At 33.8% G+C, this 230686-nt stretch carries 231 protein-coding genes, 5 tRNA genes, 1 other RNA gene, 14 pseudogenes and 3 riboswitches (2 of these 254 cut by a window edge); of the genes and pseudogenes, 49 read left to right on the top strand and 202 right to left on the bottom strand.

Features of this window, described 5'->3' with window-relative positions; translation table 11 throughout:
* The 19 genes from THEWI_RS05825 to THEWI_RS05735 form a co-directional block, all read right to left on the bottom strand.
* Positions 1–704: the start of a RelA/SpoT family protein gene (locus THEWI_RS05825; protein WP_014062771.1), read on the bottom strand. Its footprint begins 1456 nt before the window's first position; the window shows 704 of its 2160 coding nt (coding positions 1–704); the start codon lies at positions 702–704; its stop codon lies off the left edge, out of view.
* A gap of 44 nt (positions 705–748) precedes the next feature.
* A complete protein-coding gene (locus THEWI_RS05820; RefSeq protein WP_014062770.1) occupies positions 749–1270 on the bottom strand; it encodes an adenine phosphoribosyltransferase in 522 nt (173 codons plus the stop codon).
* A 13-nt stretch (positions 1271–1283) separates the two neighbouring features.
* Positions 1284–3731, bottom strand: a complete 2448-nt coding sequence (gene recJ, locus THEWI_RS05815) for a single-stranded-DNA-specific exonuclease RecJ (protein ID WP_014062769.1) — start codon at positions 3729–3731, stop codon at positions 1284–1286.
* Between the two features lie 8 nt (positions 3732–3739).
* On the bottom strand, positions 3740–5407 hold the full coding sequence (gene ubiB, locus THEWI_RS05810; RefSeq protein ID WP_014062768.1) for a 2-polyprenylphenol 6-hydroxylase: 1668 nt from the start codon (positions 5405–5407) through the stop codon (positions 3740–3742).
* Between the two features lie 82 nt (positions 5408–5489).
* The gene (gene secF, locus THEWI_RS05805) at positions 5490–6401 is read right to left on the bottom strand and encodes a protein translocase subunit SecF (protein ID WP_014062767.1); all 912 of its coding nucleotides are present in this window, start codon (positions 6399–6401) and stop codon (positions 5490–5492) included.
* 12 nt (positions 6402–6413) lie between these two features.
* Complete coding sequence (secD, locus tag THEWI_RS05800) at positions 6414–7649, bottom strand: protein translocase subunit SecD (protein ID WP_003869766.1); 1236 nt, start codon at positions 7647–7649, stop codon at positions 6414–6416.
* Positions 7650–7668: 19 nt separating this feature from the next.
* Positions 7669–8226 (bottom strand): gamma carbonic anhydrase family protein, encoded by a 558-nt coding sequence (locus tag THEWI_RS05795; protein ID WP_014062766.1) that lies wholly within the window; start codon positions 8224–8226, stop codon positions 7669–7671.
* Positions 8207–9592 (bottom strand): thioether cross-link-forming SCIFF peptide maturase, encoded by a 1386-nt coding sequence (scfB, locus tag THEWI_RS05790; protein WP_014062765.1) that lies wholly within the window; start codon positions 9590–9592, stop codon positions 8207–8209. Before scfB ends, THEWI_RS05795 begins: the two co-directional genes overlap by 20 nt.
* Positions 9593–9657: 65 nt before the next feature.
* Positions 9658–9795 (bottom strand): six-cysteine ranthipeptide SCIFF, encoded by a 138-nt coding sequence (gene scfA, locus THEWI_RS13885; RefSeq protein ID WP_003869763.1) that lies wholly within the window; start codon positions 9793–9795, stop codon positions 9658–9660.
* Positions 9796–9850: 55 nt separating this feature from the next.
* Positions 9851–10243 carry a TIGR04086 family membrane protein gene (locus THEWI_RS05785; protein ID WP_003869762.1) on the bottom strand — a complete coding sequence of 131 codons (393 nt, stop codon included), beginning with the start codon at positions 10241–10243 and terminating at the stop codon, positions 9851–9853.
* Positions 10244–10331: 88 nt separating this feature from the next.
* The gene (gene yajC, locus THEWI_RS05780) at positions 10332–10631 is read right to left on the bottom strand and encodes a preprotein translocase subunit YajC (protein WP_014062764.1); all 300 of its coding nucleotides are present in this window, start codon (positions 10629–10631) and stop codon (positions 10332–10334) included.
* Positions 10631–11761 carry a tRNA guanosine(34) transglycosylase Tgt gene (gene tgt, locus THEWI_RS05775; protein WP_014062763.1) on the bottom strand — a complete coding sequence of 377 codons (1131 nt, stop codon included), beginning with the start codon at positions 11759–11761 and terminating at the stop codon, positions 10631–10633. Before tgt ends, yajC begins: the two co-directional genes overlap by 1 nt.
* A gap of 40 nt (positions 11762–11801) precedes the next feature.
* Positions 11802–12827 carry a tRNA preQ1(34) S-adenosylmethionine ribosyltransferase-isomerase QueA gene (gene queA, locus THEWI_RS05770; RefSeq protein WP_014062762.1) on the bottom strand — a complete coding sequence of 342 codons (1026 nt, stop codon included), beginning with the start codon at positions 12825–12827 and terminating at the stop codon, positions 11802–11804.
* Between the two features lie 17 nt (positions 12828–12844).
* Entirely contained in the window at positions 12845–14431 is a 1587-nt protein-coding gene (locus THEWI_RS05765; RefSeq protein WP_014062761.1) for a SpoIID/LytB domain-containing protein, read from the bottom strand.
* Between the two features lie 23 nt (positions 14432–14454).
* Positions 14455–14667, bottom strand: coding sequence for a DUF2905 domain-containing protein (locus THEWI_RS05760; RefSeq protein WP_003868518.1), 213 nt, complete (start codon positions 14665–14667; stop codon positions 14455–14457).
* Positions 14660–15676: a Holliday junction branch migration DNA helicase RuvB gene (gene ruvB, locus THEWI_RS05755; RefSeq protein WP_014062760.1), complete on the bottom strand. Its 1017-nt coding sequence runs from the start codon at positions 15674–15676 to the stop codon at positions 14660–14662. Before ruvB ends, THEWI_RS05760 begins: the two co-directional genes overlap by 8 nt.
* A gap of 10 nt (positions 15677–15686) precedes the next feature.
* Entirely contained in the window at positions 15687–16250 is a 564-nt protein-coding gene (gene ruvA / locus THEWI_RS05750; RefSeq protein ID WP_014062759.1) for a Holliday junction branch migration protein RuvA, read from the bottom strand.
* Positions 16247–16744, bottom strand: coding sequence for a crossover junction endodeoxyribonuclease RuvC (gene ruvC, locus THEWI_RS05745; RefSeq protein WP_014062758.1), 498 nt, complete (start codon positions 16742–16744; stop codon positions 16247–16249). The genes ruvA and ruvC overlap by 4 nt, the downstream gene beginning before the upstream one ends.
* A 374-nt stretch (positions 16745–17118) precedes the next feature.
* Positions 17119–17685 (bottom strand): hypothetical protein, encoded by a 567-nt coding sequence (locus tag THEWI_RS05735; RefSeq protein WP_014062757.1) that lies wholly within the window; start codon positions 17683–17685, stop codon positions 17119–17121.
* 110 nt (positions 17686–17795) lie between these two features.
* Between THEWI_RS05735 and THEWI_RS05730 the strand changes: the two genes are divergently transcribed.
* Positions 17796–18242, top strand: a complete 447-nt coding sequence (locus THEWI_RS05730) for a chemotaxis protein CheW (RefSeq protein ID WP_014062756.1) — start codon at positions 17796–17798, stop codon at positions 18240–18242.
* Positions 18243–18261: 19 nt separating this feature from the next.
* Here THEWI_RS05730 and THEWI_RS05725 read toward each other — a convergent pair whose 3' ends face one another.
* The gene (locus tag THEWI_RS05725) at positions 18262–19002 is read right to left on the bottom strand and encodes a YebC/PmpR family DNA-binding transcriptional regulator (protein WP_004401838.1); all 741 of its coding nucleotides are present in this window, start codon (positions 19000–19002) and stop codon (positions 18262–18264) included.
* A 60-nt stretch (positions 19003–19062) separates the two neighbouring features.
* Entirely contained in the window at positions 19063–19983 is a 921-nt protein-coding gene (gene cysK / locus THEWI_RS05720; protein WP_014062755.1) for a cysteine synthase A, read from the bottom strand.
* A gap of 131 nt (positions 19984–20114) precedes the next feature.
* Between cysK and THEWI_RS05715 the strand changes: the two genes are divergently transcribed.
* Positions 20115–20471, top strand: coding sequence for a sulfite exporter TauE/SafE family protein (locus THEWI_RS05715; protein ID WP_003869749.1), 357 nt, complete (start codon positions 20115–20117; stop codon positions 20469–20471).
* Positions 20468–20821, top strand: coding sequence for a sulfite exporter TauE/SafE family protein (locus THEWI_RS05710; RefSeq protein ID WP_003869748.1), 354 nt, complete (start codon positions 20468–20470; stop codon positions 20819–20821). Before THEWI_RS05715 ends, THEWI_RS05710 begins: the two co-directional genes overlap by 4 nt.
* A gap of 26 nt (positions 20822–20847) precedes the next feature.
* On the opposite strand, the gene THEWI_RS05705 is transcribed toward THEWI_RS05710, so the two are convergent.
* The 4 genes and pseudogenes from THEWI_RS05705 to THEWI_RS05690 form a co-directional block, all read right to left on the bottom strand.
* The gene (locus THEWI_RS05705; protein ID WP_052877883.1) at positions 20848–21216 is read right to left on the bottom strand and encodes a CoA-binding protein; all 369 of its coding nucleotides are present in this window, start codon (positions 21214–21216) and stop codon (positions 20848–20850) included.
* Positions 21217–21766: 550 nt separating this feature from the next.
* A pseudogene (locus tag THEWI_RS05700) lies at positions 21767–23049 on the bottom strand (IS110 family RNA-guided transposase).
* Between the two features lie 214 nt (positions 23050–23263).
* Positions 23264–23914, bottom strand: coding sequence for a YigZ family protein (locus THEWI_RS05695; protein WP_014062752.1), 651 nt, complete (start codon positions 23912–23914; stop codon positions 23264–23266).
* Positions 23915–24003: 89 nt separating this feature from the next.
* Positions 24004–24432 carry an NUDIX hydrolase gene (locus THEWI_RS05690; protein ID WP_003869745.1) on the bottom strand — a complete coding sequence of 143 codons (429 nt, stop codon included), beginning with the start codon at positions 24430–24432 and terminating at the stop codon, positions 24004–24006.
* A gap of 220 nt (positions 24433–24652) precedes the next feature.
* Here THEWI_RS05690 and THEWI_RS05685 point away from each other — a divergent pair, with 220 nt between their 5' ends.
* A complete protein-coding gene (locus THEWI_RS05685; RefSeq protein ID WP_014062751.1) occupies positions 24653–25135 on the top strand; it encodes a DUF3189 family protein in 483 nt (160 codons plus the stop codon).
* On the opposite strand, the gene hflX is transcribed toward THEWI_RS05685, so the two are convergent.
* Together hflX and THEWI_RS05675 are read right to left on the bottom strand one after the other, a co-directional pair.
* Entirely contained in the window at positions 25125–26366 is a 1242-nt protein-coding gene (hflX, locus tag THEWI_RS05680) for a GTPase HflX (RefSeq protein ID WP_014062750.1), read from the bottom strand. The genes THEWI_RS05685 and hflX overlap by 11 nt on opposite strands.
* A gap of 182 nt (positions 26367–26548) precedes the next feature.
* Positions 26549–27855, bottom strand: a pseudogene (locus THEWI_RS05675) (ISLre2 family transposase).
* Positions 27856–28119: 264 nt separating this feature from the next.
* On the opposite strand from THEWI_RS05675, the gene THEWI_RS05670 reads away from it, so the two are divergent.
* A tRNA-Leu gene (locus THEWI_RS05670) sits at positions 28120–28208 on the top strand.
* Between the two features lie 165 nt (positions 28209–28373).
* Here the strand turns inward: THEWI_RS05670 and THEWI_RS05665 are convergent.
* Positions 28374–28619 carry a hypothetical protein gene (locus THEWI_RS05665; protein ID WP_244262333.1) on the bottom strand — a complete coding sequence of 82 codons (246 nt, stop codon included), beginning with the start codon at positions 28617–28619 and terminating at the stop codon, positions 28374–28376.
* Between the two features lie 172 nt (positions 28620–28791).
* Between THEWI_RS05665 and THEWI_RS05660 the strand changes: the two genes are divergently transcribed.
* The 5 genes from THEWI_RS05660 to THEWI_RS15560 all read left to right on the top strand — a co-directional run bounded on the left by THEWI_RS05660 (position 28792) and on the right by THEWI_RS15560 (position 32901).
* A complete protein-coding gene (locus tag THEWI_RS05660; RefSeq protein ID WP_003870096.1) occupies positions 28792–29196 on the top strand; it encodes a YmaF family protein in 405 nt (134 codons plus the stop codon).
* Positions 29197–29668: 472 nt separating this feature from the next.
* Positions 29669–30250, top strand: a complete 582-nt coding sequence (locus tag THEWI_RS05655; protein WP_014062373.1) for a DUF6431 domain-containing protein — start codon at positions 29669–29671, stop codon at positions 30248–30250.
* Positions 30251–30386: 136 nt separating this feature from the next.
* Positions 30387–31700, top strand: a complete 1314-nt coding sequence (locus THEWI_RS05650; protein ID WP_014062546.1) for a DDE-type integrase/transposase/recombinase — start codon at positions 30387–30389, stop codon at positions 31698–31700.
* Positions 31701–31717: 17 nt separating this feature from the next.
* Positions 31718–32518, top strand: a complete 801-nt coding sequence (locus tag THEWI_RS05645) for an ExeA family protein (RefSeq protein WP_014062747.1) — start codon at positions 31718–31720, stop codon at positions 32516–32518.
* Positions 32519–32724: 206 nt separating this feature from the next.
* Complete coding sequence (locus THEWI_RS15560; RefSeq protein WP_041589207.1) at positions 32725–32901, top strand: transposase; 177 nt, start codon at positions 32725–32727, stop codon at positions 32899–32901.
* On the opposite strand, the gene THEWI_RS05635 is transcribed toward THEWI_RS15560, so the two are convergent.
* A complete protein-coding gene (locus THEWI_RS05635; protein ID WP_014062746.1) occupies positions 32888–34588 on the bottom strand; it encodes an ABC-ATPase domain-containing protein in 1701 nt (566 codons plus the stop codon). The two genes, THEWI_RS15560 and THEWI_RS05635, sit on opposite strands and share 14 nt — an antisense overlap.
* A 60-nt stretch (positions 34589–34648) precedes the next feature.
* Entirely contained in the window at positions 34649–37114 is a 2466-nt protein-coding gene (locus tag THEWI_RS05630) for an ASKHA domain-containing protein (protein ID WP_014062745.1), read from the bottom strand.
* A gap of 371 nt (positions 37115–37485) precedes the next feature.
* Here THEWI_RS05630 and THEWI_RS05625 point away from each other — a divergent pair, with 371 nt between their 5' ends.
* The gene (locus THEWI_RS05625; protein ID WP_014062744.1) at positions 37486–38973 is read left to right on the top strand and encodes an aminotransferase class I/II-fold pyridoxal phosphate-dependent enzyme; all 1488 of its coding nucleotides are present in this window, start codon (positions 37486–37488) and stop codon (positions 38971–38973) included.
* A gap of 349 nt (positions 38974–39322) precedes the next feature.
* Here THEWI_RS05625 and trxA read toward each other — a convergent pair whose 3' ends face one another.
* Genes trxA through THEWI_RS05605 form a run of 3 tightly spaced genes read right to left on the bottom strand, consistent with a single transcriptional unit; the run spans position 39323 to position 40977 of the window.
* Positions 39323–39646: a thioredoxin gene (trxA, locus tag THEWI_RS05615; RefSeq protein WP_014062743.1), complete on the bottom strand. Its 324-nt coding sequence runs from the start codon at positions 39644–39646 to the stop codon at positions 39323–39325.
* Positions 39647–39687: 41 nt separating this feature from the next.
* On the bottom strand, positions 39688–40308 hold the full coding sequence (locus tag THEWI_RS05610) for a peroxiredoxin family protein (RefSeq protein ID WP_014062742.1): 621 nt from the start codon (positions 40306–40308) through the stop codon (positions 39688–39690).
* Positions 40309–40320: 12 nt separating this feature from the next.
* Complete coding sequence (locus tag THEWI_RS05605; protein ID WP_014062741.1) at positions 40321–40977, bottom strand: cytochrome c biogenesis CcdA family protein; 657 nt, start codon at positions 40975–40977, stop codon at positions 40321–40323.
* Between the two features lie 335 nt (positions 40978–41312).
* Here THEWI_RS05605 and THEWI_RS05600 point away from each other — a divergent pair, with 335 nt between their 5' ends.
* The 3 genes from THEWI_RS05600 (at position 41313) to THEWI_RS05595 (ending at position 44242) form a co-directional block, all read left to right on the top strand.
* Positions 41313–42011: an ABC transporter ATP-binding protein gene (locus THEWI_RS05600; RefSeq protein WP_003870086.1), complete on the top strand. Its 699-nt coding sequence runs from the start codon at positions 41313–41315 to the stop codon at positions 42009–42011.
* Positions 42011–42604, top strand: coding sequence for a hypothetical protein (locus THEWI_RS15770; protein ID WP_341853097.1), 594 nt, complete (start codon positions 42011–42013; stop codon positions 42602–42604). Before THEWI_RS05600 ends, THEWI_RS15770 begins: the two co-directional genes overlap by 1 nt.
* A gap of 102 nt (positions 42605–42706) precedes the next feature.
* A complete protein-coding gene (locus tag THEWI_RS05595; RefSeq protein WP_341853096.1) occupies positions 42707–44242 on the top strand; it encodes an ABC transporter permease in 1536 nt (511 codons plus the stop codon).
* A gap of 313 nt (positions 44243–44555) precedes the next feature.
* Here THEWI_RS05595 and THEWI_RS05590 read toward each other — a convergent pair whose 3' ends face one another.
* The 3 genes from THEWI_RS05590 to THEWI_RS05580 form a co-directional block, all read right to left on the bottom strand.
* A complete protein-coding gene (locus THEWI_RS05590) occupies positions 44556–45890 on the bottom strand; it encodes a phenylacetate--CoA ligase family protein (RefSeq protein WP_006570503.1) in 1335 nt (444 codons plus the stop codon).
* Between the two features lie 109 nt (positions 45891–45999).
* A complete protein-coding gene (gene nagB, locus THEWI_RS05585) occupies positions 46000–46761 on the bottom strand; it encodes a glucosamine-6-phosphate deaminase (protein ID WP_003870958.1) in 762 nt (253 codons plus the stop codon).
* A gap of 12 nt (positions 46762–46773) precedes the next feature.
* Positions 46774–47919 (bottom strand): ROK family transcriptional regulator, encoded by a 1146-nt coding sequence (locus tag THEWI_RS05580; RefSeq protein WP_014062740.1) that lies wholly within the window; start codon positions 47917–47919, stop codon positions 46774–46776.
* A 153-nt stretch (positions 47920–48072) separates the two neighbouring features.
* Here THEWI_RS05580 and THEWI_RS05575 point away from each other — a divergent pair, with 153 nt between their 5' ends.
* Positions 48073–49425 carry a PIG-L deacetylase family protein gene (locus tag THEWI_RS05575; RefSeq protein WP_014062739.1) on the top strand — a complete coding sequence of 451 codons (1353 nt, stop codon included), beginning with the start codon at positions 48073–48075 and terminating at the stop codon, positions 49423–49425.
* Here the strand turns inward: THEWI_RS05575 and THEWI_RS05570 are convergent, their stop codons facing one another.
* From THEWI_RS05570 to THEWI_RS05550, 5 genes are all read right to left on the bottom strand, one after another.
* Positions 49426–49980 carry an LbetaH domain-containing protein gene (locus THEWI_RS05570; protein WP_014062738.1) on the bottom strand — a complete coding sequence of 185 codons (555 nt, stop codon included), beginning with the start codon at positions 49978–49980 and terminating at the stop codon, positions 49426–49428.
* A 194-nt stretch (positions 49981–50174) separates the two neighbouring features.
* Positions 50175–50900, bottom strand: coding sequence for a creatininase family protein (locus tag THEWI_RS05565; RefSeq protein ID WP_014062737.1), 726 nt, complete (start codon positions 50898–50900; stop codon positions 50175–50177).
* An 82-nt stretch (positions 50901–50982) separates the two neighbouring features.
* The gene (locus THEWI_RS05560) at positions 50983–51231 is read right to left on the bottom strand and encodes an SHOCT domain-containing protein (protein ID WP_014062736.1); all 249 of its coding nucleotides are present in this window, start codon (positions 51229–51231) and stop codon (positions 50983–50985) included.
* 72 nt (positions 51232–51303) lie between these two features.
* Positions 51304–52689: a sensor histidine kinase gene (locus THEWI_RS05555; RefSeq protein WP_014062735.1), complete on the bottom strand. Its 1386-nt coding sequence runs from the start codon at positions 52687–52689 to the stop codon at positions 51304–51306.
* Entirely contained in the window at positions 52652–53347 is a 696-nt protein-coding gene (locus THEWI_RS05550) for a response regulator transcription factor (protein WP_014062734.1), read from the bottom strand. Before THEWI_RS05550 ends, THEWI_RS05555 begins: the two co-directional genes overlap by 38 nt.
* A gap of 263 nt (positions 53348–53610) precedes the next feature.
* Here THEWI_RS05550 and THEWI_RS05545 point away from each other — a divergent pair, with 263 nt between their 5' ends.
* The 3 genes from THEWI_RS05545 to THEWI_RS05535 all read left to right on the top strand — a co-directional run bounded on the left by THEWI_RS05545 (position 53611) and on the right by THEWI_RS05535 (position 54915).
* Positions 53611–53799 (top strand): SHOCT domain-containing protein, encoded by a 189-nt coding sequence (locus THEWI_RS05545; protein ID WP_003870735.1) that lies wholly within the window; start codon positions 53611–53613, stop codon positions 53797–53799.
* Between the two features lie 31 nt (positions 53800–53830).
* Entirely contained in the window at positions 53831–54115 is a 285-nt protein-coding gene (locus THEWI_RS05540) for an SHOCT domain-containing protein (RefSeq protein ID WP_014062733.1), read from the top strand.
* A 239-nt stretch (positions 54116–54354) separates the two neighbouring features.
* Positions 54355–54915 carry a TMEM165/GDT1 family protein gene (locus tag THEWI_RS05535; RefSeq protein WP_014062732.1) on the top strand — a complete coding sequence of 187 codons (561 nt, stop codon included), beginning with the start codon at positions 54355–54357 and terminating at the stop codon, positions 54913–54915.
* 53 nt (positions 54916–54968) lie between these two features.
* Here the strand turns inward: THEWI_RS05535 and THEWI_RS05530 are convergent, their stop codons facing one another.
* The 17 genes from THEWI_RS05530 to THEWI_RS05455 form a co-directional block, all read right to left on the bottom strand.
* Entirely contained in the window at positions 54969–55769 is an 801-nt protein-coding gene (locus THEWI_RS05530; RefSeq protein ID WP_014062731.1) for a cell wall hydrolase, read from the bottom strand.
* A riboswitch (cyclic di-AMP (ydaO/yuaA leader) is annotated at positions 55769–55895 on the bottom strand. It overlaps the preceding gene by 1 nt.
* A 59-nt stretch (positions 55896–55954) precedes the next feature.
* Positions 55955–56113: a hypothetical protein gene (locus THEWI_RS14790; protein ID WP_019907605.1), complete on the bottom strand. Its 159-nt coding sequence runs from the start codon at positions 56111–56113 to the stop codon at positions 55955–55957.
* Between the two features lie 86 nt (positions 56114–56199).
* Complete coding sequence (locus tag THEWI_RS05525) at positions 56200–57573, bottom strand: sensor histidine kinase (RefSeq protein ID WP_014062729.1); 1374 nt, start codon at positions 57571–57573, stop codon at positions 56200–56202.
* Positions 57563–58252: a response regulator transcription factor gene (locus tag THEWI_RS05520; protein WP_014062728.1), complete on the bottom strand. Its 690-nt coding sequence runs from the start codon at positions 58250–58252 to the stop codon at positions 57563–57565. Before THEWI_RS05520 ends, THEWI_RS05525 begins: the two co-directional genes overlap by 11 nt.
* 18 nt (positions 58253–58270) lie before the next feature.
* Entirely contained in the window at positions 58271–59542 is a 1272-nt protein-coding gene (gene aroA / locus THEWI_RS05515) for a 3-phosphoshikimate 1-carboxyvinyltransferase (RefSeq protein WP_014062727.1), read from the bottom strand.
* A gap of 9 nt (positions 59543–59551) precedes the next feature.
* Positions 59552–60394 carry a prephenate dehydrogenase gene (locus THEWI_RS05510; protein ID WP_014062726.1) on the bottom strand — a complete coding sequence of 281 codons (843 nt, stop codon included), beginning with the start codon at positions 60392–60394 and terminating at the stop codon, positions 59552–59554.
* On the bottom strand, positions 60391–61407 hold the full coding sequence (gene aroF, locus THEWI_RS05505; RefSeq protein WP_014062725.1) for a 3-deoxy-7-phosphoheptulonate synthase: 1017 nt from the start codon (positions 61405–61407) through the stop codon (positions 60391–60393). The genes THEWI_RS05510 and aroF overlap by 4 nt, the downstream gene beginning before the upstream one ends.
* A gap of 24 nt (positions 61408–61431) precedes the next feature.
* Positions 61432–62256, bottom strand: a complete 825-nt coding sequence (gene pheA, locus THEWI_RS05500) for a prephenate dehydratase (RefSeq protein WP_014062724.1) — start codon at positions 62254–62256, stop codon at positions 61432–61434.
* Between the two features lie 114 nt (positions 62257–62370).
* The gene (gene aroB / locus THEWI_RS05495; RefSeq protein ID WP_014062723.1) at positions 62371–63441 is read right to left on the bottom strand and encodes a 3-dehydroquinate synthase; all 1071 of its coding nucleotides are present in this window, start codon (positions 63439–63441) and stop codon (positions 62371–62373) included.
* Positions 63442–63724: 283 nt separating this feature from the next.
* Positions 63725–65515, bottom strand: coding sequence for an oligoendopeptidase F (gene pepF / locus THEWI_RS05490; protein WP_014062722.1), 1791 nt, complete (start codon positions 65513–65515; stop codon positions 63725–63727).
* A 1-nt stretch (position 65516) separates the two neighbouring features.
* The gene (gene sdaAA, locus THEWI_RS05485) at positions 65517–66410 is read right to left on the bottom strand and encodes an L-serine ammonia-lyase, iron-sulfur-dependent, subunit alpha (protein WP_014062721.1); all 894 of its coding nucleotides are present in this window, start codon (positions 66408–66410) and stop codon (positions 65517–65519) included.
* 12 nt (positions 66411–66422) lie between these two features.
* The gene (gene sdaAB / locus THEWI_RS05480) at positions 66423–67091 is read right to left on the bottom strand and encodes an L-serine ammonia-lyase, iron-sulfur-dependent subunit beta (RefSeq protein WP_003869464.1); all 669 of its coding nucleotides are present in this window, start codon (positions 67089–67091) and stop codon (positions 66423–66425) included.
* Positions 67092–67181: 90 nt separating this feature from the next.
* Positions 67182–67421: a hypothetical protein gene (locus tag THEWI_RS05475; protein WP_003868625.1), complete on the bottom strand. Its 240-nt coding sequence runs from the start codon at positions 67419–67421 to the stop codon at positions 67182–67184.
* Between the two features lie 6 nt (positions 67422–67427).
* Complete coding sequence (locus tag THEWI_RS05470; protein ID WP_014062720.1) at positions 67428–68045, bottom strand: cyclase family protein; 618 nt, start codon at positions 68043–68045, stop codon at positions 67428–67430.
* Between the two features lie 19 nt (positions 68046–68064).
* Positions 68065–69522, bottom strand: coding sequence for a glucose-6-phosphate dehydrogenase (gene zwf, locus THEWI_RS05465; protein WP_014062719.1), 1458 nt, complete (start codon positions 69520–69522; stop codon positions 68065–68067).
* A gap of 13 nt (positions 69523–69535) precedes the next feature.
* The gene (gene gnd, locus THEWI_RS05460; protein WP_004404005.1) at positions 69536–70432 is read right to left on the bottom strand and encodes a phosphogluconate dehydrogenase (NAD(+)-dependent, decarboxylating); all 897 of its coding nucleotides are present in this window, start codon (positions 70430–70432) and stop codon (positions 69536–69538) included.
* A gap of 217 nt (positions 70433–70649) precedes the next feature.
* Complete coding sequence (locus THEWI_RS05455; RefSeq protein ID WP_014062718.1) at positions 70650–70958, bottom strand: hypothetical protein; 309 nt, start codon at positions 70956–70958, stop codon at positions 70650–70652.
* Positions 70959–71081: 123 nt separating this feature from the next.
* Between THEWI_RS05455 and arsC the strand changes: the two genes are divergently transcribed.
* Positions 71082–71519: an arsenate reductase (thioredoxin) gene (arsC, locus tag THEWI_RS05450; RefSeq protein WP_003868630.1), complete on the top strand. Its 438-nt coding sequence runs from the start codon at positions 71082–71084 to the stop codon at positions 71517–71519.
* A gap of 17 nt (positions 71520–71536) precedes the next feature.
* Here arsC and THEWI_RS05445 read toward each other — a convergent pair whose 3' ends face one another.
* Both THEWI_RS05445 and THEWI_RS05440 read right to left on the bottom strand, forming a co-directional pair.
* Entirely contained in the window at positions 71537–72715 is a 1179-nt protein-coding gene (locus THEWI_RS05445) for an FprA family A-type flavoprotein (RefSeq protein ID WP_014062717.1), read from the bottom strand.
* A gap of 100 nt (positions 72716–72815) precedes the next feature.
* Positions 72816–73082, bottom strand: coding sequence for a DUF1294 domain-containing protein (locus THEWI_RS05440; protein ID WP_003869470.1), 267 nt, complete (start codon positions 73080–73082; stop codon positions 72816–72818).
* Positions 73083–73178: 96 nt separating this feature from the next.
* Here THEWI_RS05440 and THEWI_RS05435 point away from each other — a divergent pair, with 96 nt between their 5' ends.
* Positions 73179–74534, top strand: coding sequence for a hypothetical protein (locus tag THEWI_RS05435; RefSeq protein WP_014062716.1), 1356 nt, complete (start codon positions 73179–73181; stop codon positions 74532–74534).
* 29 nt (positions 74535–74563) lie between these two features.
* Here THEWI_RS05435 and sspI read toward each other — a convergent pair whose 3' ends face one another.
* Both sspI and THEWI_RS05420 read right to left on the bottom strand, forming a co-directional pair.
* Positions 74564–74764: a small acid-soluble spore protein SspI gene (gene sspI, locus THEWI_RS05430; protein ID WP_003868635.1), complete on the bottom strand. Its 201-nt coding sequence runs from the start codon at positions 74762–74764 to the stop codon at positions 74564–74566.
* Positions 74765–75133: 369 nt separating this feature from the next.
* Positions 75134–75402, bottom strand: a pseudogene (locus tag THEWI_RS05420) (pro-sigmaK processing inhibitor BofA family protein).
* Positions 75403–75546: 144 nt separating this feature from the next.
* On the opposite strand from THEWI_RS05420, the gene THEWI_RS05415 reads away from it, so the two are divergent.
* Positions 75547–76356 carry an undecaprenyl-diphosphate phosphatase gene (locus THEWI_RS05415; protein ID WP_004403992.1) on the top strand — a complete coding sequence of 270 codons (810 nt, stop codon included), beginning with the start codon at positions 75547–75549 and terminating at the stop codon, positions 76354–76356.
* Between the two features lie 54 nt (positions 76357–76410).
* Here THEWI_RS05415 and THEWI_RS05410 read toward each other — a convergent pair whose 3' ends face one another.
* The 5 genes from THEWI_RS05410 to THEWI_RS05395 all read right to left on the bottom strand — a co-directional run bounded on the left by THEWI_RS05410 (position 76411) and on the right by THEWI_RS05395 (position 80688).
* A complete protein-coding gene (locus THEWI_RS05410; RefSeq protein WP_003869476.1) occupies positions 76411–76935 on the bottom strand; it encodes an O-acetyl-ADP-ribose deacetylase in 525 nt (174 codons plus the stop codon).
* A gap of 62 nt (positions 76936–76997) precedes the next feature.
* Positions 76998–77573: an MFS transporter gene (locus THEWI_RS14785; protein ID WP_244262332.1), complete on the bottom strand. Its 576-nt coding sequence runs from the start codon at positions 77571–77573 to the stop codon at positions 76998–77000.
* A gap of 14 nt (positions 77574–77587) precedes the next feature.
* Positions 77588–78202 carry an MFS transporter gene (locus THEWI_RS14780; protein WP_003868820.1) on the bottom strand — a complete coding sequence of 205 codons (615 nt, stop codon included), beginning with the start codon at positions 78200–78202 and terminating at the stop codon, positions 77588–77590.
* Position 78203: 1 nt separating this feature from the next.
* Positions 78204–78935, bottom strand: coding sequence for a glycerophosphodiester phosphodiesterase (locus THEWI_RS05400; protein WP_014062714.1), 732 nt, complete (start codon positions 78933–78935; stop codon positions 78204–78206).
* A gap of 64 nt (positions 78936–78999) precedes the next feature.
* Positions 79000–80688: a B12-binding domain-containing radical SAM protein gene (locus tag THEWI_RS05395; protein WP_014062713.1), complete on the bottom strand. Its 1689-nt coding sequence runs from the start codon at positions 80686–80688 to the stop codon at positions 79000–79002.
* A 146-nt stretch (positions 80689–80834) separates the two neighbouring features.
* Between THEWI_RS05395 and THEWI_RS05390 the strand changes: the two genes are divergently transcribed.
* Positions 80835–82067: a M48 family metallopeptidase gene (locus THEWI_RS05390; protein ID WP_014062712.1), complete on the top strand. Its 1233-nt coding sequence runs from the start codon at positions 80835–80837 to the stop codon at positions 82065–82067.
* Between the two features lie 70 nt (positions 82068–82137).
* Here the strand turns inward: THEWI_RS05390 and ltrA are convergent.
* The 8 genes and pseudogenes from ltrA to THEWI_RS05350 form a co-directional block, all read right to left on the bottom strand.
* Positions 82138–83085: pseudogene (gene ltrA, locus THEWI_RS05385) on the bottom strand (group II intron reverse transcriptase/maturase); the annotation flags it as partial.
* 211 nt (positions 83086–83296) lie between these two features.
* Positions 83297–84097 (bottom strand): ExeA family protein, encoded by an 801-nt coding sequence (locus THEWI_RS05380; protein ID WP_014062711.1) that lies wholly within the window; start codon positions 84095–84097, stop codon positions 83297–83299.
* 17 nt (positions 84098–84114) lie between these two features.
* Positions 84115–85428: pseudogene (locus tag THEWI_RS05375) on the bottom strand (DDE-type integrase/transposase/recombinase).
* Positions 85429–85564: 136 nt separating this feature from the next.
* On the bottom strand, positions 85565–86146 hold the full coding sequence (locus THEWI_RS05370) for a DUF6431 domain-containing protein (protein ID WP_014062373.1): 582 nt from the start codon (positions 86144–86146) through the stop codon (positions 85565–85567).
* A 143-nt stretch (positions 86147–86289) separates the two neighbouring features.
* Positions 86290–86760: pseudogene (locus THEWI_RS05365) on the bottom strand (group II intron reverse transcriptase/maturase); the annotation flags it as partial.
* A 451-nt stretch (positions 86761–87211) separates the two neighbouring features.
* Complete coding sequence (locus THEWI_RS05360) at positions 87212–87427, bottom strand: ATP-binding protein (protein ID WP_003868791.1); 216 nt, start codon at positions 87425–87427, stop codon at positions 87212–87214.
* 119 nt (positions 87428–87546) lie between these two features.
* Entirely contained in the window at positions 87547–88137 is a 591-nt protein-coding gene (locus THEWI_RS05355; protein WP_014062710.1) for an alpha/beta fold hydrolase, read from the bottom strand.
* 11 nt (positions 88138–88148) lie between these two features.
* Entirely contained in the window at positions 88149–89966 is a 1818-nt protein-coding gene (locus THEWI_RS05350) for an NAD(P)/FAD-dependent oxidoreductase (protein WP_014062709.1), read from the bottom strand.
* A gap of 103 nt (positions 89967–90069) precedes the next feature.
* Between THEWI_RS05350 and THEWI_RS05345 the strand changes: the two genes are divergently transcribed.
* Entirely contained in the window at positions 90070–90318 is a 249-nt protein-coding gene (locus THEWI_RS05345; protein WP_014062708.1) for a LysR family transcriptional regulator, read from the top strand.
* Between the two features lie 200 nt (positions 90319–90518).
* Positions 90519–91025 carry a type 1 glutamine amidotransferase domain-containing protein gene (locus THEWI_RS05340; RefSeq protein ID WP_014062707.1) on the top strand — a complete coding sequence of 169 codons (507 nt, stop codon included), beginning with the start codon at positions 90519–90521 and terminating at the stop codon, positions 91023–91025.
* Between the two features lie 72 nt (positions 91026–91097).
* On the opposite strand, the gene THEWI_RS05335 is transcribed toward THEWI_RS05340, so the two are convergent.
* The 18 genes from THEWI_RS05335 to era form a co-directional block, all read right to left on the bottom strand.
* Entirely contained in the window at positions 91098–91784 is a 687-nt protein-coding gene (locus THEWI_RS05335; protein WP_003869488.1) for a Crp/Fnr family transcriptional regulator, read from the bottom strand.
* Positions 91785–91978: 194 nt separating this feature from the next.
* Positions 91979–92218 carry a gamma-glutamylcyclotransferase gene (locus THEWI_RS05330; RefSeq protein WP_083820896.1) on the bottom strand — a complete coding sequence of 80 codons (240 nt, stop codon included), beginning with the start codon at positions 92216–92218 and terminating at the stop codon, positions 91979–91981.
* Between the two features lie 33 nt (positions 92219–92251).
* Positions 92252–92863 (bottom strand): pyroglutamyl-peptidase I, encoded by a 612-nt coding sequence (pcp, locus tag THEWI_RS05325; protein ID WP_019907597.1) that lies wholly within the window; start codon positions 92861–92863, stop codon positions 92252–92254.
* A 26-nt stretch (positions 92864–92889) separates the two neighbouring features.
* Entirely contained in the window at positions 92890–93846 is a 957-nt protein-coding gene (locus tag THEWI_RS05320) for a DUF979 domain-containing protein (RefSeq protein WP_003869490.1), read from the bottom strand.
* A gap of 25 nt (positions 93847–93871) precedes the next feature.
* Entirely contained in the window at positions 93872–94564 is a 693-nt protein-coding gene (locus THEWI_RS05315) for a DUF969 domain-containing protein (protein WP_014062705.1), read from the bottom strand.
* A gap of 251 nt (positions 94565–94815) precedes the next feature.
* Positions 94816–94891 (bottom strand) — tRNA-Ala (locus tag THEWI_RS05310).
* An 11-nt stretch (positions 94892–94902) separates the two neighbouring features.
* Positions 94903–95255: a transfer-messenger RNA gene (gene ssrA, locus THEWI_RS13875) on the bottom strand.
* A gap of 3 nt (positions 95256–95258) precedes the next feature.
* Positions 95259–95729: an SsrA-binding protein SmpB gene (smpB, locus tag THEWI_RS05300; protein WP_014062704.1), complete on the bottom strand. Its 471-nt coding sequence runs from the start codon at positions 95727–95729 to the stop codon at positions 95259–95261.
* Positions 95730–95816: 87 nt separating this feature from the next.
* Positions 95817–98000 (bottom strand): ribonuclease R, encoded by a 2184-nt coding sequence (gene rnr / locus THEWI_RS05295; protein ID WP_014062703.1) that lies wholly within the window; start codon positions 97998–98000, stop codon positions 95817–95819.
* Positions 98001–98009: 9 nt separating this feature from the next.
* Positions 98010–98561: an HD domain-containing protein gene (locus THEWI_RS05290; protein ID WP_003867907.1), complete on the bottom strand. Its 552-nt coding sequence runs from the start codon at positions 98559–98561 to the stop codon at positions 98010–98012.
* A gap of 125 nt (positions 98562–98686) precedes the next feature.
* Positions 98687–101320: a pyruvate, phosphate dikinase gene (gene ppdK / locus THEWI_RS05285; RefSeq protein ID WP_014062702.1), complete on the bottom strand. Its 2634-nt coding sequence runs from the start codon at positions 101318–101320 to the stop codon at positions 98687–98689.
* Positions 101317–102129, bottom strand: coding sequence for a pyruvate, water dikinase regulatory protein (locus tag THEWI_RS05280; RefSeq protein ID WP_014062701.1), 813 nt, complete (start codon positions 102127–102129; stop codon positions 101317–101319). The genes ppdK and THEWI_RS05280 overlap by 4 nt, the downstream gene beginning before the upstream one ends.
* An 11-nt stretch (positions 102130–102140) precedes the next feature.
* Positions 102141–102782, bottom strand: a complete 642-nt coding sequence (ccpN, locus tag THEWI_RS05275; protein WP_003867910.1) for a transcriptional regulator CcpN — start codon at positions 102780–102782, stop codon at positions 102141–102143.
* A gap of 191 nt (positions 102783–102973) precedes the next feature.
* Positions 102974–104362: a glycine--tRNA ligase gene (locus tag THEWI_RS05270; RefSeq protein WP_014062700.1), complete on the bottom strand. Its 1389-nt coding sequence runs from the start codon at positions 104360–104362 to the stop codon at positions 102974–102976.
* A 109-nt stretch (positions 104363–104471) separates the two neighbouring features.
* Positions 104472–104882: a DUF4342 domain-containing protein gene (locus THEWI_RS05265; protein ID WP_003869500.1), complete on the bottom strand. Its 411-nt coding sequence runs from the start codon at positions 104880–104882 to the stop codon at positions 104472–104474.
* A gap of 14 nt (positions 104883–104896) precedes the next feature.
* Positions 104897–105643, bottom strand: coding sequence for a DNA repair protein RecO (gene recO, locus THEWI_RS05260; RefSeq protein ID WP_014062699.1), 747 nt, complete (start codon positions 105641–105643; stop codon positions 104897–104899).
* A 6-nt stretch (positions 105644–105649) separates the two neighbouring features.
* The gene (deoC, locus tag THEWI_RS05255) at positions 105650–106321 is read right to left on the bottom strand and encodes a deoxyribose-phosphate aldolase (protein WP_003869502.1); all 672 of its coding nucleotides are present in this window, start codon (positions 106319–106321) and stop codon (positions 105650–105652) included.
* Positions 106322–106356: 35 nt separating this feature from the next.
* Entirely contained in the window at positions 106357–107265 is a 909-nt protein-coding gene (gene era, locus THEWI_RS05250; RefSeq protein ID WP_014062698.1) for a GTPase Era, read from the bottom strand.
* A 190-nt stretch (positions 107266–107455) separates the two neighbouring features.
* Between era and THEWI_RS05245 the strand changes: the two genes are divergently transcribed.
* Positions 107456–108733 carry a transposase gene (locus THEWI_RS05245; RefSeq protein ID WP_014062090.1) on the top strand — a complete coding sequence of 426 codons (1278 nt, stop codon included), beginning with the start codon at positions 107456–107458 and terminating at the stop codon, positions 108731–108733.
* Between the two features lie 201 nt (positions 108734–108934).
* On the opposite strand, the gene THEWI_RS05240 is transcribed toward THEWI_RS05245, so the two are convergent.
* From THEWI_RS05240 to yqfC, 6 genes are read right to left on the bottom strand one after another with little or no spacing between them, the layout of a single operon-like run.
* Positions 108935–109630 carry a diacylglycerol kinase gene (locus THEWI_RS05240; RefSeq protein ID WP_014062697.1) on the bottom strand — a complete coding sequence of 232 codons (696 nt, stop codon included), beginning with the start codon at positions 109628–109630 and terminating at the stop codon, positions 108935–108937.
* A gap of 4 nt (positions 109631–109634) precedes the next feature.
* Positions 109635–110114 (bottom strand): rRNA maturation RNase YbeY, encoded by a 480-nt coding sequence (gene ybeY, locus THEWI_RS05235; RefSeq protein ID WP_006570541.1) that lies wholly within the window; start codon positions 110112–110114, stop codon positions 109635–109637.
* Complete coding sequence (locus tag THEWI_RS05230) at positions 110111–112177, bottom strand: HD family phosphohydrolase (protein ID WP_004403820.1); 2067 nt, start codon at positions 112175–112177, stop codon at positions 110111–110113. Before THEWI_RS05230 ends, ybeY begins: the two co-directional genes overlap by 4 nt.
* Positions 112178–112180: 3 nt before the next feature.
* Complete coding sequence (locus THEWI_RS05225) at positions 112181–113176, bottom strand: PhoH family protein (protein WP_003869507.1); 996 nt, start codon at positions 113174–113176, stop codon at positions 112181–112183.
* Positions 113173–114360: a sporulation protein YqfD gene (gene yqfD, locus THEWI_RS05220; protein WP_014062696.1), complete on the bottom strand. Its 1188-nt coding sequence runs from the start codon at positions 114358–114360 to the stop codon at positions 113173–113175. Before yqfD ends, THEWI_RS05225 begins: the two co-directional genes overlap by 4 nt.
* Before the next feature lie 11 nt (positions 114361–114371).
* The gene (gene yqfC, locus THEWI_RS05215; protein ID WP_003869509.1) at positions 114372–114641 is read right to left on the bottom strand and encodes a sporulation protein YqfC; all 270 of its coding nucleotides are present in this window, start codon (positions 114639–114641) and stop codon (positions 114372–114374) included.
* Positions 114642–114735: 94 nt separating this feature from the next.
* Here yqfC and THEWI_RS05210 point away from each other — a divergent pair, with 94 nt between their 5' ends.
* Positions 114736–115788 carry an asparaginase gene (locus THEWI_RS05210; RefSeq protein WP_014062695.1) on the top strand — a complete coding sequence of 351 codons (1053 nt, stop codon included), beginning with the start codon at positions 114736–114738 and terminating at the stop codon, positions 115786–115788.
* Between the two features lie 25 nt (positions 115789–115813).
* Here THEWI_RS05210 and THEWI_RS05205 read toward each other — a convergent pair whose 3' ends face one another.
* The 18 genes and pseudogenes from THEWI_RS05205 to THEWI_RS05120 form a co-directional block, all read right to left on the bottom strand.
* Positions 115814–116257: a GatB/YqeY domain-containing protein gene (locus tag THEWI_RS05205; protein WP_014062694.1), complete on the bottom strand. Its 444-nt coding sequence runs from the start codon at positions 116255–116257 to the stop codon at positions 115814–115816.
* Positions 116258–116271: 14 nt separating this feature from the next.
* Positions 116272–116457 carry a 30S ribosomal protein S21 gene (gene rpsU, locus THEWI_RS05200; protein WP_003869512.1) on the bottom strand — a complete coding sequence of 62 codons (186 nt, stop codon included), beginning with the start codon at positions 116455–116457 and terminating at the stop codon, positions 116272–116274.
* 111 nt (positions 116458–116568) lie between these two features.
* The gene (locus THEWI_RS05195) at positions 116569–116913 is read right to left on the bottom strand and encodes a histidine triad nucleotide-binding protein (RefSeq protein ID WP_006570544.1); all 345 of its coding nucleotides are present in this window, start codon (positions 116911–116913) and stop codon (positions 116569–116571) included.
* Positions 116914–116949: 36 nt separating this feature from the next.
* Positions 116950–118317 carry a tRNA (N(6)-L-threonylcarbamoyladenosine(37)-C(2))-methylthiotransferase MtaB gene (gene mtaB, locus THEWI_RS05190; protein ID WP_014062693.1) on the bottom strand — a complete coding sequence of 456 codons (1368 nt, stop codon included), beginning with the start codon at positions 118315–118317 and terminating at the stop codon, positions 116950–116952.
* A 127-nt stretch (positions 118318–118444) separates the two neighbouring features.
* Positions 118445–119181 (bottom strand): annotated as a pseudogene (locus THEWI_RS05185) (16S rRNA (uracil(1498)-N(3))-methyltransferase).
* A gap of 6 nt (positions 119182–119187) precedes the next feature.
* A complete protein-coding gene (gene prmA / locus THEWI_RS05180) occupies positions 119188–120114 on the bottom strand; it encodes a 50S ribosomal protein L11 methyltransferase (protein WP_014062691.1) in 927 nt (308 codons plus the stop codon).
* A gap of 27 nt (positions 120115–120141) precedes the next feature.
* Positions 120142–121302, bottom strand: a complete 1161-nt coding sequence (gene dnaJ, locus THEWI_RS05175) for a molecular chaperone DnaJ (protein ID WP_003869517.1) — start codon at positions 121300–121302, stop codon at positions 120142–120144.
* A gap of 55 nt (positions 121303–121357) precedes the next feature.
* Positions 121358–123193, bottom strand: coding sequence for a molecular chaperone DnaK (gene dnaK / locus THEWI_RS05170; RefSeq protein WP_006570548.1), 1836 nt, complete (start codon positions 123191–123193; stop codon positions 121358–121360).
* 17 nt (positions 123194–123210) lie between these two features.
* Positions 123211–123792, bottom strand: coding sequence for a nucleotide exchange factor GrpE (gene grpE / locus THEWI_RS05165; protein ID WP_208854410.1), 582 nt, complete (start codon positions 123790–123792; stop codon positions 123211–123213).
* 22 nt (positions 123793–123814) lie between these two features.
* Complete coding sequence (gene hrcA, locus THEWI_RS05160; protein ID WP_014062689.1) at positions 123815–124846, bottom strand: heat-inducible transcriptional repressor HrcA; 1032 nt, start codon at positions 124844–124846, stop codon at positions 123815–123817.
* A 94-nt stretch (positions 124847–124940) separates the two neighbouring features.
* A complete protein-coding gene (hemW, locus tag THEWI_RS05155) occupies positions 124941–126068 on the bottom strand; it encodes a radical SAM family heme chaperone HemW (RefSeq protein WP_014062688.1) in 1128 nt (375 codons plus the stop codon).
* Positions 126065–127876 (bottom strand): translation elongation factor 4, encoded by a 1812-nt coding sequence (lepA, locus tag THEWI_RS05150; protein WP_003869522.1) that lies wholly within the window; start codon positions 127874–127876, stop codon positions 126065–126067. The genes hemW and lepA overlap by 4 nt, the downstream gene beginning before the upstream one ends.
* 33 nt (positions 127877–127909) lie before the next feature.
* Positions 127910–128179, bottom strand: a complete 270-nt coding sequence (locus tag THEWI_RS05145) for a hypothetical protein (protein WP_003868082.1) — start codon at positions 128177–128179, stop codon at positions 127910–127912.
* A gap of 3 nt (positions 128180–128182) precedes the next feature.
* A complete protein-coding gene (locus tag THEWI_RS05140) occupies positions 128183–129301 on the bottom strand; it encodes a glycosyltransferase family 4 protein (protein WP_014062687.1) in 1119 nt (372 codons plus the stop codon).
* Between the two features lie 11 nt (positions 129302–129312).
* Positions 129313–131486: pseudogene (locus THEWI_RS05135) on the bottom strand (hypothetical protein).
* Positions 131487–131581: 95 nt separating this feature from the next.
* Positions 131582–132775: a stage II sporulation protein P gene (gene spoIIP, locus THEWI_RS05130; RefSeq protein ID WP_014062685.1), complete on the bottom strand. Its 1194-nt coding sequence runs from the start codon at positions 132773–132775 to the stop codon at positions 131582–131584.
* Positions 132776–132845: 70 nt separating this feature from the next.
* A complete protein-coding gene (gene gpr, locus THEWI_RS05125) occupies positions 132846–133811 on the bottom strand; it encodes a GPR endopeptidase (protein WP_003869526.1) in 966 nt (321 codons plus the stop codon).
* A 5-nt stretch (positions 133812–133816) separates the two neighbouring features.
* Positions 133817–134143, bottom strand: coding sequence for a phage holin family protein (locus tag THEWI_RS05120; protein ID WP_014062684.1), 327 nt, complete (start codon positions 134141–134143; stop codon positions 133817–133819).
* A 133-nt stretch (positions 134144–134276) separates the two neighbouring features.
* On the opposite strand from THEWI_RS05120, the gene rpsT reads away from it, so the two are divergent.
* A complete protein-coding gene (gene rpsT / locus THEWI_RS05115) occupies positions 134277–134561 on the top strand; it encodes a 30S ribosomal protein S20 (protein ID WP_003869528.1) in 285 nt (94 codons plus the stop codon).
* Between the two features lie 26 nt (positions 134562–134587).
* On the opposite strand, the gene holA is transcribed toward rpsT, so the two are convergent.
* The 4 genes from holA to THEWI_RS05095 are packed head-to-tail and all read right to left on the bottom strand — an operon-like array spanning position 134588 to position 139328.
* Positions 134588–135604: a DNA polymerase III subunit delta gene (gene holA / locus THEWI_RS05110; protein WP_014062683.1), complete on the bottom strand. Its 1017-nt coding sequence runs from the start codon at positions 135602–135604 to the stop codon at positions 134588–134590.
* A 4-nt stretch (positions 135605–135608) separates the two neighbouring features.
* A complete protein-coding gene (locus THEWI_RS05105; RefSeq protein WP_014062682.1) occupies positions 135609–137882 on the bottom strand; it encodes a DNA internalization-related competence protein ComEC/Rec2 in 2274 nt (757 codons plus the stop codon).
* A 1-nt stretch (position 137883) separates the two neighbouring features.
* A complete protein-coding gene (locus THEWI_RS05100; RefSeq protein WP_014062681.1) occupies positions 137884–138606 on the bottom strand; it encodes an MBL fold metallo-hydrolase in 723 nt (240 codons plus the stop codon).
* Complete coding sequence (locus tag THEWI_RS05095; protein ID WP_003869532.1) at positions 138603–139328, bottom strand: HAD family hydrolase; 726 nt, start codon at positions 139326–139328, stop codon at positions 138603–138605. The genes THEWI_RS05100 and THEWI_RS05095 overlap by 4 nt, the downstream gene beginning before the upstream one ends.
* A 192-nt stretch (positions 139329–139520) precedes the next feature.
* Between THEWI_RS05095 and THEWI_RS05090 the strand changes: the two genes are divergently transcribed.
* Positions 139521–140798, top strand: coding sequence for a transposase (locus tag THEWI_RS05090; protein WP_014062680.1), 1278 nt, complete (start codon positions 139521–139523; stop codon positions 140796–140798).
* A 260-nt stretch (positions 140799–141058) separates the two neighbouring features.
* Here THEWI_RS05090 and THEWI_RS05085 read toward each other — a convergent pair whose 3' ends face one another.
* From THEWI_RS05085 to THEWI_RS05060, 6 genes are all read right to left on the bottom strand, one after another.
* On the bottom strand, positions 141059–141559 hold the full coding sequence (locus tag THEWI_RS05085) for an ECF transporter S component (RefSeq protein ID WP_003869533.1): 501 nt from the start codon (positions 141557–141559) through the stop codon (positions 141059–141061).
* Positions 141560–141674: 115 nt separating this feature from the next.
* Complete coding sequence (locus THEWI_RS05080; protein ID WP_003868094.1) at positions 141675–141860, bottom strand: aspartyl-phosphate phosphatase Spo0E family protein; 186 nt, start codon at positions 141858–141860, stop codon at positions 141675–141677.
* A gap of 73 nt (positions 141861–141933) precedes the next feature.
* Positions 141934–142152, bottom strand: coding sequence for a hypothetical protein (locus THEWI_RS05075; RefSeq protein ID WP_014062679.1), 219 nt, complete (start codon positions 142150–142152; stop codon positions 141934–141936).
* Positions 142153–142216: 64 nt separating this feature from the next.
* A complete protein-coding gene (locus tag THEWI_RS05070) occupies positions 142217–143437 on the bottom strand; it encodes an alanyl-tRNA editing protein (RefSeq protein WP_014062678.1) in 1221 nt (406 codons plus the stop codon).
* A 51-nt stretch (positions 143438–143488) separates the two neighbouring features.
* Positions 143489–144364 (bottom strand): branched-chain-amino-acid transaminase, encoded by an 876-nt coding sequence (ilvE, locus tag THEWI_RS05065; RefSeq protein ID WP_003869537.1) that lies wholly within the window; start codon positions 144362–144364, stop codon positions 143489–143491.
* A gap of 112 nt (positions 144365–144476) precedes the next feature.
* The gene (locus tag THEWI_RS05060) at positions 144477–144647 is read right to left on the bottom strand and encodes a DUF362 domain-containing protein (RefSeq protein WP_003869538.1); all 171 of its coding nucleotides are present in this window, start codon (positions 144645–144647) and stop codon (positions 144477–144479) included.
* 168 nt (positions 144648–144815) lie between these two features.
* Here THEWI_RS05060 and THEWI_RS05055 point away from each other — a divergent pair.
* Both THEWI_RS05055 and THEWI_RS05050 read left to right on the top strand, forming a co-directional pair.
* Positions 144816–144889, top strand: a tRNA-Gln gene (locus THEWI_RS05055).
* Between the two features lie 4 nt (positions 144890–144893).
* Positions 144894–144969 (top strand) — tRNA-Glu (locus THEWI_RS05050).
* Between the two features lie 36 nt (positions 144970–145005).
* Here the strand turns inward: THEWI_RS05050 and THEWI_RS14360 are convergent.
* Together THEWI_RS14360 and gltX are read right to left on the bottom strand one after the other, a co-directional pair.
* Positions 145006–145167, bottom strand: a complete 162-nt coding sequence (locus THEWI_RS14360; protein ID WP_164995797.1) for a hypothetical protein — start codon at positions 145165–145167, stop codon at positions 145006–145008.
* A gap of 129 nt (positions 145168–145296) precedes the next feature.
* On the bottom strand, positions 145297–146736 hold the full coding sequence (gene gltX, locus THEWI_RS05045; protein ID WP_014062677.1) for a glutamate--tRNA ligase: 1440 nt from the start codon (positions 146734–146736) through the stop codon (positions 145297–145299).
* Positions 146737–146865: 129 nt separating this feature from the next.
* On the opposite strand from gltX, the gene THEWI_RS05040 reads away from it, so the two are divergent.
* The gene (locus tag THEWI_RS05040; RefSeq protein ID WP_004405273.1) at positions 146866–147339 is read left to right on the top strand and encodes a phosphatidylglycerophosphatase A family protein; all 474 of its coding nucleotides are present in this window, start codon (positions 146866–146868) and stop codon (positions 147337–147339) included.
* A gap of 4 nt (positions 147340–147343) precedes the next feature.
* Here the strand turns inward: THEWI_RS05040 and THEWI_RS05035 are convergent, their stop codons facing one another.
* A complete protein-coding gene (locus tag THEWI_RS05035) occupies positions 147344–148402 on the bottom strand; it encodes a coiled-coil domain-containing protein (RefSeq protein ID WP_014062676.1) in 1059 nt (352 codons plus the stop codon).
* A 56-nt stretch (positions 148403–148458) separates the two neighbouring features.
* Complete coding sequence (locus THEWI_RS05030) at positions 148459–149073, bottom strand: helix-hairpin-helix domain-containing protein (RefSeq protein WP_014062675.1); 615 nt, start codon at positions 149071–149073, stop codon at positions 148459–148461.
* A gap of 118 nt (positions 149074–149191) precedes the next feature.
* On the opposite strand from THEWI_RS05030, the gene THEWI_RS05025 reads away from it, so the two are divergent.
* Positions 149192–150457 carry a D-alanyl-D-alanine carboxypeptidase family protein gene (locus THEWI_RS05025; RefSeq protein ID WP_014062674.1) on the top strand — a complete coding sequence of 422 codons (1266 nt, stop codon included), beginning with the start codon at positions 149192–149194 and terminating at the stop codon, positions 150455–150457.
* Positions 150458–150485: 28 nt separating this feature from the next.
* On the opposite strand, the gene asnB is transcribed toward THEWI_RS05025, so the two are convergent.
* From asnB to THEWI_RS04955, 14 genes and pseudogenes are all read right to left on the bottom strand, one after another.
* Positions 150486–151997, bottom strand: a complete 1512-nt coding sequence (gene asnB, locus THEWI_RS05020) for an asparagine synthase B (RefSeq protein ID WP_014062673.1) — start codon at positions 151995–151997, stop codon at positions 150486–150488.
* 81 nt (positions 151998–152078) lie between these two features.
* Positions 152079–153731, bottom strand: a complete 1653-nt coding sequence (locus THEWI_RS05015; RefSeq protein ID WP_014062672.1) for a cobalamin-dependent protein — start codon at positions 153729–153731, stop codon at positions 152079–152081.
* The gene (locus THEWI_RS05010) at positions 153728–154828 is read right to left on the bottom strand and encodes an NAD/NADP-dependent octopine/nopaline dehydrogenase family protein (RefSeq protein ID WP_003869546.1); all 1101 of its coding nucleotides are present in this window, start codon (positions 154826–154828) and stop codon (positions 153728–153730) included. The genes THEWI_RS05015 and THEWI_RS05010 overlap by 4 nt, the downstream gene beginning before the upstream one ends.
* A gap of 101 nt (positions 154829–154929) precedes the next feature.
* Positions 154930–155061, bottom strand: a riboswitch (cyclic di-AMP (ydaO/yuaA leader).
* Positions 155062–155123: 62 nt separating this feature from the next.
* A complete protein-coding gene (locus tag THEWI_RS05005; RefSeq protein ID WP_003869547.1) occupies positions 155124–155774 on the bottom strand; it encodes a helix-turn-helix transcriptional regulator in 651 nt (216 codons plus the stop codon).
* Between the two features lie 108 nt (positions 155775–155882).
* Positions 155883–156235 (bottom strand): annotated as a pseudogene (gene rsfS, locus THEWI_RS05000) (ribosome silencing factor).
* Positions 156236–156251: 16 nt separating this feature from the next.
* Complete coding sequence (locus tag THEWI_RS04995; RefSeq protein WP_003869549.1) at positions 156252–157439, bottom strand: LCP family protein; 1188 nt, start codon at positions 157437–157439, stop codon at positions 156252–156254.
* On the bottom strand, positions 157436–158020 hold the full coding sequence (gene yqeK / locus THEWI_RS04990; protein ID WP_014062671.1) for a bis(5'-nucleosyl)-tetraphosphatase (symmetrical) YqeK: 585 nt from the start codon (positions 158018–158020) through the stop codon (positions 157436–157438). Before yqeK ends, THEWI_RS04995 begins: the two co-directional genes overlap by 4 nt.
* Entirely contained in the window at positions 158010–158645 is a 636-nt protein-coding gene (nadD, locus tag THEWI_RS04985; RefSeq protein ID WP_003869551.1) for a nicotinate-nucleotide adenylyltransferase, read from the bottom strand. The genes yqeK and nadD overlap by 11 nt, the downstream gene beginning before the upstream one ends.
* Positions 158646–158767: 122 nt before the next feature.
* Positions 158768–160038: pseudogene (obgE, locus tag THEWI_RS04980) on the bottom strand (GTPase ObgE).
* Positions 160039–160082: 44 nt separating this feature from the next.
* A complete protein-coding gene (locus THEWI_RS04975; RefSeq protein ID WP_028986104.1) occupies positions 160083–160298 on the bottom strand; it encodes a Spo0B domain-containing protein in 216 nt (71 codons plus the stop codon).
* Between the two features lie 54 nt (positions 160299–160352).
* Complete coding sequence (rpmA, locus tag THEWI_RS04970) at positions 160353–160640, bottom strand: 50S ribosomal protein L27 (RefSeq protein ID WP_003868116.1); 288 nt, start codon at positions 160638–160640, stop codon at positions 160353–160355.
* A complete protein-coding gene (locus THEWI_RS04965; RefSeq protein ID WP_003871518.1) occupies positions 160637–160975 on the bottom strand; it encodes a ribosomal-processing cysteine protease Prp in 339 nt (112 codons plus the stop codon). The genes rpmA and THEWI_RS04965 overlap by 4 nt, the downstream gene beginning before the upstream one ends.
* A gap of 3 nt (positions 160976–160978) precedes the next feature.
* Positions 160979–161293: a 50S ribosomal protein L21 gene (gene rplU / locus THEWI_RS04960; protein ID WP_003871517.1), complete on the bottom strand. Its 315-nt coding sequence runs from the start codon at positions 161291–161293 to the stop codon at positions 160979–160981.
* 119 nt (positions 161294–161412) lie between these two features.
* Entirely contained in the window at positions 161413–161784 is a 372-nt protein-coding gene (locus THEWI_RS04955) for a LapA family protein (RefSeq protein WP_014062669.1), read from the bottom strand.
* Positions 161785–162045: 261 nt separating this feature from the next.
* Between THEWI_RS04955 and THEWI_RS13870 the strand changes: the two are divergent.
* The 3 genes and pseudogenes from THEWI_RS13870 (at position 162046) to queF (ending at position 164530) form a co-directional block, all read left to right on the top strand.
* A pseudogene (locus THEWI_RS13870) lies at positions 162046–163460 on the top strand (ISLre2 family transposase).
* 196 nt (positions 163461–163656) lie between these two features.
* The gene (locus tag THEWI_RS04940; protein ID WP_003871515.1) at positions 163657–164139 is read left to right on the top strand and encodes a QueT transporter family protein; all 483 of its coding nucleotides are present in this window, start codon (positions 163657–163659) and stop codon (positions 164137–164139) included.
* On the top strand, positions 164129–164530 hold the full coding sequence (gene queF / locus THEWI_RS04935) for a preQ(1) synthase (RefSeq protein ID WP_014062667.1): 402 nt from the start codon (positions 164129–164131) through the stop codon (positions 164528–164530). Before THEWI_RS04940 ends, queF begins: the two co-directional genes overlap by 11 nt.
* 50 nt (positions 164531–164580) lie before the next feature.
* Here the strand turns inward: queF and THEWI_RS04930 are convergent, their stop codons facing one another.
* The 28 genes and pseudogenes from THEWI_RS04930 to THEWI_RS04795 form a co-directional block, all read right to left on the bottom strand.
* Positions 164581–166014 (bottom strand): Rne/Rng family ribonuclease, encoded by a 1434-nt coding sequence (locus THEWI_RS04930; protein ID WP_014062666.1) that lies wholly within the window; start codon positions 166012–166014, stop codon positions 164581–164583.
* A 7-nt stretch (positions 166015–166021) separates the two neighbouring features.
* A complete protein-coding gene (locus THEWI_RS04925) occupies positions 166022–166675 on the bottom strand; it encodes a TIGR03936 family radical SAM-associated protein (RefSeq protein ID WP_014062665.1) in 654 nt (217 codons plus the stop codon).
* Positions 166656–168509 carry a TIGR03960 family B12-binding radical SAM protein gene (locus THEWI_RS04920; RefSeq protein ID WP_003870964.1) on the bottom strand — a complete coding sequence of 618 codons (1854 nt, stop codon included), beginning with the start codon at positions 168507–168509 and terminating at the stop codon, positions 166656–166658. Before THEWI_RS04920 ends, THEWI_RS04925 begins: the two co-directional genes overlap by 20 nt.
* 16 nt (positions 168510–168525) lie before the next feature.
* Positions 168526–169380, bottom strand: a complete 855-nt coding sequence (locus THEWI_RS04915; protein ID WP_014062664.1) for a site-2 protease family protein — start codon at positions 169378–169380, stop codon at positions 168526–168528.
* Positions 169377–170126 carry a M23 family metallopeptidase gene (locus tag THEWI_RS04910; protein WP_014062663.1) on the bottom strand — a complete coding sequence of 250 codons (750 nt, stop codon included), beginning with the start codon at positions 170124–170126 and terminating at the stop codon, positions 169377–169379. Before THEWI_RS04910 ends, THEWI_RS04915 begins: the two co-directional genes overlap by 4 nt.
* Before the next feature lie 62 nt (positions 170127–170188).
* Positions 170189–170587 carry a methylglyoxal synthase gene (locus tag THEWI_RS04905; RefSeq protein ID WP_014062662.1) on the bottom strand — a complete coding sequence of 133 codons (399 nt, stop codon included), beginning with the start codon at positions 170585–170587 and terminating at the stop codon, positions 170189–170191.
* 11 nt (positions 170588–170598) lie between these two features.
* Positions 170599–171696 (bottom strand): rod shape-determining protein RodA, encoded by a 1098-nt coding sequence (gene rodA, locus THEWI_RS04900; protein WP_014062661.1) that lies wholly within the window; start codon positions 171694–171696, stop codon positions 170599–170601.
* Between the two features lie 87 nt (positions 171697–171783).
* Positions 171784–172059 (bottom strand): cell division topological specificity factor MinE, encoded by a 276-nt coding sequence (minE, locus tag THEWI_RS04895; protein WP_003870969.1) that lies wholly within the window; start codon positions 172057–172059, stop codon positions 171784–171786.
* Positions 172060–172080: 21 nt separating this feature from the next.
* Positions 172081–172875, bottom strand: coding sequence for a septum site-determining protein MinD (minD, locus tag THEWI_RS04890; protein WP_014062660.1), 795 nt, complete (start codon positions 172873–172875; stop codon positions 172081–172083).
* A 40-nt stretch (positions 172876–172915) separates the two neighbouring features.
* Positions 172916–173560, bottom strand: coding sequence for a septum site-determining protein MinC (gene minC, locus THEWI_RS04885; RefSeq protein WP_014062659.1), 645 nt, complete (start codon positions 173558–173560; stop codon positions 172916–172918).
* Between the two features lie 103 nt (positions 173561–173663).
* A pseudogene (locus tag THEWI_RS04880) lies at positions 173664–175963 on the bottom strand (penicillin-binding protein 2).
* A complete protein-coding gene (gene mreD / locus THEWI_RS04875) occupies positions 175960–176478 on the bottom strand; it encodes a rod shape-determining protein MreD (protein ID WP_014062657.1) in 519 nt (172 codons plus the stop codon). The pseudogene THEWI_RS04880 and the gene mreD overlap by 4 nt, the downstream one beginning before the upstream one ends.
* Positions 176479–176484: 6 nt before the next feature.
* On the bottom strand, positions 176485–177318 hold the full coding sequence (gene mreC / locus THEWI_RS04870; protein ID WP_004401661.1) for a rod shape-determining protein MreC: 834 nt from the start codon (positions 177316–177318) through the stop codon (positions 176485–176487).
* Positions 177319–177332: 14 nt separating this feature from the next.
* A complete protein-coding gene (locus THEWI_RS04865; protein ID WP_003870975.1) occupies positions 177333–178352 on the bottom strand; it encodes a rod shape-determining protein in 1020 nt (339 codons plus the stop codon).
* Positions 178353–178373: 21 nt separating this feature from the next.
* A complete protein-coding gene (gene radC, locus THEWI_RS04860) occupies positions 178374–179054 on the bottom strand; it encodes a RadC family protein (protein WP_041589203.1) in 681 nt (226 codons plus the stop codon).
* Positions 179055–179088: 34 nt separating this feature from the next.
* A complete protein-coding gene (locus THEWI_RS04855; protein WP_003870977.1) occupies positions 179089–179664 on the bottom strand; it encodes a nucleoside triphosphate pyrophosphatase in 576 nt (191 codons plus the stop codon).
* Between the two features lie 8 nt (positions 179665–179672).
* Entirely contained in the window at positions 179673–179921 is a 249-nt protein-coding gene (locus THEWI_RS04850; RefSeq protein WP_004401665.1) for a DUF4321 domain-containing protein, read from the bottom strand.
* 144 nt (positions 179922–180065) lie between these two features.
* Entirely contained in the window at positions 180066–181811 is a 1746-nt protein-coding gene (locus THEWI_RS04845) for an NADH-dependent [FeFe] hydrogenase, group A6 (RefSeq protein WP_014062655.1), read from the bottom strand.
* Positions 181812–181831: 20 nt separating this feature from the next.
* Positions 181832–183622 (bottom strand): NADH-quinone oxidoreductase subunit NuoF, encoded by a 1791-nt coding sequence (nuoF, locus tag THEWI_RS04840; protein ID WP_014062654.1) that lies wholly within the window; start codon positions 183620–183622, stop codon positions 181832–181834.
* Positions 183623–183637: 15 nt separating this feature from the next.
* Entirely contained in the window at positions 183638–184003 is a 366-nt protein-coding gene (locus tag THEWI_RS04835) for a (2Fe-2S) ferredoxin domain-containing protein (RefSeq protein ID WP_003870981.1), read from the bottom strand.
* Between the two features lie 2 nt (positions 184004–184005).
* Positions 184006–184551, bottom strand: a complete 546-nt coding sequence (locus tag THEWI_RS04830) for an ATP-binding protein (RefSeq protein ID WP_004401671.1) — start codon at positions 184549–184551, stop codon at positions 184006–184008.
* Positions 184552–184564: 13 nt separating this feature from the next.
* Positions 184565–185047 (bottom strand): NADH-quinone oxidoreductase subunit NuoE family protein, encoded by a 483-nt coding sequence (locus tag THEWI_RS04825; RefSeq protein ID WP_003870983.1) that lies wholly within the window; start codon positions 185045–185047, stop codon positions 184565–184567.
* 169 nt (positions 185048–185216) lie between these two features.
* The gene (locus THEWI_RS04820) at positions 185217–185921 is read right to left on the bottom strand and encodes a PHP domain-containing protein (protein WP_014062653.1); all 705 of its coding nucleotides are present in this window, start codon (positions 185919–185921) and stop codon (positions 185217–185219) included.
* Positions 185918–186253, bottom strand: coding sequence for a DRTGG domain-containing protein (locus THEWI_RS04815; protein ID WP_003870985.1), 336 nt, complete (start codon positions 186251–186253; stop codon positions 185918–185920). Before THEWI_RS04815 ends, THEWI_RS04820 begins: the two co-directional genes overlap by 4 nt.
* A gap of 6 nt (positions 186254–186259) precedes the next feature.
* Positions 186260–187567, bottom strand: coding sequence for a [Fe-Fe] hydrogenase large subunit C-terminal domain-containing protein (locus THEWI_RS04810; RefSeq protein WP_014062652.1), 1308 nt, complete (start codon positions 187565–187567; stop codon positions 186260–186262).
* An 8-nt stretch (positions 187568–187575) separates the two neighbouring features.
* Entirely contained in the window at positions 187576–188025 is a 450-nt protein-coding gene (locus THEWI_RS04805) for an ATP-binding protein (RefSeq protein ID WP_003871509.1), read from the bottom strand.
* Positions 187997–188350, bottom strand: coding sequence for a DRTGG domain-containing protein (locus THEWI_RS04800; protein WP_003871508.1), 354 nt, complete (start codon positions 188348–188350; stop codon positions 187997–187999). The genes THEWI_RS04805 and THEWI_RS04800 overlap by 29 nt, the downstream gene beginning before the upstream one ends.
* A gap of 14 nt (positions 188351–188364) precedes the next feature.
* Positions 188365–189156 (bottom strand): hypothetical protein, encoded by a 792-nt coding sequence (locus THEWI_RS04795; protein ID WP_003871507.1) that lies wholly within the window; start codon positions 189154–189156, stop codon positions 188365–188367.
* A gap of 136 nt (positions 189157–189292) precedes the next feature.
* On the opposite strand from THEWI_RS04795, the gene THEWI_RS04790 reads away from it, so the two are divergent.
* Both THEWI_RS04790 and THEWI_RS14170 read left to right on the top strand, forming a co-directional pair.
* Positions 189293–189853, top strand: coding sequence for a lytic transglycosylase domain-containing protein (locus THEWI_RS04790; protein ID WP_004401676.1), 561 nt, complete (start codon positions 189293–189295; stop codon positions 189851–189853).
* 450 nt (positions 189854–190303) lie between these two features.
* Positions 190304–190462 (top strand): hypothetical protein, encoded by a 159-nt coding sequence (locus tag THEWI_RS14170; protein WP_014062067.1) that lies wholly within the window; start codon positions 190304–190306, stop codon positions 190460–190462.
* A 59-nt stretch (positions 190463–190521) separates the two neighbouring features.
* Here the strand turns inward: THEWI_RS14170 and typA are convergent, their stop codons facing one another.
* The 10 genes and pseudogenes from typA to THEWI_RS04735 form a co-directional block, all read right to left on the bottom strand.
* On the bottom strand, positions 190522–192357 hold the full coding sequence (typA, locus tag THEWI_RS04780; protein WP_014062651.1) for a translational GTPase TypA: 1836 nt from the start codon (positions 192355–192357) through the stop codon (positions 190522–190524).
* A 119-nt stretch (positions 192358–192476) separates the two neighbouring features.
* Positions 192477–193400 carry a C40 family peptidase gene (locus tag THEWI_RS04775; protein ID WP_014062650.1) on the bottom strand — a complete coding sequence of 308 codons (924 nt, stop codon included), beginning with the start codon at positions 193398–193400 and terminating at the stop codon, positions 192477–192479.
* A gap of 5 nt (positions 193401–193405) precedes the next feature.
* Positions 193406–193538: riboswitch (cyclic di-AMP (ydaO/yuaA leader) on the bottom strand.
* A gap of 162 nt (positions 193539–193700) precedes the next feature.
* Positions 193701–193785 (bottom strand) — tRNA-Leu (locus tag THEWI_RS04770).
* A 61-nt stretch (positions 193786–193846) separates the two neighbouring features.
* The gene (locus THEWI_RS04765) at positions 193847–195430 is read right to left on the bottom strand and encodes an ABC transporter substrate-binding protein (RefSeq protein ID WP_014062649.1); all 1584 of its coding nucleotides are present in this window, start codon (positions 195428–195430) and stop codon (positions 193847–193849) included.
* Positions 195431–195449: 19 nt separating this feature from the next.
* On the bottom strand, positions 195450–196484 hold the full coding sequence (locus THEWI_RS04760) for a nicotinate phosphoribosyltransferase (RefSeq protein ID WP_003871276.1): 1035 nt from the start codon (positions 196482–196484) through the stop codon (positions 195450–195452).
* 75 nt (positions 196485–196559) lie between these two features.
* Entirely contained in the window at positions 196560–197120 is a 561-nt protein-coding gene (locus THEWI_RS04755; protein ID WP_003871277.1) for a lytic transglycosylase domain-containing protein, read from the bottom strand.
* Between the two features lie 23 nt (positions 197121–197143).
* Positions 197144–197740, bottom strand: a complete 597-nt coding sequence (gene coaE, locus THEWI_RS04750) for a dephospho-CoA kinase (protein ID WP_014062648.1) — start codon at positions 197738–197740, stop codon at positions 197144–197146.
* Positions 197741–197751: 11 nt separating this feature from the next.
* Positions 197752–200369 (bottom strand): annotated as a pseudogene (polA, locus tag THEWI_RS04745) (DNA polymerase I).
* A 65-nt stretch (positions 200370–200434) separates the two neighbouring features.
* Complete coding sequence (locus tag THEWI_RS04740; RefSeq protein ID WP_014062646.1) at positions 200435–201583, bottom strand: DUF4349 domain-containing protein; 1149 nt, start codon at positions 201581–201583, stop codon at positions 200435–200437.
* Entirely contained in the window at positions 201580–202155 is a 576-nt protein-coding gene (locus THEWI_RS04735) for an RNA polymerase sigma factor (RefSeq protein WP_014062645.1), read from the bottom strand. The genes THEWI_RS04740 and THEWI_RS04735 overlap by 4 nt, the downstream gene beginning before the upstream one ends.
* 205 nt (positions 202156–202360) lie before the next feature.
* On the opposite strand from THEWI_RS04735, the gene THEWI_RS04730 reads away from it, so the two are divergent.
* The 4 genes from THEWI_RS04730 (at position 202361) to THEWI_RS04715 (ending at position 207083) form a co-directional block, all read left to right on the top strand.
* On the top strand, positions 202361–204100 hold the full coding sequence (locus tag THEWI_RS04730; protein WP_014062644.1) for a sensor histidine kinase: 1740 nt from the start codon (positions 202361–202363) through the stop codon (positions 204098–204100).
* On the top strand, positions 204072–204839 hold the full coding sequence (locus THEWI_RS04725; RefSeq protein WP_004401692.1) for a LytR/AlgR family response regulator transcription factor: 768 nt from the start codon (positions 204072–204074) through the stop codon (positions 204837–204839). Before THEWI_RS04730 ends, THEWI_RS04725 begins: the two co-directional genes overlap by 29 nt.
* A 135-nt stretch (positions 204840–204974) precedes the next feature.
* Entirely contained in the window at positions 204975–206771 is a 1797-nt protein-coding gene (locus THEWI_RS04720) for a carbon starvation CstA family protein (RefSeq protein ID WP_014062643.1), read from the top strand.
* 18 nt (positions 206772–206789) lie between these two features.
* Entirely contained in the window at positions 206790–207083 is a 294-nt protein-coding gene (locus tag THEWI_RS04715) for a CC/Se motif family (seleno)protein (RefSeq protein WP_014062642.1), read from the top strand.
* 17 nt (positions 207084–207100) lie between these two features.
* On the opposite strand, the gene THEWI_RS04710 is transcribed toward THEWI_RS04715, so the two are convergent.
* The gene (locus THEWI_RS04710; RefSeq protein ID WP_014062641.1) at positions 207101–207625 is read right to left on the bottom strand and encodes a hypothetical protein; all 525 of its coding nucleotides are present in this window, start codon (positions 207623–207625) and stop codon (positions 207101–207103) included.
* A gap of 115 nt (positions 207626–207740) precedes the next feature.
* Between THEWI_RS04710 and THEWI_RS04705 the strand changes: the two are divergent.
* Together THEWI_RS04705 and THEWI_RS04700 are read left to right on the top strand one after the other, a co-directional pair.
* Positions 207741–208828: pseudogene (locus tag THEWI_RS04705) on the top strand (amino acid permease); the annotation flags it as partial.
* A gap of 435 nt (positions 208829–209263) precedes the next feature.
* A complete protein-coding gene (locus THEWI_RS04700) occupies positions 209264–210112 on the top strand; it encodes a polysaccharide deacetylase family protein (RefSeq protein ID WP_014062639.1) in 849 nt (282 codons plus the stop codon).
* A gap of 281 nt (positions 210113–210393) precedes the next feature.
* On the opposite strand, the gene THEWI_RS04695 is transcribed toward THEWI_RS04700, so the two are convergent.
* Positions 210394–210807, bottom strand: coding sequence for a PspC domain-containing protein (locus tag THEWI_RS04695; RefSeq protein WP_014062638.1), 414 nt, complete (start codon positions 210805–210807; stop codon positions 210394–210396).
* Between the two features lie 85 nt (positions 210808–210892).
* The gene (locus tag THEWI_RS04690) at positions 210893–211174 is read right to left on the bottom strand and encodes a LiaF transmembrane domain-containing protein (RefSeq protein ID WP_003871713.1); all 282 of its coding nucleotides are present in this window, start codon (positions 211172–211174) and stop codon (positions 210893–210895) included.
* Positions 211175–211282: 108 nt separating this feature from the next.
* Here THEWI_RS04690 and THEWI_RS04685 point away from each other — a divergent pair, with 108 nt between their 5' ends.
* Positions 211283–212206 (top strand): glycosyl hydrolase family 18 protein, encoded by a 924-nt coding sequence (locus THEWI_RS04685; RefSeq protein ID WP_014062637.1) that lies wholly within the window; start codon positions 211283–211285, stop codon positions 212204–212206.
* An 80-nt stretch (positions 212207–212286) separates the two neighbouring features.
* Positions 212287–214410, top strand: a complete 2124-nt coding sequence (locus tag THEWI_RS04680) for a YcdB/YcdC domain-containing protein (protein WP_014062636.1) — start codon at positions 212287–212289, stop codon at positions 214408–214410.
* On the opposite strand, the gene THEWI_RS04675 is transcribed toward THEWI_RS04680, so the two are convergent.
* Together THEWI_RS04675 and THEWI_RS14165 are read right to left on the bottom strand one after the other, a co-directional pair.
* Positions 214355–215911 (bottom strand): IS1182 family transposase, encoded by a 1557-nt coding sequence (locus THEWI_RS04675; protein WP_014062635.1) that lies wholly within the window; start codon positions 215909–215911, stop codon positions 214355–214357. The genes THEWI_RS04680 and THEWI_RS04675 overlap by 56 nt on opposite strands.
* Before the next feature lie 170 nt (positions 215912–216081).
* Positions 216082–216240 carry a hypothetical protein gene (locus THEWI_RS14165; protein ID WP_014062067.1) on the bottom strand — a complete coding sequence of 53 codons (159 nt, stop codon included), beginning with the start codon at positions 216238–216240 and terminating at the stop codon, positions 216082–216084.
* Positions 216241–216997: 757 nt separating this feature from the next.
* Between THEWI_RS14165 and THEWI_RS04665 the strand changes: the two genes are divergently transcribed.
* Entirely contained in the window at positions 216998–217525 is a 528-nt protein-coding gene (locus THEWI_RS04665) for a hypothetical protein (RefSeq protein WP_014062634.1), read from the top strand.
* Between the two features lie 18 nt (positions 217526–217543).
* Here the strand turns inward: THEWI_RS04665 and THEWI_RS04660 are convergent, their stop codons facing one another.
* Positions 217544–217867, bottom strand: a complete 324-nt coding sequence (locus tag THEWI_RS04660) for a copper amine oxidase N-terminal domain-containing protein (protein ID WP_014062633.1) — start codon at positions 217865–217867, stop codon at positions 217544–217546.
* Positions 217868–218297: 430 nt separating this feature from the next.
* The gene (locus THEWI_RS04655) at positions 218298–218855 is read right to left on the bottom strand and encodes a TIGR01440 family protein (protein WP_014062632.1); all 558 of its coding nucleotides are present in this window, start codon (positions 218853–218855) and stop codon (positions 218298–218300) included.
* A 94-nt stretch (positions 218856–218949) separates the two neighbouring features.
* Here THEWI_RS04655 and THEWI_RS04650 point away from each other — a divergent pair, with 94 nt between their 5' ends.
* Positions 218950–219546, top strand: coding sequence for a superoxide dismutase (locus THEWI_RS04650; RefSeq protein ID WP_014062631.1), 597 nt, complete (start codon positions 218950–218952; stop codon positions 219544–219546).
* Between the two features lie 23 nt (positions 219547–219569).
* On the opposite strand, the gene THEWI_RS04645 is transcribed toward THEWI_RS04650, so the two are convergent.
* From THEWI_RS04645 to THEWI_RS04615, 7 genes are all read right to left on the bottom strand, one after another.
* Entirely contained in the window at positions 219570–220427 is an 858-nt protein-coding gene (locus tag THEWI_RS04645; protein ID WP_014062630.1) for an MFS transporter, read from the bottom strand.
* 112 nt (positions 220428–220539) lie between these two features.
* On the bottom strand, positions 220540–221442 hold the full coding sequence (locus THEWI_RS04640; protein ID WP_014062629.1) for a gliding motility protein GldB-related protein: 903 nt from the start codon (positions 221440–221442) through the stop codon (positions 220540–220542).
* Between the two features lie 42 nt (positions 221443–221484).
* Positions 221485–221913: a type VII toxin-antitoxin system HepT family RNase toxin gene (hepT, locus tag THEWI_RS04635; RefSeq protein ID WP_014062628.1), complete on the bottom strand. Its 429-nt coding sequence runs from the start codon at positions 221911–221913 to the stop codon at positions 221485–221487.
* Entirely contained in the window at positions 221867–222322 is a 456-nt protein-coding gene (gene mntA, locus THEWI_RS04630; protein ID WP_003870288.1) for a type VII toxin-antitoxin system MntA family adenylyltransferase antitoxin, read from the bottom strand. The genes hepT and mntA overlap by 47 nt, the downstream gene beginning before the upstream one ends.
* 30 nt (positions 222323–222352) lie before the next feature.
* Positions 222353–223267, bottom strand: a complete 915-nt coding sequence (gene sppA, locus THEWI_RS04625) for a signal peptide peptidase SppA (protein WP_003870289.1) — start codon at positions 223265–223267, stop codon at positions 222353–222355.
* Between the two features lie 15 nt (positions 223268–223282).
* Positions 223283–224947 carry a putative ABC transporter permease subunit gene (locus THEWI_RS04620; RefSeq protein WP_014062627.1) on the bottom strand — a complete coding sequence of 555 codons (1665 nt, stop codon included), beginning with the start codon at positions 224945–224947 and terminating at the stop codon, positions 223283–223285.
* Positions 224944–225666, bottom strand: a complete 723-nt coding sequence (locus THEWI_RS04615) for an ABC transporter ATP-binding protein (protein ID WP_006570218.1) — start codon at positions 225664–225666, stop codon at positions 224944–224946. The genes THEWI_RS04620 and THEWI_RS04615 overlap by 4 nt, the downstream gene beginning before the upstream one ends.
* Positions 225667–225809: 143 nt before the next feature.
* Between THEWI_RS04615 and THEWI_RS04610 the strand changes: the two genes are divergently transcribed.
* The gene (locus THEWI_RS04610; RefSeq protein ID WP_014062626.1) at positions 225810–226961 is read left to right on the top strand and encodes an amidase domain-containing protein; all 1152 of its coding nucleotides are present in this window, start codon (positions 225810–225812) and stop codon (positions 226959–226961) included.
* Positions 226962–227330: 369 nt separating this feature from the next.
* Here THEWI_RS04610 and THEWI_RS04605 read toward each other — a convergent pair whose 3' ends face one another.
* The 5 genes from THEWI_RS04605 to THEWI_RS04585 all read right to left on the bottom strand — a co-directional run bounded on the left by THEWI_RS04605 (position 227331) and on the right by THEWI_RS04585 (position 230417).
* Positions 227331–227807: an HDIG domain-containing metalloprotein gene (locus THEWI_RS04605; RefSeq protein WP_014062625.1), complete on the bottom strand. Its 477-nt coding sequence runs from the start codon at positions 227805–227807 to the stop codon at positions 227331–227333.
* Positions 227808–227817: 10 nt separating this feature from the next.
* A complete protein-coding gene (gene hutH, locus THEWI_RS04600) occupies positions 227818–229344 on the bottom strand; it encodes a histidine ammonia-lyase (protein ID WP_003870294.1) in 1527 nt (508 codons plus the stop codon).
* A gap of 192 nt (positions 229345–229536) precedes the next feature.
* Positions 229537–229740, bottom strand: coding sequence for a hypothetical protein (locus tag THEWI_RS04595; RefSeq protein WP_014062624.1), 204 nt, complete (start codon positions 229738–229740; stop codon positions 229537–229539).
* Between the two features lie 18 nt (positions 229741–229758).
* Positions 229759–230010, bottom strand: a complete 252-nt coding sequence (locus THEWI_RS04590) for a YkuS family protein (protein WP_003870296.1) — start codon at positions 230008–230010, stop codon at positions 229759–229761.
* Positions 230011–230075: 65 nt separating this feature from the next.
* A complete protein-coding gene (locus THEWI_RS04585) occupies positions 230076–230417 on the bottom strand; it encodes a hypothetical protein (RefSeq protein WP_014062623.1) in 342 nt (113 codons plus the stop codon).
* 173 nt (positions 230418–230590) lie between these two features.
* Here THEWI_RS04585 and THEWI_RS04580 point away from each other — a divergent pair, with 173 nt between their 5' ends.
* On the top strand, positions 230591–230686 hold the start of the coding sequence (locus tag THEWI_RS04580; protein ID WP_014062622.1) for a M23 family metallopeptidase. It continues 810 nt past the right edge of the window; only the first 96 of its 906 coding nucleotides appear in the window; the start codon lies at positions 230591–230593; its stop codon lies beyond the right edge, outside the window.

Raw genomic sequence — 230686 nt, 5'->3', positions numbered from 1 at the left:
CGCCCATCTACTTCTGCTTGTATTCCCATTTCTTTTAATTTCTCTTTAATTGTAGTTATGATATTTTGTATAAACTCTTCTCTTTCTTTTCTTTTGGCAGCAACCTTTTCTACGAGGTCATAATACTCCTCCGGATGCAAATATCTCAAACACAAGTCTTCTAATTCCCATTTTATCTTAGATATTCCTAAGCGATGAGCAATAGGGGCATAAATCTCTAAAGTCTCTTCCGCTTTTTCTTTTTGTTTGTCAAGAGGTAAATATTTGAGAGTTCTCATGTTGTGAAGCCTGTCAGCCAGTTTTATGAGTATCACTCTAATGTCTTTTGCCATTGCTATAAGCATTTTTCTCATATTTTCTGCCTGTTGCTCTACTTTGCTCTTGTATTCTATTTTACCAAGTTTTGTAACTCCATCAACCAAATCAGCAATTTCTTTTCCAAAATTTTCCATTAATTGGTCATAAGTCACATCTGTGTCTTCTATTACATCATGTAAAAGGCCTGCTGCAATAGTGGTAATATCTAATTCCAGGTCAGCCAAAATAAATGCAACTTCTATGGGATGAACAATATATGGCTCTCCTGAGTTTCTCATTTGGCCCTCATGGGCATTTACAGCAAAGTCATAAGCTTTGTATATTAACTCTAAATTTGCATCATCACCCATGTATTTTTTTATCCTATTTATCACTTTGTCCAACATAGTTATCACACCTTATAATTAAAGTGGCTCAAAGCCACTTTCGATTAAAACTTTATTAATGAAATTATATCATATCCGTCAAGCTTTTTTCTACCATCTAAAAAAGTTAATTCAGTCAAGAAAATAATAGAATCTACAATTCCCCCTAAGCTTTCCACCAATTTTGCAGAAGCGTAAATTGTGCCTCCTGTCGCCAACAAATCGTCGACTATCACTACTCTTTGTCCCTCTAAAACAGCATCTTTGTGTATTTCAAGAGAATCTGTCCCATATTCCAGTTCATATTCATAGCTTAAAGACTCTGCCGGCAATTTACCCGGTTTTCTTACAGGAACAAATCCTACTCCTAATCTGTAAGCCAGTGGCGCTCCAAACAAAAAGCCTCTTGCTTCCGGAGCAGCAATGAGATCAAATTTTCTCCCTTCCAATGCCTTAGCCAGCATTTCTATAGAATAATTAAAAGCTTTCGCATCTTTTAAAACAGGTGTAATATCTTTAAATTTTATTCCTTTTTTAGGAAAATCAGGTATTTCTCTAATCATCATTTTAATTTCTTCCAGCGTCATTACAAAAACCTCCTTAAATTTTCTGGCTGACAATGAACTTGGCAAATTCAATAAACTCTTTTTTAGCTGAAAATATCTGTTGCATTATTTGAGTTTGTTCAATATTAACCTTTTGTGACACAGAATTTTTACTTAACATAAAAATATTATCACGTTCTTTTACATTTATCAATCCTATTTCTTTCATTGCTTTTATGCAAAATGAAAATTTTATTGGATTTAAATTCAGTTGTGGATGCAAATGATCTTTAAATAAAATGTTGTTTCCTTCTTCTATAAATTTGTAAAGTTTAATAAAGTCCTTTCTTTGAGGAAAAATTTCGTCAAAGGATTTTAAGTTATAATATATATCTGCTTCTTTAAAAACTAAATGAATCCTCTTTCCTTGTGAATGAGAAAGGATGCGGTAAAAGATTTCTTTTTTAAATGGTATATCGTAAATAATTATATCATCATAGTACTTCAATGGTTTTAAAGAATTTGGGAAAAATAGTATACCATTTTCCTTTTCACAATCTCCATTACATAATGAAAAATCCAAAAACTTTTCTTTTCTGAGATATCTAAGTAATGACTTAAGTTCTACAACTGTATTTACTATGACAACCGTTTTGCCTTCTCTTTTAAAAAGTTTTAGCACATATTCCAACTTGTTATTAATTCCTCTTTGGTCAATTATATAATCAACTTTTTTGTCTATCTCTTTTTTCTCGGGCTGATACTCTACCATGATTTTGCTCAAGTTTTTATAATAGGAAAACAAAGGTAACTTAATTCTTAAATCTTTTACATTTATCATTACTGACTCTATACCATTCCAGCTGTTTATTTCAATGCTTCCCACAACATCTATTATATCTCCTATTTTTACATCGTTTCCCTGGTCTGATACATCAAATAACATAAGCTCATACCCAAACTTGTCTTTTTGTGCGATGATTTTTTTGTATTTTCCACCATTTAAGTCAAATACTTTTGTAACTGTCAAACCCTCAAATAAAAAATTAGGCCGAGGATTATTGCTGCCAAAAGGTTTAAACCTTTGAAGTTGTTTAGCTATTTCTATATCTATCTTTTCATTTTTAACCTTTGCATCTATTCTTAAACTTGGAATTAAATCAAGATCACTAAGCACCGTATCAGCGTATTCATTTATCTTAGTTTTAAAAATCTCCAAATTGTTTTTTTCAATATTTATTCCAGCAGCCATTTCATGACCGCCATATTTTATCAAATAATCTTTACAGTATTCTAATGCTTTATACAAATTAAAGCCTTCTATGCTTCGCCCTGAACCTTTTCCTTCCCCTTCTCCTAAACTTATAAGTATAGAAGGTCTATGAAACCTTTCTGTTATCCGGGATGCCACAATTCCAATAACACCTGGATGCCAATTTTTATCCCACAGTACAATTACTTTTTCCTTATTTAAATCAACCGTCTCTTTTATTTTTTTGATTGCTTCCTGAAGTATTTGATTTTCTATTTGTTGCCTCTTTAAATTTTCTTGATTTAAATATTCTGCTATCTCTTCTACTTCTTTTTCATCTTGGCTTATCAATAACCTCACAGCCGCTTCTGCACTTCTTAATCGCCCTGCAGCATTAAGGCGAGGAGCTAATATAAATCCCACATGATATTCATCAATTTCAATATTTTGTAATCCAGAAGCTTTTATGAGGGCTTTTAAACCTATATTTCGTGTTTCATTTAGCCTTTTTAGTCCTTCTTTTACAATTATTCTATTTTCTCCTAATAAAGGGACAATATCTGCAATAGTTCCTATTGAAACAATATCCAAAAGTTCATAAGCTTCTTCTCCAATAAGAGCTTGTGACAGTTTAAAAGCAACCCCTACCCCTGCCAGGTCACAAAAAGGATATTCAATATCAGGCAAATGGGGATTTATCACCACATCTGCTTGTGGTATCTCCTTAGGGATACTGTGGTGGTCAGTTATTATCACGTCTATTCCTAAAAATTGGGCTTTTTCCACTTCCTTAACAGAGGTTATACCGCAATCTACACTAATTATAAGTTTTGTTCCTCTCTGTGCAATTTTGTCTATTGCTTCTTCATTTATACCATATCCTTCAACTAATCTTTCCGGTATATAATAATCCACTTTTGCTCCTAATTTTTTTAAGGTTAAATATAAAACAGAGGTGGCAGTAATTCCATCTACATCGTAATCACCGTAAATGGTGATTAGGTCCTTCAAGGCGATATGTTGTTGTATCAATTCTTTTGCCTCTTTTATCCCCCTCAGGAGATAAGGAGAATACAAATCTTTTAAATCAGGATTTAAAAAATTCTTAACTTCTTGGGCATTTAATTTTGATGAAAGTATATCAGCAATTATTTTGTGTAACCCGTATTCTCTTTGTATTTCTTGAGTAAGTTGAAGATTTGGATTTTCCTTCAAAATCCACCTGTAAATTTTGGCCATCAAATCACCCACAAATTCTCCTATTTTTTTCTCCTCTCAACTATAAAGATTCGGTAGAAGACCCACAAACATAGAAATAAAGCAACTACATAACCAAAAAGCCCCAATGCATTGTAGCCGAAAACTTTATATCCCCCTTGAAATGTCAAAACCAATGAAGAAGCTACAATCAATGCTGATGCTATGATACTTACAATAACTTTATTTATCATAATATTTAAATCGTAACGCAGGCTTTCACTTTCATCAATGTTTATTCTCACTTTTATATCGTCTTTTATAAGCTTTGTCATTATACTTTGGATTTTAGAAGGAAGTTTTCTCAATACTATTATTGCTTTATGTAAATCTTTGGAGTTTTCTTTTAATATTTTAGTTAAACTAATATTTCTCAAATATACCTGCTTTATAAAATCTTTTGCTACACTAGAAATGCAAAAATCGGGATCTAAGCTTCTGCCCACACCTTCTACTGTAGCTAAAGACTTGAGGAGTAAAGTAAACTCTGGAGGCAAGATCAGCTTGTGCTTATAAACAGTTGACATTATTTTCCTCATTGAATCGTTCACACTGATATTTTTTAGTGGAGTGTTGTAAAAATAATTTATTATATGGCTCAAATCAGACTTAAGAGTTCTAAGGTTAGTATCAGGCCTTATGGCCCCTACATCCGATAAAACTTCTATTACTTCCTCAATATCATTCTCGGCAAAGGCTTTAAAAAGGTCAATTATCATTTCTCTTGAGGATTTATCAAGGTAGCCTACAATTCCAAAATCAATATAAGAAATTTTGCCATCATTTGTGATTAATATATTACCAGGATGAGGATCTCCATGGAAAAGGCCAAATTCATAAACTTGTAAAAATATGGCCCATGCTCCCTCTCTTGCAATTTTCTTTAAATCGAAACCTTTTTTTACAAGTAAATCTCTATTTTTTACACTTATGCCTTCTACGTATTCCATTGTAAGAACGCGCTTTGTGGTGTATTTCCAATATATTTTAGGTATATATATGTAACTTTCCTTCTCAAAATTTTCTCTAAAGCGTTCGGCGTTATTTCCTTCTTGGGCATAATCCAATTCGTTGAGAAGAGATTCGGCTAATTCATCAATAATTTCTACAAAGTCTACAGGAGCATCAACTATACGCTCATTTAGAATTTTGGCAATATTTTTCAAAATTATTATATCAGCATTTATCTTCTGTGACACTTCTGGACGTTGTACTTTAACAACAACATCTTTCCCTTCTTTAATTTTTGCCCTATAAACTTGTCCAATAGAAGCTGAAGCAATAGGAGTTTCTTCAAAATAAGTAAAAAAATCCGATATCTTGCCTTTTAATTCACTTTCTAAAATATTCTTTATAGCTACAAAGTCTTCTGGTTCTACATCATCTTGAAGTTTAGCAAGTTCCAACAAAATATCATGAGGAATAAGGTCCCCTCTTGTACTTAAAAGTTGCCCTAGTTTTATAAATGTAGGACCTAATTCCTCCAATGTTTTCCTAATCCTCTCTCCAACTTCCATGTAATCATGACTTTTCAGTATATAAAACGGTATATGTCCACCTTTTAACAAAATATCAGAAATAAAACCAAAGCCATTTTTTGTTAAAACCTTCAATATTTCTCTATACCTTTTGGCAATTTTTTTGTTTCTAAAAATAAAAGGCAAATTCATCGTTTCACCTCAATAAAAATATAGTAGCATTATCTCTCAGAAAAGAGATACTATGCCACTATATTTTTTATATTACTTAAACTTAAGCTTTTGCAGGTTTATTAGAGGTTTTTCTTCTCTTTTCCCTATTTTTAATTAATACCCAAAGAGGAGTAGAGATAAATATCGAAGAATATGCTCCCCAAGTTATACCAATAAGTAAAGGCAATGCGAAATCTTTCAATGCCTTAGGTCCTAAGAAATACATTAAAACTAGCATAATTAATACTGTCAAAACTACGTTTATCGACCGTGTAAGAGTCTGGTTTATACTCACATTCGCAATTTCTGTATAATCAGATCTTCTCATACTTTTTAAATTATCTCTTATTCTGTCAAAAATTACAATAGTATCGTGAAGAGAATAGCTAAATACTGTCAAAAGAGCCGCTATAAAAGGCGAGTCTACTGTTATTTTGAAAATAGCGTAAATTGAAATTAATATTATCACATTATGCAATAACCCAACAACTGCTGCCAAGCTCATTTCAAAATTAAATCTAAAGCCTAAATAGGTAAGCATCACTGCAGAAGCTACTAAAAGCGCTAGTATCATTCCAAATTTTATCTCAGCTCCTAAAGAAGGCCCAACTTGCTGTGACATTATTAAGTCATTTTCTGTTAAGTTGTACTTTTTTTCGATATCTTTTATTATTGAAAGCCGCGTTTCATTGGAAATAGGACTTGTCTTTATTGAAACATGATCACCTTTTGTCCCTATTTTTTGTATTTGATAGTCTTTAACTTTATATTCGTTTAAAATTTTAATTATATCCTTCGTATCAAAAGATTTGCCAATTTTAAACTCCATTATTGTTCCGCCAGTAAAATCTATTCCCCAATTAAATCCATTTACAAGCATAGCTATTACGCCAATTAAAATCATAATCCCTGATATCGCAAACCAAATTTTCGTTTTGCCAATGACATCTATATGAAATCTATGTTGGTTCACTCAATTCCCCTCCTATGCTCCATAAAGTTTTATATTCTTTGTCAAGTCCATATCAAGAAGTGCATGCAACAAAAATCTCGTTACAGTTATAGCTGTGAATAAGCTGGATGTCACACCTATTAGAAGTGTTAAAGCAAATCCTTTAACATTTCCTGAACCCAAGTAGAAAAGGATAATAGCTCCAATTATAGTGGTTATATTAGCATCAAATACTGCCCTAAAAGCTTTCGCGAAGCCGGCATCTAAAGCAGGTCTTATGCTTTTACCTGCCCACAATTCCTCTTTAAATCTTTCAAAAATTAAAATATTAGTATCGACAGCCATACCTATTGACAATAAGAAACCTGCAATACCTGGCAAATCTAATGTTATATTAAATAACGCATAAACGATGAAGTTTATTAATATATATATTAATAAGGCTAAGTCTGCTACAAAACCAGGTAATCTATAAAAAGCTATCATAAACAACATAACCAGTAAAGTACCGTATATACCAGCTTTTAAGCTAGCATTCAAAGCACTCGGACCTAACGTTGCACCTACAGAACTATAAGCTATGGGTTTTAATGTGACAGGCAAAGAACCAGCTCTTATAAGTGTAGCTAATTCAGATGCTTCTTGGAAGTCCTTCAAACCAGTAATCACCGCATTTCCATTTGTGATAACACTTTGCACTGTCGGAGCTGATATTACCTTATCATCTAAAACTATTGCAATAGGTTGATTTAAAAATTTTTGAGTGGCTTCTGCAAATTTTTTTGTTCCTTCAGCATCAAGTACTAACGTAACTTCTGGTTGCTGGATTCCTGTTTGAGTTTGAGCATATACTGCTTTTGAATCTTTTACATTAGCACCTGTTAAAATAACCTGACCATCTGGACCAACAAACTTCAATTGAGCAGTTTTACCTATTATCTCTATTGCCCTATCAGGGTCATTCATGCCAGGCAACTCTACACGAATTCTATTTGACCCCTGTTGACTTATTACAGGCTGTGTCACGCCAAGAGCATCTACCCTGTTCCTTATGACTGCAATAGCTTTATTTATCGCATCTTGTGTAACATTACCTTGTGCTTCTTCTAATACATAAACGCCTCCTCTTAAGTCTAGCCCCAATCTCATGTGATCCTGTACTGGGCTTATAGAATAATTGCCTGCCTTTATTCCAAAAAAGGCTATATATGCAACTATTGCTGCAACAATGATTACAGAAAAAAATTTGATAAAACCTCTACTTCTCATTCGAATCCTCCTTCGTAGTTTAACTATTTTCTATTATATTACTTTTATTGTAAACGGTCAATTGCCCAAAGTTAGAAAAATGCAATTTTGCTAATTCTACATAATGTTCATAGGAGCGATGAATATTTTCAATTTCCTCTTGAGTAAGTTTCCTTATAACTTTTGCAGGATTCCCAAAAGCAAGACTGCCCTCAGGAATCTTTTTACCTCCTGTCACTAGTGATCCTGCTCCTATTATACAATTATCTCCTATTTCTGCATCATCTAATATAATTGCTCCCATACCTATTAGCACACTATTTCCTATCTTGCAAGCATGGACTATCGCCTCATGTCCTATTGTGCAGTAATTTCCTATATAACAGGGATGTCCCTCTGTAACATGTACAACACAATTATCTTGTATATTAGTTCCTTCTCCAACAACTATTTTATCTATATCTCCTCTTAGCACAGCCCCATACCATATATTTGCATCTTTTTTTATTTCTACATCTCCAATAACCTCTGCTGTTTCCGCTATATACGCCTCAGCATCTATTTTGGGTTTCATACCCTTATATTCCTTTATAATCATTTTCCTCACCCTTTAGCATTTGATATGCTTTTATGGCAATCGCATTTTCAAAACGCCTTTTTTGCATTTCACAAGCCAGCTCATAAGGTTTATTAATATCTCCATTTATGTTGTAGTTATTTGCAAAGCAACCTCCACTACAATAGAACCTTGCCCAACATTTTGTACATTCTTCTCTTTTGTAAATATCGCTTTCCATAAATTTTTGCTGTAATTTTTTATTAGTTATACCTTCTTCAAGATTTCCTAATTTAAATTCCTCAATACCCACAAATTGATGGCAAGGATAAATATCCCCATCGGGAGTCACCGCTATATACTCGAAGCCAGCACCACAGCCTTGAAGCCTTTTTTTAACGCAAGGCCCTCCTTCTAAATCTATTTTAAAATGATAAAAAGAAAAAGGCCTTCCTTCTTCGTATCTCTCTATATATTCTTCTGCTAATCTGTCATATTCATTTAAAATTCTCTCTAAATGCTCTTCCTTTAATGTATAGTCTTTATCTTCTTTTTCAACTACCGGCTCTACAGATATTTCATAAACTCCTAAATCAGCAATGTGCAACACATCATTGGCAAAATCTAAATTTTTTGAAGTAAAAGTCCCTCTAACATAGTATTCCTTTTTCCCTCTTGACTCAACAAACTTTTTTATTTTGGGAACTATTGTATCATATGTTCCACTGCCGTCTACGCGTATTCTCATGTTGTCATTTACTTCTTTTCTTCCATCCAAACTAAGTACCACATTAGAAAAATTTTCATTAAAATACTTTATTTTCTCATCATCCAGCAAAACTGCATTCGTCGTTATGGTAAATTTAATTACTTTTTTATTCTCTTTCGCCTTTTCTTTTCCATATTCTACTAACTTCTTGACTACATCAAAATTTAAAAGGGGTTCACCGCCAAAAAAGTCAACTTCAATGTTTCTCCTTTTTCCAGAACTTTTTATTAAAAAATCGATTGCTTTTTTGCCCGTCTCAAAATCCATCAACTTGCGACTACCTTTAAAATCCCCAGTAGAAGCAAAACAATATTTGCACCTTAAATTGCAATCGTGAGCAACATTTAAACACATCGCTTTTATAACAGAATCATTTCTCGACACTGCAATATCTTTATATATATCTTCTGAAAATAATAGCCCTTTTTCTTTTAATTCGTCAATTTCTGCAATAGCTTCCAGTATATCTTCTTTTTTATATTTATGTTGAAGTAAATTTACAATTTCTTCTTTTGAGTAATTTTCGTAAAAGTCCAAAATATCATAAATAATATCGTCTACCACATGGATAGAGCCACTTACCGGATCTACTACAATATTCATTCCCAGTCTTTTAAATTTATGCATTAACTCTGACATTTTTTAACCTCCATTGCAAGTTTAAATGGCAGTAACTATTTTACTGCCATTTTGAGTATTATGTATTAGTATTGACATTCTTGGTTTGCTACAGTGCAAGATGTTTTACAAGCTGATTGACAAGATGCCTGGCATTCGCCACAGCCTGGCTTTTTTAAGCTATTTTTTAACGTTGGCCTGTTAATTGTTATAACATGCTTCATTTTTCTTCCCTCCTCTTCCTGATTTATTATAACACATAAAGAGAAGGAATTGAAGCTATAAATTGATGCCTATCATACCACCTAAAGCTCCTAAAACAGCTCCCCAAGCGTATTTTACTGCCCAAGAAGAAGTAGGCCCTAATTCTTTTACAAAAAATGCTCCTAAAACTAACATAATGGTTACATATAAAATACCAGCAATTCCTCCATTTAGCCAACCTTTGTTGGTGGTATGCCTTGCAGATAAGGCACCTGATAAAACTATACCTATTATGGTTATTAATAAAGTAAGGGTAGGTAAAGTTAATTCAGATACAGCTGTAAAGGTCAAAAGCAAAGCGTAAATTATGAAAAAACTAAGAGTGATAATGTAAGCTATTAAAACTCCTGTAAAAATTCCAGTAATATTTATGCCAGTTCCCTTTTCCATGCCAAACCTTCCCTTCAAAGTCTCACCCCCACAGTTTTCTTACTAATATGTATGCTTTTTATTTTAAACATAGTACATAAAAAAAGACGCGGCAAACCGCATCTTATCACTTTTCTTCTTTTTCGTTTTTGTCACTGGCTGAGCTTATAACTCCTCCAACTGCCCATTTTGCAATCTTTAGTCTCACCTTATCTGCTCCCATTTCTAAAGTTATTACATCGTCTTTGATGTTTAAGATCTTACCATAAAAGCCGCTTTTTGTAATAATCTCATCGCCAGGTTTTAAAGAATCAAGCATTTCTCTTTCTTTCTTTTGGCGCCTTTGTTGAGGCAAAATCAGCAAAAAGTAAAAGATTGCAATAAAAATAAGCATTTCGACAATTACATAAGTCGTTTGTGGATTCATTAATACTCCTCCTTATTCCCATAATATTTTTTAAAAAACTCTTTTTTAAATTCAAGCAGCTGGTCTTGCCTTATAGCTTCCCTTATTTTTTTCATCAACTTAATTAGAAAATAAAGATTATGTAAAGTAGCAAGCCTTGCTGCTAAAATTTCGTTCGCCTTAAATAAATGTCTTATATAGGCTCTTGAATAATTTCTACAAGTATAACAATCACATTCTTCATCTAAAGGAGAAAAGTCCTCCGCATAAGGAGCATCTCTTACTATTAATTTGCCCTTGCTGGTAAAAACTGTCCCATTTCTAGCAATTCTCGTCGGAAGTACGCAGTCAAACATATCAACTCCTCGTATTACTCCCTCTATAAGGTCATCAGGACTTCCCACCCCCATAAGATATCTCGGTTTGTCTTCAGGTAAATATTCTGTAGTTAAATCTACAATGTCGTACATTACATTCTTTGGTTCTCCTACGCTTAATCCACCTATAGAGTATCCAGGAAAATCCATATCTACTAATCTTTGAGCGCACTCTTTTCTTAAATCTTCATAGGTCCCTCCTTGGACAATTCCAAAAAGAGCTTGTTTTTCAGTATTTTTGTGGGCTCTTTTTCCCCTTTCAGCCCATTTAATAGTAAGTTCCATAGATTTTTTTACATAATCGTAATCTGCAGGATAAGGTGCACACTCGTCAAAAGACATCATTATATCCGAACCTAAAGCATTTTGTATTTCTATTACTTTTTCGGGAGTAAAAAAGTGCCTAGAGCCATCTATATGAGACCTAAATTCTACACCGTCTTCTGTAATTCTTCTTAAAGAATTCAAGCTAAAAACTTGAAATCCTCCACTGTCTGTTAAAATTGCTCTATCCCAATTCATAAATTTATGAAGGCCACCAGCTTTTTCTATAATCTTATGCCCCGGCCTTAGATAAAGATGATAAGTGTTGCTTAAAATAATCGTCGCTCCAATTTCCTTTAATTCTTCAGGAGTCATAGATTTTACAGTTGCTTGTGTTCCTACTGGCATAAACACAGGCGTTTCTATAATTCCATGTGGAGTCTCTAATATTCCTAATCTCGCCTTATTCTTACTATCTTTTTTTATGAGATGATACTTAATTGCTGCCATTATATCCTCCTATTCTACCTTTTGGCTTGTAATCAACTGCTCAAATTATAAGCATTGCATCTCCAAAGCTAAAAAATCTATATCTCTCTTCAATAGCTACTTGATAAGCCCTCATTATGTTTTCTTTACCAGCAAAAGCCGACACCATCATAATTAAAGTGGACTCAGGTAAGTGAAAATTTGTTATCATACCATCAATCGCTTTAAATTTATATCCAGGATATATGAAAATATCAGTCCATCCACTTTTTTCTCTTATATAGCCATTTTCATCAGCTACAGTTTCGAGAGTACGAGTAGAAGTAGTTCCAACAGCTATTACTCTACCACCTTTTTCTCTTGTAGCATTTATTTCTTCAGCTGCTTCTTTTGTAACAATGTAAAACTCTTCATGCATTTTATGATTTTCTATTATTTCTTCCTTTACTGGTCTGAAAGTACCCAACCCTACGTGAAGGGTAATAAAAACAGTTTTTACTCCCATTTGCCTTATTTTTTCTAATAACTCTTCTGTGAAATGAAGCCCTGCAGTAGGAGCAGCTGCAGAACCTTCATATTTTGCATAGACAGTTTGATATCTCTCTTTGTCTTTTAGTTTCTTTTTGATATAAGGTGGCACAGGCATTTCTCCTAATTTATCTAATACCTCTTCAAATACTCCTTCATAATAAAATCTTACTACTCTTCCTCCAACTTCTGTATTGTCCAAAATTTCCGCAACCAATTCTCCATTTCCAAAAACAACTCTTGTCCCTACTTTAGCTCTTCTGCCAGGCTTTACTAACGTTTCCCACTCATTTACTGATAATCTTTTCAAAAGAACAAATTCTATCTTTCCTCCTGAGTCTTGTCTTCGTCCTATAAGGCGCGCAGGAATAACTTTTGTATCATTTAAAACAAGACAATCTCCCGCTTTTAAATATTTTGTTATATTTTTAAAAATATCGTGTTGAACCTCACCAGTTTTTCTATTTAAAACCATTAAACGAGAACTAGACCTATCTTCTAAAGGTTCTTGTGCAATTAATTCTTCTGGTAATTCAAAGTAAAACTCGCTGCGTTTCATTTTTTTGCGCCATCCTTTTACAAAGTTTTGTTGTTTATAGTATCGTATACCTCAATACCTTTGTAATAGTATTTTAAAATATAAATGTAATTATACCCATGGTCCGCCAGTCCTCTTGCCCCATACTGGCTTAACCCTACCCCATGTCCATAACCACTGCCTTTTATAGTATAAACTTCACTGGGCTTATCTGTCTTTTTTAGTTCTTTAATACCATTTGCTCCTATTACATAAAGGATATCTTTAGAAACCCTCGTTATAACTTCATTATTTTGAATATTTATCTCATTTAAAGAAACTTTTTGCGAATCACTGTAAGAAGAAGTCACGTACACTTCAAATTCACTGCTGCCATCGCCCTTTATATCAATCATAGTGCTTTTTAGCCCAAAAAAAGATCGTATATCTCCTTTTTTCAATGCGAAAGTCCCTTTTGTACCATAAATAGTGACAGTAATCGCTCTTCCAGTCCAGCTTTTCTCAGTGACCTTTACATCTACTATATCTCCTATATCCTGTCCTTTACTTAACAGCAGGTTTTTTATCTGGTCTTTTGTGTAAGTGACTGTCCAACTGTCATTAGCACTGCTATAGCCAAAAACGTATTTATCTTCCACACCTTTTAAGTAAGGAACATCAGCAGAAAAATAATTATTATTGTCTTCGGTATATCCCCCACTATGGGAATGATAAAGGGCATCTATAAGACTTCCTTGATATATAGCGACTACACCTTTTGTTTCATCTACCGCTTTGTTTGTAGAAGAAGATTCTCCATCATACCCTTTGTAAACTTGTGTTTTATCATCATCTGTCAAATCAAAACCATACTTCCCGTATCTGCCTATATTTTTAGCAGCATAAGTTCGTGCTGCCACTGCTTGAGCTTTTAAAGCTTCTAAATTCCAGGATGGCGGCATTTCACCCGGCACAACCCCATATAAATATTCCTCCAGGGGCACAACATTTATAGCAGTCATGTCACTGTCTTGTTGCCTTCTAAATTCAAACATGCCTCTGTAGCGTTTTGATTCTATCGCAATGGGCATACCATCAGGATTAAGCTTACTTATATATAAATCAGCATTTATATTAAATAAAAACAAGTTTTTTATACCATTGCTTATTAAAATATTTTTATCCGGCAACACCTTGGAGATATTGGTATAATTTTTTGAAAAAATTTCATAAGCAGATTGCAAATCCGGCAAAGTCAAATAAGGTCCTATGTATATATGATATTTGCCATCAAATCCTATAAAAGCATTCGGAATTTGGTTTGCTATTTTAGCGTAATCAGCATTCACCATGTCCAGATTATCATAGCTTCCCACCATTAAATAGAAATTATCATCTTTTGCAACTTGTATGTTTTGCATGCTGGTGCTAAAAATATTAATCAAATTTCCTGTATTGTCTTGATAAGCAAAATTAAAACCTCCGGGAGAAGAAAGCTGGTAAGAAGATTTCGCAGTTTGTCCATAAAAAAGCCCTACTTTTATAACCTTTGGAATGCTGATATCAGCATTCACGGTAGGATAAGGTGAGAGAGTTAAAATCATGACACTAATTATACTCCCTATTATAAATTTTTTCAACCTCACAAAATACAACCCCTTTTCATATGTTATCTTCTAAAAAGCCAAAAAATTAATGTTAAAAACAGGCTCAATAAAAGGCTTGTCATAATAGGAAAATAAAAAGTGAAATTTCCTTTTTGATAAACTATATCTCCCGGCAAACGTCCTAAACCAATTTTTGAACCTACAGAAAAAAGCACCCCTATTAAAATTAATATAGCTCCCATAAATATCAACATTTTACCAAAACTATCAAACACCTTCTATCCTCCCCTGTTCTATATAAGGATATTTAAGGTAATCATAAGCTAATTTTGTAACAACTCTTCCTCGCGGAGTCCTGTTTAAAAAACCTATTTGTAAAAGATAAGGTTCATAAACATCCTCTATTGTATCCCCATCTTCTCCTATTGATGCAGCAATAGCATCGATTCCTACAGGACCACCGCCAAACTTTTCTATAATAGAAACCAAAATCTTTCTATCAATGTATTCTAATCCCATCTCATCTACACCTAATACGTCCAGCGCTTCTTTGGAAGTTTTAAAATCAATGTATCCATTTCCTCTTACTTGTGCGAAATCTCTCACCCGTTTTAGAAGTCTATTGGCAATTCTCGGAGTCCCCCGTGACCTTTCAGCAATCTCAAAAGCTGCATCTTCATCAATTCCAATGTTTAAAATATTCGCTGACCTTTTAATTATTTCTTTTAATTCCTCCACTGAATAGTAATCCAAGCGGTTTATAACCCCAAATCTGTCTCTCAAAGGAGAAGTCATAAGAGCAGCCCTTGTCGTAGCCCCAATTAAAGTAAAACGCGGAAGACTAAGCCTTATAGACCTGGCACTTGGGCCTTTTCCTATTACTATATCCAATTCAAAGTCTTCCATTGCAGGATATAGAATCTCTTCTACACTTCTATTAAGCCTGTGAATCTCATCTATAAAAAGTATGTCATTTTCCTGTAAATTAGTTAAGATGGCTGCCAAATCTCCCGACTTTTCTATAGCAGGACCTGAGGTTATTTTTATTCCTACTCCCATTTCATTAGAAATTACTGTGGCTAAAGTCGTTTTTCCAAGGCCAGGAGGACCATATAGTAGGACATGGTCAAGGGGCTCTTTTCTCATCTTAGCGGCTTCTATGTAAATTTTTAATTCCTCTTTTATCTTTTGCTGACCTATATACTCAGAAAGCCACCTAGGACGCAAACTGTATTCAGAGGCATCTTCCTGTGTAAAACTTTGAGTTAGTATTCTCTCCTCCATTCAATTCACCCTATTTCATTAATTTTTTCAAAGCTTGCTTTACAGCTTCTTCTACGCTATCACAGGTGATATCTGCCAAAGCATAAATAGCTTCACTTTTGGTATAACCCAAAGCTAATAAAGCTTCTAAGGCCTCATTTGAAAAATTATTATCACCTTCCAAAACTATTTTTTTTGGAAGCTTATCTTTTAATTCCAAAATAATTCTCTCAGCAGTCTTCTTGCCTATTCCCGGAGCTATCGTAAGAGCTTTATAATCGCCTACGTTAACTGCTTTTACAAAATTATCAATAGAAACCACGGACAAAATAGACAAAGCTCCTTTAGGCCCTACACCACTGACAGACAATAATTTCTCAAACAAATCTAGCTCTTCTTTTGTTTTAAAGCCAAAAATTTGTAAACCATCTTCTCTCATATGTAAATATGTATAAAGCTTGGTTATATTTCCTTTAGAAGGTAAAACTTTCAAAGTAGAAAATGGAACAAAAACCTTTATGCCTATACCCATAAAGTCAATCACTACATAATCTTGTCCAATATCTTCAATCATCCCTCTAATATACTCAATCATCTTGAATACCCCAGCTTTTCAATCATATTGTTACTGTGACAATGGCATATGGCAACTGCCAATGCATCAGCTACATCGTCAGGTTTAGGAACGTCCTCAAGATTTAATAAAACCCTCACCATTTGTTGGACTTGATATTTATCTGCTCTTCCGTACCCTACCACTGCTTGTTTAACTTGCAAAGGAGTATATTCAAAAACCTTTATTCCCGAATTGACAGCAGCTAAAATAGAAACTCCTCTGGACTCCCCAATAGTTATGACAGTCTTTGCGTTTTTATTATAAAAAAGCTCTTCTATAGCTACTACATCAGGGCGGTAAGATTTTATAAGTGATATAATTCCATTATATATATCGTGTAGGCGCAAAGCCTTATCAATACCAGCTTTTGTAGTAACTGCACCGTAGTCTATAACAGTAAACTTATTGGATTTGTAATCTATTATACCATAGCCCATTATGGCAATTCCAGGATCTATCCCTAATACCCTCATTATATCTCCTCTCCTTTTATTTATTTTAACATCAATGGACTTTATAAACAAGAAAAAGTTCTCCTAAAAGCATAGGAGAACTTCAGTTTGTTGACAAAGTTAAAAAATTTTCAAAGGAGATATTTTGCATCGTCGTTCCGATGTTCCAAAGCGACAAAACTAAAGCTCGACCTTCAGGCTCCGGCAGGGTACCGGGCACAATCGGCATCCATGCCTTAAGGTGCCCGCCTCCGCCATCCGTGGCTTCGGCCCTGCCTCCGCCCTCGGTCTTGCTAAGTTTTGTTATCGCTTTGTAACAAGTCACTCCTTATGCAAAATATCTCCTTTACGAAAGTTTGTCTACAGTCTGAGTTCTCCTAAAAGCATAGGAGAACTTAAGAGCTTAAATTTGACAATATTTGGTATGCTTCATCTTTGTCTTTTGTAATTATATTTTCTATCACTCTTTCTCTGTCAAAAGGTGTTAAACTGTCCAATGGTATGTCGGTTTTTTCTACAATTTCTTTATTGCCATTTCCGTCACTTTTTAATAAAACCACATATCCATTTATGCTGGAAATTATATAATAATCTGCAGGCAACCCTTCTTTTTCTCTGTAGAGAACTATTTCCTCTTCATCAAAACTTTTAACTTTCCAACCAGTATATATCTTTGCAATTTCTTCCTTGCTTTTCCCATAAAGAGAAGGGGTTAAATTTTGAACTTCACGCACTATTTCTCCATTTTCAAGATATTTAGTTTCAAATATGAGTTTACCTTGGGAAATTAATTTTTTAGCAAGAGCTTCTTGTTGAGAAGAAATCCTCTGTTCATAAGTTATATTTTTTTCTGTTCTTTGCTTTTCATTGTCTTTAACATTAATTAAATATCCAATCATCACTCCTATAAATATAGCTAACAAATATATGGCAACCATTTTATAGGAAATTAGCTTTTTCATAACATCTCCTCCTGTTTTATGTAATTATAACCAATTTTAAAAAATTTATTCTCTTTGCAGGATTTTGTCAAAAAATATCGAATAATATCTATAAGGGAGGAGATGAGAAAGTGGCAAATCAAATTGTAGTTTTTAAATTAAACAATGAAGATTTTTGCGTAGACATTAATCAGGTGATAGAAATTATACGACTTCAGACGATTGTGAAAGTACCTGATGCCCCCTCTTTTGTAGAAGGCATAACTAATCTAAGAGGAACAGTCATTCCTATTGTAGATTTAAAAAAGCGTTTTAATTTGCCTTTATCAGAAAAAAATGACAATAATCGGATTATTGTAGTAAATGTCACTAACAGACCAGTAGGTTTTATCGTAGACTCAGTAACAGAAGTTTTACATGTAGACGATAGTTCCATACAAGAAGCTCCAGGCATAATAAAAGGAATTGGAAAAGAGTACATAACATCTATTATCAATTTAAACGACAGATTAATCATCAACTTAGACTTACATAAAGTTTTAACAGAAAAAGAAAAGAAAGAGATAGAAGAAATGTAGCCTATTCTATCTCTTTCTTTTATTCCTCATCTTCGTCTTCTATTTCCACATTGTGATAAACATTTTGTACATCGTCATTTTCTTCTAATTTGTCAATTAATTTTTCAAATTTTTCGTAGTCTTCAGGACTTAGTTGTATAGTATTTTTAGGAAGCATAGTAACTTCTGCTTCAGAAATTTTATAGCCTGCTTTTTCAATCGCTTCTTTTACTTCTTGAAAATTTGAAGGTTCAGTAATTATTTCGAATTCTTCATCTTCTGCAGAAAAGTCTTGCGCACCTGCATCTATTGCAACCATCGCTAATTCGTCTTCATCAATAGAATCATTTTTTTCAACAATTATAATTCCGACTTTGTCAAACATCCATGTAACAGAACCAGCTGCTCCTAAACTACCGCCATGCCTATCAAAAATATGCCTTATTTCACCAGCAGTTCTGTTTTTATTATCAGTCAAAGCTTCAACAATTATGGCAGTACCAGAAGGACCGTATCCTTCATATATTACTTCTTCTAAATTAGCTCCTCCTAATTCACCGGTACCTTTTTTAATAGCCCTTTGTATATTTTCATTTGGCAAATTATTAGCTTTTGCCTTTTCTATAGCATCTCTTAATTTACTGTTAGTGTTAGGGTCTCCACCGCCTTCTTTAGCCGCTTTTATAATATCTTTGGTAAGCTTTGTAAAAATCCTTCCCTTTTTAGCATCCATTTTTTCTTTTTTGTGCTTTATATTAGCCCATTTTGAATGCCCTGACATAAAAAAACCTCCTTTACTGTGTCTAAAATATTTTAACACAATAATATAGAGCTTGTAAATCTAATCCTCTCTAAAAAGTTGTGTACTTAAATACCTCTCTCCACTGTCAGGAGCTATTGCTAAAACCTTTTTACCTTTGCCTAACTTCTTAGCAACTTCAATTGCTGCCCATAAGGAAGCACCTGTAGAAATTCCTCCAAGTATGCCTTCTTTTTTTGCCAAAAGGCGAGTCACCTCAAAGGCATCTTCATCTTTTACAGCAATTACTTCATCTATGACATTTCTATCTAACACCTTAGGGATGAAGCCTGCGCCAATCCCTTGAATCTTATGAGGTCCAGGCTCTTTACCAGAAAGCACTGCTGCTGAATAAGGTTCTACCGCAATAATCTTTATATTAGAAAATTTATTTTTTAATATTTTTCCTACTCCTGTAATAGTTCCCCCCGTACCTACACCTGCAATAAAAGCATCAAGACCCTCGTTAAAATCTTCAATTATCTCTTTAGCAGTAGTCTCTTCATGGATTAAAGGATTTGCAAAATTTTCAAACTGTTGTGGCATAAAATAGTTTTTATTCTGCCTTACTAATTCTTCTGCTTTTTTTATAGCGCCTTCCATCCCCAATTTGCCAGGGGTAAGAACTACTTCTGCCCCATACGCCGCTAAAAGCATTCTTCTTTCCATGCTCATAGTATCAGGCATAACTATTATTACTTTATACCCTTTTGCTGCCCCTACCATCGCCAACCCTATACCTGTATTTCCGCTGGTAGGTTCAATAATTACACTTCCTTTTTTTAATTTTCCTTCTTTTTCTGCCTTTTCTATCATGGAAAAAGCTACCCTATCTTTAACGCTGCCTCCAGGATTAAAAAATTCTAATTTTAAATAAATTTCCGCCCATTCTTTCTCCACAATTTTATTTAACTTAACTACTGGCGTTTTTCCAATCAGCTCAAAAACATTGTTGGCAATCATAAAATTTACCTCCATTTGTACATTACTATAAAAATTTTAAACTTTCTACGCTAGACATGTCAAATGGAAATTAGAATATCAAAAGATTTTAGAGAAAAAATAATAATATCAAGCTGCAAAAGGTGATAAAAATGACTGATAAACTAAAACTTTTCTCTATAGGCTTTATAACTGGTATCGTAAACGGTCTTTTAGGGGCAGGAGGAGGCACTTTAATAGTCCCAGCATTGGTATTTTTACTTGGTATAGAAGACCATAAGGCTCATGCTACGGCAATTTCAATTATACTTCCTATCACTCTAGTCAGTAGTTTAGTGTATTTGCAAAATAAAATAATCGACATTCCTTTAACTATTAACATAGCTCTAGGAAGTACGATGGGAGGAATTATTGGTGCATATTTTCTTAATAAAATTTCCATTCCTTTATTACGAAAAATTTTTGGCATAATAATGCTTATAGCTTCCGTCAGGATGTGGATATCATGAAACTATTTCTAATAGGACTTTTTTCAGGAATTGTAGGAGGAATGGGAATTGGAGGAGGGACAATTCTCATCCCTGCCTTGACAATCTTTACTGGAACCGAGCAACACATTGCTCAAAGCGTTAATCTTTTTTCTTTTATTCCTACAGCAATTATTGCATTAATATACCATTTTAAAAGTAAAAACATAAAGTATAAAATCATATTGCTTATAATAATAGGTGGAATGATAGGAAGTTTTGTTGGAGCTATTATAGCAGCAATTACAAAAGCCTTTATATTAAAAAAAATATTCGCTGTTTTTTTATTCTGTATGGGAATATACGAATTTTCCTCAAAACCTCGCAAATAGTCAAATAAGAGGAGATGGCTCTCCTCTTATTTTCTCTTATCTGTTTCCAACATTACACAGGTATTATAAATAACTTTTAGCCCAAGGTTTTTAGCTTTTTCCACCAGTTCCTCACTTTCTGCCCCTGGCTGAAACCAAATAAATTCCACACCTAATTTTGCTGCTTCTTCTACGTACTGTTCACCTCTGTTAGGAGGAACTACCATATCTACAACTTCTGGTATTACAGGTAAGCTGGATAAAGAGTCATAGCAAGGGTCTCCATCTACTTCTCGAAATTTTGGATTAACAGGATAAGCTGTATACCCGTTCAATTTAAGAGTTCGGTAAATTTGATAGCCATATTTACTCTCTCGAGGGAGTGCTCCTACTACAGCCCACACTTTTCTTTTCATAGCTTCTTCCACGTAATCTATGTAGGAATAATCCCACTCCCTCTATTATCTTTTATTTTCTCTTAATATCTTAGTTTTTCTTTAAATTTCTCATTACAACAAGAGCATCTCATGGCTTATATTATCATTTATTACTTATTTAACCATTAAATAGGTAAGTTTAATAAACCTCATATCTTATTTCCATATTATGGCGGGATAGCTCCACTTATCTCATGGGGTTTACCCTCCCATGTCTCACTGGATCTCTGTCCTTAATTCCTTCGTTCTACCTGCCATGAGGTGGATGTCATTTCTGCTCCATTGCAGGGTCTTTGCCCGTATGGTGATTATTCTTGTATGACAATTCCCGCTCTTGTTGTCAATATCCCATCTCTTGATTACTTGTTTTTATTTTATTCCTTCCGTTACCTTTTATATAACGTCGTTCATACTTTCGCTTTCCCTAAAAATTGATTTCTTCTTAAGGGTCAGCTCTTTAGATGTGATTAAGTTAAAGCTGAAGAAAAGATGATTAACCCTTAATTGATTTGATAGTATATTGCACTTTTTATGCAACTTCCTGTAATGCTGGCCTCTTTATGTCCTTCATCATCTTGATTGGGTCATATTTTACTCCTTTCTTTAATATGACATAAAATATCCTTATTAGTTTGTTGCCCAATACTATTAATGATTGCTTCTTTTTTAGCGGGTTTTGCGCTCTGGTAGTGTAATATTTGTGAAGTTCACGAAATTCTTCGTTTTTTGCCACCAAAGCCATTACTGCAGTAAATAGTACTCTCCTCAATCGCTTCCTCCCTCTTCTACTTATTGTCGTTTCTCCTTTATGCTTACCAGAGCTATTCTCTACTAGGTTTAATCCTCCTAGTTTTTGTATCTGTTTCGGATGTTCATATTTTTCAATATCTCCTACTTCTGCAATAAAACCTGCTACTGTATTTACTCCTATCCCTTTGATTCCTAGCAGTTCTTTAACCCCTGGTATCTCAACTATTAATTCTTCTATCTTCTTCTCTATTTCCTCAATTTGTTTTTTAAAAAATTCGTATTGTTCAATGAGGGTCTTTATCTCATATTCTGCCATCTTCATTCCCTGCTTCTTCCCTATGCTCTTCCTCGCAGTTTCTATTAGCTTTATAGCCCTTTTTTCTCCTACCCCCTTTGTACTTCTTTCTTCCATATCGATAGGATTTCTCCACTGCTTTTTTCTGCTATCTTCTCTGGTGTTGGAATTTCTTTTAATGTGATAAGTGCTGCTTTCCCTTCCCAGTCTGAAAATACGCTGTTAAACTCTGGAAAGTATATGTCTATCCATCTTGTTATTTGATTCTTTATCATCCCTATTTGTTTGTTCAACCTGTCTTTTATGTCCATCGCTATCCTTAATTCTGCATATACTCCTTCAGGTATTGTCGGTTCTACATATCTCCCATCTTTTACTAGCATTGCTATTGTTTTTGGGTCTTTTCTATCGCTTTTTGTGGGAGAATTGTCATCTAATTCTTTGCTCCTCTTTACATGAAATGGATTAACCATTACTACCTTTATGTTATTGTCTTTAAGGTATTGGACTAAACATACCCAATATTGTCCTGTCGGTTCCATCCCTACTATTAGTTTGTTTTTCTTATGTCTCTCCATCAAGTCTTTCGCCCATTTAGAAAATTTTGTCATACCTTCTCTATTGTTCTCAAATCTTAGGTATTTCCCATATTCTACTCCTCTGTAGTCAAATGCTCTGGCATAATGGCTTTCTTTTGCTATGTCTACTCCTACAATTAATGTGTCTTCTGTTACTTGCAAAATCTTTTCATTTTGTGTATACTTCATTTTAGGTACCTCCTGTTTATTTTGATAATTCGAGGTAAGTTCTTAAACTTACACTCTGTATTTTATCAGGAGGTACTTATTTTTCAAAGTCCATTCTTCTTTATTTTTATTCATTACAGGAATGCTCCATTCTTTTTTACCTCCTAAATTCAATAGGGTCTTAATTAAGCGCCACCATTTACTCTTCTCCCACCCTTTTTATAAGGGATAAAATTTATGTTCCATAATATTCATCGCCTTTTTTTAAAAGGTACACATCTTCTTCAATTTTTATATCACACTTTTTACTTGTCAAATCGTTTATAAAAGTTTGAAATTCTAATAGATGGCCTTCTTCAATATGTAATACTATAGAAACTTTATCTGAATATATAGTATCCCTAATGTAATAACCTTTTTTTAAAAGCTCATTTTGAATCTTTCCCAGGAAAGTATAATCAAAAGTGAGTATAACTCTTTTCGCATGTATTTTTTCTATTATTCCAGCAGCATCAATACCAACTTTTGCCCCTTTTGTATAAGCTCTCACTAATCCTCCTGCTCCTAACAATATTCCGCCAAAATACCTTGTAACTACAACAGCAACGTTTTTTAATCCTTCTTTTTTGATTACATTTAATACAGGTATGCCTGCTGTACCAGAAGGCTCTCCATCATCACTAAAACGCTGAATTTCATCATTTTCTCCAATAACATAAGCATAAACGTTATGGGTTGCCATTCTGTGACTTGCCCTAATTTCCTCTATAAATTTTATCGCCTCTTCCTCTGAAGAAACTGGTTTAGCATGTCCGATAAATCTGGAACGCTTTATTTCGATTTCAGCAACTCCGTAAGAGTATAGTGTTTTATAACTTTTAGCCAAAATAGCACCCCTTTTGTCATTATACCAAACTATAATCAAAAAATAAAGCCGTTGCCGGCTTTATAAGGCTTTATTAAAGCTTTTTCGCTTTACGCCAGAGCCTTCGTCAACGTCTTATATTTAAAATAAGAAACGTTTACAAGTGATTTGTCTTGACTATAGGTAATCATCTCCAAAGCCTTGTCTATAGGATAAAATCCTCCATCAACAAAACCATCTTCTTTGCTAATATTAAATTCCTCATCGGCGGTAATCATGAGATACCAAGTGATTTTATTAAAGACAGGACGTTGACGGGTGACAGAATAGAATTCGTAGCTGGTTTCGCCAGCAGTAGAAAGGACTTCAACAGATTTAAGACCTGTTTCAGCACAGACTCTCCTTATAGCCACATCAATAGGTAATTCATTATTTCTAATAACCCCTTTGGGTAACACCCACTCCCCTTTATCATTTTTGAGGATAAATACACTGTCTCCTTTGAATACAACTCCTCCAGCGCAATCTCTTATTAACATTTCCAAGCCCCCTAAAATTTTTATTTTTTCTCCTAATATAATATTCTTTAAAAACTCTTAAATTCCTTCTTAAATTTTTAATTTTATTTTTATTTTTTCGCACATCTCCACAATTATACATCAAAATTTAATTTTCCCACCAGAAAATTAATTTACCAGTATAAAAATCTTTAAATTATAAAAAATATCTAATGTACAAAGCAAGGAAGGAGAGTTTTAAATGCATATAATTTATCACTGTTATGGTGGGACCCATACTTCTGTAATAGCAGCTTATATACATACTGGAAAACTGCCAATGGACAGAATTCCTTCTAAAGAAGAAATAGAAAGTATACCTTTATTTGATAAACTAAATGGCCAAAATGACCCGGGACACATCGTTCCTATTGGCACTGATGAATATGGCAACAACGTGTATTCTATGGGAGTAAAAAATGCTAAAAAGTTAATTGAGCCAGCTCTTAAAGATTTATACTATCATATATTCAATACAAACGAAGGACTGCTTTTGATTGACACGACTGGTGCTACAAACTGGATTATGAAAATTGGAGGATTTACTTCTATTGCTTTAAAATTTCCTGCTATAGGAAGGCCTTTAGTCATTTATGGTACGCAAAAAGCTTATAAAAAAATTGTTCAAATAGTTAAAAACGTAAAGGCTCAAGAAAAAGCAGAGTACAACGCTATTAAACGATGATAAAATCTTTAAGTCTTTCCTTTATTTCTTTTTGAACTTCGGCTTTTATCATTATCCCTTTCTCACTATAATTTTCTCCAATTATTTTTGTTTTTTCTTTTAAATAATTGTATTCTTTAGTCTTATCATAAGGCAATAGAAAATTCACTACTTCCACATCTTTAAAAATTTCTCTTTCAATTGCTTGCAATAACTTATCAAATCCAATTTTATTTTTTGCAGAAATATAAACTTCTCTTTCATTTCCTTTAGGTACAACTTCCAAAAGGTCAATTTTATTAAAAACATTTATCTTAGGGGTATTAATAGCCCCTAAATCTGAAAGAACCTTTTCTACAACCTTTATCTTTTCCTCCATATCTGGTGAAGCCACATCAATTACATGAAGCAATAAATCTGCATATTTAACCTCTTCTAGCGTAGATTTAAAAGCCTCCACGAGATCGTGAGGCAACTTTCTAATAAAACCTACAGTATCAATCAAAATTACTTCTCTCCCTGAAGACAAAACAAGTCTCCGCGCAGTAGGATCAAGTGTTGCAAATAATTTATCTTCAACGTATACTTCTGCATTAGTTAAAGCATTAAGCAGCGTGGATTTTCCTGCATTTGTATATCCTACTATAGCTATCACAGGAATACGGTTTTTCTTACGCCTTTCCCTTTGTAAGCTTCTGTGCCTTTCTATTTCTTCTAACTTCTTTTCTATCGCTTTTATTCTATTCTTTATATGCCTTCTATCTGTCTCTAATTTTGTCTCACCAGGACCCCTTGTACCTATTCCTCCACCTAATCTTGAAAGTTGTCCACCAAGACCTGCAAGACGTGGCAGCCGATACTTCAATTGTGCTAATTCTACTTGTAACATTCCTTCTTTTGACTTTGCTCTTTTTGCAAATATATCAAGAATAAGATTTGTTCTATCAATAACTTTTACATTTAAAAAGTCTTCCATATTTTTAATTTGTGTACCAGTAAGTTCATCATTGACAATGACAAGGTCAACTTCTTGATTTTCAGCAAAGAATTCTAATTCTTCCAGCTTTCCTTTACCAATATAGTGAGCTTTGTCAATTGTATTGCGCTTTTGTGTCATTACTCCTACTACTTCAGCTCCAGCTGTTAAAGCAAGTTCTTTTAATTCTTCCATGCTTTCTTCATCTTCAGGTGTAGAAATAATTCCTACTAAAATAGCTCGTTCTATTTTTTTATTTCTGTTTAACTCTTCCATAACATCACCAACCTTGAAAAATGTGCTGTAAATATAAATATATCACAAATAAAGGAATTTATAAATAATGAAATAGGTAAATTAATAGCACTTTTTATAAAGATAGTGTCAAGATACTGTAGGATTTTTTTAAGACAACCCCTGAAACTTAGTTAATTTCCGCCTTCAACTTATCATGCATTTTATATAACTTGCGCATATTTTATTGCTCTTAAAACCTTATATATTGGTGTTACTTTCCCTATATTCAAAACCGTAATATTATTTATTTTTTCATTTGTAGACGTTTTAACTCTCCTTACCGCCTCTTTTATTTGCTTCTTCGTTAATTTGTAGCTCCCTTCATTTATATTCTCTTTCTTACCCCATTCTATTTCTCTCAAATCTCCTCCATTCTTGCTGAATACTCTTAATTTCGCCATTAACTTTAATCCTTCTCTACTCCATCCTAATGGATTCCTACTTAATCTAGAAGAAAATACATGACTTATATGCCCTTCTGCACTGCACCCTATTACATCTTTGTCTTTACTGTATATCTCTACTCCTTCCCAATTATTTAGTATGTACCTCTTCGCCTCTTTTACCTTCTCTTTTTCTCTCTCTTCCTTTGTTACCTTTATTAGTTCATTAAATACCTTCTTTAGTTCTTCTTTATCTCCTTCATTTATTGCTCTCCATATCTTATCCCTGTATTTTGGCTCTTTCGATGTAGCTTTTAATACGTATTTGTTTAAATGATATCTGTCTAACACAAACCTTGATTTTACTATCCACTCTAATCCCTCTTTTATCCACGGCGCTCCATCTCCTGCTATGTATATCTTCTCTATCTTCTCTTCCTTGTAATTTTCTTCTATGTAATTTGCTACATCTATCCATATGTCTTCAGCTTTCTCTCCTACGTATGCCTTGTAATACACATTTTTCAGTACGTTTCTTCCGTTTCTCTCTTCCCTCCCTTCATGTATGTACACCAATCGAGGTGTTTCATCTCCACCCTCTTGTAAAGGTACATGGTCTTCATCTGCCTCTATGTATAATACCTTACTTCTTTCTTCTCTTTTATTTCTCTCTTTACTTCTACTTCCCCTATTTCCCTTATTGCGTTTAATACCGTCTGTTTACTTAGCTCCTCTGGACATGCTTTTTTACTACTTCTTTCATATGATTCTTCTATCGCGTTTTCTACTAACTTTATCTTTACTCCCTTTTCTATCCTATCGTGCCGCCCTATCTCTAATGCATCATCCACCAAATATGTATATCTCCCATCCTGCCTAGATTTGTAATATGTCCTCTCATATTCAATATCTCCAAGAATTGTCGTTAACCTCTTTTTATCTTTTCTTTCTACTATCCATTTTTCTTTCCTTCTCTTGTCTTCTTTTATTATCCTATCTAACTCTTCAATAATTGCTTCTATTACTTCACTACCTAGTTTGTCCGTGATTTCCTTTATTCTTGCTACAAGTCTTGTAATATCCATTCCTTCGTTTAATAAATCACCAAAAATTTCTATCACTTCTCTAGTGAAATTTAGAGCATTTTGTAGTATAATATCTTCAAAAATATATTTTTTCACAAGAGACACCCCTTCCTGTGATGTTTTGTTTCCTATTTCTATTTTATCACAGGGGTTGTCTCTTGTTTTTTTCACTTTAAAAATCCTACGATAATTTTACACTATCTTTTATAAAAAGGGTATTGAAATTTTCATTAACCTGTGATAATATATGAAATGTAGTAACTCGCCGAAGTGGTGGAATTGGCAGACGCGCTGGACTCAAAATCCAGTGGGGCTTACACCCCGTGTGGGTTCGACTCCCACCTTCGGCACCAGAAAAATCAAGAAATGTAGCCGTTAGCACTTTGCTAACGGCTTTTGGTTTTTTATATCACTTTGCAAACATTTTGCAAACATAAAAAATAAAAGCAGATAAAAATAGATAAAATAAACGTACTGGCCTCTGTTATATCGTTACCCCTAATACTACATAAGCTGCTCTATTGATAATATGACCGTCTTTGCATTGGGATGAGCCACATTTCTATCAGGCTCCTTTTTGCAATCTTTTCAATTGTCTTTTCTATAATTTTGCTCTGTTTTTGCTCTTGCCTTGCTCTTTTTTCTTCTGCCCAGCCTTTTGTTTTCTCTGCAAAATACCCATTATACTTAATGCCTTTTTGTGCAGCAAAATCTCTTACTGATTCATAATCGCCTAAAATAAATTCTTTTTTAAAATATCCCAATTGTACCTTGCCACATCGCCTCACCACCTCAAATATGCATGAAAAAAGAGCCCCTCTGACCTCCAATTTGTAACTATGCTCGTTATAATATCTTTTCATTCTATGCACTTATTTTTTTACTTAACATATAATATTATTGTTCAAAAAAATTTATTATTGGAGGTTGAATTATATGGAATTATCAATCGAGGAAATTAAAAATTATTTTGATTTCAGTAATAAAAAAGATGAAGGTCAAACTCATAACCATGAGTTTTTAGGTAGTACAAAATTAGCTGCAGAAGACAAAAAACGAAAACAAGAAGAAAAAGAAGAACACAATCACCGTTTTGCAGGTGTCACCAGCCAAGTTATACCAGATGGTGATAGTCATGTTCATGCAATATTGGTCAGCACTGACTTCTATGAGGATCATCATCATGAGATAGGCGTAATAACTGGCCCCGCTATTGATGTTGGTGATAATAAGCATGTACACTTTGTCGAAGGAAAAACTACTGTTGATGAGGATCACTACCATGAATTCGTTTTTGCTACCTTAATTCAGGATCCTATTTCTGATTTTAAACACTATTAATTTCTATACCATATCTAAGATGAGTATACTAAAAGCCCGGTTCTCTTGCCGGGCTTAAAATATATTGTAAACTGTCTATTATTCTATTGTGTTTTATAGCACATATTTCCCCTAAAAAAGTCACAACTTTTAAGAAACTTTTTCTATGTCTATGAGCTGATACTTTTGTGCTAATAGTGCCATATATAAAACTATTTTATTTCTCCACCTGAAATATGTTGCCCTGTCTATATGTAACTTACTTTTGTGTTAGTATATTATTGTAGACATAACTCGAACAGGTTAAAATAAAAATATAAAGAGAGAAAGTGTCTTCAAAATGCCAAGAGTGTCATTTCTCAAATTAATTCAGCCCAAAACCGATAAAATTTTTCAGATTAAATAATCTTGTGATAAAATTAATGCTAAAGGAATGTGAAAAAAATTCATCACATTCTTTTAGCATTAATTTTTTAATTGGAGATGTTGTTTTATGCAAATAATTTTTCATGTTGATAACATTGAAGAATATTTGCAAAGAAGTAAAGATTACAATTTTCCTGACCCACCAGACAGATGCCCTCATTCTGACTGCAAGTGCAGAGTAAAACTAAAAAAGCACGGTTTTTACTACCGTTACTATTTAGATGGACCTAACTGTGTAAAAATAGCCATAAGAAGGTATATATGCCCTGTGTGCAAAAGGACTCTTTCCTACCTCCCTGATTTCTGTATTCCTCATTTTCAGTATTCTTTCAATATGATTGTAAAGTCTTTAAAAGAGACACTTACAAGAGAAAAAACTCTCAGTTCTTTCATAAATGACTTAAAAAGAAACTTCCCTACCATACTATTTTCAAGACAGCATATATATTTTTACACCAAAAGGATAATGAATAATTTAAGTTTTATCATATATGGATTAAGGCAAATAGACCCTTACATAAAGTTATTCGAGGTTAGTTCTCAAAGAGAGAGGGCCAGAGAGATTTTGGACATAATAAACATTGTACCACTCTTTTCCCAACGGTTTTATGCTCATTGCCAAAAATCATTTCTGGCCCCTCTCACATAATTTTAGCATTAAACATGAAAGATTTAAATAAAAATTTTGATTTTTTCTTAGCAACATAGCTTTTTCCTTTAATGTCCCCCAGATATGAGCTAAAATTACGATTAAGAAATCAAAAAAGTGAAGGGGGAACATATAAATGCTTGATGAAAAAGCGAGAGAAGCTATAGCATTAAAGAGATTTTCACTGATAAGTCCGGTGTTAAACGGACAGGTAAAAAATCAGAAAGAATATTTTGATGCTCTTTCCGATAAACCTATTGAGATACCTTATCTTGGAATGAGAAGATATACTCCTAAGACACTTAGAGGGTGGCTGTATCAGTATTTAAGAGGTGGTATAGAAGCGTTAAAGCCGGGTTATCGAAGTGACAGAGGCAAATACAGAAAGATAGACTTTGAACTTTCAGAGAGAATAAAGCAAAAGAAGCTTGAACATCCTGAAATGCCCAACAAACTTCTTTATGAGACATTGATAGGAGAAGGAATAATATCACCGGATAAAGTATCCCTTTCGACATTCTATAGGTTTTTGAAAAACATTCCTGTAAAATCTCTAGATAAAGAAAAAGAGGGTAAAACAAAGAGGTTTTCCCATGAATACATCAATGAACTGTGGCAAACTGATGTCATGTATGGGCCATATATTAAAGAAGGTAAAACAAAAAGACAAACGTACCTTATTGCATATATAGATGATGCTTCAAGGCTTTGTACCTATGCTCGCTTTTACTATACCCAGAATTTTTTAGCTTTAAGAGACTCATTTAAAGAGGCGGTGCTAAGAAGGGGGATACCCAAAATGCTTTACACTGACAACGGAAAGATATATAGAAGCACTCAATTGGAATATATCTGTGCTTCACTAGGCACATCTCTTATTCACGCTGAGCCTTTTTCACCTCATTCAAAAGGAAAAATAGAAAGATTCTTTCATACGGTGAGAATGAGATTCTTAAGCACAATAGATCCTACCTCCGTAAAGAGTATAGATGAACTCAACATGATGTTTTTTAAATGGCTGGAGGAAGATTACAACAGAAAAGAACACAGCAGTATTGGCATGAGTCCTTTAGATTTTTTCATGTCACAAATATCAAGAATAAATATGTGTAACATAGATATGTTGAATGAATGTTTTCTCATAAGAGTAAATCGTAAGGTAAATAAGGATGCTACACTTAAAGTGGAAAATATACTTTATGAAACAGAAGAAAAGTTTAAAAATATGCACTTAGAAGTCAGATATGACCCTGAGTGGCTTAAGGATAATACACCGCTTCTACTTTATTATGAGGGCAAAAAAGTGGGGGAAGCGTATAAAGTGAACTTTCATGAGAATGCTAAAATTCCTGCTGCGTATATAAAAGGCAAAAATGACGTAAACGAAAATGAAGAAATAAGTGATTTTACCAAGCATAAAGTAATCTCTTTTAACGATATCATTGATTGAAAGAGAGGTGCCTTAAAGTGTTTACCCAATATTTTGGAATGAAATTTAATCCATTTTCTAAAGAGATAAGTGTAAACGACCTTTACATAAGTGAAGACATTGCTGAATTAAATGCCAGGTTAAAATATTTACAAGAAACAAGGGGTATAGGACTTATCGTTGGGGAGGCCGGTTCAGGTAAATCTACTGCATTAAGAAGATATGCTGAAAGCCTCAACCGTTCTACATTTAAACCATGTTATTTCGCTTTATCTACACTTACAGTGAGAGAATTCTATCAAGCATTGGCTATGATTTTAGGCGAAACACCCTCATACAAAAAAGTAACGCTCTTTCACCAGATACAAAAAGCGATAACAGAACTTTACTATAGCCAGAAAATAACTCCTGTCATAATATTAGATGAAATACAACTGGTTTCTAATGATGTTCTTGAAGATTTGAGAATAATATTTAACTTTAATATGGATTCTCAAAACCCGTATATATTGATACTTTCAGGACAACCACACATAAGAAACAAACTAGCTCTCAATGTAAACAGTGCACTAAGGCAAAGAATTTCTATAAAGTATGTGATGCAAGGGCTAAAAAAAGAAGAAATTCAAGATTATATAAAAACAAGAATGAAAATAGCCGGAATGATGGATGATATATTTACACCATCAGCATATGAAGCAATATATTCCCTAACAAAAGGGCTCCCAAGGATAATAAATAACCTGGTAACAGCTTCTTTACTCTATGCGTATTCTAAAAGGCTAAGAGAAATAGACGAAGAAGTAATATACCAGGCACAAAATGAAATCAGTTTATGAGAGTAGCACTTTTTGTGTTACTCTCAATTTTATTATATATTAATTAAATAAAATTTCAATAACAGATATTAACATATTTTGGCGGTAATGCTCTTGGAAAGTGAAAAAAATTTTTAATCAGGCTGTAATAATTTGAGAAAAAATACTTTTATGCACTTAAAAAATGCCATTATAATTTGAAAATCTTTGGAGATTTAATTTGAGAATTGACACCAAGAGGTCAAAGAAAATATAGTGAAGAGTTCAAAAACACTATAGTAGAGTTGTATAATTCTGGTAAAAATCTGTCAGAACTTTCGAGTAAATATGGCATATCAAACTCCACAATATCAAGCTGGTTAAAAAAAGCAAAGCCAATTGAGGTTATTTTTATTTTACAGTAAAGCTTCGCAATCTATTTAATGCAGCAGCTACTTCCTGAAGTCTTGGCAATGCCAAATTGCCCGGATGCTTACCATAAAAAGAAGATACTACGTCCAGTCCTTTTTCGTATATATCCTTATATACCTTTTTTAATATTTCCTTTATACTGCTTTTTTCATCTACATATTTACTAGCAATATAGCGTATTATCTCCCCTATTGCATTTGTTTGACTTTTGTCTACTAATTGTTCCACATAATCCAATTCGATTTCTTGGTATCCAAATCTAATAGTATCCTCATCTTTTGACTTTATCTTTTTGCCTTTTACCTCAAGCCCTTTTTTAAGAGGAATTCTTGGTTTTATAACTATAGGCTCATTATTTCCCTCAACTTCCCTATTTGTTTTAAATTCTTTTGCAATTTCCTTTGCCTCTTGTGTGACATCGTAAGGTCTGTAGTTGTGCATTTTAATTACGCAGTTTGCAACATCAAAATAATCTCCACTGCCACCCATAACTAAAATCGTAGAAATGCCATTATCTTTATATAGCTGTTTTACTCTATCAATAAAAGGAGTTATAGGTTCTTCTTTTTTTGCAATCAGTTTTTGCATCCTCGCATCCCTTATCATAAAATTAGTAGCTGAAGTATCTTCGTCCAAAAGCAGTAAGCTAGTGCCTATTTCTATCGCCTCAATAATATTTGCTGCTTGAGAAGTACTGCCACTGGCATTTTCGGTAGTAAACCTTGTGGTATCTACGTTATTTGGCAAATTATTTATAAAAGGACTTATGTCTACTTTTTCTATCCTTCTGCCATCCTCTGCTCTTATTTTTACTGCATCAGCTACAGTTATAACAAACTCTCTGCCATCACCTGGTATGTGATTGTATACCCCTTTTTGAATAGCTTGTAACAAGGTAGACTTGCCGTGATAACCGCCGCCCACAATAAGCGTAACTCCTTCGGGTATTCCCATCCCCGTTATTTCTCCACGATTAGGAAGTTGAAACTTAATCCTCAAGCTATCCGGCGACTCAAAAGGTACTACATTACCGCCTTTTAAAGGTCTATCACTTATGCCGCTTTCTCTAGGAAGAATCGCACCATCCGCTACAAAAGCCACAAGTCCTCTCTTTTTTAGTTGACTTCTAAGGTAATCTTGGTCTTCCACCGTCTCAACCCATAGCCATATATCTTGTATATTGAGATGCTTTTTTAAAAGTCCTTTTTCTACAATTTGAGGTAAAAATTCAAGAAATATTCTTTGGGCACCACTGCCATTTATTCGCCTACCAAAAGCAGGAAGTCCTATGCTCAATCTTGCCTCTACGTAATCTTCATTAACTACCATTGCACTTCTTTTAATTATTTGTTGTCCACCTTTGTCTATGTAAATATCCCCACTATGTCCTGTACCTTTTAAAGAAGGCAACATTTTTATAACGTCAAAAACTGACCTTGTCAAAAAATCTTCTAAAGCGACTTGCCTTGAAGGATTGTTATACATGGAAAACTCAAAATCAGCTATATTTTGAGGCACTCTAATCCTTATCCTTGAAAGAGAAGCAAAAGGGTCTCCCTGAACGTGGTCAATATGCAGTATAAATTTTTCAAATTCATATTCTCCTTCAAGGTCTTTGTAAGCTTTATACCCTTTACCATCTATTTTATCAAGCTTTTTCTTAAGGTCTTCTTTTGTCATCTACAACACTCCTTTGTTATAATTTCAAATGCATTTTTTATATTCTGACTTCCGCTTTTATTAAAAATACATTCCTTTTACAAATTCATTTTGAAAATCTTCATGGGTTGATAGTTCTATATAGTTTATTTTACTTTGTAGATGTATAGCTCTTTCCAATTCTTTATCAGAAAGCAATGCCATTATCGCACCAACTCCAGCACTATTGCCTACTTGAAGGATTTTGCCTTTTAATTCTTTAGGTAAAAGCCCAATTGCTGTTGCACTCTCGGGAAGAATATAATTTCCAAATCCTCCTGCCAAAAACACTTTTTTTATTTCATTTACGTCAATGCCCATTTCTTTTGTCATGATGTTAATGCCAGCGAGTATGGCACCTTTTGCCAGTTGTATTTGCCTTATATCTTTTTGTGTCACATATATTCCATCTTCTATTAAAAATGCTGGTTCATCTTTGTAAACAGTCATCCTTTCGGCAATATCACGAGGTGCGCCTTTAACTTCTTCTTTAGACAAAAACCTGCCAGTACTATCAACAATGCCGTACTTCAGAAGTTCAGAAATAATATCTACAATACCAGAACCGCATATTCCTTTAGCTTTTTTATCTCCTATTGTAGTATAAAAAGGTTTTTTACTAAAATTTACATGGTCTATTGCTCCTTCTACGCCATTTAGTCCAAAAGTTATTCCTGCGCCTTCAAAAGCAGGGCCTGCTGCTGCCGAAGAAGCAATAAGGTTATCTTTATTCCCCAATACCATTTCGCCGTTGGTTCCTATGTCTACAAGCAAGCATAGATCGTCAGTTTGGTCAATTTTGTTTGCCAAAACTGCTGCCACAGTATCTGCTCCTACATAAGAAGATATAAGAGGCAACGTTATTAAATATCCTTCCTTGTTTATATCTATACCAATCTCTTTTGCTTTTATTTCTATCTTTGACGTAAAAGTCGGTACATAAGGAGATATTGCTATATACTTGGGAGATACATTTAAAAGAAAATGTATCATTGTAGGATTACCTACTGCCACTATTTCATGTATATCGCTTTTGCCTATAGAATTTTTTGCACAAAACTCCTCTACAATCTCATTTATTTTATTTATTAGAGCTGAATGCAACTGATACAATCCTTGAGAATTAGTAATACTATAAGTTATTCTCGTTATAACATCAGCTCCAAAAGTTCTCTGTGGATTTAAACATGAATACACATCTACTTCTTTACCTTCATCTAAGTCATACAAATAAGCAGCAATAGTAGTAGTTCCTATATCTAATGCTATACCATAGTTGTATTCTTTTGAAGCAGCTTTTTTAATAGAAATTATTTCATTTTTTCTAATAGTAATATTTACCTTATAATCATTTTCTTCTAAAACTTCAGGAAGATTACTTAAAAGCCCTAAAGGAATTTCTATTTCTCCACTCACAGCCTCTTTAATTCTTTTAACATAGTCTCCTTGGTCGTTTAAAGTTGGTCTTCCAATATCTACTGTAGAAGTTTTTATGCGAGGGTGTGACTCAATACTTAACAAATTATTTTCTTTCGTCAATATTTTTGCTTTTTGCTCTTCAGAAAGTACTTTGACCTCTAAATCCCTATCTATCTCAACAAAACACGCAAGCCGAACATTGTTTTTTATTTCTTTATCTGTCAAAAAATATTTTTCATCATCAGAGATATCAAGTTCCTCATTTAATATAACTTTACATTGACCACAAATCCGACTACCACCACAAAAATTGTTAAGTCTTATTCCATTTCTTACAAGAATGTGAAACAAATTTTCTCCTTCACTTGCTTCAATAACTTTTGTATTACTACTAAAACGTACAGTCACTTTATATTTAGATTCACCAGGAACATTTCTATAAATACAATCTTTGGCTTCACAATCGTCACAGACTGATTCTTTTACAGGTCTTTTTACATTTTCCCCTACTCCACATACAAAAGACACTGTTTTTTGGGGTGTTATGATAAAACTGTGATTAATATTTACACCGATTTTTGAACTGTCCACAAGTTTACAAATCACAGCCTGATTTTTTATATCCCACTTATTTCCTGGGTAAAAAATATCTGTAACTTCTTTGCCATACTTTTGCGCGTTTTCTCTTACCTCTTCCCAAAAATTATTCGTCAATATTTCAAGGAACACGCCTGCAATAACATCTAAAATCATTCCTTTTGTGTAATTACTTTCTAAAAAATAATCATTTACCCTTTTATCTATTCTATCTCCCAGTGTAATGATTGCTAAAATTATATATTCCGCTTCTTTTAAATTTTTTACTATATAATCCCCAAACAAATAATCTCCAGTTTTAAAGATTATTTTATTTTTTCTCTCATCAATATGAAAATTATCACATACTTGGTGAATCATTTTGTAATCTATCAAATTTTGTACTTCCGTAGTTGCTTCCTCAATTAAATGTTGATCCACATCAAAATTCATATTTTTTAATTTTTCTAATGACAAGTCTTTTACTCTTTGCGCAACATCTTTACTAAACATTTCCACACCTCATTAAATCCCATATTGTCATATCGTTTTGTTTATTATTATAAATTTCTATAGTAAAAATCGCAAATAAAAATTTATATCGAAAACCTCTACTCATCACAAAATGCATTTGACATTTCAGGGTTTTTCTCATACTATATAGTAGTGTAATTAAGAATAGATTAGCAGTTTAAAATTTCTCTAAAAAATTTTTTAAATTAAAGCAAACTTATTATTGAAATTTATAACAATATGTCTTATAATGAATTGAAATTATTTTTATGAAAGCAAAGCTCTGCAAAGCCTATGCCTTTGAATTACCTATATCAAGGTTTTAGGCTTTTATTCTGAGCCAAAACTTATGAAAGAAGGTGTTATATGCGTTGAAAAAGTTAGATCAAACCCAAACTCCTTTATTTGATGCCTTAATGGAATATGTAAATAACAATACTATCCCTTTTCACGTGCCAGGCCATAAAAAAGGTGTGGGAATGGCAAAAAAATTCTTAGATTTTGTGGGTAAAAATGTATTATCAATGGATGTAACAGTGTTTCAGCAAGTAGATAGCTTGCACAAACCTACTGGGCCAATTAAGTATGCCCAAGAATTAGCAGCAGAAGCGTTTGGTGCTGACGCTACCTTTTTTTCTATTCACGGAACATCTGGTGCAATTCAAGCAATGATTTTAAGCGTAATGGGAGAAGACGAAAAAATTATCGTTCCTCGAAATATTCATAAATCTGTAACGTCAGGAATTATATTAAGTGGTGCTATACCTGTTTATATGCAACCAGAAATTGATAAAAATATCGGTGTTGCATTAAATGTCACCCCAGAAACAGTGGAAAGAACGTTAAGAGAGCATCCTGATGCAAAAGCTGTTTTAATAATAAATCCGACTTATTACGGAGTTTCTACGGATATAGTAAAAATTGCTGAAATTGTTCATGACTACGGCGCTATACTGATGGTAGATGAAGCTCACGGACCACACCTAAAATTTAACGAAAAATTGCCTATTTCAGCGATGGAAGCAGGAGCCGATATCTGTGCACAGAGCACACATAAGATTATTGGCTCAATGACGCAGAGCTCGATGCTTCACGTTAAAGGCGATAGAATTGATATTAATAGAGTAAAACAAGTAATGAGTTTACTCCAGACAACAAGTCCTTCATATATATTGTTGGCTTCCTTAGATGTTGCAAGAATGCAAATGGCTACAGAAGGAAGAGAATTATTAGATAAAACAATAGAATTAGCAGAGTACGCTCGAAAAGAGATAAACAATATAAAAGGACTCTACTGTTTTGGTGAAGAAATTGTTGGCCGAGATGGTGCCTATGACTTTGACCCCACAAAAGTTACAATAACAGCTAAAGGCCTTGGAATAAGCGGCCATCAGTTAGAGAGAATATTGGCAGAAAGATATTATATACAACCTGAACTATCAGATATGTATAATGTTTTATGTGTATTCTCTATTGGTGATACAAAGGAAAAAGTCGATTATCTCTTAAGGGCTTTAAGAGAAATAAGCGATGAATTATACAATGAAAATATTGAAATAGCGAAACCTATAGATATACCAGAAATACCAGAACAAGTAGTATCACCAAGATATGCTTTTGGCTCCTCCACTGTTGCACTACCTCTAAGAGAAAGTGTAGGGCAAATAAGTGCCGAGTTTTTAATGGCTTATCCTCCAGGTATTCCAGTGCTTTGCCCAGGGGAAAGAATAACATTAGAAATTATAGAATATGTAGATAAAATGAAAGAAGCTAACTTAAGCATACAAGGCACCGAAGACCCGGAAGTAAATTATATAAAAGTAGTAAATGACCGGCAAGTTTTAAATGTGATAGCATAATGTTTTACTAAAAAAGGAGTATCTCCAGCAAAAGATACTCCTTTCAGCCTGTAGACAAACTTTCGTAAAGGAGATATTTTGCATAAGGAGTGACTTGTTACAAAGCGGCAGCAAAACTTAGCAAGACCGAGGGTGAAGGCAGGGCCGAAGCCAAGGATGGCGGAGGCGGGCACCTTAAGGCATGGATGCCGATTGTGCCCGGTACCCTGCCGGAACCTGAAGGTCGAGCTTTAGTTTTGTCGCTTTGGAACATCGGAGCGACGATGCAAAATATCTCCTTTGAATATTTTTTTACTTTGTCAACAAACTGAAAGGAGTATCTCTAACAAAAGATACTCCTTTTTAATACCTATTTCAAATATTTTAACAATTTTTCAACTAAACGCTCTTTTGGCATAAAGCCTATAACTTTATCTACCATTTTGCCTTCTACAAAAACCCCCATTGTAGGAATGCTCATAATTCGATACTTAGAGGCAATTACAGGATTTTCATCTACATCAAGTTTTACAACTTTCATCTTATCAGCATATTCTTCTGCAAACTCCTCTAACACTGGTGCCATCATTAAACAGGGTCTACACCATTTAGCCCAAAAATCTACTAAAACAGGTTTATCAGAACTGTATACTTCCTCTGCAAAAGTCTCATCTGTGACATTTACTGGTTTCATTTGTGTATACACTCCTTCTACTTGCTTTTGTACATTTTCATTTATTGAGAAATTGATTTATAATACTCTTCAATTTCGTCATATGTCATAGCCCCATTGCTAATTGCCCTTATGACCCCGTTTTTATCTATAAAATAAGACATAGGTATAAACTGAACTTGATAATCATAAATAGTACTTAAATCAGTATCCAGTAGTACAGTAAATTCATATCCTTTTCCTTCTAAATACTGCTTCACTTTTGATGGGCTTTCACCCAAATCTATCGCAAGTAAGACCGTATCATCTTTATGACTTTTTATAAACTGATTTAAAGCTGGCATTTCAATTTTGCAATAAGGACAAGTTGTTGCCCAAAAGTTTAGTATAACTTTTTTTCCTCTTAAGCTCGACAAGGTCACAGTATTGCCATCTAAATCTTTTAGCGTAAAATCTGGTGCTACATCTCCTACTTGATTCCCTATCTTAGGCTCACTTTGCTCAGTTTTATTTGCATTTGCATTTGAACTTGTATTTTGATCTTCATTATTGCTAGGAGTATTATTTTCTGCCACTTGAGAAGGGGAAGGTTGAGCACTTTTTGTGTAATTATTTAAGACGAAAATAAGTGCCCCTATAACTATCACAGCAATTATAGTAAAAATTAGACTTTTATTTTTCACACTAACCACCTCTTAATAAAAATATCCACTTATCTTGATTAGCATGTTAAAATATAAAAGAACTCCAAATATTATGAGAATAACCCCACTTATTACCTCAATATAAGGCAATATTTTGTTAATCCTTTTATACATACTTTTAAACTTGTCAATCAATAAGGCTGTAACTATAAAAGGTATGCCAAGCCCCATAGAATATGCAAAAAGCAATATCACGCCTACACTTAAAGTACTGACCGCCCCAGCATACAACAATATCGAAGCGAGAATTGGACCTACACAAGGTGTCCACCCTGCTGCAAAAGTTATACCCAATACTAATGACCCTATATAACCGGTCTGTACCTTTTCCATATTTATTAATTTGACTTCTTTATTTAAAAATAGTGGTCTAAAAATCCCAGTCATTTGAAGTCCAAAAAGCACAATTATTATCCCACTTACTTTCCTAAAAATGTCTTTATAGGCTAAAAAAAGCTTTCCTAGTTGGCTTGCAGTCGCCCCCATTAAAACAAACACTATGCTAAATCCCAAAACAAAGAGAAACAAATTTATTAAATTATTCTTTTTATTTCCGAAAATATATGACACATAAGCGGGAATTAAAGGCAAAACACAGGGTGATAAAAAAGAAACAATTCCTGCTAAAAATGCTGTGTAAATTGGCACGTCTACACCTCCCTCCCCTATAGGGTGTGACTAATACTATATTACCACATTTTCTGATACAGTACAACTATGTTCAAACAAGAAAGAAAAGAGAATTCACTTTAAGAAAAATCAAAAACCCTTGATGGCTATTTTGCCATTGAGGATTTTATTTTTGACATTTTGTGACTAATGAGTCATAATAATCTTGAGGTGATGTTGATGCCAAAGGCTACCTTTTTTAATCTTGCACAGGAAAAAAAAGATCTTATCACAGATGCACTTATAAAACATTTTGCAACAAAACCCTATCATCTTGTGGATATATCGGACGTTGCTGAAGGAGAGGATATACTGTGTTTGTCAAAGCAGAAAAGCTTTCCAAAATCTACAGGATTGGCAAAAATGAAATCAGAGCGCTAAATGAGGTGAGCTTTGAGCTTGAAAGAGGTAAAATCTACACTGTGATTGGTCCATCTGGTTCTGGCAAAACTACTCTTTTTAACATTCTTGGTGGGCTTGACAGGGCAGAAGAGGGCAGAATCTTTGTTGATGGAAAAGAGATAACTGCAATGGACCAGAAAAAGCTTTCTGACTACAGACGCGACTATGTTGGGTTTGTTTTTCAATTTTACAACCTGATAAACGGTCTTACTGTGTACGAAAATGTGTTATCCAGCGCGGCTTTAAGCAAAAATCCTTTAGATGTTGACATGGTGCTTGAGATGATGGATGTGTATTCAGAAAAGAATAAATTTCCTTTTGAACTATCTGGCGGTCAGCAGCAGAGGGTTGCAATTGCAAGGGCAGTTGTCAAAAATCCTGCAATGATTCTGTGCGATGAGCCAACAGGTGCGCTTGACTATGAAAGCAGCAAGCTTGTTCTAAAGCTTTTGGAGGATGTAAACAAGAGGTTTGGCACAACCATTTTGATAATAACACACAACCTTGCCATCTCTAAAATGGCAGATGCGACCTTGAGGCTCAGGTCCGGAAGGCTTGTTGAATTTTCAGAGAATCCTCAAAAGATTTCAGCTCAGGAGGTAAGCTGGTAATGTTAATCAAAAAAATCCCTTTGAGGGTTATGAAAAGAGAATTTTTACAGTTCTTTTCTATCATAATGCTTGTTGCAATTGCTTCAATGACATATACCCTTTTTGCTGTGTCAATGGAAGACATAGACGTCAACTATAAGATGTTCATAAAAGACTATGTGCAAGAGGATGGGTATTTTATTACCTCTCAGAATATTGATGAAAAACTCTTGAAAGAAAAATTTGGTGTTGAGCTTGAGGAGAGGCTTTTTTATGAGGTTCAAGAGAATGGAATCACACTTAGAATATTTTCAATTTCAGATAGAATAAACAAGCCCTATATAGAAGCTGGAAAAAAGCCACAAGACGGTGAAGTTTTGCTTGACCCAAGTTTTTTCAAAGCTCACCAGTATCACACAAACGATAGTATAACAATTTTGAATAAAAAGTTTACAGTAAGTGGAATTGGCTATCTTCCTGATTACATTTACATTATAAAAAACGACCAGGACATTCTTCCAGACCCAAAACACTTTGGCGTTGTGCTGATGACAGAAAATGACATGAAAAAGCTGTTTCCTGCTCTTCCTGTTCACTACTACAGCTATAAATGAAGACTCAACAATATCGAAGATTTCAAGAGTTTTATAAATTCTAACTGGCATCTTTTAAAATTCGTTGAGAAAAGTGAAAATCCAAGAATAATTTACACAGAGATGAAGCTTGAAAATGCAAAGAGGATGACATTGCCTCTTAGTCTTTTTATAATTCTTGTATCATCGTTTATACTCTTTATCGTCATGCGAAGGATAATAAACACCATGCACGCAGAAATTGGCACACTCTATTCCATGGGTTATACCCAGAAAGATGTGTTTAGAGTTTTCATGAGATTTCCACTTTATATTTGGTTAACAGGTTCAATTTTGGGTATTCTGCTTGGGTATTTTGAAGCGTATCCGCTTTCAGAATTTTACAGGTCATATTTTACCCTGCCAAAGCTGAAAAATGTTTTGCCATGGCAGCACATATTTGTTGCACTGGCGCTGCCAGCAGTATTTATATTCATCTCAGGGTACCTTGCGCTCAAAAACTTTTTCAAGCTCACGATTGTTCAGATGCTTCATGGTGTTGACGAGATAAAGTTTGGCAAACTTCCTGACATAAAGTTTTTCGACAGGTTTGAATTTCAGACAAAGATTATGTTAAACTACGGCTACAGACATTTTGCAAGAGAGCTTGTTTTAGCAGTTGGTATAATCTTTTCCACAATACTTATGATGTACGGCATGACAGCAAAGGATTCAATTGTTGTTGCCATTGAAAGGACGTATGAAAAAAACTTCAAATATGAATATCTTTACCTCTTAAACTCAGTTTCCACACATCCTGAAATAAAGCTGACAAACCAAGCAGAGCCATACAATGTGATGTCTTTTGATATTGAAGGAAGAAAATTGAGTATTATGATATACGGTATTAAAAAAGATTCACAGATGATAAAGCTCTATGATAATAAAGGCAATGAAATCCCAATTTCGAATAAGCTTGTTATATCAAGACCTTTGGCAAACAAGCTTGGTCTTAAAGAGGGAGATAAAATTCACATAAAGAGCAAGTTCACAGATAAAAAGTACACCTTAAAAGTTTACAAGATAGCTGATCTTCCAGTAGGCAACAGTGGATATATGGACCTTGAGAGTTTCAACAAGATATTTGGTTACAGCAGGGAAGAGTATATTGGCATATTTTCAAAAGAAAAACTAAGCCTTAGCAATAACTTGATTTTTGAAAGCTACTCAAAATCTGAGCTTGTAAATACAATAAAAGCTTCGGCTGGTGACCTTTCAAAGACAATTGAAGTTATGGCACTTGTTGCAGCAATCCTTGCCCTCTTGATCGTGTATGTTTTGTCTACCCTCACTGTCAATGAGAACAAGAAAAACATAGGGATATTAAAAATGCTGGGATATAGAGAAGGCAGTATCTTTAAAATGATGCTTGGCTTTAACAACTTTTCATTTTTAGCAGGATTTATAATAGGCGTTCCTCTCTCAAAGATAACAATGGATAGTCTAATGAATGCGGCAACAAAAGACATAGACTTTGCCATGATGCTTGATGTAAGTACAAAAAGCATCTTCTCAACATTTGCTGTGTTGTTTTTTGTCTTTGTAGTCTCAAGATTTCTGGTCAGAAGAAAGATGGCAAAGATCATGCCGGTTGAGGTTTTAAGAGAACAAGTAGACTAAAAAACAAAAGCTGCTTTCCTTTTTAAAATAGCCACCACTCCTCCATTTTTATTATAGAGCTAAAATTTTAAAAAAGGCAGCAAAGGATTAAAAGCTTTGCTGCCTAACTCTTCTTTACTTTTACTTAAATAATAATTTTTCATTTTTATAATCAAAATCTTACTGGTAATTTCTTTATATTTATCGTTTAATTCTTTCACAAATTTGTCAACTGTACAAAAGTATAAATTTTCAGTAAAGCATTATAGTTTTTTGCACTTTCGTACAAAAATGAGTATCATTTTCTTAAAACTATACCAATCGCGCAATACTTTCATTCTTGTTTTATAGCATTTATGACCATTTTTACCTTTCCAGTTATCTTATCAATCTGAAGCGTGTCTGTAAAATGTACCTCGTATTTTACATTTCTAAGCTTCTTTTTACTCAAAAACTGGTCAAGTTGTCTCTTGATTTCTTCTTCAACATCTTCACCGGCATTAGGTAGTTTGACACAGTTCAATATAAGGCTTTCATCACTTGTCTGGACAAACTGGTATTCTTTTATTCCTTCAACATCAAGGTCATCAATAAAAAGAGGATGAAGAAAGTCCTTATCACCATTTTCATTTTTAAACCACATTATCTCTTCTTCTCTTCCTATTACTCTTTTAATATGAGTATAAGGTAAAGGACCTTTATATTCTCTATCAAATCCTTCTACCACATCATTCAGTCGATAACGGATAAGAGGAAAAATTTTGTTATACAATGGAGTTATGATTAACCTGCCAAACTCATCAACTTCCACATAATTCATATCATCCATGAGATACATACCTTCATACCAGCTAGTTCCCATACCTAAAAATATTGATTCTGTACAACCATAATAATCTATTACGTCAGCATCAAAAACAGAGCTTAAATAATTGGAAATTTCTTTACTTAAAGGCTCTCCTCCTGTAATTATTTTCTTAGGCTTTATATTTATTTCGCCTCTTTGTTGCATATCAGCCAATATTTTTATGCAGGAAGGATAACCAGCCAAATAATTAGGATTGAAATTTTTAATTTTATCTTTCCAAGTATCAATAGGGTCTGCAGCATTTAATACCATACTTTTAGCTCGATATTTTTTAATTCCATTCATAGCAAGTACAGTAGAAGCATAACCGCTGCCTACAGAAGCTACGTACAATACCTTTATAGGGAAATCACTCCATCCAATTTCCTTTTTCCCGCCTATGCTTATCCGAACCATATTGGCTTCTATCATATCCAAAGCATCTATATCATACAGAAAATTACAAGGCTTGCCTGTGCTGCCGGAAGTATGAACAAGGATATATTTTCCTATCCTCACCATTAATTCACTATTTTTCATTGCCATTTCTATCTCTTTGGAAGAGATAGAATCAGTAACTATATCAAAAAAATTATTTCTAATCATTTCTTTATCTATCACAGGCAATTCTTCAATAGGAACAGCGTCCAAATCTTTATATTCTATTCCTGCTCTTTTATAGAGAGTTTTATAAAAATTGCTGGAAGTATAGGCATGTTTTATCATTTCTCTCATACGCTTACTGCTATATTCCATTATTTTTTCACGAGGCCATTTATTATGGTTATATAATTTAAATCCTTCCATCATCACCTTTATCATAGCTTATCTCTCCTTTAAAGTAGCACCTTTTGTAACCTATTTTTCCCTGACAATTATATTATATCTCAATTGCAAAATCTTGCTAAATAAAAAAATAGGCTTTCGCCTATTAAACAATTACTTCTATTTCTTTTAAATCTTCATCGGGTATAAGTGAAGCAGCCTCCTTATCAATTATTATAATTACATCGGGATGTAAAGCTAAAACAGTAGCAGGCACTTTAGTAGTCAATTGTCCTTTTATAGTTTCTTTTATTGCCTCTGCTTTATTTTTTCCAGAAGCCAAAAGGACAATTTTCTTTGCTTTCATGATACTTCCAAGTCCCATAGTAATCGCCTTTCTTGGTACTTCCTCTGCGCTTTTAAAAAATCTCTTATTAGCATTTATTGTATCTTCTGTCAAAGTAACTACATGAGTTTTAGTCTCTATGCTCTCCTCCGGCTCATTAAATCCTATATGTCCATTGACACCAATACCTAATATTTGCAAGTCAATCCCACCTGCTTTTTCAATTTCTTCTTCATATTTTCTACACTCTTCTTCTAAATCCTCGGCTATGCCATTTGGAATATGAACATTTTCTTTTTTAATGTTAATATGATTGAAAAAATTGTGGAACATAAAATAATGATAGCTTTGAGGATGGTCTGGAGATAAACCAATGTATTCGTCTAAATTAAAAGTAATGACATTAGAAAAATCTATTTCCCCTCTTTTATACATCTCAATTAAATGTTTATACATCCCCAGAGGCGTAGAACCTGTAGCAAGCCCCAAAACCGTATTATGTTTTTCTTTGATTTGCTTTTTCACAATTTCTGCTGCCTTTTTACTCATTTCGTCATAATTTACAGTTATAATTACTTTCATCTTATGGCCTCCTTATAGTAAAATTAAATTATTTGTATTTAAAAGCACATCGGCTACCGCCCCAATAGCAGAAGCATCTTCACCAAGTTGAGCTACTTTAATGTCAAAATCAAAAGGCACAATCCTTTTCACTTTCTCCTTTAACTCCTGGCGTATATCAATTTCATAGTTTAGGATGTCTCCTCCAATTATTATTGCTTCTGGGTTTAAAATACTTACAATATTGGCAATACCCATGCTTAAATTTTTAATAAATTGAGATACAGCTTGTACACAAGCAGGATTTTGTTTTTTATATTCTTTTACTACACCCTCCATAGTTTTTACATAAGACAAACTTTTAGAAACTGATTCAACTAAAGAAGACAAAGAAGCCTTTCTTTCAAAATAACCATAATCCTCGTAAGAATAAACTCTTTCAAAAGCATCCTCTCCTATGGCCATGTACCCTACTTCCCCTGCAGCGTAACTATTGCCTCGTAATAAAGTACCATTTACATATATTCCCGAGCCTATACCATTTCCTATGTTTATAAGCACAAAATTCTCTATTTCACGGCAACAACCAATCCATCTCTCTCCCAGTGCAGCATAATTTACACTGTTATCTACGTAGATGTTATAATTAAAAATTTCCCTCAGCCTTTTCTTTAATTCAAAATTATTCCATTTGAGTCCCGGTGCATCCACAACTCCTGCTTGTATATCTGTAATTCCTGGAAGACCAATACCAATTCCTATTATATTTTTATCTTCCTCAGTAAGTTCTTTTATCCCTTTCACAATTCCATTAAAAGCCTGTTCTTTAATGCCAGTTTCCCATTTTATCTTTTTCAAAATTTTCCCCTCTAAATTAGTCAGAATTCCTATCGAATTCGTAGATTCAACACTTATCCCTATAACAAATCTAGCATCAGGATTAAAAGAAAGCTGTATAGGCTTTCTCCCTACTGTACCTTTTTCTCCGTAACCATTTTCTATTACCAAACCTTCTTCAATCAACTCATCTACAATGGCAGAAATAGTAGATTTGCTCATTTTTAAAACTTTAGAAACCTCTATTCTCGATATGGGTTGCATCTTTTTAATAACATCTAAAACATTGGCTTTATTGATATTTTTAATTAACCCTGAAGTGCCTTTAGTATAGTCTTTCAATATCTCGCCTCCATTAGTTCATTATCTAAACTAATTATCTAAAAAAATTAGTTCGATATCCGAACATTTTCCTGTAATTATTATACCATAATAATTTGAAAAATGTAAATAATAAATTTTGAGACTACAAATATACAAGGAAGGTGTCTTATAATGAATAAAAAAATGAAATACATTGCAATAATTATTTTAATACTTTTTGTAGCCTTTGCTGGATTAGAATTAAAAACTTATAACTATGAAAGCAAAACTCCTGTTAAAAAACTTTATCCAACTCCTCAAATTTATCAAAGAGTATTAGTCTTTGCACCTCACCCTGACGATGAAACATTGGCTTCAGCTGGCCTTATTCAAGACACTATGAGATATGGTGGTGAGGTAAAAGTCGTAATAATAACTAATGGAGATTCCTTTAAAAGGGCAGTTATTGAAAATTATGACATTCCTTTTCCAACCCCTCATGATTTTTTGCGTCTTGGATACGATAGACAGAAAGAGACTCTTTCTGCTTTAAAATACTTAGGAGTAAAAGGGAAAAACATTATTTTTTTAGGATATCCTGATAAAGGTTTAGCTCCTCTTTGGTGGAAATATTGGAATGTACCTTATAAAAGCTTTGGTACTAAGACAGCAATAAGCCCCTATGATAATTCATACACTCTGAAAGTAGAATACAAAGGAGAAAACATAATAAAAGATTTAACAAAAATTATAAAAGAATATGACCCTACGCTTATTGTATATCCTCATCCAAATGAGCTTCATCCCGACCATTGGGCAACAAATAGTTTTGTAAAATATACCTTATATCTTCTTAAAAAAGAAAATCTCCCTCAATTTCTTTACATAGTTCATCGCACAGACTGGCCACTGCCTTTTGGAAAACACCCTCAATTAAATCTAAATCCTCCTCAAAATCTTTTGAAGACAGGAACAGAGTGGCATCTATACCCTCTTGCAAAAACCGATATTGACAAAAAGGGAGAAGCAATAATGATGTATAAAACTCAGATAAAAGTGATGAAAGACTTTTTATTGGCCTTTGACAGAAAAACAGAGCTGTATGGGTTTTATGAAGACGGTATATTGAAAAAATACAATAAAAACCGTAAATTTGATGATTATAAAGTGATAATAGATCCAGAATATGATAATTTTAGAGATTATGAAAATGGAAGTGTTGATATAACAGGAGTATATGCATACATGCAAAACAATAATTTACACGTAGCTATAAAGTGTAGACAACCTGCAAAGCCACTTTATGAATACAACTTATATGGTATACTATTTAAAGGTCATAAAGAAATTACAAGAATAAATGTAAAAGCTACAAATGGAAAAATAGTCAATAGAAAAGGAGATGTCAATATAAAAAATAGAATAGTTCATATCACTATTCCGATAAATATAGACTTTGATGCAATATATTTATCTGCTACCACTACTTCTAATAAATATCTTATTGACAAAACAGCGTGGAGACTTTTGAAAAAAGAAAAATAATCAATATCCTATTAACTTGTAGCCATTTACTAAAATTTTATTTGCAGAACTCATTTTGTAAATTACATCAATTTTTTCTTTTGAAATTGGTTTCACCAATAAAGCTACATTGCCTTCATTTAAAATATTTCCAGACTCCACCATCATATTGTCATTTATTTTTACATTCTCCAATATAGCGTTTATTCCAATGTAACAATTATCACCAATGTAAGAGTTAAATATTATAGTTTTTATATTGATATTACAGCAATTCCCAATATAGCATTCTCCCTTTATTATTGCTCCATTGGAAATAATAGCATTTTTCCCTATTTCAATTTTTGAAGCCCCTATTGTATTTATATTGACTCCATCATAAATACTTGCACCATCATTAATAACAATTTTACCCACTTTGTAATTTTCATCAACTTCATCTGCTCTAATAACAACATTAGGTCCTATGTAGACATTTTCTCCTACTACAATATTGCCAATTAAAATCGCTGTGTTATCTATGTAAGCTGTATGAGCAATTTGAGGAAAATTCCCAAATATATCTTCCCTAATCATAATTTCCACCTCATATAACCTAACATTTATATCAGGTTATAATACTTGTTTACATTATATCGCAAAAAAAGTAAATACACAACGAAAAAATGAAATTAAAAGTTTAGAAAATTTTATAAAATAAAAATGCCCTAAAAGCTTCATTTAAAAGCTTTTAAGGCTTGTTGTAAAAGATACAATCATGTCTTTTCCCCTTATTCCTCTACAAAATACCTTCCTTCACGAATATCAAGGATTATCTTTATAATTTTATCTGTCAATAATTCAAAAATTTTTTCACCTTTTTCTTTTGTTGCAAGAGTAGCATCTCCAGACATGGCATTTTCATAAAGTATTTTTCCTCTGTCTTTAAAATAAATGCGATATAGAGGTTTCTTTAAATTTTTTGTCGCTTTATCCATTTGAACAAGTCTCTCATCGTAATATAAAATGGCAGATGTTTCATCTTCTCCTGCATGGCCTTGACCTTGTGTAATAGTAAGTATTTCCTTTGTAAAGTCCAGCCACCAATTTATTGTTAAAACTACCATTCCAAGCTGGACTAGCTTTTCACTGGCAAGATTGAGAGCATTTATATTCCCTCCATGTCCGTTTAAAAATATAAGCTTTTTAAGCCCATTTTCATATAAGCTTTTACCCACTGCATACACGTACTCCGCTAATACTTCTGAAGGCACATGAATTGTGCCAGGGTAGACAGATAAGTCGTAACTTTGCCCATATGGTATTTCAGGTGCAATCCACACATAATCGCCAATTTTTCTTTCAATCATTTCACAAAAAAGTCTAGGCGAAAAAATATCAGTTCCCAAAGGAAGGTGATGTCCATGAGCCTCAACAGAGCCTACAGGAATTATAACTATATCTGATTTTTTCAAGTTTTTTTGAAAGTCATCAGAAACATAGTTTATTAAATACATGTAACTTCTCTCCCTATTTTGATTATTACAAATTAAGGGTATCATAATTTAAATCAAATTTAAATATACCTACATACTACAATTATTTTTCTTCAAGTCGTTTTTTTCTTTCAAGATATTCCTCTTCGCTCATTTCCCCTCTTGCATATCTTTCTTTTAAAATTTCTATCGCATCGCTCTCTTTGTTTCTATTTTTTGTGCCTCGAAATAATGATATAATAAAGTATATTGCAGCAACTATTAAACCTATCTCTATTGCCATCCAGACAATGCTCCAAATAAATCCACCTATGCCATATCCCCAACCCCAGCCATACATCATTCTCATCATAATATTTTCCCTCCTTTTTTCCTTTCAAAAATAATTATACACCGCCATTATGAAAAACTTATGAACCAGTTTTTATAGGGGAATTTTAACAGTAAACTTACTCCCCTTATTTATCTCGCTTTCAACGTTTATTTTGCCTCCATGGGCTAGTACTATGACTTTTGCAATCGAAAGCCCTATTCCACTTCCACCTGTTTCACGATTTCTTGATTTTTCTCCTCTGTAAAACCTTTCAAAAATAAAAGGAATATCATCTTTTGATATACCCATTCCATTATCTTCTACAATAAATACTGCATAATCGCCATCTTTATAAAAGGCTATTTTTATTTTGCCACCTACAGGAGTATATTTATTTGAATTTGATATTAGGTTAACGAAGACCTGTGCTATTCTGTCCTTATCACCAAACAACATAATGTTATCTTCTATGTTCTTTACAACTTCTTGTTCTTTTTCAGCAAAAGATGCTTCAAAATTTGTTAAAATGTTCTTTACTAATTCGCTTACGTCAAATTTGATTTTATTAAGCTTTAACATGTCAGATTCAAATTTATTCAATGTTTCAAGGTCTTTTACAATGTTTATAAGTCTTAAGACTTCTTCATTTAAACTCTTCAGTCTTTCATGCGTCGGCTCCCAAACCCCATCAAGCATTGCTTCAATATGGCTGTGCAATGTTGTCAATGGTGTTCTAAGCTCATGGGCAATGTCAGAGGTCATTTGTTTTCTCAGTATTTCCTGATATTTTAAAGATTCTCCAAGATGGTTTATCGCAGCTGTAAGCTTAAATAGCTCTTCTTCTTTAGGTATATCATACACCTTTGCAGTAAAATCACCTTTTTCAAGCTTTTTAGCAACTTCCGTAATATTAATTAACGGTCTTGTAATATAATTTGACACATAAATACTTATAATCAATGCTATAAAAATAGCTACTACTGTTGCTATAACATTATATCTGCTAATGTCACATAAAAAGTTAAAATCTAAGTCACTCATCATTATGGGCCCATAATAAATTATATCCACATATCCTACTGTTTTTTCATCTACAATGATAGGAAGAGTTTTTTCAGAAATATCTCTTTTATTCCATTTTCCCATCATATTCATCATATATGACATTGAAGAAAAATCCCATATAATCTTGCCATCTTTATCTCTAAGCCTTAATCCATATCCTTCCATCATAGCTGCATGAGCAATTTCACGCCCTGTTGTACTTTTCCAGCCTCCATCAGATTTATACACTGCAGCAAGAGTGTTAGCTATATTGCTAAATTCTTTATCTGTTGACTTTGTAACATAATTTCCAAAGCTATTTATTATTAAGATGTTTGTGGTAATACTTACAATAACAATCGATATAAGGGCTATCGAAATAAATATAATAGCCGTCCTTGTTCTTAAATTATTTTTAAGCATTTCCATCACCAAATTTATATCCAACGCCATACACCGTTTTAATATACACTGGATTTTTTGTATCGTCTTCAATTTTTTGTCTTAAATTTTTAATATGTGCATCAATCGTCCTGTCATAGCCTTCATAGTCAAATCCCATAACTTTTTCAATTAATTCTTCTCTTGTAAAGACTCTGTTAGGATTCCGAATTAAAAGCTTTAAAATTTTGAATTCGTTTGGAGTAAGATTTACAACCACTCCCTTTTTCTTCACCGTGTGTGCTTTTAAATCGACCACAAGGTCATCGTTATTAAAAGACATTACTTCAGCAAGAGGTACATCATCTGTTGTTCTTCTTAATATTGCTTTTACTCTCATAACCAATTCACGTGGGCTAAATGGTTTTGTAAGATAGTCATCAGCACCTATAGAAAATCCATTAATTTTATCACTTTCTTGAACTTTTGCTGTAAGCATCAATATCGGAACATTGGAAAACTGCCGTATCCTCTTGCACAGTTCCTCTCCTGAAATACCTGGCAACATAAGATCAAGTATAACAAGATCCGGTTTTTCTTTTTTGAAGGTATTTAACACGTTATTACCATTAGTTTCTGTAATAACGCTAAATCCCTCACGCTCAAGATATGACTTTACAACTTCCAGTATTTTTATTTCGTCATCAACAACAAATATTTTTTTATCCATCTTTCATCCGCCCTTTATTATTTTATTGTAAAATTATGAATAACGTATGAAGAAAGAAGTTGATAAATTTCTTTCTTCATAATATTATACCTCACGGCTTATGAAAATCTAACAACCTATTTTAAAAAAATCATTCAAATAAAACTCGTCTACCAGTAGTTTTATATCTTTTTTTCTCTTCATATTTTCTTCAAAAGTAAGTTTTAAAATAAAGATGAAAAGAAGTTAACAATTTTTTGATAAACAGAAAGGAGTTGAAAAGTATGTGTCTTATATTAATTTTGGCAATTGGTTTTTATTTGTACAAAACAGGTGACCTGCAAAGAATGATTAATAATTTGCATGAAAACAAAAATTACCAAACAAACGAAGCAAAAAGAATACTCGATATACGCTTGGCTAAAGGCGAAATTACAGAAGAAGAGTATAACAAATTAAAAAGTATTTTGTAAAATATAAATATTTGGAGAGGAGGAAAAAATAATGTTTGGAGGATATATGCCGGGTGGTTTAGGTCGTTGGTTTGGAGGATATTATCCTTGTGGTTATGGAACTTGGTTCGGTGGGGGACTTGCCAATATATTGTTCTTAATTTTAATAGGTGTAGTAATTTACTTGCTAGTAAAACATATTAGAAATGTTAACTTTTTTAAAAAACACGATACAGCTCCTAATAATGAAGCCTTAGAAATTGCCAAATTAAGATACGTTCGCGGCGAAATCACTTTAGACGAATATACAGAAATAGTAAAAATGTTAAAAAAATAAACCAAATAATTTGACATTATTTTTGTTTGCATTACTCCTATTGACATTTTATGATAATTTTTTTACAATATATTGAGTAAAGGGGAGTAGTTCGCATAGCTTATATGCGGTAAAGTCAACATATCGGGTAGCCCTGGCTTTACCTTAAAGAACGAGACCTTTACATAATATGTTTGACATATTATGTAAAGGTCCTAATTTATTTATAGAGCAAATATAATAATCGGGGAGGCAATAAAATGGAGGCACTTGTCACATCCTTCATCCTTATCTTTACTTCTGAGATGGGAGATAAGTCACAGTTTATGTCAATGGCTTTTGCTACTCTTTTTAAAGTCAGGACTGTTCTTACAAGCATATTTATCGCTGCCCTAATAAACAATGGAATTGCTGTGATATTCGGTTCATATATCACCGAATATATTCCAATTTTTTATATAAAATTTTTAGCTGCTTTATTATTTTTGTTTTTTGGAATTACAACTTTGTTAGAAAAAGAAACTAAACAGGAAAAAATAAAAAATTCAAAATATGGACCTGTTGCAACTATTATAAGTACATATGTACTATCAGAATTTGGAGACAAAACGCAATTAGCTGCTATAGCTTTGACTGTCTCCTATAATAGTCCTTTTTATATATTAATAGGCACTACTCTGGGAATATTTTTAGCAGATGTATTAGGAATAATTGTAGGTATCTATTTCAATAAAAGAATCCCTTCAAAATATTTAAAATATCTATCTTCCTTTATATTTATCGCCTTTGGTCTTTCTACTTTGTATAAATTATTTTCCTAAATCAAAAACGGGTACTTAAGTTGTACCCGTTTTTGACCCTCTCATCGGAAATTTTACCTGCCGTAACAAAAAACCATATTACCTATTCTTGCCGCTATAGGTAGTGACCACAGCCACGCATTTGTAGAACTCTGGTCAAAATAATACAAGGCTCCGTTTGTTGGGTCAACACCACTTAACGCATCTCTTGCTGCACTTATAGCATCAGCTGAAGCAGGTCTGTTTATCCAGCCATTTAGTACAGGAGTAAATTGGTAGTTACCGTAATCATCAACTTGGTATATTACGTCTTTTATAGTGTTAGGAAAAATGCCACTTTTAACCCTGTTTATTACTACAGCTGCAACTGCTACTTTTGCCTTATAAGGTTCACCATCTGCTTCTGCTGTGACTAGTCGCGCAAGGAGGTCAAATTCCTCTTTTGTGTAGGGTATTACGCCTCTTTCAATAGAGCCTCTGCTGACATCTTGATATGTTCTATTAGAAGAAGCATTTGGTATAATAAAGACTTGTCCAGGATATATTATGTCGCTTTTGTATCCGTTTGCAGATTTAAGCATATCAACAGTAATTCCATATTTTAAAGCAATTAAGTACAAGCTGTCACCTTTCTGAACAACATATGTGTTATCACTACCCGGCACTTGTAAAACTTGCCCTGGATATATTATGGTACTTTGAAGGCCGTTTAAAGACATCAGCTTAGTATAGGTAGTCCCGTATTTTTGACTTATGCCCCATAAGGTATCGCCGGGTTTAACTGTGTAAGTTGCAGCAAATATTGATTGGGAAATAAACAATCCGGCTATAACTGATGCGATGAGAGGTTTGACTTTGATGTGAATATTAAACATGTTGTTCCCCCTTTTGCCTCCGAGGTTAGTTGACGGGTTCGGGTTAGGGCCACCCTACCACAAATGTGGATTCACCCCAATTTAGTTCCCCCGTACCCCTTATCGGGGATTCGGCATCTTTTTTAACTAAATTATAGCCGGATATTTAATTTGTGTCCATATTAAACTGGTGGAAAGATAGGTACTTACTGGCACTCACTGTAGCCACAGAAAGGACAGAAAACACATCCTCCCTCATGAACCAATTTAGCACCGCAATCCGGACATGTAAACACATTTACATTATTTTGATCAGCTTTATTTTCTTTTAGCTGTTTTTTATCCTCTGCCACTTGGTTTTTCATTTTAATCACCTCTATATATTGTTGTATTATTATAATACCACACAATATATAGGATTTCAAGAGCAAAGTTCGATAAAAAAATAACATCACCTTAAAGGCAATGTTATGGTAAATTCACTACCTTTCCCTACTTCACTTTTTACAGTGACACTTCCTTTGTGTTCCTCAATAATCCACTTAGCAATAGCTAATCCCAATCCTGCCCCACCTGTCTCCTTAGCTCTCGCTTTGTCTACTCTGTAAAACCTATCAAAAATATGTGGAATATCTTCTTGTGGTATACCTATGCCATCATCTTTAATTTTTATATAGGCTTTTGAATTATCTTTCCCCACATCAATTTCTATATTGCCATCTGAAGAAGTGTATTTTGCTGCATTGTCTAAAAATATCCTTATAAGCTCTTTAATGAGTTTTTTGTCAGCCGTTATATTTATGTCATTTTGCCCTTTTACAACTATATTTTTGCTTTCATTTAACATTTTTATTTCCTCTGCAACTTCTTTTATTACATCCTTTAAATTAAATTGTTCCTTATTTAACTTTATTGACTTATTATCTCCTTTTGCCAACAAAAGGAGTCTTTCAATGAGATGCTCCATGTCTAACGTTTCTCTTTTAATTGCCTCTATAGCCTCTTGCAAAACGGCTTTGTCTTCTTTTCCCCATCTATCCAACATGTCAATATACCCTTTTATTACAGAAATTGGGGTTCTAAGTTCGTGAGAAGCATCAGAAACAAACATGTTCTGCCTTTTAAAAGAGTCTTCCAACCTATCCAGCATACCATTGAAGGTTTTTGCCAATCTTGTAAGTTCATCATCTTCTCCATATATTTTAAGTCTTTTATTTAACCCATGGGCATCTATCTCTCTCACTTCTTTTATCATATAATCCACAGGTCTTAAAGCCCTCTTTGTAACGAAATATCCTGCAATAAAGGACACAAAAATTCCTGCTGCATCAGCAAAAAACATCAAAATAAAAAGTAGCTTCAAAAACAAATATTCATTTTCCATGTCTTTTATCACTTGAATATAGAACACTTTATCATCGCTTTTAAAAATGGTATTGAGGTAAGTCAAATCCTTATCATATTTGTCAATTTTAACAGGAATATCTATGTTTACATCATGAGGAATATTAATTCTTTCTAATCTTTTAGAAGAATAGATGACATTCCCTTTTTCATCAAATATTTTTGTATAAATATTTTCATTTGGTATGCTTGAAAAAATCAAATCTTTTTCAGATAAATTGACGTCCCCTTTTATTTCCCCCAGTTTACTTTTTATAGCCTCTGCCTGGCTTGTTACTTGGTCCATTGCTTGGTATATTAAATAATATTTTAAGCCGTAAAGCACAGAAGCATTAAGCACAATCAATATCACTGAAAAAACTGCAGAATAAAGAAGAGCTATCCTCAAAGTTATGCGGCGGGGCCACAGCTTAATCTTCATCTTTATCCTCCTTTAAAGTGTACCCCACTCCCCTTATAGTGTGAATTAGCTTACGGTCAAAGGGATCGTCAATTTTGCTTCTCAAATACCTTATATATACATCCACTATATTGGTATCCCCATAATAATCATAGCCCCACACGCCCTCAAGGATTTTTTCTCTTGTCAATGCTATATTTGCATTTTTAATCAAATATTCTAAAAGGTCAAATTCTTTTTTTGTAAGTTCAATTTTTATCCCTGCTCTTCTTACTTCATGAGTTGTCAAATCCATAATGATGTCGCTGTATTTTAACACATCTTTCTTAAGATGCGGCTTTTTCTTTCTCAAGGCAGCCCTTACCCTTGCAAAAAGCTCTTCTATAGAAAAGGGTTTTGTAACATAATCGTCAGCTCCAATGTCAAGTCCTTCTACCTTGTCTTTTACTTCGTACTTGGCAGTTAGCATTATAACAGGTATGTCAGAATGTTCTCTTATTTTTTTTAAAACTTCAAATCCATCAATTCCCGGAAGCATTATATCCAAAAGCACAAGGTCATAGTCCCCTTCCAGTGCTTCCTTTAAGCCAGAAACTCCATCGTAAGTTACAGTAACAGTATATCCTTCATGTTCAAATTCCAATTGTAAAAAACGGGCTATGTGCTTTTCATCCTCTATAATCAGTATTTTTTCTTTCATTATTCCTCACCAATGATATTATAGCATATCAAAGGTTTTATAAAAATCCGGATACGAAATATTTACACATTCAGCATTTTTTATCTTAGTTTCTCCTTCTGCCATAAGTCCAGCAACCCATAAAGACATGGCAATCCTGTGGTCATTATAACTTTCCACAGTATTCCCTTTTAAAAATCCTGTGCCTTCTATAATCATTCCATCTTCCGTTTCAAAAATTTTTGCTCCCATTTTCTTGAGTTCCGAAGTGATTGTATTTATTCTATTGCTTTCCTTTACTTTTAACTCCTCGGCATCTTTTATCACCGTTTTCCCTTCTGAAAAGACTGCCGCAACTGCTATTACTGGAATTTCATCAATAAGCCTTGGAATAAGACTTCCTCCAATTTCAATTCCTTTTAACCTTGAAGTTTTAATCGTAATATCCGCAACTTTTTCGTTATTTACAACTCTTTCATTAGTGAGAACAACATTTCCACCCATTTCTTTTATAACATCAATAATACCAGTTCTGGTATGATTGACATTTACATCTTGTATGGTAACCTCAGAATTTGGAACAATAGTTGCAGCAACAATAAAATACGCTGCTGACGATATATCCCCTGGCACAACAATTTTCTGCCCTTGTAACTTGTAGCCAGGATAACAGGTTATTTTTGTACCAGTTACTTCTACTTTAGCACCAAAAGAACTAAACATGAGTTCCGTGTGATTTCTTGAAGGATAGGGTTCTTCAATAGTCGTTTTATCATCGGCGTAAAGGCTTGCCAACATTATGCTGGACTTAACCTGTGCACTGGCAATTGGCATTTTGTAATATATGCCTTTAAGTTTGTTTCCAAAAACCGTAAGAGGTGCAAAATTTCCTTCTCTTGCTTCTATTTTCGCTCCCATCATACTAAGAGGAGTTATCACTCTTCCCATAGGGCGTCTCTTTATAGAATCATCACCTGTAAGCGTTGTCTCAAACTTTTGACCAGCGAGAATACCCATCAAAAGCCGAATGGTAGTACCCGAATTTCCTACATCAAGGATTTTTTCGCTTTTATTTAAATAAAGCCCTTTTCCATGAACTTTAACATTTGTCCCTTTTAATTCAATGTCAACTCCTAAATTCTTCATACAATTAATAGTAGATATACAATCTTCTCCTAAAAGAAAATTTTCAATTTCTGTAATCCCTTCCGCAATTGACCCAATCATTACAGCTCTATGGGATATTGACTTGTCTCCAGGGACTGAGATAATACCTTTTAAAAATCTTTTCTTTTTAACTTCAATATCCATAACAACACCTCAAGTTATAGTGTTTCGATATTTTCTCGCGTCTTCAAGAAATTTTTGTATGCTGTCAATATCATCATTTTCTAAATAACTAATAAAGTCAGTCAAGACTTCTTTATAGTTTTTTAATAAATCTAAAATAATTTCCCTATTCGTATAAATTATATCTTTCCATATTTCAGTCTGAGACAAGGCAATTCGCGTAGTATCTTTAAACCCACCAGCTGCGTATTTAAATGCTTCACTGCATTTATCATGAGCAAAATTCGTAAGGGTAGCAGAAAGAATATGAGGTACATGACTTATTATTCCGACAATGGCATCGTGTTTATTATAATCCATTATTACCGGTTTTGCACCTATTTTTATTATTACTTCATTTATTAATAAATCTAAAACATCTTCCTTTACATTATCAAAAGGTGTCAACAAATAATTAGAGTTGACAAATAAATCTGCATCAGCGTTATCATAACCTGCCTTCTCTGTGCCAGCCATAGGATGGCCCCCGATGAAAAAAATTTCATCGGGTAAAAATTTTTGCACTTCTTCCATTATAACTTTTTTTGTACTTCCAACGTCAGTTACAATACAACCTTTTTTTAAATAAGGAAGTATATTTTTAGCCTTTTCAGCAACTTTTCCAACAGGCGTGCATATAAAAACTACATCAGCATCTACTTGAAAATCAAGGTCTGTCACGCCGTAAGAAATTACTCCTTCTTCTAATGCTTTTTGTAAACTGTCTCTATTTAGATCAACACCAATAATGTCTATATCTGTGTATTTTTTTAATGCTTTTGCCATTGATCCCCCTATAAGACCCAATCCTACAATAACCGCATTTTTTATCATACAAAATCACGCCCTACTGCTTTAGCGATAACCTTTATGTCCTCACACAAAGTCTCAAAATTTTCAGGAGTAAGGGATTGAGCCCCATCGGATAATGCATTTTTAGGGTCTGGATGTACCTCAATAATGAGGCCATCGGCTCCTGCTGCTATAGCAGCTTTAGCCATAGGAGCTACAAGGTGCCATTTCCCAGTCCCGTGACTGGGATCAACAACTATAGGCAAATGGCTCAACTTTTTTATGGCTGGGACTGCACTTAAATCCAAAGTATTTCGTGTATAAGTTTCAAACGTCCTTATTCCTCTTTCACATAGGATGACGTTTTTATTACCCTCGCTTAGGATATACTCCGCAGCACTTAACCACTCTTCTAATGTTGCCGCAAGTCCTCTCTTTAATAAAACAGGCTTATTGATTCTACCTACTGCTTTAAGTAATGGAAAATTTTGCATATTTCTTGTACCTATTTGTATAACATCAGCGTATTCCGCCACTAGTTCAACTGAATGGACATCCATAACTTCTGTAACAATCTTAAGTCCAGTAAGTTCTTTAGCTTCTTTTAGCATCTTTAAGCCCTCTTCTTCAAGGCCTTGGAAGGAGTAAGGAGATGTTCTCGGTTTAAATGCCCCTCCTCTTAAAAATTGAGCTCCCGCTTTTTTAACAGCCATAGCACTTTCAAAAAGTTGTTCTCTGCTTTCTACTGCGCAAGGTCCTGCCATTATAACTATGTTGTTTCCACCTATTTTTATATCCTCTACTTCCACGATGGTAGGCTCTGGTTTGAAAATTCTGCTGGCGAGTTTGTAAGGTTCTACAATAGGAATAACTTTTTCAACACCCTCCATCATTTCAATAGCCTTACCTTCCAATTTTTTCTTATCACCGATAACACCTATGACTATCTTTTCCTCACCTTTTGAAATGTGGTAACCTAAACCAAGAGATGTTAAAAGATTTGTAATATCAGAGATTTGCTTCTCAGTGGCATCAATATTCATAACAATTACCATTTCCAATTCCTCCATTCTACCGTTCTACTTAAATTTAGGATATGAACCTAATACTTTTAAAAAATCCGTTCTACCTTTTAACTCCTCTAAGGCATCCTTTACTATCTCATCTTCTCTATGCCCCTCAATGTCCACCCAAAAAACATATTCCCCAAGTTTTTTCCTTGAAGGTCGAGATTCTATTTTTGTCATATTGATTTTTTTGTTGGCCAAAACCCCTAAAGCGTTATATAAACTGCCTGGTACATTGGGAACAGAAAATACTATTGATGTCTTGTCTTTACCTGTGACAACCCCGTCCTTTTGAGAAAGGACCAAAAACCTTGTATAATTTTCTTTTACATCTTGTATGTCCCTATCAATTATTCTCATACCGTAAATAACAGCTGCTCTTTCAGGACCTATCGCCACTACTCCAGGTTTAGATTTGACACCTAAGACTGCTTGGGCAGTACTGTCTGTAGCTTTTACTTCCGCTTTGGGAAATTTTTTAGATATATATTCCCTGCACTGAGCAATTGCCTGCTGATGAGAAAGTATACAATGTACATCTTTAAATTCAACTGGAGCATCCGAAATCAAGCAATGGGAAATAGGTATTATCACCTCTCCTTTTATCATTATCCCATTTGCGTCGTTTATCAGCATATCTACGGCAATATTTACAGAACCTTCAATAGAGTTTTCAATAGGAATTACTGCCTCTTCGCATAAGCTATTGCTTATACAATTTATGACTTCCGGAATGGTGTTAAACTCTACAACTTCACAACTTTCAACACCTTGTGTGTATTTTATAACAGCTTCTTCAGAAAATGTTCCTTTAGGCCCTAAATAACCAATTTTCATCCAACACCCCCTTACAATTTATAATATTGGTGATATTTTAATACTTTGCATAAGTAAAGTCAAGTAAATTTTTCATAAAGTCTAAAAAAGATAAAGAAAAAAGCGGTTACCCGCTTATTTTAAAACTTTTAAAATTTCTTCCTCTTTAACAGTCGTAACTTCAGCTTTTCCTAAACCACGAAGAAGAACAAAATTTATTTTGCTTTCTCTACTCTTTTTATCAAGTTTTATAGCCTCTACGATGTCTTCTTTGTGCAAATCCTCATAATCTGTAGGTAATCCTGTCCTTTGTATTAAAGAAAAAATTCTTTCAAAATATTTTTCATCAATATACCCTAAATTTAATGCAAGTTTACAAGCGTATACCATACCTATAGCGACTGCTTCTCCATGAATGTATCTTTGATAACCTGTTAAAGCTTCAATGGCATGTCCTATTGTGTGGCCAAAATTTAATATTGAACGCAGGTTTTCTTCTTTTTCATCAAGAGATACGATTTTCCCTTTTATTTCGCAAGATTTTTTGATTATATGCCTTAATTTATCTTCTTTTAAATCTAAAATTTCATAAATGTTGCTTTCAATATACTCAAATAAACTAAAATCCCATATAATACCATATTTGATTATTTCAGCTAACCCACCAAGTATTTCTCTTTTATCTAACGTATTTAAAACGGCAGTGTCTATATATACCATTTTAGGTTGATAAAAAGCTCCTATTATGTTTTTGCCTTTTTTTAGATTGACTGCTACTTTGCCCCCTACACTGCTATCAACCTGCGCCAACAAAGTCGTAGGAATTTGCACAAAGTCTATTCCCCTCATGTAAGTTGCTGCGACAAATCCAGCTATGTCTCCTACAACGCCTCCTCCAAGAGCTATAACTGAACTGTCTCTTAAAAGTCCATAGTCATAAGCTTTTTCAAGAAGCCTTTGTGCCATTTCCATTGTTTTACTTGTTTCCCCTGCAGGAATAACTTCATATGACACATCAAAACGACTTTTTTTAAGACTTTCATTGAGTTTTTCAAAATACAAAGGATAAACATTAGAATCAGTTATTACAAATGTTTTACTGCTTCTCACATGTTTCTTTACTATTTCTCCTACTTTATCCAAATAATCATAGGCAAAATAAATAGGATAAGACCTTTCTTTCAAATCAACTGTTATAAAATCCAAAGTTCACACCTCACACTTTTTTATTTTCAGACAAAGGGGACAGTTCCTTTTATCTGAACTTTAAGTTGAAATCGGACGGAAGGAACCGTCCCCAGTGTTTGAACTTTTGTTTGGAAAAATTGTTTACTTTATTATTATACAACATTAAATAGATAAAAGTAAGCAGTTTTTAAACCTCCTCTGGCTCTTTGCCAAAATAATATAAATACATGTCTTTAAATTCTGGTTCTACTGATTATTAAAAAACAAAAAGGACAGTCTCTTTTACTGCCCTCTTGATTCATTATAGTATTTTTTCAAACTCATCAAGCAATTTTTCAAAAACATCCAAAGCTTCATTTACTGGTTTTGGAGTAGTTAAATCCACTCCTGCCTTCTTTAAAAGGTTTAAGGGATAATCAGAGCTCCCGCTCTTTAAAAACTCCTTATACCTTTCTACAGCTTTTTCCCCCTCATTTAATATCATCTGAGAAATAGCTATTGCCGCAGAAAATCCAGTAGCATATTTATAAACATAGAAATTTCTATAAAAATGTGGGATTCTCGCCCACTCATAGCTTATTCCTTCATCTACCACTATGTCATCTCCATAGTAGAGCTTATTTAATTCATAATATTTTTTGTTTAACACTTCCGCTGTAAGAGGTTCTCCTCTCTCTGCCATTTCATGTATGAGTTTTTCAAACTCAGCAAACATAACTTGCCGATAGACTGTCCCTCTAAATTCCTCAAAGAAGTGGTTCAAAAGATAAAGTTTTTCTTTTTCATCTTTAGAATTTTTTAAAAGATAATTCATAAGTATAGCTTCATTGCAAGTAGAAGCTACTTCTGCCACAAAAATCTTATAACCTGCATACACATAGGGCTGGGTCGCATTTGAGTAATAGGTATGCAAAGAATGTCCCATTTCATGGGCAATTGTAAATACATCATTTAATTTGCCCTGATAGTTTAAAAGTACATAAGGGTGAGTGCCATAAGTTCCCCATGAATAAGCTCCAGAAGTTTTTCCTCGATTTTCATATACGTCCACCCAACGAGAATTAAATCCTTTCCTTAGTAAATTTATGTATTCATCTCCTAACGGTTGTAGTCCTTCTAGCACGAGGTTAATTGCTTCTTCATATGTAAATTTCTTATCATATTCCTGTATCAAGGGCACATACAAGTCATACATGTGAAGTTCGTCTAAACCTAAAAGCTTCTTTTTAAGCTTCACATATCTATGTAATACATCAAGTCTACTATGTACTGTCTCTATAAGATTGTTGTAAACTTCTACACTTACATTATCTTCAAATAGTGAGGCTTCCAATGAAGAATTATATTTCCGTGTCTTCGCGTAGAAAATATCTTTCTTTACATTTCCTGCCATTGTAGAAGCAAAAGTATTTATAAATTTTTTGTATGTGTCATACATGGCGTTAAATGCGGCTTTTCTGACGTTTCTGTCTTTACTCTGCATGAAGCGTACAAAATTGCCATGAGTCACTTCTACTTCTTTGCCTTCTTCATCTTTAATAGTGGGGAATCTCATGTCAGCATTATTCAACATAGTATATACATTTGAAACAGATTCTGCCAATGTTTCTGCTTCTGCTAATATTTTTTCTTCTTCCGATGAAAGTACATGAGGTTTAAACCTGATTAAATCTTCAAGATATTGCTTATAAATCTTTAATTCTTCTAATTCTTCTATCATTTCCATTAATTTTTGTGTATCAATGGATAAAATCTCTGGAGCTATAAAAGAAGTAGTACTCATAACTTCAACATTGAGTCTCATGGCCTTGTCAGTCAAAGCTTGATATTTGGGATTAGTATTATCTTCGTCTCTTCTCATACGGGCATAGGCAAAAATTTTGCTGGCTGTCATCCCAATTTGGTCATTAAGTTTTAGTACCTCTAATAAATTTCTTGAAGTGTTAATTTTGCCTTTAAACTTTACAATCTCTTTTAAAAGCTCTTTAGTCTTGTTATAGTCTTCTTCCCACAAATTCTCATTTTCATATATATCTTCAAGTCGCCATTTATACTTATCTTCAATTTCGCTTCTATCTTTTAAAACCTCCACTTTAATCCCCCCGTTCAACTTTTTCAAATATCTCTTTCTTAAGCCTTATCCCTGTAGGAGTCTTTGCAAGTCCCCCTTCTGCAGTTTCCCTTAAAGCGTAAGGTATAGCTTTCCCTACTTTATACATAGCTTCTACCACTTCGTCAAAGGGTATGACACTGTCCATTCCTGCTATTGCAAAATCAGCGCATATCATAGCATTAAGCGCCCCAAGGGCATTTCTCTTTTCACAAGGGATTTCTACCAACCCTGCAACGGGGTCGCATACAAGCCCTAGCAAATTCATTATAGCAAAAGAAGCTGCCGTCAAACACTGTTCTGCTGTTCCCCCCATAAGTTCTACTAAAGCTGCTGCAGCCATCGCTGAAGCAGAACCTACTTCTGCTTGACATCCCCCCTCAGCTCCAGATAAAGTAGCATTTTTAGCTATTATAATACCTATGCCGGTAGCAGTGAAAAGAGCTCTTGTCATATCATCATCACTTTTGCCAAATTTTCTCGCCACCGTAATAAGAGCTCCCGGAATAACTCCACTGGAACCTGCAGTAGGAGCAGCAACAATTTTACCCATAGAAGCATTTACTTCTGTCACTGCAAGAGCAGAAGCAGCAGCTTTTGCCATTGTTTCACAAGAAAGAGTATTGCCAATGATTATTCTTTCATATAGTTTTTTTGCATCTCCACCTGATAAACCACTTACTGATTTTAAATCTTCATTTAAACCTTTATTAATAGCTTCTTTCATTACTTTGAGGTTATTTCTCATCTTTTGAAAAATTGTATCAAGGTCTTCTCCTGTCTTTTCTTGCTCCGCTAGCACCACAATTTGCGATATTGGTAAGTTAAATTTTTTTGTAAGTTCTAATAGTTCATAACCATGATTAAATTGATACATTTTATACCTCCATTACATAGGATTTATTATTATGGCATTTAAAATTCCATCAATGTTTTTTATGGTTTCTTTTGCAGCATCAGGTATTTTTTGGTCTGATTCTATGACCATAATAGCTTTGTCACCTTTTGAATGCCTGTACACTCTCATAAAAGCTATATTTATTTTGTAATCTGCAAAAATTTTAGTGACATTTGCCACTATCCCTGGTCTATCTATGTGATTTGTAATCAACGTTTCATATTCACCAGTAAACTCTACCTCTATGCCATTTATCTCTTTTAAAAGCACATTTCCTCCACCAATAGAACATCCTAAAATGCTGTTTTTCTGTCCACTTTTACCTGTTATTATCATTTTTACAGTATTGGGATGTGGTGATTCTTCGTCACTTTCAGTAAATTTAAACTTTATCCCTTGCTGTCTTGCTATTTCAAAAGAATGAGGCAGTTTCTCATCATCTGGGTCAAAACCTAATATCCCTGCCACAAGAGCCTTATCCGTACCATGTCCCCTATATGTACGGGCAAAAGATTCATACAATACAAATTCCACTTCTGATATATCCTCTTCCACAATTTCTCGAGCAATTTTCGCAAGCCTTGCGGCCCCTGCTGTATGAGAACTGCTGGGTCCAATCATCACAGGCCCCATAATATCAAATACACTGTATTCTCTCATACAAAATCCCCTTACGTAAAAGTTTTCTTAACTATATTGTACCTTTAGCCCTATAAAAATGCAATAGAACAACAAGCCAGTAAATCTGACTTATTGCTTTTTTATTTTCAATTTTTTTATATTTAAGGGTTTTAGCTTATTATGCTTGATTAGCACCTCTTTAAAAGCTACGTCAATAGTCGTACCTTTTTGATACTCTAAATATACTTCTTCAAAAAATTCTTTGCCGAATTTTTCAAATAAAAGTTCTATATATTCATCTGTATTTTCTTCATCATATGAGATTTTTCCAAAAACAAAATTTTTGCCCTTAGACCATTTTAACTTCATGATTTTTTACTCTTCCTTTATCAAAACAGCTCTTGTAGGGGAGGCTTCGGCACCTCTAATTTTTAAAGGCGCAGCATATAAGAAATATTCTCCTTCTTCTACATCTTTTAACCGTAGTCCCTCAAGAATAACTATACCTGCTCCTAAAAGAATCTTGTGAGTTTCATGCTCCGGCTGATTTCTCTCAATTCCTAATGCATCAATACCTACACCAATTACACCTTTTTCTTTTAAAAACTGGGCACCGCTTTTATCCAAATAGACAAATTCAAAATCGAAATCCTCTCTAAAAGAATTTCTTGTTTTAAATATTATAAAATCTCCTTTTTGAATGTCTTTACTTGCAAGGTCTTCCGATGTTATTTTATCAGATATATTTGTAAAGTCAAATACTTTACATTTAGTTATAACCTTATTGAGGTCTATATTTCCTACTGTATCTCCTTCCCTAATCATGTGTAGAGGAGCATCAATATGCGCTCCTGTATGCATGTCCATGCTAATACGGGACTCTCTCACATCGCCACTATCAACGGTAATAGTATGTTTAGGCCTTTTTTCTTTTTTATTTTTGTAAACAGTCATATTTTCGTGAATTTCCATCGAAATATCGTATATTTTCATTTAATTTACCCCCTTTTTTTTATACATTCCACCACATTCTATTGTCCCTTAGTAACAGCTCATTTGCTTCTTTAGGTCCCCAGGTCCCTGGCTGATAATTAGGAAAGTCAGGCGTTTTATCTTTCCATGCTTCAGCAATAGCATCTACAAACTTCCAAGAATATTCTAACTCATCCCATCGCGTAAATAAAGTAGAATCTCCTCTCATGACATCGTAAAGAAGTCTTTCATAAGCTTCTGGAGAATTATTTGAAATCTGGCAATTTTGACAAAAATCCATATCTACAGGTTGTATGGAGATATCTCCTGCCCCAGGGACTTTTGCATTAAATTGAAGCTTTACACCTTCCTCAGGTTGAATTTTTATAACTAATAAATTTGGCAATAAATTTTTATATTCTTTAAAATACAAGATTCCTGGCAATTGTTTGAACTGTATTACAATTTGTGTGGACTTTTCCGGCATTCTTTTGCCTGTGCGAATGTAAAAAGGTACTCCTGCCCAGCGAAAATTTTCTACATGCACTTTCAAAGCTACAAATGTCTCTGTATTAGAAGTAGGGGAAACTTTGTCTTCTTGTCTATATCCTGCATACTGACCTCTCACAACATTTTTCTCAACAGCCTCTGGAGTAAATATCTCCAAAGACTTTAGAACTTTTACCTTCTCGTCTCTTATAGATTCTGTATCGAGGTTTACAGGCGGTTCCATTGCCGTTAAAGTTAGAAGTTGAAGCATGTGATTTTGTACCATATCTCGTAACGCCCCGGCTTTTTCATAATACCCACCGCGATTTTCTATTCCGACTATTTCATTTGAAGAAATCTGAACATTATCAATATACCTTCTGTTCCACACAGGTTCAAAAAATACATTAGCAAATCTAATTATCATTATGTTCTGAAGCATCTCTTTTCCCAGATAATGGTCTATCCTGTAGGTATTCCTTTCCGTGAAAACATCAGTTATTATTTTATTTAATTTCCGTGCCGATTCCAAATCTTCTCCAAAAGGTTTTTCTATGACCACCCTTTGCCAGGAAGTCTCATTATTTACCATACCATGCCTATAGAGTTTTTCAACAATTATACCGAAATATTCTGGAGCTACTGCAAGATAGTATACCCTATTGCCCTTTGTATTGTATTTTTCATCAAGTTCTTTTAAAAAAAAACTTAATTCCATATAGCCATTATCATATACAAAGTCAAATCTCTTATAATATATCCTTTCACTTAAATCTTGCCAAACTTTTTCATCAATGTCAAATCTCGAATAATTTTTAACGGACTCTAATACTTCCTTCCTATATTGTTCCTCTGTTTTATCTCTTCTTCCTATGGATACAACAGCAAAATTTTCAGGAAGAATTTTTTGGTATTTCAAATTGTACAAAGCAGGCATAAGTTTTCTGTGAGTCAAATCCCCTGTCCCGCCAAATATAACCATTATATTAGATATATTATTTTTAGCCATAAAACCACCTCTATTAATTCTTTTCCACCGCATGTCCTCCAAACTCATTTCTCAAAGCAGCTACAACCTTTCCTGCAAATGTATCTTCTTGCTCTGAACGATATCTCATAAATAAAGACTGTGCAATTACAGGCACTGGCACTTTGAGGTTTAAAGCTTCTTCTACCGTCCAGAGTCCTTCTCCAGAAGAGTGCATTACTCCTTTTATCCCAGACAATTTGGGGTCTTTTTCAAAAGCTTTTTCCATAAGCTCCATAAGCCATCCGCGAATCACTGACCCATGACTCCAAACTCTGGCCACTTCTTTTAAATCAAAATCAAACTGACTCTTCTCTAAAACCTCAAACCCTTCTCCTATAGCTTGCATCATTCCGTATTCTATGCCGTTGTGAACCATTTTTGCAAAATGTCCTGAGCCGTTTTTGCCTGTATGTAAATAACCGTTTTCCGCACTTATATCCCTAATTAGAGGTTCAATATATTTAAAGACCTCATCTTCTGCTCCTATCATGGTGCAAGCCCCATGTCTTGCTCCTTCAATTCCTCCACTTGTGCCTACATCTACAAAATCAATTTCTTTTTCTTTAAGCATCTCATACCTTCTTAAAGTATCTTTATAGTAGGAATTGCCGCCGTCTATTATGATGTCATGTTCTTCAAGCAAGGGAACTAATTTTTCTATCATTTCGTCAACAGGGTCTCCTGCAGGTACCATAAGCCATATTATTCTTCTCCTTTCAAGTTTTTTTACTAAATCTTCAATTGTATAAGCTCCTTTTATTCCTTCCTTTTCAGCCTCCTTTATTTTCTCAGGTGACCTGTTATATGCTACTACCTCATGCCCATGGTCTCTCATATTTAAAGCAAGATTAAATCCCATTCGTCCTAATCCAATTAAACCTACCTTCATATAAATCCTCCTTAATAATAATTATTGTTGTATAATATTTTTTACTTGAGGGTGTTATATAATTATATCACACATTTTAAAAATTTAAATGACGAAAATCACATGCTTTCATTTAAAAAGCAAGGAAAAACCCTGCTTAATACCTTTACACTATTATTTTCCCTTGTTTTTATCTGCAATATAACAAATTTTAAAAAGGGACCTATTTTAGTCCCTTTTACCTTATTCTTAAATACACTTTTAAATAATTTATCATATTTTTAGCATTTTCTTCATAGGTGTCTATATAAATATTTTTTCCATCAATTGTATAACTAAAATCCGTAAAACCTTGATTCATAAGGTACTCTTTTACAGAGTTTTCCCCTAAATCTCCTTGTGCAATAAGGATTTTTTCTCCCACATATTTCCCATTTACATATATGCTAAATGTATCTGTAGGTACTTTTAAATTTGCATTTCCATTGTCTGGTGTAACAATTATACCAGGCGCTATGGAATTTTGCCCGTATGGATAATTGAACATTAAACATCACCTCTACTTTATTTTACTCAAAAGAATTTAACATATTCTTAACAAAAAGCGAATTGTTTTATAATCTACAATCATTTATAATAATTTGTGAATAAACAAAAAGGGGGATGTTACGTGTCAAAAAATAAAAAAATTTTGTATTTTATATGCACTGGCAATTCCTGTAGAAGTCAAATGGCAGAAGGTTTTGGCAAATATTATGGAAAAGATGATTTTGAAGTATATAGTGGTGGTGTAGAAGCTCACGGTTTAAACCCAAAAGCTGTACAAGTTATGAAGGAAATAGGAATTGACATAAGCAATCAAACTTCCGATTTATTGGATGAAAATATCCTTTTTAAAGCAGATTATGTGATAACTTTATGTGGTGATGCAAGAGATAAATGTCCTGCTTTGCCTCCTTCAATAAAAAGCCTCCATTGGGACTTAGAAGACCCTGCAAGAGCAACAGGCACAGAAGAAGAAGTTTTAAATAAATTTCGTGAAATAAGAGATATAATCAAAGAAAATGTAAAAAATTTGATAGAAGACATAAAAAAGCACTCGCACTAATCACGAGTGCTTTTAAATTATAAAATTCCAGCTTCTTCATGTTTTTTCACTATTTCTTCAGCTAACTTATCAAGAGCCTTAAAGTCTTCTTCTTTTGGGAATCCTTTTATGAAAACTGGTGAAATAACCTCTACTTTTAAATTGGTAATCATTTGAGAAAGCTGATCTTGTGCCCTGCTACCCCAATTATAAGAGCCTATAATTGAAACAAACTTTGTCTTCGGCTTTAAAGCATTGGCCAAATAAGTAGCATAAACCACCATTGGATGAGCACCTGTAAGTACTGTTGGAGTACCTATAACTATTGTAGCAGCATCCACTAATGCCATAGCCAATTCACCTATATCTGTAACAGACAAATCAAAAGGCTTTACAATGACGCCCTTTGCCACAAGAGCAGTCTGTAGGTATTCCACCATTTTTTTCACACTGCCGTGCATGGTAGCATAAGGTATTACGACTATATTTTTAGGTTTTGCATAAACCCATTCATTGTAAGCATCTAAGATAAATTTAGGGTTATTGTACACAGGACCATGACTGGGAGCAATTATATCTATATCTAAATCTTTTATTTTTTCTAAGTCCTTTTCTATAAAGTTTCTAAAAGGCATCATTATTTCTGCATAGTATCTTTTTGCTGCCTCATACACTTTGCACTCATCTGTTGCATAAAGTTCAGAAGTTGCAAGGTGGGAACCTAAAAAGTCACACGTAAAAAGGATTTTATCTTCTACAAGGTAAGTAAACATTGTTTCTGGCCAATGTACCCACGGGGCATGTATGAATTTTAACGTCTTTCCTCCTAAATCTAAAGTTTCACCGTCTTCTACAGTAATAAATTTGTCTTCAGGTATTAAAAGTAAATCCATTAAATAAGTTTTTGCTTTAGGGGTACATATCACCTTAGCCTCTTTATATTTCTCAAGGACTAAAGGAATACATCCCGAATGGTCTTGCTCTGCATGATGTGCTATTATATAATCAATTTTTTCTACATCCTTTAACTGTTCTATCAAAACATCCGAAGTCATCGGATCTACAGTATCTAAAAGGGCTATTTTATCCTTTCCTTCTATCAAATAAGCATTATAACTCGTACCATCTGGCAGGGGTATTAAAGAGTCGAATAATCTTCTCTCCCAATGTACTGCGCCAATTTTACTTACTCCTGGTTTTATAGTCATTGCTTTCATCGATGTCCCCTCCTATTTGTTAATTTCTCAACTATATTATAGCAAATAATCTTTTATAAAAAAATAGTTTTTCTTGCAAGTTTTTATTATATGCATTGTTTTACCAAACTTTTATGTAAAAAAACAATAAAATTTGGCAAAAAATAATCAAGGGTATTCCTATCGTAAATAATTTATGTCTTGTCTTATGTCTAAAAAAATACATACCGAGCCATACGCCTATTGAACCGCCAAATAGTGCTAAAAAGAAAAAGGTCTTTTCACTTATTCTCCAAAGTTTATGTAACGCTTTATATTTATCAATACCCATTAAAACAAAAGAAAATACATTTAAAGTTAATAAAGCAATCATTGCAATCTTGTTCATTATAACACCTCATAACAATTATACCACTTTATAAAAGGTATAAAAACTCAAAATATAGCTATCATAAAACTATGAAAAATATTGAGAGGTGTTGAAATGGTTACCTTGACTGCATCCCACATAGCATATCTAATAATGATTTTAATTATATTGATTTTACTTTTAATGAGAAAAGATATAATTTTACCCATAATATTAGCAATATTTTTAATTGGATTTCTATCAACTGGAAATATCTTAAAAGCAGTTCAAATACTTTACACTGCAATTTTTGTGTCAGGAAAAAGGTTGTGGCAAATCATAGTAATAATATCTCTTATAATATCTATGTCAAAAGCTTTAGATGACATAGGCGCAGATATAATCATAACAAAACCTTTTATAAAATATTTAAAAACTACTACTTTTTCTTTTTGGATAATAGGTTTTTTAACGATGTTTTTATCATTTTTTATATGGCCTGCCCCTGCAGTCGGCTTAATCGGTGCGGTTCTCATCAATCCCGCTTTAAAATCGGGTATTGACAAAGTAAGCCTTGCCTCTATTGTTTCAATTTTTGGCTTTGGATCAGCATTATCAGGAGACTTTTTCATACAAGGAGCTCCCTCTATAACAGCTAGGGCAACAGGTATACCAATTCACACATTAATATTGGCAAGTTTACCTATTTGGGCTACAGCTTCAGCTGTAAGCATTCTTATACTTTATTTTATTACATTGCAGCAAAGTAAAAAACAACAGCGAAACAATCATTTAGACATTAATAATGCTGACAAGCCTTCTCCTCCTTTTAATAGTGTGGTGGTTTCAATAATCGCAGTAGGACTTTTTATTTTAGACATAATTTTGATGCTGTTATTTAGAATTCACTCTAACGCGGCCACTGCTTTGATAGGAGGAACATCTATAATAGTTCTAATTGCCTCTACTTTAGTACAAAAAAATTTTCTAGATAAAACCCGCGAATATTTAAGAGAAGGTTTCATAACTGGAATGAGAACCTTTGCCCCAATTATAGTCATCAGCGCCTTTTTTCTCCTTGGAGAAACAAGCATGGCAAAGGAAGTTATAAGTCCTCATGCAAAAGGATATCTTGTAGATTTAGGAATGTATTTATCTCAGCACATTCCATTAAATAAGTACACTGTTTCTTTATTAGAATTTTCATTAGGAGTTCTGACTGGTTTATCCGGCTCTGGATTTTCTGGACTTCCTTTAATAGGTGCTATTGCTAAAACTTTTTCTTCAACTTTAAATCTAAACCCAGCAATTTTAGCTTCTATAGGGCAGATAGCCGCAATATGGACAGGAGGTGGTACAATAATACCTTGGAGTACCGTAGCTGTTTCTACAGTAATAGACGTAGAAGCCGAAAAAATCGCTAAAAAAAACATGGTACCTGCAATAGCAGGTCTTATAGCAGCATATCTTGTTACAATATTTTTATTATAATTACAAAGCCGAGGACTAAACCTCGGCTTTTAAGATATTCCCCTCATTATCAAATTCATCATACTGTCTTTCTCCTCATTGCTCAACTTTTCCCACGTCGCTTCAAAAATCACCCCCAATCCTGGTATTGCATTTTCCTCTTTGCTGTCAACAACCTCCTGTATAAACCCTTTAATTTCCTCTTTTGTTCTTCCTTTTAAGTTGTCGAGCACAGCTTTTTTTATGTCCATAACATACCTCCAATTGTAAGATTCACTAATATAATTCCCAAAACAAAAAATAATAAACAAAAAAGTTCCTAAAAAGGAACCTACAGACTGTAGACAAACTTTCGTAAAGGAGATATTTTGCATAAGGAGTGACTTGTTACAAAGCGATAACAAAACTTAGCAAGACCGAGGGCGTAGGCAGGGCCGAAGCCACGGATGGCGAAGGCGGGCACCTTAAGGCATGGATGCCGATTGTGCCCGGTACCCTGCCGGAGCCTGAAGGTCGAGCTTTAGTTTTGTCGCTTTGGAACATCGGAGCGACGATGCAAAATATCTCCTTTGAAAAATTTTTTAACTTTGTCAGCAAACTGAAAGTTCCTAAAAAGGAACCTATATGACATGGAATAAATATTTAAGAATCAGCAAAATTGCTATACCTGCTATTCCAAAAACTCCTGTAATAAATGAAGTAATTATATTGACAGGCAAGTAAACCCCAAATAGAACACCAAAAAATTAAAAAACAAAAGCATCACAAAACCCACTAAAGCATTTAATACAAACTTTACCATCAACCTTAGAGATTTACCTAAAAGCCATAAAATAAAAACTAATATTAAAATAGCAACAATAAACGAAAAAGTCCCTTCCATCACCATGCAATCACCTCTCAGGTCTTGATTACATTATATCATATTTTGCAAATTAAAAATAAATTAAATTTACATTTTTTTGATTGATTAGTCCTTATTAATCATATAAAATAATAGAGGTTACAAAATTTAAGACAAAGGGGTATGGTAATGGAACTATTAATCAAAGCTTTTATAATGGGAATCGTAGAAGGGTTAACTGAATTTCTCCCCATCTCCTCTACAGGACATTTAATCATTGTAGGAAGCTTTATTAATTTTACCGGAAAATTTGCTACAATGTTTGAAATCGTCATTCAATTGGGAGCTATTTTAGCAGTTGTATATTATTACAAGGGAAAAATATTTGCTTCTCTTAAAAATTTAAAACCTGGAGATTGGGGATTTAATTTGTGGTTCAAAATCTTTATAGCTTTTATACCAGCAGCAGTTATAGGATTATTTACTCACAAATACATTGAAGAGCATTTATTTTCGCCCTTCACTGTAGCAATTGCCCTCATTGTAGGTGCAATAATGATGATAGTCATAGAAGATACTTTCGGAAAAAGATATAAAATTGACAACATGGACAAAGTAGACACAAAAAAATCTTTCTGGATAGGTATAGCACAAGTTATGTCTCTTTTCCCTGGAATGTCACGGTCTGCTTCTACTATAATGGGAGGTATGCTTGTAGGTTTATCAGTTAAAGCAGCTGCAGAATTTTCTTTCTTTTTAGCTATACCTACAATGTTGGCAGCAACAGGCTTTGAACTTATCAAAAGTTTTACTGCCATGTCCTTATTGGAATGGGAAGCTCTTACAGTAGGATTCATAATGTCCTTCATAACCGCTTTATTTGTAGTAGATAAATTTTTGTCCTATCTCGCAAAACATCCTTTAAAACCATTTGCTTATTATAGACTAATTGTAGGACTACTTATGTTACTTCTAATATCTGAAAAGATAGTTAAATAATAAAAACAAAAAAGGGTAGACCCATTTATGGCCTATCCTTTTTATTTATTTTATTTATTCCAATTCCTCATAAGCTTTTGAATATACTTCATAATCTTTATCACTGAAAAGTATAAATCTCACTTCTTTTATATTGCTACCTTCAAGATAATCAGATACTACTCTTAAAGCTATTTTTGCAGCTCTTTCTACAGGGAAACCATATGCTCCTGTGCTTATAGAGGGAAAAGCTATAGTTTTTACATTGTATTCATCCGCCAATTTAAGGCTTTCTATGTAAGCACTTGCTAATAAATTATCTTCATTATGATTGCCGCCTCTCCATATAGGTCCAACAGCGTGAATAACATATTTAGCCTTTAAATTACCTGCTCCAGTTATAACCGCATGACCTGTAGGGCATCCTCCTTGTTTTTCTCTTATAATTCTGCACTCCTCATCGATAGAAGGGCCACCCGCTCTATGAATAGCTCCGTCTACCCCACCACCTCCAGATAAAGAAGAATTTGCAGCATTTACAATAGCATCTACTTCTTGATCCACAATATTCCCCTTTATTAATTTTATTCTCTCTTTCATTTCATCACCCTAATTTTAATTTTTATTTACGCTTAAAATTATATCACAAAAAACTGATATTTTCACGACATTGTGTTTTCATATTTTTCACCAATTATCCATAGAAAAGCAAAAGATATAAATAAACATATAGACGCTGCTAAAAATAACTTGTTAAATCCTATAAAATCCATAATAGCTCCAAAAGAGGAAGGAGTAACTATTGCGGCCAGGGATGAAAAGAAATAATAAAGTCCTGTATATGTCCCTATTTTTTCAGCTGAAGTATAGCTCACTACAAGAGGATAAGAATTTATTGTAAATAAAGCATTAAACATTCCAGCAAAAGGCATCAAAATTTGGATTGTCCTAAAATCACGTACTATCATAAATATTAAAAATAAAATTCCTTGTCCAAAAGCTCCAATCATCATGGTTTTTCTTTTCCCTATTTTTGTAGCTATAAATCCAGCAGGTAAGGCAAAAACTAAAAATGCCAAAGCGTAAAAACCCATTGCAAAAGAAGAAACACTTTCGTCTATCCCTAAAGCTATTTTGCAATACCTTGTGAAAAAAGTTTCAACTGCAGCAAAACCCGCAATTGTCATAAAAATTGACAGGAGAGTATAAAAGGGTGCTTTATTTTGATCTTTTACCACAGTTGCAAGGGCCTTTAAAATACTCTGTTTTTCTTTTTTTCCTCATTAACAACTATTTTAGGTTCTTTAATTGTTAAAAATAAAACTATAGGTATAATTAATGATAAAATCCCTGACAAGAAGAAGGGATATGCTTTGTTTATTTTATAAAGCTGAGATCCAATAAAAAATATTATTAATGAACCTAATCCTCCCATAAAATTTATGACTCCATTAGCTTTGCTTCTGTGCTCTTCTTCTACAATATCTGGCATTAAAGCTACCATAGGAGTCCTATACGTAGCTACAACAATGTTAAACAGCAAATCTATAACAAGAAGCGATAAAAGTTTTGTCTGAAGTGGAAGCAAAGCATATAAAACGCCAGCAAGAGGCATGCTTACAAGTATATATGGCATTCGCCTGCCTATTCTTGTTCGCGTATTATCGCTTAAAGCCCCAAAAAATGGAAGTATAAAAAGGTTAGCAATGTTGTCCCAACTCATTACAAACCCAATTAAAGTATTGCTTTTTGTAAAATTACCAAGAAAAATGGGCATATAGGCATTATATGCTGCCCAAATCATGGAAATTACCATAAAACCAAGGCCTAAATTAAATATCTTCAAATAATTCAATCGCGAGGACATATTATTCTCCCTTCTCTAAAAGATTTATCAAAGTTTGTGGGTCGTCAGTGATAATTGCATCCACACCTGCTTTTATCATCATTTCCATGTCTTCTTTCCTATCAACAGTCCAAGGAAATAATTTTATATTATTCTTTTTACATCCTTCTACTAATTCAGGTATTATATTAAAATAAAAAGGATGCAGAGAATACGCTTTCATTCGTATTGCCATGTGCCATGGTTCTACAAGCCCACATTGATAAAGAAGCCCAATTTTAAGCTCCGGTGCCATTCTCTTTACATCCCTTAAGCTATAATGGTTAAAAGAAGAAATAACTACTCTATCCTCAAAGTCATAATCCTCTATCGCTTTGATAAGCTTTTCTTCAATTCCTGGATAAAGTACAACTCCACTTTTTATCTCTATATTTATAATAAAATTTTTATGTCCAATGAGTTCAAAAACCTCATAAAGAGTTGGTATTCTCTCCCCTGCAAACTTCTTGTCAAATTTTATGCCAGCATCTAGCCTCTTAAGCTCTTTTAAAGTAAAATCTTTTACAAAGCCAATTCCGTCTGTAGTCCTGTCTACCCTTTCATCGTGAATCACTACTAGTTGTCCATCTTTAGTAAGCTGCACGTCCAATTCAATACCGTCAGCTCCCATTTCTAAAGCCCTTTTAAAAGATGCTAATGTGTTTTCTGGAGCATTTCTTGAATCTCCTCTATGGGCGATTACTAAAGGTTTCATAAATATGCCTCCTCATTTTTCAATTACTATACAAATTTTATCACACTTACCTTTAAAAACAAATTCACAAAATTAATTTTGTATAATAAGTTTGTTCTTCTTCATGAAGGAAAATTATTATTAAATTTTCTTTTTTAAAATCTGCTGTCACATCGTGTTTAAAAAATTCATAAGTCACTCTCTTTGACAATTCAAGACTGGAAAGTCCAACAGCTTGTGGAAGATTTTTTTTCAACCAATTTTCATCTTTAAGATACTTTTTAAAAATCTCTTGACCTTTCTCATATTTTTCTTTTACACAATCAGGTAAATCTTTGGCAGCATTAAAATACAAAAAATCAAATTTTATAATGTCTTTTATTAAATCCTCATCGACATCGAGTGTTTCAAGAGAAAATTTATATAAAATATCGTATAAGGCTTTTAATGAATGATTTTTATATAATAGCTCGTTTTCCTTCCAGTACTTATAAAATTCAAGATAAAAGTCAAATGGCCTTTCAAATTTATTCTCCAAATATTCAAGAGTTTTTTTAAATTTTCCAGAATTATAGTATTTGTTAAAAAGGAATGCTATACCTTTTAAAATGACTAACTCTTGATAACTAATATCCTTTGTATACAAGACCTCATAGGGGGGCTTACTATCATAAACTATTTTAAACTCCCCCACTTTTCTCATTAAAGGAGTACCTTTTAATACTTTTAAAAATCCCAACTGTATTTCATCAGGTTTTAAATTATACACATCATCAAAAGCTTTACTAAAAGTCCCAAAGCTATCTTCAGGAAGTCCCGCTATCAAATCTACATGCAGTTTTATTCCCGCTTCTCTAAGCAGTTTTATTCCTCTCAAGGCTTTTTCAACTGCAGTAATACGAGATATTTTTTTTAGGCTATTCTTATTTGTAGTCTGAACTCCTACTTCAAACTGTATTCTTTTTTCCAACCCTTTTAATTCTTCTATAAACTCTTCATCCACAAGCTCAGGGTTAACTTCGCAGTGAAATACAGTATCTCCACCTATTTTTTTCATAATATTTAAAATCTCTCTTGCTCTCTTTCTATTTGAATTAAAAGACCTATCAATAAGTTTTAATATTTTCACATTTTTATCTACAAACCACTTTAAATCCCTTTCAACTTTTTCAAGGCTTTCATATCTCAATTTATTGTCAATAGAAGAAAGACAATAAGCACATTTAAAAGGACAACCTCTTGAAGTCTCATAATACACAAGCTTATTGCTCAAATCTTCCTCTTCCTCATAAGATATGGGAACTTCATTTAAGTTGACATAATCTTTTTGTGGTTGAATTACTATTTGCCCATCAACCTTATAGCTAATTCCTGCAACTTCTTTTATATCCCTTTTTCCTTCTAACGCTTCCAATAATTCTTTAAAAGCAATTTCCCCTTCCCCTAAAACTATGTAATCTACAAAGCCTTTTGACAAAAGATTATCTACATCATAAGAAGCCTCAGGTCCCCCCAAAACCAATATTACTTTCGGAAGTATCTTTTTTATATTTTCAGCCAAATTTAATGCTATTTCTATATTCCATATGTAACAAGATATACCTACTACGTCTGGTTCCTTTTCTACAACACTTTCTAGCATAAAATCTGTACTGTCATTTATAGTAGTTTCAAAAATCTCTATATCATAAGGATGACAAAACTTTCTTATATTTCTTATAGCAAGATTTGTGTGATAATATTTTGCATTGATTCCTACAAGAAGTGTTTTCATATATATCCCTCGCATTTTACTACATTTTACAAATATATAATATAAGTATTTATACAAAAAAGCAAATAATTTTATTTGCACAACTATTTTTTCCTCCAATGAGATATAATATTGTTAGGTAAAACTTTGTGAAAGGATTGAAGACTATGGCTTTTATAAAATTCAATAAATTGTGGCTGATACTTATATTAATTGCCACAATATTTTCTGTTTTATACCTTTATTATACATTATTTCCAGGAAATATACCTCATGAAGTCTACAAATATTTTTCCCCTGCAGAAATATCAAAAGCGCAAAAGTATCACAAAATAAATCGATTGATTTACATAACTTCTTTTTTGACAAAAGCAGCTTTTTTGTTATGGCTTGTATTTGGGAATAATGCTATCAAGCTTTCATACTATACCGAAAAATTAGCTTCAGGTAAATACTATGTGAATGTCTTTTTATATTTTATTGCCTTATGGGTAATTTTAAGGTTAATATCTCTACCCTTTAGCCTTTTAAGCCATTCTGTTCAAGTTGAATGGGGTTTCTCTGTACAGACAATGGCTTCTTGGTGGAGTGATTATTTTAAAAGTGCGGCTTTAGACTTTGTTTTTTCGTCAATGGGAGTATTGCTCTTATTTGTGGCTCTAAATAAATGGCCTAATAACTGGTGGGTAAGTGCTGCAGTCTTTTTGACGATAATTATGTTTGTGCAAATTTACGTCTATCCTACTTTTATAGCACCTTTATTTAATAAATTCACCCCAATCAAAGACCAAAAAATAATAAACATGGTAAAGGAAATATCAAAAAATGCGGGAATAAAAATAGATAAGATTCAAGAAATGGATGCAAGTAAAAGGACTACTCTTGCCAATGCCTACTTTTATGGATTTGGAAAGACAAGTAGGATTGTATTATATGATACATTATTAAAAAATTATCCAGAGGATGAAATAAAGGCAGTTATAGCTCATGAAGCAGGTCATTGGAAAGAAAATCACGTATTAAAAAGTATGTTAATAGGCATAGTAGGACTTGTAATAGGCCTTTATTTTCTTAATATTTTAATTCACTCAAGCCTATTTCTCCCTTATGGTAAAAGAATGACTCCTGCAGTTTTAGCGATGATATATTTGTTTATACTACTTATAAATTTTGACACAACTCCAATACAAAATTACATATCAAGGCAGATGGAAAAACAAGCAGATTTACTATCTGTAGAGTACCTTCACGACAAAAAACCTGTAATAAAACTTCAGATTGACCTTGCTAAAAAAAGTTTATTGGATGTAGCTCCGCCGCCTTTTATAGAATGGTTTTCTTATTCTCATCCTTCTACAATGCATAGAATTAAATTAGTAGAAAAGGCAAATATCGAGTAGGAGCTGAATAATTATTTTATTCAGCGTCCTCTCACACCACCGTACGTACCGTTCGGTATACGGCGGTTCATTAGGAATTGTGTACAATTAGATATCTTTGGGATAAACTCTTATAACCTATGCTTTCAAAGTATTTATTTGTAAGAGTCTTATTTAGGATTGGGCTATTGGATATTCTCCAGTAGCCTTTCCTTGTATTGGCGTATTCCCAGGCTTTTTGTTCTTCTACTCCTAGTTTTACTAAGTTATCATGCTTCGTTTTTATCTTCTTCCATTGTTTCCATATACATGCCCTTAGTCTTCGCCTTATCCATTCGTCAAGGGTTTTCATTATGCTTTTCGCGTCTGCTAATCCAAAATAGTTGACCCATCCTGTTGTTATTTGATTTAGTCTTTTTATTCTGTTTTCCATGCTTATTCCCTTGTTCCGATTGGTTATTTCTCTTACTTTTTCCTTAAACCTTTTGATGGATTTTTCATGGATTCTTATTCTTACTTCGTTTTCTTTTGTATAGAATGAAAATCCAAGAAATTTTCTTCTCCATGGTCTATCTACAGCACTTTTTGCTTCGTTGACTTTTAGTTTTAATTTGCTTTCTATGAATTTCTTTATGCTCTTCATTACTCTGTTTCCTGCAGACCTGCTTTTTACATATATGTTGCAGTCATCTGCATATCGGCAGAATTTATGCCCTCGTTTCTCAAGTTCTTTGTCTAGTTCGTCCAACATTATGTTTGCTAATAGGGGACTTAATGGCCCTCCTTGGGGTGTCCCTTCTTCTGTTGATACTTTGATTCCGTTTATCATTACTCCTGATTCTAGGTATCTTCGTATTAACTTTAGTACCCTTTTATCTCCTATCCGCTTTTCTAGTTTGGACATTATTATGTCGTGGTTTACTCTGTCAAAGAACTTTTCTAAGTCCATATCTACAACCCATGTGTATCCTTCATTTATGTATGCTTCTGCGGCTTTTATTGCGTCTTTTGCACTGCGTCCTGGTCTGAATCCATAACTGTCAATTCTCAAATTAAATCTCCAAAGATTTTCAAATTATAATGGCATTTTTTAAGTGCATAAAAGTATTTTTTCTCAAATTATTACAGCCTGATTAAAAATTTTTTTCACTTTCCAAGAGCATTACCGCCAAAATATGTTAATATCTGTTATTGAAATTTTATTTAATTAATATATAATAAAATTGAGAGTAACACAAAAAGTGCTACTCTCATAAACTGATTTCATTTTGTGCCTGGTATATTACTTCTTCGTCTATTTCTCTTAGCCTTTTAGAATACGCATAGAGTAAAGAAGCTGTTACCAGGTTATTTATTATCCTTGGGAGCCCTTTTGTTAGGGAATATATTGCTTCATATGCTGATGGTGTAAATATATCATCCATCATTCCGGCTATTTTCATTCTTGTTTTTTTATAATCTTGAATTTCTTCTTTTTTTAGCCCTTGCATCACATACTTTATAGAAATTCTTTGCCTTAGTGCACTGTTTACATTGAGAGCTAGTTTGTTTCTTATGTGTGGTTGTCCTGAAAGTATCAATATATACGGGTTTTGAGAATCCGTATTAAAGTTAAATATTATTCTCAAATCTTCAAGAACATCATTAGAAACCAGTTGTATTTCATCTAATATTATGACAGGAGTTATTTTCTGGCTATAGTAAAGTTCTGTTATCGCTCTTTGTATCTGGTAAAAGAGCGTTACTTTTTTGTATGAGGGTGTTTCGCCTAAAATCATAGCCAATGCTTGATAGAATTCTCTCACTGTAAGTGTAGATAAAGCGAAATAACATGGTTTAAATGTAGAACGGTTGAGGCTTTCAGCATATCTTCTTAATGCAGTAGATTTACCTGAACCGGCCTCCCCAACGATAAGTCCTATACCCCTTGTTTCTTGTAAATATTTTAACCTGGCATTTAATTCAGCAATGTCTTCACTTATGTAAAGGTCGTTTACACTTATCTCTTTAGAAAATGGATTAAATTTCATTCCAAAATATTGGGTAAACACTTTAAGGCACCTCTCTTTCAATCAATGATATCGTTAAAAGAGATTACTTTATGCTTGGTAAAATCACTTATTTCTTCATTTTCGTTTACGTCATTTTTGCCTTTTATATACGCAGCAGGAATTTTAGCATTCTCATGAAAGTTCACTTTATACGCTTCCCCCACTTTTTTGCCCTCATAATAAAGTAGAAGCGGTGTATTATCCTAAAGCCACTCAGGGTCATATCTGACTTCTAAGTGCATATTTTTAAACTTTTCTTCTGTTTCATAAAGTATATTTTCCACTTTAAGTGTAGCATCCTTATTTACCTTACGATTTACTCTTATGAGAAAACATTCATTCAACATATCTATGTTACACATATTTATTCTTGATATTTGTGACATGAAAAAATCTAAAGGACTCATGCCAATACTGCTGTGTTCTTTTCTGTTGTAATCTTCCTCCAGCCATTTAAAAAACATCATGTTGAGTTCATCTATACTCTTTACGGAGGTAGGATCTATTGTGCTTAAGAATCTCATTCTCACCGTATGAAAGAATCTTTCTATTTTTCCTTTTGAATGAGGTGAAAAAGGCTCAGCGTGAATAAGAGATGTGCCTAGTGAAGCACAGATATATTCCAATTGAGTGCTTCTATATATCTTTCCGTTGTCAGTGTAAAGCATTTTGGGTATCCCCCTTCTTAGCACCGCCTCTTTAAATGAGTCTCTTAAAGCTAAAAAATTCTGGGTATAGTAAAAGCGAGCATAGGTACAAAGCCTTGAAGCATCATCTATATATGCAATAAGGTACGTTTGTCTTTTTGTTTTACCTTCTTTAATATATGGCCCATACATGACATCAGTTTGCCACAGTTCATTGATGTATTCATGGGAAAATCTCTTTGTTTTACCCTCTTTTTCTTTATCTAGAGATTTTACAGGAATGTTTTTCAAAAACCTATAGAATGTCGAAAGGGATACTTTATTCGGTGATATTATTCCTTCTCCTATCAATGTCTCATAAAGAAGTTTGTTGGGCATTTCAGGATGTTCAAGCTTCTTTTGCTTTATTCTCTCTGAAAGTTCAAAGTCTATCTTTCTGTATTTGCCTCTGTCACTTCGATAACCCGGCTTTAACGCTTCTATACCACCTCTTAAATACTGATACAGCCACCCTCTAAGTGTCTTAGGAGTATATCTTCTCATTCCAAGATAAGGTATCTCAATAGGTTTATCGGAAAGAGCATCAAAATATTCTTTCTGATTTTTTACCTGTCCGTTTAACACCGGACTTATCAGTGAAAATCTCTTTAATGCTATAGCTTCTCTCGCTTTTTCATCAAGCATTTATATGTTCCCCCTTCACTTTTTTGATTTCTTAATCGTAATTTTAGCTCATATCTGGGAGACATTAAAGGAAAAAGCTATGTTGCTAAGAAAAAATCAAAATTTTTATTTAAATCTTTCATGTTTAATGCTAAAATTATGTGAGAGGGGCCAGAAATGATTTTTGGCAATGAGCATAAAACCGTTGGGAAAAGAGTGGTACAATGTTTATTATGTCCAAAATCTCTCTGGCCCTCTCTCTTTGAGAACTAACCTCGAATAACTTTATGTAAGGGTCTATTTGCCTTAATCCATATATGATAAAACTTAAATTATTCATTATCCTTTTGGTGTAAAAATATATATGCTGTCTTGAAAATAGTATGGTAGGGAAGTTTCTTTTTAAGTCATTTATGAAAGAACTGAGAGTTTTTTCTCTTGTAAGTGTCTCTTTTAAAGACTTTACAATCATATTGAAAGAATACTGAAAATGAGGAATACAGAAATCAGGGAGGTAGGAAAGAGTCCTTTTGCACACAGGGCATATATACCTTCTTATGGCTATTTTTACACAGTTAGGTCCATCTAAATAGTAACGGTAGTAAAAACCGTGCTTTTTTAGTTTTACTCTGCACTTGCAGTCAGAATGAGGGCATCTGTCTGGTGGGTCAGGAAAATTGTAATCTTTACTTCTTTGCAAATATTCTTCAATGTTATCAACATGAAAAATTATTTGCATAAAACAACATCTCCAATTAAAAATTAATGCTAAAAGAATGTGATGAATTTTTTTCACATTCCTTTAGCATTAATTTTATCACAAGATTATTTAATCTGAAAAATTTTATCGGTTTTGGGCTGAATTAATTTGAGAAATGACACATAACTGCTATCAGAAAATGTATGGTTGTAGACTTTATTTAGTATTTGGGCTATTGCTTGTTGTATTAGTCTGTCTAGTACTGTAGGTATTCCTAGTAGTCTTTTTCCTCCATCAGGTTTGGGAATTTCTACTCTTCGCACTGGTTGTGGTTTGTATTTCCCCTCCAGCAGTTGTTGTTTTATGGTTGCCCAGTTTTCTTTGAGATACGGTAGAAGTTCATCTACTCCCATCCCATCGACTCCATGGCTTCCTTTATTTGCAACAACGCGCTTGTATGCTGCTTCCATGTTCCCTCGTTCTACTATCATTTCAAGCATCTTGCCGGTATATCTTTGTACTTCGTTTCTTCCATCTTCCGACGCCGATGATATACTATGCACTTCCGTTGTCTTTTGAAATTCCATTTCTCTATTCAACGGATAGCCTCTTTGTTGAGTTGTCTGCAGTCTTCGCATATCTTTCGAGTCCATAAGATTTCCAAAACCTCCTAACGTTCGGTCCTTCCTTATCTATTCATGTCTAGATAAGTACTATGACCTCTGCTGACTTCTCAAGGTTCAGCCATACATCACTGCATGGGTTGTCACTTCAGATTTTACTTCCATGACTTATCCTTGAGACCTCCCCGGGTAAGAACGATAACTTTCATCTCATATATCTGCCAGATTTACTGTATGGGATTCGGGTAGTGTTGGACTTCGTTTTGTTACGCAAACTCATCCATCCCAATTCAGCCTCTTATCTGGTTCTTGTTCATCAGACCGAGATTTTGCCTTAAGCTTCCTTCAGATTCCACCTCACGATGGACACCCTTGCTCTTGGCTAGTGGTTCCCACTACCAAGCCCACAGCGGACTTTCACCGCCTAGTTATCGCCCATGCCGGGCGCACGTAAAATAAGGCACTTAAGCGTGCCTTATTTTTATGAAGCTTTTTCTTTTTCAACAAGCTCAATTGCTCCATGAGGACAATATCTCGTACAAACACCACACCCTGTGCACTTTTCTTCATCGATGCTTATGTTTATCCTAAATGACCCTCCAAACGTAACTTTAAAAGCCTTAAATCTACAGCTCATTGCTGCTGGACAAAAAGGTGACCTGTCGCATATATTTTCATCGATTCTTGCTACTCTCATGATTCTACCTCCATTAAAAATACTCCCCCTCTGTTTAGGGGTATCATGTATACATTATACACGAAATTTTGTATTTGTCAACATAAAAAAAAGGCCATCCTAAAGACAGCCCCTTTAATTTATGCTCTTATAAAATTTATCAACACCTCAGAGAACTTTTTTGCATCATCAAAATAACAGGTATGTCCCAAATTTTCAAACACAACTAATGTACTGTTTTTGATATTATTTTTTAATATTTCCGCAAATTCATAGGGTGCAATATCATCCTTCTTTCCCCATACAATCAATGTTTTCACATATATTTCATTTAATTTTTCTTTGTATTTATCTACATTTATGCTATCCACAATTGTCAAACTTTTAAGCATATTGCTATATTTGAGAGCAAATTTTATAGATATCTCCCCACTAAAAGAGGGAGCTACAAGATGAAAAGAAGACATATTTAAGTTTTTTGCAAATTCTAATAAAACCTCTTCCTTTTCTAAATCACACTCTTCAGAAGAACCATATCCGGGAAATTCGAGACATATCACCTTAAAACCTTCATTAGACAAACTTTCAGCTATCCCTGAATTTATCCAATCATAAGCATTGTATCTTTTGCCATGCAATAATATCACTGTATCTTTGCTACTCTCTTTATCTATTTCTAAATAATGAATTTTACTGCCTTTTATATTTAAATACTCATCTTTTATAACCATTTAAATCACCTCTATATAATGAGTGAAAGCTCTGCTCCATCCCTTATCGCTTCTACTGCAGAAGCAACAGTTTTGCAGTCACCAATGAAATAATATCTGTTCTCATTTTTTAGTTCCTCAAATTCAGTATCAGGTAAATTTCCAACTGCTAAAACTACATCCTCCACTTTGACTACTTTATATGTGTCTTTGGAAGTATACATGAGTTTTCCACCAGATATTTCTTTTATTAAAGCATTTGTGATTATATCAACTTTAAGTTCTTTTAATCTATTTAAAAGCAGTTTTTTAACCATTGGGTATATCCCTTCGCCAACTTCTCCTTTAATTTCTAAAACTGTCACATTTTTCCCTTTTTCAGCAAGGTATTCGGCTGTTTCAAGTCCAGTAAGGCCTCCACCAATTATTGCAATATCTTTTCCTTTTGGAATATTTCCTTCCAATACTTCAATAGCCGTGTAAGGCTTTATATCTGCATCTAAATTGATTTTAGCTGGCTTTGAGCCTGTAGCAATGACAATTTTGTCATAAGGCATTTCTTTTATTTCATTTAAACTTATTTTTTTATTTAAATGTACTTTGACATTGTATTTCTTTAAATCATTTTCCAGATATTCGATAACTTTTCCTATCTCTTGTTTATGGGGAGGCACTTTTGCTACATTTAGTTGTCCACCAAGTTTATTTTCTCTTTCAAACAAAGTAACATTATGGCCTTTTTTAGCGAGATATTTAGCTGCGGACATACCAGCAGGTCCACCGCCAATTACAGCTATATTTAAAGGTTTATCGGTCTTTACTTCAAATTCTTTTTCTCTACCTACCTCTGGATTAATCATGCAAGAAACAGAAAGTCCTTTTTGAATGTATGCAATACACGCCTGATTGCAGTGAATGCAATACCTTATATCTTCTTGTCCTTTTATCAACTTTTTTACTAAGTCCGGATCTCCTATAAGTCCTCGGGCTATGCCTATAAAATCAGCTATACCCTCTTCTAAAATTTTTTCCCAATCATAAACACTGCCGAGCTTATCAACCGCTATAACAGGTATAGTTACATTTTCCTTTATCCTCTTTGCAATTCCAATTAAAGGCTTATCTTCAATCCCCATAGGAGAGATATGGTATTCTGATGTGGAAGATACACCTCCCGATATATCTAAAGCATCAGCACCATGGTATTCTAACAGTTTTGCGAATCTTGCACTCTCTTCAATCGTAAAACCTTCATCTGTAAAATCACTGCCATTAATCCTACAAATTACTGTCATCTCCGGAATAGTTTTTTTAACTTCTCGCAATATATCAAGTGCAAACTTTGTCCTTCCTTCAAAATTTCCTCCGTATTCGTCAGTCCTTTTGTTTGTATCAGGAGATAAAAATTGATTTACAAACCAACCATGGGCAAAGTGCAACTCCACAGCATCAAAACCAGCCTTTTTCGCCCTTATTGCTCCACTTATAAAATCTTGTACAAAGCCTTGTATCTGTTCTTTTGTAAAATCTGATGGCTTGTATTTTGGATTGTGCATTGCAAGTTGAATAGCAGCTTGTGCCCCATTTTGGTGAATTACCTCCGATAATTTTCTAAGTCCCTGTATTTTGTCGTCATCATCTATTCCTATTTGATTTACAAAAAATTTCCCCAGCTTATTTACATAGCTTGCACCCACAATGACCAATGAGACACCTTTTGATCTTCTTTTATAATATTCTACTTCTCTTTCGCTTACAAAACCCTCATTTGATAAATTTGTAACAGTAGGCAACATAATTATCCTATTTTTTAACTTAACATTCCCTATTTTCCCTTCTTTTAATAACACATTGACCACCTCTTTCATAGTTATATTTTAAAACTTGCATTGACATAAGTAAAATAATATAATTTTATACAACATATAAGGGAAAACTTATGAGGTGGTTAATATGAATTTAAGGCAACTGAAAATTTTTTTGACAGTTTGCGAAAGTGGCAGCATGTCAAAAGCAGCAAAAAAGCTTTATATGACACAGCCTTCAATAAGCCAAACAATCTCTGAATTAGAACAGGAACTAAATGTAAAATTATTTGAAAGAATGAACAAAAAACTTTTGTTGACATATGCAGGAGAAGTTTTAAAAGAATACGCTAAAAGAATATCTTCTTTAGTTGAGGAAGCCCAAAGTACTTTTTAGATATTTCAAACTTAAAAGCCGGAAAACTTCGCATTGGGGCAAGCACAACAGTGGGAAACAAAGACAAATACCCCTCCCCTTTATTTAATGAATTCCTGTCTTACCTTAAAGAATTCCCTTCATAATTTTAATTTCTTGACATAAGTTGCCATAAATGTTACAATAATATTAACCATAAAAATCCTAAGAGGTGAATTCTTATGAAAAAAATTGCTATATTAATTGAGAATATGTATGAAGAGCCAGAACTACTATATCCATACTATAGACTTAAAGAAGAGGGATATGAAGTACATTTAATAGGTCCAGAAAAAGACAAAGTATATACAGGAAAACATGGATATCCAATGAAAAGCACCCATGCTTCAAAAGATGTAAAAGCCAAAGATTATGATGCAGTAATAGTCCCTGGAGGTTATTCACCTGATTACATGAGGAGATGTAATGACACTATTAATTTTGTCAAAGAAATGGAAAAACTGCAAAAGCCCATGGCGGCTATTTGCCACGGCCCCTGGATTATGGCTTCCGCTTGCAATTTAAAAGGAAAAAGAGTGACAAGCTTTTTCTCAATAAAAGATGACTTAATAAATGCAGGAGCCCAGTATGTAGATGAAGAAGTAGTTGTAGATGGAAATTTAATAACCTCCAGAACTCCAAATGATTTGGTAGCTTTTGTAAAAGCCATAATTGAAAAGGTTAAGTGAACTATATGTTTCACAAATTACTAACCCCGCCACTTAAAGCGGGGTTGTTATTTATTATATCATGCTTAAATGTTATGAATCCGCATAATTTTCAAGGTAGCGAAGGTCTTTTATTATAATCTTTTTTCCATCTATCTCAATTAAACCTTCTTTTTTTAACTTATTTAGTCCTTTTGTAACCGTTACTCTATCACATCCTATTAAATTGGCAATATTCTCATGAGTTAAAGGAATATCTATTATATAACCTTTTTTTATCTTCTTGCCTTGTTGATAGAATAATCTAATTAGAAAATCGCACAGTCTTCCCATTGAATCTTTGAAAATCAAATCGCTCATCTGCATAGTAACAATTCTAAATTTTCTGCTCATGCTATGAGCAATATATTTATACATATCAGGATTTGTTTCCAGAATAGAACTTAATTTATCTTCAAAAATAATAGATATTTCACTATCTTTTATAGCTTGGCCTTCAATTAAATCAAATCCTCCTCCTAAATAGGAAAATTCTCCAAATATTTCCCCTGGTTGCAGCAAATAAAGAACTTTTATCTTTCCATTTTTATTTGAAATAAATTGCTTTATCAATCCTTTCGTTATTATGGCAATATATGGTTTGTTATAATTAATTGTTATAGTTTCATTTTTCAAAAAACTCTTTTTATATCCCTGTATAGCTATATTAAGGAAAAATTTTCTCATATCTTTCTGTCGATTTATATCAAACATTTCATTATATACCGAACTTATAGTCATCCCCTTTCAGCTCCCCACTCTCTCCTGTTTGAAACAATAAAAATTGCACCAACAATTTTACTATTTTTACAATATGTTTAATTAAAAAAGTCAACCTTAAAATTTATTATACTATTTTCAAAATTATATTTCTATATTTTGATCTTTTATATCAAAAAAGCATGGAGCATAAAATCCCCATGCCTAAAATAGTTTCATCTATTTAGTAAAAATACCCTCCAATCACCCGTTGCAATATAAATATGAGGCTCGTTTTTTATGTCCTTTTTATATACATAAATATCTACATATTCTTTCTTGCCATCCTCATAAAACACTTCTCTTTTTTCTCTCAGATACATAATTTCATGATTATCTCCAAAATACAACTCTAATTCATCAATACTTGGCAAAACGCTGCCATCATCATAGAAAGTAATAATCTCTCCCCATATACAAATAATTTTTTTGTTTCTCCTAAATAACTGCTATCTACTTTTTTTTGCAATTACTTTTATAGCAGTTTCTATAGCTTTAACCATATCCCCTAAAGACATGGAAGGAGTATAAGGCTTATTCAAAACTTGCACTGGCAAATAAGGTATGTGAATAAAGCCTGCTTTAATATTTAATCTGTTATTGTGAACATAATTGAGAATTCCATACATTAAATGATTGCACACAAACGTACCTGCTGTATTAGAAATTGATGCCGGTATATTTTCTTTTTTTATCTCTTCTACTATCTCTTTTATGGGAATAGTAGCAAAATAGGCTGGAGCACCTTCAGGGTCAATCGGGGTATCAATTGGTTGTTGCCCTATATTATCTGGAATTCTAGCATCATCAATATTAATCGCTATTCTTTCAACAGTTATATCATATCGTCCGCCAGCCTGTCCAATACTTAGAACTGCATCCGGCTTAACTTCTTTTATTTTTTCTATTGCTTTCTCAACAGAAAGATAAAAAACAGTAGGAACTTGAATCTTAATTATCTCCGCACCTTCTATATTATCTTTCAAGTTTTTTAATACTTCATAAGAAGGATTAATATTTTCCCCCCCAAAAGGATCAAAAGCTGTTACGAGTATTTTCATTATCATATCACCCTTTCATAAAAATATTAAAACGCCCAAAAATACATTAGTACTATGTGAATAATGAGCATGGCAATAGCTACAGGAACTTGATATTTTATAACTCCATATTTCTTATCTTCCATTTCCAATATTGCAGTCGGAACTATGTTAAAATTTGCTGCCATTGGTGTCATTAAAGTTCCACAATATCCTGCTGTCATACCTAAAGCCGCTACTATCACCGGATTCCCTCCTTGAGCTATTACAAAAGGAATTCCAATTCCTGCTGTAATAACCGCAAATGCTGCAAAAGCATTGCCCATTATCATTGTAAATAGAGCCATTCCTACACAATAAGCAATTACCCCTAAAAGTATATTACCCTGAGGAATAATTGTCTTTATCCCACTTGCTATTACTTCACCTACACCTGCAACTGTGAAAACGGCTCCTAAAGCAGCAAGAAGTTGCGGTAAAATGCTTATAGGTCCTACTACTTCAAGTAATCTTCTACCATCATCAGCCATTTCTTTAACTTTCCCTTTTGTAATCACCAATGCTAAAATTGCAGCTACTACAGTTGATATCCAAAATGCAACAAGAGAGCCAAGTTGTTTTGTCCATATTTGAGCAACAATAAATGTAACTATGCCAAGAGCCAAAGCTGGAACAAAAATTAGATTGCCAATTTTTTGTGACATTTGTTCTTTAAATTCTGAGGTTGATTCATCAAATTTTCCAATTTTGACTAATCGAAATGCAGATAATAGAGTCAATACAATAACCATGTATCCTGTATATATATCAGGTATATAAATGTTTTTATTACCCCACAATAAGCCTATTCGACTAAATGTAAAAATTATTCCTAATAACCCCCAAAATAAAGCAGTAGGGATTTTTGAAGGATGATTTTTTTCTTTTAGTGTAGCATACGCTGAGTAAAAAGAAACTATGCCCATCATAATGTATAGGATTTCAGTTAAAGAATCCTTAAGCATTCAATACTCCTCCTTCCTAAGCATTTTACCTATTTTCTTTTTTGGACCTCGTTCTTATCCCATACTTTTGGTCAAATTTTCTGTCATAATAGAAAAACTGCAAAGTACCAACTACCATTATTATTAACGCGATAGGTATTGACGCTTTTGCGATATCTAAAGCTTCTACAGTATAGTTTAATTCTTTTAATACACCAACAATTAGCAAAACACCTCCTGCTGCAACAAAAGCATTCTGCCCAAAGAAATTACCATAGTTTTCTACTGCAGCTTCTAAGCCCTTAATCCTTTCATGGTCTTCGCTTTTTATTTCGCCATATCTATTCATTGCTGCCCCTTCTGCCATAGGTAATATCAAAGGTCGTATAAATTGTACATGTCCCCCAAGCCTTAAGCCGAACATCGCTGCCAATGTCCTAAGTACTAAATATAAAGCAGTTACTTTTCCCACTGTAGCTGCTTTTATTTTTCCTATTACATATGCAGCCCTTTCACGGAGACCATACCTTTCAAGTATTCCAATTACAGGCAATGAGATAATAAATATAGACATGTATCTGTTGTCTACAAAAGCTTTTCCTAAAATTTCTACAATTTTAGGAAAAGGTACCCCTGCCACCAGGCCAGTCACAATACCAGCAATTAAAACCACTGCTAAAGTATCGAGCTTCAAGATAAATCCCACAATAATGATTAAAATACCAATTAACTTAATCATAAACTATCCCCCTTTAAAATGGATTTATTTTTTTGTAATTATATCACAATACATAAATAAAACTGTGGCCACGGCTACAATTTTATAAATTTTTAGTCATAATTATTTATAAATCCTGTAAATCCTATTTTTACCATTACACTTATGTATAAACTTTTATATCTTTTTAGGCCATTACAACAATTTTGTAGTAAAAAAGAAAAGCACTTAGGCAAATGAACCCTAAGTGCTCCCATTTTTCAGTACTTTTCTGGTGGAGCTGATGGGACTTGAACCCACGACTTCCACAATGCCATTGTGGCGCTCTCCCAACTGAGCTACAGCCCCATATTTATTTTTGGTGGAGGTGCGGGGAGTCGAACCCCGGTCCGAAGGCGTCACAGTAAAAGCTTCTCCGAGCGCAGTCGCTGTTTTAACTTTCCCTCAGCGGTTCTCCCAGCGACAGGATAACCGCCTCGGTAGCTTCATAAGTTCCGGTTTTGCCCCGAAGCCTGAGCAAAACCAGTTCCCCACTCTTTTGACGCCCAATCCTGAAACGTGGGCATTTCAGGTTGGACGGCTACCTTAAATTAGGCAGCGTAAGCTAATTCTCTGTCTGCGTTTATTTTTACTCCACCGTTTTTACGAGCTGGCGGACAACTCGGCTCGCTACTTTTACCTCGACTGCCCCCGTCGAAACCAGTACACCCCCATGTTATATGCCTAATTGTTTTTCTTTAAAGTGTTTTTCTAATTCTCTTTTTGCATCTCTTCTCGCAATATCTTCTCTCTTATCGTAGAGTTTTTTACCTCTCGCTACAGCTAATTCGACTTTGACACGGCCTCGCTTTAAATAAAGCTTTGTAGGAATTAAAGTGTAACCCTTCCTTGTCACATAACCAATTAGTTTATTAATCTCATGTCTATTGAGAAGTAATTTTCTAGTCCTTAAGGGGTCTTTATTAAATATATTGCCTTTTTCATAAGGACTTATATGCATATTATAAAGATAAACTTCGTTGTTTTCAACTCTTGCAAAGCTATCTTTTAAATTGACTTTCCCCATCCTAATAGATTTAACTTCAGTTCCACTAAGCACTATTCCTGCTTCATAAGTCTCTTCAATAAAGTAATCATGGTAAGCTTTTTTATTTTGAGCGATTATTTTAATTTCTTCCTTCGCCAAATTTTAAACACCCTCTTTAGGAGAAAATTGCCCTACTTGTGTGTCACAAATAGGGCACCATCGTCGCTATTATATTATAACACATTTTTAAATAGTGTCAATATATGTTTCTGCGCTTTTATGCTCGGTTAAGCCACTCTCTAAGTTATCTTTTTCTTCTGCTAAAACAAAGTCTATTTCTCTCCTATCCACATCTACATGAACAACTTTTACATAAACCTCTTTACCTATAGAGTAAACTTTTTTGCTCTTTTCACCAATTAAAACATATCTTTCTGGATCAAAATGGTAATAGTCATCCTCCAATGAAGCAACATCTACTAACCCTTCCACAGTGTTGTCAAGTTCTACAAAAAATCCGTAATTTGTCACGTTGGAAATTATCCCTTTATAAACATTCCCTATTCTATTTGCCATGTACTCTACTTTTTTTAATTCTTCTATTTCTCTTTCTGCAGCTTCTGCTGCTCTTTCTCTCTCAGAAGATTTTAAAGCAATGTCATTTAAAATTCTGTTGTAATGGCGTTGCCTTTTTTCTGTTAATTTTCCATTTATGTATTCTTTGATTATCCTGTGAATTATAAGGTCAGGATATCTCCTTATAGGAGAAGTAAAGTGAGTATAATATTGGGTCGCCAAAGCATAATGGCCAATGTCTTCTGGACTGTATCTTGCTCTTTTTAAAGACCTTAAAAGCAAAGTTTCTACAACTCTTTGCTCACTCTTTCCTCTCACTTGTCTTATTAATTCTTGCAAAGACTTCGGATGTATTTGTCCTCCTTCAATTCCTTTTATATGATACCCCAAATTGTGAATAAACTTATTAAAAACAATCAACTTTTCTATATCCGGATGTTCATGAATTCTATAAACAAAAGGTACATTTAACCAATGCATGTGCTCCGCTACCGTTTCATTAGCTGCTAACATAAATTCTTCAATTATCCTGTGAGCTATATTTCTTTCAACTTTAACAATATCTAGTGGCTTACCTTTCTCGTCTACTATTACTTTAGCTTCAGGAAAATCAAAATCTACACTGCCTCTTCTTTTCCTCTTCTCTAGCAAAACAAGAGCTAGCTCTTTCATTAGTTTAAAATCTTCCAATAGATACTGATACCTCTTTTTTAATTCTTCATCATTTTCTTCTAAGAGTTTGTAGACATTCGTATATGTCATTCTCTCTTTGCTCTTTATAATGCTTTCAAAAATTTCATGGTCTACAACTTCTCCTTGAGAGTTTATTTTCATTTTAACAGTGAGAGTCAGTCTTTCTTCCTGCGGATTTAAACTGCAAATACCATTAGATAACTTAGGAGGTAACATTGGTATTACTCTATCAATGAAATATACACTACATCCTCTCTTTAATGCTTCTTTATCTAAATGAGAACCTTCTTTTACGTAGTGGCTCACATCTGCAATACTCACATATAAAAGATAATTTTCCTCTGAAAGTTTTTGTACACATACTGCGTCGTCTAAATCTTTTGCATCTTCTCCATCAATTGTGACAAAGTTTAAGTTAGTCAAATCAATTCTTCTCTTTTTTTCTTCTTCAGGAATTTCTGTCGATATCTCTTCTGTTTCCTTTAAAACCTCTTTAGGAAAAATTTCAGGAATATCATATTCCCTTATAATGGACATTACATCTATACCAGGGTCTCCTTTATACCCTAATATTTCTATAATCTCCCCTTCAGGACTTCGCCTTCCTTCAGGCCATTTAGTAATTCTGGCTACAACTTTCATGCCTGTTTTGGCGCCTTTATCTTCTCCTTTAGGAATAAATATATCTTGATGGATCTTTTTGTTGTCTGGTACTACAAAGCCAAAATTTTTACTTTTTTCGTAAGTTCCAACAATAGTTGTATTTGCCCTTTTGAGAATTTTTACAACTTCTCCCTCTTCACTCTTTCCATCCACCCTTTTTGTAACTCTTACCAAAACAGTGTCATCATGCATTGCACCGTTCATGCCGCTTACAGGTATGAATATGTCCTTTATATTGCTATCTTCGGGAATTAAAAAGCCATAGCCTCTTGAATGAAATTCAATCTTACCTTTTACTAAATCTAATCTTTCAGGAAGAGCATATTTACCTCGTTTTGTTTTAAAAACAAGGCCTTCTTTTTCCATCTCTTTTAATATTTTTTCTAAAATGCTTTTTTGACTATAGTCTATCCCTAATATTTTCATTATTTCTTCTATTTTAGAAGGTTTATAATTCTCTTCTCTCATTAATTCTAAAAGTCTTTCTTTTACGCTCATTCCCATTCCTCACAATCCTATCTGTGGTGCGATTTTTTTCATTTCATTAAGAGCAATCTCTAAAAATTCGTCTAAAGAAATTCCAAATTCTTCACAAGTTTTGATTTGGTCACGGTTTGCTCCTTTAGCAAAAGTCTTGTCTTTAAACTTCTTCTTTAATGATTTTAATTGGACTTCCTCCAATTTTTTAGAAGGCATCACATAAGCTGTTGCAGTAATTAAACCCGATAAAGGATCTACAGCAAAAAGGGCTTTGTCAAGAAGAGTTATCCTCTCAATGCCATGAATTTCATTATGTGCCATAACTGCATGTACTATTTCCTCATCAAGACCATGTTCTCTTAAAATTTCTCCACCCCTTATACTGTGCAACTCTGGATTGTCCTTAGTTTCTTGGTAGTCTATGTCATGTAATATCCCTGTAACTACCCATCTTTCAACATCTTGCCCTAATCTTTCAGCTAACCCTCCCATTATAGCACCTGTCGCTATCATGTGATTTATTAAAGTCTCATCTGATACATATTCTTTGACAAGCGCTAAGGCCGTGTTTCTATCCATTTAACTCTCCTCCTACTATTAAAGTTACCAATTTTACTTAATATTATAACATGAATGGTCAAAAAACAATAACCTTAAACAATGCTCAAAGGCAGCAAATTTTGATTTGCTGCCTTTGAAATTAATTATTTATTATCGTATTTTATTGCCGCCTGAGCAGCAGCCAGTCTTGCAATAGGTACTCTGTAAGGTGAAGCAGAGACATAATCAAGACCTACTTTGTGGCAGAATTCAATAGAAGATGGGTCTCCACCGTGTTCACCACATATACCTACTTCAAGGTCAGGTCTTGTCTGCCTTCCAAGTTTAGTACCCATTTCTACTAACTTGCCAACACCCTCTTGGTCAAGCTTAGCAAATGGATCAAATTCATATATCTTCTTTTCATAATAAGTTTCAAGGAATTTGCCAGCATCATCCCTTGAGAAACCGAAAGTCATCTGAGTCAAGTCATTAGTACCAAAGGAGAAGAATTCTGCTTCCTTAGCAATTTGGTCAGCTGTAAGAGCTGCTCTTGGTACCTCTATCATTGTTCCTACAAGATATTTTATTTCAACATTGTTTTGTTTTATAACTTCGTCAGCTACTTTTACTATTATGTCTTTGAGATATTTAAGCTCTTTAAGTTCACCTACAAGTGGTATCATAATCTGCGGTTTTACGTCTTTGCCTGTTTTCTTCTTTACGTTTATAGCAGCTTCTATAATAGCTCTTGTCTGCATTTCAGCAATTTCTGGATAGGTTATAGCTAATCTACAGCCTCTATGACCTAACATTGGGTTAAACTCTTTTAAGCTTTCTACTGTTGCTTTTAGCTCTTCAAAAGTTATACCCATGTTTTCTGCAAGTTCTTTAATTTCTTCATCTGTATGAGGTAAGAATTCATGCAATGGTGGATCTAAAAGGCGTATAGTAACAGGGAATTCACCCATAACTTCAAACAAACCTTCAAAGTCTGACCTTTGCATAGGCAATAATTTTTCTAAAGCTTTTCTTCTTTGTTCTTCTGTCTTTGAGACAATCATTTCTCTCATAGCAGGAATTCTATCTTCATCAAAGAACATATGCTCTGTCCTGCAAAGGCCTATTCCTTCAGCACCAAACTGAACTGCAACTTTTGCATCTCTTGGTATATCTGCATTAGTTTTTACTTTTAATTTTCTATATTTGTCTGCCCAGCTCATGAGAGTTGCAAAATCTCCAGTTAGCTCAGGTGTAACAGTCTTTATTTCACCAATGTAAACATTGCCTGTGCTACCATCTATAGATATGTAGTCTCCCTCATGAACTTCTATATCGCCAATTCTCATTACTTTTGCTTGCTCGTCTATCTTTGCATCGCCACAACCTACTACGCAAGCTGTACCCATACCTCTTGCAACAACAGCTGCGTGAGATGTCATACCACCACGAGTTGTAAGTATTCCTTGTGCTACAGACATACCTTCAATGTCATCTGGAGATGTCTCTGTTCTTACAAGAATTACTCTCTCTCCTCTTGATTTCGCAGCTTCTATTGCTTCATCAGCAGTAAAATATACTTTTCCTGATGCAGCACCAGGAGAAGCAGGTAAACCTTTTGCAACAGGCTTAGCAGCTTTCAACGCATTTGCTTCAAAGGTTGGATGCAATAACTGATCTAATTGCTTTGGATCTACTCTTAAGACTGCTGTTTTTTCATCTATTAAACCTTCAGCCACTAAGTCTACAGCTACTTTCAAAGCTGCTTGAGCAGTTCTCTTTCCGTTCCTTGTCTGTAGCATGTAGAGTTTACCTTTTTCAATAGTAAACTCTATGTCCTGCATGTCTTTGTAGTGTTTCTCCAATTTCTCAGCAATTTCTGCAAATTGGTTATAAACTTCTGGCATAGTCTCTTTCAAAGTTGAAATTGGTTGAGGCGTTCTAATACCTGCAACAACGTCTTCACCTTGAGCATTCATCAAGAATTCGCCAAATAAAGCCTTTTCACCAGTCGCGGGATTCCTTGTGAAAGCAACACCTGTACCTGAATCATTACCCATGTTGCCAAATACCATTGATTGGACATTTACTGCTGTACCCCAATCACTTGGTATGTCGTTAAGTCTTCTGTACACTATAGCCCTTGGATTATCCCAAGACCTAAATACTGCTTTTACAGCTTCCAGAAGTTGTTCTTTTGGATCTTGTGGGAAGTCTACTCCCATTTCTTTTTTATAAAGTTCTTTAAATCTTTTTACTACCTCTTTGAGGTTTTCAGCTGTTAAATCTGTATCAAATTTTGCACCATTTTCCTCTTTTACTTCATCTAAAATAGCTTCAAATTTATTCTTGTCAATTCCCATTACAACATCTGAGAACATTTGAATAAATCTTCTATAGCTGTCATAGGCAAATCTTTCATTGTTTGTAGCTTTAGCAAGGCCTTCTACTGTTTCGTCATTTAAACCAAGGTTTAAAATAGTATCCATCATACCTGGCATTGAAACTCTCGCGCCAGACCTTACAGATACTAATAAAGGATTTGTTGGGTCTCCAAATTTTTTACCTGTAATTTCTTCTAATTTAGCCATATATTCATAGATTTGTTCAACAATTTCTGGAGCTATAGTCTTACCATCTTGATAGTACCTTGTACAAGCCTCAGTGGTGACTGTAAATCCTTGGGGAACAGGTAAACCCAACTTCGTCATTTCAGCAAGATTTGCGCCTTTTCCTCCTAAGAGGTCTCTCATTGAAGCATCGCCTTCACTAAATAAATACACATACTTTTTACTCATGAAATCTCTCCTCCTTTTAATACGTTTAATATAACATTAGCTGTTTCTTCTACAGCTTTATTTGTAACATCGATTACAGTACACCCTAATCTCTTCATCACCTCCTCAGCATATTTTATCTCTTTTTTAACTCTTTCTTCAGTAGCGTATATGGCATTAGCATCAAGGCCAAGAGATTTTAATCTCTCTTTCCTTATTTTTACCAAAACTTCAGGGTCTATAGTTAACCCAAATATTTTTTTAGGGCTGATTTCAAATAATTCTTGAGGTGGTTCAATTTCTGGCACTAAGGGTAAATTAGCAGCTTTTATGTATTTATGAGCAAGATACATGCATAAAGGAGTTTTGGATGTTCTAGAAACCCCTATAACAACTACATCGGCCAATAGTATACCCATTGCATCTTTACCATCATCATATTTTACGGCAAATTCTATTACTTCGATTTTTTTCAAATAATCTTCTTTATTATTTTTTGCTAAATTGGTATGGGGGGATATACCAGTACTATCTTCAATAGCATTTATCACTGGTCCCATTACATCTACTATTTTTATGCCAAATTTCTGTGCTTTTTTAAGAAGATAATCTTTTAATTCCGGGACCACCATAGTATGGATTATTATGCTATTTGCATCATTAGCTGCCTCCATGATAATCTCTTCTATTTGATTTTTATCTCCAACATAAGAATATTTTTTTATTTTTTCTATAAAAGTATCAAAGTGGGCAGCAGCAATACTCGCAATGTTTTCTGCTGTGTCTACATTAGAATCTGAAACCAAGTAAATTGATACTCCTTCTTCCATTAAAAATCCCCCTAGCCTTCCCCAAGCTTTACAAACAATTTAGTAATGTTGGTCTTTGAAATCCTTCCTGTCACTTTGTATCCTTGTTTTCCATCACTTCCCACTACAGGCTCAACTACAGGAAGACTGTCTACTTCGTGCTCTATAATTTTAACAGCAGCATTATACACAGGCTCATCATCATAAGTTGTAACTATGTTAGGCATACGGGTCATAATTATTCCCACCGGGACCTTATAAATATCAGTGTTGCCTATTGCGATTTTTAAAAAGTCTTTTCTTGAAACAGCGCCGGTTAAAAATCCTCCATCCTGTACAAAAATTGTCCCGACATCTTTTAAAAAAAGTGTTACAATGGCATCATACACTGATGTACTTTCCTCTACCACTACAGGTAAAGACTTGATATCTTTTACTTTTATGCTCTTTATATAATCTTCTACTAAACTGAGGGGTGATTTTCCTGTATAAAAATATCCCACTTTTGGCCTCGCCTCTAAGATCCCGGACATAGTTAATATTGCCAAGTCCGGTCTTAAAGTCGCTCTTGTGACATTTAATTTCTCAGCTATTTGTTCCCCTGTAATGGGTTGATGTTTCTTGACAATGTCAATAATTATATGCTGGCGGTTTGTCAGTTGAATCTTTATCACCCCTTTAAAGTTTTTGACAATTTATACTTTCCTCTGTCGTTTCATAAACGTTTTCTATCGGTTTATCACTTTAGTATAATTATATCACAAGTTTATAAGATAACCAACTTTCTTTTTCGTTTCCTTCCTATTATATCACAAATTATTTCAACATAAAAAATCAAGGAAATCAGTTAAAAAGCCTGATTCCCTTAAAAATTTAACCTTTCTTCAAGATATTTCTCTACTTCTTCAATTTTTATTCTCACTTGCTCCATGGTATCTCTATCTCTTATGGTTACACAATGGTCATTTTCCGAATCAAAGTCATAAGTAATACAGAAAGGCGTGCCTATCTCATCCTGTCTTCTATACCTTTTACCTATGCTTCCTGTCTCATCGTAATCTACTACGAATTTATTTCTCAACTGGTCATAAAGCTTATAGGCATTTTCTGATAATTTCTTGGATAATGGAAGCACTGCTGCCTTAATGGGAGCAAGAGCAGGATGAAGCCTTAAAACCACTCTAGTTTCTCCATCTTCTAACTCTTCTTCTTCATAGGCATCTATTAAAAATGCCAACATTAACCTATCTACCCCAACAGAAGGCTCAATGCAATATGGTATGTACTTTTCTCCTGTTACAGGGTCCATATAAGACAGGTCAACTCCAGAATGTTCCATGTGTTGCCTTAAATCAAAATCTGTTCTATTAGCTATTCCCCACAATTCTCCCCATCCAAAGGGAAAATTATATTCTATGTCTGTGGTAGCAGTACTATAATGAGACAATTCTTCTTTTTTATGGTCTCTAAATCTTAAGTTTTCTTCTTTTAAGCCGAATTCTAAAAGCCAATCCATGCAATATTTTCTCCAGTAACTAAACCATTCCATATCTTCTCCCGGTTTACAGAAAAATTCTAATTCCATCTGTTCAAATTCTCTCGTTCTGAATATGAAATTACCAGGAGTAATTTCATTTCTAAAAGATTTACCAATTTGCCCTATTCCAAAAGGTATTTTCTTACGAGTTGTCCTTTGAACGTTTTTAAAGTTCACAAAAATTCCTTGTGCGGTTTCAGGTCGCAAATACACTTCTGATTTAGAATCTTCTGTAACACCTTGATAGGTTTTAAACATGAGATTAAACTTCCTAATATCGGTAAAATTATAGGCACCACATTTTGGACAGGGCACTTTATGCTCTTTTATAAATTCCATCAATTGTTCATTTGTCCAACCTTCAATAGAAATATTTAATTCCTTTTCTTTAATGTAGTCTTCAATCAATTGGTCAGCTCTAAATCTTGATTTGCACTCTTTACAGTCCATTAAAGGATCGCTAAAACTGCTAACGTGACCTGATGCAACCCACACTTCTGGATTCATCAAAATTGCAGTATCAATTCCTACGTTATAAGGACTTTGTTGAATAAATCTTTTCCACCACATCCTCTTAATATTGTTTTTAAGTTCTACTCCCAGAGGTCCATAATCCCAAGTATTAGCAAGTCCTCCATATATTTCAGAACCTGGAAAAACAAACCCTCTGTTTTTTGCAAGGGCAACTATTTTATCCATTGTGACTGCTTGTGACATTTAATAACACTCCTTTTTCTCTCGCAATTATACAAAAACCCTTCATCCCTTTTGGGAAGAAAGGTTTTTGAGGTTACTTATTTAAGAATACCAAAGAGACAAGTTTCTGTCAATCTTTTTTCTTTTCTTCTTTTAATACGGTTACGCTTTTATCATGTTTTTCAACTTCAATTGTGCAATTAGCTAAAAGCGCTACTGCCGCTCCCACTAACGTCAACTGAGGAATGATAACTGCAGAAATAGCACCTGCAGTTACAGGAATCTCCAAAAGAACTTTATCGTCTTTTTTTATTCTTATTTTTGTAACATTACCTTTTTTAATTAATTCTTTTATTTTTTCCATAACTTCTGAACCTGCGACTGTAAAGGTCTCAGTCCAACTTTTTCTATTCTCTTCTATATATATCAATGCGTCTACAACACTGCCACCTGACTTTTCTAATGCTTCTTTTGCTTCTTTATAACTTACTCCCATTCTCTCTACTATCATATCTATTTTTTCTAATTCTTCATCTAACACGTTAAACCCTCCTTTCACATATTTTGTAACTTGTCAATAAAATCTTTTGATTTAAACTCTATTTCAAGATGTTCTTTCATATAGGCTGTTATTATTTTATCCACTTCTTCTTTTATAACTCTTGAAACTTTAATATTTTGAAGCTTGTCATAATCTCCTTTAAGAAAATACTTTATAGCTTTTAATGTTACTTCATGTAATGGCTTGGCGTCAAAACATTTATTTTTGCAGTTTATACACACTGCACCCCCGCAGGAATTAGAAAAATATTTTAAATTCTCTCTTTTTCCACAGACAACACAATTATCAAGTTGAGGCATATATCCCAATAAAGAAACTAATTTTAAGTTATAAGAAGAAATAAAAATTAAAGGGTCTATTTGTAGCTCGTCAACTGCTTTTAAAGAATGTTTTAAAAACAGATACAGCCTCTCGCTTTTTTGATTTTCCTCTAAAATTTTGTTTATAGTTTCGGCAATATACGAAGCTACAGAAAATTTAGCTAAGTCTTTTTCTATATTTTTATGAGCTTCGATTAACTCCCATTGGTCAATATAGTAATAATTTTGCCCCTCAAAAATAACATAATTGGCAACAACAAAAAGCCTTATTGCATTCACAAATCGGCTCTTTGAGCGCCTTGCCCCTTTTGCCACTGCCTGAAGTTTACCATAGCTTTTAGTAAAAAGGGTGGCTATTTTGTCTGTTTCACCTATTAAATTGTTTTTTAATACTATTGCTTCTGTTTTTAACAAGCGCATTTTTTATCAACTCATTTTTAGTTTATTCCATTCCTCCACAATCTTAACACCTGCACTTGCCCCAATGCGATTAGCTCCTGCTTCAATCATCGCCTTAGCATCTTCAGCAGTTCTTACACCGCCAGAGGCTTTAACACCAAAGTTTTCACCAACTGCCTGTCTCATTAATTTTACATCCTCCACAGTGGCTCCACCTGGCCCAAAACCAGTAGAAGTCTTAACAAAATCAGCACCTGCTTCTTTTGTGATCTGACATGCTTTTACCTTTTCTTCATCAGTGAGATAGCAGGTTTCTAAAATTACTTTTACAACTATATCTCCATAGGATTTTACCGCTTTCACAACTTCTTCAATTTCTTTTTTTACATAGTCGTAATCTCCACTCTTCAACATGCTTATATTTAATACCATGTCAACTTCTGTCGCACCTTTTTTAACCGCTTCAACTGCTTCAAATACTTTGGTTTCGATAGTATTTGCACCTAATGGAAAACCTATCACTGTGCAAACTTTAACATCTGTATCTTTTAACATACTATAGGCAAGGTCTACAAAGCAGGGGTTTATGCAGACAGAAGCAAATCCATACTCTTTTGCCTCATTACAAAGCTTTTCTATCTCGCTTTTTGTCGCATTTGGTTTTAATAAAGTGTGGTCAATCATTTTTGCTATGTTCATAATATAACCTCCTTTTGTTTTCACTAAATACTTTACTATTCGTAAGTTTTCTTGTCAATGGCATATCCTAATTTTTTAAGTAACGTTGTATTGTCTCTCCACCCCTTCCTCGTCTTTACCCATAGGTCAAGAAAAACCTGTTTTCCATAAAATTCTTCTAAATCAAGTCGCGCACTTTGACCTATCTTTTTTAGCATTTGCCCATTTTTGCCTATAATAATTCCTTTGTGGGACTCTTTCTCACAGTAAATATATGCTTCAATGTCTATTATATCTTTATCTTCCCTCTCTTTAATAGATTCCACTTCCACATAAACACCGTGAGGTACTTCTTCCTCTAAAAAGTGTAACATCTTCTCTCGAATTATTTCTGCCACTATTAATTTTTCGGGCTGATCTGTTATATAATCATCCAAATAATATCTGGGGCCTTCTGGCAAAAGTGATACAATTTTTTCTTTTAACAAATCTATATTTTTATTTTCAATAGCAGAAATAGCTACTACATCTTTAAACTCATATTGCTCTTTAAAAATTTTTATAGTCTCTTCTACTCTTTTCTCAGGCACCAAATCTATTTTGTTGACTACAAGTATGACAGGTGTATCTACTTCTTTTAAATGTTCGATTATGTATCTATCTCCAGGTCCTATTTCCGTATCTGGTTCTATCATATACAAAATAAGGTCAACTTCCTTCAATGTTCTTTTAGCTACCTCAATCATAAATTCGCTTAATTTAGATTTAGGTTTATGAATGCCAGGAGTGTCAACAAAAATAACCTGGTATTCATCTGTTGTCAAAATCCCATGAATGGTATTTCGAGTAGTTTGGGGTTTGGGAGAAGTAATAGCAATCTTCTCTTGTAAAATTGCATTTAAAAGAGTAGATTTACCTACATTAGTTCTACCAACTAATGCTACAAAACCAGCTTTATGGCCCATATCATCACTCCTTATTTGATTATTTTAGACTTGTGCAAAATTCAAAAGCCTTCATTTAAGCCATTCTACAGACATACTTTTTTCCTATCACTCTTGAATTTTTTATCTTTTATGTAGGATTTCCCCTCCCATTTGTCGAATTATTATATATACCGCATGAAAATATTTTTTAAGGAGGGGGAAATCCTACATGTACCAGCTTCAATTACTTTTAAATATACCTGAACTCTTTACTTCTCTGTCTAAAATTGATTTCTATTCTTCTATGTTTAAAAATCTAGACTTGTCTTCAATACCTGAATTCCCTTCCTCTAGTCCTGGCCGTAAGGGTTATTCTCATCATGCAATGTTTAGAGCTTTTATTGTTATGAAAGCTGAAAGATTCGGTACAATTTCTGACCTTTTAGATTATCTCCGCAATAATCTTATCATTGCTCATCTTTGTGGCTTTAACATCCTTAAACCTCTTCCTTCTTATTGGACTTTCCGCCGTTTTATTAATGAGTTCTCTCATGATTATTTGACCTCTATCTTTCAAAATCAAGTCAATATCCTCAAAAATATGGGCATTATCTCTGGTGAGTTTATTTCCATGGACTCTACCCCTATTAAAGCTAACACTAAGTTAAATAACCCTAAGTCTTTTTCTAAAAATAAATTCTCTAAAGATAATCAGCCTAAGTCTGATAAGGATTGTAAATTAGGCGTTTATTCTGCTTCTAATGATTCTTCTAATAAACGTTATAAGTTTTATTGGGGCTATAAAAATCATATTATTGTTGATGCTATCTCTGGATTACCTATCGCTGAAACTACTACTCCCGCTGATGTCCCTGATTTTGAAGTTGCTTTGTCTTTACTTGAAAAGACTAATAAATGGTTTAACCTTAAGTATGTTAATTTTATTGCCGATAAGGGGTATGATGTTAAGAGAGTTTATAATTTTGTTAGAGATACTCTCCATGGTCATTGTTTTATTCCTCTTAACAAGCGTAATTCTAAAAGTCCCCCACTGACTGATGATGGTTATATGGTTTGTGAAGCAGGTATTAAAATGCTCAAAGACGGCAAGCAGTATTTTGATGGTTTTATTAAGCAAAAATTTGTTTGCAAGTTCTGTAATTCTAAAGATGACTCTGCCTGCCCTATAAAGCATCCTAAATATTTTAATGGCAAAAAGCATAGAGGCTGTACTAAGTATGCTATTATATCTTCTGATTATAGGTCTTCTATTAATAGAGACTCCCTATATTTTAAGGCTGTCTATAGACTAAGAGTAGAATCAGAAAGATATAATTCTCGATTTAAAGCTCTAGATTTTGAAAAGGCTTATGTTAGAAATATTAATTCTGTCAGCAACCTTAATACTTTTGGCCATATTACTTTGCTTACTGTCGCTATTGTAGCTATTAAACTGGGTAAATTTGATGAGTTTAAGTCTCTTGTTGCTTTAATGCAATCGGCTTAACTTTTGCTGAATTTAGCTCATGCCATTTTTTAACATTTGACTTCTACAGGATATTTATGCCCTTCTTTAGCTCCTCTTTTTGTCTTTTCTTTTCCCTTACCACTTCCTTTATGTTTGATTGTCAGTGTTGATTACTATATATTGTATGTCATACATATTTTGGTTTTTGTTCGTGATTATTTTAATTAATTTTGCACATCCCTAGATTATTTGAAAAATCAACACTGTAATCAATATCCCAAATAAACCTCCAAAAAATACCTGAGAAAAAGAGTGGATTTTACCTTCTACTCTGCTTTCAGCCACCATAAGAGCAAGTAAAAAACCTAAAGTGGCAATAAAAGCATTTGCTGTCATAAAAGTTATAGCTGTCGCAGTAGCAAAAGCAATAGCACTATGAGCGCTGGGCATTCCTCCCCTCATAGGAGTTCCTTCTTTAAAATGCACCTTTAAAATTACAGTCAAAAACACTACAACTAAAAGACTTATAACTGTGATATGAATGGGTGACTCTCTAAGCTTTAATAAAATTATTTTTGTCCAAGGATTTACTCTATCAAAAAATATTAAATAAGCTACAAGAATGGCATTTATCGCGGATATAAGAACTGCTCCTGCAGCTACATTTTTCGCAACCTTAGCCAAAGGATTATAATTTTTAACCATCATGTCAATTGTGGTTTCAATAGCCGTATTTATCATTTCAGAAATTAAAACTAAAGAAATTGTAAATAAAATTACCACAAATTCTACCCTGGAAAGGTCCAAAAAAAGGCAAAAGAATAATACCAATATTGCTATGGCAAAGTGAATCTTCATGTTTCTTTGGGTTTTAAAAGCATGTAAAATGCCATCTATCGCATAATTAAAGCTGTCAATTAAATTTCTCGATTTCACAAAATCACCGCCCAATATTAAGCCTTGCCATAACTTCCTCTTCTTTTTCCCTCATAATTTTTCTTTCTTCTTCAGTTTCATGGTCATAACCCAAAAGATGCAACATGCTGTGAGCTGTTAAATAAGCTACTTCTCTTTCAAAGGAATGCCCATATTCCATTGACTGCTCTAATGCTTTTTCTAAAGAAATAACTATATCTCCTATTGGCTGCACCTCTTCTGAATCTTCCTCTATTTCTTCAACCTCTGCATAAGTATCTTCAAACTCTGCTAAAGGAAATGACAAAACATCCGTCGGCTTATCTATACCTCTATAATATTTATTTAATTTTCTAATTTCCTCATTATCCACAAAAGACACACTTACTTCAACATTATCAATAACCTCTTCTACCTCTAATACTGTTTTTATAACTTTTTCCACCAATTCTTCCAAATTTATTGCATCAACTTTATCTTGTCTGTTGTCTATCAAAATGTTCATTCTAACACCTCTTTATTTTGATTTGGTTCAATATCAGGATACTCAATTCTTTTATGAAACATACCAGTTAAAGCAGTCAAAAAAGAATTTTTTATAGTTTTAATATCTTTTAAAGTTAAATCGCTATCTTCCAACTGACCATCATTTAATCTATCTGCGACGATTTTATCAATCATATTTTTTATATTTTCCTCAGTAGGTTCCGGGATAGATCTCACAGCTGCTTCTACAGAATCTGCCAACATCAAAATGGCAGACTCTTTGGTAGAAGGCTTTGGACCTGGATATCTGAAAGATTCTTCTTCGCAAGATTCCTCTTCATTCTGTAAAGCCTTAGTATAAAAGTATTTCACTAAGGAAGTACCATGGTGTTCTTTTATCAAATCGATGACTTGTTGAGGAAGTTTATACTTTTTAGCTAATTCTATACCATCTTTTACATGGGAAATTATTACTAATGTACTTAAATCAGGAGAAATTTTGTCATGCAAATTTTCTCCTGAAAGCTGGTTCTCTTTGAAAAAATAAGGTCTTTTAATTTTACCTATATCATGGTAATAAGCCCCCACTCTAACTAACAAACTGTTTGCTCCAATAGCATCAGAAGCAGCTTCTGCGAGATTTGCTACTACTATGCTGTGGTGATAAGTACCAGGAGCATCCATCATAAGTTTTTTAAGAAGCGGATTATTGGGATTTGATAGCTCTAAAAGTTTTAAAGGAGTTAAGATATCAAAAGCTGCTTCCCAAAAAGGCAAAGTACCAATAACCAAAATTATACTAAAAGTTCCACTGACAATTCCCCATAAACTACTTTTTAATACAGAAATTATATCATTGCTATTTAAAAGCCCTATTCCTACAATACTTACAAGATTTACCCCACTGACGTAAAGACCCGCTTTTACAAAATCTAAACGTTGCTTAGAATGAGAAAGTTTTACTGCACCAATCAATCCCCCTAGCAATGACATAAAAATAAATTCTTGGTTAAAACCCACCATTAAGCCTACTAAAAGAGAATAAATTATGTCAATCATAATAGCAATATAAGGATCTATTAAAACAGAAATTAGCATAGGCAAAGTAGCAGCAGGAATTAAAAGCGGTTCAATCTCTTTAAAGGCAACAGCTAATAAAAGATAAAAAATACCTGTTAAGCACAACAATTCAATGTACATTTTTTTTGTAGTAATCTTTTTGTCCAATTTTATAATATAATACACTGATAAAAAAAGTGACAAGCCTAAAATCAAAAATAAGCCTATTATCATTCCATAGTCAATCTTACTGCTACCTTTTAAGAGACCTAAAGATTTCAAAACCTCAATTTGTTGTTGTGTCACCACTTCTCCACTGACTACGATATTTTGTCCTTTTTTATACATAACCGGCTGTACTCTTTCCTCTGCTTCTTTTTTAGCAAGGTTTGTCTCATAGGCATTATATATCATATTAGGAACAATAACAGAAGATAAAATCTTAACGGCTACTGGTTTTACTTCTTCAGAAATATCAGAACTTTCTACAACACTCTTGGCATCGTTTAAAACAGTAGGCAAAGCATCTTCTGTAATCTGCCTTGCCATAATTGCTTTTTCTGTCGATAATACCACCGATTCCATGTTTATAAGGGTATTATCATCTATTTTTAAAAGCAAAGCCACGTCATTATCTTCTAGACCTATGGGACTTACAGCTTTAAAGTCCTGCAATTTCTTTTCTTCTGTTTCTGAAGATTTGCGTACATCTCTCAATTTATTAAAAAAATCAACCAGCTTAAGATAAGATTCTTTGGCAATATTTTCATTATAATCATATTTGGGATTTACCGCATTTACTGCTTCCTCTATTTTCTTTTGAGTAGCAACTACATCTACTACATCTTTAGGAGCTTTTATGTCTTGAGTAGCTACGTCCCCAGCTTTTAAGTCAAATTTTGGAGGCGTTACACTAGTATAAACTAAGGCATAGGAAGAAACAAAATAAAAAATAACAAAAAAAATGATTATCAATTGCTCATTTTTAATTATATTTTTTATATGTTTGTCCAGTTTTTTCATGGATTATTCCCCTCGCTCTGGGATTTCTGATTTGTTTTCCTCCATGTTCTTCTCATAAATTTCATAAGCTTTTATGATTTTAGCTACAAGAGGATGCCTTATCACATCTTCTTCAGAAAGCATTACAAACTCTATACCTTCTATTCCTTTTAATATCTCCATAACCTCTTTTAGTCCGGATTTTTTACCTCTTGGCAAATCTATTTGAGTAACGTCACCAGTTATAACTGCTTTAGAACCAAAACCTATACGGGTTAAAAACATTTTCATCTGCTCAGGAGTGGTGTTTTGAGCTTCATCAAGTATTATAAAAGAATCGTCCAAAGTTCTACCTCTCATATAAGCTAGGGGTGCTACCTCAATTAAGCCTTTCTCCATGTATTTTTGGAAAACTTCTGCTCCTAAAATGTCGTAAAGCGCATCATATAAAGGTCTTAAATAAGGATCAACTTTTTCTTGCAAATCTCCTGGCAGAAAACCCAACTTTTCTCCTGCTTCAACAGCCGGCCTTGTTAAAATTATACGACCTACTTCTTTATTTTTCATTGCGGTAATAGCCATTGCCATAGCCAAATAGGTCTTGCCCGTACCGGCAGGTCCTATTCCAAATACAATCTGATTTTTTCTTATAGCTTCTACATACCTCATTTGCCCATAAGTTTTGCACCTTATCTGTTTGCCTCTAGCTGTTATACAAACAATATCAGACATTAAAGACTTTAGTTTTTCTTCTTCTCCTGCCTCAATCATATTCATAGTATACAAAACATTTTGAGTAGTAATCACATCTCCCTTTTCAATCATTCCCATCAATTTGTTAAAAAGTTTATTAGCAGATTCCACGTTTTTTTCTTCCCCCGTTATCTTAATAATTCCTCCTCTTAACACTATCTTGACATCTAATCCCTCTTCTATTAACTTAATATTTTCATCAAAGTTGCCAAACAAATTGGCAGCTTGCTCCATATCCTCAATATTAATAGCTAACTCCTTAATCAATGTTCCCCTCCTATATAAGAAATTTTTTCTTTCATTCCTATTTCCTCTAAAACCTCTGCAGTAATATTGGCTCTTAATATTTTATCTTGTATAATCACATAACTTTCTTTTTTATTTACTATCTTACTTTGAGGGCCTAAAACCTTCTCCAACTCCTTTAGTGCTTTTTCAAAAGCAATATTTTTTGCTTCTTCTTTAGATAAAACAATAGTTTTAGGTTTGGTTTCATAGTATACTTCTTTTATTATTCTAACTGGAAAATTTTTTGATATTATCTCTTTTTCCTCTTTTTCAAAATTCTTAAAGTCTACTTTTTTAGGCGATATAGTTATAGTATTATTGCCAAATATTATTTTTGTAACAGTTATTTTGTTGTTTGTCCTCTCAAAGACTTCTTTTTTGAGTTCGGCGTCAGCATAAACTTCATACCATGTCCTCCCAATAATTTGGCCATCAGCATGTACAAATCTTGTCTCTAGTCCTGGCTTTTCAATTATCCCTGTAACAATTATATCTCCCGCTTTTACTGTGTCTCCAACTTTTTTTACCGCTTCCCCTTCTAAAACCGTCATCTTATAAATTATACCATCTTTTTTAGCTATTATATTGCATGGTTCATCTTTTGACAATACCTCTTGAGGTTTTGTTTTACCTACAACTTTTACAAAAGCATTAGTACCCTTTATATTTATTCCTATCCACGATATATCATTATTTTGTAATAAAAATTCTGTCTCTATTTTATTAACATCTATAGTAAATTTAGAAACTCCTGGCTTTAATCCTAAGTGTGAAAGCTTTTCTAAAACTACTTTTTCATTTACATTGTTGACGGTCTCTATATTAATTTCCCATATAAAAGTAGAAAATGCATAAATCAGTATAAGAGAAATTGCTGCCCCTAAAACCAATGATTTTCTTCTTTTTAATCGAGAAATTACAAAAGGCAACCCTCTTTTAGAAATCACTGAAACACGACAATTAGTTTTTTTCGCAAAAGACACTATTTCTTTAAAACCCTTTAAACTTACTTTTGCGACTATAGTAGTATAATTCTTACGCTCAATATCCCAAATATAGACATCATTTACCATTATGAGATTTAAAAATTTTTCAATTGACAAACCTTCAATCTTAATAATAACATATCCTTTTAAAAAATTCCATAATTTTATTGCAACCAAAAATACTCCTCCTATACCATTATTTCTATATTCATTATTTCGCCACTAATCGTTATAATCTCTGTCATTATAGAATTTACAATCATGTTTTTACCTAATATTCTAACAACTCCAATTGTCGTATTTACCCTAATCCTTTCAGGAATATACTCAATAATTCCCTTGTGGTTTTCAATAGTAACATGGGTTTTCCCTATCAAAGTTATTTTAGGGAGATTAAGCAGTACCTCTTTTGGAAAGTCTATTGCATTTACAAGTTCGTTTTTTATCCCATCTTTCATACTGTAACCTCCCTTCTCTTAAAATTTTATGAGGAAGAAATTAAAAAAATTCTCTTGCTTTTTTAGGCAATTAGACCTTTTGAGTAACTAGAAAATGTATTATAATGAAAGTAATAAAATAAATATTTCTGTTGCTGTAAATTATTTTTTGGGGGGATTTGCCTTGGAGAAAATAGTAATAATTTTTACTGGTGGAACTATATCCATGAAAAATGACCCGAATTTAAATGCTGCCATACCCTCTTTATCAGGAAATGACATACTAAAATTGGTTCCCAGCATAAAAGAAATTGCCCAAATTGAAATAATCCAATTTGGTAATTTTCCAAGTCCTTACTTTACTCACGAGCTATTAATAAATTTGAGACGAGAAGTTGAAAACGTAATCATTAAACAACAAGTAAAAGGAGTCGTCATTACTCACGGTACAGACACCATAGAAGAAACAGCATACTTTTTAGACTTAACTATAAATTCCGAAAAACCAATAATCTTGACTGGAGCCATGAAAAATTCTTCTGAAGTTGGATACGACGGTCCCAGCAACTTAATTGCTTCTGTAATTACTGCTTCCTCAGAAAAAGCCAAAAACAAAGGAGTGTTAGTAGTTTTCAATAACGAAATACATGCTGCACGAGATGTCACAAAAACTCATACTTCAAGTATTGACACCTTTAAAAGCCTTGAAACAGGTCCAATAGGTGTTGTAGATAATAACAGAGCGTATTTTTATAGGAACATTGAGGCAAGAGATTATATACCAGTAGACCATTTAGAGCCAAGAGTCAGTCTTTTAAAAGTTGCCTTTGGTATGGACGATAAAATTATCAGATTCCTTGTTGACAGTGGAGAAAAAGGAATAGTAATAGAAGGAACAGGAAGGGGAAATGTACCTCCAAAATTGGCTGAGGGTATAGAATATGCTATATCAAAGGGAGTAATTGTAGTGTTAGTTTCAAGATGTCCTATGGGAAGAGTTGATGCCTCTTACGGTTATAAAGGTGGCGGAAAGCATCTTGAGTCCTTAGGGGTAATCTTTGGAGGTAATCTCTCAGGGCAAAAAGCTCGTATAAAACTCATGGCAGCTCTTGCTTATTCTAATAATTACAATGAAATCAAAAAATTGTTTAAAGAAGAAAGGACTTGATACCTAATAGCATCAAGTCCTTTGTTTACTGTAGATACTTGTTTACCATGTCTTTAACAAGGTTGCCATCTGCTCTCCCTTTTACGATTGGCATTACCTTTCCCATCACTTTTCCTATATCGCTTTTAGTTTTAGCACCAGCTTCTTCGATAGCTTTTTTTACTATTTCCTCTATTTCCTCTTCGGATAGCTGCTTCGGTAAATAAGAAAGCATAATCTCAATTTCTTTTCTGGCTTTATCCACTAAGTCTTGCCTTCCACTTTTCTCGTAATCCGGCAACACTTCTTTTCTTTGCTTTATCTCCTTAGAAATTACATTGATGACCCCTTCATCGTCTAATTCTTTTTGAGTATCTTTTTCAACTTGGAGAATAGCTGCTCTTACCATACTTAAAATATTCTTTTTAAAATTATCTTTGTTTTTCATAGCTTCTACCATATCTTTGTATATTCGCTCTTTTAGGGTCATGGCAAGCACTTCCTTTATTTATTATATTTATATTTTCTTTTTCTTGCTGCTTCGGATTTTTTCTTACGTTTTACACTGGGACTTTCGTAATGTTCTCTTTTGCGAAGCTCTGATAAAACGCCTGCTTTGGAACATTGGCGCCTAAATCTTCTCAGAGCGTTGTCCAATGATTCATTTTCGCCGACTCTTACTTCAGACACTACTCTCCCTCCCTCCAGATAAACTGCTCAAACTAAGCTGCGTATTTTGCTGCGATGTCCTGCTGGAAACTCTCATTTTATTATACTCCTAAAACCATAATGTGTCAATGATTAACCTGGTGGCCAAGTCATAAATCTACCGCCTAAAAGATGAAAATGTATGTGATATACCGTTTGTCCCCCGTCATTTCCACAGTTTGATATAATTCTATAACCTTTTTCGTCAATGCCCTCTTTTTTTGCCAATTCTTTTGCCACCATATAAGCATGAGATACTAAATGTTTGTTATCCTCATTTAAATCTAACAATGTCGGTATATGTTCTTTGGGTACAATGAGGATATGTACAGGTGCCTGCGGGTTAATATCCCGAAATGCTACTACTAAATCATCTTCATAGACTATATTGGAAGGTATCTCTTTATTTATAATTTTACAAAAAATGCAATCTGCCATCTTTTCACCTCCTCTTTTTATATTCTACAAATCTCTTTAAATTCCTTCAATTTCTCCAATTAATAAATTATCTTTTATTTCTTTTATTTTCACTGTGAAAATCTCATTTCTAAGTAACTTTCTATCTCCTTTAACAGCTACACTTAAATAATTATCAGTCAAGCCTTCCACATAACCCTCCATATTCTTTACCGGTTGTTCAAAGAGGACTTCCAAAGTTTTCCCTATAAAACTCTCCATAAATTTATATTCACACCTATTAGACAATTCTATGAGCTTTTTACTCCTATCTTCTTTTATATGATTTGCAACTTGATTTGGAAAGTTGTATGCTCTTGTACCTTTTCTCCTTGAATATTTAAAAACATGCATTTTGCTAAAACAAATCTCTTCCACAAATTTGTAAGTCTTGAGAAACTCCTCTCCCGTTTCACCAGGAAATCCCACCATAACATCTGTAGTTATTGCCACATCCTTGATGTATTCTCTTAACCTATCAATTACACTTTTGTACTCCTTTGTAGTATATCTTCTTCCCATTCTTTTTAAGGTTTCATCACATCCACTTTGAAGGGATACATGATAATGCCTGCACATCTTAGGCAAGTTAGCTATTTCTTTCACAAACTCTTCAGTTAAAAAAGTAGGCTCAATAGAACTAAGTCTTATCCTTTTTATGCCATCTATTTCGTGAATCATCTTTATAATGTCCAAAAGCCCAATATTTTTTAAATCTTTGCCATAGGAAGCTATGTGTATACCTGTGAGAACAATTTCTTTATACCCTGAATCAGCAAACCTTTTTACTTCATCTAGTACTTTTTTGGGGTCTCTACTTCTCACAGGTCCCCTGGCGTAAGGGATTATGCAGTAAGTACAGTATTGATTGCAGCCGTCTTGAATCTTTATATATGCCCTTGTCCTTTCTGTATAAGCTGTTACTCCAAATTCCTCATATTCCTTTTGAGTCATTATATTATTTACCACACTCAACTTTTGATTTTTTTGTGTAAATTCCTCTACTAATTCCACTATTTTGTCCTTATTTTTCGTACCAATCGCTATGTCCACTTCCGGAAGAGAAAAAGCTTCCTCTGGACTTACTTGCACATAGCAACCAGCAGCTACTACCAGCGCATCAGGATTTTTCTTTCTAGCTTTTCGTATCTCCTGCCTTGACTTCATATCACTTCTATTTGTTACAGTACAGGTATTTATTACGTAAACATCCGCTTTTTCATTAAAATCAACTACTTCATAACCAGCTTTTTTAAAAAGCTCAGCCATGACTTCTGTCTCATATTGATTTACCTTACACCCCAAAGTATAAAAAGCAACAGTTTTTTTATGACCATATCTTTCATAAAATTCCTCATTACTAAGAGTTAAATCTACTTTTGCCACTTTAAAAATGCTCCTCCTATTAAATCTCTTTTTTTCATATTATATCACATATTATAACATGCTATTGTACACAAAAAAACATGCCCCGAAGGGCATTAGAAAATATCTTTTTATTCTTTGTTATAATTTACCCCATATCTCCTAATTCATACATTACTATTGAACAAACTGCGATGGCTGCTGTCTCAGTTCGCAAAATCCTGGGGCCTAAGCTTACAGGCTTAATACTTTTGTTTAAGGCTAATTCAATTTCCTCTTGAGAAAAACCTCCTTCAGGGCCTATAAAAATTCCAATTTTTTTACGCCTTTTGCCTTTTTAAGCACCTCTTTTAATTTTGAAGTTTGTTCCTTTTCATATGGAATTATGCATAGATTAAACTTATCAACCTGATTTATAGCCTCTTCAAAGGAAATAGGCATACAAATTTCGGGCACCCCAGTTCTGCCCGATTGTTTACAAGCTTCTTCACTAATTTTTCTCCACCTAGCAATTTTTTTATTTATATTGCTTTTAGTTATGTCTACAACCGTATAACGAGTCACAACTGGGATAAATTTTTTAACTCCAATTTCTGCACATTTTTGAATAATCAATTCCATTTTATCTGACTTAGGCAAGCCTTGAAATAATGAAATTTCTAAGGCACTCTCTGTATTTGATTCTAATTCTCTTTCTAAAAATAAAATAAGCTTGTCTTTTTTTATCTCTTCAATGCGAGCAGCATATTCTTTTAATCCATCCGATGCAACAATTTCATTTCCTCTTTTAAGCCTTAAGACATTTACCAGATGATGAAAGTCTTCTCCTTCTATATAGACAAATTCTCCTTTAATATTTTGCCTATCAATAAAAATTTTTCTCATAAGCTCTCACTTTTTCCTTGATAATATTGCACACCATTCTCCTTCTTCTCTAATTTGCAACACTTCAAAAAATTCTTCAACTTTTTGCAAAACTTCTTCTTTTCTACTTTTTATTATACCACTAGCTAAAAATAAGCCCTCTTCTTTTAAGTATTTAGGAGCCTCTGCCGACAACTTAATTATCACATCAGCAATTATATTTGCCACTATAATATCCGCTTTTCCTCTAAATTCGCCTAATAAATCACTTTTAAATACTTTTACATTTTGTAAGTTATTTAATTCTATATTTTGTCGGGCTACTTCCACGGAAGCTTCGTCTATATCTGCCGCATAAACTTCCTTTGCTCCTAATTTGCTACTAGCAATACTAAGTATACCTGAACCACAACCTACATCAAAAACTATCCTTTCTGGTATCACAATCTCCTCTAAAAATTCCAGACACATCTTTGTAGTCTCATGGGTGCCTGTGCCAAAAGCCATTCCGGGGTCTAATTCGATAATTATCTCTTCTTCTTGAGATACATATTCTTCCCAAGAAGGCTTAATCACTATTTTCTTCCCTATTTTTAAAGGCTTATAGTACTGTTTCCAATTGCTTGCCCAGTCCGCTTCATCTACTTCTGAGACTTTTAAGTCAAAATTGCCTATATCAACTCCAAAAGATTTAAGTTCTACAATTCTATCTTTTAAAATATTTATTCTATCTATAGTATCTGAAGCAATAGGAAAATAGGCAAAAACCTTAATATTTCCCTCTTCTTCAAAAAGAGAAGGGTCAAAGTAATCCCAATTATCACTTTGCGCCAACAGTTTTACATCATTAGGGTTTTTTATAACTACACCGCCAGCCCCTAATTCGTGCATGATATTTGACACAGCCTCTTCTGCCTCTTGTGAAGTTGTCACTTGTACTTCAATCCATTTCATTCTTTTCCACACCTTTACTCAAATTTATTATCCGCCAAAAGCGTCCTTCATCCTTTGAAAAAATGATTTTGATTCTGTCGTAGTATTTCCTTCTAATTTTTTTAATTCTCTTAGCAATTCTTTTTGCTTTTCTGTCAATTTTTTAGGCACATCAATATAAACCTCTACAATTTGGTCTCCGCGTCCTCTTCCATTTATGTGAGGAATCCCTTTTCCCCTTAACCTAAACTTAGTCCCTGTCTGGGTCCCTTCTGGTATTGTAAAGCTAACTGTTCCATCCAGCGTAGGAATTTTTATTTCTCCACCTAAAGCTGCATCAGCAAAACTTATGGGCATTTTCAAATGTACATTGTATCCTTCTCTTGTAAATAACTCGTGGGGTTTTACGTGAATTACAATATACAGGTCTCCCCTTGGACCTCCTCTTAAGCCTGGCTCTCCTTCTCCTCTTAAGGTAAGCATTTGTCCTTCGTCTATTCCCGCTGGTATAGTAACTTTAATTTTTCTCCTCCTCCTAATTTTACCTGTGCCACCGCATTTGTTGCAAGGGTCAGTAATAATTTTTCCTTCACCATGGCACTTAGGGCAAGTTCTTATATTTACAATTCTTCCAAAAGGAGTATTCTGTGCAGTTCTCACTTCACCAGTTCCATGACATACAGGACAAGTCTCTGGTTTACTACCCGGCTTGGCCCCTGTTCCTTTACACGTATCACACTCTTCAAATCGTTCAACCTCTATTTCTTTTTCTGCCCCAAAAGCAGCTTCTTCAAAAGTTAAAGTAAGGTCATATCTTATGTCATTACCCTTTTGAGGGCCTGTTTCTGCTCTTCTCCTGCCAGTACCAAAGAAATCATTAAAAATATCGCCAAATATATCGCCAAATCCTCCAAAGCCTCCAAAATCAAAACCGCCCTCTCCAAAACCTCCTTGACCAAATCCACCTTGGCCAAAACCGCCTTGCTCAAAGGCTGCGTCTCCAAATTGGTCATATTGAGCTCTTTTTTGAGGGTCGGAGAGAATTTCGTAAGCTTCGTTTATTTCTTTAAATTTTTGCTCTGCTTCTTTATCTCCTGGGTTCAAGTCAGGATGATATTTCTTAGCAAGCCGTCTATAAGCCTTTTTTATTTCCTCTTCTGTGGCATTTCTATCTACTCCTAATATTTCATATAAATCTTTTTTAGCCACTTTCTCACCTGCCTTTCATTACGTAAATTAGAACCAGGTAAAACCTGGTTCTATATTATTTATTATCATCCTCCACTTTGTAATTGGCTTCATAAACATTGTCCTGTGTTGTACCTTGTCCAGCACTACCAGTATTTGTAGCTCCTCCCGTTTGTCCTCCCGCTTGTTGGTATATTCTTGTAGAAACTTTGTAGAAGGCTTGTGAAAGTTTCTCAGAAGCATTTTTAATCGCTTCTATATCGCTTCCTTCAAGAGCTTTTCTCACATTTTCTATTTCTCTATTTATTTCATCTTTTTCAGCTTGCGTCATCTTATCTCCAAGGTCTTTCATTGTTTTTTCAGCTTGATAAATGAGAGAATCTGCTTTATTCCTTATTTCGATTTCTTCTTTCTTCTTCCTATCTTGTTCTTCATACTGCTTAGCCTCATTAATCATTCTTTGTATCTCTTCTTCTGACAAATTAGTTGTAGAAGTAATAGTTATATCCTGAGATTTGCCAGTACCTAAGTCTTTTGCAGAAACATGTACAATTCCATTGGCATCTATGTCAAAAGTAACTTCAATTTGAGGTACTCCTCTTGGAGCTGGTGGAATCCCTGACAAAATAAACCTTCCAAGAGTTTTGTTGTCTTTTGCCATAGGCCTTTCGCCTTGTAACACGTGTATTTCAACAGAAGTCTGATTATCCGCCGCAGTAGTAAATATCTGGCTCTTTCTTGTAGGTATTGTAGTATTTCTCTCTATAATCTTAGTAAATACTCCACCTAATGTCTCTATACCCAAGGACAAAGGTGTTACGTCCAGTAAGAGAATATCTTTCACTTCTCCGGCCAATACTGCCGCCTGTATAGCTGCACCTATAGCCACTGCCTCATCTGGGTTAATTCCTTTGTGAGGTTCTTTACCCATTATTCTCTTTACTGTCTCCTGTACCAAAGGCACTCTTGTAGAACCACCAATGAGAATGACTTTATCAATATCAGAAGGTTTTAAACCTGCGTCGCTTAATGCTTGGTTAACAGGACCTACAGTTGATTCTACAAGGTCGGAGATTAGCTCTTCGAATTTTGCTCTTGTAAGATTTACATCTATATGTTTTGGACCTGTAGCATCAGCAGTAATAAATGGCAAGTTTATATTAGTAACCGTTGCAGAAGAAAGCTCTATTTTTGCTTTTTCTGCGGCATCTTTTAGTCTCTGCAATGCCATCCTGTCACTTCTTAAGTCAATTCCATATTCTTTTTTGAAGTTGTCAGCAAGCCAATCTATTATCCTTTGGTCGAAGTCATCCCCACCCAAATGGTTATTGCCACTTGTAGCCAAAACTTCAAATACTCCATCTCCTATTTCCAAAATAGAAACATCAAAAGTACCGCCACCTAAGTCATAAACCATTATCTTTTGATTTCCTTCTTTGTCAAGTCCATATGCCAAAGCAGCAGCTGTCGGCTCATTTATTATTCTCAAAACCTCAAGACCTGCAATCCTACCTGCGTCTTTTGTAGCCTGCCTTTGGCTGTCATTGAAATAAGCAGGAACAGTAATTACCGCCTGTGTAACTTTTTCGCCCAAGTAAGCTTCTGCATCAGCCTTAAGCTTTTGCAAAATCATTGCAGAAATCTCTTGAGGTGTATACTCTTTATCGTCAATTTTTACTTTGTAATCAGTTCCCATGTGTCTTTTTATAGACATTATAGTCCTGTCAGGATTTACAATTGCCTGCCTTTTTGCAACTTGCCCTACTAACCTTTCTCCTTCTTTAGTAAAAGCGACGACTGAAGGCGTAGTACGAGCCCCTTCTGCGTTAGGTATTACTACAGGTTGGCCTCCTTCCATAACAGCAACACAAGAAAATGTAGTTCCTAAGTCAATTCCTATAACTTTCCCCATATTTTTCAACCTCCTTTTTATTTTGCTACTTTAACCAAACTTGGTCTTATTACTTTATCTTTTAGATAATACCCTTTTTGGAAAACTTCAATAATTTCATTTGGTTGCTTTCCTTCTACCTCTTCCTGCATTACAGCATGGTGTTTATAGGGGTCAAAAATCTGCCCCTCTGCTTCAATTTCTTTCACACCAAATTTATCCAATATTTTTTTAAACTGCCTGTAAATTAATTCTATCCCTTCTTTTAGAGAATTATAATCTCCACTGCTTGCCAAAGCTCTTTCAAAATTATCCATAATAGTCAAAAGTTCTAAAATCACTGTTTCTTGCCCGTAATCGATCATCTCAGCTTTTTCTTTTTCTATTCTTTTTCTGTAATTTTCAAATTCTGCTTTCAATCTTTGTGCAATACCTAAATATTCTTGAGCTTCAGCCTCTTTTTGCTGAAGTTTTTGCTTTAATTCCTCTATTTCATCAACCGTTTGTTGCTTATGCTCCTGCTGTGTTTGTTCTTCCTCTTCAGGAGGCCCTTCCATTTGTTCATTTGATTCTAAATTATTTACATCCTTTTCCTCCTCTTTGTTAATTTCTTTTTCCATCTCTTCCACTTATATCACCTCGTTATATTTCATCATTGTATATACTCGACAAAAGATTTGAAAGCTCTTTTGTCATCATATTGATTTCGTTAATCAACCTTCTATAATCCATTCTTGTAGGTCCTATAATTCCTATTGTACCCACCACACGACCGTTAATCTTATAAGTGGTTTTTATTACGCTTAAGTCTTTCATCTCTTCAAACTTGTTTTCGCTTCCTATTCTCACATCTATAAAATCTACTTCAGGCTCTAAAACTTCGTTCAATAACGACTTGTTGTCCAAAAGATTGAAAAAATTTTTTGCTTTGCCTAAATCCTTGTATTCAGGAAAATCTAAAATATGGGAAGTTCCATCCGCATAAATGTCCGTTTCTTGTAACTGCTTCAAGCTCAAAAGTATAGTGTTTATCAATTCGTCGGCTATAAAAGCTACCTCTCCCAACATCTGCCTTAAATCTTTTTGTAAAAACTCAAAAATATCTTTTTCGCTTTTGCCAGCAATTTTGTCATTTAACAAATTGTTTAAAAACTCAAAGATTGTTCTATCTACATTTTGGCATAAATTTAGCAAGTAATTTTTTACAATTCCTGTGTCTGTCACTACTAAAAAGATCATTTTATTAGAAGCAACAGGTATAAGTTGGATTTTCCTTATTCTATCAGGGTTCAACCTTGGCATTTTAGCAACTGTAGTATGGTGAGTTATGTTAGCCAAAATTCTTGCATATTTCTTTACAATTTCATCAAACTCCGCTATTATTTCCTCGCGAGTATTATAGCTAATTGGAGGGTCATTGTTTATATAATTTCGAAGAATGCTGTCTACATAAAATCTATATCCTTTATCTGAAGGTATTCTTCCTGCGGAAGTATGAGGCTGCTCCAAATATCCCATTTCTTCTAAATCCGCCATTTCGTTTCTTATAGTAGCAGAACTTAATCCTATATTGTACTTCTTAGCTATTGTTCTCGACCCTATTGGCTCTGCCGTCATAATATAATCAGTAATAACCGCATATAGTATTTTTTTCTTCCTATCATCTAACGGCATTTTCACCACCCCATGTATTATTAGCACTCTACTCGATTGAGTGCTAATTCATGTTTTTAAAATACCACTCTTATAATTTTTTGTCAATACTCATTTAGGGCAGAAATTCTTCAAAAATGACGTTAGAGACATCAATACCCCTCTCGGTAAGTTTTGCACACTCATTATCAATCTCAATTAGACCTTCATTTAAGTATTTTTGTATTACTTTTTTGTAAAATTCAAACAAACTGATACCAAATCTTTTCTTAAAATCCTTGTCACACACTCCTTTTGTCATTCTCATTCCTAAAAACATAAACTCAGCCATTCTATCTTCTTTTGCCAACTTTATTTTTTCCTTAACTGCACTTTTTCTTTCTAAAATGCTCTTAATATAGTCTTTTATATTTTCAATATTACTATATCTCACATCCTCCATATAAGAATGGGCTCCTGCACCAAATCCCAAATAATTTTTGCATTCCCAGTATAAAATATTGTGGCGACATTCAAATGTGGGCAATGCAAAATTAGATATTTCGTAATGGTGATAACCTTTTTCTTTTAAAAACTCTATACCCCAATGATACATTTTAAGCTCTTCTTCCTCATCAACTATAGGCAACTGACCCTTTTCATAAAGTCTGTAAAAGGAGGTGTTAGGTTCTAAAATCAAGCTATAAGTAGAAACATGCGTCGGCTGTAATTTTACTACTTCTTTTAAAGTTTCTTGCCACTCTTTAAAGGTTTGAGTAGGAAGAGCATACATCAGGTCAATATTTATATTGCCAAAGAACTTTTTCACTAACTCATAATTTTCAAAAAAATCTTCTATTGTATGAATTCTACCTATATATTTTAAAAGCCTATTTTGAAAAGCTTGAAGTCCAATACTTACTCGGTTTATCCCGTTGTCTTTATAAATTTTTAGTTTTTCTTCAGTTATAAGGCCGGGATTCATTTCAATAGTAATTTCGCAACCATCAAGTATTTTATAATTTTTAAATACAGACTTCAATATCTTCTCTATATAAGAAGGAGGCAAAAGGTTAGGGGTACCTCCTCCTATATAAACCGAAACCACATTATAATCTTTTGTAGAATTTGATTCTATTTCCATAAGTAGTGCCCGAATATAGTCGTCAAAAAGATAATCATAGCCTGCATAAGAATTAAAATCACAATAATAGCATTTTCTTTTACAAAAAGGAATGTGAATGTATAATCCTATCTCCCTCATTTTTCATCATCTAGCTTCAATATTGACATAAAAGCCTCTTGAGGTATTTCAACACTTCCCACCTGTCTCATGCGCTTTTTACCTTCTTTTTGCTTCTCCAAAAGTTTTTTCTTACGAGTTACGTCTCCTCCATAACACTTGGCAAGAACGTTTTTTCTCAAAGCTTTTACAGTCTCTCTTGCAATAATCTTAGAGCCTATTGCAGCCTGGATTGGAATCTCAAAAAGATGCCTTGGAATATTTTCTTTTAACTTTTCTACAATTTTTCTCGCTTTTTCATAGGCTTTATCTTTATGAACTATCATGGATAAAGCATCTACCAATTCGCCATTTATTAAAATATCAAGCTTTACCAAATTAGATTCTTTATACCCTTTAAGCTCATAGTCGAAAGAGGCGTAACCCCTTGTTCGTGATTTTAAAGCATCAAAAAAGTCATATATTATCTCATTTAAAGGCATTTCATATTTTAAAAGTACGCGAGTTTGTTCTAAATATTCCATTCCTAAATATGCTCCCCGTCTATCCTGGCAAAGCTCCATAACTGCCCCTACATATTCAGTAGGCACCATAATAGTAGCTTCCACAATTGGCTCTTCAATATGATCTATTTGCGTAGGAGGCGGCATTTTTGTGGGATTGTCCAAATCCAATACCTCTCCATTAGTTTTGTAAACTTTGTAAATTACACTTGGTGCAGTAGTGACAAGATTTAAGTTGTACTCTCTTTCCAACCTTTCTTGAACTATTTCCATGTGCAAAAGTCCCAAAAAGCCACACCTAAATCCAAAACCTAAGGCAGCAGAGGTGTCAGGTTCAAATACAAGTGACGCATCATTTAGCTGAAGTTTTTCTAAAGCTTCTTTTAAATTTTCATAATCTTGTCCATCCGCAGGATAAATTCCACAAAAGACCATTGGCACTACTTCTTTATAGCCAGGAAGTGGAGAATCGGCTGGATTATCTGCATCTGTTATTGTATCTCCTACGCGAGTGTCTTTTACATTTTTTATGCTGGCAGCAATATATCCAACTTCACCTGCTTTAAGCTCTTCTACTGGATAAAGGTTAGGTCTAAACATACCCACTTCTGTAACTTCAAAAACTTTGCCAGTAGAAAACATTTTTATTCTCATTCCTGGTTTAACAATTCCATCTACTACCCTTACAAAGCTTATTGCACCTTTGTAGTTATCATAAAAAGAGTCAAAAATTAGCGCTTTTAAAGGCTTATTTTCATCTCCTTTTGGAGGGGGAATTCTATTTACAATGGCTTCTAAAACTTCTTCTATACCTATGCCTTCTTTAGCAGAGGTAAGCAAAGCATCTTCTGCGTCAATCCCAATCACGTCTTCAATTTCTTTTTTTACAAGTTCAGGATTTGCTGAAGGAAGGTCTATTTTATTTATCACAGGTACTATCTCTAAATCATGTTCTAAAGCCATATACACATTAGCAAGGGTTTGCGCCTCAATCCCTTGTGTAGCATCTACTACAAGGAGGGCCCCTTCACAAGCTGCAATACTTCGGGATACCTCGTAAGTAAAATCTACATGTCCAGGGGTATCAATGAGATTAAGCTCATATTCATTTCCATCTTTAGCTTTATAAATCATTCTTACAGGCTTTAACTTTATAGTAATTCCTCTCTCCCTTTCTAATTCTAAATTATCTAAAATTTGCTTATCTGTTTCCCTTTCAGAAAGAAAACCTGTTTTCTCAATAAGTCTATCTGCAAGAGTAGATTTACCATGGTCTATGTGAGCAATAATGCAAAAATTTCTAATATACTGCATCCTCTCTGACATTTTGTACCTCCTCAAAAATTAAAGACTTAGACCTCATTTCCAAAATCGCCCTTTAAAGTATTGGCTTAACCCTCCTATGTCAATAACTGACTCCTTACCAAAAATTTTAACGATCACCTTTTCGCTATTTGAATATACACCAAATATATTTACTTTCCTTACTCCAGTAGTAATTTCATTAAAGGAAGAATCAGCTATTACAAGTCCTACTACCATAATAACAATGTACAATAAAAGAGCAAAGATTACAAGTCTCTTTCTTTGAATCTGTTTCTTTCTCTCTCTTGTCCTTGTAAGCCTCATCTTTTATCTTCCCTTCAAGGTATCGTAAATCTTGTATATTTCTTCAATCATTTTATTGCAACTATATTTTCCCACACTTTCTTTTCCTCTTAAGCTTATATTTTTTCTCAATTCCTCATCTTTCAAAAATTTCTCTATAGCTTTTGCCAACTCTTCAGGACTTTCTTTTTCTACCAAAATTCCTTCAACGCCATCTTGTATAATTTCTGGAATACCTCCTACTTTTGTAGCTACGACAGGGACTCCTTCACTTAAAGCTTCAATTACAGAAATTCCAAATCCTTCTTCATGTGAGGGAAGCACAAATACATTGAGATTTCTCAAGAAAGAAGGGATGTCATTTCTATACCCCAATAAAAAGAATCTGTCCTTTAAATTTAAACTATCAATCATTTTTTGTAATTCTTCTCTAAAAGGGCCATCTCCTGCTACAAAAAAGTAGGCATTTACATTTTTTAAAATTGAAGCCGCTTTTATTAAATCTTGAACACCTTTAGCAGGTATAAGCCTTGCTACACTTCCTACAATAAAAGAATCTTGTGGCAAATTGAATTCTTCTTTTAAATTAAGAGTTGTTTCCTCGTAGAAAGAGATATCAATACAATTATACACCACTTTTATTTTATTTTCTTTTACATTTTGATTTAGAACTAAATCATCTTTTAATGCTTGAGAGACAGCAATAAACTGATGGGTTTTTTTGTCTAGAATTTTTGTCAAACTTAATAGAAGTTTCTTTTTGTAAAAACTCATATTATTGTAATTTGCAAAGTTGTGGACTGTCACTACTGTTTTTACAGGCATAGCAAAACATGCGACTCTTCCTACCAATGAAGCTTTTGCCCCATGCATGTGAACAATGTCTGGCTTAAACTCATTTACTACCTTTCGTATAAACTTAATTGTCCTGTAATCTTTTTTTAAACTAATTCCGTCCCCAATGTCAATGTCATATACTGCAATCCCTAATTTTTTGAGATATTCTTGAGTTTTTTTGTCAAAAGAGCACAAAACAGCAATTTCATACTTATCTTTGTCTAACAATCTAACCAGTGATAATAAATGCTTTTTCATTCCTCCTTCTGATTTTCTTACAATTTGCAATACCTTCATTTTTCCCATAAAACCACCTTTTAAGACATTTCATCAATAACAAAATGTATTAACATAGGTCCTACAAACACCATCATTGTAGCTGCCGCTACAATTCCTGAATCGTTAAAAATTAGAGCAAGAATGCTTCCTATAATCGTCGCAACAAAGCATATTCGAATGTAGGTGTGTTTTTTGAAAATTTCACTCAACACTCCAACAGGTTTGAAGAAAAGAATTAGTAAAACAACTATAAGTGTCAACAATACTCTCGACCATATAGAATATTTTATGAGCTTATAATTCATTAAAAGCTTTCTTTCAAAAATTTGTAATAAAGATTTTATACCGTGACTTTTTACTAAAGCAAAAGTTTGTCCTATGTGAGTTTGTTGTGAAACTGGCCTTAAAGAATCCAAGTAAAACAAGCCCAAAAGCATTAAAACTATCCCGGCACCAATATATATTAAATTTTTTATGTTAATTTTTTTCCAGACAAAAGCAGCAGCGAAACAGCAAAAGCTCCAAAGGCTGTTATCGATCCTCCAACATTTGTACCTATACTTGGAGCTGCAATAAAGTAGAATACCAGTGCGTATATTATTGTAGTTATAGCTAAAAGCAGCTTTTTATTCGAAAAAATTTCAAAAGCCATTGTAGTAAAACATAAGACGGCTCCAATCAATACCCCCATATACTCGTTTCCTATGCCATAAAAACGGGCACCTCCGATGACGTCATAGCTTAAAAAAGAATTTTTTAGCAAATATTGCCCTGTCACAAGGTCAATTAGCAAAACAAGGGAAGTAACTAAACCTATTATAGCATAGAAATAATAACCATAAGGGTTAATTTCATGAATCGCTATAATCGCCACTGCTGTCAAAAATAATATTCCCACGATGCTATTTGATAGGCTAGTATAATTAAACAAAGGTAATAGCAAAAAAGTCAAAGGAATAGTAGAAACAAAAAACAATAGAGGTTTTAAATAGACCGCATACTTTTTCAAAAGCAGCAAAACTAATAGGGCAAAAATTAAAATTATTATCTCTAAAACCACATAAGTTTTTAAGAAAATAGGCCTATAAGTGTAATTAAAAACTAGTTTATGACTCTCAGCTAATAATTTGTCTACATTTCCTTTGTAACCAGAATTATAAAGGGGATGTCCCGTCAAAAAAGTTGGTATAGGAATATCAAAATACTGTAAAATTGTTGGCATTAAATCTGTATTTGTGACAATCCCCTCTCTTTTTGTTGTATCTGAAGTAACATAGCCTTTAGTAAAGCCTGGTCCAAAAAGTATTATGGGGGTTAAATAACTCTTTTGCCCCATATCTTTAGATGGAGGAAGTGGAGTTAAGACAATGTATAAGGTGTTGGGATTGCCTTCTCTTATGACTTTGCCAATAAATTCATCTGCTTCGTATAAAGCCCTTTTTTTATTTCTCTCATTAATTTTATCCATCGCATATTTATAGTAATCATTCGCTCTTATCGTATCTCCCAATTGAAAAATAGTTAAGTCAGGTTTTTCTTTCATCTCTGTATATTTTTGATAAAGCAAATTATAATCTGTCATAATGCCAAAAGGGCTTAAAGGGTCTCTTTTTAAAATATTATCACTCACATCGCCAAAATCTACAATTCCTTTTTCATCCATTACTATAAGAGGCGCATATCTTCTTTGTTCTACATCAGTATCTTCATTGCCAAACACAGCAACAGTTTTTCCATTTTGTTTTAAAAGAGCACCTAATAAGCCAGGTACTACAATGTGATTTCGAGTTAGGTTATTTCTCTCTATTTGCGCAAAATCTAAATTTACTATATTAAACACTTGTGGCTTAATACCTGTATTTCTTTTGAAAATTATAGAGGCTTGTTCTCCATTTACTATTTCAGAAGCGTTAAAATTAAGGGAAGCTTTTTCAGAACCTACAGCTCTTGTCCCACAACCAATTGTCATATACACGTTTTCAGGGGTCCTGCCTCCATCAGAATTTACCGTCATAAGTCCATATGTACCATTTTCCATGAGGTATTTTATATTAGGAAGGTCATTTGCAACATAGTCATTTAAATTAACCCTGTCTACAATAAAAATAACTATTTTTCTATCTTTTATATTATTTACTTGTCCATAAGAAGCAGTGCTAAAGAGGATTAAAAGCGCCAAGGCCAATCCCATTATCCTTGCTGCAAATTTCATAAAAAACCTCCTAAATCTTTGATAATTACAGTAATTTATTTTAACCTTTTTTAAATTAATATCAACATTTATCGCTATAAAATAAAAAGCAGTCTTCACTGCCCAAAATCTTGTTGCTGCTTTATCACTTCACTAATGGCTTTAGCCAGATACTTTGTAGTTGCAATTGCCTCCTCTAAAGTATTATAGTTACTTCCTAATTCTATCAGTATCGACTTTTCAAGAAGATGCTGATTATATTCACTGTAGGGCTTTACCTGTACTCCTAAAGATAGGCCGGGATAAAGTTCATTTAATTTATCACTTATTCTTTTGGCAAATTCGTAATTTCTTCTCCAATCTTCTTTCATTTCCGGTGTCCTTCTTGAACCTATTATGAAAGAAACTTTTGCTACTTTTTCCCCGTTTATTTCCATCACATATTTTTTTCTAAAATCTTGGTTTGGCAAATTGCTCAAAACAGGAATAGTTTCTACCCCTGGTTTCATAACAGCACCATAGCCATCTCTATGCAAGTCAATTGCAGCCTTAATAGAAGGATACTCTTTTAAAATTTTACTGACCGTTGCAAAAGAGTTTACATAGGATTTGTCATAGTTGTAATCATTGATAGTTTTATCGTGCAATACAGGAATTCCTTCTTTTCTAAGATATTCCGTAAGATAATCTGCTACTTTTGCAACAGTATAATTTAAATCATCTGTCCTATCATAGCCGTACCTTGCTATGTATTTGTTCTTTTCTGTAGCAGCATAAGCTTCCATAGTATGAGTGTGATATATCAAAAGATAGGGTTTACTATTATCTATATTTTTCGAAACCGGTTTTTCTTCCTCTCCTTGTGTCTGCGGTGTGTTTTTGTCACTTTGTGCATTAGTATCAGACAAATTCACATTGTTATTAGAAGGAGGATTTGTTTGTGCATCATTATTCTGTATATTATTAGCACTTACTTTTTCCAAATCTATCTGTGCTAAAATTGGAAGTTGAAATTTCAATATATTAATAGGGTCTTTAACTTTAGCATTTAACAAAGAGGAAAAGGTTAAATCCTTTCCTGTATACCCTTGAGAAGTAAATGCTACTTCTATTATCGGCAGGGCATAATTTATTGAAGTTACAAATAAACTGTCTAATTTATCATACTCCTCTGAAAAAGAATCACCAATTATTTGTCTATATTCACCCTTATAAGGTTGTGTCATCCAATTATAAAGAAAAACGTTTATCAATAACAAAATTAGAAACATTATTCTGCTTATCTTTGAAAAACTATAATACCTGTACAAAAAGAAGCACCTCTCTTTGGTTTTTATATTTTATAAATATTCCATCAAGAGGTGCTTTAGTACTTTATGTTTAATGAAGCAATTGATTCATTTCCTTTTCCGTAAGCCCAGGTTGTAGTGCAAGATTTATCCCTCTGGAAATAATTGAAGATATATTTTTTACCAATAAATCTATTTCTTTAGGAGTGACTACAAGATTATGTACATAAGGTGTTAAAACTTCTTGAATGAGACTGTATTTCTCTTGTTGACTCATATTCTTAAGTACTTCATAAAAAGGGCTTTCTTCTTTGGTCTGTTTTAGTAACTCTTCTGTTAAATATTCGATGGTGTCGTTAGCAATTGTGACCGCATCTACTACTGTAGGAACTCCTATGGCTATTACAGGTATCCCTAAGCTTTGCTCAGTAATGGAAAGCCTTCTATTACCTATTCCAGACCCTGGACTTATACCTGTATTTGAAATTTGAATAGTAGTAGACAACCTCTCTAATCTTCTCGAAGCCAAAGCGTCAATTGTAATTATTAAGTCAGGTTTTATTCTGTCAACTACGCCTTTTAAAATTTCAGCTGTTTCTATCCCGGTTATGCCTAAAACTCCGGGAGAAATTGCGCTGACAGACCGAATTTCATCACCAAACTGTTGAGGTGCATATTCCTTTAAATGCCTTGTCACCACAATGTTAGACACCACCCGTGGCCCTAAAGCATCAGGGGTGACATTCCAATTACCTAACCCTACTACTAAAACTTGTGTATTTTCCGTCAAATTAGCTATTTCTTTAATTATATCTGCTAAAACTTTCGCAACTTCTTCCTCTAAATCCAAGTCCCTTTCAATGAGGCCGGGGGCTTCAATAGTTATATAGTCCCCCACTGGCTTCCCCATTGCTTTTTCTCCTTCTTCATTTAAAATTTTGACCTTTGTCACTTTTATACCCTCTAAGTGTTTTTCCTCCACACTCACCCCTGGAATCTCTCTTCCTTTGTATAATTCTCTCGCTTCTACTGCAAGGTCTGTTCTTATACTGTACATCTACATCACCTCAACTCTGTCGGTACAAAGGCGTCAACCAATCCTATCACAAAAGCAGCAATCAACGAACCAACTATTGTTGCGTGAATGGTAGGAACAATAAACTGAGAAACGTATATCACTACCGCCGCAACAATAAATCCTACAAAGCCACGGCTTCTTGGTGAAATATCTTTCCCTAATATTAATTCTACAATATAGCCTAACAAAGCTATTACCACCGCTGAAATAAGAGCTCCCCAAAATCCTGCGACGCTAAACCCTGGAACAAAATATCCTACCACTAACAGCACAATAGCTGACACAATAAAGCGAATAACTGTTTGTAACATTAAATCACCTCCTTTAATTATGATGAACAAATTGACAAATTTTATACCTCTGTGGTAAAGTAAAAAGTGTATTAATCCTTGAAAAACTATTTCTTTCGTGGTAAAATTAAATTCGATTGAGGAGGTGAAGCTTTTGGCAAACACAAAATCTGCAAAGAAGAGGATTTCTGTTATCGCAAAAAGGACTTTACGCAATAAAATGATAAAATCAAGAGTTAAAACATTTATTAAAAAGTTTAACGAAAGTTTAGCTACAGGAGATATAGAAACAATAAAAGAAAAATTAAGACTTGCTGTCAAAGAATTGGACAAAGCTGCCACAAAAGGAGTTCTCCACAAAAACACAGTGGCAAGAAAAAAGTCCAGACTTTATGCAAAATTTAACAATCTTTTAAAATCAGCAGCAAGTAATGAATAAAGCGTACCTTAAAAGTACGCTTTTTATCATTTGCACAATTTTTTTACAAGCCCCTCCAATGCCAAACTACTATCTGCTCCTGATTTCAATGCAATATCACATTTCAAACACTCGTTATAAGCTCTTTCCAACTCTTCTTTTTTAAAAAGTCTACTCTGTCTCATTAACTCTTCTACTGCAAAGTATGGTACTCCTAAAGAAGATGCAATAGTCTTTTTATCGCCAAATTTACCTTCAAAGCTTTTTATCTTAGTAATCAACCTCATTTGTCTTACAATCATCGACAATATAATAAGGGGTACTTCTCCTTTTTCTAAAAGGGTGTGTAAAACTTTATAAGCCTCTTTTTCTTTTTTCATTCCTATAGCATTGACAAGATTAAAAATGTTTTGTTGCAGGTTTATAGTAAGAACCTCTTTCATCTTTTCCATTTCTATTTCTTCACTGTCAGAATAGGAAACTAATTTATGTATTTCATTTACAATTGCGTATAAATCCGTTCCAACGCTCTTCACAATATATTCCACATCAGATTTTTTTACTTTTTTGCCACTCTTTTTTAAAAAATAGCCGGCGTAATTTACTGCCTCTTCAAAAGAAAGTCTTTGAAAATAAACTATTTTACCTATTTTTTCAATAAACTTATAAAGCTTTTTCCTTAAATCTATTTTTTCTCCTCCTATAATTACTAATACAATGCTGCTTTGAGGAGAAGTAACTTTTTCTTCTAGATAGTTCGTAAGTCTTTTTAACTCTTTATCCCCTAGCTTAGAAAGCTGTTCCTCTTCATTTTTTACTACTACTAATTTGTAATCAGAAAATAAAGGTAATGTCTCACAATTTTCGATAATAGCTTCCATACATTCTTCTGGACTATCTTTTTCAATAACCACATAGTTCATATCCATAGTCTCAGGCATTAATATTTTTGCTTTTATCCTTTTTAAAGCATCTAACAATAAAAACCTCTCTTCTCCATAAAAAAGATATACATTGTCAATCTTATCTTTTTTTAAACTCTCCACTAACTCTTTATAATTCATTATTTCACTCCTTGAGAAAAGTAGTTATATAAGCCTTTTCTCCATTTGTTTTTACGATAATTGCTCCATTTTTATCCGTCCTATATACCTTCGCCTTCTCTTGAAGATATTTTAGCACTCTCTCATCAGGTAGTCCATAACTGTTTTTACCTACTTGGACAATACATACTTTCGGATTGGCTTTTTCAATGAATTCTTGTGTAGAAGAAGTATTTGACCCGTGGTGAGCCACCTTCAAAATATCAGTCTTTATGTCTAAATTTTTCAAAACCTCTTCTGCAGGCTTTTCTATATCACCTGTAAATAAAAATTCCATCTTCTTGTACTTCATCTTAAAAACAAGTGCATTGTTATTTATAGGATTTTCCTCTATTAAATTTTGAGGGTCAGGGTGTAAAACGTATATTTCAATATTATCTATTTCAACCTTATCTCCTTTTTTCAGAAAAATAACAGGGATGTTTTTCTCTTTTGCAACCTTAATCATCTTTTTAAAATTCTCATCAGTAACTTTTTGGACTCCAATAAAAACTTTATCTACCTTTATCTGCTGCAAAACAGTAATTATTCCACCGATATGGTCAATATCTGTATGAGATATAAATACTCCATCAAGCTTCATAACACCTTTGTAATACAAAAATGGAAGTACTAGATCTTCTCCCACATCAAAAGAAGAAGTCGCAAATAAAGGTTTGCCTCCTCCATCTATTAAAAAAGTTTTGCCGTGGGGTGTCCTGACAAACGTGCTGTCCCCTTGTCCTACATCCAGGAAAGTCACTTCTAAATCTTTAGGCAATAGATAATTATAAAAGAAAATTGCTATAACAAAAGTCAAGGCGATTGCAATAGAAATCTTTTTAGTTTTTTTATCAAAACTGCTAAGTAGGACTGTTAAAATTCCATAATACAAAACAATCACATACAAAGGCGGAACAATAGTATTTATACTGGCATAAGGAAAGCTATTGAACAATTTCGTTATGTACAAAATAGCTTCTACTACAGGTATATTTATATAATTTATAAAATAGGACAAGGGAGGAAAAATCAGCCCTATCATAGCCGATAAAAATCCCAAAACAACTGCTATATTCGCCAATGGCACTATTACAATGTTGGACAAAAGCGAAATTATGGATATATAATGATAATAATACATGGTAAAGGGGATTGTGCCAATTTGAGCAGAAAGAGTTAAAGCGACTAAATCTTGTATTTTGGGATTTAGCATTGATAGTTTTTCTCGTATCGGCTTATAGAAATACAAAATGGCTAAAGTGGCAACAAATGAAAGTTGAAAACCTACATCCCACAGCATCAAAGGGTTAAATATTAATATCACAAAAGCCGCAAAAGACAAAGAATTTATAGAATTATGTTTTTTGCCATAAGTAGTGCCAATTAAAGCGATAGAAGCCATAAGAGCTGCCCTTATAACTGGCGGATTTGCTCCTGTTAAAATTGCATAGAAGGTCAATACAATTATAATGATAGGAACTTTGTACCTTCTAATGTTAAAAAGACTTAACATATAAAGTATAAAACCTGTTATAATTGCTACGTGCATTCCTGATACGGAAATAATATGTGAAATACCTGCTGTCCTAAATTGTCCCAAAGTCTCATCGTCAACAAGTTTATCTCCTAAAAAAATCGATATAACAAACTTAGCATCTCTTTCGGGCATTGAATTTATATAATTAACTTCTGTTTTTTGCTTTGCAGCATATATAACCTTCTCAATAAAATTTAAATTGCCTTTGCCCACAATGTCAACGGCATACCCCTGCACTCTCATGACTGCATAAATTCCTTTTTTCTTTAAAAAGAGCTTGTAGTCAAAGCCTCCTGGATTTGTAGCTTTTTGGGGAATTGAAATTATCCCTCTTATACTTACAATATCTCCCTCTGAAGGATATTTGCCCCTATATTGAGTAACCAATACTTTAGGTAATTTAGGCGGTTTAACTATGTATTTAGCATATCCCTCATATTCTTTTACCTCGTACACCTTGCCATTTATAGTTATAAATTTATCTTCAAACTTTAGATAAGGATTGGGAGAATTAAAAGCATTGCCACTTAAAATTGCACCTACAAAAATAAAAGAAATTAAAAGAAGTAAACTGACATTTTTATTTTTCAAATACCGCCACAAAGAAATAGCCGCTGAAATTGCTAATAAAAGCAAAAAAGCAAAAGGATGAAAAACATATCTTCCAATTATTATTCCTAAAGAAAGAGCTACAGTAAGATATAAAAATGGAAATTCCATTTTATATCACATAAACTTCAAAATCTCTTGCAATTTCTGTATTTCCAAAGACTTTAATTGCTTCATCATAATAATCCTTGATAGAAATAAGCGGTGACAAATGAGTCAAAACTAATCTTTTGCACTCGGCTTTCTTAGCAATTTCAGCAGCTTCCGCAGCAGTTAAGTGTGGTCCTTGCATTCCTGTCAAGAAATTTCCATCACATAGGAATAAATCAGCTTTATTTGCAAAAGATATTAAATCTTCATTATAGGTAGTATCACCACTATATACAAAGATTTTTTCTCCCTTTTTCATCTTCACAGCATAAGTCTCTACAGGATGCGTCATCTTTTTAAAAGAAATCTCTATTCCTTCTAAATTTAAAGTAGCCTCTTCATTTATAATGTGTAAATTAAAAACATCTTTAAATTTAAAATCTTCAAAAACATTTTCTGGTGTTTGTGGACAATATACATTCACAGGTTCAGTTATCATGCCTCTTGACTCCATAACATCAAGAGCATATCTTAAAACCATCATGTCTGCCACATGATCAGAGTGCAAATGAGACAAAATTATGTATTTTAATTTATTTAACTCGTAATACCTTTGGTATCTGCTTATTACTCCACTGCCACAGTCCAGTAAAATATGAGTATTTTCCTCTTCTACTAAATATCCGGAAGTAGCCCCATAAGGCCCAGGGAAAGGTCCATGACACCCTAACACTGTGACTTTCATAAATTTTTGCCTCCCTCCTTAAAGCTACAGACAAATTCATATAAATCTTTGTAACTACCCTTTTGTGTCGCTACTATATCTTTTGAATTTCTATTTATCATATAGTCCTCAATCAAAAAAGTCTTCATACCCAACTTAAAAGCTATCAAGTCCTCTTCCACATCATTTCCCACCATATAACAATTTTCCGGCTTTTTATTTATAACTTTTAATATCTCTTCATAGTATTGTATATGGGGCTTACAAAAATGCATATTTTCATAAGTAGTTATAAAATCAAAATAGCTTTCATTAAGGCCTGCCCATCTAAGCCTCTCTAAAATTGCAATTCTTGGAAATACAGGATTGGTTGCTAAAACAAGTGTATAGCCTTTTTCTTTCAAAATTTCTAAGGATTTCTTGACGTATTCATTGGCCTTAATATTTTTTCCTAACTCTTTGTAATCATTTAAATAAAAGTCTTCAAAAAGTACATCCAATTCCTCTTTTGGATAGTTGACTTTTTTTAAAAAAGAATCAAAAAATGCTTCTTCATTAGTTTTGTTTGGATCTAAATTATTTATCATGTCCATACTGGCACTATAAAGACTTTTAAATAAAAAATGGGGGTCAAATAGAGAAGAAAGCTTTTTTGTGAGACTTAAAAAATACTCATCCAACATCTTGTCCGTATCAACAGGAAGTAAGGTACCGTCCAAGTCAAATAGAAATGTATCAATCATTCTCATCACCTCAATTTCTCTTTCCTATAGACTTGTGCAAAATTCAAAAGCCTTCATTTAAGCCATTCCACAGACATGCTTTTTTTCTATCACTCTTGAATTTTTTATCTTTTATGTAGGATTTCCCCTCCCATTTGTCGAATTATTATATATACCGCATGAAAATATTTTTTAAGGAGGGGGAAATCCTACATGTACCAGCTTCAATTACTTTTAAATATACCTGAACTCTTTACTTCTCTGTCTAAAATTGATTTCTATTCTTCTATGTTTAAAAATCTAGACTTGTCTTCAATACCTGAATTCCCTTTCTCTAGTCCTGGCCGTAAGGGTTATTCTCATCATGCAATGTTTAGAGCTTTTATTGTTATGAAAGCTGAAAGATTCGGTACAATTTCTGACCTTTTAGATTATCTCCGCAATAATCTTATCATTGCTCATCTTTGTGGCTTTAACATCCTTAAACCTCTTCCTTCTTATTGGACTTTCCGCCGTTTTATTAATGAGTTCTCTCATGATTATTTGACCTCTATCTTTCAAAATCAAGTCAATATCCTCAAAAATATGGGCATTATCTCTGGTGAGTTTATTTCCATGGACTCTACCCCTATTAAAGCTAACACTAAGTTAAATAACCCTAAGTCTTTTTCTAAAAATAAATTCTCTAAAGATAATCAGCCTAAGTCTGATAAGGATTGTAAATTAGGCGTTTATTCTGCTTCTAATGATTCTTCTAATAAACGTTATAAGTTTTATTGGGGCTATAAAAATCATATTATTGTTGATGCTATCTCTGGATTGCCTATCGCTGAAACTACTACTCCCGCTGATGTCCCCGATTTTGAAGTTGCTTTGTCTTTACTTGAAAAGACTAATAAGTGGTTTAACCTTAAGTATGTTAATTTTATTGCCGATAAGGGGTATGATGTTAAGAGAGTTTATAATTTTGTTAGAGATACTCTCCATGGTCATTGTTTTATTCCTCTTAACAAGCGTAATTCTAAAAGTCCCCCACTGACTGATGATGGTTATATGGTTTGTGAAGCAGGTATTAAAATGCTCAAAGACGGCAAGCAGTATTTTGATGGTTTTATTAAGCAAAAATTTGTTTGCAAGTTCTGTAATTCTAAAGATGACTCTGCCTGCCCTATAAAGCATCCTAAATATTTTAATGGCAAAAAGCATAGAGGCTGTACTAAGTATGCTATTATATCTTCTGATTATAGGTCTTCTATTAATAGAGACTCCCTATATTTTAAGGCTGTCTATAGACTAAGAGTAGAATCAGAAAGATATAATTCTCGATTTAAAGCTCTAGATTTTGAAAAGGCTTATGTTAGAAATATTAATTCTGTCAGCAACCTTAATACTTTTGGCCATATTACTTTGCTTACTGTCGCTATTGTAGCTATTAAACTGGGTAAATTTGATGAGTTTAAGTCTCTTGTTGCTTTAATGCAATCGGCTTAACTTTTGCTGAATTTAGTTCATGCCACTTTTTAACATTTGACTTCTACAGGATATTTATGCCCTTTTTTAGCTCCTCTTTTTGTCTTTTCTTTTCCCTTATCCCTTACTTTATGTTTGATTGTCAGTCTTGATTACTATATATTGTATGTTATACATATTCTGGCTTTTGGTCGTAACTATTTTAATTAATTTTGCACATCCCTACTTTCCTATATAATGATATATTTTTACATAAAAAAAGCAAGGTTTAAAAAACCCTGCTACACTTTGTTAAATAGTTCCAATCGAGATATCAAACGTATCAAAATATACCCTATTATTATACTTGCAAAACCTTGCACTAAATTACTTGGCACATCAACTAACGAAGCCTTAAAACCGTACATGATTCCTCCTGCTATATAGTATCCTAACACCATCCATAAAGCTCCTATTATAAGAGATACAACTTTTAAATATTCCTTAGTATATTTTTTATACATAAGTCCAACAATCAACCCTTCTATCCCTTTAATTATAAAGGTCCATGGAGACCAATATGCATAACCTGATAATAAGTCCGCAAGAGCAGAACCAATGCCTCCAGTTACAAATCCCATTGCAGGGCCAAATAAAGCAGAACTTAAGAATATAAAAGAATCGCCTACGTTTATATAGCCTTTTGTAGCCGGAGTGGGTATCTGAATTACCATAGTACCAATAGTAACCAATGCCATCATAAAAGCCCCATATACTATTTTTTTAACATTGTTTTGTTCCATATTTCCACCTCCAATAAATGTATGTAGGATAGTTATATTATAACATACAATTGTAATGGTGCAATCATAACAATATAATAACAAAAAAAGAAAAGCCCTTGTTTCTTAAAAGGCTTTAGATATAGTTTCCCACTGTGGAATACCTATCTTTTTTGTTGATTATATATGAAACAATCAAATCATCCAGTTTACGACTTATATCAAGCACTTTTTCATAGTCAATCTCTTCCTTAGTAACGAGGTTATCCAGTTCTTTCCTCAAAACACTTATCTGTCTTTCTAATGCTTCATTACTTTTCATTTTGTTTACCCCTTTTTTGAGAGTTCGTATATACAATTTTACCATCATAATACAAAAATTACAATAGGCTTTATTAAGAAACAACCCTTAATTTATCTACTATATTAACCAATTTCTTATAAATTTCTACAATTTCTCGTCCACACTCTACTTTCCAATCATTTTCTCCCTCATTTACCTGTCCAGCTTCATTAGCTAGTATTCTGTTCAAGATATCGTCACTTTTTATTTTTTCCTTAATACTCTCCATGCTTCGTTTTAATTCTTCATCTACTTTTTTTACTACACCCATCTCCCTACTCTCCCCATTTTAAATATTTATTATAATATATTCTATATATGTTATAAATTTCCTGCTAAAATTTTAAAAATTTTTCTCTCTTATTTATTTCGTCTATAACAATACTCAACGCCTTGTCCATTGCTAATTCTAATCTGTCTTGGGAGACTCCGCCTTGACACATATAAGCGTTTCCTCCACCTTTTCCGTCAAAAACCCTCAATACCTCTTTAAAAAATCCATTCACCACAATGTCTACATCGCCAGACCTTGAAACCACTAAATCTCCTGTTTCTCCTCTTTTATTCCCAAGTATAGCTATACATTTGTCATTAGAAACTATGTATTTAGCTAATATTTTTATCTCTTCTGTCGTTCTATTTTCATAAAGTTTGTATACTATGTGTATACCTCCATGCAACTCTGAACTTTTTATCAGGTTTCTAGACTCTTCTAACAATATGTTTTCTTTCAAAATATTAACTTCTTTTTTAACCTCTTTATTCTCTTCAAGTAATTTTAACACATGTTCTAAAATATTCTCTTCTTGTTCGGAAAGAAGATGACAAAGAGCATTCACATAATTATTTTTTATGTGATAATCATAAAGTGCTCTAAATCCAGCTACAAATTCCAACCTTATGCCTTTATTCGTTTTCTCCCACTTCTTTATTTTTACAATTCCTATTTCTCCTGTAGTCTTAACATGAGTGCCCCCACAAGGAGAATAATCTATCCCTTCTATTTCTACTATTCTTATATTTTCACTGACTTGTGGTTGCTTTCTAAGGGGCAGCTTTTTTAACATTTCTTCATCTGCAAAATAAGTTTTAACAGGTATATTTTTATAAACAAAGCTATTAACTTCTTTCTCCACTTCAAAAGCCTCTTCTTCGTTAAAAGTATCTTTTGTTATAGTTATGTGGGAAGATTTATCCCCAATAGAAAAACTTTGCGTATGAGCTCCATATTTTTTCTCCAAAACGGCTGATAAAAGATGTTGTCCGGTGTGCTGTTGCATATGGTCAAATCTTCTCTCCCAATCAACTTGGCAATGAACTTTTATACCCTCAGGGCATTTATCTGCAAGGTGGTATACTGTATCATTTTCCTCGTATATTTTGTAAACTTTAATACCATCAATTAGGCCCGTATCACTTGGTTGACCTCCACCTTCAGGATAAAAATAAGTTTTATCTAATACTAGTTCCCATTTGTTATTTATTTTTCTTTTATCTATGATATTAGCATCAAATTCAGTAATATAACTATCCTCATAAAAAAGCTTTTCAGTCATAAAAATCATCCCTTCTTTATAAGAATTGCATGGAAGTCATCCATGCAATTCTTATTCATAAACTTTTGTTCCTAAAACAGGAGTAAGTTTTCTAAACTCTTCTATTATCTTTTTCGTTATGGGACCAGGTTTTCCATCTCCTATTACCCTATGATCTACTTCTACCACTGGTATTGCTTCAGCAGCTGTACCTGTCAAGAAACATTCATCTGCAGTATACACGTTAAACAAGGAAAAATACCTTTCTTCAAAAGGGATTCCTAATTGCTTTGCTATATCAATTACAGTAGCCCTTGTAATTCCTCCTAATGCTCCTACTGTCGAAGGAGGAGAATACAAGGTGCCATTTGAAACTATAAAAATATTGTCACCAGTACATTCAGCTACATATCCTTCTTGGTTTAGTATAAGAGCTTCAGGATACCCTGCTTTTACTGCTTCAATTTTTGCAAGAATATTGTTTAAATAATTTAATGACTTTATCTGGGGATCTAAAGCCTGAATAGAATTTCTTCTATAAGTAGAAGTAATAATTTTTAAACCGTTTTGATACATAGATTCAGGATACAAAGTAATCTTATCAGCAATTATAACAACAGTAGGTTTAGGACATTTATATGGGTCAAGGCCTAAATCACCTTTTCCTCTTGATACTACAAGCCTTATATAGGCATCCCTTAAATTATTAACTCTTACCGTTTCAACAACTTTTTCTTTCATCTCCTCCATCGTCATAGGAATGTCGAGAAGAAGAGCTTTTGCCATACTATAAAGCCTTTTTAAGTGCTCATCAAGTTTGAATATAACTCCATCATAAGCCCTTATGCCCTCAAAAATACCATCCCCATAAAGATAGCCATGGTCAAAAACCGAGACTGAAGCTTTTTCACTGTCTACAAATTCTCCATTCACATATACTAACCCCATAACTTATGACTCCTCCTTTATCGCAAAATTAATTTAGTAAGATTTTATCACTTTAAATAGCTTTAGTCAATTGAAATGTAAAAAGCCCCACAAAGTGAGGCTTTCTTCAAATTTATTCAGCTTTTATAGCACCAGTTGGACACACAGCTTCACAAGCACCACAGTCAATGCAAGTATCAGGGTCAATCTCGTATTTTCCATCCCCTTCATGGATAGCATCTACCGGGCATTCTGCCGCACAAGCTCCGCAGCTTATACATTCATCAGTGATATAATGTGCCATCAATTTTCCCTCCCTGTATACAGTATGTAGCTCCACAAAAATTATAAATCATTTACACAGAATTGTAAATAATCAAATTAAATTTTAAGAATTAAACAAAATTTAAAAAAATGTGAGGGGTATTGTCAAATTATAAAACCTATGTTATAATTACTTTCGTCGAGGCGCTGCCGAATGGTGTAATGGTAGCACAGGTGACTCTGGATCATCTAGTCTAGGTTCGAGTCCTAGTTCGGCAGCCATTTTGGCCCCATCGTCTAGCGGCCTAGGACATCGCCCTCTCACGGCGAAGACAGGGGTTCGAGTCCCCTTGGGGCTACCAATATCAAATTGAGAAAAAGGCATCTGTGGATGCCTTTTATATTTTTAATATAGCTTTTATCAGTAAACCTCCAAAAATAGCTATAAGCATGCTACTCATTGTCCCTATTAAATAGTATTCTGCAAAATTTTTATCATCTAACTCTTTATATCTTGCGATGGAATTTAATCCCCTTTGCCAACAGTTTTCTTGAACCAATTATGTCGCCTGTTATCACTGTATACACGTGGTATCACCTTTTCATGGGTTAAAATAATAGTATCACCCTTATAAGGGTAATACTATTGTCTATAGTAGTAAAAATTATACACTATGGCAATATTTTTGTTATTTCCTCATCTTTTCAATAAAATCTATGGCTTTTTCAATTCTCTCTATAGTTCTTTCTTTTCCCAAAAGTTCCATTATGTCAAATAGTCCTGGTCCAAAAGTTCTACCCGAAATAGCTAATCTCGTAGGATGGAAAAGTTCACCACTGGATATTTGCAATTCCTCCACAAGTTTGCGATAGGCTTCCTCAGTTGTAAATTTATTAAAAGGCTCGATTTCTTTTAAAGTCACTACTGCTTTTTTTAGGATATCCACAACTTTTTCTTTAGTAAAATACTTTTTAACTCCTTTTTCCTCATATTCGTTAACTTCTGTAAAATAATAGCTCATGGCACCAGCTATATCCACAAGAGTTTTTTCCCTTTCTCTTACTGCACTTACTATTTTTTTGATATAATCATAATCGAAATCCTCCCTAATTAAGTTTTTAGCTTTCAGAAATGGGATAACTGCTTCAGTTAATTTATCTAGATCATAATTCCTTATGTAATGGCCGTTTATCCAAGTCAGCTTTTGTACATCGTAAACAGCTGGATTTTTTGATACCCTTTCTAAAGTAAATTCTTTTATGCTTTTTGACACATCAAAAATTTCTTCCCCATCTTTTGGCATCCATCCAAGCAAGGTTATATAATTTACAATTGCTTCAGGAAGATACCCCTGGTCTCTAAACTCCTGCACAGAAGTCGCTCCATGTCTTTTACTAAGTTTACTCCTATCAGGAGCTAAAACCATAGACACATGGGCAAATTGAGGAATTTCTACGCCTAAAGCCTCATAAATTAATATTTGCTTTGGAGTATTTGACAAATGTTCCTCTGCCCGTATAACATGAGTTATTCCCATTTGGTAATCATCCACCACAGTAGCAAAATTATAAGTAGGCATATTGTCTGATTTCATAATTATAAAGTCATCAAAGGTGGAATTATCAAACTCTACATCCCCTCTTATTACGTCGTGAACTACTGTCTTCCCTTGTTGAGGCACTTTTAACCTTATTACAGGTTTTCTCCCTTGCCTTAAATGCTCCTCTATTTGCTCTTTGGTCAAATTTCTACATTTTCCCGTATACATTGGAGGCCTACCTTCTTTTTCTGCCTGTTTTCTCATTTCCTCTAACTCTTCTTTTGTGCAAAAACAGTAGTAAGCCTTTCCTTCCTCTAATAATTTATTTGCAAATTTTCTATATTCTTCTATCCTTTGCGATTGGTAAATAGGTCCTTCATCCCAATCAATACCTAACCATCTAAGTCCTTCAAGTATTCCTTTCATAGATTCTTCTGTAGACCTTTGTAGGTCAGTATCGTCCACCCTTAAAATAAATTTTCCTCCATTGTGCCTTGCAAAAAGCCAATTAAAGAGAGCAGTTCTGGCACCGCCTATATGTAAACTCCCTGTAGGACTTGGGGCAAATCTTACTCTCACTTCACTCATCTTATCACCTCTTCATAAGTTTAAACTATTTTGATTATACTTTAATTGAAGTGTTTTTTCAACAAAGAAGTATTTCATCAAAAATTTGTGATATAATCATACTATAAACTTAAAAAAGGAGCTGTTAAAATGAAAGATATTGCTATAAACCTTTTAGAAGAAAGAGGAGTTACTTTAGAAGATATGGCAGTATTAGTATTAGACTTACAAAAAAAGTATTATGATGATTTAACAATAGAGGAATGTATAGAAAATTTACATCATGTACTTGAGAAAAGGGAAGTTCAAAATGCAATCTTGACAGGAATCGCTTTAGACAAATTAGCAGAAAAAGACATGTTAGAAGAACCTCTTTTGTCCATTTTAAAAAAAGATGAACCCTTATACGGCATTGACGAAATTTTAGCCTTAAGCATTACAAATGTTTATGGTTCTATAGGTCTTACTAATTTTGGATATCTTGATAAAGTAAAACCCGGCATAATAGGAAAACTTAATGAAGATAAAGAAAAAAAGTGTAATACTTTTATTGATGACTTAGTAGCTGCAATAATCGCCGCGGCTTGTGCCAGAATTGCCCATTCTAAAAAAGAAGTTTTATAAAAAACTATTTTTCTAAAGTAAACTTTACATAGCCTTTTTCTGCCTCCACCTTTTTTAATTTAAATCCTTCAACAGGAATTTTAATGTTTATAGTCGTGTCATAGCCATAAAGAATTTTTTGAAGCAACTGGCCGCCAATTTTTATATCTCCTATATTTAGAGAATTTATTAACAATTTAATTTTGTTATTTTCTATCGCAAAATTGCCTTTTAAAGTGTATGAATCATCATCTTTTATTTCAAAACCTTCTTTACTAAAAGATACTGTTACATCTTTTAACTTATCACTGTAAGAACGTATCATCTGGGTTACATCAACATCAGAAAAAGAAGCTGATATACCAAAAAAGGAAAAACTCAAATCCTTATACTCCAAAGTATCCCATGGAAATTGGGAAAGGTGGCTTAATAAATAATCTAAAGAAGGAAACATTTTGTCCAAATTATCAGCCATTGCAAATATTTTTTGATAATTTGCGATTTTCTTTTTTATATCTTCCAACATTTGGCTTTTAGTTAGCCTTAATTCGTCTATCTTTTTCAGCAATTCTATTTGTTCTTTTTGTTTTTCTATAAGCTGCAATCTTTGAGAGGTTAATCTATTTTCCTCTTCTTTTTTATATTTTACAAGCTTATTTAAATTTTCTAGTTTATTGTAAAAATAAGTGGTTATAATATCTATGTAAATAAGCCTATGCAATAATTCGCTGGCATTTTGTGACATAAGTAGAAGTGATAATATAGCATTTGTCCCATCCATGTACAAAAACCTAAACCAAGTCTTTATTATTTCTTTCTCCTTTTTTATGTCTTTATCTACCATTTGTATTTCTTTAGATTTTTCCTGAATAGCTACAGTTAAATTTTTAATCTCTATCGCTAAATCTTCCAAAGACTTTTGGGTTTTAAGCCTTTCTACCTCAAGATTTAATAACTCCAATACAAGTTTTTGTTCCTCCTCTTTTGCTTTATCAAAATCAGAAGAAGTATTACTTTGCGCTGGCACTAATATAAAATTAAATAAAAATATACCCGCAGTTATAATAGCTATCAACTTTTTCATAAAACCCCTCATTTAATATAGCATTTTTTGTTCTACATGGAACTGTTTAACATCAGCTAGTCCACAGTAATCTTGTCTTTTATCTGTTCAAACATTTTAGGACCTATTCTAGGAACATTCATTATGTCTTCAATTTTTTTAAAAGAACCTTTACTTTCTCTAAATTCAATTATCCTTTCAGCCGTCACAGGTCCTATTCCTGGCAAAGTTTGCAATTCTTCTTTAGTTGCAGTATTTATATTTATTTTTTCGCTTTTTTGTATTGAACTAGTAGGAGAAATATTATTTGTTTCACCCTTTTTTGGAACTCTTATCATTTGTTCATCCTTAACTTTTTGCGCGAGATTTATATTTGTAAGGTCTGCTTCTTCCAAAGGTCCTCCTGCTTTATTTATAGCATCTATAATCCTTTCTCCTTCTTTCATGGTGTAGACTCCTGGATTTTTTACTAATCCTGTCACATATACTTTTATTTCTTTTATTTCCAAAGGCTTTTCTTTGTTCTCTTCGCTTTCTACAGTTCTTTCCCCTGGCACACTCTCATTGCTTGCATTGACAACAAATTCATTTTTTAATTTGTAATTTTTGTAAATTACATATCCTGAAAATGCCAATATAAAGCATAATATAACAACTATAGCATATTGCTGTTTTTTTGAAAAATAAGGCATACTAACACCTCTTTTTACAGCTTCCTTTATTTATTTCTACATGAATTAAAAAATTCCTTTTTATTTTTCACATTTTTTTGGTATACTTTAGGTATGAGCATAAATTGGAGGCATGGCAATGAAAAAGATAATAGCTTGTTTACTTACACTCTTTATTTTAGTAGCTCAAATAACTCCTATATACGCTAACGTACCGCCACCGCCCGAAATCGTAGGCCCAACTGCAGTTTTAATGGATTTTACAACAGGTCAAGTATTGTATGACAAAAATATGCACAAAAGAATGTACCCCGCAAGCACAACTAAAATTCTTACTGCAATTATTGCTATAGAAAAGGGAAACTTAAACGATATTGTAACTGCAAGCGATAATGTTACAAAAATAGATGGAAATTCCATATTTCTTTCTCCTGGTGAACAACTTACGTTAGAGCAATTACTTTATGCGCTTTTGTTAGAATCTGCCAATGATGCAGCAATAGCAATTGCTGAACACATTGGTGGGAGCATAGAAAACTTTGCTAAAATGATGAATGAAAAAGCTAAAGAAATTGGAGCTTATGATAGCCATTTTGTAAATCCAAATGGTCTTCCTGATGAAAATCATTATTCGACCCCTTATGATATGGCATTAATAGCAAGGTATGCAATGCAAAATCCTGAATTTAGAAAAATAGTAACTACAATACATTATCAAATTCCCCCTACTAATAAGTTTGATAAAGTAAGAGATCTATGGTTAAGCAATCGCTTAATTAAACCTTCAAGTTTTCACTATGAAGGCGCCGATGGAGTAAAAACAGGATACACGGTTGCAGCAGGTCAAGTTTTAGTAGCTTCTGCAACAAGAGACGGCCACAGACTTATATCCGTCATAATGGGAGACCAAGGAACAAATATCTGGACAGATACTATAAAGCTTTTGGACTACGGATTTCAAAACTTTACTTTAGTGAAAAAAACAGAAAAAGGTGAGGTAGTAACTTATATCGACCTGGGAAAATCTCACTTTAAACTTCCTCTTATTGCAAAAGAAGACTTTTACTATGAAGTCCCTAAAGGGCAAGAAAATTCTATAGAAACTCAAATAATACTAAACAAAAACATAAACGCGCCAATAAATAAAGGAGATACTTTAGGATACATTAAATACACTTTAAATGAAAAGGAAATAGGCACAAATCCTCTTATTGCAACCGAATCTGTTTATAAAAACTTTTGGGGAAATTATTATATGGATGTACAATCTTCTGGGGTAAAAAATACAATGTATACTAACCCTGTAAGATTCATTACTGGAACAGCAATTTTAGGAATAGCTTTTATCCTTTGGAGAAGACGGAAAATTAGAAATAGAAAGAAATATATTTTCTCAAAATATTGATTTAAAAAAAGGGCAGAATGCCCTCTTTTTATGCATATATTTGGTTGTCATTGAGACTTCTACTTCTTCCCATGTCCTTTATAAAAGAATCAACATTAAAAAATCTTTTTAAAATTTTAAAATAATACAACTCTTCTTTAGACTTTATTTCAAAACCGTTAGGTAGGAATCTATTTTTTATATACTCTGCATCACTAATTTCTGATTCGGCTATTTTATTTAATATTTCAGATGTACCAGTTCCTATTGCAAATTTTTCTTTTCTTCTCCATACAATTGATTCTGGTAAATAATTTTCTGCAAGCTTTCTAAGTATCCACTTTTCGGTTTTTTCTCGGCCGTTAATTTTAAATGACGGTGTTATTTTAAATGCGTACCGTAACACTTCTATATCTAAAAACGGTACACGTCCCTCAATGGAATGTGCCATTGTCATTCTGTCAACTCTTTGAAGATTTGTATTATGCAAATTTCGAGTTATATATTTTAATTCGGATTGTAATTTCCAAGGATTTGTATAATTTTTGAGGTAATGGTATCCGCTAAACAACTCATCAGCACCTTCTCCCGAAAGAACAACTTTTACGTAATTGCTTGCAAGTTTTGATACAAAATATGTTGCAACAGCACTTCTGACTAAGGCTGGATCACAGGATTCAAGATGATATATAACTTCGGGTAAAACTTTTTTTATGTCCTCCTCTGTATAAATAAATTCATGGTGAATCGTACCTACATAATCAGCAACAACTCTTGCATTCTTTAAGTCATTACTTCCTTCGACACCTACTGCAAATGAGTGAAGGGGATTTTTGTATTTTGCTGCTATTGCTGCTATAAGGCTGCTATCCAATCCGCCACTTAAAAATACTCCAACAGGCACATCAGCAATCAACCTTTTTCTTACTGAATCCTCTAATCTAAGCCTTAATCCATTAATAATATTATCAACATCTGCAAAATACATCGGATCCTGTGGAATTGAATAATATCTCTCAAATCCGTTTTCAGTTGTATAAATATATCCATTAGGAAATTCATTTATATCATCAGTTACTTCCTGAAGTGCTTTAATCTCCGAAGCAAAGGCAAAATAACCTTCTTTTGTTTTACCATAATACAATGGCTTTATTCCTAACGGATCGCGAGCAATAAATATGGTCTTTTTTTTAGAGTCATAAATAACTAAAGCAAACATTCCATCAATATAGTTAACACAATTTTTACCTAGTTCTTCATACAAATGAATTATTACTTCGCTATCAGTATCTGTGGAAAAAATATGGTTTTTTAACTCTTTACGCAATAATTGGTAATTGTAAATTTCTCCATTATAAATAAGCCAATACCTGCCATCTTCGTTTTTTATAGGTTGGCGTCCATGATAAAGGTCAATTATCGTCAACCTATTATGGCCTAATGTAATATTTTCATCTGCAAAAATACCTGACTCATCCGGGCCACGATGTCGTATTTTATCAAGCATCCTTTGTACTTTGCTCTTATCACCAGTTCCTATAATTCCTGCCAATCCACACATTTGATTATCATTCCTCCCCTTCATATATATTTAAAGAAAATTGAATAAGGAACGTAAGAATAGATCTTACGTTCCTAAATTTTATACTGTTATAACTAATCTTTCATATTCACGTAAAATCTTTTCTACCCTTTCTTCTTCAGGTATTATTCTATGCTTCTCATAGTCATAAGCATAACATGCACCATCTATTACTTTGGTCTGCAATTCTCCTTTTGCATACTTGTTGCCCTTGAGATGTGGTGCATCTAATAGACCAATCTTTATCGCCAATGCTAATACGTCTGGATCAGAAAGTGGATCAGGACTGTGAGGCGCTAAACTCTTTATCGCTTCCAATAAAATCCTTGTCTCTTTCTTTAACTGTTCTTTTCTTTGAATTACTTCTTTATCCTGAGTCAAATCAGGCATTCCAAACATAGAGTTTTTTATCACGGCTTTTACTATTTTAACGCTTTCAATTATATCTTCTGGCGTTGCAGCATGATGAGCTTCACAGTAGCCTACCACATGATAGATATGAGGCTTTATAGCCATGGAGAGATAGGCACTGGAAGCCAATTGTCCTTTAGCTTCTAAAAGGTCGGAAGGGAAACTTGCAAGTCCAGCCCTTGCCTGCCTTATAACTCTGAAATTTTCATCTTGTAATTCTCCTATCAATTCTATCTTAGCTAACATCTTTGCCAAATCCATTTTTGGTGAAATAGAAGCAGGTACATTAAACATAAACTGAGCTACATAGTCTCTTACTCCCATCTTTTTGGCATTATATGCTGCAAGATAAGCCATTGTTACTCCAATTACGTCGTGAGCATCTCTCAAGCTCCAATGATGTGCTTCGTTTACTTCTACAGGTACTCCTTTTTCAGCGTGCCATTTCATAAGCTGCTGATTTTCTCTTATGGAAGTATTTACATCCCTTGGTCCTCTGCCGTCCAATACATTATACCAGCAAAGGGGAATCGCTGCCCAAGCGTTATGGATAGTCTCTAGAAGCATCTCTGCCATCTTGAAAACATCATTTGTACCACTGTAACATCTAAGAAGAGGATAGTTACCTCTTCTTGAAGCCTCATATATTCTTATTAAGTCTTCTTTCTTTCTTATAGGAACACCGCCTGCTCCGTCCAAAGATTTGTCATATTTCTTATCAAAGAAGTGCTCTTGAGCATTTTGGTCTGGTGCTATAGAAATTACATCTAAAACTTCTGCTTCTGCTATCTTCTTAACTCCTTCTATAGTGTCCTCCAATGAAGGAAGCCCAAAGTGATGCCTTATTATAGGATAAGGGAATTTGTCCTCTATTCTTACAATTAATGTATCAGCAAAAACTCTTTGTCTATGGTTTGAACTTCCTCCTCTTAAGAAATTAATTGTAGCTTCATCGCCATTTTTACCATCAAAAACTGCTGCAAATATTCCTGATTTACGAGCTACTTCTGCAGTAGGCTCTGTCCCTCCAAATACCCATTTTATATGTTGCAAATTATTTACTTCTATTTCCCTCTTGAGTTCTTCTAAAAGTTTTTCAAGAGCTGAAGGAGTTAGTCTAAAGCTTACTCCTACAATCTCCGGCTTATGTTCTTTAACAGCTTCAATCAATTTTTTAATAGGAACTGCAGGACCTAAAAATACAGTCTCATAACCTTGCTGTTCTGCAAATCTCAAAAAGTTATACACACCTGCTACATGGACGCAATTACCTATCGCTGCCGCTACAATTAACTTTTTCATGCTATCGTTACCTCCTTTCTTTTCCCTTCAACCAATTCTATAATTTCTTCAACTGTCATACCTTGTATGCCAAGCTTTTCAGCCGTTCTTCCAACTTTCCAATAATCTTTTCCGTGCATAACTGAAGCAAGATGTATAACAGCATCAATAGTGGGGGTCTTAATGCCTATTTCTTTCCCTATAGAAGACATAGGCACTAAACTCATAGGAACATCTTCAAATATATAACGACAATCTAATGTTTGAGGAGCTAATAAACCAACATAAGCTTTTGTATTTTGAATTGCCTCATATAGATTTTCTCCTTCCGCATTATAACTTTCTTTTAGCCATCTTTTAGCGGAAATAGTATTTACGCCCAGAGCTTTTGCCACCATCATTCTCTCATTATCTATTTTTTCCAATATCTTTGCAACAGAAGGAGAAATGCCTTCCCGATAATATTCAAAATTCCCTTTAGTAGTTTCTATTCTCGCTGCATTCAAAAGAGTAGGGGTGGGATGAAAAACAGCTCCAAAATTGTTAAGACTCGTTTCAAGAACATTTTGCGCCGGAATAAACTGAGAAAATGCAGTATTAAGTGTTTCCACCACTATTTCTGTTTTTTCTTTAGGTATTGCAGCAACAGACACTACTTCTTTTATTTTGTATATTTTAGCTCTTCCCATGGAAGACCTGCAGGCGTATATAAAAGTATCTGTTTCTGCAATAACTACATCTAAATCTTCTCTTTTTCTTGTAACATTATGAAACTCTAAAGCACCACCAGTTCTCCCAGGGTTTAATACAATTATTTGACCATCCCTAAGATATGGCAGCATGTCTTCGGCAATTTTATAATGTGCAGAAGCAGGAACTACAACTAAAACTATATCAACATCTTTAATAGCTTTCTCCATGTCATCAGTTATCACATTTAACTTGCCAAACCCTTCTACTTCTCCTTCTAATTCAATTCCACCTTTTTCTATAATAGGAAGTAATTTTTGATAGGTTCTATTGTACAAATTAACTTTATAGCCTTTTAAAGCGAGATGCCCCGCTATCGCTTGACCCCCATTCCCAGCTCCAATTACTGCAAAAGAGAGTTGTTTCATTTTTACTACCCCCTTTTAAAGAAATGAAAAAGCTATAGAGGGAAATCTATAGCTTTAACCTTCGGTGTCTGTAAAAACCCAAAAAGACACCAATGCTATCATCCTCCTCTTTCAACGCTTACGAGGTTAGCTGACGGGTTCGGGTCGAAAGATAACCCTACCATCTTTTAAAAGATGGATTCACCCCAGAAAGTGGTTCCCCCGCTTCTTTACGAATTCAGCGTTTAGCATTTTATTTAATTTTCAATTTATTTTTATTATATCATAAAATCAAATATTTGTAAAGGAAAACAGACTAATATTTACCAAAATCCTCTCCTACCCTTATTTCATCCAAATAATTATATATAGTATATCTGGAAACACAGAGTATTTTTGCTACGTAATCCACAGCGCCCCTTATTAAGAAAGTCCCTTTTGCATCTAACATTTTCACTATCTGAACCTTTTCTTCTTTTGTCATAAAATTTACAGGTTTACCATAGTTCTCTAATGTAGTATTCACAATGCTTTCCAAAACATCACTTACACTGCCCGTATAACTTTCTCTATTTTCTTCTGTAGTATCAGCTACTTCACAGAATTCTGATAAGGTATTTTTCACCATAATAAATTCTGAAATATCGATATTAATTGTAAGGCACCCAATGGGCTTGCCATTTTCATCTTTTATAAAAATCGCGGACGACTTCAAAATTTTTCCATCATTGCTCTTGTTTTTATAATTTATTAAATTCTCAATATTATCTGATTTCAATACTTTTAATATAGCCTCAGGCAATGGAGCCCCCACTTCTCTTCCCGTAACATGGGGATTTATGATCGCAATGATAGGATTTTGTGGGGAAGAAAAGTCATGTAATGCCACTTCGCAATTTTTGCCAAATGTATTAGCTATACCTTCTAGTACTGGGATCATGCTTTTTAAGATAGGATGTGTTCCCATTGGCTTTGAATCCCCCTAATCATACAATATTAAATATATGCGGTAGAGAGTAAAAAATGACACAAGAGATAACAGCATTAAAAATTTATTAACGTTATTATACATACCTTAAATGCGGTTGTCAAGCACTATTTCCTTTGCATCTGCCCACAATCTTTCTAAATTATAAAATTCCCTTTCGGGTTGTTGAAATATGTGAACTATTACATCTCCATAATCCATCAAAATCCACTTGCCCCAATTGTAACCCTCAATATGATCAACAAAAACGCCGTCTTCCATAAGTTTTTTTCAATTTCGTCTGTCAATGCTTTGACGTGAGTATCCGAACTGCCAGTGGCAATAACAAAATAATCTGCGACAATCGTTAAATCTCCTATATACAAGATCTTTATATCATAAGCTTTTTTGTCTTCTAAAACTTTATAAATTTTAGACACCTTATCTTTTCCGTCTATCACTAAATCACCCTCCATTTTATATGTTTTTCCCTAAAATTATAGTTATATCAACATTACTGTCTCCATTCGTATCTTCCACTACAATAGCGTTTTTTAAAATTTTCTTCAGATCTTCTACTATTTTTTTATCATCAGTCCTATTGATTATCTGAGTAGTGTTGTAAGTGGTACCTATTACATTTCCTATCTTCACTACATCATACCCTTGTTGTTTTAACAAATCAGCAGTCTTTGTAGCAGCTCCTGGTATACCACCGCCATTTAAAACTTCTATTTTTATGTCTTTTTTATTAGCTGCGATAGCAGTATCATCTCTTTCATCATTTAAATTATCCATAAATTGTAATACTTCTTGTGGATCTGTGATATAATAAGCAACCCCATCAATGTACTGAGGAGTACCAGGCACAGTAGCTGTTTTTATATTGTCTTTGTCAAGTTTTAAAAGATAATCTGCATACTTTAACATAGTAGTAGGTGGTATGTTTGTTTCTACGTATTGATTTATGGTTTTTAATATACGATGAATTTTTAACAAAGTACTAGGGTCTTTAGCTTTTTGAAACATCGCTAATAAAAATTCCCTTTGGACTTTGACCCTTTCTAAATCCTGTTCTGCATACCCATGTCTAAATCTCACCAACTGTAAAGCCTTCTCTCCATCCAAAAGTTGAACACCTTTTTTTAAATGAATATGAAGATTCCCTGCATTGTCATCATAATTCATGTCCATCGGTACGTTCATCTCTACTCCGCCTAAATCGTCTACTAATTGTTTAAAACCTTCATATCCAATCTTTACATAATAATCAACAGGCTCTCCAATAAGCTGTGACACCATATCCATCGCCAGTTGAGGTCCACCTATGGGATAGGCAGCATTTATCTTTTGTGTCCCATATTTGTCAAGTTTAATCATTGTATCTCTGGGAATAGATAAAATATAAGCTTTGTTAGTTTTAGGATTATAAGATAATAATATCATAGTATCAGAACGCCTTGGATCTGTTGGCGATGTTTCATCAACTCCCAAAACCAATATATTTATTTTCTGAATTGCCTCTGAATTTTTGTTTTCACTATTTTTATTCATCAAAGAAACATCTAAGGGGTTCAAAGACTTTAAATAGATATATCCTCCTACTCCTACAGATAATAAACTCAGCAACAATAACATTGATACAATCTTTATAAATTTTTTCATTTACCTCCACTCCCAAGTTTCAAAAGAATATGATTTCGAGCTTTTACTGTTTTCTCATAAAGAAGTAGTCCCCTCTCTAAAACATAACAAATTGTACTATCAAAAGACTTTAACAAAGCAAGGTCTAAATTTTCCTCAGCTAATCGCCTTAATTCCTCTACTCCTTTAAAATCTCTATTAGGCTCTATATAATCCGCAAGAAATACTGCTTCATCCAAAAGGCTCATATTGACATCACCAGTAGTATGAAGAGCAATTGCCCTTTTTATTTCTTGATCTTTTATTCCAAAAATTTCTTCTACCAAATGTGCACCTATAGGACCGTGTAAAAGAAAAGGCGCATGAATTAAAATCTCATCTAGCTCAATTCTATATTTTTTAGCAAGTTTTAAAAGGTCATCATCAGAATAGCTTTTAGCGCAATCATGCAATAATCCTGCTACTTGTGCCTTTTCGACATCAGCTCCATATTTTATTGCAAGATGCATTGCGGTTTCCATTACTCCAATAGAGTGTTTAAATCTTTTTTCATCTAATAGCTCTTTTAATCTCTTTTTAAAAAATTCTATGTCATACCCCATTTTCGTCATCCTCTTTGTATAAACCGTATTTTTGAATATATCTTTCAACAGACTCCGGCAACAAATACTTTATAGGTCGTCCCCCTGCTACTCTTTCCCTTATATCAGTTGAGGAGATAGCCAAAGAGGGAACAGTCACTTTGTAAATGACATTTCCATAAAGTTTTCTAATTTTTTTTAATTCTTCATCTATTTTACTACCTTCAACTCCTGGCCTAGTTGCAGCAACAAAATTACACATTTTCAGAAGCTCATCTGCGCTTTTCCAAGTCAAAATTTCTAAAACAGCATCTGCTCCTGTTATAAAATAAAGTTGCGTACTTTCCCCATAAATTTTTTTAAACTCTTTGATAGTATCAATAGTATAAGTATACCCTTCTCTGTCAATTTCAATCGTCGATACCTCAAAAAAAGGATTAGTTATTGTAGCAAGTATAGTCATTAAATAACGATGTTTTTTATCTGTCACCTTTCGCTTTACCTTATGAGGCGGGTTACCTGCTGGAACAAAAATCACTTTGTCCAATTTAAATTCAGACCTTACCGCTTCAGCAGTAACTAAATGGCCATAATGAATAGGGTCAAAAGTGCCTCCCATTATCCCAAGTCTAAGCTCCCTTTCCAAGTTACTATCCCCCAATTTATATTTCTTTTATATTATACATTATACATCAAAAGAGGTAAATTGCACAAGCTTACCATGAGCCCTCATTAAAGTAATAATAAAAGTGGAATCAAATTCCACTTTTATTCATAGTATTCAAATTCAAAATCTCTCACATTTATTGTATCGCCACTTTTAAATCCCTTTTCTTTAAGAGCATCTATTACCCCGCTCTTTCTAAGAAGCATTTCAAAGTACCTTAAAGAATGCTCATCTTGTAAATTTACTCTTTTTAAAAGTTTGTCAATTTTTGTACCGTTAAGATAATAGGTATTATCTTTTACTTCTATATTGAGAGTTTCTTCCTCTTCAGGAGGTGTATAAACAATAACTTCTGGTACTTCCTTTATCTCCTCAACCGGAATAGAAGAAAGAATTTCTATAGTCTTGTCCAAAAGTTTGTCAATACCCTCTTTTGTCAAAGCAGATATAGGATATACATCATAACCTCTTTTTTTAATTTCTTTTTCAAAATCAGGGTAATTTTCTCTACCACTTTGTAAATCAATTTTATTTGCAGCAACAATTTGAGGCAAAGTAAGTAATCTTTCACTATAGAGTTTAAGCTCTTCATTTATCTTCTCAAAATCTTCTATAGGGTCTCGTCCCTCATTTCCAGATACATTCACAACGTGTATCAACATTTTTGTCCTTTCAATATGCCTCAAAAAGTCATGACCTAATCCTTCGCCTATGTGAGCTCCTTCAATTAAACCTGGAATATCTGCCATTACAAAAGATTTCCCTTTATACTCTACAACTCCTAAATTGGGTGTCAGAGTAGTAAAAGGATAATTGGCAATTTTAGGCTTTGCTCTTGTGCAACTGGCTAAAAGAGTAGATTTACCTGCATTTGGGAATCCTATTAATCCCACATCAGCAAGAAGCTTCAACTCTAATCGTACCCACATTTCTTTGCCTTTTTCACCGCTTTCAGCAAAACGAGGAGTCTTCAAAGTAGAAGTAGCAAATTTAGTATTTCCTCTTCCTCCCTTACCTCCCCGTAAAACAATAGCCTTTTGATTAGGTTTTACAAGGTCAGCTATGATTTCTCCTGTTTCATCGTTAATTATCAAGGTTCCTACAGGAACTTTTATGTACAAATCTTCTCCGTTTTTGCCATATTGATTTTTACCTCTACCATTTTCTCCGTTTTGCGCAATGTACTTTTTTTGTATTTAAAATCTAACAAAGTAGACAAATTAGGATCTGCTACAAATATTACATCTCCACCTTTTCCTCCGTCGCCACCGTCCGGCCCACCATAAGCAACGTATTTTTCCCTTCTAAAAGATATAATTCCATTTCCACCGTCTCCAGCTTTTATGTATATCCTTGCCGTGTCTATAAACATTCTTTCACCTGCCTTCCTTTATAGTATATACTTTTCAAAATTTTTTACCCCTCTAAGATATTTTTTATAATCTCTTCTGCATTCTCGGAATTAAAAATATCTCTTTCTCTATTAAGGTGGTCAATTGCAATGTGAAGAGATTCAATCACTTTATCTAATTTCCCCAGTTGAGCATACCCTAATACCACTTGTAAATCATTTAAAAGTTCATGTCTGCTTCGTTTGATGTAGTCTACCAATAACTCCACATCTGACACCATTTTTCCACCACTTTCTATTATTATTTATGAAAAAATCCTGGTATAAACCAGGATTTAATTCTGCGCAACTTTCCTTTCTGGATAAACACTTACTTGTTTTTTGTCGCGGCCTTTTCTTTCAAAAGTAACATATCCATCAATTAATGCAAAAAGTGTATCGTCTTTTCCTTTTCCTACATTTACACCTGGATGTATTTTAGTTCCTCTTTGTCTTACAAGGATATTACCAGCTAATACAAATTGGCCATCTGCCCTTTTTACTCCCAAACGCTTAGATTCACTATCACGACCGTTTCTGGAACTTCCAACACCCTTTTTATGAGCAAAAAGTTGGAGTTTCATTTTTTGCACCTCCTATCCATAACCCTTACATATTCAGGATAATCCGCTTCAATATCTTTAAGGCCTAAAACCATAGTCTCCAGAATAGCTTTTAATCGTATATCATCTTCTGCCAAACCTTTATCAATAATGTCAATCTGCAAATCGCCACTTTCTATTTTTTTCTTTATTTTAACAGTTTTTAACGCCTCTATTCCCAGCACCGCTGTCTGAGATATAGCAGAAACAGCTGCACATATGATGTCCTTTCCGTACTCATCGAAACCTGCATGTCCTTTTATATTAAATTTATAAATATCCCCTTTTGGATCTCTCAATATTTCTACTCTAATCATGGCTTACTGAATTATTTTTTCAATCTGTACTTTTGTGTAAGGTTGACGATGTCCTTGTCTTCTTCTATAATTTTTCTTTGGCTTATACTTAAAAACTCTTATTTTTGGTCCTTTCCCATGCTCTAAAACCTTGGCATTAACCTTAACATTTTCTAAATAGGGTTTGCCAAACTCTACATTACCGTCCTCTTTTGACACAGCCAAAACTTTGTCAAAAGAAATAACTTCTCCTTCTGGATAATTTAACTTTTCTACTGCAAGAACATCTCCTTCACGAACCATATACTGTTTTCCGCCAGTTTCGATTATTGCGTACATCTTTGCACCTCCTCCATCCAGTCTCGCCGGGAAACAAGGTAAAAATTTAAAAACCCGTCCCGAGCGGCCGCAAGTGATATTTTAACATAATAAAATATCACTTGTCAATTAAAAATCGACTAAAGAGTTTGTGTTCCTTTTTCTTCCTCCTCTTCCTTGCCATCGCTTTGTTCCTTCGTTTTTTCTTCCGCTAATTTATAGTTTTGCAATTCTATAACCTTTTGATTCAATTCTTCCTTTTCTTTTTCCAATTCTTTTATCCTATTGTTAAGTCCTCTTATCGTTACGCTATAGCGAATTTGTCCAAACAAACCTATTGTCCCCACAATTATAGCTCCAATAGCTGCTGACATTAAAATTACTAAAGCTTGAGAAATTGAATAATGCCAATACAAAAAACTTATATCCACAGGTCCAGCATTAGAAATAGCAAAAATCGCTACTATAATTGCGAATATCAAAGCTAATATTGTATAATATTGCCCCTTCACAAAATTCACCTCCCCCATCTTCAGTAACACTCATTAACACCTTTCTACCTTTATGATAAATTATACAAATTATGATTGTCAATAAAAATTATAAATTTTTCGATAATGACAAAAACATCATTGTTTACTTTTATCATTTAATTGATAGAAAAAGTGATAGTGTAAAATTATCGTAGGATTTTTAAAGTGAAAAAAACAAGAGACAACCCCTGTGATAAAATAGAAATAGGAAACAAAACATCACAGGAAGGGGTGTCTCTTGTGAAAAAATATATTTTTGAAGATATTATACTACAAAATGCTCTAAATTTCACTAGAGAAGTGATAGAAATTTTTGGTGATTTATTAAACGAAGGAATGGATATTACAAGACTTGTAGCAAGAATAAAGGAAATCACGGACAAACTAGGTAGTGAAGTAATAGAAGCAATTATTGAAGAGTTAGATAGGATAATAAAAGAAGACAAGAGAAGGAAAGAAAAATGGATAGTAGAAAGAAAAGATAAAAAGAGGTTAACGACAATTCTTGGAGATATTGAATATGAGAGGACATATTACAAATCTAGGCAGGATGGGAGATATACATATTTGGTGGATGATGCATTAGAGATAGGGCGGCACGATAGGATAGAAAAGGGAGTAAAGATAAAGTTAGTAGAAAACGCGATAGAAGAATCATATGAAAGAAGTAGTAAAAAAGCATGTCCAGAGGAGCTAAGTAAACAGACGGTATTAAACGCAATAAGGGAAATAGGAGAAGTAGAAGTAAAGAGAGAAATAAAAGAGAAGAAAGAAGTAAAGGTATTATACATATTATACATAGAGGCAGATGAAGACCATGTACCTTTACAAGAGGGTGGAGATGAAACACCTCGATTGGTGTACATACATGAAGGGAGGGAAGAGAGAAACGGAAGAAACGTACTGAAAAAATGTGTATTACAAGGCATACGTAGGGAGAGAAAGCTGAAGACATATGGATAGATGTAGCAAATTACATAGAAGAAAATTACAAGGAAGAGAAGATAGAGAAGATATACATAGCAGGAGATGGAGCGCCGTGGATAAAAGAAGGATTAGAGTGGATAGTAAAATCAAGGTTTGTGTTAGACAGATATCATTTAAACAAATACGTATTAAAAGCTACATCGAAAGAGCCAAAATACAGGGATAAGATATGGAGAGCAATAAATGAAGGAGATAAAGAAGAACTAAAGAAGGTATTTAATGAACTAATAAAGGTAACAAAGGAAGAGAGAGAAAAAGAGAAGGTAAAAGAGGCGAAGAGGTACATACTAAATAATTGGGAAGGAGTAGAGATATACAGTAAAGACAAAGATGTAATAGGGTGCAGTGCAGAAGGGCATATAAGTCATGTATTTTCTTCTAGATTAAGTAGGAATCCATTAGGATGGAGTAGAGAAGGATTAAAGTTAATGGCGAAATTAAGAGTATTCAGCAAGAATGGAGGAGATTTGAGAGAAATAGAATGGGGTAAGAAAGAGAATATAAATGAAGGGAGCTACAAATTAACGAAGAAGCAAATAAAAGAGGCGGTAAGGAGAGTTAAAACGTCTACAAATGAAAAAATAAATAATATTACGGTTTTGAATATAGGGAAAGTAACACCAATATATAAGGTTTTAAGAGCAATAAAATATGCGCAAGTTATATAAAATGCATGATAAGTTGAAGGCGGAAATTAACTAAGTTTCAGGGGTTGTCTTAAAAAAATCCTACAGTATCTTGACACTATCGAAAAAGTTTTTATGTTGAAACTACTCCAGTAGTTGTGTTAAAATTGATTATAGTGAGCAAAATGCTCACCTGGGTCGCAGTAACCCCAGTTAACAAAACAAAGGAGGTAATTTTGTGTCCAAAAAAAGAATAAAAGATCTAGCAGAAATTGCTCTGGTCGCGGCAATTTATTTTGTACTCACAGTTATATTTTCTTCTATTTCATTTTTACCCCTTCAGTTTCGCGTAGGGGAAATTACAAAATCCATTGTAGTATTCAATAAAAAATATGCCATTTCCATGATGATAGGAAATTTTTTTGCAAATTTGTTTAGCCCATTTGCTGGCACAATGGAGCTAATTTTTATGCCTCTTTCAAACTTAATCGGTTGTACAATTGGATACTACATTGGAAGAGCTACTCACAAATTGGTAGGTGCTGTATTCGTAGCTCTTTGGATTGCAGCATCTGTTGGAATCACTTTAAATATCTCTGCCAATATACCATTTATTCCAACTTTCTTAAGCGTAGGATTGGCTGAAACTGTACTTTTGGTAACGGGATATTTTTTGCTTTTTACAATTGAAAAGAAAGGAGTTGTGAAATTTGACAGATAAATATAAAGAGAGAAGATTTGACACTTACAGTTATGAAAAGATTGACAAAGAAGTTTTAGAATCGATTGAATATGAATACCCTGAAAAAAATACTATTGTGGAATATATCACTAATGAATTTTTTTCTGTTTGCCCTTGGACAGGATTACCTGACAATGCAAAACTTACTATAAGATATATACCTTCTAAAAAATTAGTAGAACTTAAATCTTTAAAGTATTATCTCACCTCCTATAGAAATGTAGGTATACTGCAAGAACATGCTATAAATAGAATTTTAGATGACTTAGTTGAACTTCTACAGCCAAAATTTATGGAAGTAATAGGTGAGTTTCAAGAAAGAGGTGGAATAGCCACGCGAATTGTGGCAAAATATGAAAAAGAAAAGTAGATATAAAGCTGCCCAAAAATTTCCTTGGGCAGCTTTTTCATATTGATTCTTTATTCAAATTCTATCTCAAAATAGCCATATTTTTTGTTATTGTCAACAACAACTTCGAGATCTACATTAAATTTCTCTTTGTAAAATTTTACAATTTCCTTTTCTGCCGCGATTTTAACAACTTTATCATTCCCTTTTATGTAGATTTTTCGCACTTTTATATGTCGCAACACTCTCTCTATATTATTCCTTAATCTTTTGTAGATGTACTCAGTTGAATAAACCATCCCTTCCCCTTCACATATAGGGCATTTTTCTTTAAGGTATGAGCCTACTTGCGACCTCACTCTTTTTCTTGTCATCTCAACAAGCCCTAATTGAGTATACCCTAATACACTGCATTTTGTCCTGTCTTTTTGGAGTTCTTTTTTGAAAAACTCCAGCAAATCCTTTCTAAAATTTTCATTTTTCATGTCTATAAAGTCAATAATAATTATTCCACCAATATCTCTTAACTTAAGCTGCAGGGCAATTTCTTCTGCTGCTTCAAGATTGGTCTTGTATATTGTCTCCTCTAAAGAAGATTTTCCTACGTACTTTCCTGTGTTTACATCAATTACAGTAAGAGCTTCTGTTTGGTCTATTATTACAAAACCTCCACTTTTTAACCATACCTTTTTTTCTAACAATTTCTCAACTTGAAAATCTGCTCCATAAATCCCCATTAAGTCTCCTTCTTCATAAGTAACTGAAATATTTTCCTTTCCTACATTTTTTAAATATCTTTTTATGTTCTCATACTCTTCTTTGTCGTTTACCACAATTTCATCTACCTCATCAGAAAGCAAATCCCTCAAATACTTAATTGCAAAATCCTCTTCTTTGTATATCAAAGAAGGAAGGGGAGCATTTTGAAAATCTTTTTGTATTTTCTCATACAAGCGAATTAATTCGTCTAAATCCTCCCGCATTTGCTGTTCTGTCGCCTCTAATGCAGCTGTTCTGACAATTATCCCCATACCATCAGGTTTTAATTCTTTCACAATTTCCTGAAGCCTTTTCCTTTCCCCTTCTTCCTCAATCCTATGGGAAATTCCGACGTAGTCGACATTAGGCATTAAAACGACATATTTCCCCGGCAAAGAAATATTAGCGGTCACTCTGGGATTTTTCATGCCTACTGCTTCTTTTGATACTTGAACCATTATTGGTTGGCCTGGTTTTAAAACTTGTGTAATGTTTTTGGGTAAATTTTCTTGTTGAAAAAGCACATCGTCAGAAAATAAAAAAGCGTTCTTACCAATTCCAATATCTACAAAGGCCGCCTGCATACCTTTTAAAACATTTTGAATCTTACCTTTATAAATATTTCCCAAAATATTTTTTCCATCTCTTTTCTCTGGATGGTACTCCTTTAGCTTCCCATTTTCTAATAAAGCAATTTGACTCAAATTTTCATCAATGTCCAATATAAGTCTTTTCAAAATTTTCACCCCGTACTTATTCTAAAATCATATTTTTTCTGTGAAGTTTATAAAAGTCCATATCAAACAAGTCTCCAATGTAATCATTCAAAGCTTTTAATAAATGCAATGGATTAGGAGCTCCCTCTCCTAATTTTAATTTTATATAAAATTTCAAATAATCTTCTGCCTCTTCAATTACCTTTAATTCCAAAACATAAGGTCTTATATTTACCATTTTTCTGCCACTTTTACTCTCTTTTTCTATCTCAATTATATCTCTTTTCATAAATTCTTCTATTTTATTTTGAATATCTTTAATACTTTTTTTAACATTGACTTGCAAAATATACTCTGCTCCTTTTATTTTTGTAGAAAGCGCATCATTTAATTCTACCTCATAACTTTCCACAATTTCAATACCAGGTGGTAACACTTTGTTCATCTTTTTTTTGAATTCCTCAGGAGAAATATCTTCTTCTACATCTATATCCATGTAATCCCCCTCTGTCGTCGCACCTACTAATAGTGCAGGCCCAAAAGAAATTTTGGGATGGGGATTAAATCCTTGTGAAAAAGCCACTTTTATATCGGCTCTTCTCAAAGCCCTTTGAAATACTCGCAAAAGATCTAAATGGGAAATAAATTTGACTCTTTCATCTTTTGTATATTTATTTCTTAGACGCTTCAAAACATACTACCCCCTCATCAAAGTCCTTTACTCCACAACCTGTACAATAGAGCCTGCAGTCAGGTGTAATTCTTCCTTCTTGAGATTTTTTATATTCTCTAATCAAATATCTTTTATCTACCCCAACGTCTATTACATCCCATGGAAATACTTCTTCTAAACTTCTTTCTCTATTGGCATAAAAGTGAGGATTTACACCTACCTCCTTAAAAGCCTCTTCCCATTTGTCATAATTAAGATATTCTTCCCATCCGTCAAATTTGCATCCTTTTTCCCAGGCTTTTATTATAGCTTTTCCTACTTTTCTATCTCCTCTTGAAATAACAGCCTCTAAAAAACTCATATAAGGATTGTGCCAATTGTACTTTAACACTTTACTCTTAAGTTTCTTTTTTAGCAAGTCTTGCTTTTCCATTATATCTTTAATGCTGTCTTGAGCTGTCCACTGAAAAGGTGTAAAAGGTTTAGGCACAAAAGTAGAAGTGCTTATAGTGACTTTTAAATTCTTCACATTCCCTTTTACTTCTTTGTAATTATCCACTATTTTATAAGCCAAATCCACTATTCCCTCTACATCCTCCATCATCTCTGTAGGAAGACCAATCATAAAATAAAGTTTGACATTTGTCCATCCTGCAGAAAAAGCCTCTTTTGTCGCCTCTAAAATATCTTCCTCTGTAATCCCTTTATTAATTACGTCTCTAAGTCTTTGTGTGCCAGCTTCTGGTGCTAAAGTAAGACCTGTTTTTCTAACTTTTTGTATTTCTTTTAACAAATTTATAGATACAGCATCTACTCGTGTAGAGGGTATAGAAACTCCAACTCCTTTATCCTTATATTTATCAATCAGTTTTTTGACTAAGTCTTCAATTTGAGAATAATCACAAGTACTTAAAGAAGTTAAAGATATTTCCTCATACCCTGTAGATTTTATAAGCTTGTCCGCTAAATCTAAAATTTTTTCCTTTGATTTTTCCCTCACTGGCCTATATATCATGCCAGCTTGACAAAATCTACAACCACGAGTACATCCTCTAAAAATTTCTAACATTATTCTATCGTGAACTATGTCCATAAAAGGAACAATTTGCTCCTCAGGATGATACACATTTTCAAAATCTTTAACTATTCTTTTCTTTACCTTTTCGGGCACTCCTTTTTTAATAGTCCTTATCTCTTTTATTGTTCCATCTTGATTGTATACTTCCATATAGTACTTAGGAACATATACTCCTTTGATTTGAGAAACAATTTGTAAAAATTCTTCTCTTTCTCCTCCTCTTTTCTTCCAATCTATATAAGCGTCAATAATTTCATTTATGACCTCTTCTCCTTCTCCCATTACAAAAAAGTCAATAACGTCAGATAAAGGAGCAGGGTTATAAGCACAGGGTCCACCAGCAATGACAAAAGGTAACCCTTTCCTATCTCTTGATAGGATAGGAATACCTGCTAAGTTAAGCATATTTATTACATTTGTATAACTTAACTCATACTGGAGAGTAAAACCTATAAAGTCAAATTTATCTAATGGGGTTTTTGTCTCTAAACTAAAAAGAGGAATGTCATTTTCCCTCATGAGTTTTTCCATATCCAACCATGGCGCAAAAACCCTTTCACAATATACGTCTTCTCTTTTGTTTAAAAGATGGTATAAAATTCTAAGCCCCAAATGAGACATTCCCACTTCATATACATCCGGAAAAGCAAAAGCAAACCTTACTTTGACTTCCTCCGGATTTTTTATAGAAGAATTTAATTCTCCTCCTGTGTATCTTGTAGGTTTGCTTACTTTCATAAGCAAAGCATCTATTTTATCCTTTAAGTTATTCATCTTCCTTCCTCCATAGTCATTTTATAATCTCACCAATTGGTAAATACAATCCATGTTCTACCGCATATTCAAAAAGCTGAGTCTCGGTTATTCTATATTTTTCCCTAAATTTGTCGTCTAATATTATTATAACATGGTATTTAGCAGGTATAAAACTTTTTATAACATTTGCAATTGTCTCCTTTTCTAATACTGCTATATGATGTACCCCCATCAATCCTTTTTTATAGAACTCTGCTTTTTTCCTGAAAAGATCTCTCATTTGCAAAAAAGCTGATGCCTTTTTCTCTTTATTTGCGGCGACTACTAATAACACCGATAAAAAAGCATAAACAACATTTAGCTTCCAATTGAATATGCCTTTTAGAAGAAGATATAACATAACGAAAGAAATAGCATAGGAAGAAAAAACAGCAGTCGCAATAGCACTTCTTAGGCTAATAAAATATGACAAAACACTTTTTAAAACCCGTCCTCCATCCAAAGGAAGCCCTGGCAGTAGATTAAAAAAAGCCATTGCAATACTAGCTTTTATAAAATAATCCATGTCTATTTGTAAAACTTGTGAAATGAATTCTCCAAAAAAAGCAAAAAAAATATTGGACATAGGTCCTGCCAGTGCAGCTAACACTTCTAAGTCTGGTCTTATAAACACTATGCTGTCCAAAAGAGCAATTCCTCCAAAAGGATAGATATTGACTTGTAGCACCTCTACTTTTAGTTTCTTGGCAATATAAATGTGTCCACATTCGTGAACGAAAATTGTAGCAAAAATAGCAATTAATTCTTTTATAAATCCCGTTGCAATTAAAAGTAATGCAAATACAAAAGTAGAAAAATGTATTTTTACTTCAATCCCTCTAAATTTCATTTTGCGCCTTCACTGGCAGCATCCCCTATAACAACCTTTGTCAAGGGGTCTACTGGCTTGCCATTTTCCCAAACTTCAAAATGCAAGTGAGGAGCAGTGACTTTCCCAGTATCGCCTGTCTTCCCAATTATATCCCCTTGTTTTACTTGGTCTTTTTCTTTCACTAAAATTTCTGATAAATGAGCATAGACGGTCCTTACATCATTAGCATGCCTTAAAACTATGACTTTTCCAAAATCCTGGTTTTGCTCCTCCACTAACATTACTACCCCATCTAATGCTGCCTTCACTTCTGTTCCAATAGGAGCATCTATATCAATACCAGTGTGATTTGTCAATTGGTTTGTAATAGGATCAACCCTCATTCCAAAGCCAGAGGTTACCTTTCCAGTAACAGGTGCAATCATTTTGATAGAAGCCTGAGAAACATCAGAAGAAGTTTTATTTTCTGAAGTTTTTTCTTCAGTGGGAGAAAAAACTTTTATCACACTTTCTTTAAGCCAAGGAATCTTACTTTGAACTAATTTTAACCCTTTCTTTGTGTTTTCGTAATTCATATCATAACTTAGCACACTTTTAGTAGCATTTATAAAAGAGTTAGCTATAGGCACGTCAACTGCTTTAAAAAGCAAAATCATTCCTAATAAAACTAATGAAATAATTAATTGATTTTCAAATAGCTCTGCATACTTTTTGTAAATGCTAAATTTTTGGGGAGAATAATAAGGAATTCGTTGGTATTTCATGATATATGCCTCCTTCTATGTTACATTTTATTTTGAAGGAGGCATTATTATGATAAGTTATTTTATTTATCTGCTATTTCTCTCCACTCTAAAAGCCCTTGCTCCATCCCCTTCAATAAAACTTCTGCAGTAGCGATATTAGTCGCCAATGGAATAGAATGCACATCACAAACTCTAAGCAAAGCCAAAATATCTGGTTCATGGGATTGAGCCGTAAGTGGGTCTCTTAAAAAAATCACCATATCAATCTTATTTTCAGCAATCATTGCACCAATCTGTTGGTCTCCCCCAAGAGGACCAGGTAAAAGGCAATTTACATTTAGACCTGTCGCCTCCTTAATAAGTTGTCCTGTATGGCCTGTTGCATATATATTACACTTTTCAAAGATATGCTTATAAGCAATTGCGAAATTCACCATAAGTTCTTTTTTTTGATCATGGGCTATCAAAGCTATATTCATGGAAATTCCCCCTAAAAGTTTATCTTTTGCCTTCTCATGCTTATATTTTCCAAAAGTCCTATAGCCATTAAATCTGCCACCATTGCACTTCCACCATAGCTCATAAAGGGAAGAGGAATACCTGTGATTGGCATTATCCCAATAGTCATCCCTATATTTTCAAAGATGTGAAATGTAAACATAGCAATAATTCCTACTGCCACCAGCATTCCATATTTGTCCTTAGCATTATAAGCAATCTTCCAAGCTTTATACAACATAATAGCATAGAGAACTATTAGTATAGATGCTCCTATAAAACCTAATTCTTCCCCTACAACAGAAAAAATAAAGTCTGTCCAGGCTTCGGGAAGATAATAGAGCTGAGTTTGGCTTCCGTGAAAAAGCCCCTTTCCCCAAAACATCCCTGAACCGATAGCAATTTTAGACTGTATCACATGGTAACCCGTTCCCATTGGGTCCAGTTCCGGATTTAAAAAGGATAAAAGTCTATTTCTCTGGTAAGGTTTTAATAGTTTGTATCCAATAGGCAGCAGGGCAATTCCTAAAGCAAAAAGCTGTCCCAATACCTTTGTCCTTATCCCCGAGATATATACTATGGCTAAAAAAATTGCAATAAATACAAGCCCTGTCCCTAAATCCGGCTGCAACATCACTGCAATAAAGGGAATTCCTACATAAACCATTGGCCACAAAAGTTCTTTAAAAGTCTTTATTTCTTCCGTCTTGCTAAACATATTTGCTAAAGTTAGCACTAATGCCAACTTAGAAAATTCAGAAGGTTGAATATCCACAGGTCCTAAACTTATCCAGCTTTGTGCACCGTTACTTACCTTTCCTGTTGCTAAAACTAGTACAAGACCAAAAAGGTTGAGAATATATATAAAAGTAGAAAACTTAGCAAGAATATTATAATCAAAAAGACATATTAGAGCGATAGAAATAAGTCCTATTAAAATTGCCGCAGACTGAACAATAACTTTTTTGTAGGAACCCGTCTGAATTACATGAGAAGCACTTGTCACTACAATAACGCTATATATAGAGATTAAAAGCACAACAATCAAAAGTCCCCAGTCAAAGTTTTTTAAAAGTTTTTTATCAAACACTTTAATCCCCTCTTTTTCAGCAATCCAACTTGTATTATACCATATAAAAGAGATTTTCACTATATAAAAAAGCTGGCCTACGGCCAGTTATCTTATCACCTGTTTCATTTTCTTTATAGGAATATTCGCATGAAGAGCAGGCATATAGGTATTATCACTTCTTTTTTCTTTTGTAATTTCTACATTTAATCCTGCTTCATCAATATCCACGTAATTAGAAATAACGTTTAATATGTCTTCTTTTATCATTTCCAAAAATTTAGGAGAAACGTCCGCCCTATCATGGACCAATAAAAGTTGTAACCTCTCTTTTGCTATATCTTTACTGTTGTTTTTTCCTCCAAAAGATTTAAATAAATCCACAAATCACACCTCCTAAAAGCGCTAAGCCAGCTTAAAAAGCTTTTTGAGTCTATCCATAAATCCATTTCCTATATCAAGGTTAATTAAAGGCACATTATTCCCTAAAAGTCTTTCCACCAAATTTCTATAGGCTTGTCCTGCTAATGACCTCTCATCCATAACAATCGGTTCACCTTTATTGGAAGAAATAATTATATTTTCATCATCAGGAATGACACCTAAAAGGTCAATAGCTAAAATATCTATAATATCTTCAATATCCATCATATCTCCTCTTTTGACCATATCCATCTTAATCCTGTTTATAACTAACTTAGGATTGTGAAGTTCCGCAGCCTCTAAAAGTCCTATAATCCTATCAGCATCTCTAACCGCTGAAACTTCTGGAGTAGTTATGACAATTGCTCTATCAGCACCTGCAATTGCATTTCTAAATCCTTGTTCAATACCTGCAGGACAATCTACTAATATATAGTCAAATTCCTTTTTCAAATCTCCTATTAATTTTTGCATTTGCTCTGGAGTAACAGCAGATTTATCTCTTGTTTGAGCGGCAGGTAAAAGATATAGCCCATCAAACCTTTTGTCCTTTATCAAAGCTTGCTTTAATCTGCACTGCCCCTCTACTACATCAACAATATCATACACAATTCTATTTTCCAATCCCATCACTACATCAAGATTTCTTAAACCTATATCAGTATCGACTAAAGCAACTTTATAACCTTTCATAGCAAGGTATGTACCAATATTTGCAGTAGAAGTAGTTTTCCCAACTCCACCTTTTCCAGAAGTTATAACTATTGCTTCGCTCATCGTACCACTCCATTCCATTAATATTATTTTTTAGAATATTTTACCATAAATCATTGAGATGGTAAAGAGGTTTTACAATAATTTTACCTTTTTTAACAACTGCAATTTCGGGATAATCACTGGCATCATCTTTATCTGGAGCCCTGGAGATAACATTAGCTATTCTAAGCTGCATTGCTCTTAAGGAAGAAGCTACAATTACAGCCTCCTTATTGCCAGTAAATCCCGCATGAGCTATTCCCCTCAACGTCCCCATAACAACTATATTACCGGCAGCTTGTACTAATCCTCCAGGATTCACATCCCCAATTATTACAAGATTACCATGGTATTTCACAACCTGTCCTGACCTAACAGTACCTTTATGAAATTTTGTTATCCCCTCTTCTAACCCATTAAATATTTCGTCATCTGTCACATTTTTTATATGTTTTTCTTGAAAATTTTTTACCCGCACCTCAATGCCGTATTTATCAAAAATAAAGTCTTTTAATTCTTGTAATTTCTCTTCTTTGACGTTTAAACTTTTTACTCTCACAGTAAGAGTTGCACCCTCAAAAAATTTAAGAGATTTCTCAATTCTATTCACTATTTTCTCTTTTAGTGTTTCAATATCTACATCCTCTTCTAATACAATTACCAGCCCTTCTTTTGTCCCTTGAATTTTTATTGCTTCTTTTATCATAATCTACCTCCGTAAAACACTCGTTATTATCTATATTCTCCACAAATCGTAATTTTCCTTCTTGTTAAAGAAAAAAAGAGGATAAAATATCCTCACCCACAAATCATCTTATAGGCAAATTTATCACATTGAAGGTTTCACCTGTATTATTCTTACTCAATCCAAAATAAGCATCAAAAATATCTCTTGCTACATAACCTGCGTAAGAACCATGTCCTCCTTGGTATATAACCGCAACTACAACTATTTGAGGATCATCATAAGGAGCAAAGCCAACAAACCAAGCATAATTAGCCCTTCCAACTACTTCTGCAGTACCTGTCTTGCCCCCTACAGGAATAGGAAAATTGCGAAAAGCACCGCTTGCAGTACCTCCTCTTTCAGTTACCCCTTTCATACCTAACTTTATAGCATCGAGGTATTTCTTGGGAATATGAATTCTATCTAAAACTTCTGGCTTTGTTTCCTCAACAATTTTTCCATCTGGGGACACAATTTTATCAACTAAATGAAGTTTATATCTAATTCCTCCATTTATTAATGTAGACACATAACTAGCAATTTCTAAAGGAGTAAACTGATTATCTCCTTGTCCTATTGCCGCACTACAAGTATCTGTCAAGCTCCAATGTTTTGCATAATACATCATTTCCCATAATTTTCTTTGAAGCTTTGTATCTTTTATACCCATCTTTTCTAATTGTAAAAAGGTATTATAGTCACTCAAATTCCCTTTATCAATGATTTCTACAATTTTTTGATACTGTTCTTCCGTTATAACTCCATCTGGATTTGTATCTGTTTTCACCATTGATTTTATCAACCCAAGATAATATTCTCTTTTATATTGTGGACTTGCAATAACACCTTTTGCTTCATACAGCTCTATTCCTGTTTTTTGGTCTAAAGCAAATTTCTTGGCATATTCGACTATTTTATCTATTCCCATTCTTCTTCCCATTTCATAAAAATAGGTATCAGTAGAATATTTAATTGCATCAGAAACATTCACCCAACCTTGTGTCCGAGGCCACGCCCAGTTACGCTGTCCTGTATAAGGATATATTCCTGGGTCTAAATATTTTTCATCAACTGTTGTGACCCCAGTGTCTAAAGCTGCGAATGCAACAGCCATCTTGAAGGTAGATCCTGGAGGTACTGCTCCTTGAGTTGCATAATTGAAAATAGGACTTGGATCAGCTGTAGCATCTCTTGATTTAAAAAGTTCATTTACTACATCTTTAGGGGGATTGCCAGTAGCAAAAATGTTTGGATCATAACCAGGGATACTGGCTAATGCTAAAACTTTTCCTGTGTCTACATCTACAACCACTGCTGCTCCAATATTAGCAGGAAAAGACTCGCCATATTTCCCATCTCTTATATTTTGCATAGTTGTGATAAGAGATTGTTCTGCCGCCTCTTGAATATTTTTGTCAATGGTTAAAAATATAGTATCACCTGGTACAGGAGGTTCTGTCCCTAAATTCTTTATTAATCTTCCATAATTATCTACTACAACCTGTTGTCCACCATCTTTTCCTCTTAAATACTTTTCATACAATGCTTCAAGTCCAGAATGCCCAACCAAATCTGTAAGCTTGTATTTACTCATATCCAAGTTTTTTAAATCGTCTTGAGTAATTCGACCAATATATCCTAAAGTTTGGGATAATAGTGTTTCATAAGGATAATATCTAACAGGTTTTACATTTATCATAATTCCTGGCAATTCTAAATGTTTTTCCTCAATCTCGGCAATTGTTTTTTGATCGACATCCACAGCTATTTCTACTGGCTGATATTGATTATAGCCTTGTTCTTCCATTAATTGACGCACAACCATTATTTTTCTCGCTTCTATTGGATCCATATCCTTAGGTATTTTAAATTTTTTATCAAAATATCCCATGCCTCTTTAGCAGTAGCATTTTCATTTATGTTATTAGCTTTTTTCCAGGCTTTTTCTCGAGTTTTTAAAGTTTCTTCTTTTACTGATACTTCATCTGAATTTTTAAAATTGAAATAAGGATTTCCATTTTCATCTAAATAGATAGGCAAATCATCTTTATATTTTACATTATTCTTTGTCAAAATATCCATTAATTTTAATATAGTCTCGTTAAGGTGACTATCAACTACTTCTCCTTTTATAATATCTACAGAAAAGCTTGGTCTATTTGTGGCTAACTTTACTCCATATCTATCAACAATTTCTCCACGAGGAGCCTCAATAGGTATACGTCTAATTGCTTGGCGCATTGATATTTCTCTATAATAGTCGCCCTTTATCAGCTGTAAATAGATTAAGCGGGAAACTAAAACGACAAGAAGGGCAAGGATAATAGCTCCAAAAGTATAAAACTTTTTTTTAAGGCTCTCATTCAAGGATATCACCTTCAAAATTTGCTTTTTCTAAAAAAATTTACTTTATTTTCATTAACATATTTGTTAAAGGAAACTAAATATCTATAGGCAAAAGCAGTAATTACAGAATTATAAACCGCCTGTATCATCGCAACATTCATAAAATCTGATAAGAAATTAAACTCATACTTCATCAAAACCATTGAAAACATCGTTATAAGGTTATAAAGAAGGGTTCCTAAAAAGACAAACACAAAAGCCACAAAAGAACTTTCTTTAAAAACACTTTTGCTTAAAAGCCCTGTAATGTAGCTGACAATGAGCAAAGAAAAAGTAGTAACCCCTAGAGCATTATTAAAAAGAATGTCTTGAATAAGCCCGGCAAAAAGACTTAAATAAATTGCTTCCCAAGAGCCATTTAAAAGTGAAAAACTTAGTACTACAATAAAAGCTGCATCTGGTTTGACGCCAAAGATATCTATAAATCTGAATAAAGTTGTTTGTAAAATAATTAACAAAACAATCAATAGATATTTGTATACTTTTCTCATAATACTCTACTTCCCTGTATTTGTTGTATTAGTAACTACAAAAACATACTCCAATCTTTCAAAATCAGCGGCTGGTTCTATGACGGCTTGTTTTAGCAAAGAACCTGGGTCTCGAGTAACTTTTGATACTTTTCCTATTATCAAACCTTTTGGGAATCTACTCATACCAGAAGTAGTTACTACATCACCTTCTATCAATTCGGCATCTAAGGGAAGATATATCATGATAAGTCCACCGTTTGAATCTCCTCTTACCACACCATTATCACGAGTTCGTACATCTACAGCGCTTACAGAACTATCTCTATCTATAATGGCTAATACCTTTGCCCAATTGTCTCCTACTTCAGTAATCTGTCCCACCATATTGCCTCTCTCGTCTAAAACTGCCATGCCAGGTTGTATACCCTCATTTTTGCCTTTATCAATAGTAAAAGTATTAAACCAATTTCCTGAATTCTTTCCTGTTATAGTAGCAAGTTTTAAATCTAGTTCAACATTTTCTGTTTTAAAATTTAAAGCTTCTTTAAGCCTTTTATTTTCGTTCATTAATTCCTGTAACTGAATATTTTCTTTTCTCAGTTTTTCTACTTCTTTTTGAAGTTTTTCATTTGTTGCCCTTAAAGTACCTATCTCACTAATTGAAGAAAACAAATTAGAAATTCCCTCTCCCATTTGATAGAAAACTTTTTGAATGGGAGTAAAAACAGTTCCAACTATAGATTCTACTTTAGTAACATACCTTTCGGTATCATAAGTATAAGCCATGGCGGCAATAAGCGCCACGGCTATCAAAAAAAACAAAATAAATTGCTTATTATTTCTAAAAAAGCGTGGCACGCCAATAACACCTCTCAAGCTCTACTTGCCGGACTTAAAACTCTCCTAAAGAGGGAACTTTCCTCTAAAATTTTCCCTGCTCCAAGTGCCACACAATCCGTTGGCTGATCAGCTATTTGTACAGGCATTCCTGTTTCCTCTCTTATGAGCTTGTCTATGCCGCTCAAAAGAGCACCACCGCCTGTTAACATAATTCCTCTGTCCATGATGTCTGCTGCAAGCTCTGGTGGAGTCTTTTCAAGAGTCATCTTTATAGCTTCAATTATACTAGATATTGGATCTTTTAAAGCTTCCAAAATCTCAGTTGAAGTAATCTTTAAAGTTTTTGGAAGCCCAGACACCAAATCCCTTCCCCTTATATCCATAGTTTCTTCTTTATCCTTTGGAAAAGCTGAACCAATTTGTATCTTTATCTCTTCTGCAGTCCTTTCTCCTATCATGAGGTTATATTCTCTCTTTATATAATTGATTATGGCTTCATCCATTTCATCTCCGCCAACTCTCAAAGACTTGCTGGTAACAATTCCTCCAAGAGAAATTACAGCCACATCTGTAGTACCACCGCCTATGTCTACAACCATACTGCCAGTTGGTTCTTCAACAGGAAGGCCTGCACCAATTGCTGCAGCCATAGGCTCTTCTACTGTATGAGCTTCTTTCGCCCCTGCTTGTAAAGCTGCTTCAATAACTGCTCTTTTCTCTACTTCCGTAACCCCTGAAGGTATACCAACTATAACTCTAGGCCTAAATAATCCTTTTCTTGGATTAACTTTACTTATAAAGTGATCCAACATAGCCTTAGTTATATCAAAATCAGCTATTACACCATCTCTCATAGGCCTTATAGCGATTATGTTTCCAGGAGTTCTACCTACCATCTTTTTTGCTTCTTCTCCAACTGCAAGAATTGTCTTCGAATCTGTCCTCATCGCCACAACGGATGGCTCTCTCAAAACAATTCCCTTACCTTGTACATATACCAAAGTTGTGGCAGTACCTAAATCAATTCCAATATCTCTGGAAAATCCTCTCATCTGCGTATACTCCTTCCTATTTTATTCAAACTCATAATACCCCTTTTCTTTAAGACTTATACCTCTCCCATCCCCAATTATAACATGATCTAAAACTTTTATACCCAGTATATCTCCCCCTTCTACCAGCCTTTTTGTCACTTCTATATCTTCTCTGCTAGGAGTAGGGTCTCCACTGGGATGATTGTGAACAAGAATTATAGAGGAAGATGACCTTTCAATTGCAGCCTTAAATACTTCTCTTGGATGCACAATGGAAGTATTTAAACTACCTATAGATATAGTCTCTATTGCAATAACTTTATTCTTTACATTAAGCATTATCACTTTAAAATGCTCTTTCGTCAAATACCTCATTTCATCCATCATCAAATTTATGACATCTTCTGGCGATGTTATTGTGAAACTATCACTTCCCGTAGATAACATCATTCTGCGTCCTAATTCTACTGCAGCTTTTAGCTTTACTGCCTTAGCTACACCAATTCCTTTTATGCTGGCAAGCTTTTCTACGCTTGAATCTACAATGAATTTAAGCCCTCTATCTTCCATTATAAGCCTTTGCGCTAAAGTAATCGCACTTTCTCTTTTACTTCCTGTCCCTATTATTATAGCTATCAATTCGGCATTTGACAATACTTGAGCTCCATGTTTTATAAGTCTTTCTCTGGGTCTTTCCTCATAAGGCAAGTCTTTTATCATGATTTTCGCATCCTTGCCCAATACTTTCACCCTTTCAAAGTAACCTCACATCAAACTCTCTTTTTAAAATATCAAAAAGTTTTGAAATTGGAAGACCTACCACATTAAAATAATCTCCTACAATCTTTTCAACAATAAGAGCACCAAATCCTTGTATAGCATATGCTCCCGCTTTATCATAACATTCGCCAGTATCTATATAATTAAATATTTCCTCATCTTGTAATTTTTTAATCCAAACTTTTGTCTCTTCAAAATCACTTACATATTTAAAATCTTTAGTCCTAACAATAGTAATTCCTGTATATACTGTATGGACTCTTCCTTGTAAGCTTTTAAGCATAATATAGGCTTCATCTCTATCCTTTGGTTTTCCTAAAACTTTATCTTCAATTACTACAATAGTATCAGCACCAATTACTATAGCTTCTTCCTTTAATTTTTTAGCAACCAACATGGCTTTATTAAAAGATAAATCCATAACATATCTTGAAGGATGCTTTTCATTTGAAAACTCCTCTACATTACTTTCGATCACTTCAAAGTCGAGTCCTAAATTTGAAAGTAACTCTCTTCTTCTTGGCGATTTAGAAGCGAGGACAATTTTCATTTTATCACCTACATTTTGTAATAAGCGTATATTGCAAGAATTAATCCTACTACAGTCCCTATGTTTATCTTAACAGATAACAGAAAGGAAAATTTAATAAAATTCAGATCCAAAGTAAGAGGATTGTTCATACCTATTATTTGTTGATAAGCTAATTCTTTAAAAAAATGTGCCAATAGGTCCCCTAAAAAACCTCCTAAAATTAGTCCTACGACAATTAAAAATACCAATGTCCAAGGACTTTTGCCTCTTCTCAATTTCTTTCACTCCTTAAGTTGTATTGTCCTCATAAACTACCATTCTTTTTTATTATATCACAAATTATATACATTTCTATAACTAACTTTAAAATAAAAAAATGGTAAAGCTCCCAATAAAGTATTGGAAGCTTTACCATTTTTTTATTTTACCAAAGGATACAATTCCTTCTTGGAATAATGAGTGTGGAGCAAGTGATGAGACTTTTCGCTTAAAGGACTGCCCAAAAATTCTTCATAAAGTTTTTGTATTGCAGGATTTTTGTGAGATTTTCTGATAGGCAAGTTTTTATCTGCTTCGTAAATAGCCTTCGCTCTTAATTCTTTTACTTTTTCCATTTCATTGGGATTGTGAATTGGCTGACCGCCTCCCATTATACATCCTCCTGGGCAGCCCATTACCTCTATGAAGTGATACTCTACCTCGCCAGCTTTTACTTTGTCAAGAAGTTTTTTCGCATTTCCTGTTCCATTTGCTATGGCAACTTTTATGTCCATACCATCTATTCTTATAGTAGCCTCTCTTACACCTTCTAAACCTCTAACTTCTTCATAATCAAATTTGTCTAAGTCTTTCCCTTCTACAATATCTGCAACTGTTCTTAAGGCTGCCTCCATAACTCCACCTGTAGCTCCGAATATCACTCCTGCACCAGTAGACATTCCAAGAGGTTCGTCGTATTCTTCATCTTTGAGATTTACAAAGTCAATGCCCATTTCTTTTATCATTCTCGCTAATTCTCTTGTCGTAAGAACAGCGTCCACGTCTTTTATGCCTTTATGCTGCATTTCTGGTCTTTCAATCTCCAATTTTTTAGCTGTACATGGCATAATAGATACTACATATATATCCTCAGGATTAAGCCCTTTCTTTTCTGCATAATAACTCTTTACCAATGCCCCCATCATCATGTGAGGAGACTTACAAGTTGAAAGATTGTCTATAAATTCTGGATAATATTTTTCACAAAAAGCTATCCAACCAGGGCTGCAGGAAGTTATCATAGGAAGTTTTCCGCCATTTTTAAGCCTTTCAAGAAGTTCCGAACCTTCCTCCATTATAGTCAAATCTGCTGCAAAATCCGTATCAAATACCGCATCAAAACCCATTCTTCTCAAAGCTGCTACCATTTTTCCTGTAACAATACTTCCTATAGGCATACCAAACTCTTCACCTAATGCTACTCTTACAGCTGGGGCTGTTTGAGCTACCACATATTTTTTCTCATCTGCTAAAGCCTCGTAAACTCTTCTTGTATGGTCTTTTTCATATATAGCTCCTACAGGACACACTTGGATACACTGGCCACAACTTATGCAAGGAGAATCTTTTAAACTTCTGCCAAAAGAAGGTGCTACCATTGTTTTAAATCCTCTATTTACCATTCCAATAGCAAATACGTTTTGAACTTGTGAGCATACTGCCACGCATCTTCTACAAAGCACACACTTATTTGGGTCCCTTACAACAGAAGGGGAAGCATCATCTATAGAATACTTTATATTTTCTCCTTCAAACCTTATTTCATCTACTCCTAATTTTTTAGACAATGATTGAAGCTCACAGTTAGTATTTCTAATACAAGTCAAACAACTTCTATCATGATTTGAAAGTATAAGCTCAAGATTTAATTTCCGCGCTTCTCTAACTTTAGGTGTATTTGTATACACTTTCATACCATCAAATACCGGATAAGTGCAGGAGGTTTGTAAATTTCTAACTCCTTCTATTTCAACTACACATATACGACAAGCGCCAATTTGGTTAATTTCCTTGAGGTAACACAGTGTAGGAATATCTATGCCTGCTTCTTTTGCTGCTTCCAATACCGTGTAATGGGAGGGAACTTCTACAGTGATGCCGTCTATCGTAACACGAACTTTGTCCATCTTTTACACTCCTTCCTCAATTATTTTTTGTATATTGCGCCAAATGGACATTTTTCAATACAGGTACCACACTTGATACATTTGTCTTGGTCAATTACATAAGGTACCTTTGGTTTTCCGGAAATCGCATTGACAGGACAATTCTTAGCGCAAATTCCACAAGCTTTACATTTATCTGGATCTATATAGAATCTCAACAATGCTTGACATACACCAGCTGGGCATCTTTTTTCCTTTATATGAGCCTCGTATTCATCTCTGAAATATCTAATTGTAGATAAAACTGGGTTTGGCGCTGTCTGTCCAAGTCCACATAAAGCTGTAGCTTTAATAGTTTTAGCAAGTTCTTCTAATTTTTCAATGTCTCCTTCCTCACCTTTACCAGAAGTTATCTTTTCTAAAATCTCCAGCATCCTTCTTGTACCAATCCTACAAGGCGCACATTTCCCGCAAGACTCATCAACTGTAAACTCAAGGAAGAATTTTGCAACATTAACCATACAGGTGTCTTCGTCCATTACAACAAGCCCACCTGAACCCATCATAGAACCTACATTTATTAAAGAATCATAATCGATTGGTGTATCTAGATGCTCTGCAGGAATACATCCGCCGGAAGGTCCTCCTGTTTGAGCAGCTTTAAATTTCTTCCCATTGGGTATTCCTCCACCTATTTCGTATATAATTTCTCTTAAAGTAGTTCCCATTGGAACTTCAATAAGACCTGTGTTGTTTACTTTACCAGTTAAGGCAAAAACTTTTGTTCCCTTCGATTTTTCTGTACCAATGCTTGAAAACCATTCAGCACCATTTAAGATAATCGGTGGAATATTAGCAAATGTCTCTACGTTATTTATAATCGTTGGTTTATCCCACACACCTTTTACAGCAGGGAATGGCGGTCTTGGTCTTGGTTCTCCTCTTCTTCCCATTACTGAATTTAAAAGTGCAGTCTCTTCTCCACAGACAAAAGCACCTGCTCCTAATCTTATCTCAATGTCAAAATCAAAACCTGTCCCAAATATGTTTTTTCCTAAAAGACCATATTCTCTAGCCTGCTCAATAGCAATTTTAAGCCTTTTTACTGCCAAAGGATATTCTGCCCTTACATAAATATATCCATGGTTTGCTCCAATTGCATATCCTGCTATTGCCATCGCCTCTAAAACACTATGAGGGTCTCCTTCCAATATGCTTCTATCCATAAAAGCACCAGGGTCGCCTTCATCGGCATTGCAGACTACATACTTAGGAGTTTCTTTTTGGTTGTAAGCAAATTCCCATTTTACACCTGTTGGGAATCCACCGCCACCTCTACCCCTTAATCCGGATTTTTTGACTTCTTCGATAACCTCTTTTGGTGTCATTTGAGTAAGAACCTTTGCCAACGCTTTATATCCATCAAAAGCAATTGCTTCTCTTATATCTTCAGGGTTGATAATACCACAATTTCTAAGAGCAATTCTCTTTTGCTTTCTAAAGAAAGGAGTCTCTTCCAATGGCTTTATAGCTTTTTCCGTTACGCTTTCTCCATAGAGATATTTCTTAACAGGTCTTCCTTTTAGCAAGTGCTCCTCTACAATTTCAGGAACATAGTCAGGTTTAACTCTGCTATAAAAAACTCCTTCAGGATACACTACAACAACTGGTCCCAATTCGCAAAGACCAAAGCATCCTGTCCTAACAACTAATACTTCTTTATCTAGACCAGCCTTTTTTATTTCCTCTGTAAAACGCTCTGCTACTTTATCAGAATCTGAAGATGTACATCCGGTACCACCACATACCATTACGTGTGACCTATAAAGCATGCTATTTCCCCTCCTCTATTCGTAATTTTCAATAGTCCATTCTCTGATTGGATGACCATTTATAACATGTTCAACAACTATTTGTCTTGCCTTTTTCTCATCAACCTTTACGTAGGTTACTTTTTCTTGTCCTGGAACATAAACATCTACAATAGGTTCTAGTTTACACATACCTATACAACCAGTCTCTGTGACAATTACATCAGTCACATTCCTTTTACTGAGCTCATCTAATATCGCCATCATGACAGGCCTTGCTCCTGCCGCAATACCACAAGTAGCCATTCCAACGGCAATCCTTATGCCTGACCTATCTTTTCTCAAATTTATTTTTTCCAATGTCTCTTTCCTGATTTTTTCTAATTCTTCTATAGATTTCATTATTACACCTCCATATCACCTTTCATATTCTCTTTTACATATTCCTTTATCCAATTTAATACCTTAATATCATTTAAACTGACTTCTTTTAGCACTTTTCTGAGTTCTTTAGTATCAAACAAAAACTCATAGCCATCTTTGCTGTATTTATACACAATGTCGACCTCTGGTGCAGATAATATCAAAGATACAATTGTTGAAGCCATATCTCCTATTGGAACAAGGTCTATACTTGAAAGCTTAAAAGTACCTATTATTTTGGTTCCTTTCCCTTCTTCAGAAAAAATCTCAAAGTTTCCTTCACACAGCTGGGCAAGCTCCTTAAAGAGCGGAATTCCAAGTCCTACTTTTCTTTCCTTTCTTGTGGTTATAAAAGGGTCTGTGACTTTTTTTAGAAATTTTTCATTCATTCCACATCCATCATCTTCTATAGATACTTTAAGCATATCTTTTGAAGTATCTATATTTATTTCAATATAAATATTTTTTGCTCCTGCTCTTATGCTATTTTGTGACAAATCTAATATATAAAGAGCTAATTCTTTCATAACAATCAAACTCTTACTCAAATTTACTTAATATTTCATCCACATCATCAGGAGTTAATCTTCCAAAAACTTCACCATTTATCATCATAACAGGAGCCAAGCCGCAAGCTCCAAGACACCTAGTAGGTTCTAAAGAAAATTTCCCGTCTGGAGTTGTTTCGCCTACTTGAATTCCCAATTTCTCTTTTATTTTTCCTAATACCATTGCAGCTCCTCTTACATAACAAGCTGTTCCCATACACAAATTGATCTTGTATTTACCCGAAGGCTTTAAGGTAAACCTTGAATAAAAAGTAGCTATTCCGAATATTTCTGTCAAAGGCACATTCATTTCTTTTGAAATATAAAGTTGAACTTCAATAGGAAGATATCCAAAAATTTCTTGAGCCTCATTCATAATTGCAATCAAAGAGCCAGGGATATTTTTTAATTCCTCTAAAGCCTTTTTAAACCTCTCTACTTTCTCTTTACCGAATTTTTGGTATAAGGTCTCCATTTATTTCCCTCCTTGTGAATTAAAAATTTCATATCCCATATCTTTTGTAAACTTTTTGTTCACTATTCGTTAATATTATATCATAACTTTATTAAATTTTTAACAAGTTTTTATAAAAAATTTTTATTTTCTGATAATCCCAACTAATTTAGTAGGATTCCAAAAAATATTAGCCATAAAGCCAATCTACAATGCTTTTTAATCCAAACTCGCATGGTAGGAATTCTTCTCTTTCAGAAATATCTCCTAAATAATGAGCATCCGAAGACCTTATAATTTTATATTTTCCATATTCAGGATATGAGTGTAAAAAATTTTCTGTCACAATACCTTTTGATATCTCAATTGTTGTTAAATTTTTAATATTAGGAATAAATCCAAGATTTGATACAATGCTATAGGAAGGCCGATTTACATGGGCAGGGACTGCTACCCCCTTGCCCTCCATGTATTCAAAAATTTCATTAATGCTCAAATTTGACGAAATTAACAATGAGTAATCTATTTCTTCTATAACATTATCTTCTTCATCCATTACAAATTGATTCCCAAAGATTGTTTTTTCATTTTTAATTTTTATCAAATTTTCGTTAATAATTTCACTAAATTTTGCACATTCATCTACTGAATAAAAATAACAAAGTATGTGAACCTCTTCTCTTGTCTGTACCTCTATACCAGGCACTACTATCAAGCCTTTTTTTAATCCAAGATTATACACAGCTTTCACATTTTTTGCGCTGTTGTGGTCTGTTATAGCTATTACATCAAGTCCTTTTATAGAAGCCATATTGACAATATTGTTAGGAGTCATATCATCAGAAGCGCAAGGGGATAAAGCCGTATGAATGTGCAAATCATAATAAAGCATCATTTCATCATCTCGTACAAAGTTATTGCCGCTTCATAAGAAGTCCCTGTAAAACTTAATATAGGGATGCCTTCTTCATCAGCCTTTTTCTTAGCTTCTTCATCTAATTTCGCATCTTCAGGAATTATTATACAACTTATTTCGGCCAACAAAGCTACTGCTACGATATTTACATGAGTTTGAATTGTTATCCAGGCGCTCTTTGCTTTTGCATGGGCCATAACCCAACTTAAAAGGTCGCATATATACACCCCCTCAATTTCTTTGTCAATTCCGTTGCCCCCTGCAACTAATTTAAATCCTCTGTTGACAAGATCAGCTACTTTTATCCTCATAACATTTCACTCCTTTCCCTCACTTAAAACTGGAGGAATTTTACCTGCAAGTTCATTTAATTCTTGAGACAAATTTTTTATTTTGTCTTTTAATATAAAAATGCAATCATATTCCGTAGCATAACCTTTCACTATATCTTCTGCCAATGCCCTACAAGTAGGTGAACCACAAGATCCACAGTCAAGTCCTGGTAAGGCTTTGTATTGTGTGTCTATTTGTTTCATCATTTCGAGCGCCTTAGAAATATCTTTGTCCAACTTCATAACTTCACTTTTTTCTATTTTCTTTTTCCATTTCACCTCTTCAAAATCAATATCTTTCTCATCAAACATAGGCTCTTCTCTTTTGGGAAGTTTTTCCGTCAGTTTTCTTATTCTGTTTTTGGCCACAAAATTATTTTCAACAGTCAAAGGTCCACCAATACACCCACCGATACATGCAAGCCCTTCAAAAAAGTCTAAATCGTTCAATTTTCCTAATTCAATCTCTTCTAGAACATCTACAACATTGTGTATCCCGTCTACATAAATACTATTTTCTGTAAAAGTACCAAATGCTTCTCCACCAGAGTTTGCCCATCCAACACCTATCATAGAAGCTTTGCTTAAATCTCTGACAACAGTAGTCTTAGCTTTTTCAATGATTAGGCCATATATTTCTTTCATAGAAAAAACCCCATCAATTTTGGATTTTTCTATACCAATAGGATTTTTCCCACTTGTCACTTTTGCAGCACAAGGGGAAATGAAAAAAACTCCTATTTCCTCTTCATTTAGTCCCGTCTTTTTAATTGCCTCCTTTTTCGCTAATATTGCCGCAGTATCCATAGGAGAACATATATCCAATAAATTATCAATCAAAGAAGGAAATTTGATTTGTACAAGTCGCACAACAGCAGGACAAGCAGAAGATATAACTGGCTTTTTTAAATTCCCTTTTGCCAATGCTTCCCGCGTAAACTTAGAAACAATTTCAGCAGCATATGCTACTTCAAAAACCTCATCAAATCCTATATCCAGTAAAGCACTCAATATTTGATTAATAGTTAAATCCCTAAATTGTCCATATAAAGAAGGAGCAGGAAGTGCAATCTTGTACTTAAAATTTTTCATCATATCCAAACTATCAGTTACCGCCAATTTAGCATGATATGGGCACACACGTATACATTCACCACAATCTATGCACCTTTCATTTATAATCCTTGCTTTCCCATCTCTTACCCTTATTGCCTCTGTAGGACATCTTTTTATGCAATTAGTACACCCTCTACATCTATCCTTATCTAATGTCACAGAGTGAAAATATGACATTTTATCACCTACTTAAATAAAATTTCCATCACCACAGTTGTTCCCTCTTTACTGCTTTTTATCTCCATGAAATCCGAATTTTCCTTCATATTAGGAAGCCCCATGCCGGCTCCAAATCCCATTTCCCTTATCTCTTCAGGAGCAGTAGAATATCCTTCTTTCATGGCAAGTTCAATGTCTTCTATTCCAGGACCTGTGTCTTCTGCAGTTATGCGTATTTTATCGCCAAAAATTTCTATTTTCATGTGACCTCCATAAGAATGAATTATTATATTCATCTCTGCTTCATAACAAGCTATGCAACTTCTCCTTACAACATCTGGATTTAAGGAAAGCTGTTTTAACACTGCTCTCAAATTGCTGGAAACCTCTCCTGCAGAATCAAAATCTCTCGCTTTAACATCAAAATCTAAACTATAAAGTACCATTTCATTCACCACTTCTACAAGTAAGGCCATTAGAATACAAAAGGCCACAGGCAATATAAAGAGGATGTCTTGTTTTCATTATCACAAGTCCTGCTTTTTTAGCAAGTTCCAATATGTCCTCTCCCGGAGTCTTACCTCTTACAAACACTATACATTTAATATCTCCCACTACTTCTGCAGTTCTTATAACCTGCACATTAGTAAGCCCTGTCAAAAGCACAGCCTTTTCGTCCTTTGAGGCCAAAACATCACTCATCAAGTCTGCTCCACAGGCAGTAAACACTTCTTCTTCTAATTTTTCTTCCCCTACCATAACTTCTGCATTTAAAATTTCTTTTACCTCTTTTAATTTCATACCTTAACACCTCATTATTGGTTCTGCGTAACAATTGTCTTTAAAAAGGTATTATATTCTTCGCAAGATTGCCATAAACTTTCTTGCAATAAACTAAAGGTATTCCCATCTTCTAAAGCAGCTGATATTTCAATTTTTTTAATATCATTTGTTACTTTATCGACAATTTTTATCGTCTTTTGTATTAGTATTGTCACTTCTTCTTTTCCAAAATCCTCCTTACTATTTTTAAAACTATCTACTTTTCTCTTTAATTGCTCTAATTCTTGTTTTTCTAATTTGTCATTAAAAGCCTTATAAGAAAGAGCCGACATATAATCAAAAATTTGTTGAAAATCTTGTAATTTGTTCATAAAAACATCCATTTCTGATGTTAATTTCTTGTCATATGCAATTTTTATAGAAGGCCCTCTTTTTACATATACTTCACTGGAAATGCCTTGAGACTTTAAGGAAGAAGAAAATAAAGCAGCTTGTTCTCTATCTAAAAATATTCCACCTATTAACAAATATTTGTCAGAATCTTTACTAACAAAGGAATAAACTCCCTTCATCTTCATTAAATCATCCTGATACTTTGCAGTATCAAAATCTGAATAGCTGCCTAAAACAACTTCAAACAAGTCAATTCCTTTAACAACCATCTCTTTAAGATTATCACTGTCATTTGTTTTTGAAATGTTAGGCTCTACAATATCTTTTGAAATGAAATAACCTGCTAAAAGAGAAACTAGAGGAATTATTAATACAACAATTAAAACTTCCAGCATTCTTTCGTTTTTCATCTCTTTATCAACCCTTACCATAAACCTTTACTTATATTATACTATACTCCTTTAAAAAATCCTTTAAAAATTTTAATAGGACTTTTTTACTAATTTGCACTTTTAAAAGAGGTTTTAGAAGAATTTTGTCGAATTATATATTATAGGAGGGATTGAATTGACAAATATTGTAAATCAAATAATTGAAAATAAATTTCGCGAAATTCAAAGCAGACTCCCTGCTAATATAAAAATATTTAACACTGATAAACCTTTTGCTGAAGTTTTAAACAATGCTATAGAAAATCAACAATACAATTCAGGAAATGTGAGTAATAATGCGCCATCAAAAAATACAAATTTACAACAAATTGAAGATTTAATACAACGGGCCAGTCAAAAATATAATGTAGATGCAAATCTCATCAGAGCGGTCATCAAAGCAGAGTCTAATTTTAATCCATTCGCAGTTTCTTCTGCAGGAGCGATGGGACTTATGCAGCTTATGCCTTCAACTGCAAAGGAATTAAATGTATCCAATCCTTTTGACCCTTCTCAAAATATAGATGGAGGAGTAAGATACCTAAAAAATTTGTTGGATACTTACCATGACATAAGATTAGCATTAGCTGCATATAATGCTGGTCCTCAATCAGTAGAAAAATATCAAGGTATTCCCCCTTACCAAGAAACTATAAATTATATAAACAAAATTTTAAATGACTTATATAATAAATAATAAAGGAGCCAAAAAGGCTCCCTTATTTGTGTGCGCCCGGCATGGGCGATAGCTAGGCGGTGAAAGTCCGCTGTGGGCTTGGTAGTGGGAACCACTAGCCGAGAGCAAGGGTGTCCATCGTGAGGTGGAATCTGAAGGAAGCTTAAGGCAAAATCTCGGTCTGATGAACAAGAACCAGATAAGAGGCTGAATTGGGATGGATGAGTTTGCACATCAAAACAAAGTCCAACACTACCCGAATCCCATACAGTAAATCTGGCAGATATATGAGATGAAAGCAATCGTTCTTACCCGGGGAGGTCTCAAGGATAAGTCATGGAAGTAAAATATGAAGTGACAACCCATACAGTGATGTATGGCTGAACCTTGAGAAGTCAGCAGAGGTCATAGTACTTATCTAGACATGAATAGATAAGGAAGGACTGAACATTAGGAGGTTTCGGAAATCTTATGAACTCGAGAGATATGCGAAGACTGCAGACAACTCAACAAAGAGGCTATCCGTTGGATAGAGAAAGGGAATTTCAAAAGACAACGGAAGTGCATAGTATATCATCGGCGTCAAGGGATGGAAGAAATGATGTACTAAGAATTGTACATAATTCCTAATGAACCGCCGTATACCGAACGGTACGTACGGTGGTGTGAGAGGACGCTGAATAAAATAATTATTCAGCTCCTACTCGATTATATTTTGCATTTTTATATCTTTGTTGTGAATCCAAAATCTTTTTTCGTATTCTAATGCTTTGAGGAGTAACTTCCACTAATTCATCATTATCTATAAACTCTAATGCTTCTTCTAAGGACATTTTTTTTACAGGAGATAGCCTCAAAGCCTCATCCGCCGTTGCAGACCTTAAATTTGTCACATGTTTTTTCTTACATACATTGACATCAATATCTCCACTTCTTGAATTAACTCCCACAACCATCCCTTCATACACTTTTGTACCTGGCTCTACAAAAAGTGTCCCTCTCTCTTGAGCATTGTAAAGGCCATAAGTTGTCGCAACCCCCGTCTCAAAAGCTACAAGAGCGCCTCTCGTACGAGAAGGAATGTCTCCTTTGTAAGGTGCATAATCATAAAAGACAGAGGTCATTATGCCATTTCCTTTTGTATCTGTTAAAAATTCAGACCGATACCCTATTAAGCCTCGTGTAGGTATTTTAAACTTAAGCCTTATAGTTCCTGGCTTTAATGTGTGCATATCCATCAATTCAGCTTTTCTCGGTCCTAATTTTTCCATCACAACTCCCATATATTCTTCAGGAATATCTATTGTCAAAAGTTCAATAGGTTCCATTTTTACTCCATTTATTTCTTTAAAAATCACTGTAGGCTTAGAAACCTGTAATTCATACCCTTCCCGTCTCATAGTCTCAATTAAAATAGAAAGATGCAGCTCTCCTCTTCCAGACACCTTAAAAGAATCAGTAGAATCTGTTTCTTCAACTCGCAATGCGACGTTTGTCTCTAGCTCTTTAAAAAGCCTTTCTCTTAAATGTCTTGAAGTAACGTATTTACCCTCAGTTCCAGCAAAAGGACTGGTATTTACACTAAAAGTCATAGAAACTGTTGGCTCTTCTATGCGAACAAAGTCTACCGCCTCGGGGTTATCTCTATCTGCAATGGTCTCTCCAATCTCAATATCGCTTATGCCAGAAACCGCCACAATATCTCCCAAGCTTGCTTCTTCTACTTGCACTCTTTTTAGTCCTTCAAACTGATATAGATTATTTATGTGAACTTTTTGTATTGACCCATCTCTTTTACATATAGCCGCTTCTTCCCCTGAAATTATTTTTCCTCTAACTACTTTTCCAATGGCAATTCTCCCAATGTAATCATCATAATCTAAAGTAGTCACTATAAGTTGTAATGGTGCTTCAATATCTCCTATTGGTGCAGGAATATAGTCTAAAATCGTATCAAAAAGAGGTCTCAAGTCATGAGACTCTTCTTCTAAACTTAATTTTGCTATACCTTCTTTTGCAGAGGTGTAGACAACAGGGAAATCAATTTGGTCATCATTTGCTCCTAATTCAATAAATAGATCTAAGACTTCGTCAATAACCTCCTGAGGCCTTGCATCAGGCCTATCAATTTTATTTATGACAACTATAGGTTTTAGATCCAGTTCCAATGCTTTACTTAATACAAAACGGGTCTGTGGCATAGGTCCTTCAAAAGAATCTACCAACAAAAGTACTCCATCTACCATTTTTAATACTCGCTCTACTTCACCGCTAAAATCTGCATGTCCTGGGGTATCCACTATATTTATTTTCACATCTTTATATCTAACAGCAGTATTTTTAGCAAGAATTGTTATACCTCTTTCTCTTTCTAAATCGTTAAAATCCAAGATCCTTTCCTCAACCTTTTCATTTGCCCTAAAAATACCGCTTTGTTTAAGCATAGCATCAACCAAAGTAGTTTTACCATGATCAACATGAGCAATAATGGCTATATTTCTTACATCTTCTCTTACAAATTTCATAAGGTATCTCCTTCCATAAAATAGGCTATATCGCGTATACAGTATTATATAATATCTCAAGGAATAAAAATAGTCAATATAAAAAAGAGCACTCTCTAGAGCACTCTTTTTATCATAGGTCATTTTATAATTCTTCTTGCTGTAACATAATGTTCTTTATAATACCCTTCGTTTAAAGGACTTATTATGACCTTCCCTCTACCTGAAGAGCTTTGTATAAACTCACCATTACCTATATATATTCCTGAATGATTTATTGAACTACTTCCTAAAGTCTTAAAAAATACCAAATCTCCTGGTTGAAGATCGTTATAGCTTACATATTCTCCTGCAGTAGCTTGCTCATTTGCCGTTCTTGGTAAATTAATACCTACATTCTTGAAAACATATTGAACAAAGCCGGAACAATCAAATCCTTTTGGAGTTGAACCTCCATAGACATAAGGAGTCCCCACAAAAGACTTGGCAAAATCTATTAACTTATCTACCAAACTCCTATCTACTTCACCCCTTGAGATACTTGAAGAGCTCCTCACTGCTAAGTATTCTCCGTAAATCCATCCTTCTCTTCCGTCCGAAAGCTTTATTTTATACCACCCATTTTGTTTACCCAACACATTCACTGTAGTATTCTTGTCAAGCTGTGCTACAACGCTGCCAGATAAACCCGCTTCACTTCTCACATTAACGTAACTACCTGTCACTATACCAACACTTGCTGCTTTTTCCGAATCTCCTCTTGAGACATTAGAAGAATTTCTTACGGATAAATATTCACCAAAAACCCATCCTTCTCTTCCATCAGAAAGCTTTATCTTGTACCACCCGTTTTCCTTATCTAACACAGTCACTGTGTCATTCCCATTTAAGCGGGCAATGACACTTCCTGATAAGCTTCCTTGAGTCCGCACATTTACATAATTGCCTGTAATCTTTCCAACTCCCAATCCCTCCGCAAACGCTGGGTTCAAAAAAGAGCTACCAATCAGCGTCGCACCAAACACAGAAATTCCAAAAATCATCTTTCCTATTCGCTGATCCACTGCAAATCTCCTTCCTTTATTGCCTCCGGAGTTAGCTGTCGGGTGCGGGACAGAAGGTATCCCTACTGCAGCTTAAAGCTACAGATTAACCCCAAAAAGCGGTTCCTCCGTACCTTTCGGATTCGGCAAGATTGCATATTTTGTCCTTTTGTCTTATCTTATCATATCCTACAGTCAAAGTCAATGTTTACATTACATTTTCTTAAATTTTTTAATCTTTTTTTAATATATTTTATAAAAAATTAATAATTTGTGTGACAAAAAAATAAAAGGCTTAACGCCTCTTTTCTCTTTTATTTATGGTGCGGAGGGTGGGACTTGAACCCACACGGGAAACCCCATACGCCCCTCAAACGTACGCGTCTGCCAGTTCCGCCACCACCGCACGCTTTATTTAATTTCGTCACACTATGAATTATATAATCTTTTTAGGTCAGTGTCAATACCTATTTTTTGATATACCATTTTTCTATATTGTTAAAAACATTAAATCCAGTAGGGTCCACAACTTTTACATTGTCATATGCCATAACTGCTCCTTCAATATAGAAAAGGCCAATTATGGGTTGTTCCTCTAAAAAAACTTGTTCCAAAGCCTGATAATCTGTTTTTAAAGAATTCTCTTCTGAATCATAAAAAATTCTACTATATATTTCATCAACTTTAGAATTACTATAACCCATAAAATTGTCTTTGCCTTTTGTCATAAACATTGTAGACATATCTTGATTATAACTTAAATTCCACTCCATTAACACCAAATCAAATTTACCCGAATATACAGAACTTAGTAAATTGCTCCAATCTTTTGGTACAATGTTTATTTCAATTCCTACATCTTTTAAATTATTCTTTATAATTTGAGCAACTTTAATCAAATATGGATTATTTGCATTTACCAGCAAATCAAATTTGAGCTGATAAGTTCCATTGCTCCTTATCCCTTTAACTAAATTCCAACCACTTTCCTCTAATATTTTATTTGCCTCTTTTATATCGTAATTATGAGATACTATTTTATTGCTATAAAGCCACGAATCAGGGCGAACGGGAATACATGACTTTAACCCATGACTGAAATATACATCTCTCAAAATTTTGTCAACATCTATTCCATAACACATCGCTTTCCTGACATTTGAATCTTTCAAAGCTGGCTTTTGATAATTAGGGGCCATAAATACATAATCTTGCATAACGTATTTATAAATATTTACGTTTGAAATCTCTTTGTATTTATCCCAGTCTATGTCACTTAAAAAAGTAAAATCTGCTTCTTTGCTTTGAAAAGATGTTATCATAGCATTTTCATCAGGCACAATTTTAAACACTATACTATCTATATAAGGTTTGTCGCCTCTATAATAAGGATTTCTTTCAAAAATAATTTCTCTGCCAACGCTGTAAGAAGATATCTTATATGGCCCTGTACCAATAGGTACAATATCTTTATTTAAAATATCTTCCTTACCTTTATATTGGTGCTCAGCTAGAATAGGAAAAGTAAACAAAGCTATTGGATTTGCAACAGGTTTATTTAAAACAACTTCAAATTCATAATCACCATTTGTCTTATAAGAGGAGAGATAGTTAATGAGAATATCCCTATAAGGACTTTTTACATCCTTATTTTTAAAAGAATCAAAAGTAAATTTTACATCATTAGCTGTAAAACTTACTCCATCCTGCCATTTAACATTCTTTTTTAAATAAAATTTTATATTAAGTCCATTTATCTGCCAGTTTTCTGCTAATTGAGGAATAGGTTTTAAAGTTTTATCCAAGGTAACTAATCCTTCCAATGACAAATTTAACATTTGCCTTACTCTCTCATTGTCATTCAAAAAAGGATTTAATGTATCAAAAGAAGTAATATTTACTCTTAAAGTGCCACCCTCTACTGGCTTTTCTTCTTTAATCTTAGTTTTGTCCTCAGATGCTTGAGGTAAATTTACCATATTTTGCGGAGTAGTTTTGCATCCTGTAAAAATAAACATCAAAATGAAAGATAATATAATAAATTTTCTCATTAACTATCATCTCCGAAAACTATTTTATCTTTTTCAATTTTTTATTTTCGATAATTCCAGGAATTCTCCCTCTTTTAGCAATAGGTACTCCTTCCACTTCTTTTATATCCATTGTCATATCAATAGGTTGAGCATCAGATATGTAACTTCCTACTCCAAAAGCATCTGCTCCACTTTCAGAAAGTTCTGCTACCCGTTCTGGGTTTAAACCTCCAGAAACTATAATTTTTACATTTGTAAATCCTTTTTGATTTAATCTTTGCCTTAGTTCATACACTAAACTAGGTGTAACTCCACCTCTTTCTGATGGAGTATCAAGTCTTACTCCGTATAATCTATCCCCTAAAAATTCAGCAACCCTCAAAGCCTCTTCCACTTCGTCTTTAAAAGTATCAACTAAAATGGTTATCTTTTCATCAAGGGGAGTTATATCTCTGTAAGCTTTCGCCACTTCTAATGTATCTCCTGCAAGCAAAAAAGCAGCATGAGGTACTGTCCCTTTAGGGTCTTTCCCCATTAATTTTGCACCTAAAATACAGCTGGCATCATCTGCCCCTCCTACTAAAGCCGCCCTTTCCATCACAGGTGCCACAGCTGGATGTACATGCCTTGCACCAAAACATAATATTGGTTTGTCTTTGGCAACTTCTTTAAGCTCCCTTGCTGCTGTTGCCCAACCGGAAGAACTTGCAAGAATTCCTAATATTGCCGTCTCATAAATTCCAAACTCACTATAAGGCCCTTTTATCCTCATTACTGTATCTTTAGCTTCAAAAGTGTCCCCTTCTTCCAAAGACCATACTTCCACATTTTTGTCTTTAAGTAAACTCATTACTTCTGGTAACCCTGCAAAAACTCCTTTTTTTCTTGGAAATATCTCCGCTGTGACTATTTTATCTTGTACACCAAGATATGACAAAATATCCTGGGTTCTTAAAAAATACACATCTGTAGTCCATGCATTTTTTATTTCTTCATGAGTAGCTGAGAAAAACTCCCTATCCTTTTCAATTTTTACTTCATTTAAGTCTTTTAAATGCTTTAATAGTTTCATTTGTGTCCTCCCTTTTTATTTTCTTTTTTAACGATACTATTATACCAATTTTTCAGCTTTTTTTGTATATTCATATCAACTTTTAGTTTCATATATAAATTTATATATCTGATAAACTGCTAACACCTTTTTTATATATCTATTTGTCTCAGGATAAGGAACAGCATGTAGCTGTTTCCCATCTTTGGAAAATCTCTTGTCTTTAAGCCATGCATCTACATTTCCACTACCTCCGTTATAAGCTGCTACAGCTAACTGTATATTTCCATTAAAAGTTTTAAGAAGATAAGTCAAATACCATGTCCCCATCTGAATATTGTATTTAGGCTCAAAAAGCATATCATCGCTGTAGTTTTTTATCCCTACTTTATTAGCAATCCATCTTCCAGTATCTGGTAAAATTTGCATTAATCCTATAGCATTTTTGCTAGAAATTGCATCACTTTTAAAATTACTTTCTACTTTTATTACAGCAAAAATAAGATAGGGGTCTACGCCATACTCTTTTGCGTAATAAACTACATAATTGTGGTATTTAAGAGGATAAATTTTTTTTAAAAAATAATGAGTATTTAACTCGTAAGTAAACAAAAGACCTACTAATATCAAAAATATTACCGCAACTTTTTTCCTCAAAGTAACTCCTCCGATATTATGATTTATGTTGCAAATCTTCCCCAAAATAGTGTAACTTGTTTTTCCATAGCTTTAAAATCTTTGCTATTGTTTATTATAAAATCTGCGTACTTCATCTTTTCATCCAAAGGCATTTGACTTTTTATTCGGTTTATTGCATCTTTATAAGAAAGTTTATCCCTTTCCATAACCCTCTTTATTTGAGTTTTTGAATCTACTACTACTAGCCAAACCTCATCTACCATTTTATAAAGTTTCATTTCAATTAAAAGAGCTGCATCTAATACAATAGCCTTTTGCTGATTTTTTTTTCTTTCTTCTTCTATTTTTTCTTTTATCCGCTCTATTATTATAGGATGAGTAATTTCATTTAATTTTTTAAGCTTCCTTCTGTCAGCAAACACAATATTACCCAATTTTTTTCTGTCAATTTCTCCGTCTTCCTTTAAAATTTCTTTTCCAAAATATTCTACAATTTTATTATATGTTTCTGTTCCTTTTACCATTATTTCTCTCGATACAATATCTGCATCAATAATCACAGCACCCATCTTCTTTAAAAGCTTAGAAACAGTGCTTTTCCCTGATGCAATACCGCCAGTAAGTCCAATTACTTGCATTTTTGTACACCTCACTTGGCTAAAAACCAATTGGGCCCTATACCAATTTCAACAACAAGAGGGACTTTTAGTTTTATCACATTTTCCATATTTTCTTTCAATATTTTCTTTACAATTTCTACTTCATCTTTATACGTATCTACTACAAGCTCATCGTGCACTTGCAATATAAGTTGAGACTTTAACTGCAATTTTTTAAAATCTTCATAAACTTTAACCATTGCCATTTTTATTATATCAGCCGCACTTCCCTGTATTGGAGCATTCATTGCTAACCTCTCAGCCTGCGACCTTTGAGTAAAATTTCTTGAGTTTATCTCAGGAATATATCTTCTTCTGTTCATTATTGTAGTCACATAGCCATTTTCTTTTGCAAATCGCACTATTTTTTCAATATATTCTTTTACTCCTTTGTATCTTTCAAAATAATTATTTATATACTCTTTTGCCTCTTTTCTTGATATTTTAAGGTCTCGAGAAAGCCCATAATCGCTAATGCCATATATTATACCAAAGTTTACGGCTTTTGCCGCTCTTCTCATTTCAGGTGTAACTTTTTCCATTGGGACTTTAAAAACTTCAGCAGCTGTTCTTAAATGTATATCTTCGTTATTCATAAAAGATTCTATTAGCTTCTCATCCCCCGAAACATGTGCTAAAACCCTTAGTTCAATCTGAGAATAATCAGCCGAGACAATATACCCATCTTTAGTCCGCGGAATAAAAGCTCTTCTAATTTGTCTGCCAAACTCTTCTCTTATAGGTATATTTTGTAGATTCGGCTCGGTACTGCTTATTCTGCCTGTAGCAGTGACCATTTGCTTAAAATTAGAATGTACTCTATTGTTTTCATCCATGAGGGGCAAAAATCCGTCTATATAAGTAGATTTAAGTTTTGTAAGTTGCCTATACTCTATTATATCACTGACAACATCATTATAAGGAACTAATTGCTCTAAAACTTCAGAATCTGTAGAATATCCTGTTTTTGTTTTCTTTATTACTGGTAAATTTAACTTTTCAAACAAAAATTCACTTAATTGCTTAGGGGAATTTACATTAAATTGATACCCTGCCTCTTTATAAATTTTATCTAGTATTTCTGCTATTCTATCATCTATTTTTTGTGAAAGCTCTTTTAGGACTTCTTTATCTAATGTAAAACCACTTACTTCCATTAATTTTAAAACTTCTACAAGAGGCATTTCTATTTCTAATAAAAGTTTTTTCATGTCCATTTCTTCAATAAAATTCATCAACTTTTCTCTTAAATCAAATAGATGTACACATCTACTGCAAATGTAATCTGCAAGTATATCTTCCCCTATTTCTTCAAGCTTCTTTTTATCCCTACCTTTGCCAAATACCTCTTCATAAGATGGAACATCCACCTTTAAATATTTTTTCAGCACGCGGTCCAAATCATAGTTAGACTCAGAAGGATTTAAAAGATAAGCCATTATAGCAGTATCTATGTACTTGCTTTTACACTCTATTCCTTTATAAGAGAGTTTAACTAAAAAATCTTTTATTTCGTGGGTTGTAAATTCAAACTCTTCTTTTTCAAAAATCTCTTTTAAATCTTCTATTTGAAAAACATCAATATAAACAGTATCCTCTCCAAAAGAAAAAGCTATTTTCTTTATTTCCCCTTCATAAATTAGTGGATAAAAAGCAATATTTCTGCTGTCTTGCAATAAAGTTATTAATTTTCTTATATCTACTTTTGACCATTTTTGAACTTTATGATTATTTACAATCTCTACGTTATTTTTTTCTTTATGTTATCAATCAAACTAAAGAATTCTAATTTATTAAAAAGCTCCAAAAGCTTCTCCTCATTAAAGTCTTTTACTCTATATTCCTCAAAATCTATCTCAATAGGAATGTCTCTTTTTATAGTTGCAAGTCTTTTACTCATTACAGCTAATTCTTTATTATTTTCTATATTTTCCTTTATCTTACCTTTGAGTTGAGAAAGATTTTGGAGCAAATTTTCAACACTGCCAAATTCTTTTAAAAGTTTAATCGCTGTTTTTTCTCCTATATTAGGTATCCCTGGGATATTATCAGATTTATCCCCCATTAACCCTTTTAAATCAATAAATTGCTGAGGAGTTATTTCATATCTTTCTAAAACAGCCTTTTCGTCAAATTCCTCCATCTGAGTTATACCCTTTTTAGAAATCTTAACTTTCACTTTATCTGAAACTAATTGAAGCGCGTCCCTATCTCCTGTAACTACAAGCACTTCCATTCCTTTTTCCTCTGCCAACTTTGAAATAGTACCTATGATGTCATCGGCTTCGTAACCTTCTAATTCTAAAGTCTTTATATTAAAGCCATCTATAATTTCTTTTAAAAGGTCTACTTGTTCTGTAAGTTCCTCAGGCATTGCTTGTCTTGTAGCTTTGTAGTCTTGATACTCTTTGTGTCTAAAAGTAGGAGCTTTTTTGTCAAAAGCTATAGCTATATAATCAGGTTTTTCCTCTTCAATAAGTTTTATAAGCATCATAGTAAAGCCATATAAGGCATTTGTATGTAATCCTTCACTTGTAGTAAGCATTGGCAAGGCATAATAGGCTCTGTACATGAGGCTACTCCCGTCAATTACTAAAAATTTAGACATTAAATCACTCCCATTTTTATTTCTTTGTATTTTAATATACCGCAAAAAAAAGAAGATGTAAATTGTCATCTTCTTTTTTTGAAATAGATATACACTTTATACCCAATAAAAGCCAGTGCACCATAAGGTAAAACTATTGCCAATATTATTATCAGCTTCTTTATAAAAAATATTAAAAAATTTACATTATTTATAAAAGCTTGTTTTATATCTCTACCGATTCCCTTAAAAGAAACTAGAGTCGTAGGTTTCTTAACCTTGGAAACCTGTCTTATTGAAAGATTTATGGTTCCTAGCCTCGTAAGATTTTCCCATACTTTTAACTGTTCTTTCATTGATTCTATATCGCTTCTTATCCTGTTTATTTCGGATTCTACTTCAAGCATTTCCTTGACTGTAGAAGCCTTATTCATAATGTCTTGAAGTTTTTGTTCCTCTATTTCTAAGTTTTTTAGTCTTGCTTTTAAATCATAATACTGCTCTGTAACGTCTTTGCTATCTATTCTTAAAGCTGTTACTTTACCAAATTCTTTAATCTGAGAAACCACACTTTCAAATTTATCTTCCCGCACCTTCAAAACAAGATTTATCCTTTTGGTATTATCGGTAAATACAGTTTCATCAGAACTTTCAATAAAGCCTTCTGCTTCTTTTACCAATTTAAACACTTTATCATAACATACATTGACATCTTCTACTTCTAAGGAGATGGTTGCATTTTTTGTAATTTTCCTTGAAGTTCCTGCTGGCAATCCTCTTTGACCAGTGATTGAAAACATATTAACTTCATTATTAATTCCTTCCTTTTTAGACAAATCAGCACTTTGAGTCATTTTGATATTGTTTAAAGGAGCACTCGATTCTATTCGTGAGGATTTATCAAATTTAAAAATATTTACTACAAATACTGTCATAAGTATGAAAGAAGCTGCAATAACTGCTACTGTTAACGTCTTTTTTAACCTTTCTTTTTTCTTCTCTAAAATATTTTTCTGGTAAACCAATTTTTCATGTATTTTTTTATTAAAATCTTCAGGAAGTTCTAAAGGAGGCATATTTTTTAAATTTTCTATTATCTTTTTTTCCAGTTGGTATTCCTTTTTGCAACTTTCACAGTTTTCTAGATGAGTTTCAAATTCTTTCTTTTGGGCTTCATCCAATTCACCGTCTATATATTGTGGGATAAGCTTAAGCACCTTTTTGCAATCCATCATAGCTGCCTCCTTTCTTCTAATGATAAAAATTCTGGCAAAGACTTTACCCTCTCCTTCAAAAGGTTTCTTGCTCGCCATAAGCGGGACTTTACAGTACCTAGGTTCAAATTCAATATCTTGGATATTTCTTCATAGTTTAAACCTTCTACGTCTCTTAAAATCAAAACAACTTTATAATCAACAGGGAGTTTGTTTATTTCTTTCATTATCATTTCTGCAGTTAATTTTTTATCTACCACCTCTTCAGGGGTTTTAAAATTTTTTACTTCATTTTTAAATTCTTCCATTTGTTTAAAGTAATTTTTTCCTATATTTCTTTTTCTTAAATAATCCATAGCACAGTTTATAGCAATTCTATAAAGCCATGTCCTGAAACTGCTATTCCCCTTAAATTTTTTTATATTTAAATACGCTTTAAGTAACGTTTCCTGAGTAAGGTCTAAGGCCTCCTCTTTGTCCCCAACAGTCCTTAAAATAACATTATATATGTATTTCTGATAGCTACTTGCTAAAATCTCAAAAGCCTCCACATCTCCAGCTTTTGCCCTCTCCAACAACTCCTCCTGTCCCACCTTCTAACCTCCCTTTCATTCAATTTAGACGTAAAAAAATAAAACTTGTTCCCAAATATTAAGATGCAATATATGGAAAATATGTGTTGCAGGAAAAAAGTTATTTCTGTAGAATAAATATAATTAAGATATATATTAATAATACGACATGCTGATTACTTTATCCTTCTAATTTAGAAAATTTTTGATAATGGAGTGAACAAATATGTATGAGCTTCTGATAATACTTGCAGAAAGGTTTAGCATAATAGCTCTTCTAGCTTTTGTGCTTTCTAAGGCAGAATTTTTCAAAAAAATAATCTATAACAGTCGCGTTACAAAAAAAGACCTTCTTTTGACCATGGTCATCTTTGGGGTAATAGGTATTGCAGGAACTTACGTCGGTGTACCTATAAAAGACGCTATTGCAAACTCAAGAGTGGTAGGTCCAATGGTAGCAGGCTTAATAGGAGGCCCTTTAGTAGGTTTAGGTGCAGGTTTAATAGCAGGAGTTCACAGATTTTTCTTAGGTGGTTTTACAGCAATGTCTTGTGGCGTATCTACTATTTTAGAAGGATTTTCTGGTGGACTTATAAGAAAATATTATAAAGGGGAACATGTCCCTTGGGAATTGGCATTTGTAGCAGGATTTATAGGTGAAGCTGTACAAATGTTAATCATTTTAACAACTGCCAAGCCTTTTTCCCAAGCTTTAGAATTGGTAGATATTATAGGATTACCTATGATGATAGTCAATGCAACAGGTATAGCTATATTTATGATAATAATTAAATCGGTCTTCGATGAAAAAGAACAAATCTCTGCCATGCAAGCAAAAATCGCCCTTGAAATTGCATCCAAAACTCTGCCATACTTAAGAAAGGGATTAAATGAAGAATCGGCACAAAAAACAGCAGAAATAATATATAATTCCACAAATGTATCAGCTGTTACATTAACTGACAAAAAGAAAATTTTAGCCCACGTAGGTATCGCTTCAGACCACCATAAACCTGGTACACCAGTACTCACAAAAGCGACAAAAGAAGTTTTAAAAACTAGAAAAATCCGCATAGCCAAATCAAAAGAAGAAATCGGATGTTCCCATGAGGATTGTCCTTTATCCTCTGCTGTAATTGTGCCTCTTTTTAAGTACGATAAAGTGGTAGGAACATTAAAACTCTACAAAGGAGGAAATAAATCGAGAAATAATGTCATCTCAAATACAGAAATTGAGCTTGCAAAAGGGTTAGGACATTTAATATCTTATCAATTAGAAATTGCTGATGCAGAATATCAGAGAAAATTAGCTACTGAAGCAAAACTTAACGCTTTACAAGCTCAAATTAATCCTCACTTTTTGTTTAATGCTTTAAATACTGTCATATCTTTTATAAGAACAAAACCTGATGAAGCGCGAGCACTCTTAATAAATTTAAGTGAATATTTTAAACACAATTTAAAAAATGTAGGAAAGTATGTCACTATTGAGCAAGAGTTAAATAATATCAATGCTTACTTATATATAGAAAAAGCTCGTTTTGGAGATAAACTAAACATAGAACAAGACATTGATGAAAATGTACTGTCCTATTACATGCCTTCTTTTACCCTTCAGCCAATAGTTGAAAATGCCGTAAAACACGGTATCCTCCCGAAAGGTGATGGTGGAACTATCAAAATAAAAATAAAAGACAAAGTAGACTACATTAGCTTTTGTGTAGAAGATGATGGAATAGGAATAAAACAAGAAGACCAACAAAATCTTTTGAGAAAAGGTTTTGGCAATGGAGCAGGAATTGGTCTTTATAATGTAAATGAAAGGCTTACTACTATATTTTGTAAAGAATGTTCTCTAGTAATTAAAAGCGAAGAAAAGATTGGTACAAAAGTTTCTTTTAAAATACCCAAAGCTTACTTAAAAAGGGATGATGTATATGAAGAAATTGAAAGCGTTAATTATTGACGACGAACCACCTGCAAGAGATGAACTCAAATATCTTCTTAGTGAGTATGAAGACATAGAAATTGTAGGAGAGGCTGACAACGGTCTTTCAGCGCTAAAATTGATAGAAGAGTTAAAGCCTGAAGTAGTATTTCTCGACATAAACATCCCAAAAATAAACGGTTCCGATGTAGCAAAACATATATCTTCTGTCGGGAAACTGCCTTATGTGGTTTTTGTAACCGCTTATGATATGCACGCAATAGAAGCTTTTGAAATAGGAGCCCTTGATTATCTTTTAAAACCAATAAGTCAGCATAGGCTATATAAGACATTAGAAAAAATAAGAACCTTTTATAAAGATATGGAATGGAAACGACAATATAATCCCTCCTTAGAATTCGAAAACAAAAAAATAGAAAAATTAGCTGTTGAAAAAAATGGAAGAATAAAACTTATCGATTTAGATGAAATAATTTTTGCAGAAGCCTATGAAGGAGATGTTATGGTAAAAACTAAAAGTGACAATTTTATATACAAAGGAACGATAAAAAGCCTTGAAGAAAAGCTTAAAGAAAATGCCTTTTTTAGGGTTCAAAAAAGTTACATTGTTAACTTAAATAAAATAATAGAAATATTGCCTTGGTTCAAAGGCACTTACTGGGTGGTAATGGATGACAACAAAAAAACCCAAATACCTGTAGGCAAATCTCAAATAAAAGAACTAAAACTTTTGCTGGGTCTTGACAGGGATAATTAACCCTGTCATTTCTTTTTATCTATATATATTTCTTTTCATAGTTTAATTTCTTCTTTTCATTTCAAATTGACTGAAATCGTTTAAAATCTGTGTTAAACTTATAATTGAAATTTATTACAGGAGGGGTTATATTCAATGAACGGTCTAGTTTTAGTTATCATAACAGCAAGTGTATACGCTTTAGCATACCGGTTCTATGGCGCCTTCATCGCTGCCAAAGTTCTGGCATTTGATGAAAACAGGACAACACCTGCTTATAGACTGGAAAATGGCTATGACTACGTTCCAACTAACAAATGGGTCCTTTTTGGACATCATTTTGCTGCAATAGCCGGTGCAGGACCTCTTGTAGGACCGGTACTTGCTGCACAATTTGGCTATCTGCCAGGAGCTTTGTGGATTTTAATTGGCGCAGTACTAGCAGGAGCAGTTCACGACATGGTAATACTTTTCGCTTCTGTAAGGCATGATGGATCTTCTATAATAGACATTACCAGAAAAGAAGTAGGTAAAGTATCAGGAGTAGCAACCGCTATAGCCGTCCTTTTAATAATTATAATTACACTGGCAGGTCTTTCACTTGTTGTAGTAAATGCCTTATACAACAGCCCATGGGGAACATTTACAGTTGCTGCCACAATTCCTATAGCAATCTTTATGGGAATATACATGAAATGGATTAGACCTGACGATGTAAAAGGAGCAACAATAATAGGTGTGACTCTTTTGATATTGTCCGTTGTGGCAGGACCTTATATTGAACACACAGCTTTAGCTCGTTATTTAACATTTAGCCAAAAAGAAATGACTGTAATATTGGCTAGTTATGGTTTCATTGCGGCAGTATTACCCGTGTGGCTTTTGTTAGTGCCCAGGGATTATTTGAGCACTTATATGAAATTAGGTGTAATGCTTCTTCTTGCAATAGGAGTTATAATCGTAAATCCTGAAATAAGAATGCCTGCTGTAACACAATTTGTCGCAGGAGGAGGTCCTATAATCCCTGGAAAAGTATGGCCTTATGTGTTTATAACAATAGCCTGCGGAGCCATATCTGGTTTTCATTCTCTTGTGTCATCTGGAACAACGCCTAAAATGATAAAAAACGAAAAAGATATACTGCCTATAGCTTATGGAGCAATGTTAGCAGAAGGTTTTGTTGCAATGATGGCGTTAATAGCTGCAACAAGTTTAATCCCTGCTGATTACTTTGCTATAAATGTATCTCCTGAAGTCTTCCAAAAGTTGGGCATGAAAGTCGTAGACTTACCAGTTTTATCTCAGTTAGTCGGTGAAAATGTAGCAGGAAGGCCAGGTGGTGCAGTAACTCTTGGTGTAGGTATGACCTTTATCTTCTCCAAAATTCCTTTTTTAGAGCATCTCAGTGCATATCTCTATCATTTTGTAATACTATTTGAAGCATTATTCATTCTAACTACAATAGACGCAGGCACTCGTATAGGAAGATATTTGTTACAAGAAGCAGGTGGAGCAATATACAAATCTTTAGGAGATAGAAATTGGTGGCCAGGGATAATTTTTACAAGCTTCTTAATATCTTTCGCATGGGGTTACCTAGTATATACTGGAAATATTTCAACAATATGGCCTTTATTTGGAACTTCCAACCAATTACTTGCAGCAATAGCTTTAGCCTTAGGAACAACTGTCATCATTAAAAAAGGAAAACCTCAATACATGTGGATAACATTGATTCCCTTCATATTTATGGCTACAACTACATTATACGCTGCATACTTAAATATAGTCACCAATTACCTTCCAAAAGGTAACATGTTACTTGTGGTGCTTTCAATTACAATAATACTACTAGCAATCACCATTATAATAGATTCTGTAGTAAAATGGTATGGATGGCTCAAAAAAGGAAAACTCACAAAAGAGGCAATTAAAGCAAGTGTATTTAATTAAAGTAGATTTTGAAACGGGGTGTTTTATTTGAAAATCACTAAAGCTGCAAAAGAATATATACTCAAAAAAGGCGGCAATATATCCATTAAATATCATGACATCCAAAATTGCTGTATAGAGCCTAACCTCCCCCCAGAAATATTTATTGGTATTCCAAAAAATCAAGAAAAATACTATATTGTAGGAGTTGACAGAATTAACGTATACGTAGACAAAATAATATATGAAAGGGAATTAGAAAATCTAACAATTGAACTTAAAAGTATTTTAGGTATAAAATATCTTGCAATCAATGGATGGAAAGTAATTTAAAGCAGGGAAATTGCTTATTAAGGCATTTTCCCTGCTTTCTTATTTAACTCTTTTATAAATTCCTCTCTTTTATCCACAGAAAAAATAGCAGTATCTACCCATCTTTTGAAAAAGAATAAATAATATACTCGAACTTTCTTTTTTAATTCTATCTTAACAAGACTTCTTTTAGCAAAAGCCATATAACAAGTATTTTTCAAAATACGCATTCTCCCAAAAGGAATGTCTTTTTCGTTATACTCTGAAATCGCAGATATATCACTATATCTTATATGCATAAATCCTAAAATTCCAAATCTCAATATCAACCGGTCTTCATTTAACTCGTGAAAAGAATTAGCCAAAGATAGCAAAAATCCTGAAAATACCATCACTAAAAAAACATATAAAAACCACTCAAGCAAAGTATCAAATACATGAATCCTTTTTTCGTTTACATCAATAAAAGCATTAAAAAAGCTCACTAAAAGCACTGTATAAATCAATAATATCAAAAGATATAAGAGCACCCTTTCTTTTTTTGTGAAAGTCTTGTATTTCATGTAGCACCTCCTTCAATTTATAATATCGAATTTTACTATAGAATAGTTAAATTTGCAATAATAAGCTAACACTAATTTGCCAATAATAATACTAACAATTTGTGGAGGTGTAAATATGGAAAAAGGTGCACTATCTGTCAACGAATTAGTACTTATCGGCGTTGGAGGAATTTTGGGGGCAGGATTTTTCTTAGCCAGTGGCATTGCAATTCATACTGCCGGCCCTATTATTATACTTAATTACGTTGTATCAGCTTTTATCATGTCACAAGTTTTTTATGCACTGTCACAAATGATTACTTATAAACCGGTAGAAGGAACTTTTAGAGTATACGCAGAAGAAGCTTTGGGAGATATTGGAGGTTTTTTGAGCGGCTGGGTGTACTGGACAGCAGGAGTTTTCATCATGTCCAGTGAAGTAACTGCATCATCTATATTTACAAAATATTGGTTTCCTAAAGTACCCTTATGGATTTTTTCTCTTATATATTCCGCTTTAGTTATAACTATCAATTTAACGGGAACGAAAAACTTTGGAGAAATTGAATCCTGGTTTTCTACTATAAAAATAGTGGCTTTATTTATTATAGTCATAGTAGGGATCCTTACACTAATGGGCTTTTTTGCAAAGACTCCTACTATGGGAATTAAAAATCTCTATGTTCATGGGGGATTTGCACCTCACGGTATAAAAGGATTTTTAGGTGCAATGCTCATGTCACTAATCCCCTTTGGCGGTGTAGAAGTTGTAGCAATGTCAGCAGTAAAAACGAAAAATCCTCGAAAATATACTCCAATAGCTCGTAAATATATAGTCTTATTTCTTACAATATTATACATTTCCTCAATAACCCTATTACTAATGATAATACCATGGGATACCATCTCCATTACCGAAAGCCCTTTTATAAAACTTTTGTCCTTTACCAAAATTCCCTTTATAGCTTCAATAATGAATTTTGTAATACTTACGGCAGCTTTAACTACAATGAATGGCGCAATGTATGCCGTAACACAAGTCCTCTACTCTTTGGGACAAAGCAGGTTTGCTCCTACTTTTCTAGCAAAAAAACAAAAAGAGATGTACCCATATATGCTCTTGCCTTAAGTAGTTTTGGGCTTTTCATAGCAGTTATTCTTTCTTACATACTACCAAAGGACGTCTACGAATATATAACAAGCGCTACAGGGTTTGTACAATTTTTCAACTGGATAATAATACTCTACACATTTATAAAATACAAACCTATCATGGGAAATACCTCATCTTCAAAAAAAGAATGGTTTACAATAATGCTGATAGGGATAGTATTGTCTTCCTCATTGTTAATACCTAAACAATCTGTTGGATTTGTCGGAGGAATTATAATACTCCTAATAATCTTCTTTTTATATTATATAACTAAAAAACTTAATCTTTTTGACGTATGGTAAAAGTACTAATAATTTGTCATGTTTTTTGAAACTTTGTCATTCCTGCTACGTCTACATATATGGAAACCAAAAATAATTAAAAATAAACCTCAAAAGTAAAATTAATTCCTCTAAATGTTACAAATTTGTAACATAAAATTAATCAATTGTTAATAACTGCTAACAGTTTAAATAGTATAATTGAAACAACGAGGAGATGATTATATGGCCCCACGAAGACGCCGCAAAAAAAATAGAAGTATAATTTACACACTTATAATAGTGTTTTTACTGTCAGTCCTCATTGGTTCAGCAACTTTTGCCTATAAATATATGTTTGAGGATAGATATGTACAAGTAAATTCTACCACAAAAATTTGGGACACACCATCTGACGGAGAAAAAAGTTCCTACCCACCGCAACAGCAACCTAATACTCGGGTTTTTGGTTACAACAAAAGTGCAGGTAAAGTAGTCGCTCTTACCTTTGATGACGGACCAATACCAGAATATACAAAGAAATATATTGATATATTAAAAAGCATGGAGGTAAAAGCTACATTTTTTGTCATTGACAAAAATGCTCAAAAACATCCTGAACTTCTAAAATATATTTATGAAAATGGCAATGAAATTGGACTACATTCCTACAGCCACTTTAATATGTCGAAAATGAAACCAGAGCAAATGGTAGAGGAACTTTACAAAACACAAAAAATCGTCGTTGAATCTACAGGAGTAAAACCTATACTTTTTAGACCTCCTTATGGAGCTTTTAACAAAACTCTTTTAGAAATATCAGATGCATTGGGACTTCACGTTGTTTTATGGAATGTAGACCCAGATGATTGGCGAAGCCCAGCAGTAGAAAATGTAGTCAATCGGGTGATAAGTCACACAAAAAACGGTTCAGTAATTCTCATGCATGAAGGAAAAACTAATACTTTAGCTGCACTTCCTCAGATAATGGAAAAACTAAAATCTGAAGGTTATAGTTTTGTAACTGTATCAGAGCTTTTAAATTATGAAAAAAATAATATAGCAAATAACAACCAAGAACAGCAAAAAGATTAGGGAGCACATGCTCCCTACATGTAGACAAACTCTTTATGATATGTTGGCATTTTGCATAAGTGTAGCGACTTGATAGAGCAAGCGAGGCTGAGAGGCGAAAGCGGGGCCGTAGCCTTGTGAAGGCGGAGGCGGGCACTAACTCAAGGATGACGAATGTGCCCGGAACCCCGCTTGAGCCCGAGGACGAGCGCTAGTTTAGTCTGCGATATCACCGGAGCAAACGATTCAAAATGCCAACAAAAATAGAACTTTGTCAACAAACCGTAGGGAGCACATGCTCCCTATGTTCTTTTAAATAAAATCCCTAAACCAATTATAATCAGCAAAACCGGCCAAATAATTTTAAAACTCAACCAAGGTAATAATCTATTTAATAAAAGCAATACTCCCAAAATCACTAAAACCCAACCTAAAACTTCATTTGCTTTGTTAGTTTTATCTTCTGTTTCTACTGCGTTATCTTGTTGCTCTCCGGTTTTAGGCTCTTCATCTATAATTTTTCCCTTTAATTGATAAGGATTTTCTGGTATTATTATCCACGCAATGATATATGGAATCAATCCAAAACCGCTAAATATAGCCAAAAGGCAAATAAGCCTTACTAAAGTCACGTCAACATCAAAGTACTCCGCTATTCCCCCGCAAACTCCTCCTAACATTTTTTGTTCCCTAGACCTGTACAATTTTCTACCCATATTTTGACCTCCAATCTAATTTATTATATATACTATCTCTACAGCTTTAACAGATAAATTTTTTCTTTCCTTACTACTTTACCTGTCAAAAATTGATGATACTTAAAGGATCTAAATAAAAAAGTTTGCTTGTAAAAATTAAAATCAAAATTGCCAATAATATGACCCCTAAATTAATGCTACTATTTTCTTCTCCATAGAGTTTATTGCTAAATATCAACTCTAAACCTAGCAAAATAAAAAAGGCAGGCCATACCATTTTATAAACAAAATAAGGCACATATACATTAAAGTTCGGTAAAAGTAACAAAATCCCCACAAATATAAGAGAAAGTGCACTAGCTAAAATTCCCGTTCTTTTTTTCATTTTTACCGTTGCCTCCTTTATTTCACTCTATAAAACATTATACATATTATGAAAGTATAAAGTCAAAATAAAAAAATTTTTATAAAAAATAACTTTGGAGGTGTAATAATGGATAACAAATGGTATTTTGATATAGCTCCCGGTGCTATCGATGATTTGAAGGCCCATGCAAAGGATATAACAACCCTCATCCCTTTTTGGTATGGAGTAAAAGAAGATGGAACTCTCGCTGACATGTCTTCTACTGACGTCAAAAAAATTGCCTCCGACAACAATTTACCTATTTATGCCATAATCCACAACTATTCAGACCCTAAAAAGTCACAACTCATACACGATTTATTATCTACTCCCCATTTGAGAAATACTTTAATCGCAAGTATCAGAGATGTCGCAGTAGTAAACAATTACCCCGGTATAAATATAGACTTTGAATTTGTTCCCCCCGAAGACAGGTCAAATTTAAACACTTTTTTAAAAGACCTTTATATTTCACTAAAAGCGTTAGGAAAAGTTGTTACAATATCAGTACCAGCAGAATTAAGTGACAACCCCCTTCACCCTTTTTCAGGCGCTTTTCAATATTCCTTTATCGCTCAGAATGCAGACCAGATATACATTCTTGCATACGATGAACACTTCTCACAGCCAGGACCCATCGCCTCTATAGGTTTTGTAACAAATGTTTTAAATTACGCCGTAACAGTGATACCTCCTCAGAAAATATGGTTAGGAATGGCTGTATATGGATATGACTGGACACAAGGAGTAAACTACCCCCGCACCCTCACATATGAACAAGCTATAACTTTGGCTAAAAATCTCGGAGTAACCATAATGTATGATGAAACAGCACAAGAATCCACTTATACCTACGTTTTAGACGGAAAAACTCACACAGTATGGTTTGAAGATTCAAAAAGTTTTTCTGCAAAATTATCTCTTGTAGATAGTTATAAACTATCGGGAATAGCAGTCTGGAGATTAGGCCAAGAAGACCCTGCTGTATGGAATATTTTAAAAGCAAGGTAATTTTCTCTATTTTTTTGGGAACTTTTTTGTTTTATTTACGTCTAATAAAGTAGAAAAAGCTAAAGGAGGAGGTATCTTTTATGAAAAAATTTATTTCCATCGCAATTGCCCTTGTTTTCCTATTTACACTTATGATGCCATCAAACATAGCGCAAGCACAAGCAGATACGAAGATAAGTTTAAAGCAGGCAATAGAGATAGCAAAAGAAAAGCTCGGCATAGGTGACAGCGGCTATGAGTTTAATTCCAACTACAATGAATACGCCAATAAGAAATATTGGAACCTGAATTGGAACTCTACATCTAAAGGCAATATCAGTGTAACAGTCGATGCTGACACAGGGAGAATTACAAGCTTCTATAGTTGGACCCCAACGCAGCAGCCAGAACTGAAAATACCTAAATATACACAGGAGGAAGCAAAAAAAGTTGCAGTAGAATTTATACAAAAAGTGGCACCCGACTTATTTAAACAGACAAAAGAAAATACTTCTGTCAATAATTACAGCAGTTATTATTCACCAGACTATTCTTTTACATTTGAAAGGATAGTAAATGGCATACCCTTCCCATCCGACAGCATATATGTATCAGTTAACAAAAGCACACTGAAGGTTAGTTCTTACTATTTAAATTGGAATGACTATTCCTTCCCTGAACCAAAGAACATAATTTCTAAAGAAAAGGCCATAGAAATTTTTAAAGAAAAATTAGGATTAAAGCTTATGTACAATTTAGTATACGACCAAGTTTATGGAAGTGAGCCTAAAGCAATACTTGTTTACGGCATATACCAGAACGCTCCCATTGATGCAAAAACAGGGAAATTAATAATAAGCGACAACTACTATGAACCAATGACTGGAGGAGGCGGCGGTGAAGGAATGTCTTCACAAAAACTATCTCCAGAAGAACAAAAGGCAGTTGACAATGCAGAAAAATACATATCAAAAGATAAAGCTATAGAAATAGTTAAAAACAGCCTTCCTTTCCCTCTTGGAAGTGAGTATAAATTAATCAATGCTAATTTATATACAGGATATGATTATCCTCCTGCAAAGTCTGACCCTATGTGGTCCCTTTACTGGAACTACAATAAAGACAACAAATACTATTATGTAAGTGCCACTGTAGATGCTGCAACAGGAGAATTAAAGTCCTTTTACAGGGGCGGTTCAGACTTAGACAACATACAAGGCAAAACACCCACTTATACCAAGGAACAGATGAAAAAAATCGCAGAAGATTATCTTAAAAAGATAGTACCTGATAAGTTCAATAAAACGGAGTACGTAGATAGAAATACTCTAAATTCTGAAATACAACCTATAATGCCCTCATATACTTTCAAATATGTGGAGATAGTAAATGGAATACTCTGCCCCTTCAATGTAATATATGTCAATGTAAGCCCCTATACTGGAGAAATAGTAGGATACTCCATCAATTGGACTGATGTAAAACTGCCTTCTTCTGAAAACATAATAAGCCTTGATGAAGCTTATAAAATACTCTTTGAAAATGCAGAATTTGATTTAAGTTATGTGCCAAATTACGATTATAAATCACCAGATAAGCCCCCTACAATAAACCTTGTCTATCAGTTAAATTTTTATAACTATATAGATGCAAAAACGGGTCAAATTATAGACTACTCTGGAAAACCTGTTGTAAAAAAGTCAGAAACTACTTTTAAGGACATAGATGGAAATTGGGCAGAAAAGGACATAAAGCTTCTTGTTCAAATAGGTATTATTGACACTAAAGAGGAAAATTATTATCCCGAACACAATATCCTTCAAAAAGACTTTATAAAAATGCTTGTAAAAGCAATACAGCCTCCCTATTATGATCCAATACCACCTAAGTCTTCTGATGAATACAGTTACTATTACGATATTGCAATACAGAAAAAAATTATAGCAGAAAAAGAGAAAAAACCTGACACCCTCGTCACAAGAGAACAAGCAGCAAAATACCTTGTAAATGCCCTTGGAGCAGGTTACATCGCAGATCTAAATGATATTTTTGTCATAAACTTTAAAGATGCTGACAAAATCTCCTCTTCCTCAAAAGGCTATATAGCTATAGTATCAGGCCTTAAAATAATGAGAGGAAGCAACGGGTACTTCTATCCTGATTTGTATCTCACAAGAGCAGAAGCCGCTGCAGTACTTGTAAGATTTTTAGAAATAAATAAATGATTAAGAGCTGCCGGTATATCCGGCAGCGCAGTTTGTTGACAAAACGAAATTTAAGCCCCTGTTTTCTTAGTCCCGAAAACAGGGGCTGTATATATCTGGATAAAATTTTCCTTAAAGTTCCAAATAATGGGTAAAAATTTAAAGTGCCAAAAGGGCTCTTACCCCTCCTCCATAACCATGTTGCCATTTTCTTTAAATTCATGGCAGCAAAAACAAGCATCGCTTGCATGGACAATTTTTCTTTCCCTCTTAATGTTGTCCATCGCAAACCATGCTTCTCCTTTAAATCCGCAAACACTCTCTCTATTGTCTCTTTCCTTCTCTCATATACTTCTTTACAATAAGGTGTATGTCTTAAGTGTTCTGCTTCTTCTACATATCCTTCCCATATGTGCCTGAATATCCTCTTTGTGTAGTCTTTACTTTGGGTACACTTTTCTCTTAAAGGACAATTCTTGCATTTTTCTGGATTTGATTTGTACTCTCTATATCCTTCTCTATTGGTTGTGACATATGTTAGTATTTCATTTTGTGGGCATATGTAACAGTCATAATATTCATCATACACAAACTCATGTTTCTTCATAAAACCGTCTTTTGTTTTTGGTCTTGTGTATGGCACTGCTGGTATTATTTCTCTATCAAATATTGTCTTTAATATGTACGGATTTTTGTATCCTGCATCTACTGCTATTGCTTTCGGTTTTCCTATTCTCTTTTCAACTTCTTCTAATACTTCTTCAAACATTACGCTGTCGTGGACATTTGCAGCTTCAACTTTTACTCCTAATACAAATCCGTTTTTATCGCAGGCTGTGTGAAAAGAATATGCAAAACATTTTTCTTTTCCATTTTTATTTAACATTCCGCTATCTGGGTCTGTTTTGCTTACTTTCACTTCTTTCGTCTTTATTTTCTTGATTTTCTTTAATGGCTTTTTGCCATGAGCTTCTCTATCTTTGTTTATTTCTTCTTCTAGTTTTTCTTGATAAGTCCTGGCTTCTTGTTCTACTATTTCTTTGGTGTATTTCTTCTTGTTGGCACTTGCTTTTACATGGGTTGAATCTATGAATACTTCCTCCGCATTTACTAGCCCATGCCTTATTGCTTCTTCTAAAATCTTCGTAAATATTTTCTCAAATATGTCTGTCCCTTTGAATCTTCTTATGTAGTTCTGGCTAAATGTTGAAAAATGAGGTATTTCTTCTGTTAGCCCATACCCTAAAAACCACCTATATGCCACATTTGTTTTTATCTCTGATATTGTCCTCCTTATTGAGGGTATGCCAAAAAGATACTGAATAAACAGGATTTTTATTAATACTACTGGATCTATGCTTGGTCTGCCGTGATCTTCGGAATATTTGTCTTTTACTAAATCGTATATGAAATTAAAGTCTATAACTCTTTCTATCTTTCTTAAAAGGTGATCTTTTGGTACTAATTGATCTATGCTTACAAATTCTATTTGATGTCTTGCATCCTGTTTCTTTGTTAACATCTTCCTTTTCCTCTCCTCTTTTGCTTTATACTACTAAAAATAAAAAAACAAGGAACCCTTTTCATAATAACGGGTTCCCGATATTTTGTCAATCGAGTAGGAGCTGAATAATTATTTTATTCAGCGTCCTCTCACACCACCGTACGTACCGTTCGGTATACGGCGGTTCATTAGGAATTATGTACAATTCTTAGTACATCATTTCTTCCATCCCTTGACGCCGATGATATACTATGCACTTCCGTTGTCTTTTGAAATTCCCTTTCTCTATCCAACGGATAGCCTCTTTGTTGAGTTGTCTGCAGTCTTCGCATATCTCTCGAGTTCATAAGATTTCCGAAACCTCCTAATGTTCAGTCCTTCCTTATCTATTCATGTCTAGATAAGTACTATGACCTCTGCTGACTTCTCAAGGTTCAGCCATACATCACTGTATGGGTTGTCACTTCATATTTTACTTCCATGACTTATCCTTGAGACCTCCCCGGGTAAGAACGATTGCTTTCATCTCATATATCTGCCAGATTTACTGTATGGGATTCGGGTAGTGTTGGACTTTGTTTTGATGTGCAAACTCATCCATCCCAATTCAGCCTCTTATCTGGTTCTTGTTCATCAGACCGAGATTTTGCCTTAAGCTTCCTTCAGATTCCACCTCACGATGGACACCCTTGCTCTCGGCTAGTGGTTCCCACTACCAAGCCCACAGCGGACTTTCACCGCCTAGCTATCGCCCATGCCGGGCGCACACAGTCTGAGCTGCCGGTATATCCGGCAGCGTAGACTGTAAACAGAGTAAATAGATGAAAGAGAAGGTTTCATTGATGAAACCGTGGAAACTATTTAAAGCGAAAAAATTATTTTGAGTTTATCTCCTCTGTTATACTGAGGTGAATCCTCCAAAAGATTGTGAAGTCTAAAAAATATGGACCCAAAAAATGTGGAGTTTAATGTCGACTTTAAAATGTTTTGAAGTGACAAGAAAAATTATTAAACAAAATTTACTACAGGAATATTCGTTTCTTTTCAAGTTTTCTTAAATCAGGTGTTATGGGGTTTAATTATTCTTAAAAGGAGTGAGCTACTATGTCCTATGACTATGCTTACCGCAGGATAAAAACTTCTTCGACGGGCTATCGCAAGATTGAGGCAACAATTACTTTACCATCATTGAATGACGTGGCACTGGGAATAGGTGCTGCATTGTACGAATACGTTGGTTGTGATAGCCCAACTTTTGACTTTGAGTTCGGTTTTGGGTTAACAGGCGAAAGTACACAATATCATCTCTACCGCAGTATTTATGTGGGTGGGAACGATTGGCAGTGGATATCAGGTTATACCTTTGAACCGGGTTCAACATATAGGCTCTTAATTGCTGCTGAAGATGGCTACATTAAGTGTTATGTTTATAATTCGAGTGGAACACTCCTATATTATAACGAGTTCACAGTTAGGGGAATTAGATACGATGGTCTGGGCAAAGGGTTAGGCGTGTCTCGAGCCTATTGGTTCCTTCAGGAGGTTCAGCTAACGCTAATAATAACCGATGGACAAACACGCTGGTTGGAACGCCTACAACTTTTGTTAATGCTACTCCTTCTAACTGCATAGCAACAAATGAAACAAGCCCTATTTAGGTGGCACATCAAGCTTTACTGCTACCCCATTCTTGTAAGCCATACTTTTACCAATAGTTAGTTTGACAATATTATTGTCTTGAGTTGCCGTTACTGTCCTAGTAGTACCGTCCCAATTTACAGTTGCGCCTAACGCCTCAAAAATAGTTCGAAGTGGCACTAGGACCCGACCATTTTCAAGAACTGGTGGGACATCAAAATGAAGCTGTTCACCGTTAAAAGTTATAGTAACTGGTTGAACTGCTACAACACTACTTGGTAAACTGGTCATCAGAAGTGCCACAAACAAAAGGGACAATAACCATTTCTTCTTCACTGGGCAAAACCTCCCTTTAAATTTTTTAAAAAGTGCAGAGATAGGGAACCGTTATTTCGTTCTGCTTTCCGCGATGCAGTATGGAACCAGGAGTTACTGCTACTACTCTTGCACCATGAAAAACAGCAGATTGACTCGATATCCTAATTTTTATTTTTTCAAAGGTTTCTTACTTTCACTGCATATGAATTTTCAAATGTAAACAATTTGTCAGGAATCCTAACTCTAAAAAACGGAAAAATTGATACAACAGGGATGAAAACTAATTAGATATTGAGGATGGAAATATAATAATCGTTCCCATTCATGACAAAAAAACCTAAGCAACTAGCTATTACAATTATGATTAAAGTAAAAAGGTTATTGTAGGGCATCTTGTTATGCTGGGGCAAAGAACCATATTACTGAAGCTGCCGGTATATCCGGCAGCTTACTTACTCTTTTTATACCTTGCCCTTTCTCCCCCTATTAACTTAGGCCTTGTCCTTGCAGCAACAATTGTAGCTTCCCCTATTTTATTTCGGCTTAATCTCACAGGAACAACCACAGGCCTTAAGTGCATTCCAATCAGTACAAGCCCTATATCAAGCCCGGCATGCCCCAGTCCTTTTAAATTCTCCACCATCACAGGGTTTTTGTATTGTTCATAAGCATAAGTCTGTAAAGAGCCGCCAGCATGCTCATGAGGAATGACATTTACCACTTCAAGGCCGTATTTTTCTTGTGCCTCTTCTTCCACCAAAAGCGCCCTGTTTATGTGCTCACACCCCTGCACTGCAAGGTAAAGCCCTCTTTTATGTATAGCCTCCAAAATTGGATCTATAACAGCCTTTGCAATTTCCATGCTTCCTGCAGAGCCTACTTTTTTGCCCTGTATCTCACTTGTACTGCCCCCGAGGACAAAAAGGCTTCCCGGCTTTAAATTTGCTATATCAAGCAATTCCTCTATAATTTCCTTTGCCTCTATGGAGATCTGATTTAAATCCATACTAACACCTCCAAAATTTAAACCTTACCATCATTATAACACATTTTCCTTGTCTTCATATACTAAAAACAGGTATGCAAAAAGGAGGAGTAAAATGGATAAGCTTGTAGCTAAAAAATACAATTTAGTTCTAAGAGGAATATCACAAAGAACACTTGAAGAGCATTATAAACTGTATAACGGCTATGTAGACAAGACAAATGAAATACGTGAAAAATTAAAAACTGTCGACCGTTCAAAGGCAAATGCCAGTTACAGTGAATACAGAGAACTTAAATTAGAAGAAACCTATAATTTAGATGGAGTCAAACTGCATGAACTGTATTTTGAAAACTTAGGAGGGCCTAGCGGTGCACCTGATGGCATAATAGCTTCCATGATCGCCTTTGACTTTGGGTCCTTTGAAAACTGGAAAGAAGACTTTATAGCCTGTGGAATAGCTTCACGAGGCTGGACAGTACTTTGCTTTGACCCCCTAGATTTAAAACTTCACAACTACCTTCAAGATTTCCACAATCAAGGTGTAGTATCAAGGACTATACCTCTTTTAGTCCTTGATACCTATGAACACGCATATTTTATAGATTACGGCAGTGATAAAAAAAGCTATATAGAGGCCTTTATGAACAATATAAAATGGGAGGAAGTAAATAAAAGGGTGACCTCTTGGATAGAAATGCATTCTTTTTAAATAAAACTTATAGAGAGGGAGGTTTATGTCTGAGACAAAAACCTCCCTCTATTCATTTCGGAAATTATGAACTCATTCAAAAGTGTTAATATCCTTTTTTTAATTTTTTTCGCCTTTAAAAGAGAAATAACGGCTATCAGACATAAAAAACTTAGCGACATTATCAGATATGTATAATATATGCCTGTTCTATCCGTCAAATATCCCAGTAGAGGAGCAGCAACAGCCACAAATAAACCCATCAATAAATTGTAAAAAGATAATATTGAGGCACGCATTTCTGAAATTATACACTCATTCAAACGTCTGAAAATATAGGGAGAAGCTGTACCTCTAATTGCATGGAAAATAAAAAGTAATGGTAAAGCGAAATATAAAGATTTAATTTGACTCATCAATATTAAAAACAAGAATAATACTACATATATATAAACCTGTCCTTTATCTTTAAATAAATCAGTTATATGCTTGCTTTTTTTACTGCCATCAATTTGTTGAAACTTATCTGCAATATTATTTTCCTTTAAAAAGTCATACAAATAAGCGTTGTCCGTCCCCGATATAAAAGTAGCTCCAATCGAAAATATTACCGACCCGGCAATAAAAAATAGATAACTCTGTCCAATTCTAAAAAATACGACGCCAATTGCTTGTAAAAATGCTCCAAAAAACAAGCCATGTTTTCTGCCAAACTTATCTGCTACAGCACCACCTGGAACTTCAAAAAAAGTTGTCGTTAAAAAAGAAAAAGTCCCAAGCAACATAATCTGGGTTACATTCAAACCGTGGGCAAATAAATATAATGTAAAAATAGCATCCATGAATACCTTCGTAAAAATATTATACAGCGTGAACTTCATTATATTTTTTTCTATTTTCATATAATGCCTCCTTGTGTAAACGAATACACAAAAAGAGAATATAAAATCTTCAAACCACCAGGCTAGTATATCATATTTCGAGCGAGGAGTCAATTTTTTCATTACTCCTTGGTCAATTATACACCGACGGTGATACTATTTCCTCTGCCGGAATTGTAAAAAGCTCACTTTTATCTATTTCAGGGTGCCTTTCAATAAAACTTTCTATAAGGCGCATTCCAATATAATATCCTGTGCGTGGAGGAATACTCTCATCATATCCACTAAAATATCTAAAATACTCTTCTTTACCTGGAGGTTTATCCCAATTATTTCTTAACCTACTCAAAAGTTCTTTTTCATTATTCACAAACCAGTGGTAAACATCCTCTGTATATCCTAATACTTTATGCAAAGGCTCTTCAGGAAAAACCCATCTTGTAGTCATAACTGCCAAGCCTTCATCAATTAAAAATTCAAAAAGCGGAAGTTCCTCCACTGCTTTATCTAATTTCAGACCATTTTGGTAAAGCCATTTTGCCAAAGGATGTGAAGGATTTTTATAGTGAAGTGCATGGCCTATTTCATGAGAAAGCCATAAAGGTATATCTTCATAAGGCATAGGTATACCAAAAAAAGTCGTCCCATGAGCCTCTACTGCTAAACCTACAGCAGGTCGACATTCAAGAAAATATTGAAAAGCATTGCTACTGTAAAGTCCTATAAGCACATACACATCTATATCTTCAGCTTCTGGAAAAACTTCTTTAATTTTATCTATCCCCTTAGGTACATTAAAGCGTATTTTTTCTTCATTAAACTTAGAAAACAAATCTTCCCTATTTTTACTTTCTTCAAACCAATGCTTTTTATACTCTTCAATGCATCTTTCCCATGGCACCTCTTTTGTGAAAAAGAAATTATTGCAATATTCCTTTATAACTAATCGATTCTTTTCAAGATAATTATTTAAAAATGCCTCCCAATTTAACTCTTTAAGTGCATTTATACCATCAAGATAAATATAATGTATCATTTTTTGTAACCCCCCTCTTATATGCAATTTCCTATAAAAAATTCATTCTTCAATTTTTTCTATAAAATCAGTCACAATATCAATATATTTGTCAACTAACTCTATAAGATTTTTATAATTGTCAAAAATTATCTTGTGGTTTACATCTTCATATTGGTGAACAATTCTATTTCTCATGCCAGTAAAAGAAGCTAGCTCTCCTGCAACTTCTTTAGGCAAAATCTGATTATCACCAAGCATTATGAAGGATTCATAATAACTTTTAGGAGGTTTAAAGCCTTTATATTCTGCAATTAAGGAGTTTATATCCATACAATTTTCTATTATGAGCTGTATAAGCCTTTCTCCAGTGTAATAGATAAAATAATTGCTTATATATTCCTCATAAGTATATTCCGTTATTGGTAAAAGTTGTTTCACATAATTAGAAAGACTTATTAATTTGCGGCGGATGACATCTTTGTAATTCATTTTTTATCCCCTTTTTTAAATAATTTTCTTCTAACTTTTTTAATTTCCTCATATCATCATAGCTTTTTACAGAATATAAATAAAAATCCAAATAAGCTCCAGAATAAGCCTCATATAAAACCTTGCAATTGTTTATGATTTCAAAGCGCAAAAGAGGATCTGCATAATTTAAAATAACAACATCAATGTCATCTCTTTTAAAAATTTCTATAAGCTCTTTTAATATTGAATTATACAAATTCATATCTATCTTTTTAGTAAATTTTATTCCAATATCTAAGTCACTCAATTCATTTGCCTTTCCTCTTGCATAAGAACCAAATATCAAGATTAAAGATACATCGTATTCTTTCACAAACTCACTTAATTTTTCTTTGTCATAAAAGACACCATCTATTTCATAAAACATAAACTTTACCCTCACATAACAAACTCATCTTTACTTGTAATTTAAACTCCATTTATCAATAAACAAAAGCCTTAATATCTCAAGTCCCGTACCTTCTAAATTGCTCTTTGCCCCGCTTCCAAAAAGTATACTCAAAGGGTTTGGAGTTGTGTAATATTTTAACACAGGTTTGCCCTGTATGCCAGCCTCTTTGGCTGCAATGTCAACCGCATCGTAAAAATCCCCTAATTTATCTACAAGACCAACTTTAAGTGCCTGCCTTCCTGTGAATATCCTGCCATCTGCTAATTCTTTTACTTTGTCTATAGGCATCTTTCTCCCTTCAGATACAATCTCTACAAACTGCTCATAAGTATCATCTATGACTCCTTGTAATATTTTCTTTTCTTCCGGAGTTAAATCTCTGGTAGGAGAACCCATATCTTTATAAGGACCGCTCTTTATTGTTATCTCTTTTAATCCCAACTTATCGTAAAGCCCTTCATAATTTGTATACTGCATTATAACTCCAATACTTCCTGTTATTGTGGCAGGATTTGCCACTATTATGTCTCCGCCACAAGCTGCCATGTATCCTCCTGACGCAGCCGCATCCCCCATTGAAATTATCACTTTTTTCCCTGTTTCTTTTAACCTTTTAAGCTCTGTGTATATTTCTACAGATTTTGCTGCAGAACCTCCTGGACTATTTATCTTGACAACAACTGCCTTTACAGTACTATCCTCTTGAGCTTTTCTTATCTGCTCGACTGGATCCCCTGTGACTTGTGGAATCCCCAATATGTTTGTCTCCCCTATAACTCCTTCAATTGTTATAACACCTATTGTGTTTGAAACCGATGGCACACTTTTATTCTCTTGGGGCATTGTAAGAAAAATGGAAGCAATAACAGTACTAATTATCAAGACTATAAAAATTAATCCTATTAACGCTTTTTTACTCATTTTTTTCTTCCTCCTTCATTCTCCTTTGTACAGCTTTTTTACAGCACTTTTTGCCAATAAATAAACACCTAAGTTTAATAAAATGAGCAAAATCCCTATTATTAAAGTTATTATTATTTCAGAAACATATAATTTCTTTAGTAACAACACAATTCCAACAATGCACCCTATCAAAATAGTAGTCAGTATAAGACTCAAAAGCACATTTAAATTCCCCTTCATAGCCTTTTGAGGATTCTCCCATTCAAAGGAAGGCTTCATGGCGTCTATCAAAAGGCTTAGTATATTTACTGCGGAAATGCCTATAAGCATTAAAACAATCAGTATTACCATACTTAAAAGGTGTATTTTAAAAAGATACCAGCCCAATACATATGTAGGAAGTATAATCACTATTGTAATAATTATACCAAAAATCCATTTTGCTTTTAACTGTATTGCAGGGTCTGCAGGCATCAATTTTGATATGTAAAACATTTTTCCTTCCCTAGAGAAGGAAGTAGAGGAAAGGCTGTTACTTCCTGCTACAAAAAGAGAAAAGAAAAGCCCTATCATCGAAACCCAAAACCAGCCGTCAGGAGCTGAGGTGTATTTTATAGCCATTTCAAGCCCAATTTGTGGATTCCCCACAAAAGAAACAAGAAACACAAAGGGAATTATTATAGCCACAGGCAACACATTCATAGCATATACAGGAACTCTTATAAAAAGCTTCCATTCCCTTAACAGTAATGCCTTCAATAGGCTGGATCTCACTATTTCTTTTTTCAATGAAACTTCTTTTCTTTTTGCTTCAACCTCTTGCCCTGAAATTACAGCTTTTAAGTACATTTTTTGAGCAGAAACAGCCAAAACGGTTGTAAATATTATTGATACAGCGATAAACATCAAAAGATTTAAAAACCCTGACAAAGTATTATAATCCGTCATAGAAACTGCTCCCCATAAAGCAGGAGGGAAACTTCTAGATATCATCTTTGCAAGGTTAGCATTTTGCAAAATAAAATTTTCTATTGCCTGTTGTTCTCCATTTTGAGGAATCCGATTGATAAAAAATTGTATTGTAAAGAAGAAAATTAGCGCTAATATACTCACTATAACTGTATACAAGTCCTTTTTCCTTTTCAAATTTACAAATCTCATAATTAAAACAGAAGCAATTGCCGCAATAGAAAGAGGTATAATAGGTGTAAATATAAATACAATAAATGAAACGAGATAGTATAAAATTCCTGCCTGCGTGCCAATGCCATATATAAAGATTGCTGGTAGCATTAAAAATGCCAATGTAACATATTCATTCAATAAAATTATGCTATATTTTGACAAAACTATTTTATAAGGCTGTATAGGAAGAGGAAGCAAAATATTTATATCATCAGAAAAATAAAACACAGAAATAGTCCAAAAAAAGCCGAATACCAATGTCAAGAGCTGAGCTAAAAGAAGGACTGTCACAGGCATAAGCTGAGGCTGGTTAATTAACATGCTTGCTGCATACATGCTGTTTAAATACATTATGTACATAAAAAGCAATGTTCCACCGCCAACAGCTATTCCAAATGTAGCAAGCACTATTTCCCATAAATCTTTCTTTCTTACAAAATATTTGTATTTCATTGCGGAAATGCCATAATAAACTTTCATTTGTGATCTTAAAAGCGATAAAAACTCCCTCATTTTTCTGTCAACTCCAAGAATATTTTTTCTAAAGATTCCCATTCATGTTGGCTCTTTATCTCTTCCATAGTACCATAAGCTATTATTTTGCCTTTGTTTATTATTGCTATTTTATCACAGAGCTTCTCAGCAACTTCCAATATATGAGTTGAGAAAAATACAGTAAAACCTGCTTTTGTATGCTTTGACATCAACTCTTTGAGTAAAAATGCTGATTTCGGGTCTAATCCTACCATTGGTTCATCCAAAATCCAAACAGAAGGATTGTGAATAAGTGCGGCTGTAAGGAGAATTTTTTGCTTCATTCCGTGGGAATAGGTCTGTATTAGGTCTCCAATAGCATTCTTTAGCTCAAAAGCTTCAACAAAATATTCAATCCTTTCTTTCCTTTCTTTTTCAGATACCCCGTATACGTCTGCAATAAAATTGAGATATTCTATGCCTGTCAGTTTGTCATAAATATCAGGGCTATCTGGAACATATCCTATGCGCTTTTTGACCTCTATAGGATTTTTGTCGATATCAATTCCGTCTACTTTAATTTCTCCTGTATCATGGGACAAAAGGCCTACTATCATTTTTATCGTGGTAGTTTTGCCAGCCCCATTAGGACCTAAAAATCCAAATATTTCACCAGGATTTACAACAAGGTCAATGTTGTCAACAGCTTTTATTTTACCTTTGTTATAAGATTTTGAAACACCTTTTAATTCTATCAAGTTTTACACCTCCATTTTCTCACTTTTCTATTATAACATAAAATTGTTTAAAATTTGCCAATAAAATTAATAAAAAGATAGTGTTAAAAAACTTTTAACCTTCATATTATTATTTTGAATTACATTGGCAGGGAGGAGAACAATTGGACACCAAAAAATATTACAAACCAATTCTCCTTTTACTAGCACTCATTTTTTTAACTTACTTTTCTATTTCCTTTTTCAATAAAACCATAGAGACAGTTGCAAACAACAAAGAAGAGATAAAAACTGTACTGGATGAATTTTTTAAAAAAAGAGGAAGTGTGCTTTTAAGCGGTGACTTAAAAGAGATAGAAGGCTTTTATGACAAATCTTCCACTTATGGCAAATGGGCATTGGACCATGAAAGGAGGCGAGTTGAATACGTTAAAGGATGGTCAGAAAAAAGAAATCTTAAATTTACAGAAGCAGAATCTTTTTACAGGATAAAAAGTGTAAAAGCTGGCGAAAATTCCGTATGGGTTTATCTTGTGGAAACTATGAAAATGGGATACGCTTACAACATAAAAAGTGATGTAATAAATTACATGGGATTAGGTATACGACATTCTGTACAGCTTGTAAAAGTTGATGGAAAATGGCTTATAAGAAGAGATTGGTACTATGACCCTCTTGACGAAGATTCCGCCTATATAGATGCTGCTCCTGCTGAAGGCACAATGCCTGAAATTGCACCTACTACTTCAAAGCCAGAAACTGAAGAAAAAGCAAAGCCTAAAAAGAAGGGTAAATACGACAGAGAAGGAGCAGTAGCTTATGCTGACAAATACGCAGGAGCTGCTTGGGGAAGCGGCAATAACTACGAGTACAATCCAAAATATAGGGATTATAACGGGGTAGGAGGAGACTGCACCAATTTCGTCTCTCAAGTATTACATGAAGGAGGAGGCCTTCCAATGGACTATGTATGGAACTTCAACGGCAAAGACTCTTCCACCGCTTGGGCACAAGCACCCTCTCTTTTTAACTATCTCATTTATACAGGAAAAGGTAAATTAATTGCAAAAGGATACTATTTAGATATGGTAAAGCCTACTGAACAGCACCCAAAAGGTGCCATAAGAGAAATTGAAAAAGGAGACCTTATATGCTATGAAGAAAAGGGAGAAATAGTACACTTTGGCGTAGTTACAGGTTTTGATTCTATAGGGATACCCGTTGTAAATACTCATACTTCCGATAGATACCATGTTCCTTTTGACTTAGGATGGGATAAGAGAGTGATTTATAGATTTATACATATAAATGATTAAAGATAGAGAAAACTCTCTCTTTCAGTTTGCTGACAAAGTTCTATTTTTGCTGGCATTTTGCATCGTTTGCTCCGGTGATATCGCAGACTAAACTAGCGCTCGTCCTCGGGCTCAAGCGGGGTTCCGGGCACATTCGTCATCCTTGACTTAGTGCCCGCCTCCGCCTTCACAAGGCTTCGGCCCCGCTTTCGCCTCTCAACCTCGCTAAGTTTCCCGGCACTCAACTGAACGGGCTGGTCCTTTCTCTTATTCTCCTTTTTTAACATTTTCGGTTGAGTGCCGGGCTATCAAGTCGCTACACTTATGCAAAATGCCAACATATCATAAAGAGTTTGTCTACAGTCTAAAAGATAGAGAAAAATTCTATCTTTAATTTTTTTCATCTGCCTCTTGAAGTTTTATAACATCCTCATCCATAAGATTTTTGTCATGGTGATGCCTTACAATGCCTACTATTCTCTCATTTAACCCAATTTCCTTACAAATTTCTGCACCATATTCTGCATGATTATAATAGACTTTAAAAAAATATATATGTTTTTCAAGAAACTTAGCCAAAAAAGGAATTTTCTTTAAAATCACCGTCATGGCTTTTCTTTCAGGAGTAATTTTCGCTTTTATCTTTCCAATATCATGAAAAAGAGCCGCTTTTAAAAGGTCTTGGTCTTCTATTCCGTATTTATTAATAAGATAATAGCACACATCTAATGAATGCCTTTTTTCATAAACAGGTAATTTATTAAAATATTCTAATTCCTTTTCATTTAGGAATCCAAGTAAAAATTGATAATCTTTTTCATAAATTTTAGCTCTTTTAGCTTTAAAATATTGTTTTATCCTATTCACAAAATCACCTTTATTCTAATATTATACCTTCTTTTTCAAGGACCTTCAATACTTTACCTGATTTTATAATATTAAAACAGGCATTTATGTCAATATAAAGCTCCCTATCTTCTTCCAACGGCTTCACGTATTCTCTTACTAAATCATATATTATTTGAGAGCCCTTCCCTTTTTTAAAACCTTTCCTAAACTCCATTGCCTGCAAAGCTGCCATAAGTTCTATTGCTATAACCCTTGTAGCGTTTTCTATTATTTCCCTTGCCTTTCTCGCAGCAATAGTGCCCATACTCACATGGTCTTCTTGATTTGCAGAAGATGGTATAGAATCAACAGAAGCTGGATGCGCCAAAACCTTATTTTCTGACACTAAAGAAGCTGCTGTGTATTGAGCTATCATCATACCAGAATTTAGTCCCCCTTTTTCAGTCAAAAAAGGAGGAAGGTCGTTTAACTGATAATTTACAAGCCTTTCAATCCTTCTTTCAGAAATATTAGCAATTTCAGAAACTGCAATACCTAAAAAATCCATTGCTAATGCAATAGGCTCTCCGTGAAAATTGCCCCCAGATATCACCTCGCCATCTTCAGGGAAAATTAAAGGATTATCTGTTGCAGAATTTATCTCTCTTGTAAGAACTTCTTCCGCATATTCAATAGCATCTCTTATAGCTCCATGGACTTGTGGAATACACCTTAGGGTATAAGCATCCTGAACCCGTATTTCTCCCTGTCTCGTTATTAGAGTACTTCCTTCACACATTTTTCTTATATTTTTAGCAGTGATCATCTGACCTCTATGAGGCCTCACCATTTGGACTCTATCATCAAAAGCATCAATTATTCCTCTTAAAGCTTCTAAAGTAATAGAAGATACAGCATCAGCAGATTTTATAAGTCTTTTAGCATCATATACATTTAAGCATCCTATTGCTGACATAACTTGAGTGCCATTTATCAAAGCCAAACCTTCTTTTGAACTCAAAACAACTGGACTAATCCCTGCCTCTTTCATTGCTTTTTCTCCAGTCATTCTCTCACCTTTGTATAAAGCTTCACCTTTCCCTATCATCACAAGAACCATGTGAGCTAAAGGTGCAAGGTCTCCGCTTGCTCCTAAAGATCCTTTTTCAGGTATAACAGGAGTTACTCCTTTATTTAACATTTCAATCAACGTGTTTAAAGTTTCAAGCCTTACTCCTGAAAAACCTTTCGCAAGGGCATTTGCCCTCAAAAGCATAATTGCTCTTACTACTTCTTCCGGTAATGGTTCTCCTACTCCACAAGAATGGCTCATAATCAAATTCTTTTGCAAAATTTCTGTGTCTTCTTTAGATATTACGACATCGCTAAATTTCCCAAAACCCGTCGTGATTCCATAAACTACTTTTTCATCATTTACATATTTTTCTACTATTTTTCTAGAATGAAGTACTCTCTCTTCAGCAATATTGCTAAGTTCTACTCTATACCCATCTCTTGCTACGTGCACTACATCTTCTATTGTAAGATTATTGCCATCTATTATGACCTTTCCCATAATCCCCCTCCTTTTTACGTTAATTCTTTATCGCAATAAAACAAAAAACGCGAGAGCTTTTCCTCTCGCGTTTTATTATTAAATTGTAAAATTTTCCCTCTCATTTTAATCCCACACTTAAATCCTTAAATTAGTCTTATAAGTATATTATATTCTACAAAGTTTAAAAAAATCCTTTTGACATTTCAAGATTTAAGTCTGATCAAGGCTTGATAAAACTTCATCAAAAACTCCTATTCTGCAAATTTTTCTATTCACATCCCAATGTTGACATATTTCGCAGCTTCTTTCTTGTAAAGACACAGACATACTCAAATTATTTCCATAGCGAGATGGATCTAACTCAAAATCCTCACAGCTTCTTCCAACAGCTTTCAATTGTTCAGTGCTTGCCACAAAATTCACCACCTGTAATTATAATCTTTTTATACTTTCTTCTACATCAAAAGGACTCATTCCCGTTGCATCTATCACCGGAACTTTTGTCGAAATATCATCTATGCCTAGCATATTTCTACTTTGCCCTGTTATAACTATGGCATCATAGGCATTTAAATTGTTTTTTTCTGAAAGAGTTTCTTTTAATTCTACAACTTCATATCCTTTTTGCTTTAAATACTCTTTAATATTGGAAAGCTGACTTTCTACCGCTACTCTTTTCCCCACACCAACACCTCCTGTAGCTCTTATTAAATAGTAGTATTTTCAAATAGTAGTATTCTCTATACCAATTATTTTATACCTCTAATTGCTTCTCCGACTAAGACAACTATGAAAGACAAAAACCACATTACTAACATGGCAATAATAAGATAGCTTCCCCATATTTTTATAAATTTTATCTCATCTCGCCGTTCTGGTAACTCTTCTCTATAATAAATTTTTTTGACAAGTCTTAAATCATTGATCCAATAAGAAATATACAATACGCCCCCTAATAATCCTATACCAACTCCTATTAAAAAAAGATAATTGCTATAATATACGAAAGAAGTAAAAAAACCATTTACTATAATGTTAAGCACTATTGCTATTATTCCCAACACAATTCCTAAAATAATTCCTTTTTTCATACTCCACCTCAATTTCTCCACTTCTATAAATTACATTTTGATTATATCACAAAAGCAAATTAAAATAATTTATCATAATATTATAAAAATTTAAAATTTGATTTTTTAGCAGGATTTTGACACCTTTATATAGAATAAGTATAGTTGTCTATTTTTTTAGGGTGGGGGTATAAATGAAAAAGAAAAAAGAAAAATACCTCAATATTATGATTATTCCTGACTCAAATCAACAAATCAAAAGCTTTAAAATTTCTATTCCCCTAATAAAA

Origin of the sequence: Thermoanaerobacter wiegelii Rt8.B1 (assembly GCF_000147695.2) — a bacterium.
Taxonomy (GTDB): domain Bacteria; phylum Bacillota; class Thermoanaerobacteria; order Thermoanaerobacterales; family Thermoanaerobacteraceae; genus Thermoanaerobacter; species Thermoanaerobacter ethanolicus.
This window is presented reverse-complemented; position numbering and strand designations above follow the sequence as displayed.

What these genes read in the sequence shown, in the direction of transcription:
- THEWI_RS04720 (WP_014062643.1), top strand. Translation starts at nt 204,975, where the DNA reads ATGAACGGTCTAGTTTTAGTTATCATAACAGCAAGTGTATACGCTTTA.
- THEWI_RS05210 (WP_014062695.1), top strand. Translation starts at nt 114,736, where the DNA reads ATGTATTATAATGAAAGTAATAAAATAAATATTTCTGTTGCTGTAAAT.
- pcp (WP_019907597.1), bottom strand. Translation starts at nt 92,863, where the DNA reads ATGAAAATACTCGTAACAGCTTTTGATCCTTTTGGGGGGGAAAATATT.
- THEWI_RS04760 (WP_003871276.1), bottom strand. Translation starts at nt 196,484, where the DNA reads ATGAAACTATTAAAGCATTTAAAAGACTTAAATGAAGTAAAAATTGAA.
- THEWI_RS05040 (WP_004405273.1), top strand. Translation starts at nt 146,866, where the DNA reads ATGAAAGATATTGCTATAAACCTTTTAGAAGAAAGAGGAGTTACTTTA.
- THEWI_RS05705 (WP_052877883.1), bottom strand. Translation starts at nt 21,216, where the DNA reads ATGAAAAGAAAAGTGTGGGCTGTAGTAGGAGCACTCCCTCGAGAGAGT.
- THEWI_RS04855 (WP_003870977.1), bottom strand. Translation starts at nt 179,664, where the DNA reads ATGAAAATTGTCCTCGCTTCTAAATCGCCAAGAAGAAGAGAGTTACTT.
- THEWI_RS05120 (WP_014062684.1), bottom strand. Translation starts at nt 134,143, where the DNA reads ATGTTACAAACAGTTATTCGCTTTATTGTGTCAGCTATTGTGCTGTTA.
- sspI (WP_003868635.1), bottom strand. Translation starts at nt 74,764, where the DNA reads ATGGACATAAAAAAAGCTGTGCTCGACAACTTAAAAGGAAGAACAAAA.
- THEWI_RS05550 (WP_014062734.1), bottom strand. Translation starts at nt 53,347, where the DNA reads ATGGATAAAAAAATATTTGTTGTTGATGACGAAATAAAAATACTGGAA.
- THEWI_RS05660 (WP_003870096.1), top strand. Translation starts at nt 28,792, where the DNA reads ATGGAATTATCAATCGAGGAAATTAAAAATTATTTTGATTTCAGTAAT.
- asnB (WP_014062673.1), bottom strand. Translation starts at nt 151,997, where the DNA reads ATGTGTGGATTGGCAGGAATTATAGGAACTGGTGATAAGAGCAAAGTA.
- THEWI_RS05820 (WP_014062770.1), bottom strand. Translation starts at nt 1,270, where the DNA reads ATGACGCTGGAAGAAATTAAAATGATGATTAGAGAAATACCTGATTTT.
- THEWI_RS04645 (WP_014062630.1), bottom strand. Translation starts at nt 220,427, where the DNA reads ATGAAAATAGAAAAAAATATAATGAAGTTCACGCTGTATAATATTTTT.
- rplU (WP_003871517.1), bottom strand. Translation starts at nt 161,293, where the DNA reads ATGTACGCAATAATCGAAACTGGCGGAAAACAGTATATGGTTCGTGAA.
- THEWI_RS04740 (WP_014062646.1), bottom strand. Translation starts at nt 201,583, where the DNA reads ATGATGGATTGCAAAAAGGTGCTTAAGCTTATCCCACAATATATAGAC.
- mreD (WP_014062657.1), bottom strand. Translation starts at nt 176,478, where the DNA reads ATGAGAAAAGTATACAAATATCTATTGATTGTTTTGTTAATTATTTTA.
- THEWI_RS04690 (WP_003871713.1), bottom strand. Translation starts at nt 211,174, where the DNA reads ATGAAAAAAAGAACGGGAATTTTAGCTAGTGCACTTTCTCTTATATTT.
- THEWI_RS05280 (WP_014062701.1), bottom strand. Translation starts at nt 102,129, where the DNA reads ATGGAAGAAGGAGTATCAATTTACTTGGTTTCAGATTCTAATGTAGAC.
- hutH (WP_003870294.1), bottom strand. Translation starts at nt 229,344, where the DNA reads ATGGGAAAGGTCATAATAGATGGCAATAATCTTACAATAGAAGATGTA.
- THEWI_RS05080 (WP_003868094.1), bottom strand. Translation starts at nt 141,860, where the DNA reads ATGAAAAGTAATGAAGCATTAGAAAGACAGATAAGTGTTTTGAGGAAA.
- THEWI_RS04710 (WP_014062641.1), bottom strand. Translation starts at nt 207,625, where the DNA reads ATGAAATACAAGACTTTCACAAAAAAAGAAAGGGTGCTCTTATATCTT.
- THEWI_RS04835 (WP_003870981.1), bottom strand. Translation starts at nt 184,003, where the DNA reads ATGAAATCTATAGAAGAATTAGAAAAAATCAGGAAAGAGACATTGGAA.
- THEWI_RS04800 (WP_003871508.1), bottom strand. Translation starts at nt 188,350, where the DNA reads ATGAAATTAAAAGAGGTAAAAGAAATTTTAAATGCAGAAGTTATGGTA.
- THEWI_RS05410 (WP_003869476.1), bottom strand. Translation starts at nt 76,935, where the DNA reads ATGAAAGAGAGAATAAAATTAATAAAGGGGAATATTGTGGATCAAGAA.
- THEWI_RS05370 (WP_014062373.1), bottom strand. Translation starts at nt 86,146, where the DNA reads ATGCAAATAATTTTTCATGTTGATAACATTGAAGAATATTTGCAAAGA.
- THEWI_RS05270 (WP_014062700.1), bottom strand. Translation starts at nt 104,362, where the DNA reads ATGTCACAAGCAGTCACAATGGATAAAATAGTTGCCCTTGCAAAAAAC.
- hflX (WP_014062750.1), bottom strand. Translation starts at nt 26,366, where the DNA reads ATGGAAGAGTTAAACAGAAATAAAAAAATAGAACGAGCTATTTTAGTA.
- THEWI_RS05060 (WP_003869538.1), bottom strand. Translation starts at nt 144,647, where the DNA reads ATGGCACATTATATCACTGATGAATGTATAAGCTGCGGAGCTTGTGCG.
- ruvA (WP_014062759.1), bottom strand. Translation starts at nt 16,250, where the DNA reads ATGATTGAGTATATTAGAGGGATGATTGAAGATATTGGACAAGATTAT.
- trxA (WP_014062743.1), bottom strand. Translation starts at nt 39,646, where the DNA reads ATGAAACCAGTAAATGTCACAGATGAGACTTTTGCAGAGGAAGTATAC.
- minD (WP_014062660.1), bottom strand. Translation starts at nt 172,875, where the DNA reads ATGAGCGAAGCAATAGTTATAACTTCTGGAAAAGGTGGAGTTGGGAAA.
- THEWI_RS05400 (WP_014062714.1), bottom strand. Translation starts at nt 78,935, where the DNA reads ATGAAACCTTTAGTAATCGCCCATAGAGGAGATTCAAGAAATGCTCCA.
- THEWI_RS05545 (WP_003870735.1), top strand. Translation starts at nt 53,611, where the DNA reads ATGTGTCTTATATTAATTTTGGCAATTGGTTTTTATTTGTACAAAACA.
- THEWI_RS04825 (WP_003870983.1), bottom strand. Translation starts at nt 185,047, where the DNA reads ATGGAGACCTTATACCAAAAATTCGGTAAAGAGAAAGTAGAGAGGTTT.
- THEWI_RS04585 (WP_014062623.1), bottom strand. Translation starts at nt 230,417, where the DNA reads ATGAAAAAAGGAATTATTTTAGGAATTGTGTTGGGAATAATAGCAATA.
- THEWI_RS05685 (WP_014062751.1), top strand. Translation starts at nt 24,653, where the DNA reads ATGCATATAATTTATCACTGTTATGGTGGGACCCATACTTCTGTAATA.
- THEWI_RS05595 (WP_341853096.1), top strand. Translation starts at nt 42,707, where the DNA reads ATGAAGCTTGAAAATGCAAAGAGGATGACATTGCCTCTTAGTCTTTTT.
- rpmA (WP_003868116.1), bottom strand. Translation starts at nt 160,640, where the DNA reads ATGAAACTCCAACTTTTTGCTCATAAAAAGGGTGTTGGAAGTTCCAGA.
- THEWI_RS05095 (WP_003869532.1), bottom strand. Translation starts at nt 139,328, where the DNA reads ATGATTGATACATTTCTATTTGACTTGGACGGTACCTTACTTCCTGTT.
- ubiB (WP_014062768.1), bottom strand. Translation starts at nt 5,407, where the DNA reads ATGAATTTGCCTTTTATTTTTAGAAACAAAAAAATTGCCAAAAGGTAT.
- THEWI_RS04915 (WP_014062664.1), bottom strand. Translation starts at nt 169,380, where the DNA reads ATGAAATTTAGAGGGATTGAAGTAAAAATACATTTTTCTACTTTTGTA.
- mntA (WP_003870288.1), bottom strand. Translation starts at nt 222,322, where the DNA reads ATGTTTTATGAAATAGATGGTGTCTTTTATGACAAAGAAAAATTAAGT.
- THEWI_RS04725 (WP_004401692.1), top strand. Translation starts at nt 204,072, where the DNA reads ATGAAGAAATTGAAAGCGTTAATTATTGACGACGAACCACCTGCAAGA.
- THEWI_RS04665 (WP_014062634.1), top strand. Translation starts at nt 216,998, where the DNA reads ATGTCCTATGACTATGCTTACCGCAGGATAAAAACTTCTTCGACGGGC.
- hepT (WP_014062628.1), bottom strand. Translation starts at nt 221,913, where the DNA reads ATGAATTACAAAGATGTCATCCGCCGCAAATTAATAAGTCTTTCTAAT.
- THEWI_RS05530 (WP_014062731.1), bottom strand. Translation starts at nt 55,769, where the DNA reads ATGTTTAATATTCACATCAAAGTCAAACCTCTCATCGCATCAGTTATA.
- THEWI_RS05570 (WP_014062738.1), bottom strand. Translation starts at nt 49,980, where the DNA reads ATGATTAGGGAAGATATATTTGGGAATTTTCCTCAAATTGCTCATACA.
- THEWI_RS05735 (WP_014062757.1), bottom strand. Translation starts at nt 17,685, where the DNA reads ATGAAAAAGCTAATTTCCTATAAAATGGTTGCCATATATTTGTTAGCT.
- THEWI_RS05715 (WP_003869749.1), top strand. Translation starts at nt 20,115, where the DNA reads ATGACTGATAAACTAAAACTTTTCTCTATAGGCTTTATAACTGGTATC.
- THEWI_RS05070 (WP_014062678.1), bottom strand. Translation starts at nt 143,437, where the DNA reads ATGACTGAAAAGCTTTTTTATGAGGATAGTTATATTACTGAATTTGAT.
- THEWI_RS05075 (WP_014062679.1), bottom strand. Translation starts at nt 142,152, where the DNA reads ATGGGTGTAGTAAAAAAAGTAGATGAAGAATTAAAACGAAGCATGGAG.
- THEWI_RS05010 (WP_003869546.1), bottom strand. Translation starts at nt 154,828, where the DNA reads ATGAAACAACTCTCTTTTGCAGTAATTGGAGCTGGGAATGGGGGTCAA.
- THEWI_RS14780 (WP_003868820.1), bottom strand. Translation starts at nt 78,202, where the DNA reads ATGTCCTCGCGATTGAATTATTTGAAGATATTTAATTTAGGCCTTGGT.
- THEWI_RS04805 (WP_003871509.1), bottom strand. Translation starts at nt 188,025, where the DNA reads ATGGCCTTACTTGTAGAAGTGGTGAATGAAATGGTACTTTATAGTTTA.
- THEWI_RS04685 (WP_014062637.1), top strand. Translation starts at nt 211,283, where the DNA reads ATGGATAACAAATGGTATTTTGATATAGCTCCCGGTGCTATCGATGAT.
- THEWI_RS04965 (WP_003871518.1), bottom strand. Translation starts at nt 160,975, where the DNA reads ATGATTAGAGTAGAAATATTGAGAGATCCAAAAGGGGATATTTATAAA.
- yqeK (WP_014062671.1), bottom strand. Translation starts at nt 158,020, where the DNA reads ATGGGGTATGACATAGAATTTTTTAAAAAGAGATTAAAAGAGCTATTA.
- deoC (WP_003869502.1), bottom strand. Translation starts at nt 106,321, where the DNA reads ATGAACATAGCAAAAATGATTGACCACACTTTATTAAAACCAAATGCG.
- hrcA (WP_014062689.1), bottom strand. Translation starts at nt 124,846, where the DNA reads ATGCCGTTAGATGATAGGAAGAAAAAAATACTATATGCGGTTATTACT.
- THEWI_RS04675 (WP_014062635.1), bottom strand. Translation starts at nt 215,911, where the DNA reads ATGTTAACAAAGAAACAGGATGCAAGACATCAAATAGAATTTGTAAGC.
- THEWI_RS05535 (WP_014062732.1), top strand. Translation starts at nt 54,355, where the DNA reads ATGGAGGCACTTGTCACATCCTTCATCCTTATCTTTACTTCTGAGATG.
- THEWI_RS05245 (WP_014062090.1), top strand. Translation starts at nt 107,456, where the DNA reads ATGTACCAGCTTCAATTACTTTTAAATATACCTGAACTCTTTACTTCT.
- THEWI_RS05230 (WP_004403820.1), bottom strand. Translation starts at nt 112,177, where the DNA reads ATGAAAAAACTGGACAAACATATAAAAAATATAATTAAAAATGAGCAA.
- THEWI_RS05475 (WP_003868625.1), bottom strand. Translation starts at nt 67,421, where the DNA reads ATGAAGTTAAAATGGTCTAAGGGCAAAAATTTTGTTTTTGGAAAAATC.
- pheA (WP_014062724.1), bottom strand. Translation starts at nt 62,256, where the DNA reads ATGAAAATTGGTTATTTAGGGCCTAAAGGAACATTTTCTGAAGAAGCT.
- ruvC (WP_014062758.1), bottom strand. Translation starts at nt 16,744, where the DNA reads ATGAGGGTATTAGGGATAGATCCTGGAATTGCCATAATGGGCTATGGT.
- radC (WP_041589203.1), bottom strand. Translation starts at nt 179,054, where the DNA reads ATGATAAAAGACTTGCCTTATGAGGAAAGACCCAGAGAAAGACTTATA.
- tgt (WP_014062763.1), bottom strand. Translation starts at nt 11,761, where the DNA reads ATGGCAGCAATTAAGTATCATCTCATAAAAAAAGATAGTAAGAATAAG.
- rnr (WP_014062703.1), bottom strand. Translation starts at nt 98,000, where the DNA reads ATGAGCGTAAAAGAAAGACTTTTAGAATTAATGAGAGAAGAGAATTAT.
- holA (WP_014062683.1), bottom strand. Translation starts at nt 135,604, where the DNA reads ATGAATTATAAAGAGTTAGTGGAGAGTTTAAAAAAAGATAAGATTGAC.
- THEWI_RS04975 (WP_028986104.1), bottom strand. Translation starts at nt 160,298, where the DNA reads ATGGTGTCAGATGTGGAGTTATTGGTAGACTACATCAAACGAAGCAGA.
- recO (WP_014062699.1), bottom strand. Translation starts at nt 105,643, where the DNA reads ATGCGCTTGTTAAAAACAGAAGCAATAGTATTAAAAAACAATTTAATA.
- THEWI_RS04995 (WP_003869549.1), bottom strand. Translation starts at nt 157,439, where the DNA reads ATGAAAAAATTTATAAAGATTGTATCAATGTTATTGTTGCTGAGTTTA.
- THEWI_RS05470 (WP_014062720.1), bottom strand. Translation starts at nt 68,045, where the DNA reads ATGAAAATATACGATATTTCGATGGAAATTCACGAAAATATGACTGTT.
- THEWI_RS05085 (WP_003869533.1), bottom strand. Translation starts at nt 141,559, where the DNA reads ATGGAACAAAACAATGTTAAAAAAATAGTATATGGGGCTTTTATGATG.
- THEWI_RS05355 (WP_014062710.1), bottom strand. Translation starts at nt 88,137, where the DNA reads ATGGTTATAAAAGATGAGTATTTAAATATAAAAGGCAGTAAAATTCAT.
- yajC (WP_014062764.1), bottom strand. Translation starts at nt 10,631, where the DNA reads ATGAATCCACAAACGACTTATGTAATTGTCGAAATGCTTATTTTTATT.
- THEWI_RS05290 (WP_003867907.1), bottom strand. Translation starts at nt 98,561, where the DNA reads ATGGATAGAAACACGGCCTTAGCGCTTGTCAAAGAATATGTATCAGAT.
- THEWI_RS04845 (WP_014062655.1), bottom strand. Translation starts at nt 181,811, where the DNA reads ATGGACAAAGTTCGTGTTACGATAGACGGCATCACTGTAGAAGTTCCC.
- THEWI_RS04830 (WP_004401671.1), bottom strand. Translation starts at nt 184,551, where the DNA reads ATGAAAGAATTAGCTCTTTATATATTAGATTTGTCACAAAATAGCATA.
- grpE (WP_208854410.1), bottom strand. Translation starts at nt 123,792, where the DNA reads ATGGAAAAAGAAATTAACAAAGAGGAGGAAAAGGATGTAAATAATTTA.
- THEWI_RS05575 (WP_014062739.1), top strand. Translation starts at nt 48,073, where the DNA reads ATGAATAAAAAAATGAAATACATTGCAATAATTATTTTAATACTTTTT.
- cysK (WP_014062755.1), bottom strand. Translation starts at nt 19,983, where the DNA reads ATGATTGCCAACAATGTTTTTGAGCTGATTGGAAAAACGCCAGTAGTT.
- gpr (WP_003869526.1), bottom strand. Translation starts at nt 133,811, where the DNA reads ATGTACAGTATAAGAACAGACCTTGCAGTAGAAGCGAGAGAATTATAC.
- THEWI_RS05100 (WP_014062681.1), bottom strand. Translation starts at nt 138,606, where the DNA reads ATGAAAGTCACAGTGTTAGGGTGTCATGGACCTTTCCCTGGGCCTTAT.
- THEWI_RS05590 (WP_006570503.1), bottom strand. Translation starts at nt 45,890, where the DNA reads ATGATAAAGGTGATGATGGAAGGATTTAAATTATATAACCATAATAAA.
- aroF (WP_014062725.1), bottom strand. Translation starts at nt 61,407, where the DNA reads ATGGTAATTGTTATGAATATTGATGCCACTGAGAAGCAAATCTCTGAT.
- hemW (WP_014062688.1), bottom strand. Translation starts at nt 126,068, where the DNA reads ATGAGGGAGATAGGATTATACATTCACATTCCTTTTTGTAAAAGAAAA.
- THEWI_RS14170 (WP_014062067.1), top strand. Translation starts at nt 190,304, where the DNA reads ATGAACTCGAGAGATATGCGAAGACTGCAGACAACTCAACAAAGAGGC.
- THEWI_RS05025 (WP_014062674.1), top strand. Translation starts at nt 149,192, where the DNA reads ATGAAAAAGATAATAGCTTGTTTACTTACACTCTTTATTTTAGTAGCT.
- THEWI_RS05205 (WP_014062694.1), bottom strand. Translation starts at nt 116,257, where the DNA reads ATGACCCTAAAAGAGCGAATATACAAAGATATGGTAGAAGCTATGAAA.
- coaE (WP_014062648.1), bottom strand. Translation starts at nt 197,740, where the DNA reads ATGCAAGTAATTGGACTTACTGGCGGTATTGCATCAGGGAAAAGCACT.
- THEWI_RS05690 (WP_003869745.1), bottom strand. Translation starts at nt 24,432, where the DNA reads ATGTTAATAAGAGATTGCGCTGGAGGAGTTGTATTCAAAGGAGACAGT.
- typA (WP_014062651.1), bottom strand. Translation starts at nt 192,357, where the DNA reads ATGAAATTTGTAAGAGAAGATGTAAGAAATATAGCCATTATTGCTCAT.
- THEWI_RS05145 (WP_003868082.1), bottom strand. Translation starts at nt 128,179, where the DNA reads ATGAGGCTTACAAGGACAAGAGAGAGAAAGAAACAGATTCAAAGAAAG.
- THEWI_RS14790 (WP_019907605.1), bottom strand. Translation starts at nt 56,113, where the DNA reads ATGAAAAACCAAGTGGCAGAGGATAAAAAACAGCTAAAAGAAAATAAA.
- gltX (WP_014062677.1), bottom strand. Translation starts at nt 146,736, where the DNA reads ATGAGTGAAGTGAGAGTAAGATTTGCCCCAAGTCCTACAGGGAGTTTA.
- THEWI_RS05335 (WP_003869488.1), bottom strand. Translation starts at nt 91,784, where the DNA reads ATGACTATAAGTTCGGTATATAATGAAATGTTTGATATAAATCGACAG.
- THEWI_RS05710 (WP_003869748.1), top strand. Translation starts at nt 20,468, where the DNA reads ATGAAACTATTTCTAATAGGACTTTTTTCAGGAATTGTAGGAGGAATG.
- era (WP_014062698.1), bottom strand. Translation starts at nt 107,265, where the DNA reads ATGGGCCATAAAGCTGGTTTTGTAGCATTAGTTGGTAGAACTAATGTA.
- THEWI_RS14165 (WP_014062067.1), bottom strand. Translation starts at nt 216,240, where the DNA reads ATGAACTCGAGAGATATGCGAAGACTGCAGACAACTCAACAAAGAGGC.
- dnaK (WP_006570548.1), bottom strand. Translation starts at nt 123,193, where the DNA reads ATGGGGAAAGTTATAGGAATTGACTTAGGAACTACATTTTCTTGTGTT.
- aroA (WP_014062727.1), bottom strand. Translation starts at nt 59,542, where the DNA reads ATGGATATTGAAGTTAAAAAGAAAAGATTTTTAAAAGGTATTATCTCA.
- gnd (WP_004404005.1), bottom strand. Translation starts at nt 70,432, where the DNA reads ATGAAGGTAGGTTTAATTGGATTAGGACGAATGGGATTTAATCTTGCT.
- sdaAB (WP_003869464.1), bottom strand. Translation starts at nt 67,091, where the DNA reads ATGAGAGAATACAGTGTATTTGATATTATGGGGCCTGTGATGATTGGA.
- THEWI_RS05395 (WP_014062713.1), bottom strand. Translation starts at nt 80,688, where the DNA reads ATGAAAACACTTCTTGTAGGAATCAATGCAAAATATTATCACACAAAT.
- THEWI_RS05360 (WP_003868791.1), bottom strand. Translation starts at nt 87,427, where the DNA reads ATGAGAGTAGCAAGAATCGATGAAAATATATGCGACAGGTCACCTTTT.
- THEWI_RS05525 (WP_014062729.1), bottom strand. Translation starts at nt 57,573, where the DNA reads ATGAAGATTAAGCTGTGGCCCCGCCGCATAACTTTGAGGATAGCTCTT.
- THEWI_RS04730 (WP_014062644.1), top strand. Translation starts at nt 202,361, where the DNA reads ATGTATGAGCTTCTGATAATACTTGCAGAAAGGTTTAGCATAATAGCT.
- THEWI_RS04700 (WP_014062639.1), top strand. Translation starts at nt 209,264, where the DNA reads ATGGCCCCACGAAGACGCCGCAAAAAAAATAGAAGTATAATTTACACA.
- THEWI_RS04655 (WP_014062632.1), bottom strand. Translation starts at nt 218,855, where the DNA reads ATGGATTTAAATCAGATCTCCATAGAGGCAAAGGAAATTATAGAGGAA.
- THEWI_RS04865 (WP_003870975.1), bottom strand. Translation starts at nt 178,352, where the DNA reads ATGAGAGGATTTTCCAGAGATATTGGAATTGATTTAGGTACTGCCACA.
- THEWI_RS05005 (WP_003869547.1), bottom strand. Translation starts at nt 155,774, where the DNA reads ATGGGAACACATCCTATCTTAAAAAGCATGATCCCAGTACTAGAAGGT.
- secD (WP_003869766.1), bottom strand. Translation starts at nt 7,649, where the DNA reads ATGAGAAGTAGAGGTTTTATCAAATTTTTTTCTGTAATCATTGTTGCA.
- zwf (WP_014062719.1), bottom strand. Translation starts at nt 69,522, where the DNA reads ATGGCTAAAAATAATATATCTAATATAATGGTTATATTTGGCGGGACA.
- THEWI_RS05635 (WP_014062746.1), bottom strand. Translation starts at nt 34,588, where the DNA reads ATGACAAAAGAAGACCTTAAGAAAAAGCTTGATAAAATAGATGGTAAA.
- THEWI_RS05655 (WP_014062373.1), top strand. Translation starts at nt 29,669, where the DNA reads ATGCAAATAATTTTTCATGTTGATAACATTGAAGAATATTTGCAAAGA.
- THEWI_RS04905 (WP_014062662.1), bottom strand. Translation starts at nt 170,587, where the DNA reads ATGAATATAGCTTTGATAGCCCATGATCAAAAAAAAGAACTTATGGTG.
- THEWI_RS04765 (WP_014062649.1), bottom strand. Translation starts at nt 195,430, where the DNA reads ATGAGAAAATTTATTATATTATCTTTCATTTTGATGTTTATTTTTACA.
- THEWI_RS05320 (WP_003869490.1), bottom strand. Translation starts at nt 93,846, where the DNA reads ATGCTTAAGGATTCTTTAACTGAAATCCTATACATTATGATGGGCATA.
- THEWI_RS04620 (WP_014062627.1), bottom strand. Translation starts at nt 224,947, where the DNA reads ATGAGGGAGTTTTTATCGCTTTTAAGATCACAAATGAAAGTTTATTAT.
- THEWI_RS05435 (WP_014062716.1), top strand. Translation starts at nt 73,179, where the DNA reads ATGGTTACCTTGACTGCATCCCACATAGCATATCTAATAATGATTTTA.
- queA (WP_014062762.1), bottom strand. Translation starts at nt 12,827, where the DNA reads ATGAAACGCAGCGAGTTTTACTTTGAATTACCAGAAGAATTAATTGCA.
- nagB (WP_003870958.1), bottom strand. Translation starts at nt 46,761, where the DNA reads ATGAAAGTAATTATAACTGTAAATTATGACGAAATGAGTAAAAAGGCA.
- THEWI_RS05105 (WP_014062682.1), bottom strand. Translation starts at nt 137,882, where the DNA reads ATGGAATTTCCATTTTTATATCTTACTGTAGCTCTTTCTTTAGGAATA.
- THEWI_RS05090 (WP_014062680.1), top strand. Translation starts at nt 139,521, where the DNA reads ATGTACCAGCTTCAATTACTTTTAAATATACCTGAACTCTTTACTTCT.
- ruvB (WP_014062760.1), bottom strand. Translation starts at nt 15,676, where the DNA reads ATGGAGGAGAGAATACTAACTCAAAGTTTTACACAGGAAGATGCCTCT.
- yqfC (WP_003869509.1), bottom strand. Translation starts at nt 114,641, where the DNA reads ATGAAAGATGGGATAAAAAACGAACTTGTAAATGCAATAGACTTTCCA.
- ybeY (WP_006570541.1), bottom strand. Translation starts at nt 110,114, where the DNA reads ATGAACATTTTGATAGACAACAGACAAGATAAAGTTGATGCAATAAAT.
- THEWI_RS04920 (WP_003870964.1), bottom strand. Translation starts at nt 168,509, where the DNA reads ATGAATAACTTAAAGGATAAAATAGATGCTTTGCTTATGAAAGTAAGC.
- ilvE (WP_003869537.1), bottom strand. Translation starts at nt 144,364, where the DNA reads ATGGGGTTAGTATATGTGAATGGAGAATTTGTAGACAGTGAAAAAGCT.
- scfB (WP_014062765.1), bottom strand. Translation starts at nt 9,592, where the DNA reads ATGTCAGAGTTAATGCATAAATTTAAAAGACTGGGAATGAATATTGTA.
- scfA (WP_003869763.1), bottom strand. Translation starts at nt 9,795, where the DNA reads ATGAAGCATGTTATAACAATTAACAGGCCAACGTTAAAAAATAGCTTA.
- sdaAA (WP_014062721.1), bottom strand. Translation starts at nt 66,410, where the DNA reads ATGTATCAATTTAATCATGGTTATGAACTATTAGAACTTACAAAAAAA.
- minC (WP_014062659.1), bottom strand. Translation starts at nt 173,560, where the DNA reads ATGATAAAAGAAGCAATAAAAATTCAAGGGACAAAAGAAGGGCTGGTA.
- ppdK (WP_014062702.1), bottom strand. Translation starts at nt 101,320, where the DNA reads ATGAGTAAAAAGTATGTGTATTTATTTAGTGAAGGCGATGCTTCAATG.
- THEWI_RS04795 (WP_003871507.1), bottom strand. Translation starts at nt 189,156, where the DNA reads ATGGTAAGGGTTGATAAAGAGATGAAAAACGAAAGAATGCTGGAAGTT.
- THEWI_RS05630 (WP_014062745.1), bottom strand. Translation starts at nt 37,114, where the DNA reads ATGTTTAGTAAAGATGTTGCGCAAAGAGTAAAAGACTTGTCATTAGAA.
- THEWI_RS05520 (WP_014062728.1), bottom strand. Translation starts at nt 58,252, where the DNA reads ATGAAAGAAAAAATACTGATTATAGAGGATGAAAAGCACATAGCCCGT.
- THEWI_RS05565 (WP_014062737.1), bottom strand. Translation starts at nt 50,900, where the DNA reads ATGTATTTAATAAACTATGTTTCTGATGACTTTCAAAAAAACTTGAAA.
- THEWI_RS04815 (WP_003870985.1), bottom strand. Translation starts at nt 186,253, where the DNA reads ATGAGGATAAAAGTAGCTGATCTTGTCAACAGAGGATTTAAATTAGTT.
- THEWI_RS05445 (WP_014062717.1), bottom strand. Translation starts at nt 72,715, where the DNA reads ATGAAAGCAATGACTATAAAACCAGGAGTAAGTAAAATTGGCGCAGTA.
- THEWI_RS05315 (WP_014062705.1), bottom strand. Translation starts at nt 94,564, where the DNA reads ATGATTAAGTTAATTGGTATTTTAATCATTATTGTGGGATTTATCTTG.
- THEWI_RS05340 (WP_014062707.1), top strand. Translation starts at nt 90,519, where the DNA reads ATGAAAAAAATTGCTATATTAATTGAGAATATGTATGAAGAGCCAGAA.
- THEWI_RS04695 (WP_014062638.1), bottom strand. Translation starts at nt 210,807, where the DNA reads ATGGGTAGAAAATTGTACAGGTCTAGGGAACAAAAAATGTTAGGAGGA.
- THEWI_RS04810 (WP_014062652.1), bottom strand. Translation starts at nt 187,567, where the DNA reads ATGTCATATTTTCACTCTGTGACATTAGATAAGGATAGATGTAGAGGG.
- THEWI_RS05510 (WP_014062726.1), bottom strand. Translation starts at nt 60,394, where the DNA reads ATGATAAAAAATGCGGTTATTGTAGGATTGGGTCTTATAGGGGGATCA.
- THEWI_RS15770 (WP_341853097.1), top strand. Translation starts at nt 42,011, where the DNA reads ATGTTAATCAAAAAAATCCCTTTGAGGGTTATGAAAAGAGAATTTTTA.
- sppA (WP_003870289.1), bottom strand. Translation starts at nt 223,267, where the DNA reads ATGAGTAAAAAAGCGTTAATAGGATTAATTTTTATAGTCTTGATAATT.
- THEWI_RS04680 (WP_014062636.1), top strand. Translation starts at nt 212,287, where the DNA reads ATGAAAAAATTTATTTCCATCGCAATTGCCCTTGTTTTCCTATTTACA.
- THEWI_RS05015 (WP_014062672.1), bottom strand. Translation starts at nt 153,731, where the DNA reads ATGAAAAAGTTAATTGTAGCGGCAGCGATAGGTAATTGCGTCCATGTA.
- THEWI_RS05455 (WP_014062718.1), bottom strand. Translation starts at nt 70,958, where the DNA reads ATGTTCAATTATCCATACGGGCAAAATTCCATAGCGCCTGGTATAATT.
- THEWI_RS05345 (WP_014062708.1), top strand. Translation starts at nt 90,070, where the DNA reads ATGAATTTAAGGCAACTGAAAATTTTTTTGACAGTTTGCGAAAGTGGC.
- THEWI_RS05035 (WP_014062676.1), bottom strand. Translation starts at nt 148,402, where the DNA reads ATGAAAAAGTTGATAGCTATTATAACTGCGGGTATATTTTTATTTAAT.
- THEWI_RS05030 (WP_014062675.1), bottom strand. Translation starts at nt 149,073, where the DNA reads ATGCCTTATTTTTCAAAAAAACAGCAATATGCTATAGTTGTTATATTA.
- nuoF (WP_014062654.1), bottom strand. Translation starts at nt 183,622, where the DNA reads ATGCTTTATAGGTCACACGTAATGGTATGTGGTGGTACCGGATGTACA.
- THEWI_RS05540 (WP_014062733.1), top strand. Translation starts at nt 53,831, where the DNA reads ATGTTTGGAGGATATATGCCGGGTGGTTTAGGTCGTTGGTTTGGAGGA.
- THEWI_RS04820 (WP_014062653.1), bottom strand. Translation starts at nt 185,921, where the DNA reads ATGATGCTTTATTATGATTTGCACATTCATACGGCTTTATCCCCTTGC.
- THEWI_RS05415 (WP_004403992.1), top strand. Translation starts at nt 75,547, where the DNA reads ATGGAACTATTAATCAAAGCTTTTATAATGGGAATCGTAGAAGGGTTA.
- THEWI_RS04640 (WP_014062629.1), bottom strand. Translation starts at nt 221,442, where the DNA reads ATGATACATTATATTTATCTTGATGGTATAAATGCACTTAAAGAGTTA.
- THEWI_RS05440 (WP_003869470.1), bottom strand. Translation starts at nt 73,082, where the DNA reads ATGAACAAGATTGCAATGATTGCTTTATTAACTTTAAATGTATTTTCT.
- THEWI_RS05195 (WP_006570544.1), bottom strand. Translation starts at nt 116,913, where the DNA reads ATGGCAGATTGCATTTTTTGTAAAATTATAAATAAAGAGATACCTTCC.
- THEWI_RS05555 (WP_014062735.1), bottom strand. Translation starts at nt 52,689, where the DNA reads ATGGCGTTGGATATAAATTTGGTGATGGAAATGCTTAAAAATAATTTA.
- lepA (WP_003869522.1), bottom strand. Translation starts at nt 127,876, where the DNA reads ATGTCAGAGAGGATGCAGTATATTAGAAATTTTTGCATTATTGCTCAC.
- THEWI_RS04910 (WP_014062663.1), bottom strand. Translation starts at nt 170,126, where the DNA reads ATGAAATACCAACGAATTCCTTATTATTCTCCCCAAAAATTTAGCATT.
- THEWI_RS05140 (WP_014062687.1), bottom strand. Translation starts at nt 129,301, where the DNA reads ATGGGAAAAATGAAGGTATTGCAAATTGTAAGAAAATCAGAAGGAGGA.
- THEWI_RS05795 (WP_014062766.1), bottom strand. Translation starts at nt 8,226, where the DNA reads ATGATTATAAAGGAATATAAGGGTATGAAACCCAAAATAGATGCTGAG.
- THEWI_RS04650 (WP_014062631.1), top strand. Translation starts at nt 218,950, where the DNA reads ATGGATAAGCTTGTAGCTAAAAAATACAATTTAGTTCTAAGAGGAATA.
- prmA (WP_014062691.1), bottom strand. Translation starts at nt 120,114, where the DNA reads ATGAAATGGATTGAAGTACAAGTGACAACTTCACAAGAGGCAGAAGAG.
- THEWI_RS05725 (WP_004401838.1), bottom strand. Translation starts at nt 19,002, where the DNA reads ATGTCAGGGCATTCAAAATGGGCTAATATAAAGCACAAAAAAGAAAAA.
- THEWI_RS05560 (WP_014062736.1), bottom strand. Translation starts at nt 51,231, where the DNA reads ATGATGAGAATGATGTATGGCTGGGGTTGGGGATATGGCATAGGTGGA.
- THEWI_RS05650 (WP_014062546.1), top strand. Translation starts at nt 30,387, where the DNA reads ATGCTTGATGAAAAAGCGAGAGAAGCTATAGCATTAAAGAGATTTTCA.
- THEWI_RS05390 (WP_014062712.1), top strand. Translation starts at nt 80,835, where the DNA reads ATGGCTTTTATAAAATTCAATAAATTGTGGCTGATACTTATATTAATT.